The 230,686-nt window shown below is 71.4% G+C and carries 195 protein-coding genes, 2 pseudogenes and 1 riboswitch (2 of these 198 running past the window's edge); of the genes and pseudogenes, 95 read left to right on the top strand and 102 right to left on the bottom strand.

All coding sequences use genetic code 11. The annotated features are described in order from the left end of the window. Positions 1-1,173, top strand: partial view of an MMPL family transporter gene (locus DEJ47_RS02480; protein ID WP_150164475.1) — the 3' portion only. Its footprint begins 1,047 nt before the window's first position; only the last 1,173 of its 2,220 coding nucleotides appear in the window; its start codon lies off the left edge, out of view; it ends in the stop codon at positions 1,171-1,173. Between the two features lie 34 nt (positions 1,174-1,207). Here the strand turns inward: DEJ47_RS02480 and DEJ47_RS02475 are convergent, their stop codons facing one another. Beyond that, complete coding sequence (locus tag DEJ47_RS02475; RefSeq protein ID WP_150164473.1) at positions 1,208-2,068, bottom strand: restriction endonuclease; 861 nt, start codon at positions 2,066-2,068, stop codon at positions 1,208-1,210. Positions 2,069-2,274: 206 nt separating this feature from the next. On the opposite strand from DEJ47_RS02475, the gene DEJ47_RS02470 reads away from it, so the two are divergent. From DEJ47_RS02470 to DEJ47_RS02455, 4 genes are all read left to right on the top strand, one after another. Beyond that, positions 2,275-2,727: an SRPBCC family protein gene (locus DEJ47_RS02470; protein ID WP_150164471.1), complete on the top strand. Its 453-nt coding sequence runs from the start codon at positions 2,275-2,277 to the stop codon at positions 2,725-2,727. Between the two features lie 282 nt (positions 2,728-3,009). After that, the gene (locus DEJ47_RS02465; RefSeq protein ID WP_223828201.1) at positions 3,010-4,098 is read left to right on the top strand and encodes an FUSC family protein; all 1,089 of its coding nucleotides are present in this window, start codon (positions 3,010-3,012) and stop codon (positions 4,096-4,098) included. A gap of 50 nt (positions 4,099-4,148) precedes the next feature. Then, the gene (locus DEJ47_RS02460) at positions 4,149-5,048 is read left to right on the top strand and encodes an NAD-dependent protein deacetylase (protein WP_150164469.1); all 900 of its coding nucleotides are present in this window, start codon (positions 4,149-4,151) and stop codon (positions 5,046-5,048) included. A gap of 105 nt (positions 5,049-5,153) precedes the next feature. After that, positions 5,154-5,360 (top strand): hypothetical protein, encoded by a 207-nt coding sequence (locus DEJ47_RS02455; RefSeq protein ID WP_150164467.1) that lies wholly within the window; start codon positions 5,154-5,156, stop codon positions 5,358-5,360. A gap of 33 nt (positions 5,361-5,393) precedes the next feature. Here DEJ47_RS02455 and DEJ47_RS02450 read toward each other — a convergent pair whose 3' ends face one another. After that, positions 5,394-5,744 (bottom strand): hypothetical protein, encoded by a 351-nt coding sequence (locus DEJ47_RS02450; RefSeq protein ID WP_223828200.1) that lies wholly within the window; start codon positions 5,742-5,744, stop codon positions 5,394-5,396. A gap of 171 nt (positions 5,745-5,915) precedes the next feature. On the opposite strand from DEJ47_RS02450, the pseudogene DEJ47_RS02445 reads away from it, so the two are divergent. Then, positions 5,916-6,344 (top strand): annotated as a pseudogene (locus DEJ47_RS02445) (FAD-binding molybdopterin dehydrogenase); the annotation flags it as partial. After that, complete coding sequence (locus tag DEJ47_RS02440; RefSeq protein WP_150164465.1) at positions 6,341-9,133, top strand: molybdopterin-dependent oxidoreductase; 2,793 nt, start codon at positions 6,341-6,343, stop codon at positions 9,131-9,133. The pseudogene DEJ47_RS02445 and the gene DEJ47_RS02440, both read left to right, overlap by 4 nt. On the opposite strand, the gene DEJ47_RS02435 is transcribed toward DEJ47_RS02440, so the two are convergent. Continuing rightward, a complete protein-coding gene (locus tag DEJ47_RS02435; RefSeq protein ID WP_150164463.1) occupies positions 9,097-9,567 on the bottom strand; it encodes an MSMEG_6728 family protein in 471 nt (156 codons plus the stop codon). The two genes, DEJ47_RS02440 and DEJ47_RS02435, sit on opposite strands and share 37 nt — an antisense overlap. 64 nt (positions 9,568-9,631) lie before the next feature. Next, positions 9,632-10,594 carry an aldo/keto reductase family oxidoreductase gene (locus DEJ47_RS02430; protein ID WP_223828199.1) on the bottom strand — a complete coding sequence of 321 codons (963 nt, stop codon included), beginning with the start codon at positions 10,592-10,594 and terminating at the stop codon, positions 9,632-9,634. A gap of 155 nt (positions 10,595-10,749) precedes the next feature. Between DEJ47_RS02430 and DEJ47_RS02425 the strand changes: the two genes are divergently transcribed. After that, positions 10,750-11,151, top strand: a complete 402-nt coding sequence (locus tag DEJ47_RS02425) for an STAS domain-containing protein (RefSeq protein WP_150164461.1) — start codon at positions 10,750-10,752, stop codon at positions 11,149-11,151. Here DEJ47_RS02425 and DEJ47_RS02420 read toward each other — a convergent pair. From DEJ47_RS02420 to DEJ47_RS02410, 3 genes are read right to left on the bottom strand one after another with little or no spacing between them, the layout of a single operon-like run. Then, complete coding sequence (locus DEJ47_RS02420; protein ID WP_161234658.1) at positions 11,138-12,679, bottom strand: class I adenylate-forming enzyme family protein; 1,542 nt, start codon at positions 12,677-12,679, stop codon at positions 11,138-11,140. The genes DEJ47_RS02425 and DEJ47_RS02420 overlap by 14 nt on opposite strands. Beyond that, complete coding sequence (locus DEJ47_RS02415) at positions 12,663-14,573, bottom strand: ABC transporter ATP-binding protein (protein ID WP_150164457.1); 1,911 nt, start codon at positions 14,571-14,573, stop codon at positions 12,663-12,665. Before DEJ47_RS02415 ends, DEJ47_RS02420 begins: the two co-directional genes overlap by 17 nt. After that, the gene (locus DEJ47_RS02410) at positions 14,573-16,411 is read right to left on the bottom strand and encodes an ABC transporter ATP-binding protein (protein ID WP_161234659.1); all 1,839 of its coding nucleotides are present in this window, start codon (positions 16,409-16,411) and stop codon (positions 14,573-14,575) included. Before DEJ47_RS02410 ends, DEJ47_RS02415 begins: the two co-directional genes overlap by 1 nt. 659 nt (positions 16,412-17,070) lie before the next feature. On the opposite strand from DEJ47_RS02410, the gene DEJ47_RS02405 reads away from it, so the two are divergent. The 17 genes from DEJ47_RS02405 (at position 17,071) to DEJ47_RS02325 (ending at position 35,406) form a co-directional block, all read left to right on the top strand. Further along, complete coding sequence (locus DEJ47_RS02405; RefSeq protein WP_190415238.1) at positions 17,071-17,697, top strand: helix-turn-helix transcriptional regulator; 627 nt, start codon at positions 17,071-17,073, stop codon at positions 17,695-17,697. Between the two features lie 409 nt (positions 17,698-18,106). Beyond that, positions 18,107-19,528: a condensation domain-containing protein gene (locus DEJ47_RS02400; RefSeq protein ID WP_150164452.1), complete on the top strand. Its 1,422-nt coding sequence runs from the start codon at positions 18,107-18,109 to the stop codon at positions 19,526-19,528. Between the two features lie 409 nt (positions 19,529-19,937). Further along, entirely contained in the window at positions 19,938-21,404 is a 1,467-nt protein-coding gene (locus tag DEJ47_RS02395) for an aldehyde dehydrogenase family protein (protein ID WP_150164450.1), read from the top strand. Further along, positions 21,401-21,946 carry a nucleoside 2-deoxyribosyltransferase gene (locus DEJ47_RS02390; protein WP_150164449.1) on the top strand — a complete coding sequence of 182 codons (546 nt, stop codon included), beginning with the start codon at positions 21,401-21,403 and terminating at the stop codon, positions 21,944-21,946. Before DEJ47_RS02395 ends, DEJ47_RS02390 begins: the two co-directional genes overlap by 4 nt. After that, positions 21,943-22,893, top strand: a complete 951-nt coding sequence (locus DEJ47_RS02385) for a tRNA-dihydrouridine synthase (RefSeq protein WP_161234662.1) — start codon at positions 21,943-21,945, stop codon at positions 22,891-22,893. The genes DEJ47_RS02390 and DEJ47_RS02385 overlap by 4 nt, the downstream gene beginning before the upstream one ends. A 1-nt stretch (position 22,894) precedes the next feature. Further along, positions 22,895-23,674 (top strand): creatininase family protein, encoded by a 780-nt coding sequence (locus tag DEJ47_RS02380; protein ID WP_223828198.1) that lies wholly within the window; start codon positions 22,895-22,897, stop codon positions 23,672-23,674. A 49-nt stretch (positions 23,675-23,723) separates the two neighbouring features. After that, positions 23,724-25,028: a nucleotide sugar dehydrogenase gene (locus DEJ47_RS02375; protein ID WP_150164447.1), complete on the top strand. Its 1,305-nt coding sequence runs from the start codon at positions 23,724-23,726 to the stop codon at positions 25,026-25,028. Next, positions 25,021-26,013, top strand: a complete 993-nt coding sequence (locus DEJ47_RS02370) for an NAD-dependent epimerase/dehydratase family protein (RefSeq protein WP_150164445.1) — start codon at positions 25,021-25,023, stop codon at positions 26,011-26,013. The genes DEJ47_RS02375 and DEJ47_RS02370 overlap by 8 nt, the downstream gene beginning before the upstream one ends. Positions 26,014-26,018: 5 nt before the next feature. Next, the gene (locus DEJ47_RS02365; protein WP_150164443.1) at positions 26,019-27,092 is read left to right on the top strand and encodes a glycosyltransferase family 4 protein; all 1,074 of its coding nucleotides are present in this window, start codon (positions 26,019-26,021) and stop codon (positions 27,090-27,092) included. Beyond that, positions 27,089-27,853, top strand: a complete 765-nt coding sequence (locus DEJ47_RS02360) for a sugar phosphate nucleotidyltransferase (RefSeq protein ID WP_150164441.1) — start codon at positions 27,089-27,091, stop codon at positions 27,851-27,853. The genes DEJ47_RS02365 and DEJ47_RS02360 overlap by 4 nt, the downstream gene beginning before the upstream one ends. Next, positions 27,850-29,001, top strand: coding sequence for a DegT/DnrJ/EryC1/StrS family aminotransferase (locus DEJ47_RS02355; protein ID WP_150164439.1), 1,152 nt, complete (start codon positions 27,850-27,852; stop codon positions 28,999-29,001). The genes DEJ47_RS02360 and DEJ47_RS02355 overlap by 4 nt, the downstream gene beginning before the upstream one ends. Further along, positions 28,983-30,884, top strand: a complete 1,902-nt coding sequence (locus DEJ47_RS02350) for a beta-galactosidase trimerization domain-containing protein (protein ID WP_161234665.1) — start codon at positions 28,983-28,985, stop codon at positions 30,882-30,884. The genes DEJ47_RS02355 and DEJ47_RS02350 overlap by 19 nt, the downstream gene beginning before the upstream one ends. Then, positions 30,881-31,783 (top strand): amidohydrolase family protein, encoded by a 903-nt coding sequence (locus DEJ47_RS02345; RefSeq protein ID WP_161234666.1) that lies wholly within the window; start codon positions 30,881-30,883, stop codon positions 31,781-31,783. The genes DEJ47_RS02350 and DEJ47_RS02345 overlap by 4 nt, the downstream gene beginning before the upstream one ends. Before the next feature lie 11 nt (positions 31,784-31,794). Then, a complete protein-coding gene (locus DEJ47_RS02340; protein WP_150164431.1) occupies positions 31,795-32,601 on the top strand; it encodes a class I SAM-dependent methyltransferase in 807 nt (268 codons plus the stop codon). Continuing rightward, on the top strand, positions 32,598-33,932 hold the full coding sequence (locus tag DEJ47_RS02335; protein WP_150164429.1) for a condensation domain-containing protein: 1,335 nt from the start codon (positions 32,598-32,600) through the stop codon (positions 33,930-33,932). The genes DEJ47_RS02340 and DEJ47_RS02335 overlap by 4 nt, the downstream gene beginning before the upstream one ends. Then, on the top strand, positions 33,929-34,975 hold the full coding sequence (locus DEJ47_RS02330; RefSeq protein ID WP_150164427.1) for an alcohol dehydrogenase family protein: 1,047 nt from the start codon (positions 33,929-33,931) through the stop codon (positions 34,973-34,975). The genes DEJ47_RS02335 and DEJ47_RS02330 overlap by 4 nt, the downstream gene beginning before the upstream one ends. A gap of 89 nt (positions 34,976-35,064) precedes the next feature. Then, entirely contained in the window at positions 35,065-35,406 is a 342-nt protein-coding gene (locus DEJ47_RS02325; protein ID WP_190415236.1) for an acyl carrier protein, read from the top strand. A gap of 84 nt (positions 35,407-35,490) precedes the next feature. Here DEJ47_RS02325 and DEJ47_RS02320 read toward each other — a convergent pair whose 3' ends face one another. The 4 genes from DEJ47_RS02320 to DEJ47_RS02305 form a co-directional block, all read right to left on the bottom strand. Further along, positions 35,491-36,834 carry a hypothetical protein gene (locus DEJ47_RS02320; protein ID WP_150164423.1) on the bottom strand — a complete coding sequence of 448 codons (1,344 nt, stop codon included), beginning with the start codon at positions 36,832-36,834 and terminating at the stop codon, positions 35,491-35,493. Between the two features lie 38 nt (positions 36,835-36,872). Next, positions 36,873-37,376 carry an ectoine synthase gene (locus DEJ47_RS02315; protein WP_150175382.1) on the bottom strand — a complete coding sequence of 168 codons (504 nt, stop codon included), beginning with the start codon at positions 37,374-37,376 and terminating at the stop codon, positions 36,873-36,875. Positions 37,377-37,458: 82 nt separating this feature from the next. Then, complete coding sequence (locus tag DEJ47_RS02310) at positions 37,459-38,649, bottom strand: FAD-dependent monooxygenase (protein WP_150164421.1); 1,191 nt, start codon at positions 38,647-38,649, stop codon at positions 37,459-37,461. After that, the gene (locus DEJ47_RS02305) at positions 38,646-40,049 is read right to left on the bottom strand and encodes an MFS transporter (protein ID WP_150164419.1); all 1,404 of its coding nucleotides are present in this window, start codon (positions 40,047-40,049) and stop codon (positions 38,646-38,648) included. The genes DEJ47_RS02310 and DEJ47_RS02305 overlap by 4 nt, the downstream gene beginning before the upstream one ends. A 109-nt stretch (positions 40,050-40,158) precedes the next feature. Between DEJ47_RS02305 and DEJ47_RS02300 the strand changes: the two genes are divergently transcribed. Then, on the top strand, positions 40,159-40,875 hold the full coding sequence (locus DEJ47_RS02300) for a TetR/AcrR family transcriptional regulator (RefSeq protein ID WP_223828197.1): 717 nt from the start codon (positions 40,159-40,161) through the stop codon (positions 40,873-40,875). A gap of 108 nt (positions 40,876-40,983) precedes the next feature. Here DEJ47_RS02300 and DEJ47_RS02290 read toward each other — a convergent pair whose 3' ends face one another. Beyond that, positions 40,984-41,433, bottom strand: coding sequence for a carboxymuconolactone decarboxylase family protein (locus tag DEJ47_RS02290; RefSeq protein WP_150164417.1), 450 nt, complete (start codon positions 41,431-41,433; stop codon positions 40,984-40,986). Between the two features lie 82 nt (positions 41,434-41,515). Between DEJ47_RS02290 and DEJ47_RS02285 the strand changes: the two genes are divergently transcribed. Continuing rightward, positions 41,516-42,397 carry a sigma-70 family RNA polymerase sigma factor gene (locus DEJ47_RS02285; RefSeq protein WP_150164415.1) on the top strand — a complete coding sequence of 294 codons (882 nt, stop codon included), beginning with the start codon at positions 41,516-41,518 and terminating at the stop codon, positions 42,395-42,397. Between the two features lies 1 nt (position 42,398). Here DEJ47_RS02285 and DEJ47_RS02280 read toward each other — a convergent pair whose 3' ends face one another. The 4 genes from DEJ47_RS02280 to DEJ47_RS02265 form a co-directional block, all read right to left on the bottom strand. Next, positions 42,399-44,078 carry an ABC transporter family substrate-binding protein gene (locus DEJ47_RS02280; RefSeq protein ID WP_190415234.1) on the bottom strand — a complete coding sequence of 560 codons (1,680 nt, stop codon included), beginning with the start codon at positions 44,076-44,078 and terminating at the stop codon, positions 42,399-42,401. 76 nt (positions 44,079-44,154) lie between these two features. Next, positions 44,155-46,260 carry an ABC transporter ATP-binding protein gene (locus DEJ47_RS02275; protein WP_150164413.1) on the bottom strand — a complete coding sequence of 702 codons (2,106 nt, stop codon included), beginning with the start codon at positions 46,258-46,260 and terminating at the stop codon, positions 44,155-44,157. Then, positions 46,257-47,162 carry an ABC transporter permease gene (locus DEJ47_RS02270; protein ID WP_150164411.1) on the bottom strand — a complete coding sequence of 302 codons (906 nt, stop codon included), beginning with the start codon at positions 47,160-47,162 and terminating at the stop codon, positions 46,257-46,259. The genes DEJ47_RS02275 and DEJ47_RS02270 overlap by 4 nt, the downstream gene beginning before the upstream one ends. A gap of 1 nt (position 47,163) precedes the next feature. Beyond that, on the bottom strand, positions 47,164-48,132 hold the full coding sequence (locus DEJ47_RS02265) for an ABC transporter permease (protein ID WP_150175379.1): 969 nt from the start codon (positions 48,130-48,132) through the stop codon (positions 47,164-47,166). A gap of 535 nt (positions 48,133-48,667) precedes the next feature. On the opposite strand from DEJ47_RS02265, the gene DEJ47_RS02260 reads away from it, so the two are divergent. Then, a complete protein-coding gene (locus DEJ47_RS02260; protein WP_150164409.1) occupies positions 48,668-50,986 on the top strand; it encodes a glycosyl hydrolase family 18 protein in 2,319 nt (772 codons plus the stop codon). 63 nt (positions 50,987-51,049) lie between these two features. Then, positions 51,050-51,502, top strand: coding sequence for an SRPBCC family protein (locus DEJ47_RS02255; protein WP_150164407.1), 453 nt, complete (start codon positions 51,050-51,052; stop codon positions 51,500-51,502). Between the two features lie 63 nt (positions 51,503-51,565). Here DEJ47_RS02255 and DEJ47_RS02250 read toward each other — a convergent pair whose 3' ends face one another. After that, on the bottom strand, positions 51,566-53,836 hold the full coding sequence (locus tag DEJ47_RS02250) for a catalase (protein WP_150164404.1): 2,271 nt from the start codon (positions 53,834-53,836) through the stop codon (positions 51,566-51,568). 292 nt (positions 53,837-54,128) lie between these two features. Between DEJ47_RS02250 and DEJ47_RS02245 the strand changes: the two genes are divergently transcribed. Continuing rightward, positions 54,129-55,328: a hypothetical protein gene (locus tag DEJ47_RS02245; protein WP_150164402.1), complete on the top strand. Its 1,200-nt coding sequence runs from the start codon at positions 54,129-54,131 to the stop codon at positions 55,326-55,328. Positions 55,329-55,335: 7 nt separating this feature from the next. After that, positions 55,336-55,929 (top strand): hemerythrin domain-containing protein, encoded by a 594-nt coding sequence (locus DEJ47_RS02240; protein ID WP_150164400.1) that lies wholly within the window; start codon positions 55,336-55,338, stop codon positions 55,927-55,929. Positions 55,930-55,952: 23 nt separating this feature from the next. On the opposite strand, the gene DEJ47_RS02235 is transcribed toward DEJ47_RS02240, so the two are convergent. Beyond that, complete coding sequence (locus tag DEJ47_RS02235) at positions 55,953-56,210, bottom strand: DUF5133 domain-containing protein (RefSeq protein ID WP_150164398.1); 258 nt, start codon at positions 56,208-56,210, stop codon at positions 55,953-55,955. 62 nt (positions 56,211-56,272) lie between these two features. Between DEJ47_RS02235 and DEJ47_RS02230 the strand changes: the two genes are divergently transcribed. After that, positions 56,273-56,611, top strand: a complete 339-nt coding sequence (locus DEJ47_RS02230; protein ID WP_150164396.1) for a Crp/Fnr family transcriptional regulator — start codon at positions 56,273-56,275, stop codon at positions 56,609-56,611. On the opposite strand, the gene thpR is transcribed toward DEJ47_RS02230, so the two are convergent. Further along, a complete protein-coding gene (gene thpR, locus DEJ47_RS02225; RefSeq protein ID WP_150164394.1) occupies positions 56,559-57,182 on the bottom strand; it encodes an RNA 2',3'-cyclic phosphodiesterase in 624 nt (207 codons plus the stop codon). The genes DEJ47_RS02230 and thpR overlap by 53 nt on opposite strands. 303 nt (positions 57,183-57,485) lie before the next feature. Between thpR and DEJ47_RS02220 the strand changes: the two genes are divergently transcribed. Next, complete coding sequence (locus DEJ47_RS02220; protein WP_150164392.1) at positions 57,486-59,117, top strand: M4 family metallopeptidase; 1,632 nt, start codon at positions 57,486-57,488, stop codon at positions 59,115-59,117. Between the two features lie 88 nt (positions 59,118-59,205). On the opposite strand, the gene DEJ47_RS02215 is transcribed toward DEJ47_RS02220, so the two are convergent. From DEJ47_RS02215 to xylB, 6 genes are all read right to left on the bottom strand, one after another. Beyond that, entirely contained in the window at positions 59,206-60,729 is a 1,524-nt protein-coding gene (locus DEJ47_RS02215; RefSeq protein WP_150164390.1) for an aldehyde dehydrogenase family protein, read from the bottom strand. A 162-nt stretch (positions 60,730-60,891) separates the two neighbouring features. Next, positions 60,892-62,139, bottom strand: a complete 1,248-nt coding sequence (locus tag DEJ47_RS02210; RefSeq protein ID WP_223828196.1) for a GAF domain-containing protein — start codon at positions 62,137-62,139, stop codon at positions 60,892-60,894. Positions 62,140-62,215: 76 nt separating this feature from the next. Then, on the bottom strand, positions 62,216-62,815 hold the full coding sequence (locus tag DEJ47_RS02205) for an N-acetylmuramoyl-L-alanine amidase (protein ID WP_150164386.1): 600 nt from the start codon (positions 62,813-62,815) through the stop codon (positions 62,216-62,218). 66 nt (positions 62,816-62,881) lie between these two features. Beyond that, positions 62,882-63,916: an acetamidase/formamidase family protein gene (locus tag DEJ47_RS02200; protein ID WP_150164384.1), complete on the bottom strand. Its 1,035-nt coding sequence runs from the start codon at positions 63,914-63,916 to the stop codon at positions 62,882-62,884. Between the two features lie 335 nt (positions 63,917-64,251). After that, the gene (locus DEJ47_RS02195) at positions 64,252-65,640 is read right to left on the bottom strand and encodes an ROK family transcriptional regulator (protein WP_150164382.1); all 1,389 of its coding nucleotides are present in this window, start codon (positions 65,638-65,640) and stop codon (positions 64,252-64,254) included. A 14-nt stretch (positions 65,641-65,654) separates the two neighbouring features. Further along, the gene (gene xylB, locus DEJ47_RS02190) at positions 65,655-67,109 is read right to left on the bottom strand and encodes a xylulokinase (protein WP_150164380.1); all 1,455 of its coding nucleotides are present in this window, start codon (positions 67,107-67,109) and stop codon (positions 65,655-65,657) included. Between the two features lie 123 nt (positions 67,110-67,232). Here xylB and xylA point away from each other — a divergent pair, with 123 nt between their 5' ends. Next, positions 67,233-68,399, top strand: coding sequence for a xylose isomerase (gene xylA / locus DEJ47_RS02185; protein ID WP_150164378.1), 1,167 nt, complete (start codon positions 67,233-67,235; stop codon positions 68,397-68,399). 283 nt (positions 68,400-68,682) lie between these two features. Then, positions 68,683-69,288 carry a hypothetical protein gene (locus tag DEJ47_RS02180; RefSeq protein WP_223828195.1) on the top strand — a complete coding sequence of 202 codons (606 nt, stop codon included), beginning with the start codon at positions 68,683-68,685 and terminating at the stop codon, positions 69,286-69,288. Between the two features lie 5 nt (positions 69,289-69,293). Here DEJ47_RS02180 and DEJ47_RS02175 read toward each other — a convergent pair whose 3' ends face one another. The 3 genes from DEJ47_RS02175 to DEJ47_RS02165 all read right to left on the bottom strand — a co-directional run bounded on the left by DEJ47_RS02175 (position 69,294) and on the right by DEJ47_RS02165 (position 75,074). Continuing rightward, positions 69,294-70,643: an esterase-like activity of phytase family protein gene (locus DEJ47_RS02175; RefSeq protein WP_150164375.1), complete on the bottom strand. Its 1,350-nt coding sequence runs from the start codon at positions 70,641-70,643 to the stop codon at positions 69,294-69,296. 142 nt (positions 70,644-70,785) lie between these two features. Further along, positions 70,786-72,105 carry an SWF or SNF family helicase gene (locus DEJ47_RS02170; protein WP_150164373.1) on the bottom strand — a complete coding sequence of 440 codons (1,320 nt, stop codon included), beginning with the start codon at positions 72,103-72,105 and terminating at the stop codon, positions 70,786-70,788. Next, the gene (locus tag DEJ47_RS02165; protein WP_150164371.1) at positions 72,102-75,074 is read right to left on the bottom strand and encodes a DEAD/DEAH box helicase; all 2,973 of its coding nucleotides are present in this window, start codon (positions 75,072-75,074) and stop codon (positions 72,102-72,104) included. Before DEJ47_RS02165 ends, DEJ47_RS02170 begins: the two co-directional genes overlap by 4 nt. 150 nt (positions 75,075-75,224) lie before the next feature. On the opposite strand from DEJ47_RS02165, the gene DEJ47_RS02160 reads away from it, so the two are divergent. After that, complete coding sequence (locus tag DEJ47_RS02160; protein ID WP_150164369.1) at positions 75,225-76,277, top strand: fatty acid desaturase family protein; 1,053 nt, start codon at positions 75,225-75,227, stop codon at positions 76,275-76,277. Positions 76,278-76,405: 128 nt separating this feature from the next. After that, positions 76,406-76,588, top strand: coding sequence for a hypothetical protein (locus DEJ47_RS02155; RefSeq protein ID WP_150164367.1), 183 nt, complete (start codon positions 76,406-76,408; stop codon positions 76,586-76,588). Between the two features lie 74 nt (positions 76,589-76,662). On the opposite strand, the gene DEJ47_RS02150 is transcribed toward DEJ47_RS02155, so the two are convergent. After that, complete coding sequence (locus DEJ47_RS02150) at positions 76,663-77,484, bottom strand: hypothetical protein (protein ID WP_150164365.1); 822 nt, start codon at positions 77,482-77,484, stop codon at positions 76,663-76,665. 126 nt (positions 77,485-77,610) lie between these two features. Then, complete coding sequence (locus DEJ47_RS02145) at positions 77,611-77,916, bottom strand: hypothetical protein (RefSeq protein WP_150164363.1); 306 nt, start codon at positions 77,914-77,916, stop codon at positions 77,611-77,613. Between the two features lie 101 nt (positions 77,917-78,017). Here DEJ47_RS02145 and DEJ47_RS02140 point away from each other — a divergent pair, with 101 nt between their 5' ends. Further along, positions 78,018-78,923 carry an oxygenase MpaB family protein gene (locus DEJ47_RS02140; RefSeq protein ID WP_150164361.1) on the top strand — a complete coding sequence of 302 codons (906 nt, stop codon included), beginning with the start codon at positions 78,018-78,020 and terminating at the stop codon, positions 78,921-78,923. On the opposite strand, the gene DEJ47_RS02135 is transcribed toward DEJ47_RS02140, so the two are convergent. Further along, the gene (locus DEJ47_RS02135) at positions 78,900-79,433 is read right to left on the bottom strand and encodes a PadR family transcriptional regulator (RefSeq protein WP_150164359.1); all 534 of its coding nucleotides are present in this window, start codon (positions 79,431-79,433) and stop codon (positions 78,900-78,902) included. The two genes, DEJ47_RS02140 and DEJ47_RS02135, sit on opposite strands and share 24 nt — an antisense overlap. 137 nt (positions 79,434-79,570) lie before the next feature. Here DEJ47_RS02135 and DEJ47_RS02130 point away from each other — a divergent pair. After that, a pseudogene (locus tag DEJ47_RS02130) lies at positions 79,571-80,317 on the top strand (alpha/beta fold hydrolase); the annotation flags it as partial. A gap of 42 nt (positions 80,318-80,359) precedes the next feature. Here DEJ47_RS02130 and DEJ47_RS02125 read toward each other — a convergent pair. Further along, positions 80,360-80,959, bottom strand: a complete 600-nt coding sequence (locus DEJ47_RS02125) for a class I SAM-dependent methyltransferase (protein ID WP_150164357.1) — start codon at positions 80,957-80,959, stop codon at positions 80,360-80,362. Positions 80,960-81,111: 152 nt separating this feature from the next. Here DEJ47_RS02125 and DEJ47_RS02120 point away from each other — a divergent pair, with 152 nt between their 5' ends. The 5 genes from DEJ47_RS02120 to DEJ47_RS02100 are packed head-to-tail and all read left to right on the top strand — an operon-like array spanning position 81,112 to position 85,966. After that, entirely contained in the window at positions 81,112-81,885 is a 774-nt protein-coding gene (locus DEJ47_RS02120) for an MHYT domain-containing protein (RefSeq protein ID WP_150164355.1), read from the top strand. A gap of 55 nt (positions 81,886-81,940) precedes the next feature. Next, complete coding sequence (locus tag DEJ47_RS02115; protein ID WP_150164353.1) at positions 81,941-84,517, top strand: nitrate- and nitrite sensing domain-containing protein; 2,577 nt, start codon at positions 81,941-81,943, stop codon at positions 84,515-84,517. After that, positions 84,514-84,948, top strand: a complete 435-nt coding sequence (locus DEJ47_RS02110) for a roadblock/LC7 domain-containing protein (RefSeq protein ID WP_150164351.1) — start codon at positions 84,514-84,516, stop codon at positions 84,946-84,948. The genes DEJ47_RS02115 and DEJ47_RS02110 overlap by 4 nt, the downstream gene beginning before the upstream one ends. A gap of 18 nt (positions 84,949-84,966) precedes the next feature. Then, entirely contained in the window at positions 84,967-85,380 is a 414-nt protein-coding gene (locus DEJ47_RS02105; protein WP_150164349.1) for a DUF742 domain-containing protein, read from the top strand. Then, on the top strand, positions 85,361-85,966 hold the full coding sequence (locus tag DEJ47_RS02100; RefSeq protein WP_150164347.1) for a GTP-binding protein: 606 nt from the start codon (positions 85,361-85,363) through the stop codon (positions 85,964-85,966). Before DEJ47_RS02105 ends, DEJ47_RS02100 begins: the two co-directional genes overlap by 20 nt. Positions 85,967-86,030: 64 nt before the next feature. On the opposite strand, the gene DEJ47_RS02095 is transcribed toward DEJ47_RS02100, so the two are convergent. Further along, positions 86,031-86,459: a PPOX class F420-dependent oxidoreductase gene (locus tag DEJ47_RS02095; RefSeq protein ID WP_150164345.1), complete on the bottom strand. Its 429-nt coding sequence runs from the start codon at positions 86,457-86,459 to the stop codon at positions 86,031-86,033. A gap of 102 nt (positions 86,460-86,561) precedes the next feature. On the opposite strand from DEJ47_RS02095, the gene DEJ47_RS02090 reads away from it, so the two are divergent. Both DEJ47_RS02090 and DEJ47_RS02085 read left to right on the top strand, forming a co-directional pair. Further along, positions 86,562-86,975: a roadblock/LC7 domain-containing protein gene (locus tag DEJ47_RS02090; RefSeq protein WP_150164343.1), complete on the top strand. Its 414-nt coding sequence runs from the start codon at positions 86,562-86,564 to the stop codon at positions 86,973-86,975. A 110-nt stretch (positions 86,976-87,085) separates the two neighbouring features. Next, on the top strand, positions 87,086-88,021 hold the full coding sequence (locus DEJ47_RS02085; protein WP_150164341.1) for a DUF6397 family protein: 936 nt from the start codon (positions 87,086-87,088) through the stop codon (positions 88,019-88,021). A 43-nt stretch (positions 88,022-88,064) separates the two neighbouring features. Here DEJ47_RS02085 and DEJ47_RS02080 read toward each other — a convergent pair whose 3' ends face one another. The 3 genes from DEJ47_RS02080 to DEJ47_RS02070 form a co-directional block, all read right to left on the bottom strand. Further along, a complete protein-coding gene (locus DEJ47_RS02080; protein WP_411757264.1) occupies positions 88,065-88,544 on the bottom strand; it encodes a tetratricopeptide repeat protein in 480 nt (159 codons plus the stop codon). Between the two features lie 166 nt (positions 88,545-88,710). After that, a complete protein-coding gene (locus DEJ47_RS02075; protein ID WP_150164337.1) occupies positions 88,711-89,613 on the bottom strand; it encodes an acyl-CoA thioesterase in 903 nt (300 codons plus the stop codon). A gap of 46 nt (positions 89,614-89,659) precedes the next feature. After that, entirely contained in the window at positions 89,660-92,296 is a 2,637-nt protein-coding gene (locus tag DEJ47_RS02070) for a DEAD/DEAH box helicase (RefSeq protein WP_223828193.1), read from the bottom strand. Between DEJ47_RS02070 and DEJ47_RS02065 the strand changes: the two genes are divergently transcribed. After that, positions 92,295-93,089 (top strand): metal-dependent hydrolase, encoded by a 795-nt coding sequence (locus tag DEJ47_RS02065; protein WP_150164335.1) that lies wholly within the window; start codon positions 92,295-92,297, stop codon positions 93,087-93,089. The genes DEJ47_RS02070 and DEJ47_RS02065 overlap by 2 nt on opposite strands. 68 nt (positions 93,090-93,157) lie before the next feature. Here the strand turns inward: DEJ47_RS02065 and DEJ47_RS02060 are convergent, their stop codons facing one another. Genes DEJ47_RS02060 through DEJ47_RS02045 form a run of 4 tightly spaced genes read right to left on the bottom strand, consistent with a single transcriptional unit; the run spans position 93,158 to position 100,568 of the window. Next, a complete protein-coding gene (locus DEJ47_RS02060) occupies positions 93,158-95,059 on the bottom strand; it encodes an ABC transporter ATP-binding protein (protein ID WP_223828192.1) in 1,902 nt (633 codons plus the stop codon). Then, entirely contained in the window at positions 95,056-96,867 is a 1,812-nt protein-coding gene (locus DEJ47_RS02055) for an ABC transporter transmembrane domain-containing protein (protein WP_150164333.1), read from the bottom strand. Before DEJ47_RS02055 ends, DEJ47_RS02060 begins: the two co-directional genes overlap by 4 nt. Before the next feature lie 57 nt (positions 96,868-96,924). Next, a complete protein-coding gene (locus DEJ47_RS02050; protein WP_150164331.1) occupies positions 96,925-98,706 on the bottom strand; it encodes an ABC transporter ATP-binding protein in 1,782 nt (593 codons plus the stop codon). Continuing rightward, entirely contained in the window at positions 98,703-100,568 is a 1,866-nt protein-coding gene (locus DEJ47_RS02045) for an ABC transporter transmembrane domain-containing protein (RefSeq protein ID WP_150164329.1), read from the bottom strand. The genes DEJ47_RS02050 and DEJ47_RS02045 overlap by 4 nt, the downstream gene beginning before the upstream one ends. 203 nt (positions 100,569-100,771) lie before the next feature. Here DEJ47_RS02045 and DEJ47_RS02040 point away from each other — a divergent pair, with 203 nt between their 5' ends. Together DEJ47_RS02040 and DEJ47_RS02035 are read left to right on the top strand one after the other, a co-directional pair. Continuing rightward, positions 100,772-101,512 (top strand): L,D-transpeptidase family protein, encoded by a 741-nt coding sequence (locus tag DEJ47_RS02040; RefSeq protein WP_150164327.1) that lies wholly within the window; start codon positions 100,772-100,774, stop codon positions 101,510-101,512. Between the two features lie 125 nt (positions 101,513-101,637). Continuing rightward, positions 101,638-103,257: a peptide-N4-asparagine amidase gene (locus DEJ47_RS02035; RefSeq protein ID WP_190415229.1), complete on the top strand. Its 1,620-nt coding sequence runs from the start codon at positions 101,638-101,640 to the stop codon at positions 103,255-103,257. A gap of 69 nt (positions 103,258-103,326) precedes the next feature. Here the strand turns inward: DEJ47_RS02035 and DEJ47_RS02030 are convergent, their stop codons facing one another. The 3 genes from DEJ47_RS02030 to DEJ47_RS02020 form a co-directional block, all read right to left on the bottom strand. Then, positions 103,327-104,811, bottom strand: coding sequence for a Gfo/Idh/MocA family protein (locus DEJ47_RS02030; RefSeq protein ID WP_150164323.1), 1,485 nt, complete (start codon positions 104,809-104,811; stop codon positions 103,327-103,329). 185 nt (positions 104,812-104,996) lie between these two features. Next, on the bottom strand, positions 104,997-107,921 hold the full coding sequence (locus tag DEJ47_RS02025) for an FAD-binding and (Fe-S)-binding domain-containing protein (RefSeq protein WP_150164321.1): 2,925 nt from the start codon (positions 107,919-107,921) through the stop codon (positions 104,997-104,999). Between the two features lie 55 nt (positions 107,922-107,976). Beyond that, on the bottom strand, positions 107,977-108,420 hold the full coding sequence (locus tag DEJ47_RS02020) for a MarR family winged helix-turn-helix transcriptional regulator (protein WP_150164319.1): 444 nt from the start codon (positions 108,418-108,420) through the stop codon (positions 107,977-107,979). A gap of 94 nt (positions 108,421-108,514) precedes the next feature. On the opposite strand from DEJ47_RS02020, the gene DEJ47_RS02015 reads away from it, so the two are divergent. The 4 genes from DEJ47_RS02015 (at position 108,515) to DEJ47_RS02000 (ending at position 113,443) form a co-directional block, all read left to right on the top strand. Continuing rightward, complete coding sequence (locus tag DEJ47_RS02015; protein WP_150164317.1) at positions 108,515-110,323, top strand: ABC transporter ATP-binding protein; 1,809 nt, start codon at positions 108,515-108,517, stop codon at positions 110,321-110,323. Between the two features lie 43 nt (positions 110,324-110,366). Next, a complete protein-coding gene (gene mltG, locus DEJ47_RS02010) occupies positions 110,367-111,179 on the top strand; it encodes an endolytic transglycosylase MltG (RefSeq protein ID WP_150164315.1) in 813 nt (270 codons plus the stop codon). Positions 111,180-111,312: 133 nt separating this feature from the next. Next, positions 111,313-112,014, top strand: a complete 702-nt coding sequence (locus DEJ47_RS02005; protein WP_150164313.1) for an antibiotic biosynthesis monooxygenase — start codon at positions 111,313-111,315, stop codon at positions 112,012-112,014. A 187-nt stretch (positions 112,015-112,201) separates the two neighbouring features. Beyond that, positions 112,202-113,443: a S8 family peptidase gene (locus DEJ47_RS02000; protein WP_398337850.1), complete on the top strand. Its 1,242-nt coding sequence runs from the start codon at positions 112,202-112,204 to the stop codon at positions 113,441-113,443. Here DEJ47_RS02000 and DEJ47_RS01995 read toward each other — a convergent pair. The 6 genes from DEJ47_RS01995 to DEJ47_RS37575 all read right to left on the bottom strand — a co-directional run bounded on the left by DEJ47_RS01995 (position 113,440) and on the right by DEJ47_RS37575 (position 118,921). Beyond that, entirely contained in the window at positions 113,440-114,555 is a 1,116-nt protein-coding gene (locus tag DEJ47_RS01995; protein WP_150164309.1) for an NAD(P)-binding domain-containing protein, read from the bottom strand. The two genes, DEJ47_RS02000 and DEJ47_RS01995, sit on opposite strands and share 4 nt — an antisense overlap. A gap of 69 nt (positions 114,556-114,624) precedes the next feature. Next, complete coding sequence (locus DEJ47_RS01990; RefSeq protein WP_150164307.1) at positions 114,625-115,833, bottom strand: LLM class flavin-dependent oxidoreductase; 1,209 nt, start codon at positions 115,831-115,833, stop codon at positions 114,625-114,627. A gap of 2 nt (positions 115,834-115,835) precedes the next feature. Then, positions 115,836-116,885, bottom strand: a complete 1,050-nt coding sequence (locus DEJ47_RS01985; RefSeq protein WP_150164305.1) for an ABC transporter substrate-binding protein — start codon at positions 116,883-116,885, stop codon at positions 115,836-115,838. A gap of 76 nt (positions 116,886-116,961) precedes the next feature. After that, entirely contained in the window at positions 116,962-117,714 is a 753-nt protein-coding gene (locus DEJ47_RS01980; RefSeq protein WP_150164303.1) for an ABC transporter ATP-binding protein, read from the bottom strand. After that, entirely contained in the window at positions 117,687-118,568 is an 882-nt protein-coding gene (locus DEJ47_RS01975) for an ABC transporter permease (RefSeq protein WP_150164301.1), read from the bottom strand. The genes DEJ47_RS01980 and DEJ47_RS01975 overlap by 28 nt, the downstream gene beginning before the upstream one ends. A 269-nt stretch (positions 118,569-118,837) precedes the next feature. After that, positions 118,838-118,921 carry a putative leader peptide gene (locus DEJ47_RS37575; RefSeq protein ID WP_362638461.1) on the bottom strand — a complete coding sequence of 28 codons (84 nt, stop codon included), beginning with the start codon at positions 118,919-118,921 and terminating at the stop codon, positions 118,838-118,840. Positions 118,922-119,023: 102 nt separating this feature from the next. Here DEJ47_RS37575 and DEJ47_RS01970 point away from each other — a divergent pair, with 102 nt between their 5' ends. Beyond that, entirely contained in the window at positions 119,024-119,446 is a 423-nt protein-coding gene (locus DEJ47_RS01970; protein ID WP_150164299.1) for a secondary thiamine-phosphate synthase enzyme YjbQ, read from the top strand. Positions 119,447-119,540: 94 nt separating this feature from the next. Here the strand turns inward: DEJ47_RS01970 and DEJ47_RS01965 are convergent, their stop codons facing one another. After that, positions 119,541-119,960 carry a Fur family transcriptional regulator gene (locus tag DEJ47_RS01965; RefSeq protein ID WP_150164297.1) on the bottom strand — a complete coding sequence of 140 codons (420 nt, stop codon included), beginning with the start codon at positions 119,958-119,960 and terminating at the stop codon, positions 119,541-119,543. 253 nt (positions 119,961-120,213) lie between these two features. On the opposite strand from DEJ47_RS01965, the gene katG reads away from it, so the two are divergent. Further along, positions 120,214-122,439: a catalase/peroxidase HPI gene (gene katG, locus DEJ47_RS01960; protein ID WP_150164294.1), complete on the top strand. Its 2,226-nt coding sequence runs from the start codon at positions 120,214-120,216 to the stop codon at positions 122,437-122,439. Between the two features lie 50 nt (positions 122,440-122,489). On the opposite strand, the gene DEJ47_RS01955 is transcribed toward katG, so the two are convergent. From DEJ47_RS01955 to DEJ47_RS01945, 3 genes are all read right to left on the bottom strand, one after another. Then, entirely contained in the window at positions 122,490-123,725 is a 1,236-nt protein-coding gene (locus tag DEJ47_RS01955) for a DUF2201 family putative metallopeptidase (RefSeq protein ID WP_150164292.1), read from the bottom strand. Further along, positions 123,722-124,972 (bottom strand): AAA family ATPase, encoded by a 1,251-nt coding sequence (locus DEJ47_RS01950; RefSeq protein WP_150164290.1) that lies wholly within the window; start codon positions 124,970-124,972, stop codon positions 123,722-123,724. Before DEJ47_RS01950 ends, DEJ47_RS01955 begins: the two co-directional genes overlap by 4 nt. 67 nt (positions 124,973-125,039) lie before the next feature. Then, positions 125,040-126,455 carry a hypothetical protein gene (locus DEJ47_RS01945; protein ID WP_150164288.1) on the bottom strand — a complete coding sequence of 472 codons (1,416 nt, stop codon included), beginning with the start codon at positions 126,453-126,455 and terminating at the stop codon, positions 125,040-125,042. A gap of 119 nt (positions 126,456-126,574) precedes the next feature. Between DEJ47_RS01945 and DEJ47_RS01940 the strand changes: the two genes are divergently transcribed. From DEJ47_RS01940 to DEJ47_RS01930, 3 genes are all read left to right on the top strand, one after another. Beyond that, the gene (locus DEJ47_RS01940) at positions 126,575-126,961 is read left to right on the top strand and encodes a hypothetical protein (protein ID WP_150164286.1); all 387 of its coding nucleotides are present in this window, start codon (positions 126,575-126,577) and stop codon (positions 126,959-126,961) included. A gap of 40 nt (positions 126,962-127,001) precedes the next feature. Beyond that, the gene (locus DEJ47_RS01935) at positions 127,002-127,619 is read left to right on the top strand and encodes a TOPRIM nucleotidyl transferase/hydrolase domain-containing protein (protein ID WP_150164284.1); all 618 of its coding nucleotides are present in this window, start codon (positions 127,002-127,004) and stop codon (positions 127,617-127,619) included. Positions 127,620-127,785: 166 nt separating this feature from the next. After that, positions 127,786-129,150 carry an FAD-dependent oxidoreductase gene (locus DEJ47_RS01930; protein ID WP_150164282.1) on the top strand — a complete coding sequence of 455 codons (1,365 nt, stop codon included), beginning with the start codon at positions 127,786-127,788 and terminating at the stop codon, positions 129,148-129,150. Between the two features lie 108 nt (positions 129,151-129,258). Here the strand turns inward: DEJ47_RS01930 and DEJ47_RS01925 are convergent, their stop codons facing one another. The 4 genes from DEJ47_RS01925 to DEJ47_RS01910 all read right to left on the bottom strand — a co-directional run bounded on the left by DEJ47_RS01925 (position 129,259) and on the right by DEJ47_RS01910 (position 132,750). Next, positions 129,259-130,620: an aldehyde dehydrogenase family protein gene (locus DEJ47_RS01925; RefSeq protein ID WP_150164280.1), complete on the bottom strand. Its 1,362-nt coding sequence runs from the start codon at positions 130,618-130,620 to the stop codon at positions 129,259-129,261. Between the two features lie 88 nt (positions 130,621-130,708). After that, positions 130,709-131,275, bottom strand: coding sequence for a TetR/AcrR family transcriptional regulator (locus DEJ47_RS01920; RefSeq protein ID WP_150164278.1), 567 nt, complete (start codon positions 131,273-131,275; stop codon positions 130,709-130,711). A gap of 3 nt (positions 131,276-131,278) precedes the next feature. Then, positions 131,279-131,974, bottom strand: coding sequence for a type 1 glutamine amidotransferase domain-containing protein (locus tag DEJ47_RS01915; RefSeq protein ID WP_150164276.1), 696 nt, complete (start codon positions 131,972-131,974; stop codon positions 131,279-131,281). 188 nt (positions 131,975-132,162) lie between these two features. Further along, a complete protein-coding gene (locus DEJ47_RS01910; RefSeq protein ID WP_150164274.1) occupies positions 132,163-132,750 on the bottom strand; it encodes a TetR/AcrR family transcriptional regulator in 588 nt (195 codons plus the stop codon). Positions 132,751-133,058: 308 nt separating this feature from the next. On the opposite strand from DEJ47_RS01910, the gene DEJ47_RS01905 reads away from it, so the two are divergent. From DEJ47_RS01905 to DEJ47_RS01880, 6 genes are read left to right on the top strand one after another with little or no spacing between them, the layout of a single operon-like run. Then, positions 133,059-133,637 (top strand): (2Fe-2S)-binding protein, encoded by a 579-nt coding sequence (locus tag DEJ47_RS01905; protein WP_150164272.1) that lies wholly within the window; start codon positions 133,059-133,061, stop codon positions 133,635-133,637. Further along, positions 133,634-134,626, top strand: a complete 993-nt coding sequence (locus DEJ47_RS01900; protein ID WP_150164270.1) for an FAD binding domain-containing protein — start codon at positions 133,634-133,636, stop codon at positions 134,624-134,626. Before DEJ47_RS01905 ends, DEJ47_RS01900 begins: the two co-directional genes overlap by 4 nt. Continuing rightward, positions 134,623-136,770: a xanthine dehydrogenase family protein molybdopterin-binding subunit gene (locus DEJ47_RS01895; protein ID WP_150164268.1), complete on the top strand. Its 2,148-nt coding sequence runs from the start codon at positions 134,623-134,625 to the stop codon at positions 136,768-136,770. The genes DEJ47_RS01900 and DEJ47_RS01895 overlap by 4 nt, the downstream gene beginning before the upstream one ends. Further along, entirely contained in the window at positions 136,763-137,911 is a 1,149-nt protein-coding gene (locus tag DEJ47_RS01890; protein ID WP_150164266.1) for an XdhC family protein, read from the top strand. The genes DEJ47_RS01895 and DEJ47_RS01890 overlap by 8 nt, the downstream gene beginning before the upstream one ends. 16 nt (positions 137,912-137,927) lie before the next feature. Continuing rightward, positions 137,928-138,302, top strand: a complete 375-nt coding sequence (locus DEJ47_RS01885) for a VOC family protein (protein WP_150164264.1) — start codon at positions 137,928-137,930, stop codon at positions 138,300-138,302. Between the two features lie 35 nt (positions 138,303-138,337). Beyond that, a complete protein-coding gene (locus tag DEJ47_RS01880; RefSeq protein WP_223828191.1) occupies positions 138,338-139,567 on the top strand; it encodes a carboxylesterase family protein in 1,230 nt (409 codons plus the stop codon). On the opposite strand, the gene DEJ47_RS01875 is transcribed toward DEJ47_RS01880, so the two are convergent. The 5 genes from DEJ47_RS01875 to DEJ47_RS01855 form a co-directional block, all read right to left on the bottom strand. Continuing rightward, positions 139,562-141,112, bottom strand: coding sequence for an FAD-dependent oxidoreductase (locus DEJ47_RS01875; protein WP_150164262.1), 1,551 nt, complete (start codon positions 141,110-141,112; stop codon positions 139,562-139,564). The two genes, DEJ47_RS01880 and DEJ47_RS01875, sit on opposite strands and share 6 nt — an antisense overlap. Before the next feature lie 122 nt (positions 141,113-141,234). Then, entirely contained in the window at positions 141,235-143,259 is a 2,025-nt protein-coding gene (locus DEJ47_RS01870; protein WP_150164260.1) for a CocE/NonD family hydrolase, read from the bottom strand. 77 nt (positions 143,260-143,336) lie between these two features. Next, positions 143,337-144,662, bottom strand: a complete 1,326-nt coding sequence (locus DEJ47_RS01865; RefSeq protein ID WP_150164258.1) for an acetyl-CoA carboxylase biotin carboxylase subunit family protein — start codon at positions 144,660-144,662, stop codon at positions 143,337-143,339. A gap of 301 nt (positions 144,663-144,963) precedes the next feature. Continuing rightward, positions 144,964-146,367: a vWA domain-containing protein gene (locus DEJ47_RS01860; protein ID WP_150164256.1), complete on the bottom strand. Its 1,404-nt coding sequence runs from the start codon at positions 146,365-146,367 to the stop codon at positions 144,964-144,966. Continuing rightward, positions 146,364-147,233 (bottom strand): AAA family ATPase, encoded by an 870-nt coding sequence (locus DEJ47_RS01855; protein ID WP_150164254.1) that lies wholly within the window; start codon positions 147,231-147,233, stop codon positions 146,364-146,366. Before DEJ47_RS01855 ends, DEJ47_RS01860 begins: the two co-directional genes overlap by 4 nt. 254 nt (positions 147,234-147,487) lie before the next feature. Here DEJ47_RS01855 and DEJ47_RS01850 point away from each other — a divergent pair, with 254 nt between their 5' ends. After that, the gene (locus DEJ47_RS01850; RefSeq protein WP_150164252.1) at positions 147,488-148,543 is read left to right on the top strand and encodes a PucR family transcriptional regulator; all 1,056 of its coding nucleotides are present in this window, start codon (positions 147,488-147,490) and stop codon (positions 148,541-148,543) included. 9 nt (positions 148,544-148,552) lie between these two features. Here DEJ47_RS01850 and DEJ47_RS01845 read toward each other — a convergent pair whose 3' ends face one another. Together DEJ47_RS01845 and DEJ47_RS01840 are read right to left on the bottom strand one after the other, a co-directional pair. Then, a complete protein-coding gene (locus DEJ47_RS01845; protein ID WP_150164250.1) occupies positions 148,553-148,960 on the bottom strand; it encodes a CoA-binding protein in 408 nt (135 codons plus the stop codon). A 78-nt stretch (positions 148,961-149,038) separates the two neighbouring features. After that, positions 149,039-149,614, bottom strand: coding sequence for a TerD family protein (locus tag DEJ47_RS01840; protein ID WP_150164248.1), 576 nt, complete (start codon positions 149,612-149,614; stop codon positions 149,039-149,041). A 114-nt stretch (positions 149,615-149,728) separates the two neighbouring features. Between DEJ47_RS01840 and DEJ47_RS01835 the strand changes: the two genes are divergently transcribed. Both DEJ47_RS01835 and DEJ47_RS01830 read left to right on the top strand, forming a co-directional pair. Continuing rightward, the gene (locus tag DEJ47_RS01835; protein ID WP_150164246.1) at positions 149,729-150,163 is read left to right on the top strand and encodes a BlaI/MecI/CopY family transcriptional regulator; all 435 of its coding nucleotides are present in this window, start codon (positions 149,729-149,731) and stop codon (positions 150,161-150,163) included. A 40-nt stretch (positions 150,164-150,203) separates the two neighbouring features. Next, positions 150,204-151,136: a M56 family metallopeptidase gene (locus DEJ47_RS01830; RefSeq protein WP_150164244.1), complete on the top strand. Its 933-nt coding sequence runs from the start codon at positions 150,204-150,206 to the stop codon at positions 151,134-151,136. 60 nt (positions 151,137-151,196) lie between these two features. Here DEJ47_RS01830 and DEJ47_RS01825 read toward each other — a convergent pair whose 3' ends face one another. Beyond that, entirely contained in the window at positions 151,197-151,652 is a 456-nt protein-coding gene (locus tag DEJ47_RS01825) for a tellurite resistance TerB family protein (RefSeq protein ID WP_150164242.1), read from the bottom strand. A gap of 151 nt (positions 151,653-151,803) precedes the next feature. Here DEJ47_RS01825 and DEJ47_RS01820 point away from each other — a divergent pair, with 151 nt between their 5' ends. The 3 genes from DEJ47_RS01820 (at position 151,804) to DEJ47_RS01810 (ending at position 155,722) form a co-directional block, all read left to right on the top strand. Continuing rightward, positions 151,804-152,490, top strand: a complete 687-nt coding sequence (locus DEJ47_RS01820) for a transcriptional regulator (protein ID WP_150164241.1) — start codon at positions 151,804-151,806, stop codon at positions 152,488-152,490. Between the two features lie 105 nt (positions 152,491-152,595). Next, entirely contained in the window at positions 152,596-154,068 is a 1,473-nt protein-coding gene (locus DEJ47_RS01815) for an APC family permease (protein ID WP_223828190.1), read from the top strand. 34 nt (positions 154,069-154,102) lie between these two features. Next, entirely contained in the window at positions 154,103-155,722 is a 1,620-nt protein-coding gene (locus DEJ47_RS01810; protein ID WP_150164237.1) for an amidohydrolase, read from the top strand. A 36-nt stretch (positions 155,723-155,758) separates the two neighbouring features. Here DEJ47_RS01810 and DEJ47_RS01805 read toward each other — a convergent pair whose 3' ends face one another. Then, positions 155,759-156,412: a 4'-phosphopantetheinyl transferase gene (locus DEJ47_RS01805; RefSeq protein WP_150175375.1), complete on the bottom strand. Its 654-nt coding sequence runs from the start codon at positions 156,410-156,412 to the stop codon at positions 155,759-155,761. Between the two features lie 159 nt (positions 156,413-156,571). Between DEJ47_RS01805 and DEJ47_RS01800 the strand changes: the two genes are divergently transcribed. From DEJ47_RS01800 to DEJ47_RS01790, 3 genes are all read left to right on the top strand, one after another. Then, a complete protein-coding gene (locus DEJ47_RS01800) occupies positions 156,572-157,198 on the top strand; it encodes a YigZ family protein (RefSeq protein ID WP_150164235.1) in 627 nt (208 codons plus the stop codon). Between the two features lie 114 nt (positions 157,199-157,312). Then, positions 157,313-158,476 carry an exonuclease SbcCD subunit D gene (locus tag DEJ47_RS01795; protein ID WP_150164233.1) on the top strand — a complete coding sequence of 388 codons (1,164 nt, stop codon included), beginning with the start codon at positions 157,313-157,315 and terminating at the stop codon, positions 158,474-158,476. Further along, complete coding sequence (locus tag DEJ47_RS01790) at positions 158,473-161,571, top strand: AAA family ATPase (protein WP_150164231.1); 3,099 nt, start codon at positions 158,473-158,475, stop codon at positions 161,569-161,571. The genes DEJ47_RS01795 and DEJ47_RS01790 overlap by 4 nt, the downstream gene beginning before the upstream one ends. 53 nt (positions 161,572-161,624) lie before the next feature. On the opposite strand, the gene DEJ47_RS01785 is transcribed toward DEJ47_RS01790, so the two are convergent. After that, positions 161,625-162,071 (bottom strand): Lrp/AsnC family transcriptional regulator, encoded by a 447-nt coding sequence (locus DEJ47_RS01785; RefSeq protein ID WP_150164229.1) that lies wholly within the window; start codon positions 162,069-162,071, stop codon positions 161,625-161,627. A gap of 106 nt (positions 162,072-162,177) precedes the next feature. Further along, entirely contained in the window at positions 162,178-162,915 is a 738-nt protein-coding gene (locus DEJ47_RS01780) for a S1 family peptidase (protein ID WP_150164227.1), read from the bottom strand. 431 nt (positions 162,916-163,346) lie between these two features. Here DEJ47_RS01780 and DEJ47_RS01775 point away from each other — a divergent pair, with 431 nt between their 5' ends. Next, complete coding sequence (locus DEJ47_RS01775) at positions 163,347-163,865, top strand: rhodanese-like domain-containing protein (RefSeq protein WP_150164225.1); 519 nt, start codon at positions 163,347-163,349, stop codon at positions 163,863-163,865. Between the two features lie 22 nt (positions 163,866-163,887). On the opposite strand, the gene DEJ47_RS01770 is transcribed toward DEJ47_RS01775, so the two are convergent. Further along, positions 163,888-165,606 (bottom strand): DUF885 domain-containing protein, encoded by a 1,719-nt coding sequence (locus tag DEJ47_RS01770; RefSeq protein ID WP_150164223.1) that lies wholly within the window; start codon positions 165,604-165,606, stop codon positions 163,888-163,890. A 32-nt stretch (positions 165,607-165,638) separates the two neighbouring features. Further along, a complete protein-coding gene (locus DEJ47_RS01765; protein ID WP_150164222.1) occupies positions 165,639-166,154 on the bottom strand; it encodes an Lrp/AsnC family transcriptional regulator in 516 nt (171 codons plus the stop codon). A gap of 60 nt (positions 166,155-166,214) precedes the next feature. Here DEJ47_RS01765 and DEJ47_RS01760 point away from each other — a divergent pair, with 60 nt between their 5' ends. Next, positions 166,215-167,480: a trans-sulfuration enzyme family protein gene (locus DEJ47_RS01760; RefSeq protein ID WP_150164220.1), complete on the top strand. Its 1,266-nt coding sequence runs from the start codon at positions 166,215-166,217 to the stop codon at positions 167,478-167,480. Here the strand turns inward: DEJ47_RS01760 and DEJ47_RS01755 are convergent. The 3 genes from DEJ47_RS01755 to DEJ47_RS01745 all read right to left on the bottom strand — a co-directional run bounded on the left by DEJ47_RS01755 (position 167,440) and on the right by DEJ47_RS01745 (position 171,577). Continuing rightward, positions 167,440-168,879 carry a GNAT family N-acetyltransferase gene (locus DEJ47_RS01755; RefSeq protein ID WP_223828189.1) on the bottom strand — a complete coding sequence of 480 codons (1,440 nt, stop codon included), beginning with the start codon at positions 168,877-168,879 and terminating at the stop codon, positions 167,440-167,442. The two genes, DEJ47_RS01760 and DEJ47_RS01755, sit on opposite strands and share 41 nt — an antisense overlap. Before the next feature lie 120 nt (positions 168,880-168,999). Then, the gene (locus DEJ47_RS01750; protein ID WP_150164216.1) at positions 169,000-170,580 is read right to left on the bottom strand and encodes an alkaline phosphatase D family protein; all 1,581 of its coding nucleotides are present in this window, start codon (positions 170,578-170,580) and stop codon (positions 169,000-169,002) included. A gap of 166 nt (positions 170,581-170,746) precedes the next feature. Beyond that, complete coding sequence (locus DEJ47_RS01745; protein WP_150164214.1) at positions 170,747-171,577, bottom strand: alpha/beta fold hydrolase; 831 nt, start codon at positions 171,575-171,577, stop codon at positions 170,747-170,749. Between the two features lie 200 nt (positions 171,578-171,777). On the opposite strand from DEJ47_RS01745, the gene DEJ47_RS01740 reads away from it, so the two are divergent. Both DEJ47_RS01740 and DEJ47_RS01735 read left to right on the top strand, forming a co-directional pair. After that, positions 171,778-172,668 (top strand): RNA polymerase sigma-70 factor, encoded by an 891-nt coding sequence (locus DEJ47_RS01740; protein ID WP_150164213.1) that lies wholly within the window; start codon positions 171,778-171,780, stop codon positions 172,666-172,668. A gap of 306 nt (positions 172,669-172,974) precedes the next feature. Then, on the top strand, positions 172,975-173,736 hold the full coding sequence (locus DEJ47_RS01735) for a GntR family transcriptional regulator (protein WP_150175374.1): 762 nt from the start codon (positions 172,975-172,977) through the stop codon (positions 173,734-173,736). Positions 173,737-173,775: 39 nt separating this feature from the next. Here the strand turns inward: DEJ47_RS01735 and DEJ47_RS01730 are convergent, their stop codons facing one another. The 3 genes from DEJ47_RS01730 to DEJ47_RS01720 all read right to left on the bottom strand — a co-directional run bounded on the left by DEJ47_RS01730 (position 173,776) and on the right by DEJ47_RS01720 (position 176,946). Continuing rightward, a complete protein-coding gene (locus tag DEJ47_RS01730) occupies positions 173,776-174,933 on the bottom strand; it encodes an ROK family transcriptional regulator (RefSeq protein ID WP_150164211.1) in 1,158 nt (385 codons plus the stop codon). Positions 174,934-175,051: 118 nt separating this feature from the next. Beyond that, positions 175,052-175,714 carry a response regulator transcription factor gene (locus DEJ47_RS01725; protein WP_150164209.1) on the bottom strand — a complete coding sequence of 221 codons (663 nt, stop codon included), beginning with the start codon at positions 175,712-175,714 and terminating at the stop codon, positions 175,052-175,054. Positions 175,715-175,728: 14 nt separating this feature from the next. After that, on the bottom strand, positions 175,729-176,946 hold the full coding sequence (locus tag DEJ47_RS01720; protein ID WP_150164207.1) for a sensor histidine kinase: 1,218 nt from the start codon (positions 176,944-176,946) through the stop codon (positions 175,729-175,731). A gap of 109 nt (positions 176,947-177,055) precedes the next feature. Here DEJ47_RS01720 and DEJ47_RS01715 point away from each other — a divergent pair, with 109 nt between their 5' ends. The 3 genes from DEJ47_RS01715 to DEJ47_RS01705 all read left to right on the top strand — a co-directional run bounded on the left by DEJ47_RS01715 (position 177,056) and on the right by DEJ47_RS01705 (position 179,277). Further along, on the top strand, positions 177,056-177,997 hold the full coding sequence (locus DEJ47_RS01715; protein WP_150164205.1) for an ATP-binding cassette domain-containing protein: 942 nt from the start codon (positions 177,056-177,058) through the stop codon (positions 177,995-177,997). A gap of 2 nt (positions 177,998-177,999) precedes the next feature. After that, entirely contained in the window at positions 178,000-178,752 is a 753-nt protein-coding gene (locus DEJ47_RS01710; protein ID WP_150164203.1) for an ABC transporter permease, read from the top strand. A 69-nt stretch (positions 178,753-178,821) separates the two neighbouring features. After that, positions 178,822-179,277, top strand: a complete 456-nt coding sequence (locus tag DEJ47_RS01705; protein ID WP_150164201.1) for a hypothetical protein — start codon at positions 178,822-178,824, stop codon at positions 179,275-179,277. 19 nt (positions 179,278-179,296) lie between these two features. Here the strand turns inward: DEJ47_RS01705 and DEJ47_RS01700 are convergent, their stop codons facing one another. The 5 genes from DEJ47_RS01700 to DEJ47_RS01680 form a co-directional block, all read right to left on the bottom strand. Then, a complete protein-coding gene (locus tag DEJ47_RS01700; RefSeq protein WP_398337750.1) occupies positions 179,297-180,358 on the bottom strand; it encodes an enoyl-CoA hydratase/isomerase family protein in 1,062 nt (353 codons plus the stop codon). Between the two features lie 62 nt (positions 180,359-180,420). Then, positions 180,421-181,422 carry a methylmalonyl Co-A mutase-associated GTPase MeaB gene (gene meaB / locus DEJ47_RS01695; RefSeq protein ID WP_150164199.1) on the bottom strand — a complete coding sequence of 334 codons (1,002 nt, stop codon included), beginning with the start codon at positions 181,420-181,422 and terminating at the stop codon, positions 180,421-180,423. A gap of 24 nt (positions 181,423-181,446) precedes the next feature. Continuing rightward, entirely contained in the window at positions 181,447-183,648 is a 2,202-nt protein-coding gene (gene scpA, locus DEJ47_RS01690) for a methylmalonyl-CoA mutase (RefSeq protein WP_150164197.1), read from the bottom strand. After that, positions 183,648-185,498, bottom strand: coding sequence for a methylmalonyl-CoA mutase small subunit (gene mutA / locus DEJ47_RS01685; protein WP_150164195.1), 1,851 nt, complete (start codon positions 185,496-185,498; stop codon positions 183,648-183,650). The genes scpA and mutA overlap by 1 nt, the downstream gene beginning before the upstream one ends. Positions 185,499-185,665: 167 nt before the next feature. After that, positions 185,666-186,454 (bottom strand): GNAT family N-acetyltransferase, encoded by a 789-nt coding sequence (locus DEJ47_RS01680; protein ID WP_150164193.1) that lies wholly within the window; start codon positions 186,452-186,454, stop codon positions 185,666-185,668. Positions 186,455-186,808: 354 nt separating this feature from the next. Between DEJ47_RS01680 and DEJ47_RS01675 the strand changes: the two genes are divergently transcribed. The 5 genes from DEJ47_RS01675 (at position 186,809) to DEJ47_RS01655 (ending at position 191,944) form a co-directional block, all read left to right on the top strand. Continuing rightward, positions 186,809-187,210 carry an SAV_915 family protein gene (locus DEJ47_RS01675; RefSeq protein ID WP_150164191.1) on the top strand — a complete coding sequence of 134 codons (402 nt, stop codon included), beginning with the start codon at positions 186,809-186,811 and terminating at the stop codon, positions 187,208-187,210. A 30-nt stretch (positions 187,211-187,240) separates the two neighbouring features. After that, a complete protein-coding gene (lysA, locus tag DEJ47_RS01670; protein ID WP_150164189.1) occupies positions 187,241-188,632 on the top strand; it encodes a diaminopimelate decarboxylase in 1,392 nt (463 codons plus the stop codon). Positions 188,633-188,757: 125 nt separating this feature from the next. Next, positions 188,758-189,999 carry a cytochrome P450 gene (locus tag DEJ47_RS01665; RefSeq protein ID WP_150164188.1) on the top strand — a complete coding sequence of 414 codons (1,242 nt, stop codon included), beginning with the start codon at positions 188,758-188,760 and terminating at the stop codon, positions 189,997-189,999. A 56-nt stretch (positions 190,000-190,055) separates the two neighbouring features. Beyond that, positions 190,056-190,721: an HAD family hydrolase gene (locus DEJ47_RS01660; RefSeq protein ID WP_150164187.1), complete on the top strand. Its 666-nt coding sequence runs from the start codon at positions 190,056-190,058 to the stop codon at positions 190,719-190,721. Between the two features lie 386 nt (positions 190,722-191,107). Continuing rightward, positions 191,108-191,944: a SigB/SigF/SigG family RNA polymerase sigma factor gene (locus DEJ47_RS01655; protein WP_150164185.1), complete on the top strand. Its 837-nt coding sequence runs from the start codon at positions 191,108-191,110 to the stop codon at positions 191,942-191,944. 78 nt (positions 191,945-192,022) lie between these two features. Here the strand turns inward: DEJ47_RS01655 and purB are convergent, their stop codons facing one another. From purB to DEJ47_RS01630, 5 genes are all read right to left on the bottom strand, one after another. Next, positions 192,023-193,465, bottom strand: coding sequence for an adenylosuccinate lyase (purB, locus tag DEJ47_RS01650; RefSeq protein WP_150164183.1), 1,443 nt, complete (start codon positions 193,463-193,465; stop codon positions 192,023-192,025). Between the two features lie 96 nt (positions 193,466-193,561). Further along, the gene (locus DEJ47_RS01645) at positions 193,562-194,431 is read right to left on the bottom strand and encodes a TauD/TfdA dioxygenase family protein (RefSeq protein WP_150164181.1); all 870 of its coding nucleotides are present in this window, start codon (positions 194,429-194,431) and stop codon (positions 193,562-193,564) included. A gap of 82 nt (positions 194,432-194,513) precedes the next feature. Further along, positions 194,514-203,717 (bottom strand): AMP-binding protein, encoded by a 9,204-nt coding sequence (locus DEJ47_RS01640; protein WP_150164179.1) that lies wholly within the window; start codon positions 203,715-203,717, stop codon positions 194,514-194,516. Further along, entirely contained in the window at positions 203,717-207,673 is a 3,957-nt protein-coding gene (locus DEJ47_RS01635) for a non-ribosomal peptide synthetase (protein WP_223828188.1), read from the bottom strand. The genes DEJ47_RS01640 and DEJ47_RS01635 overlap by 1 nt, the downstream gene beginning before the upstream one ends. Positions 207,674-208,226: 553 nt before the next feature. Beyond that, positions 208,227-209,255 (bottom strand): ArsR/SmtB family transcription factor, encoded by a 1,029-nt coding sequence (locus DEJ47_RS01630; RefSeq protein WP_317850771.1) that lies wholly within the window; start codon positions 209,253-209,255, stop codon positions 208,227-208,229. 186 nt (positions 209,256-209,441) lie between these two features. Between DEJ47_RS01630 and DEJ47_RS01625 the strand changes: the two genes are divergently transcribed. Continuing rightward, positions 209,442-210,353: a glutaminase gene (locus DEJ47_RS01625; protein ID WP_150175370.1), complete on the top strand. Its 912-nt coding sequence runs from the start codon at positions 209,442-209,444 to the stop codon at positions 210,351-210,353. A 22-nt stretch (positions 210,354-210,375) separates the two neighbouring features. Here DEJ47_RS01625 and DEJ47_RS01620 read toward each other — a convergent pair whose 3' ends face one another. After that, complete coding sequence (locus tag DEJ47_RS01620) at positions 210,376-211,155, bottom strand: SGNH/GDSL hydrolase family protein (RefSeq protein WP_150164177.1); 780 nt, start codon at positions 211,153-211,155, stop codon at positions 210,376-210,378. A gap of 105 nt (positions 211,156-211,260) precedes the next feature. On the opposite strand from DEJ47_RS01620, the gene DEJ47_RS01615 reads away from it, so the two are divergent. Continuing rightward, positions 211,261-211,515, top strand: a complete 255-nt coding sequence (locus DEJ47_RS01615) for a holin (RefSeq protein ID WP_150164175.1) — start codon at positions 211,261-211,263, stop codon at positions 211,513-211,515. A 59-nt stretch (positions 211,516-211,574) separates the two neighbouring features. Here the strand turns inward: DEJ47_RS01615 and DEJ47_RS01610 are convergent, their stop codons facing one another. The 5 genes from DEJ47_RS01610 to DEJ47_RS01590 form a co-directional block, all read right to left on the bottom strand. Next, the gene (locus DEJ47_RS01610) at positions 211,575-212,588 is read right to left on the bottom strand and encodes a hemolysin family protein (protein WP_150164173.1); all 1,014 of its coding nucleotides are present in this window, start codon (positions 212,586-212,588) and stop codon (positions 211,575-211,577) included. Beyond that, positions 212,585-213,928, bottom strand: a complete 1,344-nt coding sequence (locus tag DEJ47_RS01605) for a hemolysin family protein (protein WP_150164171.1) — start codon at positions 213,926-213,928, stop codon at positions 212,585-212,587. The genes DEJ47_RS01610 and DEJ47_RS01605 overlap by 4 nt, the downstream gene beginning before the upstream one ends. Before the next feature lie 197 nt (positions 213,929-214,125). Continuing rightward, positions 214,126-214,566 carry a GNAT family N-acetyltransferase gene (locus DEJ47_RS01600; RefSeq protein ID WP_150164169.1) on the bottom strand — a complete coding sequence of 147 codons (441 nt, stop codon included), beginning with the start codon at positions 214,564-214,566 and terminating at the stop codon, positions 214,126-214,128. 90 nt (positions 214,567-214,656) lie between these two features. Then, positions 214,657-217,221 (bottom strand): ABC transporter permease, encoded by a 2,565-nt coding sequence (locus DEJ47_RS01595; RefSeq protein ID WP_150164167.1) that lies wholly within the window; start codon positions 217,219-217,221, stop codon positions 214,657-214,659. Positions 217,222-217,234: 13 nt separating this feature from the next. Then, entirely contained in the window at positions 217,235-218,077 is an 843-nt protein-coding gene (locus DEJ47_RS01590) for an ABC transporter ATP-binding protein (protein ID WP_150164165.1), read from the bottom strand. 164 nt (positions 218,078-218,241) lie between these two features. Between DEJ47_RS01590 and DEJ47_RS01585 the strand changes: the two genes are divergently transcribed. Both DEJ47_RS01585 and DEJ47_RS01580 read left to right on the top strand, forming a co-directional pair. Next, entirely contained in the window at positions 218,242-218,490 is a 249-nt protein-coding gene (locus DEJ47_RS01585) for an antitoxin (protein WP_150164163.1), read from the top strand. Between the two features lie 4 nt (positions 218,491-218,494). Further along, positions 218,495-218,866, top strand: coding sequence for a hypothetical protein (locus tag DEJ47_RS01580; protein ID WP_055699024.1), 372 nt, complete (start codon positions 218,495-218,497; stop codon positions 218,864-218,866). 16 nt (positions 218,867-218,882) lie between these two features. Here the strand turns inward: DEJ47_RS01580 and DEJ47_RS01575 are convergent, their stop codons facing one another. From DEJ47_RS01575 to bioB, 4 genes are all read right to left on the bottom strand, one after another. Beyond that, positions 218,883-219,554: a class I SAM-dependent methyltransferase gene (locus tag DEJ47_RS01575; protein WP_150164161.1), complete on the bottom strand. Its 672-nt coding sequence runs from the start codon at positions 219,552-219,554 to the stop codon at positions 218,883-218,885. A 139-nt stretch (positions 219,555-219,693) separates the two neighbouring features. Continuing rightward, positions 219,694-220,428, bottom strand: coding sequence for a dethiobiotin synthase (bioD, locus tag DEJ47_RS01570; protein ID WP_150164159.1), 735 nt, complete (start codon positions 220,426-220,428; stop codon positions 219,694-219,696). Between the two features lies 1 nt (position 220,429). After that, positions 220,430-221,719 carry an adenosylmethionine--8-amino-7-oxononanoate transaminase gene (locus DEJ47_RS01565; RefSeq protein ID WP_150164157.1) on the bottom strand — a complete coding sequence of 430 codons (1,290 nt, stop codon included), beginning with the start codon at positions 221,717-221,719 and terminating at the stop codon, positions 220,430-220,432. After that, the gene (bioB, locus tag DEJ47_RS01560) at positions 221,712-222,926 is read right to left on the bottom strand and encodes a biotin synthase BioB (RefSeq protein WP_150164155.1); all 1,215 of its coding nucleotides are present in this window, start codon (positions 222,924-222,926) and stop codon (positions 221,712-221,714) included. Before bioB ends, DEJ47_RS01565 begins: the two co-directional genes overlap by 8 nt. Positions 222,927-223,046: 120 nt before the next feature. Here bioB and DEJ47_RS01555 point away from each other — a divergent pair, with 120 nt between their 5' ends. After that, positions 223,047-224,222: an 8-amino-7-oxononanoate synthase gene (locus DEJ47_RS01555; RefSeq protein WP_150164153.1), complete on the top strand. Its 1,176-nt coding sequence runs from the start codon at positions 223,047-223,049 to the stop codon at positions 224,220-224,222. A 32-nt stretch (positions 224,223-224,254) separates the two neighbouring features. On the opposite strand, the gene DEJ47_RS01550 is transcribed toward DEJ47_RS01555, so the two are convergent. After that, a complete protein-coding gene (locus DEJ47_RS01550; protein ID WP_150164151.1) occupies positions 224,255-224,479 on the bottom strand; it encodes a DUF397 domain-containing protein in 225 nt (74 codons plus the stop codon). Between the two features lie 9 nt (positions 224,480-224,488). Further along, positions 224,489-225,352, bottom strand: coding sequence for a helix-turn-helix domain-containing protein (locus DEJ47_RS01545; RefSeq protein ID WP_150164149.1), 864 nt, complete (start codon positions 225,350-225,352; stop codon positions 224,489-224,491). Between the two features lie 272 nt (positions 225,353-225,624). Here DEJ47_RS01545 and DEJ47_RS01540 point away from each other — a divergent pair, with 272 nt between their 5' ends. Then, entirely contained in the window at positions 225,625-226,077 is a 453-nt protein-coding gene (locus DEJ47_RS01540) for an ATP-binding protein (protein WP_150164147.1), read from the top strand. Here DEJ47_RS01540 and DEJ47_RS37570 read toward each other — a convergent pair. The 4 genes from DEJ47_RS37570 to DEJ47_RS01520 all read right to left on the bottom strand — a co-directional run bounded on the left by DEJ47_RS37570 (position 225,986) and on the right by DEJ47_RS01520 (position 228,557). Further along, complete coding sequence (locus tag DEJ47_RS37570) at positions 225,986-226,489, bottom strand: DUF6328 family protein (protein WP_398337765.1); 504 nt, start codon at positions 226,487-226,489, stop codon at positions 225,986-225,988. The two genes, DEJ47_RS01540 and DEJ47_RS37570, sit on opposite strands and share 92 nt — an antisense overlap. An 81-nt stretch (positions 226,490-226,570) precedes the next feature. Further along, a complete protein-coding gene (locus tag DEJ47_RS01530; RefSeq protein WP_150164145.1) occupies positions 226,571-227,044 on the bottom strand; it encodes a C40 family peptidase in 474 nt (157 codons plus the stop codon). Between the two features lie 3 nt (positions 227,045-227,047). Next, positions 227,048-227,224, bottom strand: a riboswitch (cyclic di-AMP (ydaO/yuaA leader). Between the two features lie 359 nt (positions 227,225-227,583). After that, a complete protein-coding gene (locus DEJ47_RS01525) occupies positions 227,584-227,892 on the bottom strand; it encodes a hypothetical protein (RefSeq protein ID WP_150164143.1) in 309 nt (102 codons plus the stop codon). 8 nt (positions 227,893-227,900) lie between these two features. Next, positions 227,901-228,557 carry an ATP-dependent Clp protease proteolytic subunit gene (locus DEJ47_RS01520; protein WP_150164141.1) on the bottom strand — a complete coding sequence of 219 codons (657 nt, stop codon included), beginning with the start codon at positions 228,555-228,557 and terminating at the stop codon, positions 227,901-227,903. A 166-nt stretch (positions 228,558-228,723) separates the two neighbouring features. Between DEJ47_RS01520 and DEJ47_RS01515 the strand changes: the two genes are divergently transcribed. From DEJ47_RS01515 to DEJ47_RS01500, 4 genes are all read left to right on the top strand, one after another. Further along, entirely contained in the window at positions 228,724-229,002 is a 279-nt protein-coding gene (locus DEJ47_RS01515; RefSeq protein WP_150164139.1) for a type II toxin-antitoxin system Phd/YefM family antitoxin, read from the top strand. 280 nt (positions 229,003-229,282) lie between these two features. Then, positions 229,283-229,585 (top strand): urease subunit gamma, encoded by a 303-nt coding sequence (locus DEJ47_RS01510; protein WP_150175369.1) that lies wholly within the window; start codon positions 229,283-229,285, stop codon positions 229,583-229,585. Positions 229,586-229,634: 49 nt separating this feature from the next. Beyond that, positions 229,635-229,946 (top strand): urease subunit beta, encoded by a 312-nt coding sequence (locus DEJ47_RS01505; protein WP_150175368.1) that lies wholly within the window; start codon positions 229,635-229,637, stop codon positions 229,944-229,946. Then, a protein-coding gene (locus DEJ47_RS01500) for an urease subunit alpha (protein ID WP_150164137.1) crosses the window boundary here: on the top strand, positions 229,939-230,686 show its 5' end (the start). It continues 974 nt past the right edge of the window; only the first 748 of its 1,722 coding nucleotides appear in the window; its start codon is at positions 229,939-229,941; its stop codon lies off the right edge, out of view. The genes DEJ47_RS01505 and DEJ47_RS01500 overlap by 8 nt, the downstream gene beginning before the upstream one ends.

The raw sequence follows: 230,686 nt of genomic DNA, 5'->3' as shown, positions 1-230,686 counted from the left end.
ACCCCGGCACCGGCGCCGGGCATCCGGACGTCGGTGTGGGGCCGCCTCGCCCGCACCGCCATGCGCCGCCCCGCGCTCACCGCCCTGCCTGTGCTCGCGGTCCTGCTCCTCGCGGCGAGCCCGCTCCTCGGCATCACCTTCGGCACGGCCGACGAACGCGTCCTGCCCGAGGACGCCGAGAGCCGCGAGGTCTCCGTGTCGCTGCGGGAGAACTTCCGCGGAAACGACGCGGCGGCCCTGCGCGTCGTCATCGACGAGAACGTGAACAGGGCACCGCTGGCGTCGTACGCGGCACGCCTGTCCGGGCTCGACGGTGTCGCCCGCGTCGAGACCAGCACCGGCACCTACGCCGACGGCAGGACCGGCCCCGGAAACCCGGCCCTCGGCCGCCCCACGGCGCAGCAGCTCAACGTCGTCAGCACCCTGACGCCCAAGTCCGACGCGGCGAAGGACCTGGTCGGAAAAGTCAGGGCCACCGCTCCGCCCGCCGGGACACACCCGCTCGTCGGCGGCGGCGACGCCGAACTCGTCGACTCCAACGACTCCATCGCCGGCCGGCTTCCGCTCGCCGTGGGTCTCATCGTCGTCACCACGTTCATGCTGCTCTTCCTCTTCACCGGCAGCGTCGTGCAGCCACTGCGCGCCCTCGTCCTCAACGCGGTCAGCCTGGGCGCGACCATCGGCGTGATGACCTGGATCTTCCAGGACGGCAACCTCTCCGGGGTGCTCGGCTTCACCGCGCAGCCGATGGAGACGTCGATGACGGTGCTGATGTTCTGCGTCGCCTTCGGCCTCTCCATGGACTACGAGGTGTTCGTCACCAGCCGCATCAAAGAACTCCACGACCTCGGCGAGGACAACGAGTCCGCGGTCACGGGCGGCCTCGGGCACACCGGAGGCATCGTCAGCGCGGCGGCGGCCCTGATCGCGGTCAGCTTCTTCGCCTTCGGCACGGCCGAGATCAGCTTCATGCAGCTCTTCGGACTCGGCAGCGGTCTCGCCATCCTCATCGACGCGGTCGCCGTGCGTGGCATCCTCGTACCGGCCGCGATGCGGCTGCTCGGCCGCTCCGCCTGGTACGCGCCGGGGCCGCTGCGCCGGTTCCACGCGCGGTTCGGCCTGAGCGAGGACGGCCCGGTGCCCGCGGCGCAGCAGGTCGCGGCGAAGGTCTGACGCGTCTCCGGCGCCGGTGCCGTGCCGGTGCGGGTCAGGCGTCGGCGACCACCAGGTCCCACGGGCTCGGACCCGTACCGTCGCACCACGCCTGCAGCTCCGCGCCGTTCACGCAGACTATGCCGCACTGCTCCGCGTACTCCAGGGCGGGAGCGGTGAACTCGCTCGTCGTCACCAGCGCGGCGACATCCGCCTCGTGGACCGTGAAGCACGTGCCCCCGAAGCGCTGCAGGTCCTGCGAGCCGACCTTGTTGTCCTCGCCGTAGCGCTTGCACTGGATGACGATCCTGCGGCCGTCCGGCGCCACCGCCACGACGTCCGCGCCCAAGTCGCAGGCCCCGCCCACGACTTCCACGCCCTGGCACGCGTCGCGGGCGCAGAGGTCGGCCACGGCCTGCTCGAAGGCGTCGGCGTCGAGTTCGGTGTAGTCGACGTACACGACCGGCGGGTCGACGACGACGGTCGTGGTCTCCTCCGGGTCCAGTACGAGGGTGGGTTCCGTGCCGGGGGCGGGTTCCGGGGCGAAACCGTCCCCCGCGTAGACGGGTGCCACCGGAGCGGTGACCGTCGCGGCGGCCGCCGGCATCCCCGTGCCCTCCAGGCTCTCGGACGCCCGCTCGGCCGCTTCCTCCAGCGCCTCGGCCGCGCGCCGCGCGTACCTCACCGCTGAGAAGCGCCGCCACCGGGACCCGCCGAGGCAGGCGGCCGCAAGGCCCACGACGGCGAGCGAGCCGATCCACAGCGGGCGGCTCTCGACCATGTGGGCCGCGGCGCGCACCAGGGCCGCCCCGCCGACGAGCAGGATCGCGACGAACACGAAGAACAGGGCGGTCGTGCGCAGATCGAAGCGCCGCTCGCGGTTCGTCCGCCGAACCGGGCGCGAGGATACGGTCATTGCTCCCCCTGGCGGTGGACGGATATGAAGATCACTTCCCCCGGTTGCCCAAGATCGGCACGGCCAAAAGAGCACCGGGGAGGCCGTGAGTGAAACCGGATGTCCCGGGCACTCGCGAGTGCAGAGAGAGGTGCAACCGCCCGGCCGCACCGCACGAGACCGGCCGCGTGGCTGCGCCAGGACGTACGCGAGGAAAGGTGTCATCCGTGTCGCAAGTCGAAGAGTCCATCGAGGTCGACGTCCCGGTTCGCGCCGCGTACAACCAGTGGACCCAGTTCGAGACGTTCCCCGAGTTCATGCAAGGGGTGGAGCGGATCGAACAGCGCACCGACAAGCTCACCCACTGGGTGACGAAGATCGACGGCGTGGAGCGCACGTTCGACGCCAGGATCACCGAGCAGATCCCGGACGAGCGCGTGGCCTGGACCACGGTGGAGGGCGAGGCCAAGCAGGCCGGCGTCGTCACCTTCCACCGTCTGGACGACTCACGTACCAAGGTCATGCTGCAGATGCACTACGACCCCGAGGGTCTCGCCGAGACGGTCGGCGACAAGCTCGGCTTCGTCAAGCGCCAGGTCACCGGTGACCTGGGCCGGTTCAAGAAGTTCATCGAGAAGCGCGGCGGAGCGGAGACGGGCGCCTGGCGCGGCGAGGTGTGACCCGCACGAGACGCGGCGGAGGCCCGGACGACCGGCGAGGTCGTCCGGGCCTTCCGCGTGTCGCCGCGCGTGGCCGCCCGCCGGATGCAGCAATGGTGGCGGCGCTCCCGGTTCAACTGGTCGATGCGGGTTACACAGTGTCTCGGGTTGTACAGCGTCCGAGGTCCCCGAGGACCGGGACTGAGCACACAAGGACGGTCGGAGCGCGTGGTGGAGTGGTTGCGTAATGCTGGAGCGTGGATCGCGCGGGCGTGGAACTCGTCCGGGCACGAACGTCACACGGTGCTTCTCATCGCGAAGCGCGTGCTCGCGGCGACGCTGTCGTGGTGGATCGCGTACGACTTCCTGAACGCCACGTCCCCCGCCTTCGCACCGTTCTCCGCGGTGCTGATCATGAACGTCACGCTCCAGAAGTCGGTGTGGCAGACGCTCCGCTACATCGCCGCGGTCGTCGTCGGCGTGGCGGTGCAGGCCGCGATCGGCTTCAGCGCGGGACCCGACCTGTTCGCCTTCGTCGTGGTCGCCGCCATCGCGCTGAGCCTCGGCCAGTGGACGGCGCTGGGCGAGCAGCGCTCCCAGGTCGCCACCGCCGCGTTCTTCGCCTTCTCGACGTACTCCGCCGCCGCCACGAACGCCGACCGGGCCCTCCAGCTCGGGCAGATCATCCTCCTCGTCCTCATCGGCTGCGGCATCGGTCTCGTCGTCAACCTGTGCATCGCGCCCCCGCTGCGCTACCGCAGCGCCGAGCAGGGCCTGCGCGTCCTCGCCGCGGAGATCGAGTACCTGCTGGACGACATGGCCGAGGGCCTGAGCAGCGGTGACGTGGACGCCGACCGGGCCGAACAGTGGCGCAAGGCGGGCGAGCGCGTGCAGGACGCGGTGGGCCAGGCGCGGACCGGGCTGAGCACGGCGGAGAACAGCGTGCCGTTCAACCCGCGCCGCCTGCTCCCCGCCCACCGCGGCTACCTCAGCTTCGACCGCTTCCGGCAGGCACTCGGCGCCATGGAACGCGCCGTCTACCAGCTGGCCTCGCTGACCCGCAGTCTCGGCCGGTGGAGCGAGACGGAGGACACGTACACCTACGGTCCCGCCCTGGAGGCCTACGCCGACTTCGCCGCGAGCCTGCGCGACATCGTGCACGTCCTCGTCGAACTCGACTCCGACACGCTGTCCGAGCAGGCCAAGGAGATGTGCGGGCTCGCCACCACCGCCCAGGAGGCACTGGAGAAGGTGCTCGAAGCGGCGCAGGAGCACAAGCTGCCGCTGGCCGACGCGTCCCGCCCGTACGGCGTCCTCATCGTCGAGGCCACCCGTCTGATGGAGGAGTTCCAGAACACCTGCGACGTGCTCCAGGACACGGCGGACGCCTGAGCCGGGCGGTCACCGCGGCACTGTCGCAGTCCGGCCCTAAGCTGAAGGACATGCGGACGCGACCCACGTTGACCTGGGAGCCGCAGGGCGACCTGCCTCCGGCCTCGACCGACCTCTCGGCGGTCGTCGCCGCGGTGCGCGCGGGAGGCGTCGTCGTGCTCAGCGGGGCGGGCCTCTCCACGGAGTCCGGCATCCCGGACTACCGCGGTGAGCACGGCGCGTTCCGCCGCAATCACGTGCCGATGACGTACCAGGAGTTCATCGGCAGCGAGGACGCGCGGCGGCGGTACTGGGCGCGCAGCCAGCTCGGCCGCCGGTCCATGGCGGGGGCCCGCCCGAACACGGGCCACCGCGCGGTGGCGGCCCTGGCCGAGGCGGGTCTCGTCACCGGGGTGATCACGCAGAACGTCGACGGGCTGCAGCAGGCCGCCGGCGCACCGAACGTGGTGGAGCTGCACGGCACCCTCGGCCGCGTCATCTGCCTGGACTGCGGTGCCGCGTACGACCGCGCGACGCTCGACGAGCGGCTGCGCCGGGCCAACCCCGGCTTCGAGGAGACCGCCGCCCGGCACCGCGCGGCGCGGGTGAACCCGGACGGCGACGTGGACCTGCCCGACGAGGCCGTCAGCGGCTTCAGGACGGTGGCGTGCACGGCCTGCGGCACGGGCGTCCTCAAGCCGGACGTGGTGTTCTTCGGCGAGAACGTCCCGCCCGAGCGGGTGGCCGTGTGCCGGAGCCTCATCGACGGAGCGACCACCGTGCTGGTCCTCGGCTCGTCCCTGACGGTCATGTCGGGCCTGCGCTTCGTGCGCCAGGCCGCACAGTCCGGCACCCCGGTCCTGATCGTGAACCAGGGCCCCACCCGCGGTGACCGCCTCGCCACCCGCGTCGACCTCCCCCTGGACCGCGCCCTGACGGACGTGGCGCGGCAAGTCCTGCCGCCCTCCTGACACGGGCCCGGCCGCGACAGACGCAACAGTTGGACATCCCGGCCCCACCTCTGGCAACGTCGCCCGTCCGTTCCCGGACCCGAGGGGAGAAACACGATGATCGAAGTGAGTACACGCAGCGTCAAGGAAGCAGCCGCCGCCGAGCAACTGCGCGCCACCACCACGACGCTCGACATTCCGAAGGGTTTCGACCTCTGGACGCCCGAGGAGATCGCGGACTGGCTCGACACCGTAGAGGACGACCCGAAGGTCTCCGACGCGGACTTCTACGAGGCCCAGCAGGCGGTCCAGCGCGTGCTGGACGGCGCCTGATCCGCGTAAACGTGAGGACGGCGCGGTGACGGCTCAGGCCGGCAGCGCCTGCGGGTCCACCTCGCAGTGCTTCACCGAGCCGACGAGGCCGCCGCCGCCGACCTCCACCCGGGCCGTCGCCTTGCCGTCTCCGGGGACCCTGACCTTCTCGGACTGCTCGACGACCGTGATGCCGTCGGCGTCCACGAACGTGACCGAGACCCAGAAGCGACCTGCCTTGTCGTTCTTGTTCGTGACCTGGACCGTCGCGTACGGGGCGGCCTTCGTCGCGCAGCGCACCAGCTTCGCCGTCGCGTCCTCCGTGCGCTTGCCGCCCGACCCGGAAGAGCTCGACGAGCCGGAGTCGTCGGTCGGCAGCCGCCGGTGCGTGCCGCCGCCGTACACGTCGTCATCGTCGTCGTAGCCCGAACCCGACGTCGACGAACCGGACGTGCCTCCCGAGCCGCTCGACGACGAACTGTCGTGGTCCTGGCTCGAGTTGCTGCAACCGCCGCCGCCACCCCCGTCGCCGTGCCGACTGCCGCCGCCGTGGCCCCGGCCCGTCGTGAAGCCGGTCAGGCCCAGGACGGTTCGCTGCGGCGGGTGCGCACGGTGGACTTCGTCACCGGGGACGGCCGCAAGGACCTCGCCGAGGGCGAGCTGCTGCGTTCGGTGACACTCCCCGGCCGCGCCCTGAGGTGCCGCACGGCGTTCCGGCAAGCGTCGCTGCACGCCCTCGGACGCTCCGGTGCCCTCGTCATCGGCACGCTCGACCCCGCGGACGGCTCGCTGGCCCTGACCATCACGGCCGCGACCCGCCGTCCCTTCCGGCTGTCGTTCGCGCGTCCCCCGGGCGAGGCCGAGCTGCGCACGGCGATCACGTCGGCCGTCGCCGACTCCGACTGGTTCGACGACATCCACGGACTGCCCGAGTGGCGACAGCACATGACTCTCCGCCTCGCCGAGCAGATCCGCCGTGAACTCACCCTGGAAGGCGGCCGATGACGTTCACGGTCCGGGTCAACGGGCGGCCCCACGACACCGAGCCGCGCCCCGGCCAGTGTCTGCGCACCTACCTGCGCGAACGCGGCTGGTTCGGCGTGAAGAAGGGCTGCGACGCGGGGGACTGCGGAGCCTGCACCGTCCATGTGGACGGCGAGCCGGTCCACAGCTGCCTCTACCCGGCGGTCCGGGCACGGGGACGGTCGGTCACCACGGTGGAGGGCCTGGCGGCCGACGACGGCGGACTCCATCCCGTACAGCGGAAGTTCCTCGACGCCCAGGGCTTCCAGTGCGGGTTCTGCACCGCCGGATTCCTGATGACCGCCGCCGCCCTCGAAGGCGAACCGGACGACCTGCCGCACCGTCTCAAAGGCAACATCTGCCGCTGCACCGGATACCGGGCCATCGAGGACGCCGTCCGCGGCGTGCGCCACACCGAAACCCCCGGCCCCGGCCAGACGCTGGGCGCGAGCCCCGGTGCCCCGGTCGGCCGCGACATCGTCACCGGCACCGCCCGGTACACCTTCGACGTCGACGTGCCCGGACTGCTCCACATGAAGCTGCTGCGCTCCCCGCACCCGCACGCCCGCATCCTCTCCATCGACACCCGTGCGGCCCTCGCCGTCCCCGGCGTGCACGCCGTGCTCACCCATGAGGACGCCCCCGCCACGCTGTACTCCACCGCCCGCCACGAGGACCCCACCGACGACCCCGCCGACACCCGCGTCCTGGACGACACCGTCCGGTACGTCGGCCAGCGCGTCGCCGCCGTCGTCGCCGACAGCGAACAGGCCGCGGAGGAAGCCTGTCGGCGCGTCGACGTGACGTACGAGCACCTGCCCTGCGTCACCGACCCGGAGGAGGCCATGCGGCCGGGCGCACCCGCCCTCCACGCCGGGAAGGGGCCCGAGGCGCGGATCGCCCGCGCCGAGCACAACATCGCCGGGGAGGTGCACGCGGAGACCGGCAGCGTCGACGCCGGATTCGCCGAGGCCGACGTCGTCCACGAGGGCACCTACCGCACCCAGCGCGTCCAGCACGCGAGCCTGGAGACGCACGGCAGCGTCGCCTGGTTCGAGGAGGGCGGGGCCAGGCGCCTCATTGTCCGGACCAGCACCCAGACCCCGTTCCTCACGCGGCGCGCGCTGTGCGCCCTGTTCGGTCTGCCCGAGGACGGCGTCCGCGTCGTCACGGGACGCGTCGGCGGTGGCTTCGGCGGCAAGCAGGAGATGCTGACCGAGGACGTCGTCGTCCTCGCCGCGCTCAAGCTGCGCCGCCCCGTCAAGCTCGAACACACCCGCGCCGAGCAGTTCCACGGCGCCACCACCCGGCACCCTTTCACCGTCCGCGTCAAGGTGGGCGCCCGCGCCGACGGCACGCTGACCGCCCTCCGGATGCGGGTGGTCTCCGACACCGGCGCGTACGGCAACCACGGGCCCGCGGTGCTGCTCCACGGCGTCAAGGAACCGTTCGCCCTCTACCGGGCCCCGCACAAGAAGGTCGACGCATGGGCCGTCTACACCAACAGCGTTCCCTCGGGCGCCTTCAGGGGGTACGGCCTGGGGCAGGTCACCTTCGCCGTCGAATCCGCCATGGACGAGACGGCGCGTCTCCTGGGCATGGACCCGCTCGACTTCCGCGAGAAGAACGTCATCGGCCCCGACGACCGCCTGACCTGCCCGACCGGTGAGGACGAGGACCTGCACATCGGGTCCTACGGCCTCGGCGAGTGCCTGTCGGTCGTCCGCGCCGCCGCCGAGGACCGGAGCGCCGACGACGTCCCGGAGGGGTGGCTGACCGGCCAGGGCGCGGCGGTCTCGATGATCGCCACCGGACTGCCCGGCGGGCACCACGCCGACGCGCGCGTCCGCCTCCTCGCCGACGGCACGTACGACCTGGCCGTCGGCACGACGGAACTCGGCAACGGCACCACCACCGTCCACGGACAGATCGCCGCCGCGGCCCTCGGCACGACTGTCGACCGGATCGGAGTCCGCCAGTCGGACACCGACATCGTCCGTCACGACACCGGCGTCTTCGGTTCGTCCGGCACGGTGGTCGCGGGCAAGGCGGTCCTGCTCGCAGCGGAGGACCTGGCCGGGCGCATCGAGGCCTTCGCGGCACGGCACACCGGCGTGGCCCGTGACCGGTGCGGGCTCGCCGCGGACGCGGTGGACTGCGCGGGCCGGCGCGTCGCCCTGAGCGCGTTGTACGACGCGGCCCGTGCCGAGAGCGAGCGGGACGAGCCGACGGGGGAGGGGCACGAGACGGCAGGGGAGGGGCACTGGGACGGCAGCCCCCGTTCCGTCGCCTTCAACGCCCAGTGGTTCCGCATCGCCGTCGACCCGGACACCGGCGAGACGCGGATCCTGCGCAGCGTCCACGCCGCGGACGCGGGCCGGGTCCTGAACCCGCTGCAGTGCCGCGGACAGATCGAGGGCGCGGTCGCCCAGGCGCTCGGCGCCACGCTCTTCGAGGCCGTACTGCTCGACGATCGCGGCGAGGTCACCACGGCGGCCTTCCGCCGGTACCGCGTCCCGCACTTCGCCGACGTGCCCCGCACCGAGGTGCACTTCGCGGGGACGACGGACACGATCGGCCCGCTCGGAGCCAAATCGATGAGCGAGAGCCCGTTCAACCCCGTGGCCCCCGCCTTCGCCAACGCCCTGCGCGACGCCACCGGCATCCGTTTCACCGAGACGCCGATGACCCGCGACCGAGTCTGGCTGGCCCTGGACCGGCAGGCGGCGGCGGGCTACGCGGCGGACCGGTCGGAGGACGGCCACACGTAGGGCAGGTCGTCGGGGACGCCGGGGAAGAGCGGGGCGTAGACCTCCGGCGCCTTGCGCACCAGCGCCGACTGATGGCTGAGGTGGAAGGCGGGGTCGCCGAGCCAGGGCGGCAGCTCGCCCTCGTCGGCGAGCTCCTCCTGAGGACGCACGGCGGTGCCGGGGCGGTGCCGGGTGAAGTCGGTGACCAGCGTGGTGGCGCAGGTGTCGGTGCGGCCCTCCGCCACCCACACCGCGCACACGTCGAGGCCGTAGCGGACGAGGGCCTCCTCGTAACCGGTCCACATGCGGACCGCGGGATGGTGCCGCCAGCCGTAGCCGGGCACGGTCAGACCGCGCAGCACTTGCAGGGCCTCGACGCGCTGTTTGCCCAGGCGGGCCTGGTCGAGGGCCGCGGCGGACCGCGTGAATTCGGGGTACGGGAGGAAGGTCTGCACGGTGCATGCCTACCGCGGCGGACCCGATCCCACCCGTGCCCACCCGCCCTCGCGGCACGGCCGGTCAGGGCAGGGGGCCTCCGCGGGCGGCGACCCACAGCTCGTACCACTCCTCGTGCGTGAGTTCGGGTTCCCGGACGACGGCGTCACGGCAGGCGCGGATGCGCTCGGGACGGCTGGTGCCGATGACCGGCGCGATACGGGCCGGATGCCGCTGGAGCCACCACAGCAGGATCGTCTCCGGGGTCGTCCGTCTGCGCTCGGCCAGGTCGGCGACGAGCTCGGCGGCCGGCGCGTCCAGGGGGCCGGCCGTGCCCGGGGGGCCGGTGTAGCGGCCCTGGGCGAGAGCGCCCCACGCCTGGAGCTGGATGCCGCGCGCCCGGCAGTACTCGACGGTCCCGTGCGGAAAGCCGTTCTCCGCTGCCGCCGGCGTGTTCACGAGGACGCCCGCCTCGACCCAGTCCCGGCTGCCGAGGCCCATCTCCAGCTGGTCGGCGACCAGCGGCAGGTCGAGATGGTCCTGGAGCTCCTTGATCTGCGCGGCGCTCATGTTGGACACGCCGAAGCGGCGCACGAGCCCCTGCACGTGCAGCGAGGCCAGTGCCTTCGCGGTGTCCTGAGGGTCCGCCAGCGGATCGGGCCGGTGCAGAAGCAGTACGTCGATCACGTCGGTCCGCAGCCGGGTGAGGCTCTCCTCGACGCACCGAACGATGTGCCCGGACCTCAGGTCGTACATGCCGGGACGGCGCCCGTCGGCCTGCCGGATGCCGCACTTGGTCTGCAGGACGATCCGCTCCCGTAGCCCGGCCGCCCTGCCGAGCAGCTCGCCGAAGACCGCCTCCGACTTGCCGCGCCGGTAGATGTCGGCGTGGTCGAACACCGTGATGCCGATGTCCAGCGCGGCCTCCACGGCGGCCTCGGCGTGGGCGATGTCCGCTGCGGTGTACGGGGCGTCGTCCCAGGTGCCGCCGAGCCCCATGCACCCGTACAGCGGCCGCCCGGCGAATACGTCGGTCTCCTCAGTCATACGAGGTCCTCCCTTCTGCACGACATTTCGCGGGTACGCATACCCATGGGGGAACTTCCAACCGATTCCCCGCGTCGACCGGTGGAATTGGGGCAGACTCGGTCCGGCACGACACACCCGCAACGTGGCACGACCTAGGCACCGTCGAGGAGAACGTGGCCGACACCCCGAACCCCCGCCGACACGGCAGGCAGAACCCACAGACCAGGCAGACCGGGCACGGTCGGCTCTCCGTCGTCCGCTCCGCCGTCGACGGCGTCCGCATCGTCGCCCTGCACGGCGAGATCGACCACGCCGTCAAGGACGAGTTCAGTCAGGCACTGATCCCCGAGGACGGCGCGCCGCCGCCCCGGACCGTCGTCGACCTCAGCGACGTGACGTTCATGGACTCAAGCGGCATCAACGTCTTCATCACCGCGTACCACACCGTCAAGCACGCACAGGGGTGGCTGCGGATCGCCGCCCCCCGCGAGTCCGTGCTGCGCGTCATCCAGCTCATCGGCCTCGACGCCGTCATCCCCTGCCACCCCACACTCGAACAGGCTAGGACCGCCTGACGGCCGCCGCGGTCCGCACCGCGGCGCGTCTGATCTTGCCCATCGAGCTCTTCGGCAGCGAGGCGACGAAGTCGACCTCGGCGGGCACCTGATGGGGGAGGAGCCGGGCGCGGCAGTGGGACGTCAGCTCCGTCGCGGGCAGCGGAGGCCGCGCCACCACGGACGCCCGTACGCGCTCGCCGCCGTCGTCGGTCGTCTCGCCCCAGACCACGGCCTCCACGACCGAGGGGTGGGCCAGCAGGGCTTGCTCCACTTCGAGGGGGTTCACCTTCTTGCCGCCCACGTTGATGAAGGAGTCCTTGCGCCCGACCAGGTGCAGATGGCCCTCGGGGCCGACGCGGGCCACGTCGCCGGTCCGGTACCAGCCGTCGGCGAACGCCTCCCGCGTGGCGTCGGCGTGCCCGAGATAGTGCGTGAACATCGCGGGTGTGCGCACCAGCAGCGCCCCTTCCTCGCCGCGTGCCACCTCGTCGCCCCGCTCGTCGACGACACGGATCCGCACGCCGGGCATGGGGCGGCCCACACCGAGGTCCGCGGCCGAGCCGTCCTCCGGGCGCCGCGCGGCGATGACCCCGGCCTCCGTGCAGCCGTACACCTGCTGGATGTCCAGACCGAGCCGCTCCTTGGCCCGCCGCGCCACGGCGGGCGGCAGGGCGGCCCCCGAGGACAGGCACAGGCGGAGGGCACGGGGCACGGACGGGCTCGCGCCGGCCGCGCGCGTCGTCAGGTCGTAGGCCATGGGGGCGGCGACCAGGACCGTGCAGGCGTGCTCCTCCAGGGCGCGCAGGAGCCGTGCGGGGGTGAAGCGGCCGAGGAGGACGAGTTCCGCCCCGGCGCGCAGCGCGGTGACCAGTCCGGCCACCAGGCCGAAGGAGTGCAGCAGCGGGACGGCGGCCAGGATGCGGTCGTCCTCGGTGATCCCGTAGGAACGGGCGTAGATGTCACCGCCGTTGACGAGGTTGCGCTGCGTGTGGACGGCCACCTTGGGCTCTCCGGTCGAGCCGGACGTGTACTGGTGGAGGAAGGGGGCGTCGGGCATGGCGGCCGCGTCGCCTTCCGGCACCCGGGAGGGGGTGTCGCCGCCCGGGTCCTCGATGGGGATGAACGCGCAGTCGAGCGGGTCCGGACCCTCCGCGCCCTCCAGCGCGGCGAGCCTCGCGGTGTGGCCCATGACGGACAGCGGCCCCAACGCCTCGCGCACGGAACCGAGTTGTGTACGTGTGGTGCCGGGTTCCAGAGGGACCAGGCGCACCCCGAGCCGGGCCGCGGCGAGAAGCGCGACGACGGAGTCCGGGGTGTTCTCCAGGAGCAGCCCCGCCGCGCCGCGCCCGGTGACGCCGAGCGCCTCGAAGCGCCGCGCGGTGGCCCGCACCCTCTCGTGCAGCTCGCCGTAGGTCAGGACGGCGTCCTCGCCGCGCACGGCGACGGCGCGGGGGCGGGCACGGGCGGCACTGTCGAGCAGTTCCCGGAGGGTTGTCGGGCCGGGCCGGCCGGGTCCGTCGGCCTGGTGTTCAGACGCGGTGGCCATCGACCACGCTCTCCTCTCCGTCCTGGTCCGCATGTCCGTTCGCCGACGCCACCGCACCCGCGAAAGGTGTGAGTGCGACGGGCCGGGGCTCCACGGGCTCGGCGGGGTCCTCATCGGGGCGCTGGTGGCGGAAGTAGCGGTCGTAGAGGCGCCGGTACGCCCCGCCACGGGCCAGCAGCGTGGCGTGATCGCCCTCCTCGATGATGCGGCCCTCGTCGACGACGACGATCGTGTCCGCCTTGCGGACCGTGGGCAGGCGGTGCGCGACGACGATCGTCGTGCGGTCCGCCGCGAGTGCCTCAAGGCCCTCCTGGATCTGGGCCTCCGTCAGCGGGTCGATGCTGGCGGTGGCTTCGTCGAGGATCAGTACGGGGGCGTCCTGGAGGAAGACGCGGGCGAGCGCGACGATCTGGCGCTGGCCGGTCGACAGATTCCGGCCGCCCTCGTCGGTGGGTGTGTCCAGGCCCTGTGCGAGCTGCTCCAGCCAGTCACCGCCCGCCACCGCGCGCGCCGCGGCCTCGATCTCGTCGCGTCCGGCGCCCGGCCGGCCGCGGGCGATGTTGTCGGCGACCGTCCCGGAGAAGAGGAACGGCGTCTGTGTCACCACGCCGAGGCAGCGCCGGTACTGGTCCAGGTCCAGGCTGCGCACGTCGAGGCCGTCGACCTCGATGCTCCCCTTCTGGAATTCGTACGCGCGCATGATCAGCCGGACCACGCTCGACTTTCCGGCGCCGGTGTGGCCGACCAGTGCCACGGTGCGGCCCGCGGGGATGTCGAGGCTCACGCCGTTGAGCACGGGGTGTTCGTCGTCGTAGCCGAAGTGGACGTCGCGCAGGGTGATCTCGCCGCGCAGGCGCGGTACCGGCACCCGGTCGAGCTGGCGCACCGTCGACTCGCGGTCGACGAGGGCGAAGACCCGCTCGCCCGCGGCCAGACCCTGCTGGAGCTGACTCCAGAAGGACGCGATGCTGGTGAGCGGCGACCAGAACAGGGCCAGGGCCTCCAGGAACAGCACCCACTCGCCCGCCGACACCGAGCCCGAGTCGACGCCGTGTCCGCCCACCAGGACCACCGCGACCGTGCCGAGTCCCGTGAGGGAGATCAGCAGCGGGAAGATGCCGCTGAACAGGCGGTTCAGCCGGACGCTGGCCTTGAACCACCGGTGGTTGACCTCGTCGAGGCCGGTCTGCGCGGACTGCTGGTGGCTGTGGTTGCGCGCCACGGCGATGCCCCGCAGCGTCTCCTGCACATATCCGTTGACCTCGGCCAGGGCCTCCTGCTGGCGCAGCGAGGCGCTGCGGGCAGCGCGCCGGAAGGCGAGGCTGACGGCGACGATGACCGCTGCGACGAAGGCCGTCACGAGGGCCAGCGGCACGTTGATGACGAACAGGGCGGTCAGCAGGATCACGATCATCAGTACCTGGCCGAGCAGGCTCAGCATCAGGGTGATCAGCGTCGCGAAGGCCTGGGTGTCGTTGGTGACGCGGCTGACGACTACACCGGTCGGGTGCGCGTCGTGGAACGCCATGTCCTGGCGCATGGCCGCCGCGAACGCCCGCTCGCGCAGCTTGAGCACGACGTCACCGGCCATGGTCCCGGCCGCGCGCTCCTGAAGGAGGTTCAGCAGCCAGGCGGCGATGCCCGCGACGAGCATGGCAGCGACCAGCCACGCGAGACGGCCGTCGCCGTCGTCCTTCAGGGCCGAGTCGACGGTCCGCGCCAGGAGCAGCGGCACGGCGCTGCCCGCCGTGGCGGCGATGATCACGGCGAGGGTCACGAAGACCACGGCCCGGCCCTTGCCGCGGAAGTACGGGGCGATACGGCGGGCCAGCTCGCGGTCGCCGTAACGGCGGTCGTAGTCGTCCGGGTCGATGCCCTCCAGCAGATGCGCCATCAGTGGCTCTCCTCCTTGGCGCCCGCGGAGTCCGGGCCACCGGGTGCCGGCGTGCTCAGATAGGGCGCGAAGATCCTGCGGTACAGGGAACAGTCCCGCAGGAGCTGTTCGTGGCTGCCCTGGTCGACGATCCGGCCGGCGTCCAGGACGAGGATGTGGTCGGCCGCCCGGATGCGGGACAGCCTGGGGGTGACGAGGAACGTGGTCCGTCCGTCCGAGGCCTGCCGCATGGCGCGCTGCACCTCGTACTCGGTGGCGCTGTCGACGGCACTGGTCGCGTCGTCCACGGCGAGGATGCGCGGGTCGGCGATCAACGCGCGGGCGATGGCGAGGCGTTGGCGCTGGCCTCCGGAGAGGGTGACGCCGCGTTCGCCGATGACGGTGTCGTAGCCGTTCTCGGCCGCCGTGATGAAGTCGTGTGCCTGCGCGATGCGGGCCGCGTCCTCCATGCGGGAGCGGTCGGTCCCGTTGTCCGAACCGAGGCTCAGGTTCTCCGCGATGGAGCGGGAGAAGAGCATCACGTCCTGCTCGATGACGGAGGTGCGCGAGCGGAGCGCCCCGATGTCCCAGTCCGTGGTGGGGACGCCGTCGACGAGGACGCGTCCTTCGTCCGGGATGTAGGTGCGGTTCAGCAGGTGCAGGAGGGTGGACTTGCCGCTTCCCGTGGCGCCGACGATGGCCACGGTGGTGCCGGGGGCGACCCGGAAGGACACGTCGCGCAGCACCGGCTTGCCGGGTTCGTAGCCGAACGTGACGTTCTCCATGGCGACTTCGCCGACGACGGGTCCGGTGTGGCGGCCGCCCCGCTCGTCCTCGCCCTCGGGGTCGTCGACGACCTCCTTGATGCGCTGCGCTCCCGCCATGCCGAGGTAGATGAGCCCGAGGCTGAAGGACGCCAGCTGGGTGGGGGCGCGCAGGGTGCCCATCAGTCCCAGGACGGCGACGAGTTCGCCGATGCTCAGGGAGTCGTCGCGCAGCAGGATGACGGAGTGCACCAGGGCGCCGACGGTGGCGAGGGTCAGCAGCAGCGGGGACAGGGCGAGTGCCTGGGTGCGGATCTGGCGTACGGAGGCGTCCCGGTACGCGCGGGCAAGATCGGTGAAGCGGGCGCGTTCCTGGTCGGCACCGCCGGTCGACCCCACGACCTCGATGCCGGCGATGCTCTCCGACGCCTGGGCAGTCATGTCGCCGAAGCGCTCGCGTGCCGTGTCGGAGACGGGCTCCAGACGACGCCCGTGTTCGGCGAGCGCCACCGCGAACAGCAGGACGAAGACGACGGGGGAGACCAGCAGCCGCGGGTCCACCAGGGCGATGAACACGATCGGCATCAGGATGTTCAGGGCGAGGTCGACGGCCAGGTCGAAGCCTGGTGACACCATCAGGTTCAGCGACTCCGCGTCGCCGGTGGCCCGTGCGGACAGGTCGCCGACGCGCCGCCGGTTGAAGTAGCCCTGGCTCTTGCGCAGCAGGCTGGCGAAGACCTGGGCGCGCGCGTTGCGCTCGAGCCCACTGGCGAAGGACTCCAGGCTGTACGTGGACATGATGCCGCCCAGCGCGCGGACGACCACGAGCGCGAACAGGCCGGCGGCGATGGCGTGGAACGTGCCGAAGTCGGGCGATCCGTCGTCCTGGTCGAGGACGGCGTCGAAGGCAAGGCCGGTGACCAGCGGGATCGCCGCGGTCAGCGACTGCCAGGCGAGGCTGCCCAGCAGGAACAGGGCGATGTACGGCCTGAAGGGCCGCATCTGTGCGAGCAGCCAGCGGGGGACGCTGCGCCGGTCGGCGTCGTCGTCGGTGTCGTCGGCTGCCGTGGCGCCCGCCATGGTCTCGGCGGTCATCGGCGCTCCTTGTCCGTGGTCGAGGGCCGCAGCGTCTCCGGGTCCGGAGAGATCCGGAGGTCCGGGCGTCCGGAGGTCCGGAGGTCGGAAAAGACAGCGACGCATGGTTTTCGGCCATCACTTAGCGAATTTGTGGGCGAGCGGCACGCAGGCCTTTCCGGCCGCCAATGTGAATTCGGTCCGGCCGGAATGGGAGTGTCGCCGTAGGTGGCCGCGCGAACGGATCACCCGGCGCGCCTGTGGGGTGGCGGTGGGCGAGGCGGGCGTGCCGTGGCATGGAAGCTACTGGTTTTCACCCCGAAAGGAAAGTCCGCATCCGGGCTGCGCGAATACCCGCGAGTTGAAAATTAAATCAACCGTACGCGTGGTGTGCCGAGGTCTTTTTCGGGCCGCTCGGCCTGAACGGGTCGCGTCAAGTGGAATGGTTGAAGTCGCTTGAAACGTCTGGGTACTGTGATGAGTGTCCAGTGCTGAAAAGCGCTCGCAACTGCGTACCTATTGCAGGTCTGTGCAGTGGTGAGCCGGCCGCGGCCTGCCGGTGGACGGCGCGGGGCGGCGTCATCTCCCCACGTCGGATACGGCGGGAACCGTGGCGACAGTGAGGAGGAATGCGAGTGAGTCAGGCGCTGTGCCACCCCCCGTTCCCAGGAGAGCAGCTCGTGGTGACCACTCTCGTGCGCAACGGATTCCTGCAGCTCGGGCTGCGGGCCGCGCTGTCGACGGCGCCCCTGGTCAGGGACGTCAGACACTGCGGCGACTGGGGCGAGGTGGAGGAAACCTTACGCAACAACCAAGTGGACGTGCTGTTCCTGCACGAGAAGGACTACAGCCCGGATCGAGGCGTGCTCGTGGACGCCCGACGGCACCGCCCGAAGATTCTCCTTCTGCTCACCACCACCGAGGTCCCCGAAGAAATACTCGCGGGTCCCTCGGTACCCGACGGATTCCTGGTCGAGAACGAGTTGACCGCCACCGCGGTCGAGGACGCGCTCCAAGGGATCGTGGCCGGCGAGGTGCCCATGCCCACCTCGGTCACCCGGGCGCTTCTGCGGCGCGTCCGGGAGCCGGAACAGCAGCGCAGGCGGCGCGTCGGCAACCTCACCGGCCGTGAGAACGAAGTGCTGCCGCTGCTCGCCGAAGGGCTGAGCAACAAACAGATAGCCCGGCGCCTCGGCATCTCCAGCCACGGCGTCAAACGCATCGTCGCCAGCCTGCTCCTCAAGCTCGGCGCACCCAACCGTACGGCCGCGGTGGTCACCGCCATACAGAACGGACTCATCACCTGAGGGCACGTCATATCCCTGTCCGCCCGGTGCCCCACGCTGCCGGAGCTGTCGGCACCGCGGGGTTCGTCCCGCCGGGCGGACAGGGACGCTTCCTTTTCGGAAGTCTCTGCGTCGAGTGCGTCCGTAAGTCTCTACGTCGCGTGTGACGGCCTTTCCGAAAATCCGGAAATCCGCATGCCGTGCGGCGCGACGCGTCGGTTAACTCGCATGCCCCCGATACTCGTGGTGCCCGAATGGTGTGGGAAGCCCCCACCGGGCGCCCGTTCGGTGCGCCGTATCGGGCAGCCCGAGCGGGTGGACGGTGACCGAACGGTCAGCCCCGAAAGCGCGGGTGCCGCTCGCGCGAACCCGGCGTTACGGTGAATCGGCGCGTCCCCACCCACCTCATCGTGCTGGAAAGGACCGAGCCGTGGCCGAATTCGTCCGGCACCGCATCCCCTTCGCTGGACGACGGTCGGTCACCGCGCCGGCGACCTGCGCCCAGCGGCACCTCTGGAATCTGATGCAGCGGCAGCTGCCCGACGCCTCCTTCTACGACGTGTGCTACTGGGTGGCGCTGCCCGGCCACGGCACCGCACAGGACCTGCTCGACGTCTGCGGCGAACTGGTCGTACGCCACGAGTCGCTGCGCACGGCCTTCCACCGGGACGCCGATGGCTCCCTCGTCCAACACGTCGTGGATGCCGCCGAGTTCGAGGCCGAGGTGTGGACGCTCGCCCCACACGAAGACCCCGACGGTGTGCGCCGGGCCTGGGAGCGAAGGATGCGGCACACCCCCTTCGACCCCGCACGGGCCCCGCTCATCCGGTTCATGGTGACCGTCGTCGACGGCGTTCCCGTGCTCGCCGCGTTCTGTGTGTCCCACCTCTCGGTGGACCTCACCTCGGTGCGGCTCCTCGCCGACGAGCTGACCCGGCTGCTCGACGCGCGGGCGGCCGGCCGCCCCCTGCCACCCGCCGCACCGGCACGGCAGCCCGTCGAGCAGGCACAGCTGGAGCAGTCCCCGCGCGGCCGTGCCCTGCAGGCGCGGTCACGCACCTACTGGCAACGGCAGCTCGACCGCGCGCCCGCGACCCTGTTCCCGGACCGCGGCGGCCCCGCGGCCCCGGTCCGGTACAGCGCCGGCATGAGCTCCCGTGCCGTGGCGCTCGCGGTGCCGGTCCTGGCCCGGCGCTGGCGGGTGAGCACGTCCGTCGTGCTGCTGACCGTCGTCGCCCGGCTCCTCGGACGCCGGGCCGGATCGCCGTCGTGCACCCTGCGCCTGCTCACCGCCAACCGGTCGGACCCCGATGTGCGCGGCACCGTCGCCAACCTCCACACGGAGGTGCCGGTGACCATCGCCCTGGACGGCGACCGCGCCGAGGACGTCGCACGCCGCGCCCTCGCCGCGTGCACCGCCGCCTACGCGAACGGCCTCTACGACCCCGACGACATCGCGCGTCTGATCGCCGACGCCCGCGGACCCGGCGTACCAGTGGACCTCTCGTACTGCTTCAACGACATCCGGGAGGAACAGCCCCTGCCCGACACGGCCGACGGCGACGGTGCCGTGTCCGGCGAGAGCCCGCGGGCCGCCATGGCCGACACCGTCGTCGCTCCGGACGAGTTCGAGGAGGGCGAGACCTTCTTCGTCGTGGTCGACGACGAGGTTCCCGGCTGGATCCGCGTGGTCCTCAACGCCGACCACCGGGCGCTCACCCCGTCCGAGGTCCACGCGTTCCTCCACGACATCGAGCGCCTGCTCGTCGAGTACGTCGAGGACGCCGGGGGAGAGCACGGTCCCGCCGCCGCGGTGGGCGGCGCGGGGAGGGGCGCGGCCACAGAGTCGTAAGGGCCAGGGGCCCGCTCCGACGCGCGCCGACCGTCCGGCTTCCGCCTGCCGACGGCCGGCGCCGCGGCATGCCCGGACGCGGACCGGCGACCCCCGTGCGCAGGATGATCCCAGCAGGTCAGCGCGTCGGCCATGTGCATCGGACCGGGCTTTCGGAGTAGCCGGATGACCCTAGCCCAAAGTGGGGGTGTTCGATCACCGGGGACCCGGCAAGACTGTTCCACGGGCCGCCCGGTTCGAGCACGGCAGGTCACGGGAGACGCGGAGTCCCGACAGCGGGACACACCCCCTCCCACCGCTCCGCCGCTCGCACCGCGCCCTCCCTCTTCCTCCCTCCCCGCGGCCCCGCGCCTCTCAGCAGTCGACAGTCGACAACCGCCCCTACGCGACCCCCTCGTGACGGGAACCCATGTCCTCATCTGTTGATCAACTCGCCTCCCCCCGCGCCGGGCTCCCCCCGGGCGCCCCCGGCTCCGTGCGCTACGGGCCGAACCCGGTGGAGAACCCGGCACTCGGCAAGGTGTTCGCCGAAACCCCGGGATGCACGCCCGAACGGCTCGACGACGTGCTGGACGACGCGGCCCGCGCCTTCCCCGGCTGGGCGGCCACCCCCCTGGCGGAACGCCGCGAGTGGCTCCACTCCTGTCACCGCGCCCTGCTCGGTGCCGTGGACCCGATGGCCGAACTGCTCACCAGGGAACAGGGCAAGCCCCTGAAACACGCCAGGGCCGAAGTCCGCCTGGCCGCCGACTGGTTCGCCCGCACCGCGGAGCTGGGGCTCACGCAGGAGCGGCTCGTCGACGAGACCGACGCCCGGATCGACCTGGAGCGCGTGCCCCACGGCGTGGTCGCGGCGATCGCCCCCTCGAACTACCCCGTCCTGCTCGCCGTCTGCAAGATCGCCCCCGCCCTCCTCGCCGGCAACACCGTGGTGCTCAAGCCGTCCCCGGACACCCCGCTGTCCAGCCTGATGATGGGCCGGATCCTCGGCGACGTCCTGCCCGCCGGCACCTTCGCGGTCGTGGACGGCGACGTCGAGCTCGGCGCCCGCCTGACCGTCCACCCGGCGGTCCGGCTCGTGTCCTTCACCGGATCGGTCGGCGCGGGCCGCGCCATCGCCCGGCAGGCCGCGGCCGACCTGAAACGGGTCGTGCTCGAACTCGGCGGCAACGACCCGGCCGTCGTCCTGCCCGGCACCGACGTCCTGTCCGTCGCACCGGACCTGTTCGCCGCGGCCATGACCAACAGCGGCCAGTTCTGCGCCGCGGTCAAGCGCGTCTACGCGCCCCGAGCGACGTACCGCAGGCTCGCCGAAGCCCTGGCGGAGAAGGCGCGCACCGCCATCGTGGGTGACGGGCTCGATCCGGCCACCGAATACGGCCCGCTCGTCAGCCGCGCCCAACTGCACCACGTCGCGGGCCTGGTGGACGACGCCGTGGCGGCGGGAGCCGACGTCCTGGCCGGCGGCGGGCCACTCGACGGACCGGGCCACTTCTATCCCCCCACCGTCGTCACCGACCTGCCGCCCGGCAGCCGCCTCGAAGAGGAGGAACAGTTCGGCCCGGTGATCCCCGTCATCCCGTACGACGACGTGGACCAGGTCTTCGCACAGGTCAACGCCTCGACGTACGGGCTCGGCTGCTCCCTGTGGGGCGACGAGGAACGGGCGCGGGAACTGGCCGGGCGACCTCAGTGCGGAACCGTGTGGATCAACACGCACGGCGCCCTGCGGCACGACGTGCCGTTCGGCGGCCACCGGCACTCCGGGATCGGCGTCGAGTACGGCGCCTGGGGTCTGAACGAGTACACACAGCTCAAGGTGCACCACAGCGCGCTTCGCCTTCGCCCTCGCCAAGCAGATCGGGAGACGTCATGAGTGACAGCACGGTGGTCCGCGTCGACGGTACGGACGGCATCGACCTGACGGGAGTCAAGGTGTTCGTCGGCGGCCCCATCCAGCACGCGATCCGTGACGACGGCTTCCACCAGCCGTTGCAGCACGCGATCGGCGACATCATCGAAGCCGTCACCGCCGCGCACGGCACCGTCTTCTCCGCCCACGTGGCCGAGAAGTTCGGCGTCGACACGCCCCTGTTCTCGCCGGACCAGGTCAGCGTCCGCGACATCGGCTGGATGCGCCGCTGCGACGTGTTCGTACCGGTGCTGCCCGTGGACGCCGCCGGTGAACTGATGCGCACCGACGGCACCCACGTCGAACTCGGCTGGGCCTCCGCCCTGGACAAGCCCATCGTCGTCGTCACCCCGATGCCGATGGCGGCCAACGCCAGCCACCTGCTGCGCGGGCTTCCGTCCGTCGCCGACGTCACCGTCTTCGACCTGGAGGAGGCGCGGGCCAACCCCGTCGAACTGCTCCGGCTGCTCGAAAAGCTGGGCCAGGAAGCAGTGATGGCGCCGTGACGGCAGCCGAGGACGGAGCGAATGGAGCCGAGGCGCCCGGGGCCGCCGCCACCGCGGCCCCGGTGGAGATCCTCGGCCTGCGCCTGAAGTCCCCGGTCGTCGTGGGCTCCGGCCTGCTGACCGACCAGGAACGCAACATCCGGCGACTGCTCGACGGCGGCGCGGGGGCCGTGGTCACCAAGACCATCCACCCCAACCCCGGACCGCCCGGCAACGAACGCCTGCTCCGGCTGCCCACCGGCATGCTCAACAGCACCACCTACTCCCGCCGTTCGGTGGACGACTGGTGCGCGATGCTGCGCCGGTTCGCCGACGACGACCTGCCGGTGATCACATCCGTGCACGCGGACTCGCCGGCCGAACTCGCCGACCTGGCCGAGCGCGTGACCGAGGCGGGCAGCACCGCACTCGAACTCGGCATCTCGTGCCTGAACGAGGAGGACGGCGGCCTGGAGGACACTCCCGAGCGCGTCGCCGCGTACACGGAGGCGGTGCGCAGCCGCACCCCGGTGCCGATCAGCGTCAAGCTGGCCATCGGGGAGCGGGTGCGGGAACGCGTCGACGCCGCCACGGCCTCCGGCGCGGACGCACTCACCCTCAGCGACACCATCTCCGGCCTCGCCGTCGACGCGGACACCGGGGAGGTGCGCCTGGGCGGCGCGTTCGGCTACTCCGGGCCCGGCATCAAACCACTGGTGCTCGCCGAGATCTACGGCCTGCGCCGCGACGGCCTGACCGTGCCCGTCATGGCGAGCGGCGGCGTCAACGACGCCGTGGACGTCGCGGAGTACCTCAGCGTCGGCGCCGACGCCGTGCAGGTCTACACGGTGCTGCACAAGAACATGCACGCCACGCTCCGCGCCATCCGCCAGGGCTTCGACGACTGGCTCGCCTCGCACGGGGGCACGGTCGCGGACCTGGTGGGACGGAGCATCAAGGGGGCATGAGGTGAACGCGATACGGCAACGCGCCACGGACGTGCCGCGCTACGGCGACCTGACCAGCGCGCAGGTCCGACAGGCCATGGACGGCGCCACACTCGTGTGGCCGGTGGGCGGCCTCGAACAGCACGGCCCCCACCTGCCGCTCTCCGTCGACATGGACATCCCGGACGCCCTGGCCCGGCAGGTGGTCGCGGAGGCCGGCGGTCTGCTGCTGCCCGGCCAGCCGTTCTCGGCGAGGTCGCTGCCGCAGAGCGGCGGCGGCCTGCACTTCCCGGGCACCGTGCACATCGGCGGCAGCACGTTCATCGACTACCTCACGGACTGCCTGACGTCCCTCGCCCGCCTCGGACCCGCCCGCCTCGTCGTCATCAACGGGCACTACGAGAACGAGGGCCTGCTCTTCGAGGCCATCGACGACTGCGCCCAGGCCACCCTGTTCCCGGACACCGAGGTGCTCGCCTTCAGCTGGTGGAGCCTGGTCACCGAGGAGTGGCTCGACGAGCACATCCCGCACTTCCCGGGCTGGCACGCGGAGCACGCGGGCCTGACCGAGACGAGCCTGATGATGTACCTCCGCCCCGACACCGTCCGCGCGGAACGCCCCGGTCACGACGCGCCGCCGCCCGCGGGGGTGTACCGGCACCCCGTCGACGTGGACGCGATCTCGAACCAAGGGGTGCTGTCGTCCGCCGTCGGTGCCTCCGCGGAGCTGGGGGAGAGCCTGTTCCGGCACCTGGTCGACGGCGTCGTGCACCTTCTCGGCAAGCCGCCCCGGGACTCCTGAACACATCAGTACGCGACCGCATGAACGCCACCTCCAGGGAGCTATGTCAATGCCATCGACCAGGCCGTACGAGGACTACGACGTGTGCGTCGTCGGGCAGGGCTACGTCGGCGTCACCCTTACCGCCGCACTGCTGACCACCGGCAGAAGCGTGCTCGGCTACGAGACCAACCCCAAGGTGGCGGCCGAACTCGCCCGGGGCGTACTCGAACTGGCCGAGCCCGGCGTCGAGGAGGAGATCAGGGGCGCGGCCGCGAGCGGTGCCTTCGGTGTCACCACCGACGTGCGCGGCCGGAAGCTGCCGCCGGTCGTCATCATCTGCGTCGGCACACCCATCGAGACCGGCGGCACCACACCCGACCTCAGCCATCTGCGGGCCGCCACCGAGGCCATCGCGGGCGGCATCGACGAGACGACCCTCGTCATCGTGCGCAGCACGGTGCCGGTGGGCACGTCACGGAGCCTGGTGCTGCCCATCCTGAGCGAGCGGGTCCCCGAACCGCTGATCGCGTACTGCCCGGAGCGCACCATCCAGGGCCAGGCGCTGGCGGAGCTCCTCTCCCTGCCGCAGATCGTCGGCGGTCTGAGCGACGAGGCGGGCAAGCGGGCCGCCGAGTTCTTCGGCACGCTCTCCGACCAGGTCGTGCCCGTCTCCTCGCTGGAGGCCGCCGAGCTCGTCAAGCTGGTGTGCAACTGCCACACCGACCTGATCTACGGCTTCGGCAACGAGGTCGCCCTCATCACCGAGAAACTGGGCCTGGACGCGCGCGAGGTCATCGACTCCGCCAACCTCGACTATCCGCGGCCCAACCTGCACAAGCCGGGCTTCGTGGGCGGCAGTTGCCTCACCAAGGACCCGTACCTGCTCGCGCACTCGGTCGCGGCGTACGACCACGTCCCGCAGGTGATCACCGCCGCCCGCACCCTCAACGAGTCCATGCCGCGCAGGGTCGGCGAACGCGTCCTGGCCGCGCTGTCGGAACAGGGCGTCGACCCGGCCGACGCCAGGATCCTGATCTCCGGCTTCGCCTACAAGGGCCGCCCCGAGACCGACGACCTGCGCGGAGCCCCCTACGAACGGCTGCTGCCGTTCCTCCAGGGGCGGGTCAAGGAGATCGTCGGCCACGACTTCGTGGTGCCGGCGGCCCGCATCGAGTCGCTCGGCGTCCGGCCCGTCGACCTCACCGAGGGCTTCACCGGAGCCCACGCGGCGATTCTCTTGAACGACCACGTGCGCTATGGAGACGTCGACGCCGCCGACCTGGTGGCGCGCATGGCGGAACCGGCGCTGGTCTACGACACCTGGCGGGTCCTCCCGTCCTCGACGAAGGCGATGAGGCTCGGCCGTGCGTAAGAAGATCCTGATCACCGGAGGAGCCGGCTTCATCGGCCTGCACCTGGCCCGCCGTCTCGCCGCCAGCTGCGACGTGACCCTGCTCGACGACTTCAGCAGGGGCCGCTCCGACGCGGAACTCGCCGAACTCCTCGGCTCCGTCGAACTCGTCGAGCACGACCTGACCACGCCGATTCCCGACGGACTGCTCGGGGACGACTACGCCGAGGTCTACCACCTGGCCGCCGTCGTCGGCGTCGCCGAGTCCAACGACAACCCGCGACGGGTGCTGCGCACCAACCTGCTCACCACCGTCCACCTCCTCGACTGGTTCTCGGGCCTGACCGGCGCCACCCTCTGCTTCGCCTCGTCCAGCGAGGCCTACGCGGGCAGCGTCGAGGCCGGCGTCGCGTCCGTCCCCACGGACGAGGACGTGCCGCTGATGGTCCCCGACCTGACGGTGCCCCGCTCCTCGTACGGCTTCAGCAAGATCACCGGCGAGCTGCTGTGCCGCACGTACGCGCGCACCCACGGCTTCGCACTGCGCATGGTCCGCTTCCACAACGTCTACGGGCCGCGCATGGGGTACGACCACGTGATCCCGCAGTTCGTGGAGCGGCTCCTCGGCGGCGCCGACCCCTTCGAGATCTACGGCGCCGATCAGACGCGCGCGTTCTGCTACGTCGACGACGCGGTCGACGCCATCGTCGCGCTGACCGCGCTGCCCACCAAGGAGCCGTTGCTGGTCAACGTCGGCAACGACCAGGAGGAGGTCCTCATCAGGGATCTGGCCCGGCACGTCTTCGACGCCCTGGACCGCCACCCGGCCCTCGACGTCCACCCGGCGCCCCCGCTGTCCCCGGCCCGCCGCCTCCCCGACATCGCCCGGCTGCGCGAACTGACCGGATACAGCCCGGCGGTACCGTTGTGCGAGGGGCTGCGCCGCACCTGCGAGTGGTACGCCCGGCACCCCCGGGCCGCCGCCGCGCACGGAAGCGGAGCGTGAGCGGCGTGCGCGTACGGTACGTCCACCGCGGCTACTTCCCGGCGCGCGCCGGGGCCGAACTGATGACGCAGTACCTCGCCGCGTCGATGAGCCGCCTCGGCTGGGAGGCCGGGATCTACTCGAACCCGGTCGACGAGGACACCGCGGCGTTCATGCGCGGCTCGGGCGTCAGCATCCAGCCGCTGCCCGCCACACCCGACGACACCGACCGGGCGGATCTGGTCCACGCCATCGACGCGTTCCACCCGCAGGACATCGCGGCGGGACTCGACCTGGCCCGCGCCTGGAGCGTGCCGTTCGCCGTCACCCCGGCGTCCGCCCCCGACGTCTGGCCGGACCGCGAGACGGTACTCGACGGATGCCGGAACGCGGACGCCGTCTTCGCCCTGTCCGAGGCCGAGCGCGACATGCTCCGCGACGCGGGCGTCGACGGACGCAGACTGCACATCATCGGCCAGGGTCCGCACCTGCCCGGCACCCCCGACCCCGAAGGGTTCCGCCGCGCGCACGGCATCGAAGGGCCCATGGTGCTGTTCCTGGGGCGCAAGACGCGCTCCAAGGGCTACGTCACGCTCCTGGAGGCCACCGAACACATCTGGCGCGACCACCCCGACACGTCGTTCGTGTTCCTCGGCCCGCGCTGGGACGACGACTGCGCCGAGCACTTCGCCCGGTACGCGGGCCCGCGCGTCATCGAGCTCGGCATGGTCGACGAGGACGTCAAGCACAGTGCCCTCGCCGCCTGCGAACTGCTGTGCGTGCCCTCCACCGTCGACCTGTTCCCGCTCGTGTACGTCGAGGCCTGGGCCTGCGGCAAGCCCGTCGTCGCGTCCACCTTCCTCGGCAGCGCGGAGATCGTCGCCCACGGCCGGGACGGCCTGCTCGTCCGCCCCACCCCCCGGACGGTCGCCGACGCCGTCAACCGGCTCCTCGCCGACCCGGACGAACGACGCGCCATGGGAGAACACGGCCACGACAAGGTGCGCCGCGAACTCGGCTGGGACGCGGTCGCCGACCGGGTCCACACCGTCTACCGCACGCTGACCGCCGCCCGGAAGCAAACGGAGAAAGCCCGATGAGAGCAGTGGTACTGGCCGGTGGCGTGGGCCGGAGGTTACGGCCGCACACCCTGACCATCCCCAAACCCCTCGTACCCATCGACGGCACACCGATCCTGCACATCATCCTGGCGCAGCTGCGCGGTGCCGGTTTCACCCACGTGTCGCTCTCGCTCGGCCACCGGGCCCACATGATCGAGGCGAGCTTCACCGGGAACCAATGGGCCGGCCTCGAACTGGACTTCTTCCTGGAGGAGGAGCCGCTGGGCACGGCGGGCCCGCTCGCGCTGCTGCCGCCCTTCGAGGACTCCACGCTCGTGATGAACGCGGACCTGCTCACCGACCTCGACTTCGCCGAGCTGATCGCACGCCACAAGAAGTCGCAGGCCGCCGCGACCGTCGCGCTCAGCCGCCAGTACATCGACATCGCGCACGGCGTGGTCGAACTCGACGACGACCGCGAGGTGACCGACTTCCGTGAGAAGCCCCGGCTCAGCTTCCTGGTCAACGCCGGCATCTACGTACTCGAACCGTCCCTGCTGCGGCTGCTCACACCCCGCGTCCGGGACGACATGCCCGCCCTCCTCGACCGCGCCCGCACCGAGGGCGAACGCGTCGAGGGCCATGTCATCGAAGGGGACTGGCACGACATCGGCACGCCCGAGCAGCTGAACCGGGCCGCCGCGGCCTTCCGCAACGACCGCGCCCGCTACCTGGGCCGCGGCGCGGCGGCCGTCCTCGGCGCGGGCACCGGAGCGTTCCAGGAGGTGGGATCCGGATGACGGCGTTCGACATCGCGCTGTACCGCCCGCACATCGGACAGGCCGAGATCGACGCGGTCACCCAGGTCCTGCGCTCCGGCTGGCTCTCGAACGGGCCCGTCACCGAGGACTTCGAGGCCAAGTACGCCGCCGCGCTCGGCGTCGGGTCCGCCGTCGCCGTCAGCAGCGGCACCGCCGCCTTGCACCTGGCCTTCCTGAGCCTGGACCTCGGTCCGGGCGACGAGGTCGTCCTGCCCTCGCTGAACTTCGTGTCGGCCGCCGCGACCGTCGCCCTGTCCGGCGCCACCCCCGTCTTCGCCGACGTCAAGGGCGCGCACGACCTGTCCATCGACCCCGAGGACGCCGCCCGCCGCGTCACTCCGCGCACCCGGGCGATCGTCGCCATGCACTACGGCGGCCACCCCGCCGACCTGACGGCTCTCGCCCGCCTGGCCCGCACCCACGGCGTCGCCCTCGTCGAGGACTGCGCCCACGCCCCCGTCACCGACTCGCCCCACGGCATGCTCGGCACGGTCGGCGACATCGGCTGCTTCAGCTTCTTCGCCACGAAGAACCTGGCCATGGGGGAGGGCGGCATGGTCGTCGCCCGCGACCCCGCCGTCGCCGACCGCATCCGACGGCTGCGCTCGCACGCCCTGACCGTCAGCGCCCAGCAGCGCCACCACGGTGGCTCCTCCCTGTACGACGTCGACACCCTCGGCCTCAACTACCGGCCCACGGAGATCGGCTGCGCCCTCGGCCGCGTACAGCTCGAAGCCCTCCCCGCGGGCCAGGTCCGTCGGCAGGAAGCGGTCCAGATGTACCGCGAGCAGCTGGCCCCGCTGCCCGGCATCACGGTGCCGTACGCGGACCGGCCGGTGGAGGAGAGCGCCCACCACCTGTTCGCGGTGGTGCTGCCCGCGGGCACCGACCGCGACGCGCTGCAGGACAAACTGCGTGCCGCCCGGATCCAGAGCGGTGTCCACTATCCGCCCACGCACCTGTTCTCCGCCTACCAGCGGCGCGGCAGGGGAGGGCCGTGCCGGCTCCCCGTCACCGAGGACGTGATGGCGCGTCAGCTCTCCCTGCCCCTCCACCCCGGCATCGGCAAGGACGAGGTGCGGCAGGTCGTCGAGGCGGTGAGCGACGCGTGGCCGGAGACACCGTGAGCGGCGGGCGCGTCACGTTCGCCGACGGCGCCCTGTACCGGGACGGGCACCCGTACGTCAGTGTCGGCGTCAACTATCACCCCTCGCCGACCGGGTGCGAGTACTGGCGGGAGTGGGACGGCGACCGCATCGACGACGACTTCCGGCGGATGGCGGCGGAGGGCCTGAACACCGTGCGGTTCTTCGTCTTCTGGGCCGACTTCGAACCCAAGGAAGGCGTCTACGACTCCACGGCGACGGACCGGCTGCGGGAGCTCGTCCGGACGGCGCGGCGGCACGGCCTGCTGTGCCTGCCCTCCCTCCTGACGATCTGGATGAACGGCCAGCGGTTCGACCTGCCGTGGCGCGACGGCCGCGACCTGTGGCGCGACCCGGACCTGCGCGAGCGGCAACGCGCCTTCGTCCACCACATCGCCGCCGAGCTCCGGGACGAGCCGAACGTCCTCGCGTACGACCTGGGCGACGAGGTGATCCACGTCGACTCCAGGTCGTCCGCCTCCCTCGGGCCCGACGAGGTGCGCGCGTGGTGGGGAATGCTCGCCTCGTCGATCCGCGACGCCGACCCGGACGCCCTGGTCCTCCAGGCCAACGAGCCCTCCGCGGTCCTCGGCGGCCACGCCTTCCGCCCCGAGCACGCCGACAGCCTCGACATGGTGGGGCTGCACGGCTTCCCGGTGTGGACGCCGTTCCACGTCGAGTCCGTCGCGGCCCGCAAGGCCACCGCCTTCGTGCCCTACCTGGTGCGGCGGGGCAGCGCCCACCGGCCGGTCTACGTCGACGAGCTGGGCAGCTACGGCTGCGACGGGACCACCGCCGCGCGGTACCTGCGGGCCGCCTCCCACTCCGCGTTCGCGGCGGGTGCCGTCGGCACCGCCGTCTGGTGCTGGCAGGACTTCACCACCGAGCGCAAGCCCTACGCGCTGCGGCCCAACGAGCGGCGCGTCGGCCTCCTGGACGCGGACGGCGGCGAGAAGCCCGTCCTCGCCGAGTACCGGGAGTTCATCCGGCGCGTGACCGGGGAACTCGCCGGGTTCAGGCCACTGCCCGCCCCGGTGGGCGTGTTCGTCCCCGAGGCCGAGGAGCAGGAGGAAGCCGGATACCTGACGCCCTCGGGCAGCGACGCACCCGCCGCCTTCTACGCCCACCTCCTCCTTCAACAGGCCCATCTGCCCTATGAGTTCACTGGACGCGACCCGGAGCTGGAGCGGCACGCGCTGGTGATCTGCCCCTCCGCGCGTACGCTGTCGCTGCCGGACCGCCGCCGCCTGGCCCGGTACGTCAGCGCCGGGGGAGTGCTGCTGTACTCCACCGGCAGCCTCCTCGACGCCGCCGGCGACGAGGACCTCTTCGGCATCCGCGTACGGGACTTCACACGCGCCGACGACACCCACGCCGAGTTCACCTGGGCGGGCACGCGCTTCCCGCTGCGCTGGGACACGGGCCCGATCCCGGTGATCGACACGGCGGGCGCCGAGACACTGGCCGCGTTCGCCGACGGTTCACCCGCCCTGACCCGCCACCGCCTCGGCGAAGGCAGCGTCTACTACCTCAACGCCCCCCTGGAGGCGCAGCTCAACGCCCCCTACCGCCTGGACGAAACCGACTGGCACCGGCTGTACGAAGCGGTCGCCGAGCAAGCGGGCGTCCGCGCGCCGCTCACCGCGGAGGACCCGTCGGTGGAGACCACGGTCCTCGGACGCGGCGACGAACGCTGCGGCGTTGTCATCAACCACGCCCCCGAACCGGTGGACACGGTCCTGCGGCGCCACACGGCGGACGGCACCACGGAGAGCGAGAAGCCGCTCCACCTCGAACCCAAGGACGTACGCCTGCTGTTCTGGCACGGCGACGAGCCGCAGCGGCCCGAGGGGCGGCAGCCGTGATCATCGACGCCCACGTGCACGCGGGGGAGTACTACCGCCACTACACGGCCCGCTTCGCCGAACAGATGACGGCCACCACCGACCTGGCGCCCGAGGACCTCACCGCGCCCGAGGCCAAGCTGCTCGCCGAGATGGACGCCGCGGGCGTCGACCGCGTCTTCCTGCTCGCCTTCGACGTGCGGCGCGTCGAGGGGTTCTCGGTGCCGAACGAGTTCGTCGCCGACCTGTGCGCCCGCCACCCCGACCGCCTGACGGGCTTCGCCTCCGTGGACGCGGGCACCCCCGGCGCGGCGGAGCGCCTGCGCGAGGCCGTCACCGATCTGGGCCTGCGCGGACTGAAGACAGCCCCCTGCTACCTGCGCATGTCACCCGCCGACCGCCGGTGGTACGACGTCTACGAGACCGCCGCGGAACTGGACATCCCCGTCCTGATCCACACCGGCTACACGCCCTCCCGCAACGCGGCCCCCCGCTTCTTCTCCCCGCTCCTCGTCGAACAGGTGGCCAAGGACTTCCCCGGCCTGAAGGTGATCCTGGCCCACCTCGGCACCCCTTGGACCGGCCCCTGCGTCGAACTGCTCGCCCGACACCCGGACCTCTACGCGGACCTGTCCATCTTCGGCTCCTACCAGCCGCCCGCCGTCGTGGCCAGGGCCCTGGCCCACGCCCGCGACCGCGGCGTCCTCGACCGGCTCCTGTGGGGCACCGACTTCCCCTTCGCGTCCATGACCGGGTCCGTGGCCCGCACGGCGGAACTGGCCCGCGACCCCGGGCCGTGGCCCGACGGCAGCGACCCGCTCTCACCGCGTGAGTACGAGGACCTCATGGGCGGCACGGCGGCGCGGCTGCTCGCCCCCACCGCACCGCACGCTGCTCCGGTCCCCCCACCCCACCGATGACTTGAGGTGTCATGACCTTCGTCCACGGATACGAGTTCGACGCGATGTCGCGCCGCCCCCTGTACGGCGACGTCACCCAGCGTCTGGTCGACATCTGCGAAGCCCCGGAGGGCGGCGTCGTCGCCGACGTCGGATGCGGCTCGGGCCTCGCCACCGAACTCCTCCTGGAACGCTCCGCGCACGTCGGCTCCATCATCGGCATCGACCCGTCGGAACACGAACTCACCATCGCGCGAGCCCGGTTGACCGACCCCAAGGTGCGCTTCGTGCAAGGGCGCGCCCAGGACGTCGAGTCCCTGACCGGACCGGTGGACGTCGCCGTCCTGAGCAACGTCATGCACCAGATCCCGGCCGACGAGCGCGGCGCGGTGCTCGCCGGGTGTCACCGCCTCCTCGCCCCGGGCGGACGCTGCGCCCTGAACACCCTCTTCTACGAGGGGGCCGTGCTCCCCGGGACCCGGCCCTTCTACACCCACTGGCTGCGCGCCACCCGCGCCGTCCTGCGGGACCGCGGCACGGACCTCGTCCTCGTGCGCGAGCGGCCCGTGGCGATGCAGACGCTCACACCGCGACAGCACGAAGACCTCTTCGCCGACGCGGGGTTCTCCCAGACCAAGTCCGAGGAGGCCGAGTACACGTGGACGCTCGCAGACTGGGAGGCGCTCTGCGCGTACTCGGTGTTCATCGAGGGGGCCACCGGCATCAGTGACCTCGCCCTCGGCTCCGACGCGCTGATCCGGGGCCTGCGCACCACCTTCGAGGAACTGGAACTGAGCGGGGTGCCCCGGCGCTGGCTGTTCACGTGGGGCGTCAAATGAGTACCGCCCCGCGCGGCGACGCCCCGCTCTCGTACGCCCAGCAGGGCATGTGGTTCCTGGAGCGCCGCGCCGGACACGCCCGCCACACCGTCGCCGTGACCTTCCGTCTCGTCGGCGACCTCGACGCGGCGGCCCTGCGGGCGGCCATCGAGGACGTCGTCGACCGGCACGAGGCGCTGCGCACCTGCTTCCCCGTCGTGGCCGGCCTCCCCGTCCAGCGCGTGGTCCCACGGGTCGAGGTGCCGCTGCCCCTGACGGATCTCACCGCGCTCCCCGAGGCGGAACGCGAGGCGGCGGCGGCACGGTTCCTGGCGGAGGACCTGCGGCGCCCCTTCGACCTGGTCCGCGGGCCCGTGGTGCGGGCGGCGCTGCTCGGCCTCGGGCCGCGCGAGCACATCCTCCGCGTCTCCTCGCACCACCTGGTCTCCGACGCCTGGTCGTGGTGGGTGGTGATCCTCCGGGAACTGGAGCAGCTCTACACCGCACACCTGCACGGGCGCCCCTCGCCCCTCCCGCCGGTGCCCGCCCAGTACGGGGACTTCGCGCGACGGCAGCATGAGTGGCTCGACGGTCCGGCCGGTGCGAAACAACTCGCCTACTGGAAGGAGGTGCTGGCGACCGCGTCCCCCTTGCCTCCGCTCACCCTGGCATCTCCTCCGGCATCCCCCTCGGGGCCTCCCTCGGCGCCTCCGGAGGCCGAAGAACCCTCGCGCACCCAGTGGACGGCCGTTCCCCAGCCCCTGTACGACCGGCTGCAAGCGACCGCACGGCGTGAGCACGTCTCCCTCTTCATGCTGCTGCTCGCCGCCTCCAAGCGCATGCTGCGTCGCCATGTCGACACCGACGACATCCTCGTGGGCACGCGCGGCGGATTCCGCAGCAGCGCCGAGTTCGAGAAGGCCGTCGGCCTCTTCGTGAACCTGCTGCCGGTACGGACCCACGTGGCCGCGGACGCGGACTTCCGCGACCTGCTGCACCGGGTCCGCCGGAACCTGATCGGCGCCTACACCCACCGTGACATGCCGTTCGAGCGGCTCGTGCAGGTCCTCGGGCTGTGGCGGCCCGGCTTCCGGCCGGTGATCGGCGCCTGCGTCACCTTCCAGACCGCACCGGAGGTGCCGCCCGCCCTCGAAGGCCTCGACACGACGCCCATCAACCACGACCCCTTCTCGGCGCACCCCTTGGACCTCGGCTTCTTCGAGGAGGCGGGCGCACTGCGCGTCCTGCTGGCATACGACCCGGCCCAGTACGACGACAAGGCCGCCGCACGCCTCCTCGACGACCTGCACGAGGAGCTCGACGCAGGCTGCCGTGAACTGGAGGACGCATGAGAGCGCTGCGATGGCACGGCACACGCCGCGCGGAGGTCGCGGACGACGTCGCCATGCCCCGTGTCGAGGAGCCCCGGGACGCCGTCGTCCGGGTCGTGCGCAGCGCGATCTGCGGCACCGACCTCCACCCGTACCGCGGCGAGATCGACGGCTTCCCGGCGGGAACGGTCACGGGCCACGAGTTCACCGGCGTGGTCGAGGAGACCGGCCCCGAGGTACGCGGCCTCCGCGCCGGTGACCGGGTCGTCGCCTCGGACATCATCGCGTGCGGGCACTGCCGGTCCTGCCGCCACGGCTGGCACTACCAGTGCGACCGGGTGGGCCTGTTCGGCTATGCGACCGTGGTGGGCACGCGGGCCTACGCGGGCGGGCACGCCGAGTTCGTGCGGGTGCCGTTCGCCGACACCGTGCTGTTCCCGATCCCCGACGACGTCGGCGACGAGCGGGCGCTGTTCGTCGGCGACGTCCTCGCCACCGGGTACGCGTGCGCCGTGGGCGCCGGGGTGCGTCCCGGGGACACGGTGGCGGTGGTCGGCTGCGGGCCCGTGGGCCTGCTGGCCCTGGAGGTCGCCTGGCTGCTCGGTGCCGCCAGGGTGCTCGCCGTCGACCCGCTGGAGAGCCGGCGGAAACTGGCCGCCGAACGGGGCGCGTACCCGGTGCCGGCGGCGCCCGACGTGGCACGGCAGGTCGCCGACCTGACCGAGGGACGTGGCGCGGACGCCGTCCTGGAGGCCGTGGGCACCGACGCGTCGCTGCTGACCGCGCTGAACGTCGTGCGCCCGCGCGGGACGGTCTGCGCCGTGGGCGCCCACGCCTCCGACGCCATGCCCATGCCGACCCGGCTCGCGTTCGCCAAGGAGGTCACGCTGCGCTTCGCGGTCGGCGACCCCGTCGGCGACTTCGAGCCCCTGATGAACCTGGTGCGCGGTGGCCGCGTCGACCCGACGTACCTCATCTCGCACCGGATGCCGCTGTCGGAGGCCGCCGAGGGCTTCCGGCTCTTCGACGCGGGCGAAGCCAGCAAGGTGGTGCTGATCCCATGACGGCGCCACCGTCCCGGACGCCCACGTCCACCGCGGACCAACCACACATCAGCCGCACATGGCCGCACATCAAGACACCTGGAGGAACAGTGACGGACAACCTGGCCGCTCAGTCCCCGTCCACGTCGGGCGACGCGGAAGCGGCGGCGGAAGTGGTGCGCAGGATCTGGGCGCAGGTCCTGGAGGTGAGCCCCGACTCCGTCGACGTCCACCACAGCGACTTCTTCGAGATGGGCGGCTATTCGCTCCTCGCGCTGCAGGCCATCGGGAGGATCCTGGCGGAGTACGGGGTCGACGAGGTGGAAGCGGTGGAGTGGGAGGGCGAACTCCTCAACCGCCTCTTCGAGAACGCGACGCCGATGACACAGGCGGAGTTCCTCGCGGAGAAGGGCTGCGGCACGCCGAGTGCGGCGAACTCCACGCACGTGTGAGCAGCGGCATGTGAGCCGGGAAAGGGCGTCGGGCCGGGGCAACCGCCCCGGCCCGACGCCCTTTCCCGTGCTGGCGGCAGAAGGTCACCCCACTGCGGCCGCCCTCTTCTGACCGGCACCGGCCGCGGTGACCGCGGCGTTGACGGCCCGGTGTGCCTCCGTGGCGATGCGTTCGCCGTCCGCCGCGCTCCTGGCGCACACGACGATGCCCAGCGAGGGCCGGTGTCCCGTGAGGGCGCGGACGGTCGACGGGTAGGCACGGACGCCGCGCGCCCACAGTTCGTCGAAGACGGGCCGGATGTGCTCCTCGTAGGACACCGGGCCCGACAGTCGCAAGGGCAGCGCGTCGTTGACGTACGCGACCGGCACCTCGTCGGCCCACCGTTCCGCGAGGGCGACGGCGTGCATGGCGCCGGAGCGCCGGGCGTTGATCTCGGTGACGTAGAGCGCGTCATCGAGGCCGCGGAGGCAGTCGACCGTCATCCAGCCCCGGTAGCCGAGGGATTGCGCGAACGTGTGGACGGCGGTGCCGAGCGCGGCGAGCCGTTCCTCGAGGTCCGGGTCGAGGACTCCGGGCCCGAGTGCGAGGCTGCGGTACCGCAGTCCGTCGACGCCGAGCATGCTGTACTCCATGCGCGGCACCGCGCCCTCGTCGACGAGGACGTCCACGGCGGGGCAGTCGGTGCCGTGCGCGATGTAGTCCTGCACGGTGAGCGGGAACGTGCCGAAGAACGGCTCGCGGCGCAGGGTCTGCCAGAAGCGCCGTACGGTGCCGTCGGCATCGCCCCGCGCGACGGCGGAGCCGTAACCCCCCACTCCGTACATGCTCTTGACCACGGCGCGACCGCCGTTGCCCACGATCGTGGTGACCGCGCCCTTGAGCTGTTCCCAGCTGGTGACGGAGATGCCGCGCGGCACGCGGAATCCGGGGATGTGCGAGGCGAGGTCGACACAGCACAGCTTGGATTCCAGGTACTCGTACGACCAGTAGTGCTCCGGTCCCGCCACGTCCAGGCGCACCTCCCGCCCCTGACTGCGGAGCACGGAGGCGAGGGAGTACAGGTCCGGCGACGCGCCGAAGGACAGGAGCCGCACCTCCCGCACCCCGTCGGTCGCGGCGGCGAGGGCGGCCAGCGCCCGGTCGTCGTCGAGCAGGTCGCGGATCAGACGGCCGGTGCGCGGCAACGGGGATATGACGTCAGGCACGGAACTGCCGAGACCGGCGTGGACGTGCGTCAGCCACTCCTGGGAGTAGCCGGCGGGCAGCACGAGCACGCGGTCCCCGGCACTCCAGAACACACACTGATCGGTGTATCCCGTGCCGTGCTCGACGAGGTCGTTTTCCACACCCGGGTCGAAATCCAGCAGTTCGCGTTTCAGGTTGAACTCGACGACGTTCGGGACCACCAGATCAATGGTGTCGGGCATGCTTTCCTGCCTTCTTTCCCAGCGGCTCTCAACGGCCCCTAGTAGCTCGAATGCACACCGGGAGTGAGCAGATGCTTCTCCGGCCCTTGCAGGGCCGGAGAGAAGACGCACATCAGCGTCATGCCGTGTTCCGAGCGGAGTATGTGCGGCTCGCCCATGCCCGGGGCGTACAGCATTCCCGGCTTGATGTCGAACAGGCCGTCCGCCGTCTCCACGGAGCCGGCGCCGGACACGCAGTAGCAGACCTCTTGGTGGTTGTCGTACCGGAGGTACGACTCGCTGCCGGGCTGTACGTACGTCTCGGTCAGGCTGAAACCCAATTCATCGGCCTGAACGAGCAGCCTTCGGCTCGTTCCGTTGCCCCAGTCCACGTCGTATTCGCTTCCGACGACATCTTCAACCGAGCGAACCAGCAAGGTACACCTGCCCAGGAGTCGGTATTTCCGTGAGGGTCGGGTAACGAGTCTATGGAAATCCGCATCGGTATTCCACGGGAAGTACGGGTATGCCCACCTGGCTATGCCTTTCGGCACCGTGGGCATCATGTCGGGTTGCGTCGCCCGGCTTCTATAAAACCTCGCCATCGTGCCCGGGCACTATTGCGCGGAGGGCGACGAGCTTCATCTACCCGCTGCGCAGGCCCGGATGAGGCGTCGTGCTGAGTCTCCGCAGCATCGCGTTGCGCCGCTCCAGGGCCGGGGCGGTGGTCGGGAAGAGCATGGCGTCACCGTCGCCGACCTTGTCCTGATGGGCCGTCACGAACGGGCGCGTGCCGTGCTCGTACGCGGCGAAAGCGGCGGCGTGGTCCCTGCCTGCCAGAGCTTGGGCGAGCCTGTACGCGCCGACGAGCGCGAGGCTCGACCCCTGTCCGGTCAGGAACGACGGCGCGTACGCGGCATCGCCGACCAGCGCGACCCGGCCACTGGACCAACGGGACATGCGGATCTGGCTGACCACGTCGAAGAACAGGTCGTCCGCGTCGCGCAGGGCCGCGAGCATGCCGGGAACCTCCCACCCCGCGTCGGCGAACACGCGGGCCACCAGCTCGCGTTGGGCCCGTGGGTCCCGGAAGGCGCGGAACGGCGGCTCGGGGTGCGCGAAGTTGAGGAAGGCGTGCACGTGACCGTCGCCCCCGGCGGCGTAGAGCGCCGCGGCTCGGCCCGGGGTGTTCCACATCATGACCTCGTCGCGGAGCCCGAAGGCGTTGCGCAGGGTGAACCCGGCGAAGCAGTGGCCGAGGTAGCGGTGGAACTGTTCCTCGGGTCCGAACAGGAACTCACGGGTGCGTGAGTGCACGCCGTCCGCGCCGAACACCATGTCGAACGTACGGCCGGCGCCCCCGCGGAACGTGACGTCGACCCCGTGGTCCGACTGGTCGAGCGTGTCGACGCGGTCGTCGAACAGGAACTCCACGTCGTCACGTACCGCTCTGTACAGGGCCTCGGTGAGATCCCCGCGCCGCACCTCCAGATCCTGTCCGCCGACACCGCCGGTGAGGCGGTGCGGGTCGACCGACGCCACCTCGGTGCCGTCGGCGTCGAGGAAGGTCAGCCGACGCAAGTCGATGTGGGCGTCCCGCAGTTCGGGCAGGAGGCCCATCCTGCGGACGACCTCAACCGCGGTGCCGCGGATGTCGATGGGGTAGCCGCCGCCGCGCAGGGTGCTCGCCTTCTCGACCACGGTGACCGCGTATCCGCGGCGGATCAGCCAGAACGCGAGGGCGGGTCCCGCGATGCTGGCCCCGGAGATCAGCACGCGGGGGCGGGAGTGGGCCGGGGAGTGGGTCCGGCTGGTAGAAGTCCGGGTGGAGGTCATTCCTCGACTCCCTTGGTCAGGGTGCGGGTGACGAGCAGGGACAGCGCGGTGACGACGGCGGCCAGGACGAAACCGACGACGAACGCGGACTCGGCCGGGTCGTCCGCCCCCGCGGGGGTGCCCGCGGTGAGAATCGCGCCGCTGACCTGCACACCCACGGCGAAGCCGAGCACACGGGTCACCAGGACGAGACTGGTGGCGATGCCGGTTTCCTCTCGGTCGACGGAGGTGGCGGTCCTCGTCACCATCGCCGTGACGCACAGGCCGTTGGCGAACGCGACGAGCACCTTGCCGAGGACGAGGTGCCAGATCTCGCCGTGCACGGCCGCGAGGCCGGCCAAGGCGGCGACCATGAGGGCGATCCCGAGGGTGGCCACGGCACGCGAACCGTGTCGCCGCGCCCCCATCCCGCTGATCGGCCCGGCCAGTGACGCGGCCACGGCGCCCGGCAGCAGGTAGAGACCGATCTCGGTGGCGCTCGCCCCGAAGCCGTACTCGTCGGCGGAGACCGCGAACAACTGGGGCAGCAGATAGACCGGTACTGAAGTGCCCGCACAGATCACGAACGTCAGCACGCACGACTTCCAGACCGCCGGCCGCGCCAGCATGCGCGGATCGACCATCGGCGAGGCGGCGTGACGCTCCACCCGGACCCACGCCGTCCCGAGGCCGGCGAGTACCAGGACGAGCGCGCCCAGGGCGAGGGGCTGTGCGCCGGCGTCGGGCGCGAGCACCAGCACGAGCATGAGCGTGACCAGGGTTCCGCTGAGCAGGATCAAGCCCGGCCAGTCGACCCGCGAGCCGTCCGGCCGGCGCGGCGCGTCCTCCGGCATCAACGTGTTCACCAGCACCGTGGCGACGGCGACCGCGATCGTCGGCAGCGCGAACATCCAGTGCCGGGACAGCCCTTCCGCCACGGGCCCGGCCGACAGCGTGCCCGCCATCCCGCCCGCCACGAACAACCCGCTGACCACCCCGATGGCCACCTTCGACGCCCCGGCGGGGAGGTGTTCGCGCACCAGGATGAACGACAGCGGCAGCGCGCCCACCATCGCTCCCTGCAGCACCTGACCGAGCAGCAGCACCGGCAGGTTCGGCGCGAGGGAGGAGACGAGCCCGCCGGTGGAGACCACCGCCATCAGCCGTATGAGGACCCGTTTTCCACCGTGACGATCGCCGAACCTGCCCGCGACCGGCGTGACGAGCGCGCCGGTGACGAGCAGCACGATGCTGAGTAACGCCCCTTCGGCGGGGCTCATGCCGAGATCGCGTTGCAGGAGGGGGAGCGTCGGTGTCACCACCGACTCCAGGGCGCCGGTGGCGACGGCCAGCAGGCCGAGGGCGCCGACGGCGGCTTTTCCGATGCGGGCCGGGGGAGCGAGCGTTGTCGTTGCGCTCATGAAGGTCCTTTCAGTCCGTTCGGGGGCATCGAGAGCGGCATCCACTGAGCCGGGGCCAGAACTGCACTACACCGTGCAGTGTAGTTCGGAAGGTGGCTACGATGGGCTCATGCCGACCACGAAGACGCCTACAACAAAGACGCCCACGACAAAGTCGCCCACGACGAAGACGCCCACGACGAAGACGCCGACCACGAAGACGCTGCGCGCGGGGTCCGCCCAGAAGCGGGCAGCGATCCTCGCGGCGGCCCGGGACCTGTTCCTCGCGGACGGCTTCGACCGCTCCAGCGTCGACGCGGTCGCCGCACGTGCCGAGGTGTCCAAGCGGACGGTCTACGACTACTTCGGTGACAAGCAGACGCTGCTCCAGGCCGTCGTCGACGCGATCGGCGAATCAATGATCACGACGATCCGCCGCACCCTCGACGGGACCCTGACCGACATCGACGGCCTCACCGGGCCCGCCGACCTCGAGGACGCGCTGGTCACGTTCTCGATGCGGATCTCGACCGACATGCTCGGCTCGGCGGAGTACGCGACGCTGCAGCGCCTCGTCCGCGCGGAGTCCGGCCATCTGCCGCACCGCGGCTACAACTCCATGGCCGACACCCCCGACGAGGCGCTCGCCGAGCGGTTCGCCGCGCTCGCCGGGGCGGGACTGCTGCACGTCCCCGACCCCCGCCTCGCGGCGGACCAGTTCATCGCGCTGACCTTCGGCGTCGCCCTGGACCGGCTCGGGTCCGCGAACGCCACGGAGGACACGAGGGTCAGGCCGCTGGTGGTCGAGGGAGTACGGACGTTCCTGCGGGCGTACCGGGCCGCGTAGGCGTGGGCGTAGGCGTCGGCATCGGCATCGGCGTGAACGTACAAAAACGGCGCAGCGCCGGTGGTGATGGAGAGCCTCCACCACCACCGGCGCTGCCCGCCGTTCAACTCACCAGGTCTTGCCGGCCTGTTCCCGCACCGCGCGGTTGCTCCGGTTGAAGAAGTTGGTCAGCGACACCTCCAGGAGGATCGCGCCCAGTTGCTTCTCGTCGAAGTGCTCGGCGGCGCCGTCCCAGATCTCGTCGGTCACGCCCGGCGCGCCGTCCTGGATCCGGGTGGCGGCCTCGGCCAGGGCGAGGGCGGCCCGTTCCTCCTCGGAGTAGAACGGCGTCTCGCGCCAGGCGACCACGTTGTGCAGCCGATCGTCACTCTCGCCCGCCTTCCGTGCCGCCACCACTGAGGCGTGGACGCACGGACTGCAGCCGTTGATCTGGCTGACGCGCAGGTGGAGGAGTCCCAGCAGGCGATGGTCGACGCCCCCGGAGTGAATCGCCTTGTAGAGGTGCTGGATCGCCGTGGTGACGTCGGGGTTCGCCGCGGCCTTCATACGTGCTTCCATCGGTGCTGCTCCTTCATCGGTTACCTGAGCCCCTCCGGGCCCGTCATCCCCATGACGGAGCAGTCCCGAGGAAGGTAACACCATGTCCGACACCAGCACGGCGGCCACCGCGGCCGAGGCGTTCGAAGCTCAGCGAGACCGGTTGCGCGCGATCGCCCACCGCATGCTCGGCTCGCACGCCGACGCCGAAGACGTGGTCCAAGAAGCCTGGTTGCGGCTCTCGCGTCAGGACGCGGAGGGCATCCACAACATCGCGGCCTGGCTGACCACGGTGGTCGGACGGATCAGCCTCGACGTCCTGCGCTCGCGTCAGGCCCGCCCGGAGGCGCTGTACGACGACGGCCTGCTGCCCGAGCTCGTCGTGACGGTCGACGACGGACCCGTCCCGGAGGACGACGCGGTGCTCGCCGACTCGGTCGGCCTCGCCCTGCTCGTCGTCCTGGGCTCGCTCGGGCCGAACGAGCGACTGGCGTTCGTGCTGCACGACTTGTTCGCGGTGCCGTTCGACGAGATCGGCCGCATCCTGGGCAAGTCCACGGCGGCCACGAAGATGCTGGCAAGCCGCGCACGCAGGAAGGTGCGGGGCGCCGAGCGGCCGACGGGGACCGGGCGCGAACAGCGGGAAGTGGTCCAGGCCTTCCTGGCGGCGACTCGCCACGGCGACTTCGAGGACCTGCTGCGTGTCCTCGACCCCGACGTGAAACTGACCGTCGACACGCCGTCCGGCACGGTCGTCGCCCTCGGTGCCACGAAGGTCGCGACGGGCGCGCGACTGTCCGCCTCCGCGGCGGCACAAGGCCGCGCGGTACGCGTCAACGGCCTCCCCGGGATCGTCTCCTGGCGTGAGGACGGCACCCCGCTCTCCCTGCTGGCGTTCACGGTGACGGACGGCCGGATCACGGCCATCAGGATCGTGGCGGACCCGGCAAGGCTCGCCCTGTTGAACCTGCCGGATCCGTCGTGACCTACTTCTCCCAGCCCACCGTCTCCGGCAGCGGGTTGTAGAAGATGGTCGCGCCCACGTTCGCCAGGCCCTTCTTGACGCTGTACGTCGACGGGCCGCTGTAGAGCGGGAGCCGGGCGTAGTCCTGGAGGGCCTTGCGTTCGACCTTGTTCGCCGCTGCCGTCTGCTTGTCCGGGTCGGCGATGTCGCTCGTCGCGCGGATCTCCTTGTCCAGCTCGGGGGACCCGGCACCCGTGAGGCCGGAGTCACTGTCCGAGCAGTACGTCTCGCAGAGGTAGCGGGCCCCGAAGGGGTCCATGGAGCGGTTGCCCGAGATGATCAGGTCGAACTTCCGCTCGTTGACGATGCCGGCCCAGTCCGCGGGGTCGGCCTTCTTGACGGAGAGGCGTACGCCGACAGGCTTCAGCATCGCGGCGAGCGCGCCGGCGGTGGCCTTGTCCAGCGGCTCGTCGCCCACCATCGTGTAGCCGACCTCGAGCTGCTTGCCGTCCTTCGCGCGGATCCCGTCGCTCCCGGGCTTCCAACCCGCCGCGTCCAGCTCCTTCTTCGCCCGGTCGGGCCCGTACTTCAGGACGGCCGAGACGTTGTCCGCGTACCCTTTCTGGAAGCTGTAGAGCAAGGCCGAGCCGGGCAGCGGCTCCCCGTAGTCGAGGCCCTGGAACTGGATCTTCGCGAGCTGGCTGCGGTCGACGCTCTCCTGGATCGCCTTCCGCACCGCCTTGTCCCCGAGGACGGCGGACTTCGCATTGAAGTAGAGCGAGTACACGAACGGGCTGCCGCCGCTCCGGATCTCCGTGCCCTTGAGCCCCTTCAGCTGCTTCAGGCTCTCGGCGTCGACCGCGGTGACGCTGTCGAGCTGACCATTCTTGAACGCGTTGACCTGCGCGGTCTGCTCCAGGTTCACGTAGACGCGCTTGACGAGCCTGCCCTTCCTGCCCCACCACTTCGGGTTGCGCACGAAGGTGATGTTGCCCGAGTGGGTGTCCCACTTGCCGACCGTGTACGGGCCCGCGCCCCACTCGGGGTGCGCCTTCTTGACGTACGCCTTGTTGAAGTTGTCGACCTTCGCCGCCTTCGGGTGCAGGAACGTGGTGAACAGGCTCGGCCAGGAGGCGTTGACGCCCTTGAAGGTGATGACGGCCTGCTTGTCGTTCTTGCCGCGCCCGACGCCGGTGATCTGCCTGTACTGGTCGGTGGTCGAGGCCGCGTAGTCCTCGTCGGAACCGTTGTTGGCCTTCCAGGTCGCCTTGATCGCGGTCCAGTCGATCGGTGTTCCGTCGTTGAAGACGGCCTTCTCGTTGATGGTCAGGACGACCTTCTGGTCGCCGCCCTCGACGGACACCTTCACGTCGCTGAAGTAGTCCGGGTTGTACCGCACTTCACCGGTCGGGGAGAAGGTGATCGCGTTCGCGTTGTACCAGGCCCACACCCGGGTCGCCTGCAGAGTGCCGTTGACGTGGAACGGGTTGCCCTGGTCGTCGAACGTTCCCGCCGTCGTGTAGGTGCCGCCGTCCTTGAGCTTGTCGTACGGCGTCGGGTGGTAGTCGGCGGCTCCCGAAGCGGCGGCCGGAGTGCTCCCGGCCTCCGTCCCGGCGCCGTCGCCGGACGAGGACTCGCACGCGGTGGCGGTGACGGAGATGGCGGCTATCAGGGCGACGGGCAGGGCCAGTCTTGCGCGCATGGCTGAGCGTCCTTGCGTTGAAGTGAGGCGGGAGATGACATGAGGGATGGGGTGAGGGATGGGGTGGCTAGGGGGGTTACGCGGCGTGGCAGGCGTATGCGTGCGTCCGCTGCCCCGGCACCGGCCTGCTCGCGGGGCGCTCCGTGCGGCAGCGCTCCCGGACCTCGTCGTCGGCGGTCCGGTACAGAGGGCAGCGGTCGACGAACACGCAGCCGCGCGGCAGGTCCGCGGCGCTGGGCTGCTCGCCGTCCAGGACGATCCGTTCACGGGTGCGCTCGCGCTCCGGGTCGGGTATGGGGATCGCCGACAGGAGCGCCCGTGTGTACGGGTGCTTCGGGTCGGAGAAGAGGGTCTCCGTGTCACCGGACTCGACGATGTGCCCCAGGTACATCACCGCGATGCGGTCGCAGATGTAGCGGACCACGGCGAGATCGTGGGCGACCATGAGGTAGGCGAGGCCCAGCTCACGCTTGAGCCGGCCGAGCAGGTTGATCACCCCGGCCTGTACCGATACGTCCAAGGCGGAGAGCGGCTCGTCGAGGGCGAGCAGTTTCGGGTCCGTGGCCAGTGCGCGGGCGATGCCGATGCGCTGGCGCTGGCCGCCGGAGAGCGCGGCCGGGAAACGGTCGCTCACCGCGGGGCCGAGACCGACGAGTGACAGCAGTTCGTGGACGCGGGAACGGACGGCGTCGCGGTCGCTTCCCACGGCCCGCAGAGGTTCGGCGAGCAGTTGGTGGACGGTGAGGCGCGGGTCCAGGGCGCCCATCGGGTCCTGCATGACGATCTGCACGTCGTGCCGCAAGGTACGTCCGCGCCCGCCGGACCCGGCAGCGACACCCGCGCCCGCCGCTCCGACCTCGATCCCCCCGACCTCGATGCGCCCGCCTTCCGGCCGTCTCAGCCGCAAGATCTCCATGAGCGTCGTCGTCTTGCCGCTGCCCGATTCGCCCACGAGACCGAGCGTCTCTCCGGCCCGCAGCTCGAAACCGACCCCGTTGACCGCGTGCAGCGTGCCGACCCTGCGCTTGAGGAACGCGCCCTTGGTGACGGGGAAGGTCTTGACCAGGTCCTCGACGCGCAGCACCACATCGCCGCCCGCGACACGCCCCGGGTCCGCCTCCCCGCCGGAAGGCACGACGCCCCGGGCCGGATCCAGCGTGCCGTCCGCGATCTCGGCCGCCCGCAGGCACGCCACGTCCCCGTGCCCCGTGACACGGCGCAGCCCGGGTTCCTCGGCGCGGCACGCGTCGAGCGCGACGGCGCACCGGCTCGCGAAGGGGCAGCCGTCGGGCAGGCCCGACAGTGCGGGTGGCTCGCCGCCGATCGGGACGAGGGGACGCCGGACCCCGCCGTCCACCGTCGGCACCGCTGCCAGGAGCCGTGCGGTGTACGGCATCGTGGGCCGCCGGAACAGCTCGTGCACGTCCGCCTTCTCCACGAAGCGCCCCGCGTACATGACGGCGACGTCGTCCGCGTGGCCCGCCACCACGCCCAGGTCGTGGGTGATCAGGACGAGCCCGGCACCGGTCTCCTGCTGCGCGAGGCGGAGTACGTCGAGGATCTGCGCCTGCACGGTGACGTCGAGCGCGGTCGTGGGCTCGTCGGCCACCAGTACCCGCGGCCGGTTGGCGATCGCCATGGCGATGACCACGCGCTGACGCATGCCGCCGGAGAACTGGTGCGGGAAGGACGCGGCCCGGCTCCGCGCGTCGGGGATGCCGACGAGGTCGAGCAGTTCGACGGCCTGCTCCCGGGCCGCCTTCGCCGACAGGTTCTGGTGGACCCGCAGTGCGTCCGACAGCAGGCGGCCCACGGAGAAAATGGGGGTGAGCGCGGACAGCGGGTCCTGGAAGACCATGCCGATGGAGTTGCCGCGTATCCGGGAAAGCGCCCGGTCGTCGAGGCCGGTCAGCTCCTGGTCGCCGAGCCGCACCCGGCCGCGCACGTCGGCGGTGGGCGGCAGCAGCCCCATGATGCCCATCGCGGTGGCCGACTTGCCCGAGCCGGACTCGCCGACGATGCCGAGAGTGCGTCCCGGCAGCAGGTCGAAGCTGACGCCGCGCACCGCTTCGACGGGCCCGGCCTCGGAGGGGAAGGAGATCCGCAGATCCCGTACGGACAGCACGGGGGCGGCGACGCCGACGGGAGAGGGGTCGTCGTGCAGTGTCGTGGTGAGTGTCATCGTCGGCCTCCCGCCGCGCCGGTCACAGAGGTGGGGTCGAGGGCGTCGCGCAGTCCGTCGCCGATGAAGGTCATCGACACGGTGAGCAGGACGACGAGGCCTGCCGGGAAGGCGAAGAGCCAGGGTGCGCTGGTGATGGTGGTCGCCCCGTCGGCGAGCATCGTGCCGAGGGAGACGTCCGGGGTCTGGACGCCGAACCCGAGGAACGAGAGCGCGGTCTCGCTGAGCACGGTCGTCACGACGCCGAGCGTCAGGTTGACGATGAGCAGGGAGCCGAGGTTGGGGATGATGTGGCGCAGGATGATGCGCGGGGGACGTACACCCATGAACTCCGCCGCCGTCACGTAGTCCCGCTCGCGCAGCGACGTGGACACGGCCCAGATGACCCGGGCCGTGGACATCCACCCGAACAGGGTCAGTACGAGGATGAGGGCACGCCAGTCACCGGCGAGACGGTTGGAGACCAGGGCGAGGATGAGGAACGAGGGGACGATCAGCAGGAAGTGGATGACGGCGAGCGTCAGTCTCTCCACCCGGCCGCCGAAGTACGCGGCCCCCGCGCCGACGACCGCGGCGACGGCGATCGTGAGGACGGACACGCTCACGGCGATCACCAGTGACCTCCGCAGCCCGTGCACCGCGCTGGCGTAGATGTCGTTGCCGCCCTGGTTGGTGCCGAACCAGTGCACGTCGCTCGGCGGTCGGGTGAGGGCGGTGAAGTCGGCGTCGGTGTGGGTGCAGGACGTGAACAGGCCGCCCAAGAGGCTGAACAGCACGAGCAGTGTGAAGATCACCACCCCGGCGACGGCGAGGCGGTTGCGCAGGAAGCGGCGCAGGTGGAGTCGGCCGCGGCCGAGCTCTGAGCGCGGCCGCGCGGCGACGGTATTGGTCACGGTCGTCATGTCAGTTCACCCGTACCCTCGGGTCGAGGAGGACCGTGGCGATGTCCGCGAGGATCGCGCCGACCGCGGTGAGCACCGCGGCGAACGCGGCCGTCGCGACCGCACCGTGCACGTCGTTCTGGCTGATGGTCTGGCTGAAGTAGCGGCCCATGCCGTTCCAGCCGAAGATCGACTCGGTGATGACGGCCCCGGTGAAGACGGCGGGCACGCTGAACGCAACGGAGGTCGCCGTCGGGATCAGCGCGGCGCGCAGTGCGTGCCTGCGCACGGCCTGGCTCCGCGTCAGGCCGGTGGCCTGGGCCGTGCGCACGAAGTCCGCGTTGATCGTGTCGAGCAGCAGGGACCGCTGTGTCAGGTGATAACCCACGTACCCCATGAGCGTCAGCGTGAGCGTCGGCAGGATCAGGTGGAGGAGACGGTCACCGAGCGTCGGGAGCAGCCCCTCCACGTCGGGGGAGTTCTCCCCGGCGACGTACAGGAAGTGCAATCCGGCGTGCTGGTTGAGCCAGATGGCGACGAAGACCACGGCGAGCGCCGCGACGGGCGTCGGGACGTTGAACAGGGCGATGGATATGGCCTGCGAGACGCGGTCGGCCGGCCCGTACTGGCGCGTGGCGGTGTAGACGGCGAGCGCGACACCGATCACGACGGACAGCACGGTCGCCATGACGACCAACTCGGCGCTGACCAGCGCGCGGTGGCCCACCTCACCGTTGACGGAGACGCCGGTGGGCGACCGGCCCCAGTCGAAGTGGAGGGTGACGGAGGTGAGCCAGTTCCACCATCGCTGCACCAACGGCACACCGGGGTCCAGGTTGTACGGGGCGAGGGCGTGGGAGATCTGTGCCTCGCTGCGGGCGGGCCGCAGCTCCTTGTAGTTCGAACGCGGGTCGAGGAAGCAACTGGCCAGGAGGTACGTCGCGTTGGTCGCGACCGCGATCATCAGGAGCCAGCCACCCGCTTTGCGCATCACGTATCGCACGGTGCGGACCGCCCCCTCACCATGTGTGTGGGACGCGCCGTCACGGCGCCGGACGAACAGGTGGGGTACATGTGGCGGTGGTGCTTTCTACGGAGCGTACGGGGCGAATGTGAGCTTGGTTCGTACTGAGTGGCCACACCAGGTTTTCGCCGGTTTCGCCATGAGGTCGCAATATCGCCGGAGAGGTCGCAATGTTGCTGTACGAGGCGGCAATGTCACCGTAGCAAAACGATCACTGACGCCGACTCGGCCAAGTCAAGGGCGAGCAAAATGTCGCCGTATTGGTCCAGTCCTTTCTGGGTGTCCTTTCCGGACGCGAGGGCGTGAGCAGGAACCCCGCACAGCGCATTGGTACGGCCGCGTGCCCGCTCGCCCGCGTTGACATGCTCACGGGCAGTGGTTCTCTGAAAGGTCTGTACCGCACAGGAAGCGCGTCCTCACCTCCCCAAGGAGAGCCGTGTCCTCACGCCGATCCTCAAGCGGATCCCTACGCCGATCCTTACGCAGACCCCTACGCACCTCCTTGCCCGGAGCCGCCGTCCGGTCCCATGAGGGCCGGTCGGCCGTCTCCGCCCCCCGGCGCCTCATCGCCGTCCTCGCCGTCTTCGCCCTGGCGCTTGCCGGACTCACCGCCCTCGCGGCCCCCGCCGTCGCGGCCGCCAAACTCACCGCCACCTTCGTGAGCGAGGGCAGCGGCACCTCCTGGACCGGCAAGTTCGTCGTGAAGAACAGCGGCGACACCGCGGTCACCACCTGGTCCCTCGAATTCGACCTGCCCGACGGCGTCACCATCAGCGGTCACACCCACGGCACCGCCGAGATCAAGGGCAAGCACGTCGTCGTGACGCCCGCCTACTACAACGCCCGGGTCCCCGCCGGCCGCGACACCGAGCCGTACAGCTACACCTTCCGCGGCAGCGGCCAGCTCAAGCCGCCCACCGGCTGCCTCATCAACGGCGACAAGTGCGACGGCACCGCGGCCGTGCCGCCGAAGGCGCCCACCGGGCTGAGCGTCGCCGACACCACCGCCCGCACGGTCAGCCTGAAGTGGACGGCGGCCGCGCAAGGCGACTTCCCCGTCGCCTCGTACGAGGTGCTGCGCGGCACCACCGTCGTCGCGGCCAGCGCCACCACCCAGGCCACGGTGAGCGGCCTCGAACCCGCGACCGCCTACCAGTTCAGCGTCCGCGCCAAGGACTCGCGCGGCAACACCGGTGAGGCGAGCGCCCCTGTCAGCGCGACCACCGTGGACCCGGCGACCGACACCGTGCCGCCCACCGCGCCCCGCAACCTCCGCTCCGGCGATGTCACTTCGAGCACCGTGAAGCTCGCCTGGGAGGCGGCCACCGACAACCAGCGCGTCGCCGCGTACGACGTCTACCGCGGCACGACCCTCGTGGAGAGCCTCCCCGCCGACACCCGCACCAGCACGGTCACCGGCCTGACGCCCGCCACGGAGTACTCCTTCACCGTCAAGGCGCGGGACCCCGCGGACAACGCGTCGCCCGCGAGCAACACCCTGTCCGTCACCACCAAGGAGGCCGTCGGCGAGGGCGGGTACGCGAAGGTCGGCTACTTCGTGCAGTGGGGCATCTACGGCCGGCAGTACTTCGTGCGCGACCTGGAGACGTCCGGTGCCGCCGCCAAACTCGACGTCATCAACTACGCCTTCGCCAACATCGACCCCAAGAACCTCACCTGCCTCAACGGCGTCACCAAGGGCACCACGCCGAACCCCCAGGACCCCAATCAGGGAGACGGAGCCGGGGACGCCGAGGCCGACTACGGCCGCGCCTTCCCCGCGGGGCAGTCCGTGGACGGCGTCGCCGACGACGGCTGGGGCAAGCTGCGCGGCAACTTCAACCAGCTGAAGAAGCTCAAGGCCAAGCACCCCAACCTGAAGGTCGTGGTCTCGCTCGGCGGCTGGACCTACTCCAAGTACTTCTCCGACGTCGCCAGGACGGACGAATCACGGAAGAAGTTCGTCAAGTCCTGCATCGACATGTACATCAAGGGCAACCTGCCCGCGTACAACGGAGCGGGCGGTGACGGCGTCGCCGCGGGCATCTTCGACGGCTTCGACCTGGACTGGGAGTGGCCCGGATCGCCCGACGGCCACCCCGGCAACCACTGGAGCCCGGACGACAAGGCCAACAACACCGCCCTGATCGCCGAGTTCCGGCAGCAGCTCGACGCGCTCGGCGGCAGCCACCGGCTGCTCACCGCCTTCACCCCGGCCGACCCCAAGAAGATCAACGAGGGCTGGGAGCTCAAGGAGGTCTTCAAGTACCTGGACTTCGGCAACGTCCAGGGCTACGACTTCCACGGCGCGGGCAGCGACAACTCCTGGGAACCTCACCGCACCGGCCACCAGGCCAACCTGTACAAGGACGCGCAGAGTCCGTACGCCAACGACTTCAGCATCGACGACGCCGTGAAGGCGTACACCGACCAGGGCATCAAGCCACGCAAGCTGACCATCGGCTTCCCCTTCTACGGGCGCGGCTGGCAACAGGTCGCGGACGGCGGCGTACACGGCGAATGGCAGAGCGCCAACGGCGCCGCGCCCGGCCAGTTCCAGGAGGAGGCGGGCACGCGCGGCTACGACAACCTCGTCGCGAGCTTCCCGAACCTGACCGTCCACCACGACGAGCAGTCCATCTCCACGTACGGCTACACGGGGGCGAACGGCCAGTGGTGGTCCTTCGACGATCCCTGGTCCATCGAGAAGAAGACCCAGTACATCAAGTCCAAGGGCCTGCTCGGCGGAATGATCTGGGAAATGTCGGGTGACACCTCGAACAACACCCTGTTCAACGCCTTGGACCGCGGTCTGAGGTAGCCCTTTTTGCCGTTCTGCAAGATTCCGTGCCGGGCCACGCGGTGACCGGCGAGACTCGCACCCATGCACAGATACGACGTCACCGTGACCACCAGCGCATCCCCGGAAACCGTATGGAAGCTGCTCGTCGACGCGGCGAGCTGGCCCCTGTGGTCGAAGGTGGACAGCCTGGACACGGCACGGTCGGAAGGGCTCGACCCGGACGGCGACGACGGCATCGGCGCCGTCCGGGCGTTCCGTACGGGACGCGTCGTGACCGGGGAACGGCTGACGGAGAAGGTCGAGCCGAGCCTGCTGGGCTACGAAGACGCGTTCAACACGCCGATGCGCAACTACCGCGCCCGCATCGAGCTGACGCCGACGGCCGGTTCGGGCACGGTCATCCACTGGCACGGCGAGTACGAGACGAGCGGACTGAAAGGCCTGTTCCTGCCGCGCTATCTGCAGAAGTTCATGCAGGGCATGGCGGAGGGACTGGCACGCCACGCCGAGAACGACGGCGGGCAGACCCGGTGACGCCCCGGCCGGGAGGAGCCTCCCTGCCGGGGCGCACGGGGCGCACGGGGCCGTACGGTGCGGTCAGCCGACCGGCCCGGTGGTGAAGCGTTCCCAGACCCGGTGCTGCGAGAGCAGCTCCCGCATCTCGTCGAGGACCGCGGCGCCACCGGAGCCGAGGACGACGCCGGGCGCGTCGGCCGGCACGCCCGCGGCTTCGAGGACCCGCTCGGCCCCGGCCCAGCCGCCGATGGCCTTGCCGTGGCGGAACGCCTCGTCCAACAGCAGTCGCACCCGGGGATCGGGCCCAGTGGCGGTCTTCGCCTTGGCGTCCCGCGCGGGCAGCGCGTCCGCGCCGGGCGCCGGGCTCCCCACCACCAGCAGGGCGTCGAACTCGATGGAGCGGGCCGTCGCGAACGTCCGCTGCACCGTCAGGGGCTCACCGTTCGCGTCCAGCTTTCCGCCCGCCGGGGCGATGATCAGCGGCACCATGCCTCCGTCGAGGACGGACTGCCGGACGGCCCGCACGCCGGCGAGGTCGTCCGTCCCGTCCGTCACGATGCCGATGATCCGGCCGTCCAGCGGCCAGGCCCGGCCGACCTGGGAGAGGGCCGGGCTGGGCAGCGCGTCCCTGAGCGGCTCCGTCGGGGCGGGGGCGGGCAGCCCGAGGGCGGCGGCGACCTGGGAGCACAGATCGGGGTCGATGTTGGCGAGGGACTGCAGGCCACGTTCCTTGACGGCCTGCTCATAGCACTTGCCGAGCTCGAAGGAGTAGGCGTTGACGATGTGCTCGCGCTCCGGCGCACTCATGCTCAGCCAGAACATGCGTGCCTGGCTGAAGTGGTCGTCGAAGGTGGCGGGCGCCTCACGCACCTTGCGCGACGCGGGCAGCGCGACGGGCACATCGATGTCCGCGCCCGTCTCGGCGCCCGCCGTGAACGGACAGCCCCCGTCGAGCGAGTTGGGTCGGTACGGCGCGACGCCGCGGTGCACGGCCGTCTGGTGCATGCCGTCCCGGAGCATGTCGTTGACCGGAGCGTGCGGACGGTTGATCGGCAGCTGCGCGAAGTTGGGCCCGCCGAGCCGGCTGATCTGCGTGTCGAGGTAGGAGAACAGCCGCCCCTGGAGCAGCGGGTCGTCGGTGACGTCGATGCCCGGGACGAGATGGCCGACGTGGAAGGCGACCTGCTCGGTCTCGGCGAAGTAGTTCGACGGGTTCCGGTTGAGTGTGAGCAGCCCGACGGGCTGCACGGGGGCCAGCTCCTCGGGCACGATCTTCGTGGGGTCGAGAAGGTCGATGCCCTCGAAGGTCTGCTCGGGGGTGTCGGGGAAGGTCTGGATGCCCAGCTCCCACTCCGGGTAGGCACCGGCCTCGATGGCGTCGGCGAGGTCGCGGCGGTGGAAGTCGGGGTCCACTCCACCGGCGATCTGCGCCTCCTCCCAGACGAGGGAGTGCACACCGAGCCGCGGCTTCCAGTGGAACTTCACCAGGGTGGTCTCTCCGGCCGCGTTCTCCAGCCGGAAGGTGTGGACCCCGAAGCCCTCCATCATCCGGTACGAACGGGGGATGCCCCGGTCGGACATGTTCCACAGCGTGTGGTGCGTGGCCTCGGAGTGCAGGGTGACGAAGTCCCAGAAGGTGTCGTGCGCGCTCTGCGCCTGCGGGATCTCGCGGTCGGGGTGGGGCTTGCCCGCGTGGATGATGTCCGGGAACTTGATGGCGTCCTGGATGAAGAACACCGGGATGTTGTTGCCGACCAGGTCGAAGGTGCCCTCGGTCGTGTAGAACTTCGTCGCGAACCCGCGGGTGTCACGGACCGTGTCCGCCGAGCCGCGCGAGCCGAGGACGGTGGAGAACCGGACGAAGACCTCGGTCTCCATGCCCTCGCCGAGGAAGGCGGCCTTGGTGACACCGGCCGCGTTGCCGTAGCCGCGGAACACCCCGTGGGCGGCGGCGCCGCGCGCGTGGACGACCCGCTCCGGGATCCGCTCGTGGTCGAAATGGGTGATCTTCTCCCGCAGGTGGTGGTCCTGGAGGAGGACGGGCCCGCGCGGACCCGCCTTGAGCGAGTGATCGGTGTCGTACAACCGGTCGCCCTGGGCGGTGGTCAGCCACTCGCCCTGCTGCGCGGACGCCGCCCGATCATCACGCGAAGGTGTACCGGTGGGGCTCACAGGTTTGGGACCGGTCTGATCGGCCTTCGGCGGCAGCGGCACCCGCGGTTCGGTCGGCTCGGCCACCGTCGGCGACTCGGAACCGGGCTTTCCCGGCACGCCCTCCTCGGGCCCCTGTCCCCCCGTGACCGTGTCCTTCAGCTTCTCCACCGCGGCCTTCACGGGGTGGTCGCCTTCCATGTCATCTCCTCTGCTGCGATGTGTTGCGTACGGGACGCCTGAGAAGCCAGGACGCCACTGTCGAAGCGGAGTACCCGCATTTGACCGTTCCGCACCGATCAGTGCTGCCAAATGCGCAGAAGCGTAGGTGGCGCGGGTGGAGGCCGCTTCGGTTCACCGTCCGGCACCCGGCACGCAGCGGTGGCCGGAAGCAGCCGATGGCCCACAGATGTGTGAGCGGGCCTGTGCCCACCCCCGAAGGCGGGGTACTCGGCGGCCTCACACGCCGACCCTGTTCCAAGGAGGCATCCCGATGACTTTCAATCCGCTCGAACAGCGGGGCATCCCGCTGGACCGCCAGCTGCGCAGTTGGCGGGAGCTCGACGTCGCCCCCATCGACCCGGACCACTGCGACCCGTACACCCGCTGCCGCATCATCGCGATGAACGGCATCGAGGTCGAAGCGATCATGTTCAGCCACCAGCTGGCGCGGAACACGGTCGACCCGGAGGTGAAGCGGCTGCTGGCCCGGACCCGCTACATCGAGGCGCAGCAGCAGAAGGCCGTGAACTGGCTGCTGCCGGGGGTGTCGTCGGTGCTGGAGACGACGATCGCCTACGAACAGGTCGCGGTGGACCTGACCGCCTGGGTGGCCCGGATGGAGCCGGACCCGTACCTGAAGCAGGCGTATCAGTTCGGGGTGCTCGAGGACTTCGACCACCTGTACCGGTACGCGAACCTGTACGAGATGATCGAGCACCGCAAGGCGGAGTCGATCGTCGACGGCCTGACCGAGGTCATGCCCGGCCGGCCCACCCGGTTCCACCACCGTGACCCGGTCGACAACGTGCGCGATCCGTACGCCAAGGACGAGACGAATCCGCTGTCGAAGCTGCACGCGTTGACGATCATGTCGGCGGAGCAGCAGACGATGAACTTCTACATGAACACCGGCCCCACCTACATGGAGCCCATCGCCCGGCAGCTGTACCAGGAGATCGGACTCATCGAGGAGGAGCACGTCACCCACTACGAGTCACTCGTCGACCCGGGGGAGACGTGGTGGGAGCAGTTGGTCAACCACGAGTACAACGAGTGCTACCTGTACCACTCCTTCATGGAGCAGGAGAGCGACCCGCGGGTGAAGGCCATCTGGGAGCTGCACCTGAACATGGAGCTGGAGCATCTGCACGTCGCCTGCGACCTGATGCGCAAGCACGACGGCCGCGACCCCGCCTCGGTGCTGGCGCCCGAGCTGCCCGATGTGCTCACCTTCGAGCCGAACAAGGGCTACGTGCGGGAGCTGCTCGACACCCAGATGGACCTGACCACACTCGGCGCGGGCTACGTGCGCGAGGCCCACGAGCGGTTCGAGAAGATGCAGGAGCAGATCCACGGCGGCGAGGCACCCCCGAGCGACCGGGTGATGGTGGAACACGACGCCATGTTCGGCCGCGAGTACCGCCTGCAGACCGAGGGCGACCACCCCGACCCCACCCAGCGCGAGAAGTGAGGCGGCCATGTCCACTCCCCGGACCCCACAGGCCGGCGACGACCGGTCCCAGGACACCGACGTCGTGTCGCTGCTCATGCGTCGGCACGGTGACATCCGCAATCTCTTCGACGAGGTCGAGGCGTCGAGCGGTGCGGAGCGCCGGGCGGCCTTCCGCCACCTGGTGCGGCTGCTCGCCGTGCACGAGACGGCGGAGGAAGAGGTCGTGCACCCCTTCTCGCGGCGGGCGCTGACCGGTGGCGAGCAGGTGGTCGAGGACCGCCTGGCGGAGGAGCGGGCGGCCAAGGAGACGCTGGCCGCCCTGGACGACATCGACACCGACGACCCCAAGTTCATGCCGCAGCTGCTGAAGCTGCGCAAAGACGTGCAGGAACACGCGCGCGCGGAGGAACGCTACGAGTTCTCCCACATCCGCCGCAGCACCGACGTCACCAACCTGGCCGCCATGGCCAAGGCCGTGAAGGCCGCCGAGGCCATGGCCCCCACCCGCCCCCACCCGGGCGTGGAGTCCGGCGCGGCCAACCTGGCTCTCGGCCCCGTAGCCGCCCTGATGGACCGCACCAAGGACGCCGTCCGCAAGGCGATGAACGAGGACGGCTGACAGGACCTCGGCGCCGACGCTGCTCAGGCGGTGAGGGAGGGGTCCGTCGGTGCCAGAGAGGCGCGACGGGGCGCCCGGGACCGGCCGGCCGCCGCCAGTATCTCGTCGGCGGCCGCGATCGCGCTGGTGATGGAGCGGGTCCCGGTCACCGCGCACAGCGCGTGGGTCACGTCCGCCAGCTCCCGCTGCCAGGCGGGCACGGGCTTCTCCGCGAGGGCGATGCGCGCGTTCGCGTAGCGGGTCAGCAAGCTCCTCACGTGGCGCGGTTCCGGCTTCAGCACGACCACAGGCTCCTCTCCAGGCGCTAGTCAGTGGCCTACGGCTTCCCCGAAAACGCGCGTTCATGCAGTCGATGCTCACACAGCTGGCACGCGACGCGGCCTGCATCCGCAGCCACCGCACCCACCAGCGCTGCGCGCGCCGAGTGTTGATGACCGCGGACCGCATGCACAGCGAACGCTTCGACCTCACCCAGAAGTTCCTCGCCCAGATGCTCGCCGTGCGCAGGTCCTCGGTGAGCGAGGTCGCGGGCGCGCTGGCCGCGGAAGGCTGCATCCAGTACGGCCGCGGCACGATCACCATCCTGGACCGCGTCTGCCTGCAGGCCCACGCCGGCAGCTGCTACCAGGTCATCCGCGAAACCCTCGACACGGTTCTGCCTCGGCACAAGGACCCTGATTGAGCAGGGTCCATGCGTCGATGTCCGCGTAGCGCCGTGGCCCCGGGTGGCCGCGCACCGTGCTGCCGACCAGGTGGAGGCGATCGGTCTGCCAACGGCGTCCGGTGAAGCCGTCGAGCCAGGCGGCCGCGGCCGCTACGGACGTGGTGTCGTAGCGGCGGGCTCGGGCCAGCGTGAGGTGGGGGCGCAGCGAACGTTCGGGGAAGACGACGTCACAGCCCCTGACCCGTGCACGTACCGCCTCGGCCAGCTCATGCAGTCCTTCGAGCTCGCCCTCGACGCCGCTCCACAGCACTCGCTCGTCGAAGTGCCCGCCACCGACCAGCGACAGTTCGAGAGAGTGGCGAGCGGCCGCCAGATCGGCGAGGGGCGAGCGAAGCCGCTGGACGACCCGCACCGGCAGCTCACCGAGGAAGGCCAGGGTGATGTGCCAGTCCTCGATACGGTTCCAGCGCAGGTCCGGATGGGCGGCGTAGGCCGGTTCCAGCGCACGCGCCAGCTCGTTCTTCGCGTCGTCGGGCGGAGCGAGCGCGATGAAGGCGTGCTGGGTGGCGGTCCGGGGCGGTTGGGTCACGCTTGTCTTCTTACCTCATGAGGCCCACGGAGCCGAAGCCCGGCTCCGACTGCCCGCCGCGGACGTCCGAGGCGCACCCGCGCCCGGCGCATTCATGAACTGTTCGCATTACGTACGTCGACCATCGTTCAACGGATCATTTCCGGCCAACATCCAGTCAAAATGCTGACATGTACCTGGTTGAAATGACACGCTCCCGGGCAACACGCTGCACGTACAGCACCAAGCTGCACGCCCGCATCGCGTCTTTTTCTGCTCCGGGCGGCCCTCCATGCCTCCCGGGCCCCCACAGATGGAGCTCGCGTGACCTCTCACATATTCCGTAAGCGTTCTACGCTCGCGATCGCCACCGCCGTCGCGGCCGGAGCGCTGCTCAGCGCCGGACTGACCACCGGCGCCTCCGCCCAGCCGGACAACGACACCGAGCCGTCCGGCTCGCCCGTCGCCCTCTCGGCTTCGGCCCGCGCGGACCTCCTCCAGGACGCGAACGCCGAGAGATCGGCGACCGCCGACGACATCGGCCTCGGCGCCAAGGAGAAGCTGGTCGTCCGTGACGTCGTCAAGGACGCCGACGGCACCACGCACACCCGCTACGAGCGCACCTACGACGGCCTGCCCGTCCTCGGCGGCGACCTCGTCGTGCACACCGCCAAGAGCGGCAAGGTGAAGAGCGTCACCAAGGCGACCGAGGCCACCGTCAAGGTCGCCTCCACGGACGCGAAGCTCGGCAAGTCCTCCGTCGCCAAGGCGGCGGAGTCGACCGCCGCGAAGGCGAAGACCGCCGAGGCCGACGCGCAGTCGCCGCGCAAGGTGATCTGGGCAGCCTCCGGCAAGCCCGTCCTCGCGTACGAGACCGTCGTCACCGGCGTGCAGAAGGACGGCACCCCCAGCAGGCTCCACGTCATCACGGACGCCGCGACCGGCAAGAAGCTGTACCAGTACCAGGCCATCGAGAACGGCAAGGGCAACAGCCAGTACAGCGGCAAGGTCACGGTCGGCTCCAAGAAGGTCGGGAGCAGCTACGAGCTGACCGACAAGGCGCGCGGCAACCACCGCACCTATGACCTGAAGCACGCGGAGAGCGGCACCGGCAAGCTCTTCAAGGACGCCAACGACGTCTGGGGCAACGGCAAGCCCTCGAACGCGCAGACCGCAGCCGTCGACGCCGCCTACGGTGCCCAGCTCACCTGGGACTACTACAAGTCCGTCCACGGCCGTAAGGGCATCAACGGCGACGGCAAGGGCGCGACCTCCCGCGTCCACTACGGCAACGGCTATGTGAACGCGTTCTGGGACGACAGCTGCTTCTGCATGACGTACGGCGACGGCGAGGGCAACAAGAAGCCCCTCACCTCGATCGACGTCGCGGCCCACGAGATGACGCATGGCGTCACCTCGGCGACCGGCAACATGGAGTACAGCGGTGAATCCGGCGGCCTGAACGAGGCCACCTCCGACATCTTCGCCACCGCCGTGGAGTTCAAGGCCAAGAACCCCAAGGACGTCGGCGACTACCTCATCGGCGAGAAGATCGACATCAACGGCGACGGCTCCCCGCTCCGTTACATGGACAAGCCGTCCAAGGACGGCGGCTCCCTGGACAAGTGGAGCGCCAACGCCGGGAACGTCGACGTCCACTACTCCTCGGGCATCGCCAACCACTTCTTCTACCTGCTGTCCGAGGGCAGCGGCAAGAAGCGGATCAACGGCGTCAACTACAACTCGCCGACCGCCGACGGATCCAAGGTCCTCGGCATCGGCCGCGGCAAGGCCGAGAAGATCTGGTACAAGGCCCTGACGACATACTTCACGTCGACCACCAACTACAAGGCGGCCCGTAAGGGCACGCTGAGCGCCGCGAAGGACCTCTACGGCGCGAACTCCACCGAGTACAAGCGCGTGGCTGCCGCCTGGAAGGGCGTCAACGTCAAGTAACCCCAGTCGGTCACGCAAGGGGCGGCGTCCGAAACGGGCGCCGCCCCCGTACTTGAGGCTCTAGAGGAACGCCAAGTTCTTGGGGCTGCTAGAAGAACCCGAGTTTCCTGGGGCTGTAGGAACAGAGAATGTTCTTCGTCTGCTGGTAGTGCTCCAGCATCATCTTGTGGGTCTCCCGGCCGATGCCGGACTGCTTGTACCCGCCGAACGCCGCATGCGCCGGATACGCGTGGTAGCAGTTCGTCCAGACGCGGCCCGCCTGGATCGCCCGGCCCGCCCGGTACGCCGTGTTGATGTCACGCGTCCACACTCCGGCCCCCAGGCCGTACAGCGTGTCGTTGGCGATCTCGATGGCCTCGTCGAAGTCGGCGAACGACGCGACCGACACCACCGGGCCGAAGATCTCCTCCTGGAAGATCCGCATGCGGTTGTCGCCCTCGAAGATCGTCGGCTGCACGTAGTACCCACCCGCCAGCTCGCCGTCGTACTCCACACGCTGGCCGCCCGTCAGTACCTTGGCGCCCTCCTGCTGCCCGATGTCCAGGTAGGAGAGGATCTTCTCCAGCTGGTCGTTGGACGCCTGCGCGCCGATCATGGTGTCGGTGTCGAGCGGATGTCCGGCCCTGATCTGTTCGGTACGGGCGACGGCCGCTTCGAGGAACTCGCTGTACTGGCCGCGCTGCACCAGCGCCCTCGACGGACAGGTGCACACCTCGCCCTGGTTGAGCGCGAACATCGTGAAGCCCTCGAGCGCCTTGTCCCGGAAGTCGTCGTTCGCGGCCCACACGTCGTCGAAGAAGATGTTCGGCGACTTGCCGCCCAGCTCCAACGTCACCGGCTTGATGTTCTCCGAGGCGTACTGCATGATCAACCGCCCCGTCGTGGTCTCCCCGGTGAAGGCGACCTTGGCGACACGAGGACTGGACGCCAGCGGCTTGCCGGCCTCCACGCCGAACCCGTTGACGATGTTGACGACCCCGGCCGGCAGCAGATCGGCGACCAGACTCATCCAGTAGTGAATGGACGCAGGGGTCTGTTCGGCGGGCTTGAGGACGACGGCGTTGCCCGCGGCGAGCGCGGGCGCCAGCTTCCACGTGGCCATCAGGATCGGGAAGTTCCACGGGATGATCTGCGCGACGACGCCGAGCGGCTCGTGGAAGTGGTACGCGATGGTGTCCTCGTCGACCTCGCTCAGCGACCCCTCCTGCGCACGGATGACACCCGCGAAGTATCGGAAGTGGTCGATGGCGAGCGGGATGTCGGCGGCCAGAGTCTCGCGGACCGGCTTGCCGTTCTCCCAGCTCTCGGCCACAGCCAGCTGTTCGAGGTTCGCCTCCATCCGGTCGGCGATCTTCAACAGCACGTCGGCGCGCCCGGTGACCGAGGTACGTCCCCACGCGGGCGCGGCCGCGTGCGCCGCGTCGAGGGCGCGCTCGACGTCCTCCGCCGTACCCCTCGCCACCTCGGTGAAGGGCCGGCCGTTCACCGGACTCGGGTTCTCGAAGTACTGACCACGAGCGGGCGCCACATACTCGCCGCCGATGAAGTGGTCGTAGCGCGACTGGTAGGAGACGATCGCGCCCTCGGTGCCGGGCGCTGCGTAACGGGTCATCTTCGGCTGGCCTCCCGGGGAACGCCGCCCGCCGTCGGGCAGCTCTCGTCCGGAGGCTAGGGGCGCCGAGGTTGCATCGACGTTGCGTTCCACTCCTCGACGCGCCCGACGGTCCGGCCGGCTACGCCGGCCCCGCCCTCAGGCATGTTCGTACACGTACTGCTACGTCAGTTCCGCGTCCAGCTCGTTCAGGCGGGCCAGCACGGAAGCCGTCGGACGCAGCCCGGCCAGCGCCCGCCACACCGCGAAATCTTCCTCGCCCCACGGAGCGTGTGCCCAGTCCGCGAGCAGGTCGGGGTCACCGCGCTCGATGAGTGCCGCTCGCACTTGGTCCGCGACCCTGCGACGGAGCCGCACGAGAGCGGGAGCCCGGGACTGCGGCAGCAACGGCCCCGCGTACGCTGCCGCGGCCGCCGCCACCGCCCCCGCGCCCAGGCGACGTTCCACCGCCTCGACATCGCACTCGACGGGCACCGCCAGCCGATACGGCCGCGACCGCAGCAACTCCGCCCCCAGCACCCGCCGCAGCCGCGCCATCTCGGCCCGCAACGTCACCTGCGACACCGACTCGTCCTCGTACAACGCCCACAGCAACTCGTCCCCCGACAACCCCTCCGGGTGCCGAGCCAGCAGCACGACGATCTCGCTGTGCCTCCGGCTGAGCCGCACCTTGCGGCCCCTCATGATCAACAACGCCTCGTCCCGCCCGAGCGCTGCCAGCTCGACCTTCTCGTCCGACACCTTCGGCGGCGCCAGCAGCGCCAGTTGCGCCTCCCCGGCCCGCGCGACCGCCTGCACGAAGGCGAGACTGTGCGGGTGTGCGAGGCCGTCGCCGCCGGTGATGTCGACCGCGCCGATCAGCCGACCGGTTCGGGGATCGTGCACGGGAGCCGCCGCACACGTCCACGGCTGCACCCGGCGCGTGTAGTGCTCGGTGGCGAAGACCTGCACCGGACGGCCCACGGCGACCGCTGTCCCCGGCGCGTTCGTCCCCATGGCGGACTCCGCCCACCGCGCACCCGGCACGAAGTTCATCCGTCCCGCCCGTCGCCGCGTCACCGCATGACCCTCGACCCACAAGAGCCTTCCCTGCGCATCGCACACGGCGAGCAGATGTTCCCCGTCCGCGGCGAAGGTGCCCATCAACTCACGGAACAACGGCATCACCCGTGCCAGCGGATGCTCCGACCGGTACGCGCCGAGGTCGTCGTCGGTCAGCTCCACCGCCGCGCCGGTGCACTCCGGACTCACCCGCGCCCTCGCCGACCTCTGCCACGAGTCGGCCACCACCGAACGCACCGGACGGCTGATCGTCCCCGCGTCGGTGAACCGCTCGTGGGCCCTGCGCACGACCCGCACCCGCTCCGCGGGATCCACACCGGGCTCCAGGGCCACCCACGGATCGGACAACTCTGCCTCCCAGGACGGCGATGCGGTGTTGTCATCGTCGCCCCGGAGACGGGAGCCGACAAGGACGCGCGTCGACTCAGGCGAAGTTGACGAGACGCAGGTAGCGCGACCAGTCCCAGTACGGGCCGGGATCCGTGTGGTCCGAACCGGGGACCTCATGGTGGCCGATGATGTGTTCGCGGTCCTTCGGGATGTCGTACGTGGAGCAGATGGCGGCGGTCAGCGCGGCGGACTGCTCGTACATGGCGTGGGTGAAATATTCGGGTTTGTCGACCCACCCTTCATGCTCGATCCCGATGCTTCGTGTGTTGTAGGTCCAGTTCCCTGCGTGCCACCCGACGTTGCGCTCACGGACGCACTGGGCGATGTGTCCGTCCCTGGAGCGCACGACGTAGTGGGCGGAGACCTTCTTCGCCGGGTTCTGGAAGATGGCGAGCGTGTCGGCGTACGTCTCCTGAGTGACGTGAATGACCACGTAGTCGATGGGATAGGTGGTGGGGCGGTTGGCGGCCGTGTAGTTGGAGGTGCTGGCCGGGACCCATTCGGCCAGGGGGTAGTCGACCGCGCGGGCCTGGGCGGCGGCGTGGGTGGCGGGCAGGAGTGCGGCGGGTACGACGGCTGCGACGGCACCTTGCAGCAGCCGGCGTCGACTGGGGAAGCGTCTCACTCGATCCATGACTGGCCTGCCTCTCGGTGGGGAGTGGGGGAGGAGGGAGAACGATGGCTGGACTGGCGCTGAGCTCTATGCGGGCCGTGGGTCCGTGCCTCGCGGCAGCGAGACCGCCGTCTCACGCAACCGCGCGTGCAGCCCACGGTGCGTCTCACGCGCGGGCAGCCACTCCTTACGGATCTTGGCGACACACGTGTAGTTGGTGTCGCAGACGTTGGCGAGCGGGGATTCGACGGTCTGCGTCGCGAACTGATACGCGTCCAGTTCACTGAACCCGTAGTCACGCACCAGCCACTGCACCAGGTCGAGTTGAGATATTCGAAACGCGTCCTCCAGCGGGCGCGCAGACCCGGTCGAGATGATGTGCGTGTCGGACTCGATGCGCGGCCAGGGTGTGGAGATCCCCTTGAGCAGCTCGACGATCACCACGGTGTTCATGGCGCACTCGACGGCTACTCCACAGGTCTCTCCCTCACCCTGCCGCGCGTGCCCGTCGCCCAGGCTCAGTAGGGCGCCCTCGACATTCACGCCCAGGTAGCAGGTGACCCCGGCGCGCATCTCGGGCGTGTCCATGTTGCCGCCGTGGGCGTCCGGCACGAGCGCCGAGCGCACCTCGAGGTTCGCGGGCGCGACGCCGACCGTCCCGTGCATGGGATCCATGGGCAGCTCGACCGCGAAGTCGCTGTCCCGCGCGCTGAACCGTGCGGTGCGGCGGGCCCGGTCCAGCTCCCAGATCCACACGGCTTCGGGCAGGGGCGCCTGCAGCGAAGCGGTGGAGTGTGTGGACGTGAGGGCGCCGAACAGGGGGACGGTGGTGGAGGCCGCCCAGTCGCGGGCGGGTTCCATCGACACGAAGTGCACGGCGACGGTGTCGCCCGGCTCCGCTCCTTCCACATGAAACGGACCGGTCTGCGGATTCAGGAACGGAAACTCGCAGACCTCGGAGACGAGGTCCTTCTCCGAGCGGACGTTCCCGGCGAAGCAGTCCTCCGTGAACAGGTCGAGGACCGTGCCGGGGGCGATGCGCGCCACGGGAGGTGCACCGCCGAACGTCCAGGCGTACTCGCCCGGCTCGGGTCGAACTGTCAGGATCTGAGCATCATTCATCGCTGCACCGCTCCACTCTGGCCGGATGGGCCGTCGGTCCGACCGGGGTGGGCCGTGCGACTCACTCGGGTCCCGATCCGCGAAGCCGCCCCGACCGTGACGTGTTGTCGCCGCTGTGGGGCCTCGCCGTGAATTACGTTACGGCGGCCGCTGGTTGAGGTGGAAGGGCCCGCGTCGGATCTGTGCACAGCAGCGTGATTGTGGATATCTCGACCACTCGTTCGGGGGAGCAGTCCGCCGGGCGATTCCGCGCGCATGCTCGACGTACCGCCGGGCCTGCCAAACCGGTCGCGGCTCTGTGGCTCGTCCGTTGACCGAGGCGGCCCGGCCACTCTCTATGTCCGCTGAGCTGCGTGAGCCCCATCGGTGGACGTCGCCTCGCCGACGCCGACGCCGGCCGGATCGTCCAACACCGCCCGCGCCACCGAGTGCGCGGCCCCCAGCAGCGGCCCGTCCGAACCGAACCGGGACACCCTCACCCCACACGACCGGCCCGCCGTGCGTTCCGACAACTCCCGCTCGAGCGCGGGCAGCAGCCACGGTGCGAGCCGCGACAGCGCACCGCCCAGCACGATGGCCCGCGGATCCACCAGATTCACCGCGCCGGTGAGAGCGATCCCCAGAGCCGTCCCGGCGTCGCTGAGGGCTCGCCGCACCGTTTCGTCACCCGCGGCGGCGCGCTCGGCAAGCACTTCACTCCGTTCTTCACCCAGGTCACCGAAGTTGCTCGGGCTCCCTGAGTCACCCTCGCCCAGGCCGCCACTGTCGCCCCGACCGTTACCGTTGGCCCGGCGGCCACTGTCTCCCCGGCCGCCACCACCATCAGCGCCCCCCGAGCCGTCCACGCCCCTCGCCCCCAGCCCCGCGGCACGCAGCACCGCGCCCTCACCCGCGTACTGCTCCAGACAGCCGCGCCCTCCGCAGGGACAGGCAGGACCGTCGGGGTGGACGGGCACATGTCCCAACTCGCCGGCGAACCCGCGCGTCCCCCGCAACAGCCGTCCATCGACGACGAGTGCCGCACCGATGCCGATCTCCGCCGACACATGGAGGAAGTCCTCGGGCGATTCCTCGCCGAGCCACAGTTCGGCGAGCGCCCCGAAGTTGGCCTCGTTGTCCACCGTGAGCGGCAGATCGCCGGGCAGCAGTCGGCTCAGGTCGACGTCGTGCCAGCCGAGGTTGGGCGCGCGCACGACTGTCCGGCTGTCGCGAGCGACCAGTCCGGGCACGGCCACCGCGAGCCCCTCGGGTGTCAGCCCTTGCCGCCGCGCCTCGACGCACACCCGCCGCACCAGGGCGGAGAGATCCTTCCATACGGGTGCGGGGGAGCGGCCACGGTTGGCGGACCGTCGCTCGGCGCGTGCGCGGACCTCACCCCGCAGATCGACCGCGCACACCGCCAGATGGTCGACTCCCACCTCGGCACCGATGCCGACGGGGCCCGTCGCACTGATCGCGAGAGCGGATCCCGGGCGCCCCACCCGTCCGGGCCGCTCGGGACCCAGCTCGTCCAGCAGCCCCGACCGGATCAGTTCGTCCACCAATGTGGACACCGCGGCCCGTGTGAGTCCGATGCGGGAGGCCACCGCCGCACGGGACAGGGGGCCGTGCGAGGCCACCGCGTGCATCACGCGGGACAGATTGCGGCGGCGCATCCCCTGCTGCGTGTCGGGCAGCCGTGCACCGGACGATCCCCGGCGCTGGTCGTGCAGCGGTGCGGTCATGCCTCGATCAGTCCTCATTCCCCGTGGGGCGCCCTGTCCAGGAGCGGCGCCGCGTCGGAGAGTACCCCGGAGATCCTGGACAGCGCCGCCTCGTCGCGTTCCACGGGGTCGAGCACGGGCCCCCGAGCCGTGTCCCAACGCCGCGCGATGGCGCTCGGGTCCTCCTCGGTCAGCAGGCCCGCCGCCTGAGCCGCGGCCCCGAGTGCCACCAGTTCCTGTGCTTCCGGGATCTGCACGGGGCGTCCGGAGAGGCGCTGCACGGTGTGCTGCCAGGCCGTGCCGCGCGCGCCGCCTCCGATGAGCAACAGCGGGGTCGACCGGTCGGCGTCGGCGTCCAGAACCAGGTCGAGGGCGCCGAGCAGTGAGTGCACGGCCCCGTCGTACGCGGCCTGGAGGAGCTGACCGGGCGTCGTGTCGTGCCGGAGGCCGTGCAGGACACCCGAGGAGTGGGGCAGATCCGGAGTGCGCTCGCCGTCCAAGTAGGGCAGGAGGGTGACCGAGCCACCCGGGTCCACCGCCTCACGACTCAGGTGGAGCAGTTCGGCGACTCGGTCGACGGCCTGGGTGCAATTCAGGGTGCAGGCGAGCGGCAACCATGCGCCACGCGCGTCGGCGAAGCCCGCCACAGTACCCGTCGGGTCGGCCGGACGGCGCTCCGAGACGGCGTACACCGTGCCCGACGTGCCGAGGCTCAGCACTGGTGTCCCGGGGCGCAACCCGAGCCCCAGTGCTGCCGCCGCGTTGTCGCCGGTGCCGGGGGCGACCAGCGTGCCCTTGGAGAAGGGCAGTCCACCGCCGCCCCGGACCGTACCGACGGTCTCTCCCGGCCGTGCCACGCGGGGCAGCAGTGCGGGGTCGAGTCCCACCATGTCGAGAATGCCCTCGTCGTACCGCTCCGGCCCCGACGCCCACCAGCCCGTTCCGGAGGCGTCGCCGCGGTCGGTCGTGGCGAGGCCGGTCAGCCGCTCCGTGAGGTAGTCGTGGGGCAGCCGAACGGCAGTGGTGGCGCGGGCCGAGGCGGGCTCGTGCTCGGTGAGCCAGGCCCACTTCGTCACGGTGAAGGAGGGGCCGGGAACACTGCCCACCCGATCGGCCCACACCTTGGCCCCGCCGAGGCGCTGCACGAGGCTCCGTGCCTGTGGGGCCGACCGCACGTCGTTCCAGAGCAGTGCCGGGCGCACCGGGCTGCCGTCCTTGCCGAGGGTGACGAGTCCGTGCTGCTGCCCGCCGATGGATACGGCGGAGGCCTCGCGAGCCGCCTGCCCGCACTGTTCCAGGGCCGTGCACAGGGCGTCCCACCATTCCTGTGGGTCGCTTTCGCGGCGTTCGCCTGTGCTGACGCGGTGCCGTGCCTGCCCGCGCGCGACCACCCGGCCGGTGGGCGCGTCGACGACCAGGACCTTGGTGGACTGCGTGGAGCTGTCCACCCCGACGACAAAGGGTCCCTGAGCGGTGGGCGCTGACGACATCACGGTCTCCGTTTCTGCGGCTGTCCCCGGGTGCGCTCCGGAGTTCACTCCTCGACCTTCCCAGCAGCGCCCTCGGATACTAATTTGTAAAGTGCCATGACGAAATAGGCGAGGGAGCCGCACATGAACTATCAGCCCACCCCTGAGGACAAGTTCAGCTTCGGCCTGTGGACGGTCGGCTGGCAGGGCAGGGATCCGTTCGGAGACGCCACCCGGGCCGCGCTGGATCCCGCCGATTCGGTGCGTCACCTCGCCGAACTGGGCGCCTACGGAGTGACCTTCCACGACGACGACCTCATCCCCTTCGGGTCCTCCGACTCGGAACGGGAGGGACACGTCAAGCGGTTCCGGCAGGCGCTGGACGCCACCGGGCTCGTCGTGCCGATGGCCACCACGAACCTCTTCACCCATCCCGTCTTCAAGGACGGCGGGTTCACCGCCAACGACCGCGACGTGCGGCGTTACGCGCTGCGGAAGACGATGCGCAACATCGACCTCGCGGCGGAGCTGGGCGCCCACACCTATGTGGCGTGGGGCGGCAGGGAGGGTGCGGAATCCGGCGCCGCGAAGGACGTGACCGTCGCCCTCGACCGCATGAAGGAGGCCTTCGACCTGCTCGGCGAGTACGTGACCACACAGGGCTACGCATTGCGTTTCGCCATCGAGCCGAAGCCCAACGAGCCGCGGGGCGACATCCTGTTGCCCACCGTCGGCCACGCCCTTGCGTTCATCGAACGCCTGGAGCACCCGGAACTCTACGGCGTCAATCCGGAGGTGGGGCACGAGCAGATGGCGGGCCTCAACTTCCCGCACTCCATCGCTCAGGCGCTGTGGTCGGGCAAGCTCTTCCACATCGACCTCAACGGACAGACCGGCATCAAGTACGACCAGGATCTGCGGTTCGGGGCCGGTGATCTGCGCAGCGCCTTCTGGCTGGTGGACCTCTTGGAGAGGGGAGGGTACGACGGCCCCAGGCACTTCGACTTCAAGCCGCCGCGCACGGAGGACTTCGAGGGGGTGTGGGCCTCGGCCGCGGGCTGTATGCGCAATTACCTGATTCTGCGTGAGCGCGCGGCCGCGTTCCGGGCCGATCCCGAAGTACGTGAGGCGCTGCGTGTCGCTCGCCTGGACGAGCTGGCCGTTCCCACGGCCGAGGACGGGCTTTCGGGTCTGCTCGCCGACAGGAGCGCCTACGAGGCGTTCGACGTCGAGGAGGCCGCAGCGCGCGGCATGGCCTTCGAGCGGCTCGACCAGCTGGCCATGGACCACCTGTTGGCTGCCCGGAGCTGATCCGCCGGCCCGCGCTCGGGCAACTCGCGCAGGGGTCTCGCCATATGACCGGTACGAGGCGACTCTGGTGGGTATGGCCATGCCGCCCGTACCGCCGCAGCCGCCTCCGCCGCCCAGTGCTCCTCCGCCCGGAGGGGGTGGGTTCGGCCCGCCGCCGGGAGGCGGGTACGGGCCGCCCCCGGGGGCCGGGGGCTGGCCACCGCCACCTCAAGGAGGACCGCCGGGGCGGCGCAACGGCCTTTTCGCCCTGCTTGCGATCATCCTGGCTCTTGGAGCTGTCGCCGTGGTGGTTCTGCTGGTCATGAACGACGACGGCGACGGCGAGAAGGAACCCGCCGAGTCCGACAGCAGTACAACGCGCGAACCCACGCCCTCCTTGAGCATCCCGTCCCGCATTCCGAGCGAGCTGCCCACAGGCCTGCCCAGCGGCGTCCCTTCGCTGCCGACCGACTTCCCGACCCTGCCCACCACTTTCCCGACCCTGCCGACCGATTTCCCGAGCGACCTCGACCCGGCCGTACCCTCGCCCGCGGATGACCAGGTCCCGTACTACCTCCTCAAGAAGGGCGACTGTTTCGACGTCGACAGCAGTCGGCCCGGACAGGCCGCGAAGAGGTCGTGCAACGAACCGCACGATGCCGAAGTCGTCAAGTTCGCCGAGCTGAGGGGTGCCTACACGACGGACGCAGCTCTGAAGAAGGCGGCGGCCGCCCTCTGCGAAGGGCCCCTGGAGCGCAAGGCGCGCGGCCAGCCGTCCGGGACAGTGCGCGGGACGCTCGTGCAGTACCCGGATGCCACGGGCTACAAGGTGGGCATCGACAACGTCGCGTGCAGTCTGGCGGGGGACAGCGGCCCGGGCAGGCACAAGCTCACCAAACCGCTGTCCTGACCAAGTCAGTACCGCCGGGGGAGCCGTACGTATGTCACCGTCGTCTCCGTGCCGCTGTCCACCAGCCGGCCGTCCTTGTCGAACGCCTCCGGGCCGTCGCTCATTCCGAAGTCGTTGTCGTTGATGAGGGCCAGCGTGCGACTGTCGACCCGGGCGATGCCTTCGATCTTGCCGGGCACGCCGTCGACCGTGTTCAGATCGACCACCAGGCGCTTTTCGAGGACAGGCACGCCGAAGGAGGCGGGTTCGTCGAGCTGCTCCAAGGCGGGCCGCGTCGTGCTCCTGTCCCACTTGCCGCCCAGGATGTTCGCGCCCCGACCCAGCGTGACGGCATGGAGGCGTGCGGCTTTGTCGGTGCGCTCCTGGACGAGGAGCTTGTCGCGTCCTGTGGCGACGACGGAGGAGATCTTCAGTTCCGACGTGTCGTTCTCACCGGGATCGACGAGGCCCACGGGATCGAATCGGTAGGCGTACTCGGCGGTGACGGCCTGCTTCCGCGGTGAGAAGCGCAACAACCGTGCAGTGCGCGAGCCCTCGCCCGCATCCTCGTCCGGCAGGGAGAGCGGACTCTGCACGGCCATCACCAGATCCCCGCCGGGGAGTTGGGCGAGCCCTTCGAATCCTCGGTTCGTCTCGCGGTGCAGAAGGACGCCTGGCAGCGTCTCGGACACGGGGTAATCGGCGCCACGCAGCTTCAGCCCGCGCGGGACGTACCGCTTGATGACCTTCCCGCGCGCGGAGACGTGGACCAGGGACGGCCCGTACTCGTCGACCAGCCAGAAGGTGCCGTCCGGGGCACGCACGAGCCCTTCGGTGTCCAAGCCGTTCGGGTCGTACGACACGGGATTCTTCGCGTCGTACGAGTACGGCGCCTCGTCGCGCCCTTCCTGGTTGGGCAATCCGGTGACGGGCTTCCCGGAGGAGGTCGTCAGCGGGAGCGCGGAGACGACCTTCGTCCGGTCCCCACGGACCCGGATCTTCACGATCGCAGGGTCGAAACCGGGGACCGGGAAGGTGCGGCGCTTCTTGCCGTCGACCTTGATCTGGCCGTTGGGCCCCCGGTCGGTCACCGCCCAGAACTCGCCCTTGCGGCCCGCCGGGTACAGATCGCTGCCGATGCCGCCGAGGTCGACACCACGGTCGTCCTTGACGGTGCCCGGCAGCAACGTGTTGCTGAAGGTGCCGAGCGGAATGTCGCCGAGAGTCGCGGCAGTGGTCACGCGCGCCCCGCCCTGCCCGCCGCCCGGTCGGCCCGTCGCGGTGCCTGCCACCGTCAGGGCGGCGACCACGGCGAGCGGCAGACCGATGGCTATGGAACGACGGACACGGCCCTTACGGGCGGCGTGCGGGGACATCAGGGCCTCCTGAGGCACAGGGTTTGTGACAGCGGTCAGACTTCGCCGCCATCACGAACCCGAGGGGGCCCTTGGGTGAACACAGAGGGACGTGCCGACGGCGCCTCCTAGAGGAGAGCGCGCCGTGTCCGCACAGGGCGCGTCACTCGCTTCCTTCGGCGACGGCCAGCGCCGTCGCCGGGTCCTGGGTCGCGGGCCCCGCAGGAGCCCAACGGCCGCTTTCCTTGCGGTAGGGCCACCAGCGGCCGTCGCGGCCGTGGCGCAGCTGCACATCGGTACCGACCACGGTCCAGCGGTTGTGCGTGACGCGAAGCCGGGGCCTTTCGTCCTCTTCCCAGGCGGCGTCCAGTGCGGCACGCGCGCGTGCCAGCGCTTCGTCTTCGGGCGTCCACGTCTCTTCGAGGATATGGAGGGCGGCCCGACCTCCGTACCTCCAGGCCCGGACAGCAAGGTCGAGACCGTCCCGTCCGCGCTCGGACGCCGTCGCGAGCCGTGTTTCCACCGCGTTCCCGGGCAGCGCCGCCGCCAGTCGGACGGCGTCCTCGGCGGTCGACAAGGCGGCCTCTATGGGCTGGCGTTCGTGACCGGGTGCGAGCGCGTCGGCGAGGAGCCGGTGTGCTTCGACGGCGGCCTGTGCGGCCAGGAACTCGACCGCGGCGACGTCGAGTCCCGCAGCCGGTTCCGCCTCCGTGTCGAGCGACGGCGGCACACCCGGCTCCGCGGGCAGCGGAGGCAGGGCAGGCAGCGGCGGGAGGATGGCGCCGTCCGCGTACGCCTCAGCGGCGTCCACGCCCTCTGGACCGCCCTCCTGGACACCCTCGTGGGCCTCCCGGACTTCGGCCGTCGAGGCGCTGCGCGCCTGCAGTTCTTCGAGGAGCATCCGCTCCCCGCGTCCCCGCATCAGCAGCAGCACGAACGGGTCCTCGTCGAGTAGACGTGCCACTTGGTAGCAGAGGGCAGCCGTATGCCCGCAGTGGTCCCACGCGTCGCAGTCGCACTCGGGCTCGAGATCGCCGATGCCCGGCAGGAGTTCGACGCCCGCGGCCGCTGAATCCTCCACCAAGTGCGGCGGCATGTCGCGGTCCAGGAGCGCGGCGATGTGGCCCGCCCTCTCGATGGCCATCTCCAGAAAGCGGTCCCAGGCTTCTGGGCCCAGCTCCTGCAACAGGACATCGGAACGGTGCGGCGTACCGTCCCGGTCCTTGACCACAGCCGTGATGCGACCGGGACGCACGGAGACGGCCCCCACCGCGCCCGCGCGCGCGAGACGGCGGCCGGCCTTCAGCTGCTGGAGATCCAGGGCGGTGTCCTCAAGGGCCTTCAACCAGGCCTGACCCCACCAACTCTGCGCGAACCCCCGCCCGTGCGCGGGCGGCAGCGCCGCGAAGGTGCGCTCCTCCGACTGCGTGCCCGCGCGTGTGCCGTCCGCGTCGTCGTACGTCTCATCATGGATGTCACTCATCGCGTGCCCCCTCGCAGCTCCACAAGTTCCGAAAGCTCGGCATCGGTCAGCTCGGTGAGAGCCGCCTCGCCGGATCCCAGGACAGCGTCCGCCAACTCCCGCTTGCGCAGCAGCATGTCGGCGATGCGGTCCTCGATCGTCCCCTCCGCGATCAGCCGGTGCACCTGCACCGGCTGCGTCTGCCCGATGCGGTACGCGCGGTCGGTGGCCTGCGCCTCCACCGCGGGGTTCCACCAGCGGTCGTAGTGCACGACGTGCTCGGCACGGGTCAGGTTCAGGCCCGTTCCGGCCGCCTTCAATGACAGCAGGAAGACCGGCACTTCACCGTCCTGGAAGCGCTGCACCATCGCCTCCCGATGCGCTACAGGAGTACCCCCGTGCAAGAACTGAGAGGGGACACCACGCGCCGAGAGATGCTGTTCGATCAACCGCGCCATCTGGACGTACTGCGTGAAGACGAGCACGCTCGCCTCCTCCGCGAGGATCGTGTCGAGCAACTCGTCGAGCAGCTCCAGCTTTCCGGAGCGACCCGGGATACGGGGCTCGTCTTCCTTGAGATACTGCGCGGGGTGATTGCAGATCTGCTTGAGCCCCGTCAGGAGCTTGACGATCAGACCCCTGCGCGCGAACCCGTCGGCACCGGAGATGTCAGCGAGCGTCTCCCGCACCACCGCTTCGTAGAGGCCCGCTTGCTCCGCGGTGAGCGAGACGGCACGGTCGGTCTCCGTCTTGGGCGGCAGTTCGGGAGCGATCCCCGGATCCGACTTGCGGCGGCGCAGCAGAAACGGTCGCACGAGCTGTCCGAGCCGCTCGGCGGCAGCAGGATCCGAGCCGCCCTCGACGGCCTGGGCGTACCGCGTACGAAAGGCCCCCAGCCGGCCGAGCAGGCCGGGGGTCGTCCAGTCGAGGATCGCCCACAGTTCGGAGAGGTTGTTCTCCACGGGTGTACCGGTGAGCGCCACGCGCGCGCGTGTCCCGATGGTGCGCAGCTGCTTCGCCGTGGCCGAATAGGGGTTCTTCACATGCTGGGCCTCGTCGGCGACGACCATGCCCCAGGAGGCCCGACCCAGTCTCTCCGCGTCGAGCCGCATCGTCCCGTAGGTCGTGAGGACGAACTCGCCGTCCGCCAGATCGTCGAGGTTGCGCTGGGAACCGTGGAAACGGCGTACGCGCGTGCCCGGCGCGAACTTCTCCACCTCGCGCTGCCAGTTGCCCATCAGTGACGTGGGACAGACCACCAGGGTGGGTCCGGCGGACTCCTCCTGCGTCTGACGGTGCAGATGCAAGGAGATCAGCGTGATCGTCTTGCCGAGGCCCATGTCGTCGGCGAGACAGGCACCCAGCCCGAGTGATGTCATGCGGGCCAGCCAGTTCAGGCCGCGCAGCTGGTAGTCGCGCAACTCGGCGGCAAGGGCCGCGGGTTGGCCGACAGGCTCCATTCCTTCCGGGTCGGCGAGCCGCTCCCGCAGAGTGGCGAGCCACCCGGTCGGCTCGACATCGATGCGCAGGCCCCCGACCTCGGCCGTGCCAGTCAGTGCGGCACCGAGCGCGTCAATGGGGGTGACCTTGTGATCCTGCTGCTCGCGGGCGCGCCGGACCTCGGCCGGATCGACCAGCACCCACTGATCCCGGAGGCGGACCACCGGACGGTTCGATTCCGCGAGGTGATCCAGTTCTGCCCGTGTGAGCTGCTGGTCCCCCAGCGCGAAACGCCAGTTGAAGGCGAGGAGCGTGTCGGCAGAGAGGAAGGACGGTGTGTCCGAGGAAAGCTTGTGAGGGCCCTTCCGGTCACTCTCGTCCTCGGCCGGGCCGATGACGGCGTGTGCGGTGAGATTGCGCGCCAGCTCCCTGGGCCAGTGCACGTCGACGCCCGCGCCGGCCAACAGGCGGGCGCCGTCGCCCAGGAGCGCGGTGACGTCCTCGTCGGCCAGCTCGATCGCGTCGGGGACGGAGGCCGACAGGAGCGGGGCGAGCGGCGGCCACGCGCGCGTGGCGCGACGCAGCGCGAGCAGGGCGTCCATGCGGGCACGCGGGCCGAAGGCCTGGCCCGAGGCGCCGGATCCCGCCCACACCTCCGCGGCGTCCGCGACGAGCGAGGGGTCGCTGACACTGTGCAGCTGCAGCACGGCACGGAAGGGCAGCCGGGTACCGTCGTCGGCCACCGTGGCGAGACCCGGAATCTCCAGGCGCAGCGAAATCCGTACCCCGGCGTCGTGCCCGGCGGCGACGTCCAGCGCCCAGGCGCGCTGCTCCGGCACGTACTGGGGTTCCGGCGCGGCGTACACGGGTCCGCCCGCGGCCAGGGGTGCGGCGGGGGAGCGGGGGAGCGTGTCGGCCACGGCGTCGAGGAACTGGCGCAGCACCTGCTCGGGCTCGGGCAGCCGCAGCGGTTGGCTGTCGCCCAGCGGAAGGGCGTGGGCGGCGGGGGGCATCGCTGCGGCCAGTTCGCGCAGCCGTTGCAGGTCCTCGGCGCTCAGCGGGCCGGCGCGCCACGCGTCGTGATCGCTGACGGTCAGCCCCGGCAACAGCAGGCCGCGAGCCGCCAGTTGCAGGGCCAACACCCCCGCCGTTCCCCAGAAGGTGCCCGTCGGGTGCGTCTCCGTGGCGGCACGCGCGCGCGTGAGGACGGGCAGCGCGGCGCGGACGGGAACCAGAACCGCGGACACGGCCGCCGGTTCCACGCCCTCGTCCCCCGGCACGGCAAGGGTCAGCTCTTCCTGGGTGCCGATGGAGGCGTGCGGCGGCTCGGTGCCGTCGGCGTGCCAGAAGGCGACACGTCCGTCACGGGGCGGGTCGGCAGGCACGAAAAGAACGGAACAGCGCGACAGTTCGGAGATCTCGGAGGGGGACACGACAGGGGGCCTGTGCACAGCGATGGCGCATTCCTCAAATTTGACTACTGAGACCGGAGCGGCCGAGAGTACAGCACGAGAAGGCACTCGTGACTGTCGTGGCGCGGTGATCCACATCACTTTCCATCAAGGGGGTGTAGCCAGCCCCCCTGGCGGGCGGTGCTGGCCCCCGGCTGGACTCGGGTGGTGCCGCCATGGTTGCCCCGGGTCACTGATCCGTACGTTCTAACAGGTCAGCCCCGTTGTCTTGAAGACCGGAGACCTACCATGTCCCAGGCCGCCGCAGTAGCGGAACGCTCCCCATCCAGCACCCGCGGGCAGAGTGCCGGAAGTGATTTCGCCCCGCTCCTGCGCACGGTCAAGGAGCAAGGCCTCCTCCATCGGCGTACCGGTTGGTACGCGCGGACCATCGCGGTGAACGCCGGCGCTCTGGCCGCGGTGTGTGTCGGCATGTTCCTCCTCGGCACCTCATGGTGGGTGCTCCTGCTCGCACCAGTGCTGTCCGTCCTGTGCGCCCGGACAGCGTTCATCGGCCATGACGCCGGACATTCGCAGATAACGACGGACCGCTCCGTGAGCCGTGCCATCGGTCTCGTGCACGGCAATCTTCTGCTCGGGATGAGCTCGGCCTGGTGGAACGACAAGCACAACCGACACCACGCCAACCCGAACCACATCGAGAAGGACCCGGACGTCGCCGCGAACGTCCTCGTGTGGACCAGCAGACAGGCCAAGGTACGCGTCGGGTTCCGACGTTGGCTGACCCGCAACCAGTCCTGGCTCTTCTTTCCGCTGACGCTCCTCCAGGGTGTCGCCATGGAGATCTACGGCTTCCAGGACCTGCGACGGCAGGCTCCGCGTGAACGGGCCGTGGAAGGCCTGCTGCTGGTCGCTCACCTCGTCGGCTACGTGACGTTGCTCCTCGCCGCCATGCCCCTCGGTCACGCGATCGTCTTCGCCGCGATCCACCAGGCGCTGTTCGGCCTGCACCTCGGTCTGGCCTTCGCCCCCAATCACAAGGGCATGGAGATGCCGGACCCGAACGGAGAGCGCTGGGGACACCTGCGCCGCCAGGTGCTCACCTCACGCAACATCCGTGGCGGCCCGGTGACCGACTGGTTCCTCGGCGGACTCAACTACCAGATCGAGCACCACCTGTTTCCGAGCATGCCCAGGCCCCACCTGCGCCTCGCCCAGCCCGTCGTGCGCGAGCACTGCGCTGCTGTCGGCATGTCCTACACAGAGGCCGGATTCATCGACTCGTACCGGCAGGTCCTGCGGCACATGTACGAAGTCGGAGAGCCGCTCCGGGTCGAGTAGGCAGGGAACGCCGAAACCAGTAAGGGCACGACTCAGGGGTCTCTCAGGGTCCCGGTCCGGAACCGCGGGCGAGCGGTTGCCGTTTTCCAGGACAGAGAGCGGCACACGCCGCGAAGGAGGCGACGCACATGTCGAAGAAGGCGAAGATCGCCGCAGGTGGTGTAGCGGCCGGGATCATTCTGCTCATCTGGTTGCCGTGGTGGGCCGCACTTCTGATCGTGCTCGGAGTTCCCGCCGCGGCGTATCTCACGCTCGACTCGGGTCAGCGGCGGCGGCTGCGCCGCGTCACCCGCAAGGAGATAGGCCACTGAGGGCCGGTCGGCCCCTGGTCGGCCAGTGGTGAGAGGGTGAGCAGGTGCGGGCGACGAGCGACCCGTCAATCCGCTCAGGCCGGACGGACCGCCATCTTGTCCAGGGCTTCCAGGAGCGCGGGAAGCTCGGGGCCACGGCCCACCGGAAGCACGTCTCCGGGCTCTTCGTCCAGGAGCACGAAGGCGATGTCGTCGGTCCTGGCGACCAGTGACCAGCCGGGACCGTCGGCCCGCAAAGTGCGCGCGTCACCCGAGGCGAAGGCCGACCGCACCCGTCCGAGGGGCGGCGGCGTGTCCACGTAGGCACGGGCTTCCGCCAGGACGCGCCTGACACCGGTCAAAGGTGCCGCGTCGGCATCCGCCGGAAGGTCCTTCTCGGTTCCGGGGGCCTCGAAGTCGCTGTCGTCGATCTGCGCACGCCAGTCCGCCCACTGCAGCGCTATCTCGTCCGCGCCCAGTCGCCGCTGTGCCGGGCCCCAGTCGCCGGCCTCCGGTGGCGTCAGCGGAGGCCGGTCCGCGTCGGGATCAGGTTCGGGGTCGTGCGGAGCAGGCACTCCCGGTGCGGCCACAGCGACGGCGAGCGGCCATCCGGGGAGAGCGGCGACCACGGTCCGTTGATCGGGGGAGAGGTCGTACTCCATGCCGCAGTCCCACGAAGCGATCGCCACAGCCACGAGCGACACATCGTCGACGACGACCGTCCAGCGCGCGCCCGCGCCGTCCTGACCCAGCACCAGGCCGTAGCCGTCGGCCAGCGGCGGCAGATCCAGGGCAGCGCAGGCCTCCGGATAGTCGTCGCCCAGCACACTGGGGAACTTCGCAGGCGTGAGAAGCACCGCTGTCAGTACGTACAGCGCGTCGTCATCGGCGGCGACAGCGTCGTCCGTTCCGGCCATGCCAGCCTCCCCATCGCTTCATCCGTCGGCGCACCCTAACCACTGGCCCCGGAGATCGTCGAGAGGGGGACGACCAGGAAGATCACCGTCCCACGCCTTTCCGGGCCGGATCGGCACGGAGCCGTCTCAAGCGGCGGGCAGGCCGAGGAGAAATCGGGCCACGTCTCGTGGTGACTCGTCGCGTTCGCGTGCCAGGGCTATGACGGCACGGCAGGCGAGCTCGTTGACGCCGAAGGACAGTGCCTCCGGAGAGACCCATCCTGTCGCCTCGTCCATCGTGGTCTGATCGTCCTCGGCGCATGCCGCGACGTAGGCGGCGGCTGCTTCGAAGAGGTTGTGCGGGCGCTCGTGCTTGTCGTGGCCGCGTGCGGTCCCGTCCTCGGACCGTGGTGGTTTGTCGGCGCGCCAGAATTTGCGGAGTGCGTCAAACATGTGGTCCACCTTCCCCCGGAATGTGCCACAACCGTTGTTCCCTGCATGTGTCGTACGCCAACGTAGAGTTAGCGCATCGGTGACAGAAGGGGGACCGCGCGGTGAAGCGTTTCGAGCGGCTCGAGCAGATCAGGCGCCTCGATCCGGAGCGGGACTACCTTGAGATCTACCGTCTCACCACGACATTCGAGTTCCCGTGGGACTACACGCGCGCACTCGAACTCGCCCTCTATCGCACGTATGCGGTGCCCAGCATCGGTCGGCTGCTCGCGCAGACGGCAGAGCTGACGGATCGTACGCAGAAGCGGTACGACGACACGGCCCTCCTGCTCGACGCCATCGTCGAGCATGGGTTCGCCGGCGAGGAGGGGCGCACCGCCATCCGCCGCATCAATCAGATGCACCGCAGCTACGACATCAGCAACGACGACATGCGGTACGTGCTGTGTACGTTCGTTGTGGTGCCGAAGCGGTGGATCGACACCTATGGCTGGCGCAGGCTCTCGCGTCACGAGACGGCCGCCGCCGCCATGTACTACCGCACCCTCGGGCAGCACATGGGTATCAAGGAGATCCCGGGCTCCTATGAAGAGTTCGAGAATGTCCTCGATGCGTACGAAGAGGCGAACTTCGGCTGGGATGAAGGGGCCCGCAGTGTCTCCGACGCGACTCTGGACCTGATGGCCTCGTGGTATCCGAGTCCTCTCGCGCCCCTTCTGCGGAAGGCGACTGTCGCATTGCTGGACGAGCCCTTGCTGCGGGCGTTCCGCTATGAAGAGCCGGACGCGCTCACCCGGTCACTGGTCCGGGGCGCGGTGAGGTTGCGAGGGCGGGCGGTGCGCCTCATGCCGCCACGCAGGGCACCGCATTACGCGCGTCAGAACAGGGAGATCAAGGGGTACCCCGACGGGTACGTGGTCGCCGAACTCGGGTCGTTCCCCGTGCCGGGCGTTCGCGGCTGCCCGGTGCCGCACAAGGGAACGTCAGCGAACGCTCCCGTCGAGTGACGCCAAGGTGTCGCGCAGCCAGGCGAGTTCGGCCCGGCTCGTCGCCCGGGCGATCGTGAGGATCCCGCGCCGGAACGGGTCGCCCAGCTCCTCCGCGCTTAGGGGCCGTTCGCCGTCATAGAAGAAGCTGGCCGGCTCCTCCAGAAAAGCGAGTCGCCGCCGCAGTACCCCTGCCTGCGCCTGCGCGTCGTCGAGGTGGCGCAGGAAGGCGAGCAGCGTGAACCAGCGATTCTCGTCGGTGATGTCTCCCCGTGCCGGGTCGGCGAGCCGCCTGCGCAGTTCTTGCCTGCCCGCCGCCGTGAGGTTCAGGACGTGGCGTGGGGCGGCCACGGTGCCGGGCTGAGTCTCCCTGACCAGTAGTCCGGCCTTCTCCAGCCGCTTGATCGCGGGGTACAGCGTGCTCTCCGCCACAGGTCGCACGTGCCCGGTCAGCGCGGTGATGCGCTTGCGCAGTTCGTAGCCGTGCAAGGCGGCGTCGTAGAGGAATCCGAGGATGGCCAGTTCGAGCATGGGCGGCATTCTGCCTCATCACGCCTGCACAACCGTTGTACCTCCATTACGTAATACATCGTCACCGAGGTATGATCTTCGTTGTGTCCCGGCGGTGGGCGGGGGTGAAGAACTCGACGAGGAGACGGGGTGCGGTCGTGAAGGAGGCCCAGTTCGATGCGCGGGGCAGCCGAGTGCGGTGGACCGAGGTGAACGGGAGCGGCCCGGCGCGGGTCTACGTCCATGGGCTCGGCGCGGCGTCCACGGTCTACCACGCGCACATAGCCGCCCGGGCCGAACTGGCGGGCAGGCGTTCGCTCTTCCTGGACCTTCCCGGGCACGGTCTCAGCGACCGGCCCGCCGACTTCTCCTACTCCCTGGAGGGTCACGCGGACGCTGTGGCCGCCGCCCTCGACGAGGCGCAAGTGGACGGGGCCGAAATCATCGCGCACAGCATGGGCGGCTCCGTGGCCATCGTGCTCGCCGATCGGCGCCCCGACCTGGTGACCAGGCTTGTCCTCACCGAGGCCAACCTCGACCCTCACCCTCCTGCCACGGCAGGCAGCAGCGGCATCGCCACGTACACGGAGGAGGATTTCCTGGCGGGCGGGTACGCGCGCGTGCTGGAGAAGGTTGGCCCCACCTGGGCGGCCACCATGCGTCTCACGGACCCCCTGGCACTCCATCGGAGCGCGACCGGACTCGTCGCGGGCACCCGCCCGACGCTGCGGCACATGCTCATGGAACTACCGGTCGACCGTGTCTACTTGCAGGGCGACGCGAGCGGCGAACTTGCCGGGCGCGACGGACTGACGGCAGCGGGGGTGCGCGTGGTGACCGTGCCGGGCGCGGGACACAACGTCATGTTCGACAACGCGGACGCGTTCGTCGCCGCGATCGCCGGACGACGAACCGACCGAATCTGTGGCTCGCCCTCAGGGACGGGTTCAGTCCTGGCGTACGGCCAGAGCGAGGAAACGGGCATCCTCGTCGACGTACGAGGTCATGAGCCAGCCGGAACCTGCGAGCAACGGTCCCAGGTTGGCCTCCGCCCGAAGATCGGCCGGAGTGAGCTGCCGCCCCTGACGTGCCGCGAGCGCCGCCCTGCCGATGGGGTGGAAGAGTGCCAGGAGCCCTCCGGGGCGGACGACCCGCCGCAACTCCCGGAGGTTCGCGGCGGGGTCAGGGAGATGCGCGATCAGGCCGGCGCCGAACACGGCATCGAGTGACTGCGTACGGACCGGCAGACGCGTCACGTCGGCGAGCAGCAGCTGTCCGGGTACGTCCCTGCCCGCCCGCGTCGCGGCCTCCAGCATGGCCGGCGTCAGGTCGGCGCCCAGCACCACACCCGAGGTCCCTACGGCGTCTCTGAGCGCGGGCAGAGCCCGTCCTGTACCGCATCCGGCGTCGAGCACGGCGGAGCCCGGACGCAGGGCGAGTGCGGCGACAGCGGCTCGGTAGGCGGGCCCGTCGTCGGGGAAGCGTGTGTCCCAGTCGGCCGCGCGAGCCGTGAAGAACTCCTGGACCTGAGTGTGGTCGTCGCTCATATGACCCATGATCCCGCAAAGTGCCGCACGCGCGTTGGGTGCACTCGTTCGAGCGTGACGCGATCGTTCAGAGCCGTCTCTCTGTCACATTCCAGCAGCTTTCGAAATGCGCCCCCGCTGTGCGCCCTCCCTCGGACTACCGTCCCGGGGCCATGGGACACCTGGACCACGCCACCTTCGGCTGGCTGACCCCCGTGCTGTCGTACGCGATGGCCAGTATCGGCGCCGCTCTCGGGCTGTGCTGCACCGTCCGTGCCCTGGACGCCACGGGCACGTCGCGACGGAACTGGCTCATCACCGCCGCATCCGCCCTCGGAACCGGCATCTGGACCATGCACTTCGTCGCCATGCTGGGCTTCGGCGTCACCGGCACGGAGATCCACTACAACGTGCTCCTGACGTTCGTGAGCCTCCTCGTCGCGATGGCCGTCGTGGGCGCCGGCGTCTTCGCCGTGGGGTACGGCCGCGACCGAGGGCGCGCCCTCGCGCTGGGCGGACTCACCACAGGGCTCGGCGTCGCCAGCATGCACTACCTCGGCATGGCGGCCCTGCGGCTGCACGGTGACGTGCGGTACGACCCGGTCCTGGTAGGCCTCTCCGTGGTCATCGCCGTCGTGGCGGCCACCGCGGCGCTGTGGGCCGGCCTCAACATCAAGTCCCCGCTCGCGGTCGCCGCCGCTTCTCTGGTCATGGGCGGAGCGGTGACGAGCATGCACTACACCGGGATGCTCGCGGTCAGCGTGCGGGTGACACCTTCCGAAGCCGCCCTGCCCGGAGCCACCACGATGCAGTTCATCTTTCCCGTCGCTGTCGGCCTCGGGTCCTACCTGTTCCTGACCTCTGCCTTCGTCGCGCTGTCCCCGACCAAGGGTGAGCGCGAGGCCTCCGTGTCGGCCCAGCGACCGGTTGACGGTGTCGCCTCCTGAAGAGCCATCCGGGGACGGCCGGGCACCCCACCCCACCCAACCGAGCGAGGAGGCCATGGACACCACCCGAAGCACCCCTGAGCCGCCCCCGGGGGCGACCCCGCGCCCCGGGCCTCCAGGACAGCCGCCGCGCGGGCGACGCGCCCACGCGGGCCCGCCGGCCAACGAACACCCGCATGAGGGTGGCCAGCCCGCGCAGGCCGTGACGCACGGGGTGCCCACGCGCGCGGGGCGGTGGCGACTGCGTCCGCGCACCGTCCGGGCCAAGATCGTGTGTCTGCTGATGGTGCCCGTCGTCTCGCTCCTCGCCCTATGGGGGTACGCGACCGTCACCACCGCGCAGGACGTAGCCCGACTGCGGCAGGTCCAGCGCGCCGACACCGACGTACGCGGCCCGGTCGAGACGGCCGTCACGGCGCTCCAGACCGAACGCGTCGCCGCCGTACGGTACGCGGTCGATCCAGGGGCCGACCGCAGGGACGTGCTGGAGCGCCGGGCCGCGGACACCGACCGCGCCGTGGCAGCACTGCGCCTCGGCGACAAACGGACCGTCGCTGACGGAGCGGGCTTCCCGGAGGGGGTGGTCGACCGCCTGGAGACTTTCGTGACTGCTGTCGACGGTCTCAGACCACTACGTGGCGACGTGTTGGGCCGGCGCATGGGGTGGGATGCGACATACGGCCAGTACACAAGAGCGATCTCCCAGGCCTTCGCGGTGGGCGGAGCTCTCACCGGCATGCAGGACAGCACAGAGGGATCCCACACGCGCGTGCTGCTCGAATTCTCCAGGGCAGGGGAGATGCTGGCCCGCGAGGACGCCGTGCTTTCCGCAGCTCGAAAGGCCGGTGCCTTGCAGGGCGAGCGGCTTCGGCTGTTCACCGGGGCCGTCGACACCCGCCGGACCCTGACCGAAACAGCGGTCGTCGACCTGCGCGGTCCTGCGCGGGCGGCGTGGCGCGACCTTGAGAGCGGCAGCGCGTACGGAAACATTCGGGCAGCCGAGGACAAGATCCTCGTGGCCGAGCCAGGACGGCAGGCGCTCGCCGCGGTCCCGGCGAAGACGTGGAACGAGGCATACGCGACCGTGCGGGACGCGCTCCACGCGATCGAACAGCAAGCGGACCGAGCCGCAGCCGACCGCTCCGACCCCTTCGCCCAAGGAGTGCTCACGCCGGCCGGCGCCGCGGTCCTGCTCGGACTGGCCGCCGTCGCCGCCTCACTCGTCATCTCCGTACGCATCGGTCGAGGACTCGTGGTCGAGCTGGTGAGCCTCCGCAACGGAGCCCTGGAGATCGCACGAAGCAGACTCCCGCAGGCCATGCGCCGACTGCGCGCGGGCGAAGAGATCGACACCCGCGCGGAAGCCCCCCAGGGGCCACCAGCGGAGGACGAGATCGGCCAGGTCGCCGAAGCGCTCGGCACCGTGCACCGAGCGGCCCTGCACGCTGCCATCGAGCGTGCGGAACTCGCAAGCGGCATCTCCGGAGTGTTCGTCAATCTGGCCCGCAGGACACAGGTGCTCGTCCACCGTCAGCTGAATCTCCTCGACACCATGGAGCGCAGAGCCGACGACCCCAACGAGCTCAGTGACCTCTTCAGGCTGGACCACCTCACCACCAGGATGAGGCGCCACGCGGAAAGCCTGATCATCCTCTCCGGAGCCGCGCCCGGCCGAGCCTGGCGGACGCCCGTCTCCTTGACGAACGTCGTGCGCGCCGCCGTCTCCGAAGTCGAGGACTACGCGCGCGTGGAGGTACGACAACTCCCCACGACCTCGGTCCAGGGCACAGCGGTGGCCGACCTCACCCACCTCCTGGCCGAGCTCATCGAGAACGCCGCCCAGTTCTCGCCCCCGCACACCAAGGTTCGCGTCAGCGGCGAACCGGTGGGCAACGGCTACGCCCTGGAGATCGAGGACCGCGGGCTGGGCATGGGCAAAGAAGCGCTCGGGGAAGCCAACCGTCGCATCCAGCATTCCGAGGCGCTCGACCTGTTCGACAGCGACCAACTCGGCCTCTTCGTCGTCAGCAGGCTCGCGGCGCACCACGACGTCAAAGTGCACCTGCGCACCTCCCCATACGGGGGCACGACGGCGGTCGTCCTGCTGCCGACCGCCCTCCTGTACAGCGACACACCGCCGAAGCAGCACGTACGCGTGCACGAACCAACGGGCCACGACATGAACGCCGACTCCGTCCCGCCCTCCGCCCCCCGCGCTGCTCTGGCCGCCGCGGTCGAAGCTTCGGCGCCGTCGCCGGTCACCACGCTGCCGCTGCACCACACCATGGACACCCCCGAAACGCCGGACGAACCGCACAGCCGCGCGGATGCCCTCGAAGTCGCAGGACCCGACGCGGAGGAAGCCGCACAGGACGCATCGAGTGAACTACCGCGCCGCGTACGCCAGGCGAGCCTCGCCCCGCAATTGCGCGAACATCCGGCACAAGGCAGCGGCGGGGCAGAGGACGTCGGGAGGGACGAGCGCAGTCCCGAAGAGGTGCGCGACCGCATGGCCGCCTACCGCAACGGCTGGGCGCGCGGTGGCGGTCGGGCTCCGGGCATCGGCGGCTCGACTCCCACGCCTCCCCGGGCCGTGCCGGACAGTGACAGCCTCAAAGGAGATCCCGCATGATCCAGGACCAGAGCATCCCCACCGGACGGACCGGCGAACTCGACTGGCTGCTGGACGACCTGGTGCTCCGCGTCAGCGACGTACGGCACGCGGTGGTCCTGTCCAACGACGGACTCCCGGTCGGCGCGTCGACCGCCCTCACCCGTGAGGATGCCGAGCACCTGGCTGCCGTCGCCTCGGGCTTCCACAGCCTCGCCAAGGGGGCGGGCCGACATTTCGGTGCGGGCGGCGTGCGCCAGACCATGGTCGAGATGGACGACGCATTCCTGTTCGTGGCAGCCGCGGGTGACGGCTCCTGCCTCGCCGTACTCACCGCGGTGACGGCGGACATCGGTCTGGTGGCGTACGAAATGGCGCGCATGGTCAAGCGGGTCGGAGAGCATCTCCGCACACCGGCGCGCTTCGCAGAGCAGCCACCGGCCGCCGGATGATCCGGGGCGGTGCTACCCATGGTCGAGGACCCGAGCGGCGTCCCTGAGCAGCCGGGAAGCCAGTGGTACGACAACGAAGCCGGCCCGCTCGTCCGGCCCTACGCGATGACGGGCGGACGCACCAGACCGGGACCACGTGGCGTCCGGTTCGACCTGATCGCCCTGGTGACGCTGGACGACAGCGCGCCCGGGCTCGACGACAGCACGGCACTCGGCCCGGAACACCGGACCCTCATCGAACTGTGCCGTGCGGAGACACAGTCCGTCGCCGAACTCGCCGCGGGCGCGGATCTGCCCGTCGGCGTGGTCAGGGTGCTCTTGGGCGACCTGCTGGAAACGGGCTGCGTCAGAGTCAGCCGACCTGTGCCACCCGCACAGCTTCCCGACGAAAAGATCCTCCGAGAGGTGATCGATGGGCTCCGAGCACTCTGACGCCATGGGCACCGACACGACGGCCATGGCGCTGAAGATTCTGGTCGCGGGCGGTTTCGGGGTGGGCAAGACCACCTTGGTGGGCGCCGTCAGTGAGATCCGCCCGCTGCGCACCGAGGAACTGCTGAGCGAGGTCGGCCAGTCGGTGGACGACATCGAAGGCGTCGACCGCAAGACCACGACAACCGTGGCCATGGACTTCGGCCGCATCACCATCCACTCCGGCCTGTCGCTCTACCTGTTCGGCACTCCGGGCCAGGACCGGTTCTGGTTCCTGTGGGACGAGTTGTCACAGGGTGCCCTCGGTGCCGTGGTCCTCGCGGACACCCGGCGGCTCGAGGACTGCTTCCCCGCCGTGGACTATTTCGAGCACCGTCGCATCCCGTTCGTCGTGGCAGTCAACTGCTTCGCGCATACGCGTACGTACGGTGCGCACGAAGTGTCACGGGCCTTGGACCTCGACCGCGGAACACCGGTGGTGCTGTGCGACGCCCGGGACCGCGACTCCGGGAAGGAAGTGCTGATACGTCTCGTCGAGTACGCCGGGCGGGTCCATACCGCCCGGCTGCTCGACTCCGTCGGGTGAGGCGCCGGTGAACCAGCAGTGAGCACGTCGACCGGGCTGCGGCGTGTGCGCTGCGCTGGATGCGTCAGTCGGAGACGCCTGCGTACGCGAGTACTTTGTCGATGCGCACGCGGACCAGGAGCTCTCCCGGAACGCCGTTGCGCCTGGCGAACTCATCGGCGCGGTCCTCGCCCATGTAGCGGGCGCCGAGCCGTCCCGCCCAGTGTTGAACCTGGTCGAGATCCTCGCTCAGCTCCGCGTGCCCTTGCAGGACGACGAAGGCGAATGGCGGCTGATCGTCGTCGACGCACAGGGCCATCCGCCCGTCCCTCGCGAGGTTGCGGCCCTTGACGGTTTCCTTGCCGGTGTTGAAGACGAGATCGTCACCGTCGAGGAGGAACCAGATCGGCGCGACGTGCGGGCTGCCGTCGGCCCGGACGGTGGAGAGCTTGCCGGTGCGCGTGCCGCGCGAGACGAAGGCCCGCCATTGGTCATCGGTCATCTTCTGTGCCATGTCCTCATCATGCTTGCCGCGCCGCCGGTCGTGGGGAAGGCTGGCAGGTCAGTCCTCCAGCCAGGGGGATTCGACGCGGAACGCACACGGGGAGACATGAACATGGGGCAGAGCATGGGGCTCGGCTGGCTGCTGGACGATCTCACCCAGCGGATGGAGCACGTACGGCACGCGTTGGTGCTGTCGAACGACGGCTTGGTGACCGCCGCGAGCTCGGAACTGGAGCGGGAGGACGCGGAACACCTGGCGGCGGTCTCGTCCGGACTGCACAGCCTCGCCAAGGGTTCGGGCCGCCACTTCCACGCCGGGAACGTCCGCCAGACGATGATCGAGTTCGACGACGCGGTTCTCTTCGTCACCGCTGCCGGCGACGGCAGTTGCCTGTGCGTCCTGAGCACGGCAGAGGCGGACATGGGACAGGTCGCCTACGAGATGACGTTGCTCGTGAACCGGGTCGGCGAACATCTCAGCGTGGACGCACGGCAGCCGGAACGCACCCCGGTCGTGGACCTCTGACCTGCGCTGACGCTGCCACGCCAAGAGTTATCCACAGGCCGAGCGAGAATCGCGGGGATCGGTCTACGGTTTTTCCCGAGAGCAATTCACCACGCACGGGGGAGAACGCGATGACCGGTGGCACCATCACGCAACAGGCCGGGGGAACGACCGCTCGGCCGAGCGTCACGCCGAGCTGTGCAGCCAAGGAGCTGGGGCTGAAACGCGGAGAGTTCGATCTCGCCGTCATGCTCGGGCGCATCCGCACGGTAGGGGAAGCGCCGGGTGCGCAGCGTCGCATCACCCGCGAGGAGATCGACCGCGTGCGCGGAGACAAGAGCTGTCTCGACGCGTTGCGCAAGGGCGTCAGAGTCGTGGGCACGACGGAGGGCGCCGAGCTCATGCACATCACCACGGCGCGCTTCACCCGCCTTGCGCGCACCGGCTTCCTGACACCGGTGAAGTTCTATCTGAACAGGTATCGAACCGTCGTCTGGCTCTACCTCGCCGAAGAGCTCGAGCACTTCGCCGCTTCCGAACTCAACGCCGCGCTCCTCAAAGGCCGCCTGCCCAAAACGATGCGAGGACGGCTCGAAGAAGGCCAGGACCTGCGGGCACGCAACTGGCGGGGACGTCACACCGGCTTCCTGCTCCGGCAGTCGGAGGATCCGTGGGAGCGGGTCGCGGTCATGGCATCGCTGCTCGACCCCGTGCAGATCGCGGAGGTCGTCAGAGATCCTTATGAACGCGCCTACATCAACCGGCTCAAGCCGACGCCCCGCAGCGGCCAGGGAGCGCCCGGAACACCCGAATCCCCCGGGGCGTCCATCGTGGAGAGGCTGACGACGGCAGACGATCCCGACGAGATCCGGTGGCTGCGCTCCAGCCTCCTGATCGGCCTCGTCCAGGCCCGTGCCCAGCGTCCGGCGCCGCGGCCGTCGCGATCGGCACCGCGTGCTGACCACGAGTCGAGCAGCCACGCCACGGAATGGACGGCGCCGGGCGATACCGCAGCGGTGGAGGAGTCCCGAGGGTTCATGAAGTGGCTGCGCCGCCGCAAACCCTAGGCAGCGCTCGCCGCCGTCCCGTGCCACTCCGTCCGCGACGATGTCATTCCATTGTCGCGTCCAGGTCCTTGGCGTACTCCTCGATCGCCGGGCGGTAAGCCGCGAGCTCCGGGTCTGCGGTCGTGGTGACGAGCAGCGTCAGAAGCAGCTGCATCGCGTCGTGCGTGCGACCGGTGTTGTACAGGGCCATGGCCAGGAACGCCTTGAGCCCGTTGTCGTCGGGGAACTCGGCCACGCCGGTGGTAAGAGTGGCAACGGCCTCCTCATGACGTCCGAGGATCCGATAGGTGCTGCCCAGACCCAGAAGTGCTCCGCGGCGGTCGTCGCCCGCCAGGGCCGATCCGCTGAGCGCGCGCTCGTAGTACGGCACCGCCTCGGCCTCCAGACCCAGCGTGTCGTGGACCCACGCAGCCTGGTACGCGACCTCCGCATCCAGGGGCAGCGCGGCGGAGAGAGCGACGAGTCGCTCCCTGGCCTCCTCACGCCGACCCGCTTCACGAAGCCGCACGGCCTCCGACAACAACTGGTTCCTGTCCGCAGCCGAATGCCCGCTCAATTCCCGTCCCCTCCACAGACTCCGCAGCCCCGTCACGCCCGGGCACTTGATCGTGCCCGGAACCTATCCCGAACGGAGACACCGATGCCCGGCACATATTCCCCGTCCCCAGCCCGCGTGGGCCACTCGCCGGTCAGGCGCCGGATGTCGGGCTGTCCATGTGGCGCTCTCCGTAGGGGCGGAACAGGCCCTCCTGCACCACCGACACCAGAAGGCGTCCCTCGGTGTCGTAGATACGGCCCCGGGCGAGGCCACGGCCCCCCGTGACGATGGGGGACTCCTGGTCGTAGAGGAACCACTCGTCGGCGCGGAAGGGGCGGTGGAACCACATGGCGTGGTCGAGGGACGCCATGTCGAAGCCGCGCGGCCCCCAGAGCGGCTCGACCGGGATGCGGACCGCGTCGAGGAGCGTCATGTCGCTCGCGTAGGTCAGCGCACAGGTGTGCACGAGCGGATCGTCACCGAGCGGCCCGACGGCACGCATCCACACCGCGCTGCGCGGCTCGGCGTCCTTGATCTCCTCTGCTGTCCAGCGCAGCCGGTCGACATACCGGATGTCGAAGGGCTGGCGTCGCGCCATGCGTTCCAGCTGCTCGGGGAGCGTGCCGAGGTGCTCCTTGATCTCCTCGGCGACCGTCGGCAGCGACTCCGGGGAGGGAGCCGCCAGACGCGGCGGCAGCTGGTGTTCGAAGGCGCCCTGTTCGGGCTGATGGAAGGAGGCGGTGAGGTTGAAGATGGTGCGGCCCTGCTGGACGGCGGTGACGCGGCGCGTGGTGAAAGAACGCCCGTCCCTGACCCGCTCGACCTGGTACACGATCGGCACACCCGGACGCCCCGGGCGCAGGAAGTACGCGTGGAGTGAGTGCACCGGCCGGTCGCCCTCGGTGGTGCGGCCCGCGGCCACCAGCGCCTGGCCGGCGACCTGCCCACCGAACACGCGCTGCAAGGACTCGTTCGGGCTGCGGCCCCGGAAGATGTTGACCTCGATCTGCTCCAGGTCCAGCAGGTCGACCAACTTGTCGGCGGGATTGTTCATGGCAGTTCCTCGACTCCTGTCCGGGGCACGCGGGTCCTCGGGGCCCTCAGAGCTGACCGACGTCCGTGACCCGGACGACGGCGAGGCCCTCCTCGTCCGAAGCGGCGAGATCGACCTCCGCGCTGATGCCCCAGTCATGGTCGCCGTTCGGGTCGGCGAACGTCTGCCGGACGCGCCACAGACCGTGCTCGGGATCCTCCTCGATGCGCAGCAGCTTGGGGCCTCGGGCGTCGGGACCGGTGCCGAGATCTTCGTACTCGTCCCAGTACTTGTCCATGGCCTCGCCCCAGGCGTCCGCGTCCCACCCGGACTCGGCGTCCAGCTCGCCCAGCTCCTCGACGTGGTCGAGAGCGGCAAGCTCGACCCTGCGGAACAGCGCGTTGCGCACCAGGACACGGAAGGCGCGCGCATTGGCCGTGACCGGCTTGACCTGGTCCGCCTTCTCCTGAGCCTCCTCGGCCGTCATGACCTCGGGGTTGGCGAGCTGCTCCCACTCGTCGAGGAGGCTGGAGTCGACCTGCCGGACCATCTCCCCGAGCCAGGCGATCAGGTCCTCCAGGTCCTCGGACTTCAGGTCGTCCGGGATGGTGTGTTCCAGGGCCTTGTACGCGCTCGCGAGGTAACGCAGCACGATGCCTTCGGTGCGGGCGAGCTCGTAGAAGGACGTGAACTCCGTGAAGGACAGCGCCCGTTCGTACATGTCGCGGATGACCGACTTCGGGGACAGCGGGTGGTCGCCGACCCACGGATGGCTCGTGCGGTACGTGTTGTACGCGTGGAAGAGCAGCTCCTCCAGCGGCTTGGGGTACGTGATGTCCTGAAGCCGCTCCATGCGGTCCTCGTACTCGACGCCGTCCGCCTTCATCAGCGCCACGGCCTCGCCCCGCGCCTTGTTCTGCTGGGCCGCGAGGATCTGACGCGGGTCGTCGAGGGTGGACTCGACGACGGACACCATGTCGAGGGCGTACGACGGGGACTCGGGGTCGAGGACCTCGAAGGCGGCGAGGGCGAACGTCGACAGCGGCTGGTTGAGCGCGAAGTCCTGCTGCAGGTCGACGGTCAGGCGCACGATGCGGCCCGTGGAGTCCGGCTCGTCGAGCTTCTCCACGACCCCGCCGTCGAGCAGGGAACGGTAGATCGCGATAGCCCGGCGAATGTGCCTCAGCTGCTGCTTGCGCGGCTCGTGGTTGTCCTCGAGGAGGTGACGCATCGCTTCGAAGGCGTTGCCCGGCCGGGCGATCACGGACAGCAGCATGGTGTGCGTGACCCGGAAGCGGGACGTCAGCGGCTCGGGCTCGGAGGCGATGAGCTTCTCGAAGGTGCTCTCGGACCAGGCGACGAAGCCCTCAGGCGCCTTCTTGCGGACCACCTTGCGGCGCTTCTTCGCATCATCGCCGGCCTTCGCCAGCGCCTTCTCGTTCTCGATGACGTGTTCGGGCGCCTGTGCCACCACGAAGCCCGCCGTGTCGAAGCCCGCACGCCCGGCACGCCCGGCGATCTGGTGGAACTCCCGCGCGCGCAGCGTGCGGACACGGTTGCCGTCGTACTTGGTGAGGGCGGTGAACAGCACCGTGCGGATCGGCACGTTGACGCCGACGCCCAGGGTATCGGTGCCGCAGATGACCTTGAGGAGACCCGCCTGCGCGAGCTTCTCCACCAGACGGCGGTACTTGGGCAGCATGCCCGCGTGGTGCACGCCGATCCCGTGGCGCACGTAGCGGGAGAGGTTGCGGCCGAACTTGGTGGTGAAGCGGAAATTGCCGATCAGATCGGCGATCTTGTCCTTCTCCTCGCGCGTGCACATGTTGATGCTCATGAGCGACTGTGCGCGCTCGACCGCCTGGGCCTGGGTGAAGTGGACGATGTAGACCGGCGCCTGCCTGGTCTCCAGGAGTTCGGTGATCGTCTCGGTGATCGGCGTCAGCCGGTACTCGTACGAGAGCGGCACCGGGCGCGTTGCCGACCGCACGACCGAGGTGGGCCGGCCGGTGCGGCGCGTCAGGTCCTTCTCGAACATGGAGACGTCGCCGAGCGTCGCCGACATGAGGATGAACTGCGCCTGCGGCAGTTCGAGCAGGGGGATCTGCCAGGCCCAGCCGCGGTCCGGCTCGGCGTAGAAGTGGAACTCGTCCATCACGACCTGGCCGATGTCGGCGTCCTTGCCGTCCCGCAGCGCGATGGAGGCGAGGACCTCGGCCGTGCAGCAGATGACGGGGGCGTCGGAGTTGACGGACGCGTCGCCCGTCAGCATGCCGACGTTCTCCGTGCCGAAGAGTTTGCACAGGTCGAAGAACTTCTCCGACACCAGAGCCTTGATGGGCGCCGTGTAGAAGGTGACCTTGTCCTGGGCGAGTGCCGTGAAGTGCGCCCCCGCCGCGACCAGGCTCTTGCCGGAGCCGGTGGGCGTGGACAAGATCACGTTGGCCCCGGAGACCACCTCGATCAGCGCCTCCTCCTGGGCCGGATAGAGAGTGATGCCCTGGTCCTCGGCCCACGACGAGAAGGCTTCGAAGAGGGCATCGGGGTCGGCGTCGGGCGGCAGCTGATCGATAAGGGTCACACCCCCATCTTGCCTTCCTTCCCACCCGATCAGGGAACCGGAGGTCCCCACGAAGATCACGAACGCTACGCTGTGTCGCCGACGGGGCGTCAGACCAAGGGAAATGGGGCGGGCAACAGCCATGATGGGACCGGCACACTCACTGTCGGGAGCGGCGGCCTGGCTCGGGGTCGGCGCTGCCGCAGCAGCCGCGGGGCACACCATGCCCTGGCCGGTCCTCCTCGTAGGGGCGCTGATCTGCGCGGGAGCGGCACTCGCGCCCGATCTGGACCACAAGTCGGCGACCATCTCGCGAGCCTTCGGGCCGATCTCCCGGGGCTTGTGCGAGATCGTCGACAAGCTCTCGTACGCCGTCTACAAGGCGACCCGCAAGCAGGGGGACCCGCGTCGCTCGGGCGGGCACCGCACACTCACGCACACCTGGCTCTGGGCGGTGCTGATCGGAGCGGGCGCCTCTGCCCTCGCGATCTTCGGAGGGCGCTGGGCGGTCCTCGGGATCCTCTTCGTCCACATGGTGCTCGCGATCGAGGGCCTGCTGTGGCGGGCCGCCCGCGGGTCGAGCAGCGATGTGCTCGTATGGCTGCTCGCGGCGACGAGCGCCTGGATCCTCGCAGGGATCCTGGACAAACCGGGCAACGGTGCGGACTGGCTGTTCACCGAGCCCGGCCAGGAGTACCTGTGGCTGGGACTGCCGATCGTGCTCGGCGCCCTGGTGCACGACTTGGGGGACGCGCTGACTGTCTCCGGTTGCCCGATCCTGTGGCCCATCCCCATCGGCCGCAAGCGCTGGTACCCGGTCGGCCCGCCGAAGGTCCTGCGGTTCCGGGCCGGCAGCTGGGTCGAGCTCAAGGTGCTGATGCCGGTGTTCATGCTGCTCGGGGGAGTGGGCGGCGCGGCCGCGCTCAACTTCATCTGAGGCGTCCCCGAGGCTGTGGGAGACGCCGTGGTTCGGACGACGGTCGGGTCGGCCGCGTCGGCGGTGCCTCATGCGTCGTCTGGCTGGCTGCCGGGCCCGGAGCGCCGCTGTTCGCCGAGGCCGGAGTCCCGCTGTTCGCCGTGCCAGGAGTGCCACAGCGCGGCGTAGGCGCCGTCGGCCTCGACGAGCTCCTCGTGGGAGCCCAGCTCGGTCACCCGGCCGTCCTGCATCACCGCCACCCGGTCCGCGTCGTGGGCCGTCTGCAGACGGTGGGCGATGGCGATGACGGTGCGTCCGCGCAGGACCGCCGCCAGGGCTCGCTCGGTGTGCCGTGCCGTCGTCGGGTCCAGAAGCGCGGTGGCCTCGTCGAGGATCAGCGTGTGCGGGTCGGCGAGCACGACTCGGGTCAGCGCCAATTGCTGCGCCTGCGCTCCGTGCAGCTGGTGACCCCCCGGGCCGAGCTCGGTGTCGAGACCGTCCGGGAGGTCATCAGACCAGTCGACGCCTACCGCGGTGAGGGCTGCTCCGAGTTCGGCGTCCGTGGCGGACTCCGCCGCTATCAGGAGGTTGTCCCTGACAGTGCCGAGGAACACGTGGTGCTCCTGGGTGACGAGGGCGACCTGCCGTCGCAGCCGGTTCGGGGGCAGGTCGGCGATCGGCACGCCACCGACGGTCACCGTTCCGTCGAGGGGAGTGTCGATACCGGCCAGGAGCCGGCTCAGGGTGCTCTTTCCCGCCCCCGACGGTCCGACGATCGCGAGTCGCTCGCCGGGATGCACGGACAGAGTGACCCCACGCAGGACGTCGCCCCCGCTGCCGTACGCGAAGCGCACACCCTGCACCTCGATGCGGTCGCCAACAGGGGCGCTGTCCGGGGAGGGGGAAGGTCCGGCGGACGGCGCAGCAGCGGCAGCCGGATCCGGAGCCGGAGCGGAGCGCTCGGAAGGTCCCGTGGGCGCGGCGGCCAGTCCTTCGACGCGCGCGAAGGACGCGCCGCTGGCCTGGAGCCGTTCGACCTGCTGAAGGATCGTGTCCAAGGGCTGGGAGAGCTGCTGCAGGTACAGGGCAGCGGCGACCACGGTGCCAAGACTCACAGACCCCTGTTGATGCAGCACGCCGCCGAGGATCAGCACGGCGACGACCGGGACCGCGTACGAGATGTCGATGGAGGGGAACAGGACGCTGCGCAGGAACAGCGTCCGGTCCTGGGCGGAGACGCACCGTTCGATCTCCGCCTCACTGTCCGCGACACGGCGCTCGCGCAGCCGCAGGGCCTCGACGGTGCGGGCTCCGGAGGCGGTGGCCGCGAGCACTTCCGCCAGTGCGGAGTGGGCCGCGCCCTGCTCCAGGTAGGCGGTGCGGGCACGGCGCAGGTACCAGCGGGTGGCGAACCAGATGCCTGTGAGGCCGAGCACCCCACAGGCGCCGAGCAGCGGGTCGAGGAGAAAGACCGCGGCAAGGATGAAGAGCGCCTGCACCGCGGCGACGAACACGTCGGGGCCGGTGTCGCGCAGCATCTGTCCGGCGGTCGCGACGTCAGTGGTGCCGCGGGCCGTCAGATCGCCCGCACCGGCCCGTTCCACGATCGAGGCGGGCAGCGCGAGTGCCCGGTCGACGAACTGTTCACGGATGCGGGCGAGGGTCCGCTCGCCGAAGCGGTGGGCGAGGTAGCGGGCGTGGCGTGCCAGGAGGAGCTGGGCGAGGGCGCCGGCCAGGATGCCGAGGGCCAAGCGGTCCACTGTATCGACGCCACCGCCGTCCTTGACCGTGTTGATGATGCGCCCGAGGAGCCAGGGGCCGGTGAGGCCCGCTGCCGCCGCGAGCGCGTTGAACGCGATCATCGTGGCGAACGCGCCGGTGTCCTGGCGTATGAGGTGGACGGCGGCGCGGCGGACCTGGCGGCGATCGGCCACGGGCAGCTGACCGGACGCGGGGTTCATGGCGGCCGGGCCTCGGTGGGGCGACGTCATCGGAGTGCCTCATGAGTCGGCTCGTCGGAGGGGCGAGGGCGGGTGCGGCGCTCCGCTGCGCGCTGCTCTTCCGTCTCGTGGCTCTCGTCCTTTGCGCCCTTGTCGGTGCCGCGCGACACCAGGCGTCGGTAGGCCGGGGCGCGGGCGAAGAGGTCGGCGTGGCTGCCGGTCGCGGCCACCCGGCCGTCGACCACGTGAAGGACGACGTCGGCCTGGTCAAGGACGAGGGGGGACGTGGTGGTGACGAGAGTGGTGAAGCCTGTGCGGGCGGTGCGGAGCCGGGCCGCCATGTTCGCCTCGGTGTGCGCGTCGACCGCGGAGGTCGGTTCGACGGCCAGGAGCACTTCCGGTTCGGCGAGCAGGGCCCGGGCCAGGCGGACACGCTGACGCTGCCCGCCGGACAGGTTGCGGCCGTGGGAGTCGAGCGTGGCGTCGAGCCCGTCCGGCAGGCCGAGCACGATGTCGCGGGCCATGGCCGCGTCGACCGCTCGGGAGATGGCCTCCTCGTCCGAAGCGCACCGGCCGGCGACGGCCGCGCGCAACGTGCCGGCGAAGAGGTCGGCCTCGTTGTCCGCCACCAGGATGCGAGTGCGGACCTCGTCCAGGGCGACGTCGTCCAGGCGCACCGACCCCCAGGTGGCAGGGGAAGAAGTGAAGCGGCCCAGGCGGTCGACGATGTCCGTGGCATCGGAGGCACGGGAACTGGCCAGCGCGGTGAGGCGTCCGGGCACGACCTCCACACCGGACAGCGGGTCGCGCAGCACCGACGGCTCCTTCGGGCCGGGCACCGGCTCCGCACGCGCGGGAGGCTCCCCGTCCACGGGGGCCAGGTTCAGGAAGTCCACGACCCGCCGCGCCGCGACCAGGCCTCGGCCGATGTCGTAGCTGCCTTCGATGAGGAACATCACGGGCATGACGAGGACGGCGACGTAGCCGTAGACGGCCACCAACTCGCCCACCGTGATGCTGCCCTGGGCGGCCATGCGCGCGGCGAGCCACGTCACGGCGGCCAGGAACAGGGTGGGCAGGCCGATGCCGAACGCCTGGATCCAGCTCATGCTCGAACCGACCCGGTAGCCCTCGTCACGGAGCCGACGCGAGCCCTCGCGGTACCGGCTCGCGAACACCTCCTTGCCGCCGAGGCCATTGAGGACACGGAGGCCGCCCGCGAGGTCGCCGAGAATCGCGGCGAGGGCGCCCTGACGTTCCCGGTAGGCCGCCTCGGCCCCCTGCAGACGGCCGAGGAAGGGGCCGATCAGCACGGCGAGCAGGGGCACGCCCACCAGCACGACGACGGCGAGCAGCGGAGAGACGGACAGGAGCAGCGCGGCCACCACGAAGTAGGCGATCACCGCGCCCACTCCGGGACCCGTCACGGTCAGGGTCTGACTGATCACACCCACATCGGAGTGACCGATCGTGACGACCTCGCCGGCCGAGACCCGGCGGGGCAGGGCCGCACCGAGCCGGGTCGCGTGGTCGACCACGACGCGCACCGTACGGAAGTAGGCGTCGAGCCGGATCCGGGTCATGGTGCGGTGCCGCATGATCGCCAGCCAGGCGTTGAGGAGCCCGATGCCGAACAGTGCCGCGCACCAGCCGATGAGGGCGGAGCGGTCGCCCGGTCGCAGACCGTCGTCGATGGCACGGGACAGGACGTACGGGGGAAGGGTCAGGCAGACCATCCACGCGCTGCCCAACACGGCTCCGATGAGCACACGTTGCGGCTGGCTGACGATCACCCACCAGAGGTAGCGGGCAGGCCCGCGCCGGTCGGGGACGCCGGGATCCGTGGATGGTGCAGCCATCCCCGTACCCTAACCACCCGCGCACCAGCGGTGACAGGACGCCCTGGGGCAGGTCACCTATCCGTGCCAGGACCGCCACAGCGCCGCGTACGCGCCGTCCGCCGCCACCAGTTGATCGTGGCTGCCCAGTTCCGCGATCCGGCCGCTCTCGACCACCGCGATGACATCCGCGTCGTGCGCGGTGTGCAGCCGGTGGGCGATAGCCACGACGGTGCGGCCATCCAGCACGCGGGCGAGGGAACGCTCCAAGTGCCGTGCCGCGCGCGGGTCGAGGAGCGATGTCGCCTCGTCCAGAACCAGCGTGTGCGGGTCGGCGAGGACGAGGCGCGCCAGAGCGATCTGCTGCGCCTGTGCGGGCGTCAGCGCGTAACCGCCCGAGCCGACCTCGGTGTCGAGGCCCTCGTCGAGGCCGCGTGCCCAGTCGGCCGCGTCGACCGCGCCGAGCGCCGCCCACAGTTCGGCGTCCCTGGCCCCGGTCCTGGCCAGGAGGAGGTTGTCGCGCAGGGAGCCAACGAAGACGTGATGTTCCTGGTTGACCAGAGCCACATGGGCGCGCACCTGCTCGGCGGGCATCGCCGACAGCGCGGCGCCGCCGAGGGTGACGTTCCCGGTACGCGGACCGTAGATCCCGGCGAGGAGCCTGCCCAGCGTCGACTTGCCGGCGCCCGACGGGCCGACCAGGGCGACCCGGGAACCGGGTTCGACCGCGAGGGATACCTGGCGGAGGACGTCGACGCCCGCGCGGTAGCCGAAGTGCACGTCGTCTGCGCGGACATCGCGTCCGTCCGGGGCGACGGAGGGATCACCGGCATCCGGCTCGATGTCGCGCACACCGACGAGCCGGGCCAGGGACACCTGGGCGACCTGCAGCTCGTCGTACCAGCGGAGGATGATCCCGAGCGGGTCGACGAGCATCTGGGCGATCAGGACGCCGGTGGTGAGCTGCCCCACCCCGATCCAGCCCTGGAGGACGAAGACACCACCGATCATCAGGGTCGAGCACAGCACGGTCGTGTGCGTGAGGTTGATGACCGGGAAGAGGACCGACCGCAGATAGAGCGTGTAGCGTTCCCAAGCCGTCCATTCCGCGATGCGGCGCTCCGACAGCTCGATGCGGCGGCGGCCGAGGCGGTGCGCCTCGACGGTGCGGCCCGCGTCGACGGTCTCGGTGAGAGCGGCGGCCACGGCGGCGTAACCGGCGGCTTCGGAGCGATAGGCGGCGGGCGCCCGCTTGAAGTACCAGCGGCAGCCCACCACGAGGAGCGGCACGGCGACGAGCACGGCGGGCGCCAGCGGCGGCGCCGTCACGACGAGTCCGCCGAGCAGCAGCACCACCCACACCACACCGATGGCGAGCTGCGGCACCGCTTCGCGCATGGCGTTGGCGAGACGGTCGATGTCCGTGGTGATGCGCGAGAGGAGGTCTCCGGTACCGGCGCGCTCCAGGACGCCGGGCGGCAGCCCGACGGACCGCACCAGGAAGTCCTCGCGCAGGTCCGCCAGCATCTGCTCGCCGAGCATCGCGCCGCGCAGCCGCACTTCCCTCACGAACAGCGCCTGCACGAGCAGGGCCACCACGAACAGGGCGATCGTGAACTCCAGATGGAGGTCACGCGCACCGTCCGACACCTTCTCGACCAGGTCGCCGAGGAGATAGGGGCCGACCATCGAGGCGACGACGGCGAGTGTGTTCACCAGGATGAGCAGGAGGAAGGCCCCACGATGGCGCTTGAACAGTTCGGTGACGTAGGCGCGTACGGTCGCGGCCGAGCCGACGGGCAGGGTCTCCGCCGTCGTGGGGGCCGCCGGATCGTGTGCCGGGGGCGCCAGGCCGATCATGCCGTCTCCTCGATGTCGAGTTCGGTCAGGAAGTCCGTGTCCCGGTCGACGACGCGTTCCGCGTCGGTCTCCCGGGTGACGACCGCGCGGTATCGCGGTTCGGTGTGCACCAGTTCGCGGTGCGCACCGACCGCCGCGACCTCGCCGTCGGCAAGGAAGACGACGCGCTCGGCGCGGTCCAGGAGCAGCGGCGACGAGGTGAGGACCACGGTGGTGCGTCCTTCGCGCAGGTGCCGGATGCCGTCGGCGATCCGGGCCTCCGTGTGCGAGTCGACGGCGGACGTCGGCTCGTCGAGCACCAGCGCCTCCGGGTCGGTGACCAGGGAGCGGGCGAGGGCGAGGCGTTGGCGTTGGCCTCCGGAGAGGGAGCGGCCGCGTTCCGTGAGGTGGGCGGTCATCGGGTCGTCGCCGGCCGACGCCTGGGTGAGTGCGTCCAGGACGTCGGAGCACTGGGCCGCGTCGAGCGCCTCCTCGGGGTTGACGGCTCCTGACGCCGGTACGTCGAGGAGCTCGCGGAGCGTTCCGGAGAGGAGGACGGGGTCCTTGTCCTGGACCAGGACGGCGGTGCGGGCGATGGCCAGTGGCAGGTCGTCCAGCGGTATGTCGCCGAGGCGCACGGACGGCATGTCCACGGCGTCGTCGAACGCGGGGTGCCCGCCGAGACGTTCGGCGAGGCGGCCTGCCTCGTCCGGGTCGCCGCAGACCACGGCGGTGAGCCGTCCTGCGGGCGCGAGCAGTCCGGTCGCCGGGTCGTACAGGTCGCCGGTGGGCGGGAGGGAGTCGTCGGCGGGAGGCTGTGCCATCACAGGAGCCATGGCCTCCCCGCGCTCAGACCCGTCCCGCGAACGGGAGACGGTACTCTCCGCCGTCCGTTGGAGCGACAGCACGCGGGCCGCCCGCTTCGCGGAGGGCCGCGAGAAGGAGTACGCCATGGCGATCTCTTCGAAGTGCCGCAGCGGGTAGTTGAGGATCATGATGGCGCTGTAGACGGTGACGAGCTCACCGACCGTGACGCGGCCCTCGCGGGCGAGGTGCACGCCCTGCCAGACGACCGCGATCAGCAGCAGGCCGGGCATCAGGACCTGAATGGCCGAGATGACCGCCCACATGCGGGCGCTGCGGACGGCGGCGGTGCGGACTTCCTGTGAGGCGGTGCGGTACCGGTCGAGGAAGAGTTCCTCGCCGCCGATGCCGCGCAGCACCCGCAGTCCGGCGACGGTGTCCGATGCCAGCTCGGTGGCCCGGCCCGCCTTCTCACGCTGGTGGTCCGCGCGGCGGGTGGCGCGGGGCAGCAGCGGAAGGACGGCGAGCGCGAGCACGGGGATGCCGAGCGCGACGATGACACCGAGAGCGGGCTGGTAGACGAGGAGGCCGACACAGACGAGGACGACGGTGAGCGCGGCCGCGGCGAAACGCGACAGGGCCTCCACGAACCAGCCGATCTTCTCGACGTCGCCGGTGGAGACGGCGACGACCTCGCCCGCAGCGACGCGTCGGGTGAGCGCGGAGCCGAGCGCGGCGGTCTTGCGCGCGAGGAGTTGCTGCACGCGGGCCGCGGCGGTGATCCAGTTCGTGACCGCGGTGCGGTGCAGCATCGTGTCGCCCAGCGCGATGGCGATGCCGAGGAGGACGATCAGCGCGCCCGCGAGGGCGAGCCGCCCGCCGGACCGGTCGAGCACGGCCTCGACGGCGACGCCGACCATGTACGGCAGGCCCGCGATGGAGCCGAAGTGCAGCAGGCCCCAGGCGAGGGACCTGAGTTGTCCGCCGAGCTGGTTGCGGCCCAGCCACAGCAGGAAGCGTGGCCCCGACCGGGCATCGGGGACGCCGGGGTCGGGATACGGAAGGTCGCGAATCTGCATGACGTCCCAGGAATCGGTGCGGGGGCCGTCGCCCGGGCGAATGCGGAGCGGGAGCGCACGGCGGTTGCAAACCGTGAAAGGTTCGCCTCACGCGGTGGCCCGAGGCAAACGGTTTTCCGCCCTGAGGTAAAGAATCGGCCCGGTCGCGGCGTGGGCAGCGGGGCTTGACGGGGGTTCCGCGGACGGGGTGCGACCATGGGCGGATGCGAATAGCCGGTACGGTGCGAGTGGTGGTCGCGGCAGCGGCCTGTGGTGTTCTTCTGACGTCCTGCGCGAGCGGAAGCGACGACAGCGCGAAGAAGGGCGGCGCCCGCGCCGACCATGGAAAGGGTCCTCAGGCGGGGGCCGCCGACGCACGGCGCATCCCGGACGTGGGTGACCGGCTTCAGTCCAAGATCCCCGAGGAGTCCCGCCAGGTCGTGGCGGTGTACGGCGACGGTGAGGACTCGGCGAAGTCGACCGTCGTGCTCTACACGAAGTCGGGGCCGAAGGACACCACCTGGGAGAAGGCTCGCAGCTGGCCCGCGCACAACGGGAAGAAGGGCTGGACGACCGACCACCGCGAGAACGACAAGCGCAGCCCGGTCGGCGTGTTCACGCTCACCGACGCGGGCGGCGTCCTCGCGGACCCGGGTGCCAAGTTTCCGTACACGAAATCGTCGTCCATGCAGGCCCCGCACTACTGGCCGAAGACGCACTGGCACGACTTCGACTACGTCATCGCCATCGACTACAACCGCGCCAAGGGAACTCCGCCGAACGACCCGACGCGGCCGCAGGGCCAGGCCAAGGGAGGCAGCATCTGGCTGCACATGGACCACGGCAGCGGTACGTCGGGCTGCGTCAGCCTGTCGAAGCCGGCGATGGAGTACCTGCTCCGCACGCTCGACCCGAAGCAGCATCCGGTCGTGGTCATGGGTGACAGGGCGAATCTGGAGGCGTGAGGTCGGGAGCCGGGAGCCGGGAGCCGGGGGCGCGGGGGCCGAGGTCGGTCCGGAGTTGCACGTGGTGGGCGTGACGCGCGGGCCGCACCATTGCGGTGATCGGCAACTGCCCATAGAAATCCCCCATGAGAAGACGCGTCATGTCCATGCTCGTAGGAGCGGCCCTCGCGGCGAGCACCCTCCTCGGTGCCGGACCAGCGGCGGCCGACACGCCACCGGTGGAATTCGGTGACGACTGGCACGATCCGGTCACCGCCGCGCCGCCCGTGGCGAAACCGCACACCAAGTCCTGCGAAGTGACGGTCGCCGAGGCGCGGTTCAAGGACTTCACCCCGTACAAAGGCGATTACGCGCCTCCGGCGAAGTGCGGCAAGGGCAGTTGGGGCAAGGTGGTGCTCCGCCTGGACGGGAAGGTGAAGGGACGGCAGTACGACCGCCTCGGCTACTTGCGCATAGGCGGGGTCGAAGTGCTGCGCACGTCGACCCCGGAGCCGTCGGTCGACGGCATCACCTGGACCGTGGAGAAGGACGTCACCCGCTACCGCGAGACGCTGAGCCGCGACCAGCAGGTCGAGATGCTCATCGGCAACGTCGTCAACGACACGTACACCGGCGTCATCGACGTCAAGGCGACGCTGACCTTCTACGAGGCGGCCAAACCGACGGCGGCGCCCGACCGTGTCCTCCCTCTCGGGGACGCGAGCGGGGACGGCCGTGACGGTGGCGTCGCCCTCACCACCCCGCGCAACAGCGAACGCATCGTCGCCGAGGTGTACGCCACCGGCTCCGGCGGAGGCTGCGAGGAGTACTGGTACCTGACCGTCCCCGACGCCGCGCCCTACTCCTGCAAAGCCGATCGCGGCCCCTACCGGGAAGTGCAGGTCAAGGTCGACGGACAGCTGGCGGGCATCGCGGCGCCGTTCCCGACCGTCTGGACCGGCGGCTGGTCGAACCCCTTCCTCTGGTACGTGATCCCGGGCCCCCGCGCCTTCGACATCAAGCCCATCGAGTACGACCTGACCCCCTTCGCGGGCGTCCTCAACGACGGCCGTCCGCACCGCGTCGAGGTTTCCGTCGTCGGCGTCCCCGAGGCGCAGACGGGCTGGAGCACGCCCGTCAACGTGCTGGTCTGGCAGGACGAGAAGAGCGACCGTGTCACGGGCAGGCTGACCGGCCACAAGGAGAGCACCCTCAGCAACACGTCGAAGTACACCCCCGGGACGGGCGGCGACGAGCCGCACCGGCTGGACACCGAGGGCGGCCACCGACTGCACGTGTCGGGGTACGTGAACACGTCGCACGGACGGGTCGCGACGACCGTGACCCGCAGCCTCGCCAACACCTCCCTGCACCGCTGGACCGACGGCGAGTCGACGGACGCGCTCAAGGCCACGTGGACGGACCGGGAGACGGTCACCACGGGCCGCCGCGCCGTGCGCAGCGACCGGACGTACACCATGGACGGCACGACGACCCTGGGCGCCGGTGACCGGCTGCGCACGCGGATCTCGCTCGGCGACCGCGCCGAGAGCGTCACGAGGACGGGAGGCAGGCGCACCGGCTGGTCCGTCCTTGACGACCGTTACGACGGTGATGCGACGTACACCGCGAACGTCCCGCGCGATCAGCGGCACGCTGTCGGCACATCCCGGGAGCGCTACCGGCTGGTCGGTGACTCGGGTTGCTACGACCGGACCCTCTCCACCGTCCAGGGAACCCTGACGGAGGACCGCCGGCGCTGCTGACCGGAGACGCCGCCCGGCCCTGTGACGGGCTCGGTGCCACGAACCGCGCCACCGAGCCCGCCCAGGTGCTTATGCCTTCGGCTTCTCCGAGTCCACCCCCGCCCGCTCCTTCTTCCACAGACCGCGCGTGAAGTCGGGGATCGCCTGCGGCGCGCCCTTCGCCTTGATCGACAGATGGCTCAGCGGCACGGGGGCCGTCCAGGTCGCGGCGTCGTACACGTCGAAGTCGGGGACCAGGCCGAGCTGCATGGTCTGCATCAGGCGGAAGATCATGATGTAGTCCATGCCGCCGTGCCCGCCGGGCGGGTTGGAGTGCTCCTTCCACAGCCAGTGGTCGAAGTCGGCGTACTTGGAGAAGTCGGCCCACTGGTCGTTCGTGTGGTCGGGCTCGATGTAGATGCGGGCGGGGTAGTCCTCGAAGACGCCCCGCGTGCCGCCGAGGCTGTTGATCCGGGAGTAGGGGTGCGGGGTGCTGACGTCGTGTTCGAGGCGGATCACCCGGCCCTTCGCCGTCTGGACCAGGCTGATGGTGCGGTCGCTCTCGATGTACGTCTCCTTCCAGCTCGGGTCGCCCGGAGGCATGTGCTCCTTGCGGTACTCGGCGAGGCCGAGGGAGGGCGTGCCGAAACTGGATATGTGCGTGGCGCGGTCACCGCGGTTGACGTCCATGTAGTTGGCGACCGGCCCGAAGCCGTGGTTGGGGTAGAGGTCGCCGCGCAGCCGGGTGTGCCAGAGGCGCCGCCACGGCCCCTCGTAGTAGTCGGGGTCGAACATCAGGCCGCGCAGATCGTGGTTGTACGCGCCCGCGCCGTGCAGCAGGTCGCCGAACTTGCCCGCGTGCGCCATCCGCAGGACGCGCATCTCGTTCCTGCCGTAACAGCAGTTCTCCAGTTGCATGCAGTGCCTGCGGGTGCGCTCGGAGAGGTCGACGAGCTCCCACAGCTCGTCCAGGCGCAGGGCGATGGGACATTCCACGCCGACGTGTTTGCCGTTCAGCATCGCCGACTTGGCCATGGCGAAGTGGAAGTCCCAGGGCGTCGCCACGTACACGAAGTCGATGTCCCCACGCTTGCACAGGTTCTCGTAGTCGTGTTCGCCCTTGGTGTACGTCGCCGGGGCGGGCTGGCCCGCGGCCGTGACCTTCTTCGCCGCGGCGGCGGTCTTCTCCTTGACCGGGTCGCAGAGCGCGACGACGCGCACGCCGGGGATGGCGAGGAACAGATCGATCATGCTGCCGCCGCGGTTGCCGAGCCCGATGATGCCGACCCGGACCGTCGAGCGGCGCTGGAACGGCACGCCGATCATCGTCTTGCCCTTGCGTGCGGGCGCCTCGGCGGTGTCCTTCGCGGCCCCGGCCGCCGCGGTGGCAGCGGAACCGGGGGTGTCGGCGTGCGCCGTGCCGCCCGTGAGGGCGCCGACTCCGAGCCCCGCGCCGGCGAGGCCCGCCGTGCGGAGCACCGCGCGACGCGAGTGGCCGTCATCCGCCCTGCCGCTCTCGGTGGCGTCGTCCGGGGTGGTGCCTTCAGGGTTCGGTGTGACGTTCTCGTCGTGCATCGGACCTCCGTAGCTGAATGGCGGCTGGTCTCTACCACTGGGGCGGAAGCCACCCTGGTAGGGGGTCCGCCCGGGGCGCAAGAGACAGGAGGTGCCGAAGAGTTGGATTTATCGAAGACCCGGCCCGCGCGACCCGTTCAGCCTGAGCCGCCCCGCCCAGGCCCGCCACCGAGCCGCCCCGCCCCTCACGGGCGCGTCGCGCGCTCCAGTTCCAGGAGTACGGAGTAGTAGCCGCGGCCCGTCGCGTGGTCCATGCCCACCTCGCACATGCGGTTCGCGGAAAGGTGCGCGTCGTAGGGACGGGACGTGACCTCCGCGGCCTCCTTGCGCGTGGCCGACTCCGTGAGCTCCTTGTGGAGCATGCCCCGGTCGCCCGCGAAAGCACAGCACCCCGCGTCGTCCGGCACGACCACCTCGTCCGCGCACGCCTCGGCGACCGCCCGGAGCTGCGCCTCGTCGCCGAGGTGCTGCATGGAGCAGGTGGGGTGCAGGACGGCGGAGCCGACCATGCGGCGCACCGTCAGGTGGGGGAGCAGTTCGTCGGCGGCCCAGACGATCGAGTCGACGACGGTGAGCTCCCGGTGCAACTCCCGGTTGTCCGGGGTCAGATACGGCACGACCTCGTGGGCGATGCCGAGCGTGCAGGACGAGGCGTCGACGACCAGGGGCAGGCGGCCGCCCGCCGTCCAGCCCCAGGCCGCCTCGACGATGCGATTGGCCATGACGCGGTTGCCCGCGACGTACCCCTTGGAGTGCCAGATCGTCGCGCAGCACGTCCCCGCGACATCGTCCGGAATCCAAACCGGCTTCCCCGCGCGCGCGGAGACAGCGACCACGGCCTCCGCCAGGGAACGGTCGCCGGGGCTGCCGAAGATGCGGTTGACGCATGCCGGGTAGTAGACGGCTGAGGCGCCCACGCGCGCGGTGCGCGGCAGTCTGCGCGCCGCGGCCCCGGGGATCTGGGGCAGCCACTCGGGGACGAGGTCCGGGCGCACGGCCTTGCGCGCGCCGCGGGTGACCGCGGTGAGCAGCCGGTCACTGATCCGGTCGGCGGCGGCCACCGCGAGCCGCGCCGACGCCTCGACAGCCTTGAAGTTCTTCGCGGCGACAGCGGCCGCCCGCTCCTCGCGAGGCGAGTGCCGCGCGTGCCGGAACTCCTTCATCAGGGCGCCCGTGTCGATGCCCACCGGGCACGCGATGCCGCACGTCGAGTCGCCCGCGCAGGTGTCCACGGCGTCGTACCCGTACGCCTCGACGAGACCGTCCTCCACCGGGGAGCCCGCGGGCTGGCGCATCATCTCGCGGCGCAGCACGATGCGCTGGCGCGGTGTCGTGGTCAAGTCCTCGCTCGGGCACGTCGGTTCACAGAAGCCGCATTCGATGCACGGGTCGGCGATCGGCTCCACGCGTGGGATGGTCTTCAGGCCACGCAGATGCGCCTTCGGGTCCCGGTCCAGGACGACGCGGGGGGCGAGCACCCCGTCCGGGTCGATGACCTGCTTCGTGCGCCACATCAGCTCGGTCGCTTTCGGACCCCACTCCAGCTCCAGGAACGGCGCGAGGTTGCGCCCCGTGGCGTGTTCCGCCTTCAGGGAGCCGTCGAAACGCTCCACGGTCAGACGGCAGAACTCGTCCATGAAGGCGGCATAGCGCTCGACGTCGGCGGGGAGCGCCGCGTCGAAGGCGAGCAGGAAGTGCAGGTTGCCGTGGGCCGCGTGACCCGCGACGGCGGCGTCGAAGCCGTGCCGCGTCTGGAGCTCGAGGAGCGCTTCGCAGGCCTCGGCGAGCCGACCGGGCGGGACCGCGAAATCCTCGGTGATCAGCGTCGTGCCCGGGGGCCGGGAGCCGCCGACGGCGGTGACGAAGGCCTTGCGTGCCTTCCAGTGGCCGCCGATCGTTTTGGCGTCGCGCGTGAACGCGTTGGTCACCGACGGCACGGGCGCGGTCAGGTCCAGTCCTTCCAGGACTTTCGCCGCCGCCGCTTCGTACGCCTCCTGCGCCGCCTCGTCCGGGGCGCGGAACTCGACCAGGAGCGCGGCCGTCGACTTCGGCAGCTCCGCCCAGTCGGCGGGCACCCCCTGGACGCTGACCGACGCCCGCAGAGTGTTGCCGTCCATCAACTCGACGGCGAGCGCGCCCGCGGCGTTGAACAGGGGCACAGCGGCGGCGGCCGCAGGCAGGGACGGGAAGAACAGCAGGGCCGTGCTGGTGTGCCGGTCCAGCGGCAGCGTGTCGAAGACGATCTCGGAGAGGAAGCCGAAGGTGCCCTCGGAGCCGACCATCAGGCCCCGCAGGATCTCCACGGGCGTCGTACCGTCGAGGAACGCGTCGAGTCGGTAACCGTTGGTGTTCTTGATCTCGTACTTCTCGCGGATGCGGGCCACCAGGTGCGGGTCGGCCTCGATCTCACGCTTGATCGCCAGCAGGCCCGCGCACAGGTCGGGCTCCGCGTGCGCCAGTTGTTCGTCCGCATCCGGCTCTGCCGTGTCCACGACCGTCCCCGAGGGCAGGACGACGGTGAGCGAGGCGACCGTGCGGTAGGAGTTGCGGGTGGTTCCCGCCGTCATGCCCGAGGCGTTGTTCGCGACGACGCCGCCGACCGTGCAGGCGATCGCGCTGGCGGGGTCGGGGCCGAGCACACGGCCGAACCGGGAGAGCGTCGCGTTGGCCCGCACGACCGTCGTGCCGGGACCGATGCGCGCCCGCTCGCCCCCGCCGAGCACCTCCACGCCCGACCAGTGCTTGCGCACGTCGACGAGGATGTCCTCACCCTGGGCCTGGCCGTTCAGCGACGTACCGGCCGCGCGGAAGACGACTTCGCGGCCCTTGCCGTGCGCGTACGACAGGACGGCCGACACGTCGTCGATGTCCTCGGGGACGACCACGACCTGAGGCACGAAACGGTAGGGGCTGGCGTCCGAGGCGTACCGCACCAGGTCCGAGACCTTCGTCAGGACCTTGTCCGCGCCGAGCAGTGCGATCAGGTCCGAGCGGAGGGGGTCCGGGGTGCCGCCGCCGCGCTCGTCCGGCACGCGGTCGTGGGCAGGTCCGTCCACGCGCGACGCGGCACCGGGGCGCAGGGCGTCGGGCTCGGGCTCCAGCAGTGGCATGAGCTCTCCTCCAGTTGCGGCGGCGTACCTGCGGACCGGGGTGCGGAGACAGGTCTCAGCAGCGGCGGACGTCCGGCACGTCGAACAGCGCGTTCAGCAGCACGCCCAACTGTGCCCGCTGCTCGGCGTCCAACGGGGCAAGGATGTCCTCCGCGGCGGCGCGGCGCGCGCCGCGCAGCTCGCCCAGGGCCTTGAGTCCCGCGTCGGTGAGCTCGATGCGGATCACCCGGCGGTTGGTGGGATCGGGCGCGCGGCGCACGAGGTCGGCGGCCTCCAGACCGTCGACCAGCGTGGTCACGGCGCGCGGCACGACCTCCAGGCGCTCGGCGAGGTCGGCCATGCGCGGCGGCGTCTCATAGTGAGCGAGGGTGCGCAGGAGGCGGGACTGCGCGGGCGTGATGCCGATCGGCACCAGATGGCGCTTCTGGATCCGCTGCAGCCTGCGGGTCAGCCGCAGCAACTGTTCGGCGAGCAGGCCGTCGGGGTCCGGGGTGTTCATGCGGGAACTTTATCAGGACGTTGTGCATTGTGAGTATAGGTAACAGTGAGCTATGCTCCCTGAGGCATTGTCGTCCGAGAACCCGTAGGAGCCCATGCGTCACGACGAATCCACCTGGACGCCGCAGCCCCCTGCCCCCGGCGAGGAGCCGCAGCCGCGCCAGATGCGCCGCATCCTTCGCCTCTTCCGTCCCTACCGAGGCCGTCTCGCGATCGTGGGCCTGCTGGTCTGCGCCGCCTCGCTCGTCGGGGTCGCCACCCCGTTCCTGCTGAAGGAGATCCTCGACACCGCCCTGCCCCAGGGCCGCACGGGCCTGCTGAGCCTGCTCGCGCTCGGCATGATCCTCAGTGCGGTCGTCACCAGTGTCTTCGGCGTCCTGCAGACCCTGATCAGCACGTCCGTGGGGCAGCGCGTCATGCATGACCTGCGCACCGCGGTGTACGGCAGGTTGCAGAGCATGTCCCTGGCCTTCTTCACCCGCACCCGCACGGGCGAGGTCCAGTCCCGGATCGCCAACGACATCGGCGGCATGCAGGCGACCGTCACCTCCACCGCCACGTCCTTGGTCTCGAACCTCACCAGCGTCATGGCCACCGTCGTCGCGATGCTCGCCCTGGACTGGCGGCTCACCGTCGTCTCGCTCCTGCTGCTCCCGGTGTTCGTGTGGATCAGCCGCCGCGTCGGCCGCGAACGCAAGAAGATCGCCACGCAGCGGCAGAAGCAGATGGCCGTCATGGCCGCGACCGTCACCGAATCGCTCTCCGTCAGCGGCATTCTTCTCGGCCGCACGATGGGGCGCGCCGACTCCCTCACCAAGTCCTTCTCCGACGAATCCGAGCAACTGGTCGACCTGGAGATCCGGTCCAACATGGCGGGCCGCTGGCGCATGGCCGTCATCACCATCGTGATGGCCGCGATGCCCGCCGTCATCTACTGGACCGCGGGCATCGCCTTCCGGATGGGCGGCCCGACCGTCTCCATCGGCACACTCGTCGCCTTCGTCTCGCTCCAGCAGGGCCTCTTCCGTCCGACCGTCAGCCTGCTCTCGACCGGCGTGCAGATCCAGACCTCGCTCGCGCTCTTCCAGCGCATCTTCGAGTATCTCGACCTGTCCGTCGACATCACCGAGCCCGAGCGGCCGGTGCACCTCGACGAGATCAAGGGCGAGGTCCGCTTCGAGGGCGTCGAGTTCCGCTACGACGAGAAGGCGGACCCCACGCTCCAGGACATCGACCTCGTCATACCCGCGGGCGGCAGCCTCGCCGTGGTCGGAGCCACCGGCTCCGGCAAGTCCACGCTGAGTCACCTCGTGCCCAGGCTCTACGACGTCACGGGCGGCCGCGTCACCCTCGACGGCGTCGACGTGCGCGACCTCGACTTCGACACCCTCGCGCGCGCCGTCGGCGTGGTCTCCCAGGAGACGTACCTCTTCCACGCCTCGGTCGCCGACAACCTCCGCTTCGCCAAGCCCGACGCCACCGACGAGGAACTCTTCACCGCCGCCCGCGCCGCGCAGATCCACGACCACATCGCCTCCCTCCCCGAGGGGTACGACACGGTCGTCGGCGAGAGGGGCCACCGCTTCTCCGGCGGCGAGAAGCAGCGCCTCGCCATCGCCCGCACCATCCTGCGCGACCCGCCGGTCCTGATACTCGACGAGGCGACCAGCGCCCTCGACACCCGCACGGAACGCGCCGTGCAGGAGGCCATCGACGCGCTGTCCGCCGGCAGGACCACCCTCACCATCGCCCACCGGCTCTCCACCGTCCGCGGCGCCGACCAGATCGTGGTCCTGGACGCGGGCCGGGTCGCCGAGCGCGGCACCCACGAGGAACTCCTGGGGCGCGACGGCCGTTACGCCGCCCTCGTGCGCAGAGACGCCCAACTGGAGCCCGCGACATGAAAATATGCCAGGAATATGACCATTTGCGGGTTACCGTGCCCGCATGCAGACCAAGACTCCGAGACGCGGAACGATTCGACTGACGCGACGGGGCCGGATCGCCCTGATCGCGGCCGGAGCCGTCGCCGTGGCCGCAGCCGTGACGGTGCCGCTGCTGCTTCCCGACGACGACGAACGGCCCGAGACGCTGACCATCCCCGAGGGGTGGCGTGCCGCCCAGGTGTACGCGGCCGTGGACAAGGCACTCGACGTGCCCGCCGGCACCACGAAGAAGGCACTGCCGAAAGCGAACCTCAAACTCCCCGAAGACGCCGACGGCAACCCCGAGGGTTACCTCTTCCCGGCCACGTATCCGCTCAGCCCGGAGTCGACTCCGGCATCCGTTCTGTCGTACATGGTGAACACGGCCAACAAGAAGTTCGGCGTCGGCCAAGTCACGGCCGGTGCGAACCGGAATGCGCTGAACATCTACCAGAGCGTCACCATTGCGAGCATGATCGAGGCGGAAGCCGGTTCCAAGGAGGAAATGGGCAAGGTCGCCAGGGTCATCTACAACCGTCTCGACCGGGGCATGCCCCTGCAGATGGACTCCACCATCAACTACGCCCTCAACCGCTCGACACTCGCCACCAGCGAACGCGACACGAAGATCAACAGTCCGTACAACACCTATGCACGCATGGGCCTGCCGCCCACGCCGATCGGCAACCCCGGAGAGGAAGCAATGCGGGCGGCGATCAACCCGACTCCGGGGAACTGGCTGTATTTCGTCACCGTGAAACCGGGAGACACGCGTTTCACATCCGACTTCCAGGAACACCAGAAGAACGTGGGGGAGTTCAACAAGGCGAAGTAGCGGGAGGCCGAAAGTGGCATGGGGCCAGGGGGGTCCGCTCGGCCGACACGCCTGCTCCGCCTTGACCTCAACCGTGGTTCAGGTACAACGCTTTTCTCTGAACGTACCGCTCAGTATGCAGGAGGAGCCGACCATGGCCGCACCAATAACTTGTGCTTTTCCCGACGTCCGGCGGGCGGACGCCGGGACGATCCTCGTCAGCTCTTGGACCCTGCCGGCCCCGGGGGTCCAGAAGCAGGCAGCGGACCTGGTGATCGAGGAATGGGAACACCAGGAACGCCCGGACGCCATGCTCTCGTTCACCACCTTCCTCAGCGAGAACGGCCGCGAGGTCCTCAACTACGCGCAGTGGACGGACGACGATTCCCACCGGGAGTGGGCCCGCGCGGCCCGGTGTTCGGAAGACATCAGCAGGGTCGACCGGATGGTGCTCGGCATCGAACGTCCGGGCGAGGTGCGCTACTCCCTCTACCGCAGCTACGCCACCGAGGAGAGAGCGGAGAGCACCCCCGGTGCCCTCGTCACCCCCATCTTCGAGACCGAAGGACCGGACAGTCAGCGCGCGTTCATCGACGGCGTCATTGCGATCCTGGAACGGACCCGGCCGCCGGGGCTTCTCGCGGCCCACTTCCACACGAGCAAGGACGGCCGCAGGGTTCTCAACCACGCCGAGTGGCGGGACATGTCGGCGTGGCGGCGCTTCGCCGAGAGCGGCGGCACGGTCGAACTGGGCATGATGATCGAGGGCCTGGAGGGCGTCACTCCGGCGCCGACCCGACCCAGCGTGCCGCGCTACCTCCCGTACAAGAGCCTGGTGAACGTCGCGGCTCCCTGAGCCGCGGGCCCTCCCGCCTCTTGTGCCGCGTTGAGCGGCGCGAGAGGCTGGCAGCGCGCGACACCGCACGCGCAGCGCGACCACGCACGCGCACCACACGGCACCGCCGCACTCAGCACCGCACCGCACATGGCCCGACCCCGTCCCTGGTCAGTCGATGAAAGGTTCAGGTGCACCGGGAATGAGAATGCCCTCCCGTCGGCGGCAGACAGCGGTGCTGCTCTCCGCCGCGCTGACGGCCACCGGCCTGCTCGCCGTAACCCCGTCCTCCCATGCCGCGCCCGGCTCCTCCGGCGTCGGCGGGGAACTGCGGCTCGCGGGTCGTTCCGAGGTCGCCGTGCCGGACGGTTGGATCGTCGTCCTGAAGGACGCGAAGGCGCTGAACGCCGCCGCCGTGTCCGGCGTGGCACGCGAGCTCGTCGGGCGGGCCGAAGGAGCACGGCTCGGGCACGTGTACCGAGCCGCCCTGCACGGGTTCTCCGCCCGCATGAGCCGGACACAGGCGGGCCGGATCGCCGCCGACCCCCGTGTCGCGTACGTCCGTCAGGACACCCGGGTCCGCGTCGACCGCGCGGGAGAGCAGACCCAGCCCAACGCCCCCTGGGGCCTCGACCGCATCGACCAGCGCCGCCTCCCGCTGTCCACCACGTACACCTACCGCACCACGGCCCCCGGCGTGAGCATCTACATCATCGACAGCGGGCTGCGCACCACCCACGCGGAGTTCGCCGGCCGCGCCTCCGTCGGGACCGACACCGTCGGCGACGGCAGGAACGGCGACGACTGCAACGGGCACGGCACCCATGTGGGCGGCATCGCGGCGGGGAAGACGTACGGCGTGGCCAAGCAGGCCAGACCGGTCGCGGTGCGCGTCCTCGACTGCCAGGGCGCGGGCACCACAGCGGGGGTCGTCGCGGGCGTCGACTGGGTGACGGCGAAGGCCGCGAAACCGGCGGTCGCGAACATGAGCCTCGGCGGGGCCGCCAGCGATGTCCTCGACAGCGCGGTGCGGCGCTCCATACGCTCCGGCGTCACCTACACGGTCGCCGCGGGCAGCTCAGGCCAGGCCGGTGGCGCTTGCACCACCTCACCCTCCCGTGTGCCGGAGACCATCAGCGTCGGCGCGAGCGACCGGAGCGACCGCCGTGCGTCCTCCTCCAACTACGGTTCGTGCGTGTCCCTGTTCGCGCCAGGCGTGCAGATACCTTCCGCCTGGAAGGACAGCGACACCGCGACAGCCACCCTCAGCGGTACGTCGATGGCCACCGGGCACGCCGCAGGCGCGGCCGCACTGCATCTGGCCTTCCGGCCCACGGACACCCCGGCGCAGGTCAAGAAGGGCCTCGTCGAGAACGCCACCACGGGAGTGCTGCAGGGCACCCCGCCCGTCACGCCGGACAAGCTGCTCTACACGCTGTACCTCGGCTAGACGGGGCTCGGGAGCGAGGTCCCGGCCAGCAGTCGCCGAACGTCGCGCACCGCCGCGCGCCCCGCGCGGTTGGCGCCGATCGTGCTGGCCGAGGGTCCGTAGCCGACGAGGTGGATGCGGGGGTCCGCGGCGACCCTCGTGCCCTCCAGGCGGATGCCGCCGCCGGGCTCGCGCAGCCGCAGCGGGGCCAGGTGGTCGACGGCGGGACGGAAGCCGGTCGCCCAGAGGATCACGTCCGCGTCCACGCGGCGGCCGTCGTCCCACTCGACGCCCGACGGCGTGATCCGGTCGAACATCGGCAGCCGGTCGAGGACGCCGTCGGCCCGCGCCTGCCGGATCGCGTCGTTCATGGGCAGCCCCGTCACGGACACCACGCTCCGCGGCGGCAGCCCCTGACGTACGCGCTCCTCGACCATGGCGACGGCCGTGCGCCCCCAGTTCTCGTCGAAGGGCCCCTCGCGGAACACCGGCTCGCTGCGGGTGACCCAGGTGGTCGACGCCGCGTACGGGGCGATCTCCATGAGGTGCTGCGTGCCCGATGCGCCACCGCCGACGACGATCACACGCTGTCCCGCGAACGCCTCGGGCCCCGGGTAGACCGCGGTGTGCAACTGCCGCCCGCGGAACGTGTCCTGACCCGGGTAGCGCGGCCAGAACGGCCGGTCCCAGGTGCCTGTCGCACTGATCAGGGCCCGCGTCGACCAGGTGCCCGCCGACGTCTCGACGAGCAGCCTGCCGCCCTCACCCTCGCGGACTCCGCGCACGTCGACGGGGCGTCGCACGCGCAGGCCGAAACGGAGCTCGTACTCCTCGAAGTACTTCCCGATGATCTCCGACGACGGGCGCGCGGGGTCCGCGCCCGTCAGTTCCATCCCGGGGAGCGCGTGCATGCCGTGCACCTTCCCGTACGTCAGGGAAGGCCACCGGAACTGCCATGCGCCGCCGGGCCGGGGCGCGTGGTCGAGGACCACGAAGTCCCGGTCCGGTTCGTAGCCGACCCGCCGCAGGTGGTAGGCGCTGGACAGGCCCGCCTGCCCGGCGCCGATGACCACCACGTCCACGTCCTGGACCGTCGTTGCGGCGGCCGCGTCTCGTACCCCGATGTCGTTCACGTTTCTACTAACTTCATCGGGGTCCAGGATCTTCCCGGCGGACGGGCGGACGGGCGGGCCGGCCCCGTCTCAGCGGCCTCCCGCGACCAGGAGCGGCGCGCCGCCCGGGGCGGAGGCGGGGCGTCCGTTCGCCGCGGGGACACCGGACAGCGGCGACGCCGGGATCCGTGGCAGCAGCCCGCGCGCGGCCAGCACGGGGATGACGCCCTCGCCGAACCAGTACGCCTCCTCCAGGTGCGGATAGCCGGACAGGACGAAGTGCTCCACGCCGAGCGCGTGGTACTCCTCGATCCGGTCGGCGACATCGGCGTGGCTGCCGACCAGCGCCGTGCCCGCCCCGCCGCGCACCAGGCCGACACCGGCCCACAGGTTCGGCGAGATCTCCAGCTTGTCCCGGGAGCCGCCGTGCAGCGCGAGCATCCGCTGCTGCCCCACCGACTCGCTGCGGCCGAGCGCCTCCTGTGCCGCGGCGATCGTGTCCGGGTCGAGGTCGTCGAGGAGCCGGTTCGCGGTCGCCCACGCGTCGGCGGCCGAGTCGCGGGAGATCGAGTGCAGCCGGATGCCGAACCGGACCGTGCGGCCCTCCTTCTCGGCGAGCCCGCGGATCCAGTCGATCTTCTGCTTCACCTGCTCGGGCGGCTCGCCCCACGTCAGGTACACGTCCGTGTGCCGCGCGGCGACCGGACCCGCCGCGGCCGACGAGCCGCCGAAGAAGATCTCCGGCAGCGGATCCGGCGGCAGCGCGGTGAGGCCGCCGTCGATCCGGAAGTGCTCGCCGCGGAAGTCGAACGGCTTGCCGCCCCACACCCCTCGTACGACGGAGAGGAATTCGTCGGTGCGGGAGTAGCGGCGGTCGTGGTCCAGGTGGTCGCCGAACCTCCGCTGCTCGGTCGAGTCGCCGCCCGTCACCACGTTGAGGAGCAGCCTGCCGCGGGTGATCCGCTGATACGTCGCCGCCATCTGCGCCGCAAGCACGGGGGAGATGACACCCGGGCGGAACGCCACGAGGAACTTGAGCCGCTCCGTGTGCTGCGCGAGCGCGACCGTCGTCAGCCAGGCGTCCTCGCACCACGTGCCGGTCGGTGTGAGCACGGCCTCGAACCCCAGCTGCTCGGCGGCCTTGGCGATCTGGGCCAGATACTCGATGTCGGGCGCGCGCACGCCGCTCACCGGGGTGACGCGGGAGCGGGTGATGCCGCCGTCGGTGTAGGCGTGCCGGTCGACGAGGGTGCGGCCGTCGCCGCCCGTCGGCAGGAACCAGTGCAGGTGGACGTTCATGGTCAGGACTCCTTGCGGTACGAGCGCGGCTCGGTGGTGGAGGGCGGCAGGTCGCCGTTGAAGCGGGTGTCGACGAAGTCGCCGAAGTCGATGCGGCGCGGGATCAGCTTCAAATCGCTGAAGGTGTCCGCGATCTCCTGCTCGGACGCGATGACGTTCTTGTCCACGGCCACCTGGACCCGGGTGCCGTTGGTGCGCTTCACGGCGTCCAGCGCGACGTCGTAGGGAAGGCCGGTGTCCTGGGCCCAGACCTTCGCCCAGGCTTCGGGGTGCTTGTAGACCCAGTCCTGGGCCCTGCGGAGCCGGTCCAGGTAGTCGGAGATCGCCGCGGCCTTCTTCTCGTCGCCGAGGGCGCCGGGCGCCGCCGCCTGGAAGGCGAGGCCGTTCGACAGCCCCTCGCCGTCGGTCAGCACGCGCCCGGTCTTCGCCCGCAGGACCTGCGAGGTGTACGGGTCCCAGACGGCCCAGGCGTCCACCTTGCCGCTGGTGAACGCGGCGAGCGCGTCGGCCGGTTGCAGGTACTTGACCTGTACGTCCTGCAAGCCGAGCCCGGCCCTCTTCAGGGACGCGACCAGATTGAAGTGCGCGGACGAACCCTGCGCCACGGCGACCGACTTGCCCTTGAGCTGCTGCGGCTTCTTCAGCGGAGAGTCGTCCGGCACGAGGATCGTGTCCCCGGCGGCGGCGCCGTGACTGGCCGCCACCACGGTGATCTTCGACCCGGCACCCGCCGCGAAGACGGGCGGGGTGTTCCCGATACCGCCGATGTCGACGGCCTTGGCGTTGATGGCCTCCAGGAGCGGAGGGCCGGACGTGAAGGTCGACCAACGGATCTTGTAATCGAGGTCGTCGAGCTCCCCGGCCGCGCGCAGCACGGCCTCCGAACCCCCCTTCTGATCACCGACATTGAGGGTCAGCGACCCCTTCCCGTCGGTGCCGCCGCCCGAACCGCCGATGGAACTGTCGGCGGACGAGGTGCCGGAGCAGGCGGCGAGGAGCAGAGCGAGGGGGAGCAGTAGGGCGGCGGCGGGGGCGGGGCGTGGTCGTCGCATGGTGGATTGGTTCCGTTCGCTTCGGTACGGGGGATGGGGCCGTTGACCAGTGCTGTAGGGAGCGGGTGCTCAGGCGTCAGGCGGCGGAGGCACCGGCGGTCGCCTCGACGCCGAGGCGTTCGAGCAGCTCCGCGCGGAGCTCGCCGAAACGGGGGTCGGAGATGCCGCGGGGGCGTTCCAGGTCGATCTCCGTCTCGTACGCGATGACGCCGCCGTCCATGACAAGGACCCGGTCGGCGAGGAGCACCGCCTCCTCCACGTCGTGCGTGACGAGGAGCACAGCGCAGCCACGCCGCTGCCACAACTCGTCGACGAGCCGCTGGGCCTTGATGCGGGTGAGCGCGTCGAGCGCGCCGAACGGCTCGTCCAGCAGGAGCAGGTCCGGCTCGCGCACCAGGGCACGGGCCAGCGAGGCGCGCTGGGCCTCGCCGCCGGAGAGGGTCTTGGGCCAGGCGTCGCTGCGGTGCTTCAGACCGACCTCGGCCAGGGCCTGCTCGGCGACGTCCCGGTGGGGCTTTCCCGGCAGCCCGAGCAGCACGTTGCGCCACACCCGCTTCCACGGCATCAGCCGCGGCGCCTGGAACGCGACGGCCCTGCGGCGCGGCACGAGCACGGTGCCCTCGATCTCGCGGTCGAGCCCGGCGAGGATGCGCAGCAGTGTCGACTTGCCGCAGCCGCTGCGGCCGAGCAGCGCCACGAATTCGCCGGGACGCACGTCGAGGTGCAGGTCGTCGATGACGGCACGCCCGTCGAAGGCACGGGTCAGCCCGTCGACATGGACGGCGGAGGACACGGTCGTGGTCACCGGCCGGTGAACGTCGGTCGCCATTGCAGCAGCAGCCTTTCGAGGGTTCGGACGACGAAGTCGGCCGTCAGGCCGAGGAAGGCGTAGACGACCAGGCAGACGACGATCACGTCGGTGCGCAGGAAGTCGCGGGCCTGGACCATGAGGAAACCGAGGCCGGCGTCGGCGTTGACCTGCTCGGCGAAGACGAGGGCGAGCCAGGAGACGCCCAGCGAGTAGCGCAGCCCCGTCATGGCACCGGGCAGCGCGCCCGGCAGGATGACGTGCCGCACGAGCCCCCACCGCGACAGGCCGAGCGACTCCCCGGCCTCGATCAACTGGGCGTCGACGCCCCGGATCCCCGCATACACGTTCAGGTAGAGCGGGAAGGACACCCCGAGCGTGATGATCGCGATCTTCGGCGCCTCGCCGATCCCGAACCAGATGATGAACAGCGGGATCAGTCCGACGAACGGCACGGTGCGCAGCATCTGCACACTGGCGTCCACGAGGTCCTCGCCGATGCGGAAGAGCCCGGAGACGAGGGCGAGCGTCGTCCCGACGAGGGTGCCGAAGACCAGCCCGAGCGCGACGCGCTGCAGGGAGACTCCCATGGCGTTCTGCAGGGACCCGTTCCCGATGAGATCTCCGGCGACACGGGCGACGGTCCCGGGGGAGGCGAGCACGTCACCGGCGAGGACGCCGGTGGAGCTCAGGACCTGCCAGAGTGCGAGCAGCGCGAGCGGTCCCGAGGTGCGGCGCAGCCAGCGGGGGACGCGGGCGCGGCGGGTGGAGGAGGGGACGAGGGCTTGGAGCTGGGGCCCCGGAGGCAGCTCGGATGTGGACTTGGGGGATATATCGGGTGGGGTGGGGTGTGGCGGGGCATGGCTGATGCTCATGAGGGCTCCACGGGGCGAGAGGGGAGGGGAGGGCAGAGGGGGGTTCACCGGTGGCCGGTGCGCGCGTGGCAGGCCGGACGCCGTCAGCGCACGGCACGCCCGCGACACCCGGAGGACACGCACGGGCGCGGGCACACGCCCGGGTGCGCAGGCTCACGGAGGTGCGGACGTACGGACCTGCACGTCCATGGGCCTACGAGGACAGCGCGCGGCACAAAACCAGCAGCGGGAACCGGCGAAGTGACGAGCGCGAAAGCGGGGAAAAGGCGTCAGCGGCCGCGACGACACGCGGAGGAGGCCACCCGCAGCAGGTCGATGTGACCGCGCGTGGTGAGCAGGGCTGAACGCAACATGCCGCAGAACGTAGCCACTTCGGCCACACACGGTCAATGGTGTCTCGAAAGGCGGACTCCCGGTATCAGCGGACGGAAGCCGACGTGAGGGAGGATGGACGCATGCCCGATGTGTTCACCACCCGAGTCCTGCAGGTCACCACCGGATCGACCGAGGTCGTCCGTGACCTCACCGCCGACTGCGAGGCCTTCCTGCGCGAAACGGCCGACGGCCGCGACGGCCTCCTCAACATCTTCGTCCCGCACGCCACGGCGGGCATCGCCGTACTGGAGACGGGGGCGGGCAGCGACGACGACCTGCTGGCCGCGCTGCACACGCTGCTCCCCGCGGACGACCGCTGGCAGCACCGCCACGGCAGCCCGGGTCACGGCCGCGACCACGTGCTCCCCGCCCTGGTCCCGCCCCACGCGACCCTGCCGGTCGTCGACGGCCGCCTGGAACTGGGGACGTGGCAGTCGGTGTGCCTGGTCGACACGAACGTCGACAACCCGGACCGGAAGGTGCGGCTCTCGTTCCTCGGCTGACGGTGCCCCCGTCGTTGACACCGGCGTAGGCGAGCGCCTGCTCATCTGGAGCGCCCGGCAGGTGACCAGGACGGTGTCCGGCGGCGTCGGGCGACTAAGGCCGTGTCCGGCAGTCCGGGCACCGGCCCCGGAACGTCATCTCCGCCGTCAGGACCGTGAAGCCGAAGCGTTCCGCGGAGGGCAGGGCGGTCAGCGGGTCGCCCGCGGGGTGGACGTCGCGGATGGTGCCGCAGTCCGCGCACACCAAGTGCTGGTGCGGACGGTGGGCATTGGGGTCGTAGCGTTTGGCGCGTCCGTCCGTCGTGACCTCGATGACCTCGCCGAGCGAGACGAGTTCGCCGAGGGTGTTGTAGACGGTGGCGCGGGAAATCTCCGGCAGCCTGGCAGTGGCCTGGGCGAGCACCTCGTCGGCGGTCAGGTGGACGTGTTCTCCGGCGAGCACCTCGGCGACCACGCGGCGCTGGGCGGTCATCCGCCAACCGCGTCCGCGGAGCCGTTGCAGCAGGTCACTCATGACCACCAACCCTCACTGTGCAGAGCCCTCAGGAATGAATACGCGTGCGCCTGTCTTCCGTATTGACTTGGATTTCGTCCATCGTAGGATCGGTTCCGGCTGGCAGCCAAGGGTCAGGGCAACGGCAGGGAACCACACGTGACTTCACTGGATCGCCTTACTTCACCGCATCGCCTTCCGTCCCGCGCGTGCACCTGCTCCACCACCCTCAGCTCCTGAGCACCGCGATCCGCCCTCTCCGGAAGGATTCCCCATGACAGAGAACCACGACGCGATCGTCACCGACCCGAAACCGGAGGAGACGGGCGGCTGTCCGGTGGCGCACCGCGCGCCGCACCCGACGCAGGGCGGCGGCAACCGGCAGTGGTGGCCTGAGCGGCTCAACCTGAAGATCCTGGCGAAGAACCCCGCCGTAGCCAACCCCCTCGGCGAGGAGTTCGACTACGCCGAGGCGTTCACGTCCCTCGACCTGCCCGCCGTGAAGCGGGACATCGCCGAGGTGCTCACGACGTCCCAGGACTGGTGGCCCGCCGACTTCGGCACCTACGGCCCGTTCATGATCCGCATGGCGTGGCACAGCGCGGGCACGTACCGCATCAGTGACGGCCGCGGCGGTGCGGGCGCCGGTCAGCAGCGGTTCGCGCCGCTCAACAGCTGGCCGGACAACGCCAGCCTCGACAAGGCCCGCCGTCTGCTGTGGCCGGTCAAGAAGAAGTACGGCCAGTCCCTCTCGTGGGCCGACCTGCTCATCCTCACCGGCAACGTCGCCCTGGAGTCGATGGGCTTCAAGACCTTCGGCTTCGGCGGCGGCCGCGCCGACGTGTGGGAGCCCGACGAGGACGTCTACTGGGGCCCCGAGACCGACTGGCTCGGCGACGAGCGCTATACCGGCGACCGCGAGCTGGAGAACCCGCTCGGCGCGGTCCAGATGGGCCTGATCTACGTCAACCCCGAGGGCCCGAACGGCAATCCGGACCCGATCGCCGCGGCCCGCGACATCCGCGAGACGTTCCGCCGGATGGCGATGAACGACGAGGAGACCGTCGCCCTCATCGCGGGCGGCCACACCTTCGGCAAGACCCACGGCGCGGGCCCGGCCGACGCGGTCGGCGACGACCCCGAGGCCGCGCCCATGGAGCAGATGGGCCTGGGCTGGCGCAGCACGCACGGCACGGGCGTCGGTGCCGACGCGATCACCAGTGGTCTCGAGGGCATCTGGACCGACACCCCCACGACGTGGGACAACAGCTTCTTCGAGATCCTCTTCGGCTACGAGTGGGAGCTGTTCAAGAGCCCCGCGGGCGCGCACCAGTGGCGGCCGAAGGACGGCGCGGGCGCGGGCACCGTGCCCGACGCGTTCGACGCCACGAAGAAGCACGCGCCGACGATGCTCACCACCGACCTGTCGCTCCGCTTCGACCCGGTCTACGAGCAGATCTCGCGCCGCTTCAAGGACGACCCGGACGCGTTCGCGGACGCGTTCGCCCGCGCCTGGTTCAAGCTGACCCACCGCGACATGGGCCCGGTCGTGCGCTACCTCGGCCCGGAGGTCCCGAGCGAGACCTTGGTGTGGCAGGACCCGCTGCCCGAGGCGACGTACGAAAGCATCGATGCCGCGGACGTCACCGCTCTCAAGGAGCGGATCCTCGCCTCGGACCTGTCGGTGTCGCAGCTCGTGTCCACGGCGTGGGCCGCCGCCTCCTCCTTCCGCGGCAGCGACAAGCGCGGCGGCGCCAACGGTGCGCGGATCCGTCTGGAGCCGCAGCGCGGCTGGGAGGTCAACGACCCCGACGAGCTGGCGACGGTCCTCCGCGCCCTGGAGGGCATCCAGGACTCCTTCAACTCCTCCCGCACGGACGGCAAGCAGGTCTCGCTCGCCGACCTGATCGTGCTCGGCGGCAGCGCGGCCGTCGAGCAGGCCGCGAAGGACGCCGGCTTCGCCGTCGAGGTCCCCTTCACTCCGGGCCGCGTCGACGCGTCGCAGGAGCAGACCGACGTGGAGTCCTTCGCCGCGATCGAGCCGCCCGCCGACGGGTTCCGCAACTACGTCGGCAAGGGCAACCGCCTGCCCGCCGAATATCTCCTGCTCGACAAGGCGAACCTGCTGACCCTGAGCGCCCCGGAGATGACGGTCCTCGTCGGCGGTCTGCGTGTCCTCGGCGCGAACCACCGGGGCTCGAAGCACGGTGTCCTCACCACGAGCCCCGGCACCCTCACCAACGACTTCTTCGTCAACCTGCTCGACCTGGGCACGCAGTGGAAGTCGACGTCCGAGGCCCAGGACACGTTCGAGGGCCGCGATGCCTCCGGCACGGTCCGGTGGACCGGCACGCGAGCCGACCTGGTCTTCGGCTCCAACTCCGAACTGCGCGCACTCGCCGAGGTCTACGCGAGCGACGACGCGAAGGAGAAGTTCGTACGGGACTTCGTCGCGGCGTGGGTCAAGGTCATGAACCTCGACCGGTTCGACCTCGCGTGACACACACCGGGTGACCGGCGCGTCCAGGTGAACCGGCCTGGACGCGCCGCCTAACCGATCTCGACCACGCGGGCCCAGGCGGGCGGCGTATCCGGTACGTGGTCGGGGTCGTCCTCGTCCCAGGAGCGGGCGCGTCCCGCCCGCGGGAACAGCCCGACCACCGTCCGGCAGGCGGGGCGCGTACGCGGCCACGGCGTCTGGCCGTCGGTCAGGACCACGACGATGTCGGGTGCGGGCCGCGCGCGCAGCGCCCTGGCGAAACCGGCCCGCAGATCCGTGCCACCGCCGCCCACCAGAGGTATCCCCTCCGCCCTGCACAACGAGTGCACGGACGGGGCGGCCGCGTCGCACGGCAGCGCCGTGACGAGGTCACGACGGCCGCCCACCGCACGGGAGATCGCGGTCACTTCGAGGAGCGCGCTGCCCAGTTCGGCGTCGCTCACCGAACCGGACGTGTCGATGACCACGCACACCCGTGGCGGTCTGCGCCGCAGACTCGGCAGGACGACACCGGGCACCCCCGCCGAGCGCCGCGCGGGCCGCCCGTACGTGTAGTCCTCACCCGCGCCGGGCCCCGACGCCGCGGAGCGGACCGCCGCACCCAGCAACTCCCGCCACGGCTGAGGCGCATGGAACGCCTCCTCCGCCCACCGTCGCCACCCTTTCGGCGCGTTGCCCGGCCGGGCGGTGATGCCCTGCGCCACCCGGAAGCGGACCGCGTCCCTCTCCTGCTCGCTGAGCCCGTCGGCGCCGTCCGCCCCGAGCTCCCACGGACGCTCGAGGCCGTCGGCGCCGCTCCCGCAGTCCAGCCAGGACATGCTCTGCGTCCGCGGCCCGAGCCGGAACTGCCGCAGATAGTCCTCCATGAGCTCCCCCTCGGGCAGTCCCAGCACCGCGGGCCCCACGGCGCCCTCGGGCCGGACGAGGCCCTCCCCGAACACGTCGTCATTGATCTCGCAGTCCGCTGCGATGTTCATCCGCAGCCGCTCTCCGGGACCGTCGAGCCCGCGCTCCCCGGCCACCCGGTCGCTGCGCCCGTGGTGGTCCCGGAGCAGGTGGGACACCTCGTGCACCCACACTCCGGCGAGTTCCTCCACGGGCGTGCGGTCGACGAAGCCGGGCGAGACGTAGCACCGCCAGTGCCGGTCGACGGCCATCGTCGGCACCTGCCGCGACACGACGGTGTGCAGGGCGAACAGGGCCGTCGACAGATACGGGCGGGCGCGGGCCGCGTGGAGCCGGGCGGCGAAGAGCTTGTCCCGGTCCAGGGCGCCCGGCGCGGTCACCGGCCCGCCCTGGCGGTGTCGCGCGCCGTGCGCGTGGCGCGCGCCAGCGAACGATCCGCCCGCCGGGACAGGCCCACGGTCCCGGCGAGGCGTTCGATCGAGGCCGGTACGTCCCAGTCCTCCCTGCGCAACGCGGCGAGCGTGGTGGCGGGCACGACGACCAGATCGGGTGCGCCGGTCTCGACCGCGCGGACCAGCAGCGCCCACGCCGCGTCCCAGCGCGACCTCTCCGGACGGTTCCTGACCGCGGCCACCACGGCGTCGAGCACCGCCTGACGGAGATCGCCCCGCTGCGGCAGGTCGGCGTGCGCGGGGTCGGCGAGGAGCAGTTCGGGATCGGGCAGGTCCATCCGGTCCAGCGCCGCCAGCAGCTCAAGCCCCGGGCCGTCTCCCACGGTGCCCCTGACCAGCAGGGAGAGCACGTCGCGCGAGGACCCGGCGGCGGTCGCGAACGCGGTCAGACGCAGCGCCATCTCCCAGCTGCGTGGCGAGGGCCAGGCCCCGCCGCGGCGCGCCTCGCCGCCGGGCAGCCGGTGTACGAGTCCGGGGCGTGCGGCCAGCAGCCCGCATACGCCGCGACGGGCGAAGTCCACGGCTTCCGACAGCTTCTCGGGTGCGAGCCGGGGAAGCGTGGCGTGCGGCCAGGTCCCGCCGAGGCCACGTACGACCACGTCGTGGTCGTGGGCCCATTGCAGATGGACGAACCGGTTGGCGAGCGGCGGGCTGAGCTCCCAGCCGTCGGCTGCCGAGGACGGCGGGTTGGCTGCTGCCACGATGCGTACACCGGGCGGGAGTTGGAGAGCACCGATGCGTCGTTCGAGGACCACACGGAGCAGAGCCGCTTGCACGGCCGGGGGAGCGGTGGACAGTTCGTCGAGGAACAGCAGCCCGCGGCCGGCCCGGACGAGGCGGACGGCCCAGTCCGGGGGTGCCATCGGGATGCCCTGTTCCGCCGGGTCGTCCCCGACGACGGGCAGCCCGGAGAAGTCGGACGGCTCGTGCACGCTGGCGATCACCGTGGTCAGCGGCAGGTCGAGGGAGGTGGCGAGTTGCGTGAGGGCCGCGGTCTTGCCGATGCCCGGCTCTCCCCACAGGAGCACAGGGAGGTCGGCGGAGACAGCCAGGGTGAGTGCTTCCAGCTGCGTGTCGGTGCGGGGTTCGGTGGTCGAGTCGCGCAGGAGGTCCAACAGGGCCTCTGCGACGCCGAGTCGGGTGGGGGCGGAGAGGTTCGTGGCGTGTTCGGGCATGTGTGATCACCTTCGGGTGTTCGGGAGGCGTGTGGTGGGAGGCCGCGGGTGTACGTGAGGGTGCGGGTCAGCGTGTGGAGGAGTGGCGCGGGTGCGACCGGACGTCGCGTCGCGCCCCGGGCCCGGGGTGCGCGGGGGAGGGGGCGGAGCCGATCAGGCCCGCCCGGTAGAGCCCGTGGGTGACGCGTCGGCGCGCGGCCGTCTCCAACTCGTCCCGCAACGGGCCGTCGCGCAGCAGCGCTTCTGGCCCCAACAGGTCTTCGATGACGGCCAGGGCGCCGTCGACGTCGCCGTGGTCGAGGCGCTCGCGGACGCCGGTGAGGGCGTCCGGACTGCGGTGCGCCTCATCGATCACCCGCAGGCAGGGCAGTGGGGTACCGGAGAGTGCGGCGAGGAGCTCCTCGCGGCGGATCTCGGCGGCGTCGTGGTCGAGCGGGGCCAGTACTCCGTCGACGAGGCCGATACGGTGTCGGGCGCCGCGGCATTCGACGATGCGGGGACGGCGCGCGGCTGGAGCGGTGGACGGGCCGGCCGGGGTGGAGTCGGGCAACAGCGACGCCGCGACCAGAGGATGGAGTCGCTCGGCCGTGACGGCGCCGGTCCGGAGAAGTTCCAGGTCCGGCAGGATCCAGGTCGAGGCGTCGGGCAGGACGGGGAGTGCGGAGATGTCGCCGACGGAAGGCGGAGCGACGGTGGAGAAGCCGGAGGGGTGCCCGACTCCGACGGCGTCCACGTCCGGACCGGGCTCCATGAGCAGGCGACGTCCGGCTCCCAGGCGCACGACGACGGGCCCGGCGGGCCGGCCGTCGGTGTGCAGCAGGAGCGCAGCCTCGTCCGCCCATCGGTCGACGGCACAGTGGCGCCACTGCGGGTCCGGTGCGCCCGTGCCGGACCGGGCCCGCAACTCGCCGGCCCTGCGCGCGTCCCACAGGTGGCGGTGCAGGTCGAGACGGAAGCGCCGGTGGGGGTGCGGGTGCGGGTGGTGGTGGGGCGGGTCGGCGCGGGCCCGGGCGCCGTCCCACAGGGCGAGGCTGATGCGCTGACCGGCATCCGCCCAGGCGGGCGGGGTACGGGCGACGAGACGCAAGGGACGTACGCCTGCCGGGCCCGCCGCCTCGTAGCGGGCGAGGGCGACGGTCAGTCCCGGGCGGAGCAGTCCGTCGGGAGCGATCCTCGGCATGTGCCAGCGCAGCAGGTCGGGGGCCAAGTGGCGCAGGTCCGAGCGGAGTTGGTCCGCGACATGTCGACCGTGCGTATGTGCGACGGCACGGAGGCCGAAGTCGATGTCGAAGCGGGCGGCGGAACACGCCCCCGCCCAGTCGCCGACCACACGGCGGGCGGTTGCCTTCTCGATCATGGCCGTCGGCACGGCGAATTGCCGTACACGCGGCCAGAAGGCGGAGAGGGAAGGGCAGGGGGAGGAGAGTGGGGCAGAAGTGTCGGTGGTACGAAGGGTGCGACCGTTCGCGATCCGAGTGAGCATCAGCACTCACCTTGCGCGGACGGGACCCCCAATCTGCCTGCGGGAGAAATCGTCATCGCGCTGATCGTAACCTTCGCGCAGTGACCTGTCAGTGCCTTTATCGGCCCTAGGGCCATGTCATGCACATGTGTCCGTGGTTCGAGGTTGAGGACCCCGAGGACGACGCGTCGCTGCTGGTCTTCATCTCCCTCGGTGATGGCGAGCGGCGGACCATCGTCGGTGAATGGGCCGTGCACTTCCATGGCTCGTACATACGGGCCGGCCGGGTGTCCGACCAGCTCTACAACGTCTTCGAGTCGCGCGCAGGCGTGCTCTCCCGGACGACGGGAACACCGGAAGAGCTCGCCGCGCGCTGCGCCGAGTGGTTCGAGGCCGTGCTCAGCAGGCCTGTCGCCCGCACGGAGCTCTGCCCGTTCGAGCCGGCGCCGGTGACGACGGCGGGCGGCGGCCCCTCGCTGATACCGGCATGGCTGTGGCGGGGCGGAGGCGGCCCGGGGCGACGGTAATTCGATGCGGTGTCGCGCGGCTGACGTGCAGACTCGTTCCATGGCGGACATGGCGGCATTCAGGGACGCGGTGAACAGCTGGGCGACGGGTGGTCCCCGCGGGCCCGCGAGTGAGCTGGCGGGGCAATGGGGGCTGCGGACCGCGGTGCTGCTGGAGGGGCCGAGCGATCTCGCGGCTGTCGACGCGCTGGCCGCGCGGCGGGGCCGGGATCTGGCCGCCGAAGGGGTGTGCGTCGTGCCGATGGGCGGGGCGATGAGCGTCGGGCGGTACGCCGGGCTCCTCGGGGCGCCCGGACTCGGGCTGCGCCTGACGGGGCTGTGTGACGTGGGGGAGCGGCGCTTCTACGATCGGGGGTGGGAGCGGGCCGGCGGTTCGCGGCAGGACATTCACGTCTGCGCCGCCGACCTGGAGGACGAGCTCATCCGCGCGCTGGGCACGGAGCGGGTCGAGGAGATCATCCGGGAGGAGGGCGACCTGCGCGCCTGGCAGACTCTGCAGCGGCAGCCCGCCCACCAGGGCACCCCGCGTCATCAGCAGCTGCGACGCTTCTTCGGCACCAAGAAGGGGCGCAAGATCCGCTACGGCGGCCTCCTGACGGAAGCTCTCGCCCCCGGCGAAGTGCCCCCTCCGCTCGACGATCTGTTCGCGAGTGTGTGACACCGGTGAGGGCGGGTGAGCACGGTCCACAGTCCCCAAGCAGATATGATGGGGGTCATAAGGCTGCCTTATGAGGTCATAAAGCTGACCCGCCTACTTACTTAGGCTTGCCTTAGTTTAGGCTTTCCCTCGAGTCACTCCATCACCGCTCGAAGGGAACCTGAACATGCCTCGCCCTCTGCGGGTAGCCATTGTCGGAGCCGGCCCCGCCGGAATCTACGCCGCCGACGCGCTGCTCAAATCCGCAGTGGCGGTCGAGCCGGGTGTGTCGATCGACCTCTTCGAGCGGATGCCGGCGCCGTTCGGTCTGATCCGCTACGGCGTCGCCCCCGACCATCCCCGGATCAAGGGCATCATCACGGCCCTGCACCAGGTGCTCGACAAGCCCCAGATCCGTCTCTTCGGCAACGTCGACTACCCGCGCGACATCAGCCTGGACGACCTGCGCTCGTTCTACGACGCCGTGATCTTCTCCACGGGTGCCACCGCCGACCGCGCGCTCGACATACCCGGCATCGACCTCGACGGCTCGTACGGTGCCGCCGACTTCGTGTCCTGGTACGACGGCCACCCCGACGTGCCGCGCACCTGGCCGCTGGACGCCGAGAAGGTCGCCGTCCTCGGCGTCGGCAACGTAGCGCTCGACGTCGCCCGCATCCTCGCCAAGACCGCCGAGGAGCTGCTGCCCACCGAGATCCCGGCCAACGTCCACGAGGGCCTCAAGGCCAACAAGGCCCTGGAGGTCCACGTCTTCGGGCGTCGCGGCCCCGCGCAGGCCAAGTTCAGCCCGATGGAGCTGCGCGAACTGGACCACTCGCCGAACATCGAGGTCATCGTCGACCCCGAGGACATCGACTACGACGAGGGCTCGATCGCCACCCGGCGCGGCAACAAGCAGGCCGACATGGTCGCCAAGACCCTGGAGAACTGGGCGATCCGCGACGTCGGCGACCGCCCGCACAAGCTGTTCCTGCACTTCTTCGAGTCGCCGGTCGAGATCCTCGGCGAGGACGGCAAGGTCGTCGGCCTGCGCACCGAGCGCACCGCCCTCGACGGCACCGGCAACGTCAAGGGCACCGGCGAGTTCAAGGACTGGGACCTCGGGGCGGTCTACCGCGCCGTCGGCTACCTCTCCGACGAACTGCCCAAGCTGCCCTGGGACGTCACCTCCGGCACCGTTCCGGACGTGGCGGGCCGCGTGATCGAGGAGTCCGGCGAGCACCTCCGGTCGACGTACGTCACCGGCTGGATCCGACGCGGCCCCGTCGGCCTCATCGGCCACACGAAGGGCGACGCCAACGAGACCGTCGCGAGCCTCCTCGACGACCGCGAGAACGGCCGGCTGCACACCCCCGCCTCGCCCGAGCCCGAGGCCGTCGACGCCTTCCTCGGCGAGCGCGGCGTCCGCTTCACCACCTGGGACGGCTGGTACCGCCTCGACGCGGCGGAGAAGGCGCTCGGCGAGCCGCAGGGGCGCGAGCGCGTGAAGATCGTCGAGCGCGAGGACATGCTCGAGGCGAGCGGCGCGTAACGCTTCACCGGCTTGTCGGCCTGCGGCTCGACGCCCTGTGTGCGCAGGTGAGTTGTAAGGATCACCCCAGTGTGCTCCCTCAACTCGCCTGCGCACACTGCTGTACGGCTACTTGCCTGCGCCGAGCTGCTTGCCCGCTCCGAGCGGCACGTCCAGGCGGGCGCGGCGGTGGCTGAACGCGGCGATGGAGTGCGGGCCGTGGTAACTGCCCATGCCGCTCTCGCCGACCCCGCCGAACGGCAGCTCGGACACGCGCAGATGCGCCATCGGCAGCCCGAAGCCGAGCCCGCCGGACGACGTCTCGGCGGCGAGGCGGCGCCGCGTCGTCTCGTTCTCCGTGAAGCCGTACAGAGCCAGGGGCTTGTCGCGGTCGTTGATGAACGCGATCGCCTCGTCCAGGTCCGCGACCTCCACGATGGGCAGGACCGGGCCGAAGATCTCCTCCGCCATGACGGGGTCGTCCGCCGTCACGCCGGTCAGGACGGTCGGCGCGATGTACACGTCGTCCCGGTCGGTCCGCCCGCCGAACGCCGTCGTGCCCGAGCCGAGCAGGGCGCTCACGCGGTCGAAGTGCCGCTCGTTCACCATCCGGCCGTACGCCGGTGAGGACTGCGGGTCGGCGCCGAAGAGACGCTCCACGGCCTCCGCGAGCGCGGCCGCCAGGGCACGGGCGGTCTCCGGGTCGGTCAGGACGTAGTCCGGCGCGACGCAGGTCTGCCCGGCGTTGCGGAACTTGGCGTCCGCCAGCCGGGCCGCGACGGTGGCGACATCGGCGTCCCGGTCCACGAACACCGGCGACTTGCCGCCCAGTTCGAGGGTGACGGGCGTGAGGTGCTCGGCGGCGGCGCGCATCACGATGCGGCCGACCGTGCCGTTGCCGGTGTAGAAGATGTGGTCGAAGCGCTCGGCGAGCAGAGCCGTGGTCTCGGGGATGCCGCCCTCGACGACGGCGACGGCCTCCGGGTCCAGGTACTGCGGCACGAGTCGGGCCATAAAATCCGACGTGGCCGGGGCGAGTTCGCTCGGCTTCAGGATCACCGCGTTGCCCGCGGCGAGCGCTCCCGCCACCGGTACGAGGGACAGCTGGACGGGGTAGTTCCACGGGGCGATGACCAGTACGGTGCCCAGCGGTTCGTACTGCGTGCCGGCCGTGGACCCCTCGGGCAGCCCGGCGAGGGAGGCCCGGTCGAGCCGCTGCGGCTCCAGCCACTCCGCGAGGTGCGCCAGCGTGTGATCGATCTCGTGTACGGGCAGGTCGATCTCCGCGCCGTACGCCTCGGGGCGTGGCTTGCGCAGGTCGCTGTGGAGGGCGTCGGCGATGGCCTCGCGGTTCTCGGTGAACAGCGCGCGCAGTCGGGTCAGCTGCTCCTGCCGCCAGGCGAGGGGCCGGGTGCGGCCGGACGCGAAGGTGGCGCGCATGCGGGCGACCAGGGAGGCGGTCCGGTCGGTGAGGGTGACGTCGGTGGTCATGGGGGGATTCCTCAGCAGTGCTTGTGCTTGTGCGTTACGGGATGCGATATGCGATGCGTCGTGCGTGTGCGGTGTGACGTTTTGTGCGCTACGGGTTCTCTGCGCGGGCCGCCGTGTCGAGCAGGCCGGTGGCGAGCGCGTCCGTGGCCGGGGCCAGCAGGCCCCGCGGGTCGCGCATGCCTTCCAGGCCGACGACCAGCGCGACGCAGATGTCCGCGGCCTCGGCGGGCGCGACGCCCGCGACCGTGCCCGCCTCCGTGAACAGGCCGGTCAGCACCTCGCGCAGCTCCGTGGTGAACGACGTGCAGATGTCGCCGAAGAGGCGGGCCTTCCCGTCGAGCAGCTCCGTGGCGTGCGGGGAGTCCCCGGCGAGCTGGAGGACGAGGTCGAGCTTGGCGGCCAGGACGCCGTGCAGTCTCTCCGCGTACGGGACGTCGGCGGAGGCCGCCTCCCGGGCGCGCCGGAGCGCCTGCTCGTGGAGGCGTCCCGCGAGCCTGCGGAAGGCGTCGTCCTTGCCGCGCACGTACTGGTAGACGGCGGACCGGGACACGCCCATGGCGGAGGCGATGTCGTCCATCGTGGTGCGTCGCGCGCCGTACCGCGTGAGGCAGTCGTAGGCGGCGTCGAGGACCTCGTCGAGCCGGTCGGTGCCCATGGCTCAGGCCAGCTTCCCGAGCAGCTCGACGGCGAGCGGGGCGGAGGACGCGGGGTTCTGGCCGGTGACGAGGTTGCGGTCGACGACCACGTGCGGGGCCCAGGGCTCGCCCTCCTGGAAGTCGGCGCCGCCCTGCACCAGGCGGTCCTGGAGCAGCCACTTCGCCCGGTCGGCGAGTCCGGCCTGGGTCTCCTCCGCGTTGGTGAAGCCGGTGAGGCGGTAGCCCGCGAACGAGGGCGCGCCGTCGGCGGAGACGGCGGCCAGGAGCGCGGCCGGGGCGTGGCAGACGATGCCGAGCGGCTTGCCCGTCTCCAGGGCGGTGGTCAGCAGCTTTCCGGAGTCGGCGTCGACGGCGAGGTCCTCCATGGGGCCGTGGCCGCCGGGGTAGAAGACGGCGGCGTAGTCGTCGAGGTGCACCTCCGAGAGCTTGACCGGGTGCTGGAGCTCGGTGAACGCGGCGAGCGAGGCGGCGACCTTCTCGGCGCCTTCCTGTCCGCCGTTGACCTCGGGGGCGAGGGAGCCGCCGTCGACCGTGGGGACGACGCCGCCGGGCGTGGCGACGACGATCTCATGTCCGGCGGCCTTGAACGCCTCGTACGGCGCGACGGCCTCCTCGGCCCAGAAACCGGTCGGATGCCGGGTTCCGTCGGCGAGGGTCCAGTGGTCGACGCCGGTGACTACAAAAAGGATCTTCGACATGCGGGCCTCCGATGGCGGGACTGGTCGGGCGGGCGGTCTGACGTTCTGGACGCAGAACGTCAGTACGGCCACGTCCCCAACGTAAATCCATCGGACATAGGTATCCAATGAGGAAACCGATGGCAGGTATCGGGAAACCGATGGCAGACCGCTGACGGCCTGTCGGCAGACCGGCGGCGGCAGCCGGATCAGCCGTGTTCGCGCCCCGGTGCCCCGGCCCGCAGGCCGTCCAGGACGAGGTCCATCAGACGGCCCGCCCGGGTCTCCCAGTCGCTGTGCGGGTCGATGTGCCAGAGGCCGGCGATGGCGAGCAGGAAGTCGTCGGGGGTGACCCCCGGCCGAATGGTTCCGGCCTCCTCGTTCGCCCGCAGCAGGTGTCCGACGGCCTCGGTGAGCGGGCCGGGGCCGACCCCGGCCAGGCTGCCGAGCGTGCTCGTGGCCTTGCGGATCGCCTCGGCTAGCCCCGCCTTGGCCATGGCGTACCGGACGAGGCGGTCCATCCACTCGCGCAGGGCGCGGTCGGGTTCCCGCGTCGCCAGCAACTGGCAGGCGGCGTCGGAGACCTGCTGCACTTCGTAGCGGTACACCTCCAGGACGAGGGACTCGCGGTTCGGGAAGTTGCGGTAAAACGTGCCCTGGCCGACCCCCGCCTTCTTGGCGATCACGCTGAGCGGCGCGTCGCTCGCCAGTGTCAGCTCCGCCAGGGCCACTTCGAGGATCCGCTCGCGATTGCGCTGCGCGTCCGAGCGCAGGGGCGGGGTCTTGTGGTGACCCATTCGCTCTCCTTCGGCGCGTCGTGGCCTGTTCCGTGCGGCAGGGCCTGAGGGTGCCTTGCTGAGCGGACAACTGTCCGCTAAGTTCGACGGTGAGCGGACAGCTGTCCGCTTAGGCTCACCATACCGCAGCCACGTCCATTGGCGACCCCTGCCGCCGAAGCGGCGACGTCTCCCTCTCCCTGTACGTCTCCCTTTTACCTGTACGTCTCCCTCCACCTGTACAGCGCCATCTCCCCGATCTCCCGAGCTCATCCCGATCTCCGGCCGGGACCGCCTCGTTCGACGCGATTCGCGAAAGAAGGCTGCTCATGGCTCCATCGACGTCCAGTGCCGTCACCCTGAACATCAACGGTGAGAAGCACACACTGTCCGTCGACCACCGCACCACCCTGCTCGACGCCCTGCGCGAGCGGCTCGATCTGACCGGCACCAAGAAGGGGTGCGACCAAGGCCAGTGCGGGGCCTGCACGGTGCTGATCGACGGCCGCAGGGCCGTCTCCTGTCTCACCCTCGCGGTCGCCTCCGAAGGCCGCGAGATCACCACCATCGAAGGCGTCGCGGACGGCGACCGGCTGCACCCCGTCCAGCAGGCCTTCCTCGACCGCGACGGCTTCCAGTGCGGCTACTGCACGCCGGGACAGATCTGTTCCGCCCTCGGCGCGCTGAAGGAGCACGCGGCGGGCTGGCCGAGCGCCGCCACCGCCGACGTGCGCCCCGAAGCGGGCGTTCCCCAGCTCACCGCCGAGGAGATCCGCGAGCGGATGAGCGGCAACCTGTGCCGCTGCGGCGCGTACGTGTCGATCGTGCAGGCCGTCGCCGAGGCGGCCCGCGCGGGAGACGGAGCAGCAGCGGACGAGGAAGCAGCAGTGGGAGAGGGAGCGGCATGAGGGACTTCGGCTATCAGCGGGCGTACGACGTGTCCGGCGCGGTCGCCGTGCTCGGCACCGACCCCGACGCCCGTTATCTCGGCGGCGGCACCAACCTCGTCGACCTGATGAAGACCGGCGTGGAACGGCCCGCGCTCCTCGTCGACGTACGCGAACTGCCCCTGGACACCGTCGAGACCACCGAGGACGGCGGGCTGCGCGTCGGCGCGACCGTCACCAACAGCGACCTCGCCGCCCACCCCGACGTGCGCCGCCGCTACCCCGCCCTGACGCAGGCCGTCCTCGCCGGCGCCTCCGGGCAGCTGCGCAACATGGCGACCGTCGGCGGGAACCTGCTCCAGCGCACCCGCTGCGGCTACTTCACCGACCTCTCCAAGCCCTGCAACAAACGCGAGCCCGGCACTGGCTGCTCGGCCGTCGGCGGCGAACACCACAACCACGCGATCCTCGGCGCCACCGACCACTGCGTGGCCGTCCACCCCTCCGACATGGGCGTGGCCCTCACCGCCTTCGACGCGGTCGTCCACTACGAAACCGCCGAAGGCCCGGGCGAGTTGCCGCTCACCGAGTTCTACCTGCCCGTCGGCGACACCCCGCACCTGGAGACCTCGCTGCCGCCCGGCGCGCTCATCACCCACGTGACGCTGCCGCCCGCCCCCGTCGCCGCGCACTCCCGCTACCGCAAGGTGCGCGAGCGTGCCTCCTACGCGTTCGCCATCGGCTCGGTCGCCGCCGCCCTGGACGTACAGGACGGTGTCGTACGGGACGTACGCATCGGTATCGGCGCGGTCGCGTCCCGGCCGTGGCGTGCCCGGGCGGCCGAACAGGCGCTGACCGGCGGCCCGGCGACCGCCGAGGCGTTCGCCGCCGCGGCCGACGCCGAACTGGCCGCGGCCCGCCCGCTGCCCGACAACGGCTACAAGGTGACGCTGACGCGCAACCTCGTCGTGGCCGTGCTGTCCGAACTCACCGAGGAGGCCGCCCGATGACCACGACCACCGCAACCACCGCGGTGACGGGCGCGGTCGGCACCGCGCACACCCGCATCGAAGGCCGTGAGAAGGTCACCGGAGCGGCCCGCTACGCCGGTGAGATCCCCTTCGCCGACCTCGCCCACGGCTGGCTCGTCCTGTCCACCATCGCCCGCGGCCGGATCCGTTCGGTCGACGACGCACCTGTCCTCGCGATGCCCGGTGTCCTCGCCGTCCTGCACCACGGGAACGCGCCGCGCGTCGACGCGGACTACGTCGGCATGCTCGGGAAGCCGGACCCGGTCGTCGGGGTCCTCCAGCACGACCGGGTGCCCTTCGTGGGCTGGCCGGTGGCGCTGGTCGTCGCCGAGACGTCCGAACAGGCCAGGGAAGCGGCCGAGGCGCTGGTCGTCCACTACGACCAGGAGCCGCACGACGTCGCCTTCTCCGCCGGACGGCCCGGGACCTACACGCCGGACGGCGACGCGATGCGCACGGCGGTGGGGGACCTGGAGTCCCGGCTCGCCGCGTCCGCGCACGTCGTGGACGCCGAGTACACGACCCCCGAAGAGCACCACAGCGCGATGGAGCCGCACGCCGCGACGGCACGCTGGGACGACGGGCGGCTGGACATCGTCGACTCCAACCAGGGCAGCACCTGGGTCGCGGACGAGCTCGCGAAGCTCTTCTCCCTCGACCCGCCCTCCGTGCGGGTCCGCTCGGAGCACGTCGGCGGCGCCTTCGGCTCCAAGGGCCTGCGGGCCCACCAGGTGCTCGCCGTGATGGCGGCGACCGTCCTCGACCGGCCCGTCCGCGTCGTCATGACGCGCCGCCAGATGTTCTCCCTCATCGGCTACCGCAGCCCCACCGCGCAACGCGTCAGGCTCGGCGCCGACCCGGACGGGCGGCTCCTCGCTTTCGACCACCAGGGGCAGAGCCTGTCGTCGACCGTCCACGAGTTCGTCGAGGAGAGCGCCGGTTTTGGTCGCGCCATGTACGCGGCCGACGCGCACCACACCGTCAACCGTCTCGTCCGCCTCGACGTGCCCACCCCGACCTGGGTACGGGCCCCCGGCGAGGCGCCCGGCTCCTTCGCCGTGGAGTCCGCGCTCGACGAACTCGCCGAGAAATGCGGCATGGACCCGATCGAGCTGCGGGCCCGCAACGAACCCGCTGTCGGCCCCGTGTCCGGGCTGCCGTTCAGCAGCCGCAACCTGCTCGCCTGCTTCGACGAGGGCGCCCGCAGGTTCGGCTGGGCGGACCGCGACCCGCGCCCGGGAGTGCGCCGCGAAGGGCGCTGGCTGCTCGGCACCGGCACCGCCGCGTCCACCTTCCCCGTGCTCGTCGCCCCGAGCACGGCCGCGGTGACGGCGGAGGCCGACGGAATGTTCACCGTGCGCATCACCGCCGCGGACGTCGGGACCGGCGCGCGGACCGCGCTCACCCTCATCGCCGCCGACGCCCTCGAAGTGCCGACGGAGCGGGTCCGCGTCCGCATCGCCGACAGCGACTTCGGCCCCGCGATGATCGCGGGCGGCTCCATGGGCACCCGTTCCTGGGGCTGGGCGGTCATGCTCGCCGCGCGCGAACTGCGCGAGAAGCTGGTTCCCGGCGGTGACATCCCGCCAGAGGGTCTCACCGCGCGCTCGAACACCAGTGACGTGATCGGCGCGCTCGCACAGAAGGAACGGCACGCGTTCGGCGCCCAGTTCGCCGAGGTCGCCGTGGACGTCACCACCGGGGAAGTCCGCGTGCGGCGCATGCTCGGCATCTTCGCCGCGGGACGCATCGTCAACCCGCTCACCGCACGCAGCCAGCTGATCGGCGGCATGACCTGGGGCCTGTCGATGGCGCTGCACGAGGAGGCCGTCAGGGACCCGGCGACGGGCGGCCTGGTCGGCCCGGACCTCGCGGGGTACCACATCGCCTCGCACGCCGACGTGCCGCACATCGAGGCGGACTGGGTCGACGACCCGGACGTGGAGGACCCCGTCGGCATCAAGGGCGTCGGCGAGATCGGCATCGTGGGTGCCGCGGCCGCCATCGCCAACGCCGTCCGGCACGCGACCGGCGTCCGCCACCGCTCCCTGCCGATCCGCCCCGACCGCGTCCTGCGGGCGGGAACCGTACTCGGGGAAGAGCGGGAAGAGCACCGTGCTTGACATCGCCACCGACCTGAACCGCTGGGTCGAGGAGGGCCGGGACTTCGCGGTCGCCACCGTCGTGAGCGTCGGCGGCAGCGCACCGCGCGGCCCCGGCGCCGCGATGGCCGTCGACGGCGAGGGAACCGTCATCGGCTCGGTCTCCGGCGGCTGCGTGGAGGGCGCGGTCTACGACCTGTGCGTCCAGGCACTCGACGAGGGCGAAGCCGTCGTCGAACGGTTCGGGTACAGCGACGACGACGCCTTCGCGGTCGGCCTCACCTGCGGCGGCGTCATCGAGGTCCTGGTGGCACCGGTCGCCGTGGACTCACCCGACAGGGCGGTCTTCGCCGCCGCCCTGACGGCCGCCGTGCGCGGTGAGGCCACGGCCCTGGCCCGGGTCTACAGGGGACCGGCCGAACTCCTCGGCCGACCGCTCCTGGTGACCCCTGCGGGGGCCGGGAACGGAACGCTCGGCGGGCACCCCGACCTCGACCGCACCGCCGTGGGGGAGAGCCGCGCCCTCCTCGCGGCGGGCCGCACGGGGGAGTTCGTCGTCTCCGAGAGCGGCGCGCACTGCGGCACCGCCGTGACGGTCCTGGTCGAGTCCAGCCAGCCGCCGCCCCGCATGATCGTCTTCGGCGCCGTCGACTTCGCGGCGGCCCTCGTCCGCGTGGGCAAGTTCCTCGGCTACCACGTGACGGTCTGCGACGCCCGCCCCGTCTTCGCCACTCGGGCCCGGTTCCCGGACGCCGACGACATCGTGATCGAGTGGCCACACCGCTACCTGCGCGGCACCACGACGGACGCCCGCACCGTTCTGTGCGTCCTCACCCACGACGCCAAGTTCGACGTGCCGCTGCTCACGGCGGCCCTGCGGCTGCCCGTCGCGTTCGTCGGCGCCATGGGCTCGCGCCGCACCCACGAGGACCGCAACCGCAGGCTGCGCGACGAGGGCGTCACCGAGGCCGAACTGGCGAGGCTCCGCTCGCCGATCGGCCTCGACCTCGGCGCCCGCACACCCGAGGAGACGGCCCTGTCCATCGCGGCGGAGATCGTCGCGGTACGCCAGGGCGGCACGGGGCACCCGCTGACCGGGGCACGGACACCGATCCACCACGACACGCCCGGCGGCCCTCCGCGGGCCGACGCCCTGGTCTGATTTGGGAGCATCAACCATGGAGATCAAAGCCTTCATCATCGACGCCACCGACCCCGAACCGGTCGCCGCCTTCTGGTCCGAACTGCTCGACTGGCCCATCGCCGGCCGCACGGGCCCCTACATCTGGCTGCGGCGCGAGAACGGCACGGTCCTCGGCATCCAGCGGGTCGACGAGCGCAAGACGGTGAAGAACCGCATGCACCTCGACCTCGCCGCGTCCGACTTCGCCGCCGAGCAGCGGCGCGTCGAGGCGCTCGGCGGGCGCAGGCTGGAGGGGTACGACGACGGAGGCTTCCTCGTCATGGCGGACCCGGAGGGCAACGAGTTCTGCATCATCCCCGACGCTCCCTTCGACCTCGACGACGAGGGACGCACGAACTACCAGGGCTAGGACGCGTGTCCGAGCAGGCCCTAGGGTGCGGACGCATGACCGACACGATGAGCGCCCGTACGGAAGTGCTCCGTACGGGACCGATCCGCTACGCCACCGCGGAACGCTTCGGGCGGCCGCGGCCCGTCGCGGACGACGACCCGCGCCCCGCCTCCGGGGAGATCGGTCCGCAGCCGCCCTCCAGGCTCGACTTCGTCATGGGGCCGCCTTCGGACACCCGCCCGCAGGGCGAGGACTGCCTCAACCTGACGGTCGCCACGCCGGCACGGGACGCGGCGGCCCGGCCCGTGCTCGTGTGGCTGCACGGCGGCGGCTTCAGCAGCGGCGCCGGTCTCATGGACTGGTACGACGGATCAGTCCTCGCCGCCGAGGGCGATGTCGTGGTCGTCGGCGTCAACTACCGTTTGGGCGCGTTGGGTTACCTCTTCCTCGACGGGGTGAGCGAGGGCAACCTCGGTCTGTACGACCAGGTGGAGGCGTTGCGCTGGGTGCAGGCGCACATCGCCGGGTACGGCGGGGACCCCGCGGACGTCACGGTGCTGGGGCAGTCCGCCGGCGGCATCTCCGTGCGCCTCCTCATGGAACTGCCCGAGGCGCACGGCCTGTTCCGCCGGGCGATCCTGCAGAGCGCGCCGCTGGAGATCACCCGCAGGGCCGCGGAGGAGTCCCTCGCACTGGGGCGGTACTTCGCCGACGCGCTCGGCACCGACCCGCGCACGGCCGACATCCCCGCGATCCTCGCCGCACAGGGCGCGACGGCCCGCTTCCACCTGCGCACCGCGGGCCGCCGCATGGAACCCGCGTTCATCCCGGTGGAGGGAGCCGGTCCCGTCCCCGCTCCCGGTGCCCCGCTCGACGGGAGCGTCCAGGGGCTCGACGTCCTGTACGGCTGGAACGCCGACGACATGACCGCATTCGCGGGCCCGGACGACGACCCGACCGTGCGCACCCGCGAGGTGTACGAGGAGCCGCTCACCCGCTACGGCGAGCGGCTGACCCGGGCCGGCGCCCGGGTCCACGCCTACCGCCTCGACTGGCGCCCCGCCGGGTCCCCGTTCGGCGCCACCCACTGCCTGGAACTGCCGTTGCTCTTCGGCACCCACGACGCCTGGCGGACGGCGCCGATGCTGGGCACCACGCCCCGTGAGGAGATTGAGAGGCTCGGCAGGGCCCTGCGCTCCGCGTGGCTCGCCTTCGCCCGCACCGGCACCTTCGGCACCCTCCCCGCACCCCTCACCGACGGGCCGGTGCCGCGGCCCTCATGAGTCCGGCAGCTTCCGCGGCTCCAGCGGACGCGTCGCGGGCCCCTGCAGCACCGAGCCGTCGGTGGCGAAGCGGGAGCCGTGGCAGGGGCACTCCCACGTCGTCTCCGCCTCGTTGAACGCGACCAGGCACCCCAGGTGGGTGCAGCGGGCGGAGACGGCGTGCAGGGCACCGGACTCGTCACGGTGCACCGCGCACCGGCGCCCCTCGACGCGGACCACCGCACCGGCGCCCGCCGGGATGTCGTCGACGGAGTCGACGTGGGTCGTACGGAGCCGGTCCCCGACGAAGTGCTTGGCGACCTCGGCCTGCTGGCTCAGCAGGGAAGGCATCTCCCGCACCGTGCTCCACAGCCGCCGCGGGTCGTACAGCTCGGCCCACGAGGACTTCTCCCCGGCGATGAGCCGGGCGAGCAGCCGACCGGCCATGACGCCGCCGCTCATGCCCCAGCCGCCGAACCCCGTCGCCACGTAGGTATTCCGGGCGCCGGGGTGGAAGGGCCCCACCATCGGCACGGTGTCCGTGGCGTCGTTGTCCTGCGCCGCCCACCGGTAGGCCGTCGCGCCGACGTCGAAGCGCTCACGCATCCACGTGTCCAGGGCGATGAAACCGCCGGAGGGGTCGCCCGTGCCCGGCGTGAAGCTGTCACCCGTGACGATGAGGAGACGCCCGCCGTCGCCGCCGTGGGGCGCGGTCCGCACCGAACGCTTGCCCTCGTCCTGGGTGATGTACATGCCGCCCGGGTCCTGTGCGGCGGCGAGCGGCGCCGCGACGACGAGTTCGCGCCGCGGGGAGAGCCGGGCGAACAGCAGGGCGCGGTCGAAGACCGGGTAGTGCGTGGCGATGACGACGAACCGCGCGGTGACGGTGTGCCCGCCCTCGCTCGTCACGGTGCACGGGGAGCCATCGCGCAGCTTGGTGATCCGGGTCCGTTCGAAGATGACACCGCCCCGCGTCCGCAGGTCGTCGGCGAGCGCCAGCAGATAGGCGCGGGGGTGGAACTGAGCCTGGTCCTCGACGCGCACCGCGCCCGCCACGGGGAAGGGGAGCCCGGTCTCGTCCGTGTACGAGGCGGCGAGTCCGGCCTCCCTGGCCGCGGCGGCCTCGGCCCGCAGTTCGTCGGTCCGGTCGGCGCGCGTGGTGTAGGTGAAGGCGGGCGCGCGTTCGAGGTCGCAGTCGATGCCGAGTTCGGCGCTGACCGCGGCCACGTGTTCCACGGCCTGCTGCTGCGACTCCGCGTAGAGGCGGGCGCCCTCGGGGCCGCGGGTGCGGCGCAGCCGGTCGTAGACCTGGGAGTGCAGGGCGGTGAGCTTCGCGGTGGTGTTGCCGGTGACCCCGGCGGCGATGCGGTCGGCCTCCAGGACGGCGACCGACCGCCCGTCGCGCGCCAGCTCCCAGGCCGTGCTGAGGCCCGCTACTCCGCCGCCGACCACGGCGACGTCCACCTCGATGTCCTCGGCGAGCGACGGGTGGGACGTCGACGCGCTGGTCTCCATCCAGTACGACTCGGGTCGTCCCGGCAGCGGGCCGGGCGTCTTGATGTTCATGCGGGCTCCGTGACGGCGTGCACTGCGGCCTCCACTATGTCGGCGTCGGTGGCTCGAGTCTCCTCCGGACCGGGTGCCAAACCCGGCCGCCGCGCCGCCGTCACGGCCGGCCCCGGCGCGGCTCAGAGCCAGTCGCGGGGCAGCGTCTCGTTCCAGGTGCGGGAGAAGACGCGGCGCTCGCCCTCGTAGCCGTCGAGGGTCGCGTCGACGAAGAAGTTGTCCTCGTCGCACCTGAGTGTCGTCCGGGTCCGCACGCTCACGTCCCAGTCGTCCCGCCGGAACCGCATCGTCCAGTCCGATTCGCCGCCCACCGACGTGAAGTCGTCGCCGGTGGCCGTGTAGCGCTCGAAGGCGCGGCAGCCGACGTCGAGCCCGATCTCGTCGTAGCGCACGGTGCCGCGGTCCTTGACGATCTCCAGGGAGGAGTCGTAACCGACCAGATCGCGCTTGACCTCCCAGCGCTGCTCCGGAGGGGTGAGCTGGGTGGTGGCGAGCGGCGGGGTGCCCTCGGGCTCACCGAACGGCCGCTGGGGCGCGTTGTCCGGCTCCGTCGTCGGGCGCACCGGCAGGCGCAGCGCGCTGGAACCCTCGTACACGCTGAGCAGCACGGGACGCGGCGGCGGCCAGGCCAGCGGCCAGTAGGACGTCGACAGGGAGAGCCGGATCCGGTGCCCCGGCGGGAACGACTGGGCGACGCCGTTGAGCTGGAGCGTCGCGCGGTAGCGGCGGCCCGGTTCGAGGGGCTCGGGCTCGCCCGTGCCTTCCCTGTGCGTCAGGTTGAGGACGCCGTACGTCACCCGGGTGGCGCGGCCGTCGGGGGCGACGTCGGAGATCCGGGCGGCGACCGTGGCCACCGGCTCACTGACCGACAGGTCCAGTTCGACGGTCGGCGAACCGAGGATCTCCACCGTCTCGGTCAGCTCCGGAGAGTCGAAGACGAGGGAGCCGCCGTCCTCCTCGCGCTGGTCGTAGGGCAGGTCCGGCGGCGCGTTGTAGGAGGCCCACTTGCCGGCGAACTGGCCGACGGAGAGCGGCGACTGCACGGTCATGGCCTCGCCCGTCTCCGCCTCTCCCGCCATCAGGATGCGGTGCCGCGCCAGCGGGTGGCTGACCTGCTCGATGTGCGGGGAGGGCCAGTCCGGCTCGCCGACCCAGCGCCCGGGGCGTTCCTCGTACGACGTGGAGGGCGGGACGCTCTCCTGCATCCAGGCCCTCAGCATCGGGCCGTCCATCACGCCGTTGTCCTCGCCCTTGAGCCAGTGGTCCCACCAGCGCACCACCTCTTGCAGGTAGCCGATGGCGGGGCCGGGCTCGCCCAGGTGCGGGTACTTGTGGGACCACGGGCCGATGAGGCCCTTGCGGGGCACGTCGAGGTGGGCGAGGAGCCGCGTGACGGCGTTGGAGTAGCCGTCCGCCCAGCCGCTGGAGGCGAGGACGGGGCACTGGACGCTCCGGTAGTCCTCGCAGACCGAGGCGTGCCGCCAGTACGCGTCGCGGCGCTGGTGGCGCAGCCACTCCAGGACCCACGGCTTGGCGTGGTCGAGCCGCTCCCGCCACATGTCCCGCCAGCGGTCGCCGACCACGGCGGGGTCCGGCGGGCACGTGGCGTAGGCGAACATGGTGCCCGCCTCGGCGAGGTTGTCCGACAGCATCGCGCCGCCCATGTAGTGCATGTCGTCGGCGTAGCGGTCGTCCGTGAACGAGGAGAGCACGACGGCGCGCAGGCTCGCGGGCCGCCGGGCCGCGACCTGAAGGGCGGCGAACGCGCCCCAGGAGATGCCCATCATGCCCGTCGAGCCGTCGCACCAGGGCTGCTCGGCCAGCCAGGCGAGCACCTCCTCGGCGTCCGTCTGCTCCTGCTCCAGGTACTCGTCCGTGAGCACGCCCTCGGACTCGCCGGTGCCGCGCAGATCGACCCGCACGCACGCGTACCCGTGCCCCGCGATGTACGGGTGGTGGATCGAGTCGCGCTGCGAGCTCAGGTCGCGCTTGCGGTACGGGATGTACTCCAGGATCGCGGGCACCGGATCGTCCTCCGAGCAGGTGGGACGCCAGATGCGGGCCGACAGCCGGACGCCGTCGGACATGGGGATGACGACGTGTTCTTCTTCTTTCGTCGCGTACGGGAGATTGCCCACGTAACGCATGGGGGAGGGCCGTCCTCTCGGTCGCTTTCCCGCCGGGGGAAGGGCGGGTTCTGTTCTGGTTGCCGCTGAAGTCCGCTCTAGTCGTTGGTGAGGTCGCGGCCGCCGGGCTCGGTGTCGTCGAAGACAAGGCCCAGCGCGGCGACGCACCGGTCGTACTTGCGGCGCAGGTCCTGCTCGCTGTCGCCGCCGGTGCTGATGTGGGCCAGCTCGAAGCTGTAGCTGTCCTGGTGGGTGACCTCGGACAGCTTCCTGCCCTCCTCGGCGAGCACGTCGACGCTCACGCCGGGGATCTCGTGCTCGATCCGCTCGATCTCCTCGGGCGTCGGCACCTGGTGCGACACGCCGTCGGCGAACCACCGGTAGTACCACTTGGCCGCCGCCTTGTAGGGGCCCGCGCGGTGGGGGAGAGCGGGGTCCTCGTCGAAGGCGAGGCTGACCATGCAGTGGTGGTTGGGCACACCGTCGACGTACGCGAAGAGCTCCGCGTGGGCCTGCGAGTGCCTGGGGTTGATCTCCAGGAGGTTGATGGCGTCCGTGCTCGGGTCATAGAAGTACTCGATGCTGAACGTCGCCGCGTCCATGCCGATCTGCCGCATCACCCGCTCCGACACGTCGTGCAGGCGCTGCACCACGGGCCCCGGCAGGGCGGAGGGGTACTGGTGGCGGAGGAAGCACGAGGAATCGGGGTAGTTGATGGAGTCCAGGACTCCGTAGATGGTCACCTCGCCCCGGTGGACGTATCCCTCCACGGCTACCTGGACGCCGGACAGCGCCTCCTCCGCGAGACACACCTCCGCGCCGACGCCCTCCATCTCGGGGGGCAGGTCCACCTGCCGCATTATGTGCTCGAAGGGGCGGCCGACGCGGCTGATCCCCGCCTTGATCCGGGCACAGGCCTCGCGGAACTCGTCCTCGTCCTTCACGCTGTACGCCAGCTCGGAGGAATAGGACAGCGCGGGCTTCAGCCACATCGGGAACCGCACGCCCTCGGGCGGCCGAGGCTCGTCCGCGTCCAGGTCGACCCGGCCGAAGCGCGGGTGCTCGTCGATGACCTTCTGCTGCTCCAGCCTGCTCCAGTACTTGTGCTCACACTTGACCACCGACTCCAGGCTGGTGTGGCGCGTGCCGTAGCGGTCGCCCAGGATCGCCACGAGCGTGCTGACGGGGAAGTCCCAGTAGCCGACGATCGCGTCGATGCTGCCGTCGAACGAGTCGAGGATGCCCTGTGCCTTCTCAAGGAGCGCCGGTACGGAGACCTCGCCGCCCTGCAGCTCCTCGACGGTGAGCAGCGGGTGGAAGCGGTAGGACTCGGCGTGGGGGATGTCGCTCAGAGTGGGCAGGTTCGCGTCGTCGAGGCCGATGACGAAAACGTTCTTCGGCTGTGCCTGTGGGTGTGCGGTCACGGAAGATCCTCCTGTCGTGGTGGAGGCGGCCGAGTACCCAAGGCCTACAAAGGCACACGTCAGGGAGGTGATCGGCGGGACGCGGGGGAGGGAGCCATGCTCCTTCGCGCGTCGCGGTGGACACGCCTGCCACCCGCGGCATGCCCCCTGGTCCGCTGCTCGCCGTCGTCCGTCACTGGGGACACCGCATGCCGGGCGCGGTCTTCGCCGTGTCGTCACCCAGGCCGTCGCAGTGCTGTTCGGCACCCTCGCCGCCGCCCTGCCCGCACGCCCCTCGACGTCGTCGCCCTCGCCGGAAACCTCAGACCGGCAGCAGGCGTGTGATCAGCGTGCTGAGCTGTCGGGCGTTGCGGCACTCGTACATCTCGACGAGTTCGGCGTACGCGTACGCCGCCGAGTCCCCGGTCGACCACTGTGTGCGTGCCTCGGGGTTGAGCCAGTACACCCGGCGGGACCGCTCCGCGATGTTCCGCAGGGCGGGGAGATTGGGGTCGCTCATGTTCGTGCGGGCGTCGCCGAGGACGAGGACGGTGGAGCGCGGGCCCACCGCGTCGACGTACCGCTCGGCGAACTCACCCAGCGACGTGCCGTAGTCGCTGCTGCCGTGCCACCCCGTCACCGTCGCCTCGCCCAGGATGCGGGCGCCGAGGCCCGCCGGGTCGGCGTTTCCGTGCGCGACCAGGTCCGTCACCTCGTCGACCCGGTTGACGAAAGCGAACACGCGGACCTTGCTGAACTGGTCGTGCAGCGCCTGCACCAGCAGCATCGTGAAGTTCGCGAAGCCGGCGACCGATCCGGACACGTCGCAGAGCAGGACGAGTTCGGGGCGTGCGGGACGGCGGCGCCGCAGCACGGGACGCATCGGCACACCGCCCGTCGACAGCGATCCGCGCAGGGTGCGGCGCAGGTCGATGCTGCCGTGCGCGGCCCTGCGGCGCCGGGCCGCGAGGCGTGTCGCGAGCTTGCGGGCGAGTGGATGCACCGCCCGGCGGAGTTCGTCCAGCTGTGCCCGGCCCGCGAGGAGGAAATCGACGCGGTCGGCGGTGGTGGTCACGGCCCGGCGTGCGATCTCCTCGGTGCCGCGCCGCTCGGCGACCCTGCGGCGCGCCTCGGTCCGTACGCGCTCACGGAAGCCCTCGATGCGGCGCCGGACCTCGTCGGCGAGCAGCCGGTCGGTGAACGCGGGCCGCTCTGTTCCCGGTTCGGCGGCCGACTCCGCGCGGAGGGCGGCGAGGACGCGCGCGAGCAGCGTCTCCGGCCGCACCCTGCTCAGCGTCTGGTACGAGGACCAGCCGTCGCCCCCCTGGCCGAAGGAGCCGTAGGCGCCGAAACCGTCGACGGCCTCGCCCGCCAGCCGGGCGAGGAGCGCCTGGTCGTCCGCGGCGAGCGCGGCGACGAGCCGTTCGCGCAGCGCGTCCCGGTCCCCGTCCCCGCGTACCGGCACGCCCACGCCCGCCGGAAAGTACAGATCGAAGACGGGGTCGAAGACCGCGCGCTGGCTCTCCCGGTGGAGCAGCGCGGCGGCGAGCCCTTCCCTGGCCCGCTCCCGGTCGGCGAGACCGAGCGCCTCCAGGGCGGCAGCCGCGTCCACCGTCTCACCGGGGCCGATGCGCAGGCCGTGCGACCGGAGGGCTTTGACCAGCCCGGTGAGGCGGCCGGTGATCCCGTCGATGGGAAGAGACGGGCCGGTGGACGGCGCCGTCACACCGCGTCCAGATCCAGTTTGGCCGCGGCCTTCAGGACGTCGTCCTGATGCTTGAGCACGACACCGAGGCTGTCGCGCACGACGGTCTCGTCCAGCGTGTCCGCGCCGAGCGCGAGCAGCGTCCGCGCCCAGTCGATGGTCTCGGCGACCGACGGCACCTTCCGCAGGTCCATCGCGCGCAGCGCGCCGACCACCCGCACCACGGAGGCGGCGAGCGCCTCGTCGAGACCGGGCACCTTCATGCGGACGATGCGCCGCTCCAACTCCTCCTCGGGGAAGCCGATGTGGAGGAAGAGGCAGCGGCGGCGCAGCGCCTCGGACAGCTCGCGGCTCGCGTTGGAGGTGAGGACGACGAACGGACGGCGCTCCGCACTGATCGTGCCCAGCTCCGGCACCGTGACCTGGAAGTCGCTGAGGACTTCGAGGAGGAGTCCCTCGACCTCGACGTCGGCCTTGTCCGTCTCGTCGATGAGCAGGACCTTCGGCTCCGCGCCGCGGATCGCGGTCAGCAACGGCCGGGAGAGGAGGAACTCCTCGCTGAAGATGTCGGTGCGCGTCTCGTCCCACGACTCGTCGCGCCCCGCGGTGATGCGCAGCAACTGCTTGGCGTGGTTCCACTCGTACAGGGCGCGGGACTCGTCGACGCCTTCGTAGCACTGGAGCCGCACGAGCCGCGCGTCGGCGACCGCGGCGACGGCTTTCGCCAGCTCCGTCTTGCCGACCCCTGCGGGCCCCTCCACCAGCAGCGGCTTCCCGAGCCGGTCCGCGAGGAACACGGTGGTGGCGACGGCGGGCGAGGCCAGATAGCCGGTGGCGGCCAGACGCGCGGCGACGTCGTCGACGGACGTGAAGTACCCGGTCGTCATGCGGAGTTCTCCTGTGCTCGACGGCTCCACCGGCGCCTCCCCCGGGCCCGGCCCTCGTACCCGATCAGTCGGGGGCACCCTGACACAACGGGCGGACGCCGTTTGCGTCGAACGTCACCCTTCTTGCCGCATCGTGCCGCCGGAGCTCCTGTGGAGCGGGCCGTTACCGGTCGGAACGCGTTATGAGTTAAAAAGGCGGTAAATGATTCAACGCGGTGGCATCGGTTCCACCAGGACGCGCGCCGGGGGCGGACATGGCAGGGCACGGCATACCCGAGGTCTATCTCGAGGGCTATGACCAGATCCTCGCCGCCGCGGCGGCGACCGGGCGGCGGCTGACCCGCGACGAGCTGGACTCGCGGCGTGCGCTGGGGGAGCGGGCGGCGGAGGCGGGGCTCGGGCTGCGGGCGCTGGTGGGTGCGCACCTCTCGGCGACCCGCGGGCACTGGCCCGCCGCCGGGGACGCCGACCGTGTGCTGGCCGCCGTCGAGCAGGCCGTGGACGCCCTCGCCGAGGGGTACGAGCGGGCGCAGCGCCTGGCGGTCCGTCAGCAGGAGGCGGCCCGGCGGGAGTTCATCGACGACCTGCTCCACGGACGCAGCGACCTCGGCAGGCTCGCCGAACGCGCCGAACGGTTCGGGCTGCGCCTCTCCTACGAACACGCGGTCGCCGTCGCCCAGGGCCCGTGCGGCTACGAGGAGGGGGACGCCGTGCCGCGCGAGGTGGAGAGCGCCCTCGTCGGCCGGTTCGGCAACCGCAGCATCCTGCTCACGACGAAGGAGGGCCGGCTGGTCTGCATCGCCCCCGGCGACCAGGGCGAGGTCCTCGCCTTCTTCGCCAAGCACGCGTATGCCGCCATCGACGGCGCCCGCGTCGTCATCGGCCGCCCGCAGCCGGGTCCGGGCGGCGTCGTCCAGTCGTACGAGGAAGCACTCAACGCCCTGGACCTCGCGGAGCGCCTGGAGCTCGACGAGCCCGTGCTGCACGCCGCCGACCTGCTGGTCTACCCCGTACTGACCCGCGACCGGCAGGCCATGGCCGATCTGGTGGTCCATACGCTCGGCCCGCTGCAGCAGGCCCGCGGCGGCGCGCGGCCCCTCATCGACACGCTCACCGCGTTCTTCGACTCCGGCTGCGTCGCGGCGGAAGCGGCCCGCCGCCTCTCCTTGAGCGTGCGCGCCCTGACGTACCGTCTGGAGCGCATCCACCGGCTCACCGGCGCCAATCCGGCCGATCCCGTGCACCGCTACACGCTCCAGACCGCCGTGATCGGGGCCCGCCTGCTCGACTGGCCCGACCAGCCGTTCTAGCCGGTGGTGTCAGCCGAGGCGCGGGATCTCGATGGCCGGGCAGCGGTCCATGACCATGTCCAGACCCGCGGCGCGCGTCCTGTCGTACGCCGCCTCGTCGATCACGCCCAGCTGGAACCAGACCGCCCGCGCACCGGCGGCGACCGCGTCGTCGGCGACCCGGCCCGCCAGTGAGCTGTTCACGAAGACGTCCACCACGTCGACCGGGAACGGCACGGCGGACAGGGACGCGTACCCCTGCTCGCCGTGGACCGTTTCGGCCTTGGGGTGGACGGGGACCACGCGCTTGCCGAAGTGCTGCAGGACCGACGCGACGCGGAACGCCGCCCGGTCGCGGTTGTTCGACAGTCCCACGACGGCCCAGGTGTCGCCGCGCTCCGTCAGGATCCTGCGCACCGTCTCGTCGTCGCCGTACATGGCCTGCCTCCTCGTATGTCGCGCTCGTCTGTCGCGTTCGTGCGTCGCGGCGGGATTGCCGTCAGGTCCGTGCCCGTGTCAGACGTTCACGCCGAAGTCCGACGCGATGCCGCGCAGCCCACTGGCATAACCCTGGCCGACCGCGCGGAATTTCCACTCCGCACCGTGCCGGTAGAGCTCGCCGAAGACCATGGCGGTCTCCGTGGATGCGTCCTCCGACAGGTCGTAGCGCGCGATCTCCGCGTTGTCCGCCTGGTTCACCACGCGGATGAACGCGTTGCGGACCTGGCCGAAGCTCTGGCCGCGGTTCTCGGCGTCGTGGATGGACACCGGGAAGACGATCTTCGAGATGTCGGCGGGCACCTGCGCGAGGTTCACCTTCACGGCCTCGTCGTCGCCCTCGCCCTCACCGGTGAGGTTGTCGCCGGTGTGCTCGACGGAGCCGTCCGGGCTCGTCAGGTTGTTGTAGAAGACGAAGTGCTGGTCGGAGACGACCTTGCCCGACTCGTCGCAGAGCAGGGCGCTGGCGTCGAGGTCGTAGTCCGTGCCGGTCGTGGTGCGCACGTCCCAGCCCAGGCCGACCACGACGGCGGTGAGGCCCGGGGCCTCCTTGCTGAGCGAGACGTTGCCGCCCTTGGCCAGCGAAACTCCCACGATGTCCTCCTACGTCCGAAGTTCTGGATCGGGTTGTCGATCTGGTTCCGACTCCCAGAAATCTACAGGACTGTAGAAGTGGGCGGTGGGGCGGCGTCCCGTAGGATCGCGGGCATGACGCACCACGACGAGCACGACGCGCACGGCGAGCGCGACGCGCGAGACGAGCGGCAGCCGCGACTGCGTCGGCGCGCGCAGGGCGAGCTGGAGTCACAGGTGCTCGCCGCGCTGCACACCGCGCGCGGACCCGTCAGCGCGGCCTGGGTGCAGGAGCGGATCGGCGGGGACCTCGCGTACACCACCGTCATGACGATCCTGACCCGTCTCCTCGCGAAGGACGTCGTCACGCGCGAGCGCGCGGGCCGCTCCTTCGCGTGGACGCCCGCGTCGGACGAGGCCGGACTCGCCGCCTTCCGGATGCGCAAGGTGCTCGACGGCGAGAGCGACCGCGAGGCCGTGCTCGCCAGCTTCGTCACGACGCTCACCCCCGACGACGAACAGCTCCTGCGCGACCTGCTCGGGCAGGCCGGCGCCGAGGCCGACGACTGACGCCTGACAAGGGCTGTTCGCAGATGGGGGTTATCCGCTGATGGGCGTCTTCGTCTTCCTGCCGCTCGTGCTGCCGCTGACCGCGTGGCCGATCGCCCGCCTCGCCGAACAGCACCTCCACCCGCGCACCGCGACACGGCTGCTCACCGCCGTCGCCGGGGTGATGGCGCTGTGCAGCACGCTCTGCCTCGCCCTGCTGATGGTCGTCGGCACCGCCCAGCTGCCCGGCAACCCGCTGCCCGACGGCTGGTCCGACCCCGAGGTGCGCGCCGCCGTCCCCTACGACGAGGTGGCGGGGAAGGCCGCGATCCCCGCGCTGCTCGTCGTGTGCGCGGCATGCCTGCGCACACTCTGGCGGCACGCCCGAGTGCGCCGTCGCGGGCGCCGCGCCCTCGAAGGCCTGCGCGGCGGCTCCGTCGCGGTCGTCGCCGACGAGGCGTCGTACGCCTATGCCCTGCCCTCGCGCCGCGGCGGCCGCGTCGTCGTCACCACCGGGATGCTGTCCCGGCTCGCAGCCCCGGAGCGCCGCGCGCTGTTCGCCCACGAGCGGGCGCATCTCTCGGCGCGGCACCACCGGCACCTGCTCGTCACACAGCTCGCTGCCCGCGCCAACCCTTTCCTGCGGCCGCTGCGCACCTCCGTCGCCTTCGCCGCGGAGCGCTGGGCCGACGAGGCGGCGGCGCGTGCGGTGCGCGACCGGCGGGTCGTCGCCCGCGCGATCGGCAAGGCCGCGCTGGTCTCCCGGAGCACGCCCGCGCCGACCCTCGCCGGGCTCGCGGCGCCGGGGCCCGTGCCGCGCCGCGTCGCCGCGCTGCTCGCTCCGGCGCCGGCCGCGGCCACCCGGCCGTCCGTGTTCACGGGGGTGGGGCTCGCCCTGTGGTCCGCCGCGTTCGGCACCGCGGTGTCCGCGATGTCCTCGGCGAACTCCGCGGTCACGATGGTCCTCATCCTGCGGGCGGCCACGCCGCTCTGACGGCCGATCGCGGTGGAGAGCCGTGGTGGACCGCCACGGTGCGGCGGCCCGCCGGGAGGACTACAGGTCGAACTCGTGCGGCGGCAGGTCCAGCGCGAAGCACGCCTCGCGCACGACGGCCTGCTCGTCCTTGTCGAAGTCGCCGTCGGCACCGCCGATGACGATGCCGATCTGGATCACCGCGCGAGCCTCGGCCGGCTTCTTCTTCGCCTTGGCGACCTCCTGGAGCACGCTCACCTTGCCGAACGCGAAGTCGGCGGTCAGCTTGTCCACGTACTCGTCGAAGCGGCGGCGCAGGTCGTCGGCGGGGAAGTTCTGCAGCACTTCGTTCGTGCCGATCAGCTGCGCGACACGCTGGCGCTCGGACGGGTCGACGGTGCCGTCCGCCGCCGCCACCAGGGCGCACATGGCCATGCTCGCGTCGCGGAAGGCTCCGCTCTTCAGGTCGTTCTTCTTCGCCATCAGCTGGGTCTGCATCGTCGATGCGGATTCCTTGACGCGGTCCCACAGGGCCATGGGGAGACTCCATAAACGTATCGATGTATCAGGGGTGTTGGACGAGGGCCCCGGTACGCTGCGCGCAGGCCCGGGTCCCCGCCAGTTTCTACAACAGAGTAGAAACTAGCAGTCGGGCCGAGAAGTTCCCGCCCAGCGGAAGGTGCGCGTGATGACTCCGACGGCACAAGAACTCCTGCGGACCACGGCAGCCCGCCTCGCCCTCGACCCGGACAGGAACCCGGTCGTGCCGCGCGTCGCCGACGGCCGGGCGGAGCTGCGGACCCTCGCGCTCCTGGCATTGGAACAGCGGCATGTGATCCCCTCGGACCGACGCTCGTTCCAGCACCTGGCCCGGCGGGCCGCCGAGTCGAAGGACCTGGAGTCGGCCGCCTTCTTCGAGACCCTCGCCGACGGGGAGAGCCTCGCCAGGGAGCGGCTCGACCCGCTGTTCGAGGCGTGCGGAGTGAGCAGGTCGGAGGCGGCGACATACGAACCGCACCCCGGCTGCCAGGCCTACCCGGCGTACGTCGCCTGGCTCGCCCTGAACGGCGAACCGGCCGACGTCGTCCTCGCCCTCACCGCCAACTTCGCCGCCTGGGGCCGGTCCTGCGCCGCGGTCGCCCGCGGGCTGCGCGAGCACTACGGCTTCGACGACGAGGCGTGCGGGTTCTTCGACCTGTTCGCCGAGCCCGCCCCGGACCTCGACCGGCAGGCACTCGCCGCGGTACGGGCGGGGATCGACCGAGACCGTGTCACAACGGCCCACCTGCGGTTCGGCCGGCTCCTCGCGCACTACGAGGAGATGTTCTGGACGACTCTCGCGGAGCGCGAGAGCGGGGCCGCCGGGCGCCGTTGACCCGCGCCTCCACTGCCTCACTCGGTGCCCTCTTCCCAGATGATCCCCCGCACAGTACGGTCCTGGCAGCCCCGGACCGAAGGGTTTCGTCGTGGAAGTACGCGCGTGACCGCACCCACCTCCTCCGAACCCGCTTCCTCCGCGCCCGGCGACGCCGCCCGTCTCAGCGGCGGCGCCATCGGCACCGGCGACCTCGTGTTCTTCGTCGTCGCGGCCGCCGCCCCGCTCACCGTGATGGCGGGCGTGGCCCCCATCGCCATCGGCATGGCGGGCGAAGCGGCGCCGCTCGGCTACCTCCTCTCCGGACTGCTCCTCGCCGTCTTCGCCGCCGGGTTCACGGCCATGAGCCGGTTCGTGCGGAACGCGGGCGCCTTCTACGCGTACATAGGACGGGGGCTCGGGCGCCCCGCGGGAGCGGGTGCCGCATACGTCGCCCTCGTCGCGTACAACGCCATCGAGGTCGGACTGCTCGCCGCCTTCGGACGGTTCACCGAGTCCGGCTTCGAGGACCTCACCGGTGTCCGCGTGGCCTGGTGGATCTGGGCGACGACGGGTCTGCTCGCCATCGGCGTCCTCGGCTACCTCAGGGTCACCCTCAGCGCCAGGATCCTCGGTGTCGCGCTCGTCCTGGAAGTCCTCGTGCTCTTCGTCTTCGCAGCGGGCGTCCTCGCGCACGGGGGCGGTCCGCAGGGGCTCGACTTCGGCACGCTCTCGCCCACCGGTCTCGGCGAGCCGGGCGTCGGCGGCATGTTCGTCCTGGCCATCGGAGCGTTCATCGGCTTCGAGGCGACGGCGATCTACGCGGAGGAGGCACGGCGGCCCGAGCGGACCGTGCCGCGTGCCACCTATGTGGCGGTGGCGTTCCTCGCCCTCTTCTACACCTTCACCGTCTGGATGATCATCAACGCGTACGGATCCGACCGCGCCCGAGCCGTCGCCTCCGGGGACGGCGGCGCCGACATGGTGTTCTCCGCCACCGAACGGTTCGCCGGTGCCTGGGCCGCCGACTCCATGCACGTGCTGATCATCACCAGCGCCTTCGCCGCCACGCTGGCCTTCCACAACGGCGCCGCCCGCTACTTCTACGCCCTGGGCAGGGAGGGCCTGCTGCCCGCCGGGCTCGGCACGGTGTCGCCGAGGACGCGCGCGCCGGCCGTCGCGGTGCTCACGCAGTCGGCCGTCGCGCTCGCCGTGATCGCCGCGACACTGACCGGCGGCGCCGATCCGTACAGCGTCACCTTCCTGTGGAGCAGCGGCACGGGCATCCTCGGCGTGATGCTGCTGCAGGCACTCGCGGCGCTCGCCGTGTACGGGTTCTTCCGGCGCGACCGGCGAGGCGTGCCGTCCTGGCGCGTGGTCGCGGCGCCGCTGCTGGCCTGCGCGGGGCTCGCCGTCATGATCGTCCTGGTCTGCGCCGACCTCGACCTGCTCACCGGGGCGTCCAGGGGTGTCAACGTGGCGCTGATCGCTCCGTTGCCGCTGGTGTTCGTGGGGGGAGTCGGGGTGGCGCTGCGCATCCGGCGGCGCGCACCGGAGGCGTACGAGCGACTGACGACCGTGGACGCCGACCGTGCCTGAACCGCCTGAACGATCCGAAGGAGACACCGACCTCATGACGGCAGCGACCCTGGTCTTCCTCGGCACGGTCCGCACCGGAAGCGACGCCCCCGCCACCACCGCCCTCGCCGTGCGCGACGGCCGCGTCCTCGCGCTCGGTGACGAGGCCCGCGCCCTCGCCCGCACCGCCGACGAAGTGATCGACACGGGCGACGGACTGCTGATGGCCGCCTTCGGCGACGGGCACGCGCACCCCCTCTTCGGCGGCCTGGAGACCTTCGGGCCGCAGATCAAGGAGCTGGACTCCGTCGAAGCGATCGTCGCCGAGGTCGGCCGGTGGGCGCGGCGGCACCCCGAGGCGCAGTGGATCGTCGGCGCCTCCTACGACCCCGCGCTCGCGCCCGACGGCGAGTTCGACGCGCGCTGGCTGGACGCCGCGGTGCCCGATCGGCCCGTCGTCCTGCGCGCCCACGATTACCACACCGTGTGGTGCAACACCGAGGCGCTGCGCAGGGCAGGGGTCACGGAGGCGACTCCGGAGCCGCGGCTCGGCTGGATCGTGCGCCGCGCGGACGGCACCCCGCTCGGCACCCTCCGCGAATGGCACGCCTGCGACCTCGTGCTCGACCAGGTGCCCGCGCGGGACGAGGACGAGCTGGTGGAGGCGATCCGGCGCGCCGGACACGCATACGCGCGCGCGGGCATCACGTGGGTCCAGGACGCCTGGGTCGAACCGGAGATGGCCGACGCGTACCTCGCCGCCGTCCGGCGCGGGGCCCTCGCCCTCCGCGTCGACCTCGCCCAGCGCGCCGACCCCGACCGCTGGCGCGAACAGCGCGGGCCGTTCGCGGCGACCCGTACGCGCGTGGCGGCCGAGGGCGGGGAACTGCTCACCGCGCGGACGGTGAAGTACTTCAGCGACGGCGTCGTCGAGGGCGGCACGGCCGCCATGCTCGCCCCCTACGTGGACGCCCCGCACAGCTGCGGCATGCCGGTGTGGGAGCCGAGCGCGCTCGCCGAGGCGGTGCGGGCCTTCGACGCCGACGGCTTCCGGACGCACATCCACGCCATCGGGGACGCCGGGGTGCGCGCCGCGCTGGACGCCGTCGAGTCCGCGATCGCCGCCAACCCGGCCTGGGACCGGCGCCCGGTGATCACCCACGTCCAGATCGTCGACCCGGCCGACCTGCCGCGCTTCGCCGAGCTCGGCGTCATCGCCAACTTCGAGCCCCTGTGGGCGCAGCCGGACCCGCTCCAGACCGAGCTGTCCGTCCCGCGGATCGGCGCGGGGCGTGCCGCGCTGCAGTACCCGATGGGTGAGCTGGCGCGGAGCGGCGTACGGCTGTCCTTCGGCAGCGACTGGCCCGTCAGCTCGCACGTACCGCTGGAGGGCATTCAAGTCGCCGTCACCAGACGTACGTTCACGGGCGAACCCGCCGAGGGATGGCTCCCGCACCAGCGGCTCACCGTCGACCAGGCGCTGACGGCCGCCACATCCGGTGTCGCCCACCAGGCGGGCGCCGACGACCGCCTCGCCCTCGTCCCGGGCGCCCCCGCCGACCTGGTCCTGCTCTCCGCGGACCCGCGCACGGCCGACCCGATGGAGATCCGCCACGCGCGCGTGCGCGGCACGTGGCTGGGCGGCAGGCCGACGTACCGGGACCGCGACGCATGACCCGGTCGCCGGATGCCGGCACCCGGTCGCCGGAGGTCAGCGCAGGACGATGGCCGTGGCGGCGATCCCGTCCCGCACGATCCACCGCCCGGAGAACCCCTTCAGCTCGACGCCCGCCACCACGGGCCCCTCGACCAGGAGCCGCGCCGTGAACGTGCCGTCCGGGTCGAGCTCCACCCGGGCGTCCTCGAAGCCGAGCCAGCGACCGGTCAGCGGGAACCACGTCTTGTAGACGGACTCCTTGGCACTGAACAGCAGGCGGTCCCACGGAGTGGCCGACTGCCGTGCGCCGAGCGAGGCCAGCACGGCACGCTCCGTCTCGTCGGCGACCAGGTCCAGGACGTCGGGGTCGCGCAGCGGCTCGCCCGGTTCGGCGTCGACGCCGACGGACGTCACCTCGCCCGCGCGCGCCACGACCGCGGCGCGGTACCCGGCGCAGTGCGTCATGCTGCCGACGACGCCGTCGGGCCAGCCGGGGGCGCCGCGGTGTCCCGGCAGGATCGGCGCGGCCGGCACACCGATGCGGGCCAGAGCGGTGCGGGCGCAGTGCCGCACGGTGGTGAACTCCTTGCGCCGCTTGTCCACCGCATTCGCGACCACGGCCTCCTCCGCCGGGAAGAGGACGGCGTCGGCAGGGTCTTCGTGGGTCTCGACCACCGTGACGGGCACGCCGGCGAGCAGAGTGGCCAAGGGGCCCGCCGGACCGGGGACTTGGTGTGCGGGTATCGAAGGTGACGTCACGGGAGATCACGGTACCGGGTGACCCGCACACGAGTACGGACTGTGGCCTGCGCCACCCGGTCGCCCTCCCGGTGCGGCCTGCCCGCGACGAGCGCATACGCTGGCGTGATGCAGGACGAGTACCGCACAGTGGCCCGCGAGGGCGTGCACGAGACCGAGATCAACCGCTCGCGCTTCCTGTGCGCCCTGGCACCCGCGGCCACCGAGCGGGAGGCCCAGGAATTCGTCGCGCGCATCCGCAAGGAGCACCCGACCGCGAGCCACAACTGCTTCGCGTACGTGATCGGGGCCGACGCCGCCGTGCAGAAGGCGAGCGACGACGGCGAACCCGGCGGCACCGCGGGCGTCCCCATGCTCCAGATGCTGATGCGCCGCGACATGCGGTACGTCGCCGCTGTCGTGACCCGCTACTACGGAGGGGTCAAACTCGGCGCCGGGGGACTCATCCGCGCCTACGGAGGGTCGGTCGGCGAGGCGCTCGACGCCCTCGGCACCGTCACCCGCCGCCGCTTCCGCCTCGCCACCGTCACCGTCGACCACCAGCGCGCGGGCAAGGTCCAGAACGACCTGCGGGCGGCGGGCCGCGAGGTGCGCGACGTCCGCTACGGCGACGCCGTCACGATCGAGATCGGGCTGCCCGACGCCGACGTGGACGCCTTCCGCGGCTGGCTCGCGGACGCCACCGCGGGCAGCGCCGTGCTGGAGCTCGGGGGAGAGGCGTACGGGGATGCCTGACGCACGGGTGCCCGGGGGAGTCGCGGGAGCGGCCGGCCGTGTCGCGGAAGCGGTCGCCCGTGATGCGGGAGTGGCCATCCGTGATGTCCGACCCGCCCGATAGTCTCGGGAATCATGAGGCTGCTGCACACGTCCGACTGGCACCTGGGCCGCTCGTTCCACCGCGTGAACATGCTCGACGCCCAGGCCGCGTTCATCGGCCACCTGTTGGCGACCGTGCGCGAGCGCGACGTGGACGCCGTCGTGGTGGCCGGTGATGTGTACGACAGAGCGGTGCCCCCGCTCGCCGCCGTCGAGCTCTTCGACGACGCCCTGCACCGCCTCGCCGACCTCGGCGTGCCGACGGTCATGATCTCCGGGAACCACGACTCGGCGCGCCGCCTCGGCGTCGGCGCCGGCCTCATCGACCGCGCGGGCATCCACCTGCGCACCGACCCGGCTGCCTGCGCGGACCCGGTGATCCTCACCGACGCCCACGGGGACGTGGCGTTCTACGGCCTGCCCTACCTCGAACCGGCCCTGGTGAAGGACGAGTTCGCGGTGGACAGAGCGGGACACGAGGCGGTCATCGGCGCCGCCATGGACCGCGTCCGGGCCGACCTGGCGGGCCGCGCGCCCGGCACCCGCTCCGTCGTCCTCGCCCACGCCTTCGTCAGCGGCGGTCACGTCAGCGACAGCGAGCGGGACATCACGGTCGGCGGGGTGGCGGCCGTGCCCGCGGAAGTCTTCGACGGCGTGGACTACGCGGCCCTGGGCCACCTGCACGGCAGCCAGACCCTCGGCGAGCGCGTGCGCTACTCGGGTTCGCCCCTGCCGTACTCGTTCTCCGAGGCCGACCACCGCAAGAGCATGTGGCTCGTCGACATCGGTCCCGACGGGCACGTCCAAGCCGAGCGCGTCGACTGCCCGGTGCCGCGCGCGCTCGCCCGCATCCGGGGCACCCTCGACGAGCTGCTCGACGACCCGGACCTCGCCCGCCACGAGGACGCGTGGGTCGAGGCCACCCTCACCGACGCGGTCCGCCCCGACGACCCGATGGCCAGGCTCTGCGAACGCTTCCCGCACACCCTCAGCCTCGTCTTCGCCCCCGACCGGGTCCCGGACGACCCGGACGTCTCGTACGCCCAACGGCTCAAGGACCGCAGCGACCAGCAGATCGCCGAGGACTTCGTGACCCACGTGCGCGGCGCCGGACCGGACGAGCAGGAACAGGAAGTGCTGCGTTCGGCGTTCGACGCGGTCCGCACCGACGCCACGCTGCGCGAGGTCGCCCGATGAGACTCCACCGGCTCCGCATCACCGCCTTCGGACCGTTCGGCACCCCCCAGGACATCGACTTCGACGACCTCAGGGCCGCCGGCCTCTTCCTCCTGCACGGCCCGACCGGCGCGGGCAAGACCTCCGTCCTGGACGCGGTGTGCTACGCGCTGTACGGCTCGGTGCCGGGCGCCCGGCACCAGGGCGGCGGCCAGGGCATGACGCTGCGCAGCGACCACGCCCAGCAGGGCACGCGCACGGAAGTGTGCCTCGAACTGACCGTCGCCGGACGCCGCCTGGAGGTCACCCGGCAGCCCCCGTGGGAGCGCCCCAAGAAGCGTGGCACGGGCACCACCACGGAGAAGGCGCAGAGCTGGCTGCGCGAGTACGACCCCGGGGAGGGCCCGGACGGCGGATGGAAGGCCCTCAGCCGGTCCCACAACGAGATCGGTGAGGAGATCGGCCGGCTCCTCGGCATGAGCAAGGAACAGTTCTGCCAGGTCGTGCTCCTGCCACAGGGCGACTTCGCACGGTTCCTGCGCGCGGACGCCGAGGCCCGCGGCAAGCTGCTCGGGCGCCTCTTCGACACCCACAGGTTCGCCGCCGTGGAACAGCGGCTCGCCGAGCAGCGGCGCACCACCGAAGCCGAGGTCAAGGAGGGCGACGCCGCGCTCCTCGCCGACGCGCACCGCATGCAGCAGGCCGCGAGCGAGGGGGGCAGGGAAGCCGAACTGCCCCTGCCCGGACTCGCGCCCGGCGACCCGGGCCTGGCGGACGCGGTCCTCACCTGGGCGGCCGTCGCCCGCGCGGGAGCCAGGGAGCGTCTCGCCGTCGCCCGTTGCGCACTCGCCGCCGCTGAATCCGCCCAGGCAGGCGCGGAACGCCGACTCGGCGACGTACGCGAACTCGACCGGCTGCAGCGCCGGTTCGCCGACGCGCAGGCGCGCGCCGAGCAGCTCCACGCGCGTGTGGACGAACAGCGCGACCTCGAAGAGCGCCTCGAACGGGCCCGCAAGGCCGAGAAGGTCGCCCCCGCGCTCGGCCTGCGCGACACCGCCGAAGCCGATCACCGCCGCGCCGCGGACGCCGAGGCACGCGCGCGTGCCCGGCTGCCCGAGACGTTCGTGTCCTCCGGCGCGGCGGGCCTCGCCGCCGCCGCGCGCACGGCCGCCGAGGAACTGGGTGGCCTGGCGTCCGCCCGGCGCGCCGAGGGACGCACCGCCGAGATCACCGTCGAGCGCGCCGCGCTGGACCGTCAGGAACGCGCGGACGACGAGCTGCTCCAGGAGGCGTCGGGCTGGCTCGACGGCTGGGAGACGACCCGGGCCACGCTCCAGGAGCGCATCGAGTCCGCCCAGGAGGCCGCGACCCGCGCCGAACGGCTGGGTGGCCTGCTCGCACCCGCCGAGGCCCGCCTGGACGCGGCCCGCCGCCGTGACCGGCTCGCCCACGACGTGGCCGAGGCACAGGAACACGCCCTCGCCGCCCGCGAGTCCGCCACCGCGGCCCGCGAACACTGGCTCGCTCTCAAGGAGCAGCGCCTCACCGGCATCGCCGCCGAACTCGCGGCCCACCTCAGCGACGGCGAACCGTGCGCGGTGTGCGGAGCCACGGAACACCCCGCCCCCGCGCGGAAGGTCGCCGGGCACGTGGACCGGCAGGCCGAGGAGGCGGCGCTCGCCGCCCACCGCCGCGCGGATGAATCCCGGTCGTCCGCAGAGCGTGCCCTCGGCGACGTCAGAGAGTCCCTGGCCGCGGCGAAGGCCGCCGCGCGAGGAGGTCAGGCGGCGCACCCGCACGAGACCGCGCAGGGCGGGCCCCGGACCTCACATGACGGGCCCCTGGACGAGGACCCCACCTCCGACGAACTCGCCGCGTCCGTGGACACGTTGCGGCGCGAGTACACCGAGGCCAGGGGTCTGGCCTCGGGGCTGCACGCCGCCCGTGAGGCCCTGGCACGGGCCGAGCGCGAGTACGACCGCAGACTCGCACAGCAGCAGGAGGCCGCGCGGCGCGCCGCGTCCAGGGCGACCCTGCGCGACGCCCTGGAACGCGAACAGCAGTCCCTCGACGCCGAGTTGACCCGTGCGCGGGGAGCCGCCGGCAGCGTCGCCGACCGTGCCGCCCAGCTGGAGCGGCAGGCCGCCCTGCTCACCGAGGCCGCCGACGCCGTCCGTGCCGCCGACGACACCGCCGAACGCCTCAAGGACGCCGACGCGCGACTCGCCGACGCGGCCTTCCGCGCCGGGTTCGACACGCCGACGGCCGCCGCGGCCGCCCTCCTCGACGACGCCGCGTACCGGCACGTCCAGCACCGCATCGACGCCTGGCGGAACGAGGACGCCGCCGTGCGCTCCGTTCTCGCCGAACCGGACACGGCCGCCGCCGCCCAGCAGCCGCCCGCCGACCTGCGGGCCGCCGGAGAGGCCGCCGAGGCCGCCGCCCGGCGTCTCAGGGACGCGGCCTCCGCACGGGACGCCGCAGCCCGGCGCTGCGCCGAACTCGACCGGCTCTCCGCCCGCACGGCAGCGGCCACGCGCAGGCTGGCGCCGCTGCGCGCCGCGTACGACCGGGTGGCCCGCATGGCCGGTCTCGCCGCCGGCACGTCGGCGGAGAACGAACGCAGGATGCGCCTGGAGTCGTACGTGCTCGCGGCCCGCCTCGAACAGGTCGCGGCGGCGGCGACCGTGCGGCTGCACCGCATGTCGTCCGGCCGCTACACCCTCGTGCACTCCGACGACCGCACCGGGCGAGGGCGTTCGGGCCTCGGGCTCCATGTGGTCGACGCCTGGACGGGCCGCGAGCGCGACACCGCGACCCTTTCCGGCGGCGAGACGTTCTTCGCCTCCCTCGCCCTCGCGCTGGGCCTCGCGGACGTCGTCACCGACGAGGCGGGCGGCGTCCGGCTCGACACGCTCTTCATCGACGAGGGCTTCGGCAGCCTCGACGACCAGACGCTCGACGAGGTCCTCGACGTCCTGGACTCCCTGCGCGAACGGGACCGCAGCGTCGGCATCGTCAGCCACGTCGCGGACCTGCGCCGTCGCGTGCACGCGCAGCTGGAGGTGGTGAAGGGGCGGTCCGGTTCGGCGGTACGCCAACGCGCCGGGGCCTGACGGAACGGTGTCGTCGGCGACGGGGCGCGCAGGTCAGGCCGGGGGGACGAACGTCAGCGGCCCAGTGGCCTGCGGGGCAGGGGGGAGGAGTAGACGACGCTCGTCGTCACCGATCCGAGCGCGCCGATCCTGCCCGACACCTCTTCCAGGTGCTGCATCGAGCGTGCGGCGACCTTGATGACGAAACAGTCGTCGCCCGTGACGTGGTGCGCCTCCAGGATCTCCGGGGTCGCGTCGACCAGGTCGTGGAACGGCTTGTAGTTGCCGTTGGGATAGCGCAGGCGCACGAAGGCGAGGATGGGCAGCCCGAGCCGCTCCGGGTCGACCACGGCCGCGTACCCCTGTATGACCCCGGCCTCTTCGAGGCGTCGCACCCGCTCCGTGACGGCGCTCGCGGACATCGAGACGGCGCGCGCGAGCTCCGCGTAGCTGGCGCGGCCCTCGCGCTGGAGGACATCGAGGATGCGCCAGTCGGTGGCGTCCGTGGAATAACCGGTCATGGCCGAGAGATAACAGGGAAATCCCCGGCCGATCAAGAGCCGGCCGGGGATTTGTGCCACTCGTCCGCAATGGCGGGTGAGGACGAGCGGAGACGAGCGGCGGGACTCAGACGCCCGCGACGCTCTGGATCCAGGAGCGGTACGCCGTCACGTTCGTGTACGCGGTCGTGGTCTGGCGGTCACTGGTGGAGGCGACGCCGACCTGCACGCCGTTGGCCATCATCGGGCCGCCCGAGTCGCCGCCCGCGGTGATGCCGTCGCCGCGCCGGGCGCAGATGGCCTGGCCCTGGTAGGCGTCGCGGCAGCCGCCGGTCACGACGACGTTGGCGACCTTCAGGAGCCGGGACTGACAGTTGATCTCCTGGCCGCACTGGGACGTCGCGCCCCAGCCGTACACCTGGACGGTCTGGCCCACCGACACCGAGCCCGGGGAGCCGAGGCGCGCGTAGGTGCCCGCGACGGAACGGTCCAGGCGGACCAGGGACAGGTCGGACGACGGGTGGTTGGTGACGCTGACGCCGTTGGCCGTGGTGCCGCCCGACGTCTGGTCGAGGCTGCCGATGCGGAACGAGAGGCCGCCGCCGCTGACGCAGTGCTTGGCGGTGAGGATCCAGGTGGGGGCGATGATCGTGGCGCTGCAGGTCTGCCGGCCGTTGGAGAAGAGCCTGGCCGCCCAGGGTGCGTTGCTGGCGTAGCCGCCGCCGATGATCGGCTGCGGGCCGTTGGTGGAAGCAACGGCGGGCGTTTCCGCGCGCGTCGCGCTCTGAGCGGCCGCGGTGGGGGCGAGCCCCAGGACGGCGAGGGCGGTGGCCGCGAGCGCGGGGACGAGTCTGGATATTCGCACGTTCGTCTCCATTGTGTGGGGATGAAGCGTCCTTGATGAGGACGAGACCGCATAGGTATGCAGCCGCAGCGCACGCCGAGGAGGCGGGTATCTCCTGTCGCGTGCATGCCATCTCTGGCGGGAGAGAATCTGGCAGAGGAGTCGTGGGCGGCGCAAGAGGTCGGCGACGCCTTCTGTGACGTGCGTGCAGCCGTGGGTGAGCTTGCGGTCCAGTGCATGATCAAACCAATTCTTGGTCCGGACCATTGTCGACGGACCTGACGTGCTCCTGGCAACGCGCTTTCACGACAACCCTGTTGGGACCCGCCCGGGAGCCCCACAGGGGAATGGGGTCGTAGAACGTCGAACTGCCGGGGAATTGCCGGTGAGCCCGCGCGGGCGCCGGGATTCACCGCTTCAGAGTTCCGTTCGCCGCCCGTAGATTTTCCGCCATGAACAACACGAACGCGCAGCTCAGCGCCCCTGGTTCAGCTTCCGCACCCGCTGCTCGCAACGCGGTCCTGAGGATTCCGCCCGCCTCACCGGCCGCGGCCGCCGCGTACTTCGGCGCGTCCCTCGCCTTCCACGCCGACGTGTCCGACGTGGCGTCCGCGCTCGCCGGGGACGCCGACCCGGGCTTCGTGGTGATCGACACCCGTTCCACCGCCTCATGGGACCAGGGGCACCTCCCCGGCGCGGTCCACCTGCCGACCGCACTCATCCCCGAGCAGGCGGAGACGCTCCTCGACAAGGCGGTGCCGGTCGTCACCTACTGCTGGGGACCCGGCTGCAACGGCGCGACCCGCGCCGCTCTCGCCCTCGCCCGACTGGGCTTCCAGGTCAAGGAGATGCTCGGCGGGTTCGAGTACTGGGCGCGCGAAGGGTTCGAGTTCGAGACGTGGGAAGGCCGTGAGCGGCGCGACGCCGACCCGCTCACGGCCCCCGTGGACACCGGGGACTGCGGCTGCTGACCGCCCCGGCGCCGTTACGTCGTCACAGCGCGGACAACTCTTCCACCAGGTCGTCCAGGCCCAGCGAGCCCTGCGAAAGGGCGGCCATGTGCCACGCCTTGGCGTCGAACGCGGCACCGTGCCTGCGCCGCGCGTTCTCACGTCCGAGGAGCCAGGCCCGCTCACCCAGCTTGTACCCGATGGCCTGCCCGGGGATGGTCAGGTAGCGGGTCATCTCGCTGGTCACGTACTCCGTGGTGCGGCTGCAGTGCGCGTCGTAGAACTCCTGGGCGAGGTCCGGTGTCCAGCGCTCACCCGGATGGAAGGGGGAGTCCGCCGGGATCTCCAGCTCCAGGTGCATGCCGATGTCGACGATGACCCGCAGCGCGCGCATCATCTGCGCGTCGAGATAGCCGATCCTGCGCTCGGGGTCGGTCAGGAAGCCGAGCTCGTCCATCAGCCGCTCCGCGTAAAGGGCCCAGCCCTCGGCGTTGGCGCTGACGATGCCGACCGTCGCCTGGAAGCGGGAGAGGTTCTCCGCCACGTGCGCCCACTGGGCGAGCTGGAGGTGATGGCCGGGCACGCCCTCGTGGTACCAGGTGGAGACGAGGTCGTAGACGGGGAAGCGGGTCTCGCCCATCGTCGGCAGCCAGGTGCGGCCCGGCCGGGAGAAGTCCTCGGACGGGCCCGTGTAGTACGGGGCCGCGGCGCCGCCGGGCGGCGCGATGTGGGACTCCACCTTCCGTACCCGCTCGGCGAGTTCGAAGTGCGTGCCGTCCAGGGCGTCGATCGCCTCGTCCATCAGCTCCTGCAGCCAGACCCGGACCTCCTCCACACCCTCGATGTGCGTCCCGTGCTCGTCGAGGTGGGCGAGCGCCACCCACGGCGTGGCCGCGCCGGGCAGGATCCTCTCCGCCTCGGTCCGCATCTCCGCGAGCAGCCGGTGGAACTCCGACCAGCCGTACGCGTACGCCTCGTCGAGGTCCAGGTCGGTGCCGTTGCACGCGCGGGACAGCCGCGCGTAGCGCTCGCGGCCCACGATGTCGGGGGCGCCCTCGATCGCCGGTGCGTAGACGTCGCGCATCCAGTCGCGCAGCGCCACCACCGACGCGGTGGCGGCGCGGGCGGCGGTGTCCAGGTCGGAGCGCAGGGCGCCGGGGCCCGCCGCCGCGAAGTCGTCGAACCAGCCGCCCCCGCTCGGGTGGTCGCCGGTCTCGCCCGCCCACTCGGTGAGCTGCCCGATGAAGGTGGCGGTGGGGCGAGGGGGCCCGAACAGCTTCCGCTCCAGGCCCAGTTCGAGGGAGGCCCGGTACCCTTCGAACGCCTTCGGCACGGCGCGCAGCCGCTCGGCGATCGCCGCCCAGTCGGCCTCCGTCTCCATGGGGGAGACGGTGAAGATCTCCCGTATCTGATGCGGCATCGTGTCCAGGTTGCCGACCGCGCGCAGCCCTTCCTCGGCCTCGTGCACGGCCAGCTGCGCGGTCAGCCGCTCCCGCAGGAGCCGCCCGCAGCGCCGCTCGGCCTCGCTGTCCGCGCCGGGCCTGCGCTCCGCCTCGTCCAGCCGCGTCAGGGTCGCGCGCGCCAGCCGCGCCAGAGCCTCCTGGCCCTCGGGGGAGGTGTCGGGGAGCCTGCTGTTGCTCTCCGCGACACCGAGGTAGGTGCCCGTGATGGGGTCGAGGGCGATGAGTTCGTCGACGTAGGCGTCGGCGACGGCACGGGGCAGGGGGCCGGTGCTCGCATGCGGCTTCTCAGTGGCTGACATGCGGACATCGTCGTACAGAGAAGCGGTGCGCGTCACCATGATTCACCCGGCGGATCCTCCGTGACGCCGGAAGCGGCGTCTGGCGGGAGCAGCGGGCCGCACGCCCACTGCTGGAAGATCAACCGGGTCTCGACACGCGCCACTTCACGCCGGGCGGTGAACTCGTCGAGCACGAGCCGCTGCAGATCCGCGGGCCCGGCCACCGCCACGTGCACCAGGAAGTCCTCCGGGCCCGTGAGGTGGAACAGGGACAACGACTCCGGCAACGCCCTGACGCGTTCCACGAAGGGCCCGACGAGATCCCGTCGGTGCGGCCGGACCTGCACGGAGAGGAGCGCCTCCACCCCGCGGCCGAGCTTCGCCGGGTCCAGGCGCAGTTGGTGTCCGAGGATCACCCCGGAGCGCCGCAGCCGCGTCACACGGTCGAGACACGTCGACGGCGCGACCCCGACGTGCGCCGCCAGGTCCCGATACGTGGTCCGGGCATCGTTCTGCAGCACGCGCAGTATGTGGAGATCCACCGGGTCCAGTGCGACGGAATCGGCCATCGGCCGAACGTAGCACGGGGTGTGCCCCCATGACCCCGTGCGATGTTCAGCCTGTGCGGCATGGAAGCGAACACCGGGACAGCACCGCACACACCCTCCGCGGACAGCGCCTCGCCGTCACGCGCCCTGGCCACCGAAGCCGTGCACGCGGGACGGGACGATCTGGCCGAAATGGGCCTGCACGCCCCGCCGATCGACCTCTCCACGACCTACCCCTCCCGCGACAGCCGCGGCGAGGCGGCCCGCATCGACGCGTTCGCCGCCGAAGGCCTCGTCGACGACGGGCCGCCAATCTACGCGCGCCTCGGCAATCCGACCGTCGCCCGCTTCGAGACGGCGCTCGCCCGTCTGGAGGGCACCGAGAGCGCCGTCGCCTTCGCGAGCGGCATGGCGGCGCTGACCGCGGTGCTTCTCGTACGGGGATCCGCGCGCCTGCGCCACGTCGTGGCCGTCCGGCCGCTGTACGGCTGCAGCGACCACCTGCTCTCCGCGGGGCTCGTCGGAACCGAGGTGACCTGGGTGGACCCCGAGGGTATCGCCGATGCCATCCGGCCCGACACCGGCCTGGTCATGGTCGAGTCGCCCGCCAATCCGACGCTCGCCGAACTCGACCTCGCCGAGGTCGCCCGCGCCTGCGGCACCGTCCCGCTGCTCGCCGACAACACGTTCGCGACCCCCGTGCTGCAGCGGCCCGCCGAGAGCGGCGCCCGTCTGGTGCTGCACAGCGCCACCAAATTCCTCGGTGGCCACGGTGACGTCCTCGGCGGCGTGGTCGCCTGCGACGAGGAACTCGCACGGGGGCTGCGGCAGGTCCGCTTCGCCACGGGCGGGGTGCTGCACCCCCTCGCCGGCTACCTGCTGCTGCGCGGCCTGTCCACGCTTCCCGTGCGGGTGCGCGCGGCCTCGGCGAACGCGGCGGAGCTGGCGCGCCGCCTCGCCGCCGACCCGCGTGTGGAGCGCGTCCACTATCCGCGGATGGGCGGCGCCATGGTCGCCTTCGAGGTACGCGGCGACCCGCACGGGGTGATCGCCGGCGTACGGCTGATCACCCCGGCGGTCAGCCTCGGCAGCGTCGACTCGCTCATCCAGCACCCGGCGTCCATCAGCCATCGCGTGGTCGACGTCGAGGACCGGCGTGCGGCCGGTGTCAGCGACCGGCTGCTTCGCATGTCGTGCGGCCTGGAGGACGTCGACGACCTCTGGCGCGACCTGGACAGGGCGCTCGGCCCCGTCCCGGTCACCATCCGCGCCCCGACGGCCACCGGGACAGCCGCCGCCGAAGGGCTCAGGGGCGCCGCGCGTGGTCGTACGGCAGCCGCGAACTGACCGGCGTCGCGTCGAGGCGGGCGGTGATCACCAGCGTGCCCTCCTCGATCTGGTAGTCGAGCGGCAGGCCGAGCCCGCGCATCGCCGCGACCATGCCGGTGTTGGACGCCCGCGTCACCGCGTACACGCTCTCGCAGCCCGCCTCGACCGCCATCGCCACCAGACGGCCGAGCAACTGGCCGCCGATGCCGCGGCGCTGCCACTCGTCCTCGACGAGCAGCGCGACCTCGGTCTCGTCGCCGTCCCACAGAAGGTGGCCGATGCCGACGATCCGGCCGGACGCGGTGCGCACCGCCAGGGTGCGGCCGAACCGGGGGCTGAGGAGGTGGTTCAGGTAGCGGTCGGCGTCGTGCACCGGGCCGTGATAGCGCTTGTCCAGTGTGGCGGGTGAGCACCGCTCGTGCATGGCCTTGGCGGCCTCGATGTCGGCGGTGTCGGCCCGCCGCACGGTGATGGAGTTGCCCTCGGGGAGCGTCAGGACGTCCTGGCTGCGCGGGATGCGCGGGCCGAGCCGCGTGTCGAGCTCGACCAGGGCCCGCGCGCGGGCGAACTCCGTGGGCGTGAACGGCAGATAGGGGCGCTCGACGGTGATGACCTCGCCGTCGGGCCCCTTCAGCCTCAGCACCGTGCCGTCGAGTACGCCGTCGACCGGGGTCGGCTCCGACGGGGCCGACTCGTCCCGGCTCTCCGTGCGAGCGGCGGCGGGCAGGGAGCGGATGGTGCAGCGGCCCAGGAGGTGCCGCAGGGCCAGGGGCAGTTCGGCCGCGTCGAGGGCGGTGCGGGTGGCGAGGCCGAGGATGCGGGTCGGGGCATCCACCAGGTCGTGGGCGTCGGCGCGCTCGATCCAGGTGCCCGTGCCGCCCGCCCGCGCGACCGACCGGGTGATCTCCGCGCCGGCGAGGTCCGCGGGCGCGCGCAGCAGGAACTCGTCGACGGTGCCCTCGGCCAGCGGGTGCGCCTGCAGGCTGAGGATGTCGCAGCGGCGCTCGGCGAGCGTCACGCACAGCGCGGCGAGGGAGCCCGGCTCGTCCCGCACGGTCGTGCGCATCCGCCACAGGGTGGTCTCGGTGGCGGTCGCGGGGGCGACCGCGTTGTCGGTGGTCGTGGTGGTCGTCGTGCGCCCGGCCTGCTCCGCGTCCGCGGGCGGCCGGGCGACGGTATCGTGCGCCGGGGGCGGGGCGTGGTCGTGGCGCCGTGCCCACCAGATGTGGAAGCCGGCCGTGGCGAGCAGCACCACGGCCGACACGACCAGCAGGCCGGGGCCGTCGGGCCCGTGCCCCACCATGTTCGCGACGGCGTCGGCCACCGCCACGGCGGTGAACAGGGCCGCCAGTTCGACCACGTCGCGCCGCCAGTGATGAACGGGGCGTCCGTGCTTGGTCCGTGTCACGTCAGACATGTCAGCTCTCATACGTTCACTGTGCTGGACCGGTGTTTCGTGATCACGAACGCCCTGTGACTGATGGGTAAAGAGGTCATTGGCCCCTTTGGCGGCAATTCGGTGTAGGGGCCGCCCCGCTCACTGCCCGACGCGGCCCGGACGCAGCACCTTGGTGAACAGCACGCCGCCGCCCTCCTGGCGCAGCCGCACCGTCAGCTCCCCGCTGCCGCCGTCGATGTCGACCTCGCCGAAGTACTGCGGTGTCTCGGCCGGAGACGTGTTGGCGCGGCTCGGCGCCTTGACGAACTTCTGCTCGGGGCCGAACGTCCCGTCGAGCTTCGTCGCGGGGAAGCCGCCCGCGGCCAACGGGCCGGACACGAACTCCCAGAACGGCGCGAAGTCCTTGAACGCCGCGCGCGACGGGTCGTAGTGCTGCGCGGAGGTGTAGTGCACGTCGGCGGTCAGCCACACCGTGCCCGTGATCCTGCGGTGCTTGATGTGCCGCAGCAGTTCGGCGATCTGCAGCTCGCGGCCCAGCGGCACGCCGGGATCGCCCTGCGCCACGGCCTCGAAGTTCTCCCTGCCGTCCGGTACGACGATGCCCAGCGGCATGTCGGAGGCGATGACCTTCCACACGGCACGCGAACGGGACAGCTCGCGCTTGAGCCAGGCCAGCTGCCGGGCGCCGAGGATGCCCGTGGCGTCGTCGGGCTGCCTGTTCGGGGAGTTGGCGTTGCGGTAGGTGCGCATGTCGAGGACGAACACGTCCAGGAGCGGGCCGTGGCGCAGCACGCGGTAGACGCGGCCGTCCTCGTCGCCCGGCGGGAGCGTCGAGATGGGGAAGTACTCGCTGAACGCGCGCAGCGACCGGCCCGCGAGGACGTCCACGTTCTTCTCCGTGTACCGCGCGTCGTCCAGGATCTGCCCCGGGTACCAGTTGTTGCGCACCTCGTGGTCGTCCCACTGGATGATCGACGGCACCTGGGCGTTGAACCGCCGCAGGTTGTCGTCGAGCAGGTTGTAGCGGAACGCGCCGCGGAACTCCTTGAGGGACTCGGCGACCTTGGACTTCTCCTCCGTCGTGACGTTCCGCCACACCGTGCCGTCGGGCAGCGTGACGCTCGGCGGGATGGGGCCGTCGGCGTAGATGTTGTCGCCGCTGCACAGGAAGAAGTCCGGGTCGCGTCTGCGCATCTCCTCGAAGATCCGGTAGCCGCCGCGGTCCAGGTTGATGCCCCAGCCCTGGCCCGCGATGTCCCCCGACCACAGGAAGCGCACATCCTGCTTGCGGCCCTTCGGCGTCGTGCGGAACGTACCGGTCACCGGCTTGCCCGTGCGGCGCGGGTCGTCGGGGTCGGCGAGCAGCACCCGGTAGTGGATCTGCTCTCCCGCGGGCAGGCCGCGCAGCCGCGTCGTCCCCGTGAAGTCCGTGTCCGGGCCGAGCAGCGGGCCGCGCCACCGCTGCGGATGGCGGAACGACTCGGTGGCGGACGTCTCCACGATCATCCGGGCGGGCCGGTCGGAGCGGACCCAGACGAGCCCCGCGTGCGCCGTCACGTCTCCGGCCTGTACACCCCACCCGGCCTTCGGGCGGCCCGACAGGGCGAGCGACGGAGCGGCCCCGGCCAGTGCGGGCACGGCGAGCGCCGCCGGTACGGCGAGCGATCCGCGCAGCACGCTGCGACGACGGGGGGACGGGCTCGGCTGACGTTGCGACATGAATGCGCCTCCAGTTGACGGGTGCGACCAGTGTGCGGGCGCCCGACCGGCACCGCGCCACAGCGCCCACGCGAACCCCAAGTGAACAACTCCCCACAGTCCGGGGGGAACCGCCGCGCGGCGACCGGGTGGGCCCGGCGGCGGAGGCGTAGCGCCGGGCGGCCGGTCAGCGGCAGGTGTCGAGGATGACGCGGGCGACCAGCGCGGGGTCGTCGTTCATCGGTACGTGGCCGCAGCCGGGGAGCCGGACCAGACGTGCGCCGGGGATGGTGTGCTTCGCGCGTATCCCCTGCCGGCGCAGGAGCAGCCGGTCCTTCGTGCCCCAGGCGACGGTCACAGGGAGGCCCGTCACGTCATCCTGGAAGAGGACGTCGCGCCCGGCGAGGAGTGTCGCCTCGAACCCGGTGGCCTCGCGCAACGCGAGCGTCTCGGCGACCACCGCTTCGGGGGAGCGGCGCCAAGGGCGCGCGTAGATCGTGCTCGTGAGTGCCGTGCGCCCGGCCGCGCTCGCGGACAGCCGTTCGATCGCGGGACGCGGCAGCAGACGCGCGCCGCGCCGCATCGCGAGGAGTGTGCCGAACGCGTACCGGCGCTCCGCGCGCGTCCAGAAGCCGGCCGGGGAGAGCGCGGTGACGGAGCGGACCAGCTTCTCGCGGCCCATTTCGAGGGCGAGCAGTCCGCCCAGGGAGTTGCCCGCCACGTGCGGTCGCTCGATCTGCAGCGTCTCGCAGAACGCGCCCAGCGCGGGGACGACCGCCGGCAGCCCGTACTCCAGTTCCTCGGGCAGTGCGGGGGAGCGCCCGAATCCCGGCAGGTCGACCGCGATCACGTCGTGTTCGGCGGCCAGGATCTCGAACACCGGGTCCCAGGCCTGGCGGTGGTGGCCGATGCCGTGCAGCAGCAGCAACGGCTCGCCCGTACCCGCCCGTTCGTAGGAGATCGTCACCGTGTGCGGGCCGCCGTGCGACGCGACGCTGAAGGAGACCTCTGCGGCCATGACTGCTCCTGTCCCCGCCACCGGACGACGGTTCCCGATGTGTTAGACGCGCTGTCAGCAACAATTACCGTCCAGTAGCCCCCAGTTCAAGAGGCCGGCCCCAGGCGCTTCGGACAAGCCGTTCCCGGTGACGGTGAGTGTGCCGCGTACCGCAGCCAAAGTGCCTGGACAGGCGCTGCTTCGTGGGTTGGGATAGGAGCGTGGCCACCGACACCATGACCGACGTCTTCGAAGAGCACCGTTCCGTCCTGATGGGCGTCGCCTACCGCATGCTCGGCCGGGTGGCCGACGCGGAGGACGTCGTCCAGGAGGCCTGGCTGCGCTGGTCGGAGTCCGACCACGAGCAGGTGCGCGAACCCCGCGCCTTCCTGGTGCGCGTCACCACGCGGCTCGCCATCGACCGCCTGCGCCACCTGCAGTCCCGGCGCGAGGCGTACGTCGGGCCGTGGCTCCCCGAGCCCTACGTCACCGACCTCGGGTCGTCCGTGCCCGACACCGCGGAGCGGGCCGTGCTCGCCGACTCCGTCTCCCTGGCCGTTCTCGTGGTCCTGGAGTCCCTCTCGCCCTTGGAGCGGGCGGTGTTCGTGCTCCGCGAGGCGTTCGGGTTCCCGTTCGCCGAGATCGCGGTCACGCTCGACCGCAGCGAGGCCGCCGTGCGTCAGCTCGCGGGCCGGGCCCGCAAGCACGTGGACGAAGGCCGGCCCCGCTACAAGGTGGACCCCGCCGAGCGCCGCGACCTGACCGAGCGCTTCCTCGCCGCGGCGACCGAGGGCGACCTCGACGGGCTGATGTCGCTGCTGGCCCCGGACGTCCGGCTGGTCGGCGACGCGGGCGGCAAGTCGAAGGCGCCGCTGCGCGTCCTGGAGTCCGCGGACAAGGTGGGCCGCTTCCTGCACAGCACCGCGGGCAAGGTCGCCGCGGAGGCACGCGAACTGGAAGTCCGCTTCATCCAGGCGAACGGCGCGGAGTGCCTCTTCATCCTCGTCGACGGCCGACCCGACAGCGTCTTCCGCTTGGACGTCGCCGACGGCCTCATCCAGGACGTCTACATCGTCCGCAATCCGGACAAGCTCGTGTCGCTCGTGCCCTGACATTTCGGTCGCGAGCTGCCACGCGCGATACGTCGTCCCAGCTCAGAGCCCCCGCCTCGATCGGCGGGGGCTCAGTCGTGTGCTCTTCGTCGGCCGTTCATCTGCGGCTGGCCGATTACGCCTGCTTGGCCCCGCGCGAACTCCGCATGAATGCTCTGTGGCATCGTCCCTGTGCACGCTGTAACGGATCGAGGATTGGTCTTGACCAAGGGTGGGTGCGGGCCTATGGTCGCAGAGATAGTGCAGGAACCTTTAATAAACAAGGGCGCTAAAAAGCCGCCGGTCACGGCGATTGCGGAGGACAGGGTGGGGACCACGCAGCTCGAAACGGTGCCGGAGCCGAAGTACTGGCATCTGAAGACCGTGCTCAGTGAGGCGCTCGACTCCGAGTTCTCCGTGGGCGAGATCCTGCCGAACGAGCGCGACCTGGCCGCCCGCTTCGGTGTCGCCCGCGCCACCCTCAGGCAGGCCCTCGAACAGCTCGAACTCGAAGGCAGGCTCCACCGCCGCCGTGGAGTGGGCACCACGGTCGCTCCGCCGCGGATGGGTGTGGCCGTCGGATCCGCGCAGGGTTCGTGGCCGGGCGCGGTCGGCGACGCCTGGCAGCCCGCGGACTGCGCCCCGGCGGTCCCGTCGGCGGACGTGGCCCGGATGCTGGAGACCGCCGCGGACGAACAGGTGCACGTCGTGCGCCGCACCCGCGTCTCCAACGGCCAGCCCGTGGCCGCCGAGCTGCTGTACGTGCCCACGTCGTCGGTCGCCGAACTGACCGGCATGGACGAGCCGTCCGGCGCGGCACGCGCGCGTGTCGTCCTGCGTGAGCTGTCCCGGCTCGGCCTCGAAGGACAGGACCGCGCCGTCGAACTCGGCTCGGCCCGCGCGGACGACGCCAAGGCCCTCGACCGCCTGCCCGGCGCACCCGTGCTCGTCGTGACGACCCGCTTCTTCGCCGAGGGCCGCACGGCGGCGGTGTCCGTCGCCACCTACCGCGCCGACACCTGCCGCCTCACGTTCGGGGACTCCGGCGGCGTCGAGATCCATCACGACACGGAGCGCCACGCTTCCTGACGCGAACCGGCCACTCCGTTCGCTCCGTCGAGAGGACCGTCATCGCCGCGCGGTGACGGTCCCCTCGACGGCGAACAGCTGCTCCTCGACGTGGTCCAGCGCGAGCCGCAGCGCCCCGGTCGACACCACCGCCTCGCCCAGCATCGAAAGGGCCACCCGCGGCGGCCGCAGGCAGTACCGCTCCAACTCCTGGTGCAGCGGCTCGAGCACCCCGTCGAGCCCCGCGGCCCAGCCGCCCACGACGACCAGCTCCGGATCGAGCGCCAGGACCAGCGCGGCCACGTCATGCACGAGCCGCTGGATGAACCGTTCCACCGCGGCCTGCGCCCGCTCGTCACCCTCGCGCGCGTGCGCGAACACGTCGGCGACGGCCTGCTCGTCCAAGGGGTGCAGCGGCTCGCCGGTGGTCGAGAGCAGCGTCTCCGGAGTCACCTCGCGGCCCAGCAGGTGCAGCGCGCCGATCTCGCCCGCCGCGCCGCCGTAACCCCGGTGCAGGCGCCCGCCGATCAGCGAACCGGCCCCCGGGCTCAGCCCCGCGAGGACGAACACCACGTCGTCCGTGTCGGTCGCGGCGCCCTTCCAGTGCTCGGCCACGGCCGCGGCGTTGGCGTCGTTCTCCACCAGGACCGGGCACTTGAACGATCGGCGCAGCCGCTCGCCCAGCTGAAGCCCCGTCCACTCGGGCAGTGCCGTGCTCAGCCGCACCGTGCCGTCCGCGTCCAGGATGCCGGGGCTGCCCACCCCGACGGCCCGCAGCGAACTGCGGGCGATCCCGGCGCGGCGCAGCAGATCGGCGACCGCCGTGCGCAGCCGCTCGAGCCGGTCGTCCGCGGAAGCCTCCGCGGAGACGGCCTTCGACGCCGCCCCGAGGACCTTGCCGTCCAGGTCCGAGAGGACGGCGGCCACCCGGTGCGGGCCGATCTCCAGACCGAGCAGATGTCCCGCCTCCGCCCGGAACCGGAACTTACGCGCGGGCCGGCCCTGGCGCCGCGCGCCGCCGTCCTCGGGCGCCGACTCCACTACGAGCCCGGCCTCGATGAGCCCTTCGACGACCCCCTCGACCGTGGGCCGGGAGAGCCCGGTCGCGCGGGTGATCTCCGTGAGCGTCGCCACGTCCGCGGCGCGCAGCGCGTGCAGCACCACCGCGGAGTTGATACGCCGCAACAGGGAGGGGTCCCCGCCGCTCAGCTGCCCCAACGTCCGTCCTCCCAGCTCGTGCGCGTGATGGCCGGATCGTACTCGCAGGACGGTACGGCGGCGAGTGCCGGGCCCGTCCGCACCGTGTCCGGCACCGTCTTCCCCGCAGACAGGGCCGTCACCCCGGCTCGACGAAACCGGACTCGTACGCGGCGATGACCGCCTGCGTCCGGTCCCGCGCCCCGAGCTTCGCGAGGACCGCGCTGACATGTGACTTGACCGTCTCCGTGCCCACGACGAGGCGGGCGGCGATCTCCGCGTTCGACAGACCGCGCGCCATGAGCCGCAGCACCTCCGCCTCACGCTCGGTCAGCGCGGCCCTCTCCAGGGCGTCCCGGGCCTGCGGATTGCCCCGCTCCGCGCCGTACTCGCCGGCCAGCTGCCGGACCGCGGCGGGGAACAGCAGCGACTCGCCCTCGGCGACCAGCCGCACCGCGTGCACGATCTCCGCGGGCCTCGCGCGCTTCAACAGGAACCCGTCGGCGCCCGCGCGGAGCGCCTCGTACACGTACTCGTCGTTCTCGAACGTCGTCACCACGAGGATCTTCGGCGGGTCCGGCACGGTGCGCAGCACGGCGCGGGTCGCCTCGATGCCGTCGAGCAGCGGCATGCGGACGTCCATCGCGACCACGTCGGGGCGCACCTCGCGGACCAGGGGGATCACCGCCGCGCCGTCCGCCGCCTCGCCGACCACACGGATGTCCGGCTGCGCCTCCAGGACGGCACGCAGGCCCGCGCGTACGAGGGGTTCGTCGTCGACGAGGAGCACGGTGACCGGCATCCCGCCAGCGTAGATCATTTGAGGGGCAGTTCGACGTGCACCTGCCAGTCGCCTTCGTGGGGGCCCGTGGTGGCCCGGCCGCCGAGCAGGGTCGCCCGCTCCCGGATGCCGCGGAGTCCGCTGCCGCCGCGCCCCGTCGAACCGGTGGGGCGCGGCAGCGCGTTGCGCACGTTCATCACCAGGCGGGCGTCGTCCACGGCGATGCGCAGGCGCACGGGCACGGGGCCGGAGTGGCGCAGGACGTTGGTGAGCGCTTCCTGGAGCATGCGGTAGCCCTCGCGGGAGACGGGTCCCGGCAGCCGTTCCACGGGCCCCGACACCTCCATGTCCACCTCCGCGCCCGAGGCACGCGCCGACTGGAGCAGCCGGTCGGCGTCGGTGAGCGTCGGCCGCCCGCTCACCGGCTGCTCGTCCTCGCGCAGCACCCGCAGCACCCGCTCCAGGTCCTCCAGCGCGGCCCGCCCCGTCTCCTCCACCGCTTCCAGGGCGCGTGCGGTGAACTCCGGGTCGGAGGCGGCCCTCGCGGCGCCCGCCTGGACGACGGCGACGGTCAGGGCGTGCCCTATGGAGTCGTGCAGTTCGCGCGCGATGCGGTTGCGCTCGAGGAGCTGCTCGGTGCGTTCCTCCATGACGGCGAGGCGTTCGGCGGGGGAGGGGCCGAGCAGACGCCGGGCGACCACAGCGGTGAGGTGTCCCGCCGCCAGCAGCACGCCGAGCTCCGCGAGGACGAGCAGGAGGCTCAGCGGCGCCTTGACCCAGGCCGTGTCGGGTGGGGTGAGCAGCAGGCCGTCCTTCTCCGAGGCCTGGTCGTTCGCACCCGTCAAGGCGAAGACCATCCCGATGAGCTGGCCCGTCACATGAACCAGGGCGATGCCTGTCTCCAGGCGGAACACCAGCCATACGGCGGTCCGTACCCGGTCGCGCCAAGAGGCCGAAGGGGCGACGGAGATGCCGGAGTCCTCCGCCTCGCCGCCCGGCACGGGCGCGTGGTGACCGGGAAACAGCATCATCCTGGCCTGCAGTCCCTCGGCCCTGCGGATGACGGGCACCAGCGCAGCCGCCACCAGCAACGGCACGGGGGTGACCCCGACGAGCACCCAGTCGATGTAGGAGGGTTCGGAGAGCCCCGGATAGATCGAGGCGACCACCCACGCGATGGCCGACCCCAGGAAGATGTGCAGCCAGCGCGTGTACGTGACCGCACGGGTCAGGGGCCGCAGGAAGCCGAGCATTCCGCCATCGTGCCAGGCCACCCCCACCGTACGACTCCCCCGTGAGGGGGAGACGGACTCCCCGGGCGGGGGAAGCCCCCGAAGGGCCTCAGCGGCCAGGCTGACGCCCATGACCAGCATCGACGTCAAAGACCTCACCAAGGAGTACGGCCCGACCCGCGCCCTGGACGCCGTCACCTTCAACGTCCGCCCCGGCCGGGTCACCGGCTTCCTCGGACCCAACGGCGCCGGCAAGTCGACCACCATGCGCCTCGTCCTCGGCCTGGACCGCGCCACCTCGGGCACGGCCACGGTGGGCGGCCACCGCTACACCGAACTCCCGGACCCCCTGCGCCATGTAGGGGCGCTGCTCGACGCCCAGGCGGCCCACGGTTCGCGCACCGCCCGAAGTCACCTCCTCGCGCTCGCCGTCAGCAACCGGCTCCCCGCGCGGCGCGTGGACGAAGTCCTGGAGGAGTCGGGGCTCGGCTCCGTCGCGGGCAAGCGCATCAAGACGTTCTCGCTGGGCATGCGGCAACGTCTCGGCATCGCCGCGGCGCTGCTCGGCGACCCCGAGGTCGTGATGCTGGACGAGCCGTCCAACGGTCTCGACCCCGAAGGCATCATCTGGATCCGCGAGTTGCTGCGCCGACTGGCCAAGGAGGGGCGTACCGTCCTCGTCTCCAGCCACCTCATGAACGAGACCGCGACCTTCGCCGATCACCTCGTCGTCCTCGGCCGGGGCAGGCTGCTGGCCGACGCCCCCATGACCGACTTCATCGCGTCGCACAGCCAGGCACGGGTCCGCGTCCGGACGACCGACCCGGACCTGCTCCGTGAACTGCTGTCGGGCCGCGGATACGTACTCGGGGAGTCGGTCGAGGGCCGCTGGACGGTCGAAGGGGCGAAGGCCGAGGAGGTCGGAGCGATCGCCGCGGGCGCCGGGGTCCAGGTGCTCGAACTCGCCGACGAACACACCTCCCTGGAGGAGGCCTACCTCGCCCTGACGGCCGACGAAGCCCAGTTCCGAGCCGGCACCACCACCGTCCCCGCGTCCCGCCAGGAGGCCTGATCATGGCCATGGAGAACTCCGCCGTACTGCCCGTGGCCCACGCCGAGTGGATCAAGATCAAGTCGTTGCGGTCGAGCCTGATCTCGCTGCTCGTCATCTTCGCCGCGACCCTCGCCATCACCGTGCTGGCCTCCGCGACCATCGGCCGGGCCGAGGCCGACAACCCCGACGCCGAGCCCCTCTTCGACGCCTTCTACGCCTTCAACTTCGGCCAGATCGCGGCGATCAGCTTCGGGACGACCGCCATGTCGTCGGAGTACACGAGCGGCGCCCTGCGCATCTCGCTCGCCGCCGTGCCGCGCCGCGGGCTCTTCTACGGCTCCAAGATGCTGGTCATCGGAAGCCTCGCGCTGCTCGTGGGACTCGTCACCGGCTTCGCCACGTTCCTGACCAGCCAGGCGTTTCTGGGTGACCACGCGATCGGGCTCGGTCACCCCGGCGCCGTGCGCGCCTGCGTGGGCGGCGGCGTCTACCTCGCGCTGATGGCGCTGCTCGCGGCGGGCCTCACCGCCGTCCTGCGCAGCGGCGTCGCCGTCCTCGGCATCCTCATCCCGTTCACGCTCATCGTCTCGTTCGTGGTCGGCGACGTGGCGGGCGGCGCCGCCGGTTACCTGCCGGACAAGGCGGGCCGGCAAGTGCTGCACGAGACCACGACAGGGAGCCTCGGCCCGTGGGCGGGGCTCGCGGTGTGCGCGGCCTGGACGGGGGGCGTGCTGCTCGCCGGCTGGTGGGCGGTCCGCCACCGGGACGCGTGACGCGTGCCGAGTGACCGGGAACGCGCGACGCATGACGTGTTGTCAGTGCCGCCCGCTTTACTGGACGTCATGAGCAGCGCACACCACCTCGCCGTGATCGACCTGCTGCGCTCCCGGGACTTCCCCACGGAGTCCGGCAGGTCCGAGCACGGCTCCCAGGGCCCCGGCTTCCACATCGCGGAGTTACTGACGAGTGACACCTTCTGGGAGGACGACGGCACGCGATGGCACCTCACGGAGGAGCAGTACGACGCCGAGCGCGACGCACTGACCGTGCTGCTCGCCGACCGCTGGGGCCCGCCGCAGCAGTTCAGCCTGGCGAGCCTCTTCGAACGCTCCATGGCGGCCGACATCGGCGAGGCGGAGGAGGAGATACCGGAGCCGTGGGCGCACTTGAGCTCCTGCGTGCCGGACCTGCACCTGTGGCGGGTCGACGGCCGGTGGATAGCCCTCGGAGTCGCCCAGTGGGACAAGGAACTGCCGTTTCAGCTGCTCGCCGTGGTCACCGAGACGGACCCGCCGTGACGGCGGCGCGCGGCCCCCGTCAGACCAGCCCGAGCGAGCCCGCGCCCGTCCGCTCGAAGAAGCGGGCCACATCCGCCTCCGTCACCCGCGACAGCTCCGCGGGCGACCAGCGCGGCCTGCGGTCCTTGTCGACGACCTGCGCCCGGATGCCCTCGGGCAGGTCGGGCGAGGCCAGGGCGGCGCAGGACACGCGGTATTCCTGTTCCAGGACCGCTTCCAGGGTGGGCAGTTCACGCGCCCTGCGCAGCGCGGCCAGCGTGACCTTCAGTGACGTCGGGGACTTGGACAGGATCGTCTCGGCTGCTTCCTTCGCGTGCCGGTCACCACTCGCGTGCAGCCGGTCCACGATCTCCTCGACGGAGTCCGCGGCGTAACAGTGGTCGATCCACTCGCGGTGGGCCGCCAGCTCACCCGCCGGAGCCGTGGCCGCGAACTCACGCACGACCGCAGTCGCATCGGTGTCGGCGAGCGCCGCGGTGAACTCCGGCAGCCGCTCCGACGGAACGTAGTGGTCCGCGAGACCGCACAGCAGCGCGTCGGCCGCGCCCACCGGCGTCCCCGTCAGCGCCAGATGCGTGCCGAGTTCACCGGGCGTCCGCGTCAGCAGGTGCGTACCGCCCACGTCGGGCACGAAGCCGATGCCCGTCTCCGGCATCGCCACCCGCGACCGCTCCGTGACCACCCGGATGTCCCCGTGCGCCGAGACGCCGACACCGCCGCCCATCACGATGCCGTCCATCACGGCCACGTATGGCTTCGGGAAGCGGGCGATGCGCGCGTTGAGGAGGTACTCGTCGTGCCAGAACGCAGCCGACGCCGCCGCGCGGCCCGCGCGCACGTCGTCGTGGATCGAGCGGATGTCGCCGCCCGCGCACAGCCCGCGCTCCCCGGCACCGGTGACGACCACCGTCGCCACCGACTCGTCCCGCTCCCACGCGTCCAGGGCCTGCGCCATGATCCGTACCATGGCGTGGTTCAGGGCGTTGATGGCCCGCGGCCGGTTCAGGACGAGGTGCCCGGCCCGCCCCTCGCGGTGGTGCAGGACAGGAGCGTCGACGGGCGCGGCGGGCATGGCGTTCATGGTGCGGGTGGCTCCGTTCACGAGGGACGTACGCGGATCACGGTGGGCGTACGGGGGTGCGGTCAGGGATGGTCGCGGTCGCCGCCCTGGAACGCGTCGAGGATCTGCTCGGCGGCGGACGTGGCCGTCAAGGTGCCCGCACGGACGCGCTGTTCGAGGTCCGTGGCGAGCCGCTTGACCTCCGCGTGGGCGAGGAGCCTGCCGAGGAGCTCGTCCCGCACCATCGACCAGGTCCAGTCGACCTGCTGGTCGCGGCGCTTGGCGGCGAGGCGGCCCGTCGAGTCGAGCAGGGCGCGGTGCTGCTCGATCCGCTCCCACAGCGTGTCGAGGCCGCTGGACTCACGGGCGCTGCAGGTCAGCACCGGGGGAGTCCACGCCGCGTCGGCCGGGTGCATCAGCCGCAGCGCACCCGCCAGTTCACGGGCCGCCGAGCGCGCGTCCCGCTCGTGCGGGCCGTCCGCCTTGTTCACGGCGATGACGTCCGCGAGTTCCAGTACGCCCTTCTTGATGCCCTGCAGCTGGTCCCCGGTGCGGGCGAGGGTCAGCAGCAGGAACGTGTCGACCATGTTCGCGACCGCCGTCTCCGACTGCCCGACGCCCACGGTCTCCACGAGCACCACGTCGTACCCCGCCGCCTCCATCACCACGATGGACTCGCGCGTCGCCTTCGCGACCCCGCCGAGCGTCCCCGCCGAGGGAGAGGGACGCACGAAGGCGTCGGGGTCCAGCGCGAGCCGTTCCATCCTGGTCTTGTCGCCCAGGATGGAACCGCCCGTGCGCGTCGAGGACGGGTCGACCGCGAGCACCGCGACCCGGTGCCCGAGCGAGGTCAGCATCGTGCCGAGCGCGTCGATGAACGTGGACTTCCCCACGCCGGGCACGCCGCTGATGCCGACCCGCCGCGCCCGACCGCTGTGCGGCAGCAGCTCGGTGAGCAGCTGCTGCGCCAGCGCGCGGTGCTGCGGTCGGGTCGATTCGACGAGGGTGATGGCGCGCGCGACGAACGCGCGCTTCCCGTCGAGGACGCCCTTCACATACGTATCGATGTCGATCGTCACAGGCATGGCTTTTCCCCGCCGTTCACCGGCTCACAGTTCGTGGCCGAGATCGGCCGCCAGACGCTTCACCAGGTCGAACGCCGCGTCGGGGATCACCGTGCCGGGCGGGAACACCGCCGTTGCGCCCGCCTCGTGCAGCGCCTCGACGTCCTGCGGCGGGATGACGCCACCCACGACGATCATGATGTCGTCGCGGCCCTCGGCGGCGAGCTCCTCGCGCAGCGCGGGTACGAGGGTGAGGTGACCGGCGGCGAGGGAGGAGACGCCCACGATGTGCACGTCCGCCTCGACGGCCTGGCGCGCCACTTCCGCCGGGGTCTGGAACAGCGGGCCGACGTCGACGTCGAAGCCCAGGTCGGCGAAGGCGGTGGCGATGACCTTCTGGCCGCGGTCGTGTCCGTCCTGGCCCATCTTGGCGACCAGGATGCGCGGCCTGCGGCCCTCGGCCTCGTCGAAGGAGTCCACGAGTGCGCGCGTGCGCTCGACGGACGGGGACTGGCCTGCTTCGGTGCGGTACACACCGGAGATCGTACGGATCTGGCCCGCGTGCCGCCCGTACACCTTCTCCAGTGCGTCGGAGATCTCACCGACCGTCGCCTTCGCGCGGGCCGCGTCGACCGCGAGCGCCAGCAGGTTGCCCTCGAGGCCCTGCCCGGGGCCGCGCTCGGCCGCCGCGGTCAGGGCGCGCAGCGCGTCCTGGCAGGTGGCCTCGTCGCGCTCCGCGCGCAGCCGCTTCAGCTTGGCGATCTGCTGGGCACGCACCGAGGAGTTGTCGACCTTCAGGACGTCGATCTGCTCGTCGCTGTCCGCCCGGTACTTGTTGACGCCGATGACCGGCTGGCGCCCCGAGTCGATGCGGGCCTGCGTGCGCGCCGCGGCCTCCTCGACGCGCAGCTTCGGGATGCCGGCGTCGATGGCCTGCGCCATGCCGCCCGCCGCCTCGACCTCCTCGATGTGCTGCCAGGCACGCCGCGCCAGGTCGTACGTCAGCCTCTCGACATAGGTGCTGCCGCCCCACGGGTCGATCGTCCGGGTCGTCCCCGACTCCTGCTGGATGAGGAGCTGTGTGTTGCGGGCGATGCGCGCGGAGAAGTCGGTGGGCAGGGCGAGCGCCTCGTCCAGTGCGTTCGTGTGCAGGGACTGTGTGTGGCCCTGCGTCGCCGCCATCGCCTCGACGCAGGTGCGCGTGACGTTGTTGAACACGTCCTGCGCGGTCAGCGACCAGCCCGACGTCTGCGAATGGGTGCGCAGCGAAAGCGACTTGGCGTTCTTCGGGTCGAACTGTTTGACCAGCTTCGCCCACAGCAGGCGCGCCGCGCGGAGCTTGGCGACCTCCATGAAGAAGTTCATGCCGATCGCCCAGAAGAAGGAGAGCCGCGGCGCGAACGCGTCCACGTCGAGCCCCGCTTCCCGGCCGGCCCGCAGGTACTCCACGCCGTCGGCGAGGGTGTACGCGAGCTCCAGGTCGGCCGTCGCGCCCGCTTCCTGGATGTGGTAGCCGGAGATGGAGATCGAGTTGTAGCGCGGCATCTTCTGCGAGGTGTACGCGAAGATGTCGGAGATGATCCGCATCGAGGGCTTCGGCGGATAGATGTAGGTGTTGCGGACCATGAACTCTTTGAGGATGTCGTTCTGGATGGTCCCGGCCAGCTTCTCGGGCGGTACGCCCTGCTCCTCGGCCGCCACGATGTACAGCGCGAGAACGGGCAGCACCGCGCCGTTCATCGTCATCGACACCGTCATCTTGTCCAGCGGGATGCCGTCGAACAGCTGCCGCATGTCGTAGATCGAGTCGATGGCGACGCCCGCCATGCCGACGTCACCGGTGACGCGCGGGTGATCGCTGTCGTAGCCGCGGTGGGTCGGCAGGTCGAAGGCGACCGACAGGCCCTTCTGCCCGGCCGCGAGGTTGCGGCGGTAGAAGGCGTTGGACTCCTCGGCGGTGGAGAAGCCCGCGTACTGCCGGATCGTCCACGGCTGGTTCACGTACATCGTCGGATAGGGGCCGCGCAGGTACGGCGCGACACCGGGGTACGTCCCGAGGAAGTCGAGGCCTTCCGCGTCGGCGCCCGTGTACAGCGGCTTGACCGCGATGCCCTCGGGCGTCTCCCACAGCAGGTCCGCATCGGACTTGCCGACGGACTCCTTCACCGCGGCGTGCCACTGCTCGGCCGAAGGGGACGGACCGCCGCCCGTGCCCAGCTCGATGTCGTCGAACTCGGGGATCCGCATTACGCCACTCCCATGCGGTCGAGGGTGGTGGTGAGCACGGCGACCGCGTCGCAGCCGGCGAAGACGTACTCGTCGATGTCGGTGAACTCCCCGCGTCCGGCGAGGAACACGCACAGCGCGCCCGCCGCCTTCAGGGCCCGCGCGACCTCCTCGGCCTGCTCGGCGTAGAGAGCGTCGCTGGAGCAGACGCACGCCACCGTGGCACCGCTCGCCGCGAACGCCTCGGCGGCCGTCTCCGCGTCCACCGACACCGGGTCGTGCACGGGTTCGATGCCGCCCGCCATGAAGAGGTTGGAGGCGAAGGTCGCCCGCGCGGTGTGCGCGGCGGCGGAGCCGAGCGCGGCGAGGAACACCTTGGGGCGGGCGCCGGTCGTCGCCAGGTGGGCGTCCGAGCGGGAGCGCAGCTCCTCGTACGCCTCGTCGCGGCGCACCCGGGGCAGACCGCCCGAGGGCGCGGCCGGCGCGGGCTCGCGCTCCACCGGGCGCTCGGTCAGCAGCGGGAACTCGCTGACGCCCGTGATGGGTTCGCGGCGCCTCGCCAGCTTCTTCTTGCGCTCGGCCCAGGTCGCGGCGATCCGGTCGCCGACGAAACCGGAGCGCAGGGCCGCGGCCTGCCCGTCGGCGCGCTCGATCTCCTTGAAGAAGTCCCAGGCGGCGTGGGCGAGTTCGTCGGTGAGCCGCTCCACGTACCAGGAACCGCCCGCCGGGTCGATGACGCGCGCCAGGTGCGACTCCTCAAGGAGGATCGTCGACGTGTTGCGGGCGATGCGGCGCGCGAACGCGTCGGGGAGGCCCAGCTCGTGGTCGAACGGCAGGACCGTGACGGCGTTCGCGCCGCCCACCCCCGCACCCAAGCAGGCCACGGTCGTGCGCAGCATGTTTACCCACGGGTCGCGGCGGGTCATCATCACGGGAGAGGTCACCGCGTGCTGCCGCTGCGCGCCCGCCGCCGGAGCCCCTGACACCTCGGCGACGCGCGCCCAGAGGCGGCGTGCGGCCCGCAGCTTGGCGATGGTGAGGAACTGGTCGGCGGTGGCCGCGAACCGGAACTCCAGCTGCGCGAAGGCCTTGTCGACGCTGAGGCCGGCATCGTGGAGCGCACGCAGGTACTCGACGCTCGTGGCGAGCGAGGCGCCGAGCTCCTGCGCGGCGGAGGCACCCGCCTCGTGGTACGGCAGGGCGTCCACGGTCAGGGCGCGCAGGCCGGGGTAGCGCTCGCCGCACAGCCGCGCCAGGTCGGCGACCTCGTTGAAAGAGGTCACCTTGTCGCCCGTGCGGGCCTCGTGCCCGAGCGGGTCGGCGCCGAGCGTGCCGCGCACCGCGTCGTCGGCGACGCCCGCGGCCTCGTACAGGCGCAGCAGTTCCCGCGCGGCGGGCCCGGCCTGGTCGCCCGCGTCGAGCGCGAGGGGCACCAGGTCGAGGTAGACGCCGCCGAGGGCACGCTCCAGGCCGGAGACCGGGAGGCCGGCGGGGCCCACGGTCAGCCAGAGGGAGGTGACGCCGTTCTCCAGGTCGGTGAGGACGGCGTCGTTGGTGCGCGCGGGGTCGGCGCTCGCGTACCGCTGCCGGACGTCCCAGCCGCCCGGGGTGTTGCCCTCGGGAACGGAACCCCTGACGAACGGGGCGAAGCCGGGGAGTCCGGCGTCGGGCGCGACGTCGCGCGCGGTGTACAGGGGGCGGGTGGTGAGCCCGTCCTCGAGAGCGGTGGACAGCGCTTCCTCTGCGGCCGTGCCCGATACGTCCTTACCCGACTTGCGCAGCACGCCTTCCACAAGGCGCTGCCACTGCTCATGGGTCGCATCAGGGAACTCGGCGGCCAGCGGAAGCCCGTCGTCAGGCAGGACCGTCATGCCCCGATGCTAGGGCGCAATGCCTGGCACGGGGTGCCATGAAGGGCTGTGACCTTGCCCTCTTCCGATGGCTCTTGATCTCAAACGAGCAGAGGGCTATTACCGGCCGGAGGCATCGAGCCGGGCGCCAAGTCGGGCATGGCGGCAGATATCGCGGCAGTCGCGCATCATGCCGGGACGTCGGTGGAGGTCCGGGGCGGCGCGAGCGCCTTCCCCGTGACGTACTGCACGTACTCCCGGTGCAGCCGGAACCCCGCCGTCCAGGCCAGCAGACGGCTGGGGCGGTTGTCACGGCTGCACGACCAGCTCGCCGTGCGACCGCGCGCGGCGACGTCCGCGCACAGGGCGGTGACACAGGCGAGGGCGAGGCGCTCGCGACGTCGTTCGGGGGCGGTCAGCACGGCCACGTCCTCGTACGTCTGTCCGGTGAAGTAGCTGCAGGCCACGGCGGCGACCCGGCCGCCCCGGTCCACCGCCGCCCAGGCGTGCCCGGAGGCCGCGAGTCCTTCGGGGCCGCCCCAACTGTCGTGGATCCACGACGAGTCGGGGGAGAGCGCGGCGAGCGCGGGCGCGTCGGAGGCCGTCAGGCGGCGTACGGTCACGCCCCGCGGCGGTCGCGGCGGAGGCACCGGCTCGCGGTGGACGTACACCATGCGCTCGGCCGGCACGAGACGGTCGAAGGCGGCGCCGAGCACCGGCAGGAAGCGCGCGGGGGCCTCGACATGGCTGCGGGCGAACGGCGCGAGCAGATCGGGCGCGACACTGCCCGGGTCGCCGCGCAGCAGCACATGACCCGCGCAGGAGACCGCGACGGCCCGCGGATCGAGGGCGCGGTCGGCCCACCAGTGCCCGACGCCGGTGGTCGTGACGTGCTCGGGGAGGGAGGCGGGGCCGGGGGAGCCGGGCACGAACCAGCGCGGCACGGCGGGCAGGTGGTGCGGGGGAAGCTGCATCATCGGACGCTCCTCCGGAGTGAGACCTTCGAGTGAACGGGGCGCACCGGTCGGCAGGGCCGTGACCGGCGGTCGGCTGCCTGGACGCCGGGTTCCCGTTCCGTCCGACATCCAACTGGTCGCGGCCCGCTCGCTCAAGAGCGCATCTGCGGAATCGACGCCTCCCTGACGGCGGGACGGCCTCCGGCGCAGGCTTCGCGTCAGAGGTCGGCGCGGTCGCGTCAACGTCGCGTCATGGGGGGTCGGTTGACACCCGGTGTCGGGCATAACGTCACCGTATGCCGTCGGGTTCCGACCGGGCCCGCGGTGCCTGTTTCGTCCCTGCCGTCTGCCCAGACGTCTCTCCTGGAGGAATCCATGGCCGAGCTCCTGTACGCCGAGGACCCCGAGCCCTGCGAACCCGGCCCGGCCGGACCGCTGTTCGTCCCCGTCCGGCCGGGACCCGCGGGCTGCGTGGCCCGCCTGTTCCGCACGCCCGTCGGCGGCCGCACAGCCGTCGCCTTCACGACCCCCCGGCTCCTGAGCGCGGCTCTCGGCCCCCGGCAGCCGTGGATCAGGCTCTCCGAACGGGCACTCCGTTCCCTCGCCGAGCCGCTCGGCGTCAGCGAGGTCACCGTCGACCCGAGGCTCGCCGCCCACCCCGTCGGCCCGCCCCGCACGACCGTCCCACGGGACCCGGGCCCGCGCCCCGCAGGCGCCTCACGCGCCCCCGGTACGACCGGGCCCCTGGTGGGGGCCCTGACCACGCGGAACGGCTGAGGACGAGACAAGGCGAAGAGAGAAGCTGCCATGACCACACTGCGCGTACCCCCGCTCCCGACCGACGCCGCTGCCGCGCCCCCGGCCCCCGCCGCGCCCGCCCCCGCCTCCACGGGGCCGTCCGACACCGACCTCTCCGTCTGGCCCACGACCACCACCCAACCCACCCACGGCGACCTCACCGTCGGAGGTGTCCCGCTCACCGACATCGCGGAGCGCTTCGGCACCCCCGCCTACCTCATCGACGAGGCCGACGTACGTGCCCGCTGCCGCGCGTACCGCCGTGCCTTCCCCGACGCCGACGTCCTCTACGCCGCCAAGGCGTTCCTGTGCCGTGCCATGGCGCACTGGGTGGAGGAGGAGGGCCTCGGCCTCGACGTGTGCTCCGCGGGGGAACTCGAACTCGCCGTCACCACGGGCTTTCCCGCGGACCGCATCGTGCTGCACGGCAACGCGAAGAGCCCGCACGACCTCGCCGCGGCCCTCCGGCTCGGCGTGGGCCGGATCGTCATCGACAGCGCATCCGAGATCGCCCGGCTCGCCGCCGCAGTACCGCCGGGCAGCCGCCAGAAGGTGATGGTGCGGGTGGTGCCCGGCATCGCGGCGGGCGGGCACGCCAAGATCCGAACCGGCACCGACGACCAGAAGTTCGGCCTCTCGCTCGCGGACGGCTCCGCCCAGCACGCCGTCGCCCGCATCCTCGGCCAGCCCACCCTCGACCTGGTGGGCCTGCACTGTCACCTCGGCTCACAGATCACCACCGAGAAGCCGTACCTCGCCGCCGTGCGCCGCCTGGTCGGCCTCATGGCCCGCATCAAGGACCAGCACGGGCTCGCCCTGCCCGAACTGGACCTCGGAGGCGGGCACGGCATCGCGTACCGGCCCGGCGAGGAGGCCCTCGACATCGCCGCGCTCGCCCGCAGGGTGCGGGCAGAACTGGTGGGGAGCTGTGCGGCGGCGGACCTGCCGGTGCCCCGCCTGACCGTGGAGCCGGGACGCGCGATCGCGGGCCCCGCCGGCGTGGCGCTCTACCGGGTCCTCGCGGTCAAGCGCACCGGCGGGCGGACCTTCGTCGCCGTCGACGGCGGCATGAGCGACAACCCGCGCCCCGCCCTGTACGGCGTGCGCTACCTGCCCCGGCTCCTCGGGCGCCGCTCCACGGCCGAACCCGCCGCGGTCACCGTCGTCGGCCGGCACTGCGAGGCCGGCGACATCCTCGCCTCGGACGTCGCGCTCCCCGGCGACGTGCGGCCCGGCGACCTGCTCGGCGTCCCCGTCGCCGGGGCGTACCACCTGTCGATGGCCTCCGGCTACAACCTCGTCGGCCGCCCGCCCGTGGTCGCCGTGTCCGACGGACACGCCCGGTTGCTGGTCCGCAGGGAGTCGCTGGAGGACTTCAGGAGCCGCGACATCGGTCTCTGAAGAACCTTTCGCCCTGATTCGCGGAGGTAAAGCCGGGGAACCCGTGAGCCATGATCGGCAGGCCACGAGGATCCCGTCGTACGTCGGCTCCTGCGGCCTGCGTCCTTTACACCGAGGAGGACCGCATGCTGGACAACACGCTGCAGCTGCTCACGAAGGGCTACGCGTGGCTCCCCGACCTGACCCGCCGCAACGGGCCGGGACCCGTCCGCACCCGGCTGCTCGGCAAACCGGTCGTCGCCCTGCGCGGACCCGCGGCCGTCGGGTTCTTCTACGACGAGGACCACGTCCGCCGCCGCACGGCCCTGCCCGAGCCCGTGCTGAGCACGCTCTTCGGCAAGGGCGCGGTGCACACGCTCGACGGCGACGAGCACCGGCAGCGCAAGGCGCTCTTCGTGACGGTCCTCAAGGACACGGACGGCGTCGCGGGCCTCGCACGCCACGTCGAGCAGGAGTGGGAGCGGTCGGCCAAGGAGTGGGCGGGCCGCTCGCAGGTCACGCTGTTCGACGAGGTGAGCCTTCTCATCACACGGGCCGTGTGCGCCTGGGCGGGCGTCCCGCTGCCCGAGCACCCCGAGGACGAAGCGCGCCGCACCGCCCAGGACCTCGTGGCCATGGTCGACGGCTTCGCCACCGAGGGACCCCGGCACTGGAAGGCCCGGCGCGCCCGGCAGCGTCAGGAAGGCCGACTCGCCCGCCTGGTCGAGGACCTCCGCGCGACGGGGGGAGAGGCGTCCGACGGGGACGGGCAGCCTCCGTCCGTGGTGGCGGCCGTCGCCTTCCACCGGGACGCCGACGGCGAGCTGCTCGATCCGCGTACGGCCGCCGTGGAGGTCCTCAACATCCTGCGGCCCACCGTCGCCGTCACCTGGTACACGGTGTTCGGCGCGCACGCCCTGCACCGCAATCCTGCGCTGCGGGAGCGCCTCGCCGGTCAGGACGAGGGCCATGCGCGCGCGTTCGCCCACGAGGTACGGCGCTTCTACCCGTTCGCGCCGTTCGTCGCCGGTCTCGCCCCCGCCGACATCGAGTGGCACGGCGAGCCGATTCCCGAGGGCACCATGGTCCTCCTCGACCTCTACGGACAGAACCACGACCCGGAACTGTGGAACTCGCCGTACGTCTTCGACCCCGACCGGTTCGACGGCCGCGAGCCCGGCCGCGACGAACTCGTCCCCCAGGGCGGCGGCGAGGTCTCCCAGGGGCACCGCTGTCCGGGCGAGGACGTCACCCTCGCCGTCCTCAGCACCCTGCTCCCGCACCTCGCGCGACTCGACTACGACGTCCCCCAGCAGGACCTGCGCATCACCCTGCACCGCATGCCGACCAGGCCCCGCAGCGGCTTCGTCATCACCGGAGTGCGCTGAGCCGATCGGCTGAAATCAACCGGCAACACCTGCCCGAAGACGGAAAGGCGCGAAGCATGGCGCGAGCGGCGCTGTTCGACGTGGACGGAACACTCACCGACACCAATCACCTGCACGTGACCACCTGGTGGGAAGCGTTCCGCCAAGCGGGGCAACAGGTCGCGATGCACGACATCCACCGGGCCGTCGGCCTCGGCTCGACCGACCTCATCGCCCGGCTCCTCGGCGAGGACCGTGACCGCGACCAGGACGACAGGATCAGCGCCGCGCACAAGACGCTGTACGGCACGTACTTCGAGCGGCTGCCCGCACTGAACGGAGCCCGCGACCTCCTCCACGCACTCGACGACCGCGGCTGGCGCATCGTCCTCGCGACCTCGGCGGGCGGCGAGGAGCTCGGGGCGCTGCGCCGGGCCATCGACGCCGACGACGTCATCGCGGGGGTCGCCAGCGCAGACGACGTGTCCTCGGGCAAACCGGCTCCCGACCCCGTCCACCACGCCCTGGAAATCGCCGAATGCCCCCCGGAGGAGGCCCTGTTCGTGGGCGACACCGTGTGGGACATGCAGGCGGCGTCCCGCGCCGGCGTCCGCGGCGTCGCGCTCCTCTGCGGAGGCATTCCCAGAGGCGACCTCGAAGAGGCGGGCGCCTCGGCCGTCTTCGCGGACCCGGCCGACATGCTCGAGCACCTGGACGGCGAGGTGCTCACCGGCAAGCAGTGAGCCACCCGGCAGGAGAGCCGGGGAAGAGGAGGGCCGACCGGCCGCACCCCAATGCGGCCGGTCGGCGATGCGTGGGTCCGGTGGCCGTTCCGACGCCGCGCACCCCGCGTCCCGTGTGCCCCGCGCTCGCCGGTACATGCAGGGCTCCCACGAATCGAGCGAAGTCACGAACGCACATACGGAATCCCGCAGTCGGGCTCACGGTCCGTTCTCCACATCCATGTGGGGACACCTGTTTGGTGGTTAATCGCAGGGGCAGGCGAACGTCGTGCTTCGGACTGGAGGCGCGTTTGCGGGGAGCGGTGTGTTTGCTCCCGGTGGATGCCCTGTGCCGGGTGCCCCGTCTCCTCGCGGTCCTTGTTGACGCACCGCTGAGGAGCGAACTGATGCCGACGAACCTCAATGAATACTCCGCCCGCCGCCGCACCGCGGCCCGGCACTCGCACCATGACGCACCCGACACCACCGCTGAGTTCGCACGGCTCGCCGCTCTCGACGACGGACCGGAGCGGGAGGTCCTGTGCGCGGAGATCGTCGAGGCGTGGCTGCCCATGGCCCACCGTCTCGCCGCCCGCTACCGGAACAAGGGCGAGAGCCTCGAAGACCTGCGGCAGGTCGCCGCGATGGGCCTGGTCAAGGCCGTCAACCGGTACGAGCCCGGCCGCGGCGCCTTCGAGAGCTACGCCGTGCCCACCATCACCGGTGAACTGCGCAGGCACTTCCGTGACCGCATGTGGGACGTGCGCGTCCCCCGCCGCGTCCAGGACCTGCGCAACAAGGTCCGTGTCGCCCGGCGCGAGCTCCGCGACCTGCCGGGCAGCGGCCCCGAGCCGTCCATCGCCGACATCGCCGCGCACGCGGGTCTCACGGAGGACGAGGTGAAGGACGGCATGCAGGCCATGGAGGGCTACAGCGCCCTGTCGCTCGACGCCGAGATCTCGTCCGCCGACCCCGACGGCTTCAGCCTCGCCGACACGCTCGGGGCACCCGACGCCGCGTTCGACGTCGTCACCGACCGGGAGGCGGCCAAACGGGGCCTGCGGAAGCTGCCGGAACGCGAGCGGACCATCCTCTACCTGCGCTTCTTCGAAGACATGACGCAGAGCCGCATCGCGGAGAAGCTCGGCATCTCGCAGATGCACGTCTCGCGTCTGATCAGCACCAGCTGCGCCCGGGTGCGCGCCGAGGCCGGCGACGTGCGCCCTGCCGCCCGCGCGGCCTGACCCCGGCCCGCCCGCGACACGGCTCGGCCCGCCCACCGGGAATCGGTGGGCGGGCCGAGGTGCCGTTGCGGAGCGCCGCTACAGGATCGCGCCGGGGGTATAGGCCGCGGCCTCGGGGTGCTCCTTGAGGAGGGCCTCGATCTGGCCGACGACCGTGGCGACCTGGTCGCTCGCGGCGCCGGTGAACGACAGCTTGTCGGCCATGAGCTCGTCGAGCTGCGCGCGGTCCAGCGGGATGCGGGAGTCGGCGGCCAGCTTGTCGAGCAGTTCGTTGCGCTCGGCGCCCTGCTCGCGCATGGCGAGCGCGGAGGCGACCGCGTTCTCCTTGATGGCCTCGTGCGCCTCCTCACGGCCGACACCCGCGCGCACCGAGGCCATCAGGACCTTGGTGGTGGCGAGGAAGGGGAGGTAGCGGTCGAGCTCACGGGCCACGACCGCCGGGAAGGCGCCGAACTCGTCGAGCACGGTCAGGAAGGTCTCCAGGAGACCGTCGAGCGCGAAGAACGCGTCGGGCAGGGCGACCCGTCGTACGACGGAGCAGGAGACGTCACCCTCGTTCCACTGGTCGCCCGCCAGCTCACCGGTCATCGACGCGTAGCCGCGCAGGATGACGGTGAGGCCGTTGACGCGCTCGCAGGAGCGGGTGTTCATCTTGTGCGGCATCGCGGACGAGCCGACCTGGCCGGGCTTGAAGCCCTCGGTGACCAGCTCGTGGCCCGCCATCAGACGGATCGTCTTGGCGATGGAGGAGGGCGCGGCGGCGACCTGCACGAGCGCGGTCACGACGTCGTAGTCGAGCGAGCGCGGGTAGACCTGGCCGACCGAGGTGAACGCCGACTCGAAGCCCAGGTGCGAGGCGATCCGCTGCTCCAGGTCGGCGAGCTTCGCGGCGTCACCCCCGAGCAGGTCGAGCATGTCCTGCGCGGTGCCGACCGGGCCCTTGATGCCGCGCAGCGGGTAGCGGCCGATCAGCTCGTCCAGGCGGCGGTGGGCGACGAGGAGTTCGTCGGCACCGGTCGCGAAGCGCTTGCCCAGCGTCGTCGCCTGTGCGGCGACGTTGTGCGAGCGGCCCGCCATGACCAGCTCGCCGTACTCACCGGCGAGCTTGCCGAGCCGCGCGAGGACCGCGACGGTACGGGAGCGGATCAGCTCCAGGGAGAGCCGGATCTGCAGCTGCTCCACGTTCTCGGTCAGGTCGCGCGAGGTCATGCCCTTGTGGACGTGCTCGTGCCCGGCGAGGGCGTTGAACTCCTCGATGCGGGCCTTCACGTCGTGGCGCGTGACCTTCTCGCGCTCGGCGATCGAGGCCAGGTCGACCTGGTCGAGCACGCGCTCGTAGTCGGCGATGGCGGCGTCGGGAACCTCGATCCCGAGGTCCTTCTGCGCACGCAGCACGGCGAGCCAGAGCTGACGCTCCAGCTTCACCTTCTGCTCGGGCGACCAGAGGGTGGCGAGCTCGGCGGAGGCATAACGTCCGGCGAGGACGTTCGGGATACGGGGCTTTGCGGGCGCGGCAGTCACGTGCACGGAGTTTACCGGGCGTCCATACAGGCTCCGAACCATCCGGGTATGTAGGAACCTCCAGGTCAGAGCACCTGGAGGCCCGGGGTGCGACGGTCAGCCCTTGAGCGGGCCGCCGTTGATCGCGACGCGTCGGCCGTAGCGGGACAGCGGGTAGTAGTCGTACGTCGCGTGGTGCTGCACGCACCGGTTGTCCCAGAAGACCAGGGTCTTCGGGGTCCAGCGGACACGGCAGGTCAGCAGCGGGCGGTTCGTCACGAGGGCGAACAGCATGTCGAGCACCGCGCGGCTCTCGTCCTCCGACAGCTGCGGGATGCGGGAGGTGTACGCCGGGTTCACGTAGAGGATCGGGCGGTCGGTCTCGGGGTGCCGGACCACGAGCGGATGTTCGTTGACGGGGATCTCGTAGTTCGGCGGCACGGTGTAGCCCCGGAAGCTCTGCTCGCCGTCGTGCACGGCGGTCAGCCCGTCGAGGAGCCCGCGCCAGGTGGGGGAGAGCATCTCGTAGGCCAGGTGCATGTTGGCGAACAGGGTGTCGCCGCCGCTCCCGCCCTGCGGGGTCTCGGTGATGTAGAGCATCGAGCCGAGGGAGGGCTCGGCGTCCGCGGTGCCGTCCGCGTGCCAGGCGTTCCCCGCGACGTTCGCCGCGGCCGAGCTGGTCTTGATCTCCAGTACGTACGGGTCGCCCTCCGGCGGCGGCGGGTTCACCGGGCGCAGCTCGCCGAAGTGCCCGGCGAGACGTTTGTGCTCCTCGTCGGTGATCTCCTGGTCGCGGAAGACCAGTACGTGGTGGTCGAGGAAGGCCGTCCTGACCTCGGCGAGCTGCGTGTCGGACAGCTCGCCGAGGTCCACGCCCGAGACCTCGGCGCCGATGACCGGAGTCAAGGGGGCGACGGATATCTCCCGGTAGTCCCTCGGCTTCCTGGTCGTGATCGCTTCGAGGGCGTCCAGCTCGTACTGCTCCACGGGGTCCTCCTGGGTCGCGGCGGGTCTGATGTCAGGTGGGGTGCGGTCAGGTGTCAGGCGTCAGGTGTCAGGTGCGGTGCGGTCAGGCGTGACGTGCGGCGTTGATCGCCTCGGCCACCGTCGTGGCGTGCGGCTCCCGCACGACGCCGTAGTGGTCCGTGGCCAGCACGCCCCACTCCAGGGATACGGGCAGATGGGACTGCCACCGGGCGCGCTGCTCCGCCGGACTGCCGAGCACCGGGAGGCCGGGGAAGGGTTGCCCGGCCTGCCAGAGCCTGGTGGGTGTCGCACCGATGCGGGGCACCTCGTGGGAGGCCATGCTGCGCAGGTTGGCCCGGCAGCACCGGGCCAGCCGGTCGGCGTACGCGCGTGCCTGCCGCCCCGGTCGGGCGTCCCCGGCGACACCGAGTTCGGCGGCGAACACCGCGCTCAACTGCGTGTCGTCGTACGCGTCGAAGACCGGGCCGCTGCCGGGCGGCGGCGGATCGACCAGGTGCAGTGAGCGGGCCGGGCGCCCGGCGGCCTCGGCTTCGGCCGCCATCTCGGCGGCGACCCACGCGCCGAAGGACCAGCCGGCCAGGTGCCGGTGCCACGCGTCCTCGGGGAAGCGGGCCCGCAGGGCGGACGCGTAGCGACGGGCGCGTTCGCGCAGGCTCCACCCGGGGGCGTCGGCAGCATCGGCGAAGGCGTCCTGCCGCAGGCCGGGGTCGGGGATCAGGACGACGGTCAGGCTCGGGTCGAGGGCGGCGACCAGCGAACGGTACGACTGGACGTCTCCGCCGACCGGGTGCACGAGACAGACGACATCGGTGCCGGTGCCCTCCTGCCAGACCTCCAGGGAGACTTCGCGGCCGTCCGCCGGTTCTTTCCGCTGCTCGGCCAGGAGCCTTTCGATCTCGGTGAGGCTGGCCCGGTGACTGAAGGCGGCCAGGTCCAGCTCCACACCGAAGTGCCGGTCGATCGTCTCGATCAGATCGAGGAGGGTCAGCGAGTCGGCCCCGAGGTCGTACAGCGACGTGTCCGGAGAGAGGTCGTCGACATCGAGGGCGGCCCGTGCCCAGCCGGCCAGCAGGTCGCCGGGTTCCCGGACGGGCGTGGTCTCGTGCTGCGCCTGACGCGGTGTGCCGGGCGTCGGCCCCGCGTAGAAGACGCGTGACCGTTCCGGGTCGGTGGTGGACACGAGCACGTGCGGCAGGCGGAGTTCGAGCGCCCGCGCGAAGGTGCGCACTCCCTCCGCCACGGTCAGGCCGACCCCGAGGTGCGCCTGATGCCTGCTGTCGCCGCCCGGCACACGCAACGCCATGCCGGTCTCGCTCCACACGTCCCAGCCGATGCCGATCCGCGCGGTGCCACCCGTCCCGCCCGCCCCCTCACCGTCGTACCGGGCGAAGGCGTCGAGGAGCGCGTTGGCCGCCGCGTAGTCGTACTGGCCGACACCACCGAACTGCGCCGACATGGACGAGCAGTAGACCGCGACGTCCGGCCGGAACTGCTCGACGAGGAGTTCCGTCACCAGCGCGCCGCGCGTCTTCGCGGCATGCGCCGTGTGCGCGGAGCCCGCCTCGCGACGGGACAGCAGACCGCCCGCGGGCGCTCCGGCGGCGTGCACCACCGAGCCAAGCGCCGTCGTGCGGGTGGCGACCAGCGCGGCCACGTCCTTCGGCGGTGTGACGGCGAGATCCGCCTCGACGAGGTCGACGCGGTCGGCCCAGCGGGTCAGCTCAGCGGGCAGCCGGGGCCGCCGGGACAGCAGCAGCACACGTCCTTCGGTGTGTTCGAGCAGCCAGGCGGCGAGCGCGGTCCCGATGCCGCCGGTGCCGCCGAGGACGACGTGGTCGCCGCCGGCCGCGCGGGCCGTCGCGGCTTCCGGACTCCGGCCCCGTACGGGCAACGTCACCTCTTCCCACCAGAAGCCCCCGCGCAGCGCGAGATGGCGCGGTGGCACGGCATCCCGCGTGGCGAGCAGGGCGGACACCTGCGGGGCCCAGCCGTCGGGGTCCTCGACGTCCACCCAGTGCCCGTCGGGGCCGCCCTCCTGCGGCGCGACCTCGGTGACGCCGGCGAGCAGCGCCGCCTCCGGGCGGGTGACGGCACCGAGCACAGGACGGGCCCCGCACGACAGCCACCATGGCCGTACGGCCAGCTCCCGTGGTGCGCCCCGGAGAGCGCGGACGACAGCGGCCGGGGTGTCCAGGCAGGCCCAGACCGCCCGGTCGAGCGCTTTGTCGCCGACCGGCCCGTCGATGCCGAGGGGCAGCGTGTGCAGCCAGTCGACCTCCGCGCAGCCCTCATCGGCCAGTGCGTGCAGGACGCGTCGCAGGTGCTCGGGGTCGGCCGGGTCCGCCTCGAAGAGGTCGTGTTCCCGGCGGGCGAAGTGCTCGGCCGTCCTGAGCCACACCACGCGGCGGTGGCCGGAGGCGAGCGCGACCGGAACCGCTCCGTCCGCGGGACCGTCGGCCACGACGACGACCGTCCTCCCGCACGGCACGGCGGTACTCGTCGCGGCGCGCCGCAGCCGAGTCCACTGCGGCTGGTGCAGCCACTCCGTCTCGGGCAGCCGAGGCGGTACCGCCACGGTGTCGGACGTGGCCCGCGGGGCGGCCGACCGTGGCGCCTGCGGTTGGGGATCCGTGCGGCGGTAGTCGTAGGGGGCGAGCTCGAAGGCGGGGGCGGGGAAGTCCCACGGCGGTTGCGCCGGGCCGTCCGGCCAGTCGAGGTTCCGGCCCCCGAGCCAGGCATCCGCCAGATCCGCCGCCCGGCGGCCCCGGGCCTCCAGGGCGGGCCCGGGATCCGGGTCGGGGCGTGTCGCGGTCGCGGCTGCCGTGCGCAGCCAGGCGACGGCGCCGGCCGCGTCCCGGCAGACGGCGGCCGCCCGCAGCGGACCCTGCGGCCGGCCCGCTTGGAGGTGCCGCAGCGTACGGGCGTAACTGTCCGGTTGGAGGGTCAGGTGGGCGGCGACCCGCTCGGCGTCCGCGGCGAGTTGGGCCTCGGTCACACCGGACAGCACGACGAGCGGCACGACCTCGGAGCCCGCGGCCTCGCGCGGATGCGGATCCGTCGACGGATCGGCCGCCTCCACGATCACGTGCGCATTGGTGCCGCCGATGCCGAAACTGCTCACCGCGGCGACCCGTTCCCGGCCCTCGGGCCAGGGCAGTGCCCGAGTCGGTACGTGGAACGGCGCGGGGTCGGGCCCGATCTCCGGGTTGAACGCACGGAAGTCGCGCGTGGGTGGAATCCGGCCGTGGTGGACAGCGAGCACCGCCCGGATCAGGCCCACGGCCCCGGCGGCCGCGCCCAGATGTCCGATCTGACTCTTCAGCGAGCTGAGTGCGCAACGCTCCGGCTCGTCCACGCCGAGAGCCTGGCGCAGGGCTCCCGCCTCCACCGGGTCGCCGAGCCGCGTGCCGGTGCCGTGCGCCTCGACGTACGCCACGTCGGCGCCCGTGCGGCCACTGCGCGCGAGGGCGCTGCGGATCACCTCGCGCTGCCCCGCCAGGGACGGCGCGCTGTAACTGAGCTTGGCGGCACCGTCGTTGTTCACCGCGGAGCCACTGATCACCGCGTAGACGGTGTCGCCGTCGCGGCGCGCGCGGGCGAGCGTCTTGAGCACCAGCACCCCGGCGCCGCTGCCCCCGACGGTGCCGCCCGCGTCGTCGCTGAAGGGCCGGCAGTGGCCGTCGGGGGAGAAGATGTGCTGCGGGCGGTAGCGGTAGCCGTCGGTCAGCTCCGGGTCGACGAGTACGCCGCCCGCCAGCATCACGTCGGCGTCGCCCAGACGCAGCAGGGACGCGGCCAGGTGTACCGCCACCAGCGAACTGGAGCACGCGGTCTGCCCGGCGAGCGCCGGTCCGGTCAGCCCGAGGTGGAAGGCGACCTTGGTGGCGAGGAAGTCCTTCTCGTGGTGGAGGGCCAGCTGGAAGTCGTCGGGCAGCGTGGCGGGATCGGTGTCCCGGAGCATCGCCCGGAAGTAGGTGTTCTCGCCCGCTCCCGCGATGAGGCCGGTGCGCGGCGCGCCGGGAGCGCCGGGATCGGCGATGCCCGCGTGTGCGAGCGCCTCGACGCAGGTCATGAGCAACTGGCGCTGCTGCGGGTCCATCAGCCGTGCCTCGTGACGGCTGATGCCGAACCGGGCGGGATCGAAGTCCAGCGGCCCGTCCAGCTGGCTGCGCGCCCCGACGAGGCCGTCCGGCGCGTCGAAGTGCTCGATGCCGCTGCGCCCGGAGACGGCCAGGTCCCAGAAGGCCGCGAGGTCCGGTGCGCCGGGCGCGCGGACGGCCATGCCGACGACGGCTATGCGGCCGTCCACCGCCGGTGCAGCGGTCGCGGGCACTGCGGCCGTCTCCGGCTCCGAACGGTCGAGGAACCCCGCCAACTCCCTGGGCGTGACGTGCTCGAAGAGGTCGGCGACGGCGAAGCGGAGCCCGAGCCCCGCGGTGCAGCGCAGATGGAAGCGCATCAGACCGAGGCTCGACGCGCCTGCCGCGAAGTACGTCTGGTCGGGAGCGATGGGCAGCCCGGTGACTTCCTCGAACACGGCGGCCAGACGCGCCTCCCGAGCGGACGGCTCCTGGGAGTCCCGGCCGGTGGCGCCCGCCAGGTCACGCCCCGGCGCGCCGGGCGCGGCCTCCCGGTCGAGCTTGCCGCTCGGCGTGCGCGGCAGCCGCTCCAGGAGCCGGAAACGCTCGACCCGGACGTGTCCGGGGAGCAGCCCGGCGAGATGTTCCCGCAACTCCGTCGCGGTGGGCGCGGGGTCGCGGCACTCCAGGCAGGCGACCAGCGCGGCTCTGTCGACGGCGACGACCGCCGCGACCACGGAATCGTGCCGCAGCAACGCCGCCTCGACCTGGCCCGGTTCCAGCCGGTGACCACTGAGCTTGATCTGGTCGTCCACGCGGCCGACGCAGTGCAGCAGCCCGTCGTGCTCAAACCGTGCGCGGTCGCCGCTGCGGTAGAAGAGCCCGTCGTCGCCGGGGAACCGGACGAACCGCTCCTCGTTCAGCGGTGTATCGCCCAGGTAGCAGGGCTCGTCGGTGACACCTCCGATGAGCAGTTCGCCGACGCAGCCGGGCGGCGCCGGAAGGTCCGCCTCGTCGACGACGCGCAGCACCGCGCCGGACACCGCGTGCCCGATCGCGGGACGGTCCGGCCAGTCGGCCGGGTCGCCGTCCAGGCAGAGGGCGCTGACGACATGCGTCTCGGTCGGCCCGTAATGGTTGAACAGCCGTGAGCCCGGCATACCGGCGAACCACGCGCGGACGGCATCGGTGCAGACCAGCTGTTCGCCCGCCGTCACCACGTCACGCAAGCGCGACGGGTAACGGCCCAGGTGCACGGCATGCTCGGCGAGCAACTGCAGTGCCACATACGGCAGGAAGAGCCGTTCGATGCCCTCCGACTCCAACTGGTCCAGCAGCGCGGGGACGTCCCGGCGCAGGGCGGGATCGACGATCCGCAGGCAGCCGCCGGTGCACAGGGTGCCGAAGATCTCCTGGAAGGAGACGTCGAAGGAGAGCATGGAGAACTGCTGGGTCAGCGCGGGAGCACCCAGACCGCCGGGGCCGGCCTGCCAGTGCAGCAGGTTGCTCAACGTACGGTCGAAGACCCGCACGCCCTTGGGCCGGCCCGTCGAGCCGGAGGTGAACAGGGTGTACAGCGGGCGTGTGGCCCGGTGCACGGGAAGCGGCGGTCCGTCGCCGTCAGCCGCGGCGTCGGACAGCGCGACATACGTGCGCGGTACGTCACCGGCCTCCAGCCCGTCGAAGGCCTCACTCCCACCCGGTGGGAGGAGCACGCACAGCGGGTCGGTCTGCTCCAGCACCTGCCGCAGGAGCGCCGGCGGGTAGGACGGGTCGAGCGGCACGGCCGTGAGGTTCAGCCGGGCCAGCGCGAGGAGCGCGACCACGTGCTCGACGGACGGTTCGAGGAACAGCGCGACATGGCCGGGCTCGTCCGCGTCCGGCAGCCGCAGCGCCGTGGTCAGTTCGGTGGCGAGCGCCGCGGCGTACCGGTCGAGCGTCGCATAGTCGACGGTGTCCGTCGCGGTGCGCAGGGCCGGCGCGGCCGGGGTCCGGGCTGCCTGGCGTGCGAAACCCTCGGCGACCGTGGTCCACGTCGGTTCGGCGGGGGCACCCCGGCCGGACTCGGGCAGCTCGTCGCGGTAGGGCCCGACCAGCTCCGCCGGTGTGGTGTCCGGGTTCCGGGAGAGGGCGGCGAGGCCTTCCCGGAAGAGGCGGGCCAGGGCGGCGGCCTGGTCGGCGTCGAGGCGGTCGTCGGCGTACTCCCAGAGGCACTCCAGACCGTCGAGGCGCTCCACGACGGTGAGGGTCACCGGACACTTGGCCTCGGCGGGCACGGGCCACAGCGGACGCGCGGCACAGCCGGGCAGCGCGAGGGAGTCGTAGTCGGTGTTCTCCAGTACGAGGAGGAAGTCGAACGGCGATTCGTCCGCGGCGTTGTGCGGGCCGACGGTCAACGCGTCGGTGAGGGCCACGTCCTGACGTTCCATCACCGCGCGGACGACGGAGGCGGTGCGCGTCACCTCCTCCCGCACGGCCGCCCCCGGATCCACGGACAGCGGGAGCAGCACGGTGTTGGCGAACATGCCGACACTGTCCGCGAACTCCCGCACGGGCCGGTGGGCGACCGGCGCGGCGACGCGCAGCCCGGTCAGGCCGGTCACGCCGTACAACGCCCAGGTGTAGACACCGGAGAGCAACTCGAAGCGAGTCAGTCCGAGGTCGCCGCAGAGCCGGTCCAGCGAGGCGCGGTCGGCCGCGTCGAGCGGGTCGCAGAGCAGCCGTCCCTCGGGGCCGCGGCCGGGCCGGGGCAGTGGAAGCGCCCCATTCCCCCCGCTGGAATTCTCGGAGCCGTCGGCGCGGAGAGCCGACAGCTCCTGGCGCTGCGCCGCGTACGCGCTGCTCGCGTGCCAACTGTGCTGCCAGTCGGCGAAGTCGAGCGGCGTGGGAACCCCGGAGGAACCGGTCCGCACCGGGTCTCCCGCCACGGCCGCCGCGTACCCGGCCGACAGGTCGCGCAGCAGTACGTTGACCGACCAGCCGTCCACCGCGATGTGATGCAGATGCAGCAGCAGTGTGCCGCCGTCCGGTGACGGCAGCCAGCAGGCTCGCAGCATGCGCGGTACCGCGAGGTCGAACGGCACGGCGAAGAAGGCGTCCCTGCGAAGAACATCCGCGCCGACCGCGGGAGCAGCCGTCCAGGGGTCGTACGGCTCGTCCACCCGCTGCCACAGCCCCTCGGCCGTCGCCGCGAAACCCGTCCGCAGCGCCGGATGGCGTGCGACCAGCGCGGCGAGGGCCGTACGCAGGGCATCCTGGCGCACCGGCCCCTCGACGGCGAAGGCCAGCCGGACGTCGTAGGCCCGTGAGTCCGGGGACCGCTGCTGCAGGAACCAGAGGCGTTCCTGTTCGCCGGTGGCGGGACCGGACAGGGCCCCGGCCGCGGTGGCGTGCGGCAGGGCGGGCGCACTGTCGCGCAGGGCTTCGCGTACGGCGTCCGCGACATCGGCGAGATCGCCGCGCAGCACGCGGTGTGCGGGGACCTCACACGCCAGCCGACGCCGGATCTCGTGGCGCAGGCGCAGAGCCTTCAGCGAGTCGCCGCCGCACGCGATCCAGCGGTCCTCGGGACGCGGCTCCGGCACGCCCAGGATCTCGCCCGCGAGGTCGAGGACGACGCGCAGCGGTTCGTCGGCGGGTTCCAGGACGGCGGGCGCCGGGCGGCTCGCCGCCTCGGGGCGCCACGGTGCTCCGGCGCTCGCACGGAGCGAAGCCTCGTCGACCTTTCCGTTGGCGGTGAGCGGCAAGGCGGGGACGCGGTGGAGGTGGTGCGGGCGCATGTAGCCGGGCAGTCCCGCGGCCACGTGATCCTCGAACTCGTCCCAGGACAAAGTGGGTTCGGCGACGAGGTAGGCGACCAGTTCCGCGGGGCCGCCCCGCCCGTCGCGGTGGGCGCAGACATACACCTGCCGCACGGCGGGGTGCTCGGCGACATGGCGCTCCACCTCTCCGGGCTCGATCCGGAATCCGCGCACCTTGACCTGCCGGTCGGCGCGTCCGACGTACGTCAGGTCGCCGTCGGCCGAGCGTCGCACCAGGTCGCCGGTGCGGTAGTACGCGGTGGGGGTGCCGTCGTCACCGGACAGCGTCACGAAACGGCGGTCGGTCTCCTCGGGGAGATTGCGGTACCCGGCTGCCAACCCGGCCCCGGACAGCAGCAGTTCGGCGTCCTGACCGGTCACGGCCGGCTGCGTGGTGCCCGGCGCGACCAGCGCCACACCGGTCCCGGGCAGCGCCCGCCCCAGGGGGACGACGGAGCTGTCGAAGTCCCGCGGGATCGGGTGGTGCAGTGCGAACGTCGTGCACTCAGTGGGGCCGTAGACATTGTGGAGCCGGGTGCGGCTGCCGGGGGCGGCGTTGTGGCGGTACCAGCGCCGGATGAGCGGGGCGTTGAGCTGTTCGCCGCCGACCAGCAGCTCGGTGAGGCCGGAGAAGCAGCCGGGCTCCGTGTCCACCACGGCGTTGAACAGTGCCGTGGTGACGAACGCCGTGTGGACGCGCTCCCGTCGCAGCACCGCGGCGAGACGCCCCGGGGACTGCACGTCCTCGTCCGCCAGGATGACGCAGCAGCCGCCGGTCAGGAGCGGCACCCACACCTCGAAGCTCAGTGCGTCGAAGGCGGGGTTCGACAGGCAGGCGAAGCGGGCGCCTCGCGAATCCGGGAGAAACGCCGGGTCGGCCAGGCGCAGAATGCCCGCGTCGCGCACCTCCACGCCCTTGGGACGTCCTGTGGTACCCGACGTGTAGAAGGTGAAGGAGGCCGATGCGGGGGCGCCGGGCGGCGGGCCGTCGGTCGTGTGCACCGGTGCGTCGAGCAACGCGTCCGCGAGGACGGCGGTGACCCGGTCCGGCAAGCCGTGCCCGAACGTGCCGTCGTGCACCAGGAGCCGGGCACCGGAGTCGTCGAGGATGTGCCCGACGCGGTCGGCGGGGCTCAACCGGTCGGCCGGGACGACCCGGGCCCCTAGCCGCAGCACGCCGAGCATGACGCAGACGAGTTGCCACGACCGGGCGAGTCCCACGGCGACCGCGTCGCCGGAGCCGATCCCGCGGGCTCGCAGACCGGCCGCCACGGCGGCGGCCGACGCGTCGACCGTGGCATGGCTCAGGATGCGGTCGCCGTCGACGACGGCGGGGGCCGCGGGGGTCCGGAGGCTCTGTTCGTACACCGCGCGGGCCAGGCCGGCGGAACGGGATGAGGTGCGCATCAGTCCTCGGTCGGAGCAGTCGGAGCAGTCGGAGCAGTCGGAGCAGTGGTCGCACTCGTGGGGGCAGGGGGCGCCGGGCACTCGCCGTTCGACGTGAGCCGCTCGGCGACCAGGCCCGCGATGAGCGGGATCCGGTCACCCTCCAGGACGTCCCAGTGGCCCCCGTCGACCACCTCCACGGTGAGCCCCGCACCGGCACGGTCCTGCCAGAACCTCCGCTGCGCCGCACACGCCGCCTCCGGGTCGCCGCCCTCGCCGACGTCTGTCTCCGCGGCCTGTACGAGGAGCATCGGGGCCTTCGAGGGCCCCGGCACATAGTCGCCGGCGGCTTCGCGGTTGAGGTTGTAGATGCGGAAGTAGCGGTCGATCTGGGCGTCGTCGATGCCGGGGTACATGCCGTTGAAGCGGACGAGCTTGTCGCGGAACTCGGCGGCGTCGACCGGCGCGAACCGTTCGCGTTCCGCCGGGTCGTCCGTGCCGTGCGTGTCGAGCAGCACCACGGACACCTCGCGGTGCCCGGCGTCCGCGAGCCGTCGCCCCATCTCGTGCGCGACGAGTCCGCCGAAGGAGAGGCCGAGGATCACCAGAGGTTCGCCCGGCTCAGGCCGCAGCAGCGTCAGGTAGTGCTCCGCCATCTCCTCCACCGACCGCAACGGCTCCTCACCGGGGTCGATGCCGCGGGCCTGGACCCCCTGTACGTGGATGCCGTCGGGCAGGGCGCCGGCCAGCGGCAGATAGCAGAAAGCGGTGCCGCCCGCCGGGTGGACGCAGACCACCCGCCGTCCGCCCCGGCCCGCCCTGATCTCGACGAGCCCGTTGTCGGGCGTCACCGGCGTCTGTCCGCGCAGCCGCGCAGCCAGCCGCTCGATGGTCGGGTACTGCAGGACGTCACGGGTCGGCAGGGTCCGGCCGAACTCCTCCCGGATCAGGTGCGCCACCTTGATCGCGGACAGCGAGGTACCGCCCACCGCGAAGAAGTCGTCGGTGATGCCGATGTCGCGGTGCAGCAGCACCCGGCGCCAGATCCGGTACAGCGCCATTTCGAGCCGGTCGCGTGGGGCCAGGGTGTTGACCTGGTCGGACCGCGACGCGCGGGCGCGTTCGAGGACCTCCCCGCGGTCGAGCTTGCCGCTGCGGTTCAGCGGCAGCCGTGGGAACTCGGCGAAGAGCGACGGAATCATGTAGTCGGGCAGCCGCTCGGCGAGCGCGGCGCGCCATTGCGCGGGGGTCGACTCCGGTGCCTCGCCCCGTCCGATGCCCGCGACCAGACACAGTTCCCCGGCCTCGTCCCGGTCGGCGAGGACGACGGCCTCCTGAACGCCGGGCAGCTCCCGCAGGGCCGCCGCGACCTCGCCGGGCTCGATCCGGAACCCGCGCAGCTTGACCTGGTCGTCGGCGCGTCCCACGAACTCGTAGGTGCCGTCCGGCAGGCGGCGCGCCAGGTCGCCCGTGCGGTAGATCCGGCCGCCGGGTACGAACGGGTCGGCGAGGAACCGCTCCTCGGTGAGGTCGGGGCGGTGGAGGTAGCCCCGGGTGACGCCGGCCCCGCCGATGTGCACCTCGCCGACCACCCCAGGGGGTACCAACTCGCCCCGCCGGTCGAGGAGGTAGATCCGGGTGTTGTCGACAGGCCGTCCGATGGGGGAGCGCCGGTCCAGGTCCTGGGGGTCGTTGTGCGTGATGCTGTAGACCGTGGTCTCGGTCGGCCCGTAGACGTAGCAGACGCGCAGACCGGGAAGGGCCTCGCGCAGCCGCCACAGTGCCCGCTCGGGCAACGGCTCGGCACCTGTGGCCAGTTGCTTGAGCGACAGCCCTTCGAGACGCGCGCCCGGGTCCTCGTCGATCCAGGTGATGTACGAGGCGGGCAGCCACGCGTGCGCGATCCGGCGCTCCCTCATCCAGTCGAGGAGCGCCTCGGGGTCGCCCCGCCGTTCCTCGGGCACGAGGTGCAGTACGCCGCCGGTGGTCGGCGGAAGGAACAGTTCGTGCACGGAGGCGTCGAAGCCGATGCTGGCCCACGCCGAGGAGGGCTCGCCGGGCAGGGAGCCGTACGCGGCGAGCCAGTTCTCCAGCAGGTTGGCGATGTTCCCGTGGGTGGCGGCCACGCCCTTGGGGCGTCCGGTCGACCCCGACGTGTAGATGACGTACGCGACCTGCGACGGCGTGGGCAGCCGCGAGGGCGCGTCGTCATGGCTGCCCTCGGCCTCCACCTCGGTCAACGGCGTCCAGGGGCCCGGCGGGTCCGCGACATCGCCGAGCACCAGGGCGGGCACGGCCTCCTCGACGATGGCCAGGAGCCGCCCGTGGGGCTGCCCGGGGTCCAGCGGCAGGTAGGCGGCGCCGGCCTTCAGGACGCCCCACATGCCGACGACGAACTCCGCCGTGCGTCCGCAGTGCAGGCCGACGACCTGCCCGGGACGCACACCCCGGGCCAGCAGGGCGTGCGCGAGCCGGTTGGCCCGCCGGTCCAGTTCGGCGTACGTCAGCCGCGTACCGTCGCAGACGAGCGCCGGTTCATCCGGCCGTACACGCACCTGCTCGGCGAAGCGCTCGACGGGCCCGACGACAGGCCCCGACGTGACGCGCCCCCGCCCCTCCGCGAGGAGATCGGCGCGCTCCTCGGCGTCGAGGAGCGCGTACGCGGTGATCTCGCGCTCCGGATGCAGGGCCAACTGCTCCAGCACACGTGTGAAGTAGCGGACGAACCGCTCGACCGTGGCGTGGTCGAACAGCGCACGGGCGTAGTCCAGGTGCCCGACGACGCCACCGTTCTCGCGGTGCAGGATCAGCGTGAGATCGAACTTCGCGGGGGCGTGCGGGATGTCGATGGCCTCGACCCGGGCCCCGGGCAGGCGCAGCCAGCCGCGGAAGGTGATGCCCCAGGAGAACATCGTCTGGAACAGCGGGCTGTGGGAGAGACTGCGCTTCGGGTTCACCGCGTTCACGACCCGTTCGAAGGGCAGCTCCTGGTGGTCGAGCGCCCCGCGCAGTACCGAGCGCACCCGTCGGAGCGCCTCGGTACCCGTAGGGTCGCCGGACAGATCCGCTCGCACCGCGAGGGAGTTGGCGAAGAAGCCGATCAGACGCTCGTCCTCCGGCCGGTGCCGGCCCGCGACCGGAATGCCGACGACCGTGTCCGCCTCGCCGGAGAGCAGGCTCAGAAGGATGTGCCAGCCCGTGAGGACGGCTGTGAACAGGGTTGCGTCCTGTGCGCGTGCCGCGCTCTCCAGCTTTTCCGCGAGCGCGCGGGAGACGCGGACCGGGACGCGGCCACCGGCGTGGTCCTGGAGCAGCGGGCGCGGCCGGTCGGCCGGGAGCGCGAGCAGCGCGGGGGCGTCCGCCAACTGCTGCCGCCAGTACGCGGCCTGCGATGCGGCCTCCTCGCCCTCGACCCACGCGTGCTGGCGCGCGGCATGGTCGGCGAACTGCGCGGGCAGCGGCGGCAGCGGGTCCGGCTCGCCACGCAGCAGGGCGGCGTAGACGGTGCTGACCTCCGTCAGCAGGAGCCCCACCGAAAGTCCGTCGAGAATGGAGTGGTGCAGCGTCAGGAGGAGCGCGTGCCGGTCCGGCGCGAGCGTGAGGAGCTGACCGCGGGCGAGCGGACCGGCACCGAGATCGAAGGGAGTCTCGCACTCCTCGCGCTGCCGGGCGACGAGGAGTTCGCCGCTGTCGGGGCGGCCGGACAGATCCTCCCGACGCAGCGCGAACCCGGACCCTGGCGGGCCGATGTCCTGTCGCGCCTCGCCCTCCACCGTGACGAACCGCGTACGCAGCGTCTCGTGCCGTGCGACAACGATGTCGAGGGCCCGCGCGAGCAGCACATGGTCCAGGTCGCCCTCGATGAGGTAGTCCAACTGCTCGTTGTACGCGGCGTTGGAGCCCTCGGCCTGTGCCAGTGCCCACAGGCGCTGCTGGCCGAAGGAGGACACGGGGTGGGGGGTGCGTATCGCCGTCAAGGAGCGGTCCTTCTGCCGTGAGGTGAACGATCGAAGCCGACGAGAGCCCGGGCGCGACGGCGCCGTTGCGGGGCAGGTGGCGTGGATGGGAGAGGTGGAGGGGGTGCGCGGCGCGTGCGGCGTCGAAGCCGTCGCATCGCGTCGCGAGCCATCGTCAGGCCTGGTCAGAGGGTCAGGGTGGCTGGCCAGGCACCATCATTCGCCCCGGTTCTTCACCGTGTCAACGGGCGCCTGTGCCCCGATTGCTGCCCGTTTGGCCAGACCGGGCAGCAACCCGGGCACCGAGAACTGCCCTTCGGGCACGGGCACCAGGCATCCGGCTCCGCGACGACCTGGCCACAGGCCGAGCGCGTGTTCAGGCTGGAGCCGAAACGACACGTCACGTGCTCGGCCGGCGGCGCATGCTGCTGCGGTCAGGTCCGCCCGCGCCTTCGCCCCTGACCAGCCCCCACTCGCGGCGCCTACGGCTGGACCCGGCTGAACAGCGTGCGGGCCCGCACCTGACGGCTCGCCCCTGGGAGCGTGTACCGCACGCCCGCCGCGCGGTACATGCTCAACCGTCACCCAAGAGGCGACGGCCCAGCGGAGTCGCCGCGTGCAGGACGCGTTTTCCGTCGCGATGGGACGCGATGAGGCCGCCCTCCCGTAACACCGCCAGTTGCTGGCTGGCGCTCGGCACCGACACCCCTGCCGCGCCGGCCAGTTCGGACGTCGTGGCGCAGGTCAGCGCGGCGGTCTCGTGGAGGAGTGCTGCCCGGGTGGGGCCCAGGAGGCGGGTCAGGGATGTCGGGGAGGCCGCCGGGGGCGAGGGGGCCTTGTCGACCGGGTAGATGAGGACCGGCCGCAGGTCGCTGTCGGCCAGGGTGATGGGGCGCCGCCAGCAGAAGTAGGAGGGCACGAGGAGCAGGCCTCGGCCCTCCAGGAACAGGTCGCGCTCGACCGGATAGTCGACCGTCAGAACGGGCGGCTCCCACACCGCCATCGGCCGCAGACTGTCCAGCAGGGCCCGCGTACCGCCGTCCGCCAGGGCGCGCGTACGCCACGCCCGGTCCGTGGCCGTCGCGGCGTCGACGCGGTTCCAGACCGGCGCCATGAACTCACGGTGGTACGTGCGGAGGTTGGCGCCCAGCGCGGCCAGCGCGGTCACCTCACCGCGTGCCAACTCCGCGCCCGCCCAAGGCCGTCCACCGGTCGCCGACAGCAGCGACAGCTCGCGGCGCAACCGGCGCCGTGGCGTGGCGAGTACCCGGTCGATGCCCGTCCGCAGTCCGTGCGTGCCGCCTTCCAGGGGCGGGGTGAGGAAGTCCGGGAAGTACGCCGCGCGCGGCACCAGACTGGACAGCGCCGACGCCACGTCGCGCGCCGCCCGCCCCTGCCGCACGCGCCCGCCCACCATCCGCCGCCACGGCCCGAAGGCCAGCGCCCCCTCACGCGTCTGCAGGCGGCAGAGGCTGCACACGATTTCCCAGAGCGGATCCGGACGCCGGGCGAGCCGTACGTTCGCCAGGTCACTGCCGGTGAAGTGGACGCGCAGCATGGCTTCCCCCCGTTGGCCGTCGACGCTCCACGAAGACTCTGACACGCGTCACGTCCCGGACGAGGGCGCTTCCCGGCCAGGCGTTATCCTGTGCCCGCGGCCGACGACATAGCCCGTATCCAGCGACTTTCCGGTGTGAAGCGGTATGGATGAGTGTGAAACGGTCGTAGCGCGCAGGGCGTGCCCATCGCCACGACGTGCATGACGACGTACCCGAAGAAAGCTCAGGTTGTGGACTACCAGGCCGTTCTCGAAGAAGTCGCCGCCTTTGCCCGGCCACTGGTGGGCCGCGGCCAGGTCGCCGACTACATCCCTGCGCTCGCGGACGTGGACGCCGAGCGCTTCGGGATCGCGGTCGCCGACGTCAACGGCGACGTGCACGGCGTGGGGGACTGGCAGGAACCGTTCTCCGTCCAGTCCATCTCGAAGGCGTTCAGCCTCGCGCTCGTCCTCGCGGAGGGCGGCGACCGGATCTGGGACCGCGTCGGCACGGAACCGTCCGGCAACCCGTTCAACTCGCTCGTCCAGCTGGAGTACGAGAACGGCATCCCGCGCAACCCGTTCATCAACGCGGGCGCGCTCGTCGTCACGGACCGACTGCAGAGCCTCACCGGGGACGCGGGCACGACCATGCTGGAGTTCCTGCGCGCGGAGAGCGGCAACCCGGAGGTCGCCTTCGACCCGGTGGTCGCGGCGTCCGAGGCCGAGCACGGCGACCGCAACGCCGCCCTCGCCCATTTCATGGCGAGCTACGGCAACCTCGACAACCCCGTCTCCACGGTCCTGGAGCACTACTTCCGGCAGTGCGCGATCCGCATGAACTGCCGCGACCTCGCCCTCTCGGCTGCCTTCCTGGCCCGGCACGGGCTGCGCAACGACGGCACGCGTCTGCTGCCCCCGCGCGAGGCCAAGCAGGTCAACGCGGTCATGCTCACCTGCGGTACGTACGACGCGGCGGGCAGCTTCGCCTACCGCGTCGGCCTGCCCGGCAAGAGCGGCGTCGGCGGCGGCATCGTCGCCGTGATCCCGGGCCGCTGCACGCTGTGCGTATGGAGCCCCAGCCTCGACTCGTACGGCAACTCCGTGGCCGGCGTGGCCGCGCTCGACCACTTCACCACGGTGACGGGCTGGTCGGTGTTCTAGGCCGCGGATTCTGGAGCGTGGCCTACGAGAGCGGGCCGTCGTACGGGAGCAGGTCGGGGCGCTTCGGCGCGCGTCCGTCGCCCGACGAGCGGCCGGTGAGGCGGCGCCCTATCCACGGGCCGAGGTACTGCCTGGCGAACCGGACGTCGGCGATGCGACGGGTGGCCCAGCCCGGCGGCACGGCGGCGGGCAGCGGCGTCTGCCAGTCGTCCTTGGGGTCGTACCCGAGCGCCTGCCACACGGCCTCGGCGATCCTGCGGTGCCCCTCCGCCGTGGGGTGCAGGCGGTCCACGTCCCACATGCGCTGGTCGCCGAGTACGGCCGCGCCGTAGAGGTCGACGACGATCGCGCCGTGCCGGGACGCGAGGTCGTCGACGTACGAGTAGAGCTCCTCCATGCGCGGACGGAAGCGTTCCATCACCGGGCCGTTCCGTCCCGGGCTGCGCATCAGGACGAGCTGCTTGCAGGACGGGGCGAGCCGTTCGACGGCCTCTTCCAGGAGACCGCGGACCCGGTTCATGTCGCACTTGGGGCGCAGCGTGTCGTTGAGGCCGCCCACCAGGGTGACCACGTCGGCCTGCATCGCGGCCGCGAGGTCCACCTGCTCGTCGACGATCTGCCCGATGAGCTTGCCGCGCACGGCCAGGTTCGCGTAGCGGAAACCGGGGGTGTGCGCGGCCATCCGGGCGGCGAGGAGATCGGCCCACCCGCGGTACGTGCCGTCGGGCAGCAGATCCGACATGCCCTCGGTGAAGGAGTCGCCCACCGCGACGAGACTGGTGTAGTTAGCATTCATCTGCATGGCAGAGACGATCGTAACCCGGCGCCGGGCCCGGCGGACCTGGGCAGCGTCCCCCCACGGCGGTATGCCATAGGCACGCCGTCGTCACGAGAGAGCGAGCCCGCCATGTGGAACGCAGCCTTCTGGAAGGCCACCGCGGAACGCGCGATCCGCACGTTCGCCCAGGCGCTGGCCGCGGTCCTCGTGGCGGGAGCGACCAGCCTCCTGGACGTGGCGTGGGGCGCCGCCTTCGCGACGGCGGGTCTCGCCGCCGTTCTGGCGGTCCTGACGGCGATCGGCGCCTCGGAGGTCGGCGCGTCCGGCCCCGGCCTCACGGAGGAGCCGACGAAGAGGGCGCGCGCGGGGGAGACGGCGGGGTGAGGCCCCCAGTGGCCTGTGCGGGCCCGAGAGCTCGCCCCGCACCCGCGCACCCCACCCCCTCACACAGGCTGACCGAACAGCTTCTGCAGGACGTCCTCCATCGTGACCATGCCGGCCAGGCGCCCGTCCGAGCCGAGGACCGCCGCCACATGCGTGCGGCTGCCGCGCATGGCCGTCAGGACGTCGTCCAGCGGAGTCGTCTCGCGCACCTGGGCGATCTTGCGCATGTCCGGCACCCGGAACGGCAGATCGCGCGGCGCCCGGTCCAGCGCGTCCTTCACATGCAGATAGCCCACGATCCGGCGGCCGTCGTCGACCACGGGGAAACGGGAGAACCCGGACTCGGCCGAGAGCTGCTCCAGCTTCTCCGGCGTGACGCCCACGCGCGCGTAGACCACCGCCTCCAGGGGCAGGACCACGTCCCGCACCGGACGGCGGCCCAGTTCCAGCGCGTCGTGCAGCCGTTCCTGCGCACGGTTGTCGATCAGACCGGCGTCTCCGGAGTCCTTGACCATGCGGGCGAGATCGTCGTCGGAGAAGCTCGCCGACACCTCGTCCTTGGCCTCGACGTGCAGCAGCTTCAGCAGGCCGTTGGCGAACGCGTTGATCGCGAAGATCACCGGCCGCAGCGCACGCGCGAGCGCCACCAGCGGCGGCCCGAGCAGCAGCGCGGAACGCACGGGCTCCGCGAGGGCGATGTTCTTCGGGATCATCTCGCCCAGGAGCATGTGCAGATACGTCGCCAGGGTCAGCGCGATGACGAACGAGATCGGGTGGACCAGTCCGTGCGGCACGCCCACCGCGTCGAACACGGGCTCCAGCAGGTGCGCGATCGCGGGCTCCGCGACGACACCGAGGACCAGGGTGCACAGCGTGATGCCGAGCTGCGCCGCCGCGAGGAGCGCGGACACGTGCTGCAGGCCCCACATCACGCTCTTGGCGCGCCGGTCGCCGTCCTCGGCGTACGGCTCGATCTGGCTGCGGCGCACGGAGATCAGGGCGAACTCGGCACCCACGAAGAAGGCGTTGACGACGAGCGTCGCCAGACCGATCAGCAACTGGACGGCGATCATCGGACATCCTCCGGGGTGTCGTCGCTGTCGTCGGCGTCGAGCGGGGCGCGCAGCATGACGCGGGCGGCACGCCGCCCCGACGCGTCCACGACGTCGAGCCGCCAGCCGCCCACCTGGACGCCGTCACCGACGGCGGGGATGCGGCCGAGCTCCGTGGCGACGAGGCCCGCGAGCGTCTCGTACGGCCCGTCGGGCACCCGCAGGCCGACCCGTGCGAGCTGGTCGGTGCGGGCGGCGCCGTCGGCGGAGTAGAGCGTCCTGCCGTCGTCGTCGGTGCCCTCGTGGGAGATGTCGGGCGTCTCGTGCGGGTCGTGCTCGTCCCGCACCTCACCGACGACCTCCTCGACGATGTCCTCCAGGGTCGCCACCCCGGCCGTACCGCCGTACTCGTCGATGACCACGGCCATCGTGCGCTTGCCCGAGAGGCGGTCCAGGAGCCGGTCGACGGTGAGCGTCTCCGGCACGAGCAGCGGCTCGCGCATCAGCTCGGCGACGGACACGCGCTGCCTGCGCTCCGCGGGCACGGCCAGCACGTCCTTGATGTGCGCGACGCCGACGACGGTGTCGAGGTTGCCGCGGTACACGGGGAAGCGGGAGAGGCCGGTGGCGCGCGTGGCGTTCGCGACGTCCTCGCACGTGGCGTGCACCTCGAGGGCCATGACCTGGACGCGCGGCGTCATCACGTTCTCCGCGGTCAGGTCGGCGAGGTTCAGCGTGCGCACGAACAGCTCGGCCGTGTCCGCCTCGAGCGCGCCCTCCTTGGCGGAGTGGCGGGCCAGAGCGATCAGTTCCTTGGGGCCGCGCGCGGACGCGAGCTCCTCGGCGGGCTCGATGCCGAAGCGGCGCACGGAACGGTTCGCGGTGTTGTTGAGATGCGCGATGAACGGCCGGAACGCGGCACTGAAGAGCCGCTGCGGCGTGGCCACCCGCTTGGCGACGGCGAGCGGTGAGGAGATCGCCCAGTTCTTGGGCACCAGCTCACCGATGACCATCAGGAAGACGGTCGACAGGGCCGTTCCGATCACCAGAGCGATGGAGGACGCCGCGGACCGCGGTATGCCGATGTCACGCAGCGGGCCCGCGATCAGGGCGGCGATGGACGGCTCGGAGAGCATGCCGACCACCAGGTTGGTGACGGTGATGCCGAGCTGCGCGCCCGAGAGCTGGAAGGTGAGGTTCTTGACGGCTTTGAGGGCACCGGCGGCGCCGACCTCGCCGCGCTCCACGGCCCGCTCGAGCTCACTGCGCTCGACCGTCGTGAGGGAGAACTCCGCGGCGACGAACACACCGCACGCCAGGCAGAGCAGCACCGCCACGAGGAGCAGGAGCACTTCGGTCATCGGGTCACCTCCGTCCCATGATCGGGCAGGGGCGGGAGGAATGCGCGATGTCGGGTACTGGGAGGCTCGCCCATGGGCGGACGCTCACACCTTTCAGTCGGATACGAGTATTGCGTCCATGGTAAAGGATCAGCAAAGCCACTCGAACCTCTGTCGGGATCTGCCGTAACCGGCCGGGATGTGCGGGGGCTACCCCTCTACCCCGCGGAGGGGGCTTCACCCAGCGGTTTCACCCACCGGCTCCACTGCGGCTCGGGCGTGTAGCCCGCCGCGTGCCAGGTGTGGTGGGCGAGCTCGTTGCGGTCCAGGACCATCGCGTCCCCGCGGCGCCCGCCGAGCCGTACGAACCGCTCCTCGGCCGCGGCGAGCAGCGCCGAGCCCACGCCGCGCCTGCGGTGGTCCGGGTGCACCGCGAGGCGGTAGAGGTGGCAGCGCCAGCCGTCGAAACCCGCGATGACCGTCCCCGCGAATTCGCCGCCTCGCTCGGCGAGGATCAGCGCCTCCGGGTCGCGCGCGACGAGCCGCTCCACGCCCGAGCGGTCGTCGCTGATGCTCGTGCCCTCGGCGGCCACCTTCCAGAAGGCGAGCACCGCGTCCAGGTCCTCGGGCACCGCGGCCCGTATCCGAAGATCATCCATACGGCCATCCCACCACCCGCCGACGCCCGGGCGCGCGCGATATCCGGGATGTGGACGGCGGCGGTCCTGCCGGGGAACCTCCGCCTACTCCTACTCGTGTGCGATCGCCGCCAGCACGTTCATGCGCGACGCGCGCAGCGCGGGCAGCAGCGCCGCCGCGAGGCCGACGACCACCGAGCCGATCACCACCGCGACGATCGTCGTCCAGGGGAACGCCAGCTCCTTCATGCCCTGCAACGCGAGCACCTGCTGCACGGCGACGCCCCAGACCATCCCGAGCGCGAGACCGAGCAGCGCCCCGAACACCGCGATCACCACCGACTCCAGGCGGATCATGCGGCGCAGCTGACGGCGGCCGAGGCCGATGGCGCGGAGCAGCCCGATCTCCCGGGTGCGTTCCACGACCGACAGGGCGAGGGTGTTGACGACACCGAGGACCGCTATGACGATCGCGAGGCCGAGGAGGGCGTAGACGAGGTACAGCATCACGGCGATCTGCTGCCGGATCAGCTCCTTGTAGTCGGCCTGGTCGCGCACCTGCACCTGCGGATACGGGTCCAGCGTCCTGTCCAGGCGCTCGCGCAGGGTGTCGGCGTCCGTGCCCGGTGCCGCGTTGACGTACAGCGCGGAGTCCTGACCGCCCGGCACGTACTTCTCGACCGTGTCGAACCCGAGGAACAGCCCGCCTTCGACGCCGAAGCCCTCGGGCGAGTCCTGGTCGGTGAGCGCGCCCACGGTCAGCTTCGTCTCGCGCCCGCCGGGGAACGTCGCGGGCAGACTGTCGCCGACCCGCACCTTGTGCTTCTTCGCGAAGTCCACGTCCATGCCGATCCGTCCCGCGGCGAGCGCGTCCCGTGAACCACCCTGCGCGTACGTCACCTTGGCGACGTCGTCGAGACGCGGATCGTAGCCCGCGGCCGTCGACTCGACGTGCCTGCCGTCGGGCAGCGCCAGTTCGATGGGGGTGAAGCGCTGGCGCACGACGAGACCCGCTCCCTCGGTCTCCTCGACCTTCCCGGTGATCTCCGGGGAGAACGGCATGAAGTTGCTGTTCTGCACGACGAAGTCCGCACCCAGCGTCCGGTCGATCTGCCGGTCGAACGACTTCGTCATCGACGCGCTGGCCACCGAGAGGCCGCCGACCAGCGCGAGCCCCACCATCAGCGCGGCCGCCGTGGCGCCCGTGCGGCGCGGGTTGCGCAGCGCGTTGCGCTGGCTCATCCGGCCGACGGAGCCGAAGACCGCGGGGAAGACGCCACCGAGGATGCGGATCACCGGCCGCACCAGGAGGGGCCCCGCGATGACCGTGGCGATCAGGGTCAGGACGATGCCGAGGCCGAGGAGCGAGGCCGCGGAAGACGTCTTCTCCGCGGTGGCGCAGCCCGTTAGAGCCGCCGCACCGGCCGCCCCGACGACCGCGCCGGCGACCGCCCGCACCTTCAACGGCCGCCCGACACCGGCGATCTCGGCGTCCGCGAGCGCGGCCATCGGCGAGACGTGCGCGGCGCGCCGGGCGGGGAGGAACGCCGCGACGAACGTGACGCCCACCCCGACCACGTACGAGGCGACCGGCGTCGCCCACCCGATGACCATCTCCGTGGACTTCAGGTTCATCCCGAGCACGCCCATGAGCTCGATCAGACCGAGGGCGAGACCAATGCCCGCGGCGAGTCCGAGCGTCGAACCGACGAGGCCGAGCAGCAGCGCCTCGACGAGCACGGAACGCCGCACCTGCCTGCGGTCGGCACCCAGCGCCCGGAGCAGCCCCAGCTCACGGGTGCGCTGCGCGATGAGCATGGAGAACGTGTTGACGATCAGGAAGATGCCGACGAGTACGGCGACACCGGCGAAGCCGAGCATCACGTACTTGATGACGTCGAGGAAGCCGCCGAGTTCGGACGCCGCGGACTCGGCCTGCTCGTCGGCGGTCTCCAGGTCGTATCCGGAGCCGAGTTCGGCGCCGACGCGGCGTTTCAGGACGGTGTCGCTCACCCCGGCGTCGGCGGTCACGGAGATGCTCGTCGCCGCTTTCGCCGAACCGAGCAGCTCACGCTGGGCGCTCGCGGTGTCCAGGAAGACGAGTGCGGCGCCGGGGTTCGTGGTGGTGAAGGTGGCGATGCCGACGACCTCGACCTCGAACGAGCCGGGGCGGGCGAGGACGGTGAGGGTGTCCCCGATCTCCACGTCCTTCTTGTCGGCCGTGTCCGCGTCGATCATCGCCTGCCCGGCTCCGCGCGGGGCACGGCCCGAGGTGAGCTCCACGGGGCTGCGGTCGGTGGGGTACCAGTTCGTGGCGACGGTGGGCGCGCCCGTCGTGGAACCCACGGACTCGTTGTCGCGGTCGACGATGGTGATGTTGTCGACGGACACGTCGATGTGCGCGTCCGCGACTCCGGAGACGCCGGCCACCCGCTCCTTGAGGCTCGCGGGCAGCGTCGGCGTCTGCCCGGACGGCACCGCTTCGTCGAGGTCCTCCCCGGGCGCCACCGTCACGTCGGCCGACGTGGAGGCGAAGAGGCGGTCGAAGGTGCGGGTGACCGTGTCCGAGAAGATCAGGCTGCCCGCGACGAACGCCACCGAGAGGATCACGGCCAGCGCGGAGAGCGCCAGCCGGCCCTTGTGCGCGAGGAAGCTTCTGAGCGTAGCCTTCAGCACCGCGGCCTCCCGTTCAGCTCTGCTGCCCGGACGGACGGTCCCCGGGCACGTCCGGCGTGCCCGGCGGCGCCGCGGGTGCCGCGTGCGACACGTCGAACCGCTTCATGCGCTCCAGGACCGCGTCCGCCGTCGGCCGCGCCATCTCGTCCACGATCCGCCCGTCGCCCAGGAAGAGGACCAGGTCGGAGTGGCCCGCCGCGCTCGGGTCATGGGTCACCATCACCACGGTCTGGCCGAGCTGGTCCACCGCGTCGCGCAGGAACCCGAGGACTTCGAGCCCGGCCCGCGAGTCCAGGTTGCCCGTCGGCTCGTCGGCGAAGATCAGCTCGGGCTTCGCGGCGAGCGCCCGCGCACAGGCCACGCGCTGCTGCTGACCGCCCGACAGCTGAGCCGGGCGGTGCTTCAGCCGGTCCCGCAAGCCCAGCGTGTCGATGACGTGCTCCAGCCAGTCGCGGTCGGGCCGCTGCCCCGCGATGTCCATCGGAAGCGTCATGTTCTCCAGGGCGTTGAGCGTGGGGATGAGGTTGAAGGACTGGAACATGAAGCCGATGCGGTCGCGCCGCAGCCGGGTCAGCTCGCGCTCCTTGAGCCCCGTGATCTCGGTGTCGCCGAGCCACACCTGGCCCGCGGACACGCTGTCGAGCCCGGCCAGGCAGTGCATCAGCGTGGACTTGCCCGACCCGGAAGGACCCATGACGGCCGTGAAGCGCCCGCGCGTGATGTCCACGTCGACCGAGTCGAGGGCGAGCACGGTCGTCTCGCCCGAGCCGTACGCCTTGGTGAGGCCGCGGGCGCGCGCGGCGATCCCGGCGGGCTCCGAACTGTCCGTGAACGGTGCCGAAGCAGGTGTGGACAAGGCGGCCTCCTGGGTTGTGGCCGGACCAACTCCCGTAACCCCGCAGAGAGTAGTGGGGCTGGCCGGGTGTCCGGTATCCCTCCGAGGTCGGGCCCCGCAACGTATGTAAGGGACAAGGTCCTTGCGGTCTTGTCGTGCTAGCACCCTGACGCTAGCTTGACGGTATGGCGAAGACTCAGCTGAACGTACGGGTGGACGAGGACACCGCCAGGGCCGCGCGGGAACGCGCCCTGGCCCGGGGCATGAGCGTGAACCGCTACATAGAAGAACTGGTCAAACAGGACGCCGGGGAAATCGGGCACACCTTCGTCGAGGCCGCCGCCGACTTCATGAAGCAGTACGAATCCGTCTTCGCCGAGGAGTTCGGCATGGAGCGCGAGGGCAGCCGCCCGCTGCGTGAAGGTCGTCGCTGAGCCGTTGGACCTCAGAATCGACCTTGCCTGGCTCCTGATGATCGCGGAACACAAGACGCCCGGAGACCCCCAGGTCACCGACTGGGGCGCACTCGTCGCCGCCGTGAGCAGACACGAGGCGGAGATATTCGGCGTGCCCGTCTACGAAACCCCGCACGACCGCGCCGCCGCGCTCCTCCAGGTCCTCCTCCACATCCCGGCGCTCGAACGCTCCAACGCCCTCTTCGCCTCCTCCGTCGCCTACGCCTACCTCGTCTCCAGCGGTCTCAAGGTCGTCACCTCGCCCGAGCAGGTGCGCGACCTCGCCCGGCTGGTGAAGGAGGACGGCGCGAGCGTGCACGCCATCGCGGACCAGCTGCGCCTGTGGAGTCTGTGAGCCGGCCGCCGGTGTTTCAGGGGACGTCGGGGCGGTAGGCCGTGCCGAGCACGCAGTACGACGTGGGCAGCCTCGGCCCCTTCGCCGGTACCAGGAGGCGCCGGTGCGCACCCGGCTCGAACCCCGCCTCGCGCAGAGCGGCCAGGGTGTCCCGCGCGACGTGACAGCCGCCGAACAGAGGCGGCCACACCGTACGGTCCAGGACGTGCTGCGTCGTCGCCATCACCTTCCCCGGCGCCCTGCCGTGCTCGAAGAACCGCACCTCACCGCCGGGCCGCAGCACCCTGTGGAGCTCGCCGAGCGCCCGCGGCACGTCCCGCACACTGCACAGCACCAGCGAGACGACGGCCGCGTCGAACGCCTCACTCTTGACGGGCAGCGCCTCGGCGGCGCCCGGCACGACATCCACCGGCACGTCCGCGCGCAGCGCCGCGGCGACCGCGAGCCGCCGCAGCAGACGCTCCGGTTCGATCGCCACCACCTCGGAGACCGCTCCCGGGTAGTGCGCGAAGTTGAGCCCGTTGCCCGCCCCGACCTCGATGACCCGGCCGGAGAGACCGGCGAGCAGCTCACGGCGGTGGGCGCCGATCACGGGCTCGGCGGCCACGCTCTGCCGGGCGTAGAAGCGGGCGAAAACGGGGTGGTGCACGGCATCCCGTGACCTGGGCTTGGCTGAGCGCGGCGACATGGGCCCTCCTCGGAGGAGACCTCGGCGTACGGGACGGATACCGCCATGGTGCCCCGTCGGCGGGCGGGCGACCCCGCAGAGCGGACGCGTCTCATCGGCCGCGTCCAGAAGTCACCCGCCCGCCGTCCCGCTCACCGCATCAGTGCGCGGGCGGCGCGGGCGCCTCACGCTCGGCGAAGGACGGGCCGTCCCACGTGCCGCCGAGTTCCGGTCCCAGCCAACTCGCCGCCGCCGCACGGAAGTCGGCGCCGTCGAGCGCCCCTGCTCCCTCCGGGACGGCGCCGAGCAGCGGCGAGCCCGCGTCCTTCGGCAGGTCCGCGAGGTTGCAGCGGGACGCCAGGTCAGGGACGGCCGGCCAGCTGCCGATCAGCGGACCGAGCTGGCGCACGCCGCGCGCCCGCAGCGCCTCCGCCGTCAGCTGCGTCGTGTTGAGCGAACCGAGGCCCGCCGACACCACGACGAGCACGGGAGCGCCGAGGAGCCGCGCGGCGTCGGCGAGGGTGCCGCCCTCGTCGTCGAGACGTACGAGCAGCCCGCCCGCCCCCTCGACCAGGACCAGGTCGTGCTCGGTCGCCAGCTTCGCGGCCGCGTCGGCCACCTCCCGCGGGTGAACCTGGGCCCGCCCGGACCGCCGCGCTGCCACGTCCGGTGCCAACGGCTCGGGATAGCGCACGAGTTCACGCGTGGTGATGCCGTCACCCGCGAGCCGCAGCACCTCCTGGGCGTCGCCGGGCTCGCCCGGGGCGACCCCGGTCTGCGCCGGTTTGAGCACCGCGACGCTGCGCCCGGCCGCGCGGGCCACCGCGGCCACCGCGGCCGTCGTCACCGTCTTGCCGATCTCCGTGCCCGTGCCGGACACCACGATCACCGTCACGTCAGCCCTCCTTCGCCGCCGCGCACACCGCGCGCGCGATCCGTGCCACGTCGTCGTCGCCCGTGATGTACGGCGGCATCGTGTAGACGAGGTCGCGGAACGGCCGTACCCACACGCCTTCGCGCACCGCCGCCCTTGTCGCCGCCTCCATGTCCACCGGGTGGTCGAGCTGGACGACACCGATCGCCCCGAGGACACGGACCTCCCGCACGGAAGGGAGCGCGGCCGCCTCGGACAGGCCCTCCCGCAGGCCCGCCTCGATCCGCTTGACCTCGGTGTGCCAGTCCTGACCGAGCAGCAGGTCGATCGAGGCACCGGCCACCGCGGCCGCCAGCGGATTGCCCATGAACGTCGGACCGTGCGCCAGAACCGGCACCTCGCCACGCGAGATGCCGTCGGCCACCCGGGACGTGCACAGCGTCGCGGCCATCGACAGATAACCGCCGGTCAGTGCCTTGCCCACGCACATCACATCGGGCGTGACCCCCGCGTGGTCGGCGGCGAACAGCGCGCCCGTACGGCCGAAGCCCGTCGCGATCTCGTCGAAGACCAGCAGCACGTCATGGGCGTCGCACGCCTCCCGCAGCGCGCGGAGGTAGCCGGGGGAGTGGAAGCGCATGCCGCCGGCGCCCTGTACCACCGGCTCGACGATCACTCCGGCGAGTTCGCCTGCGTGCCGCCCCATGAGCTCGTGGAGGTGCTCGGCGTACGACTCCTCGTACGCGTCGAACCCGCTCGGCGGCGCGTCCGCGAACACCTGTTGCGGCAGCACGCCCTGCCACAGCTCGTGCATGCCGCCCTTGGGATCGCACACGGCCATCGGCTGCCAGGTGTCACCGTGGTAGCCGCCCCGCCACGTCAGCATCCGCTGCTTCTCCGGGCGGCCGAGCGAGCGCCAGTGCTGCAGGCACATCTTGACGGCGACCTCGACCGAGACCGACCCGGAGTCGGAGAGGAAGACGTGCTCCAGACCGTCGGGCGTCATGTCGACGAGACGCTTCGCGAGGGAGACGGCGGGTTCGTGCGTGAGCCCGCCGAACATGACGTGGCTCATGCGGTCCAGCTGACCGCGCACCGCCTCGTTGAGGACCGGGTGGTTGTAGCCGTGGATCGCCGACCACCAGGACGACATCCCGTCGACCAGTTCGGTGCCACTGCCCGCGAGGCGCAGCCGGACGCCGCTCGCCGACTCGACGACCAGGGGTTCCTGGCGGCCCGGCATCGGTCCGTAGGGGTGCCAGACGTGCTGCCGGTCGAGTGCGAGCAGATCCGCGGTGGAGAGGTCAGGCATTGGGCGCCAGATCCGTTCCCGCGCCCCGGCGGCGTACCGCCACCAGGTCCGTGCGCGCCTCGTTGGAATCCGCCACGGGCTCGGCCATGGGTTCGTCCACCGGCTCGGCGGCAGGCTCGTCCGACCCGCAGGGCCCGCACCCGCCGCCCTCGTGCGAACCGCAGGCACCGCCCTCGTGCGCACCACAGCCGGCCGCCGCGTCGACGCGGTGCCGCGGCAGCGTCACCTGGTCCGTGCCCTCGACCTCGAAGCCGGCGTCCGCGATCATCGCCAGGTCGTCCTTGCCCGCCTGACCCTCACTGGTCAGGTAGTCGCCCAGGAAGATCGAGTTGGCGATGTTCAGGGCGAGCGGCTGCAGGGAGCGCAGATGCACCTCGCGGCCACCGGCGATGCGCACCTCGACGTCCGGGCAGACGAAGCGGGCCATCGCCAGGATGCGCAGACAGCGCTGCGGCGTGAGGTTCCACTCCTTGGCCAGCGGCGTGCCCTCGAAGGGGATCAGGAAGTTGACCGGTACCGAGTCCGCGTCGAGTTCGCGCAGCGAGAAGACGACGTCGACTAGGTCCTCGTCCTTCTCGCCCATGCCGGCGATCAGGCCCGAGCAGGCGGACAGGCCCGCCGCATGCGCCTTCTGGACGGTGTCGACGCGGTCGGCGTAGGTGTGCGTCTTGGTGATGTCCGCATACGTCGCTTCCGACGTGTTGAGGTTGTGGTTGTACGCGTCCGCGCCCGCACCCCGCAGACGCTCCGCCTGCCCGTCCGAGAGGAGACCGAGGCAGGCACAGACCTCGACCCCCTCGTTCTGCTCCTTCACCGCGGCGATGGTCTTCGCCACCCGGTCCACGTCGCGGTCGGTCGGGCCGCGCCCGCTCGCGACCAGGCACACCCGCTTCGCGCCGCCCGCGACCCCGGCCGCCGCGGCCTGCGAGGCCTCCTCGGGCTTCAGCCACGTGTACTTGAGGATCTCGGCCTTGGAGCCGAGGCGCTGCGAACAGTACGAACAGTCCTCCGGGCACAGGCCCGACTTGAGGTTGACCAGATAGTTGAGTTTCACCCGTCGCCCGAACCAGTGCCGCCGCACCTTCCCGGCTGCGGCCACTACGTCCAGGAGATCGTCGTCGGAGGTGGCCAGTACGGCCAGCGCCTCTTCACGGGTCGGCAGCTCGCGCCGAAGCCCCTTGTCCACCAGCGTGTTCAGCAGGTCCATGGCGCTGATCCTTACGTACGGCAGCCTCCCCGGCCAAGGAGAGTTCGCACAACAGAAACGGTTTGAGGTGTGGGTATCGCCACACCCTGGCCAGGTGGTCCGACGACTAAGGTCTGTGCAATGTCTACAAACAGGCACCCTCTGACGGGCGCGTCCTCCGCGGCGTTCGGCTGGCTCGACGAGCAGGCGCGGCTGCGCGCGGAGGCCGGACTCGTCCGCACCCTGCGCCCGCGCTCGGCGGACCCCGAAGGGCTCCTCGATCTGGCGGGCAACGACTACCTCGGCCTGACCCGGCACCCCGAGGTCGTCGAGGGCGCGGCCGTCGCGGCCCGGCGGTGGGGCGGCGGAGCGACCGGATCGCGGCTCGTCACCGGCTCCACGGAGCTGCACGCCGAACTGGAGCGTGAGCTCGCCGCGTTCTGCGGCTTCGAGGCGGCCCTCGTCTTCTCCTCCGGCTACGCGGCGAACCTCGCCGCCGTCACCGCGCTCGCCCCGCACGGTTCGCTGATCGTCTCCGACGCGGGCAATCACGCGTCCCTGATCGACGGGTGCCGGCTCGCGCGTGGGACGACGCATGTGGTGCCGCACGCCGACCCCGAAGCCGTGCGCAAGACGCTGGACGCCCACGGCACAGGACCCGCCGTCCTCGTGTCCGACTCGGTGTTCTCGGTGGACGGCGACATGGCGCCCCTCGCCGAACAGGCCGTGGTGTGCCGGGAGTTCGGCGCGGGGCTGATCGTCGACGACGCCCACGGTCTCGGCGTGCTCGGCGACGGCGGCCGGGGTGCGCCGCACGCCGTGGGGCTCGCGGGCGCGGACGACGTGGTGGCCACGCTCACGCTGTCCAAGTCCCTCGGCAGCCAGGGCGGCGCCGTGCTCGGCCCCGCCGGTGTCATCGAGCACCTGGTGAACGCGGCCCGCACCTTCATCTTCGACACGGGTCTCGCGCCCGCCGCTGCCGGGGCCGCGCTGGCCGCCCTGCGCCTGCTGCGCCGCGAGCCCGCACGCGCGGTGCGTGCCCGCGAGGTCGCGGCCGAGCTGCACCGGCGGCTCACGGCCGAGGGGCTTTCGGCGGTACGTCCCGACGCCGCCGTCGTCTCCGTGCGCGCGCCGTCGCCCGAGCGGGCCGTCCGCTGGGCGGCCGACTGCCGGGCCGCCGGCCTCGCCGTGGGGTGCTTCAGGCCGCCATCGGTGCCCGACGGCATCTCGCGGTTGCGGCTGACCGCCCGCGCGGACCTCACCGACGCGCAGATCGCCGGTGCCGTACGGGTGATCAGCCGCAGTGCGCACCGATAGTGTGCCGGGCCCCGCCGGGGGCCGGGAACCACCTACCGGAGGCTGTTGAGGAACGACTCCCAGGGGCCGGGGGAGACGAGCAGGGCCGGCCCTGCGATGTTCTTCGAGTCACGCACGGCGCACAGGCCGGACAGCGGACCCGAGTCGAGGGTGGCGGCCTCGACGCAGTTGTTCATTCCGTTGCTGAAACTGCTGCGCTGCCACCGCGCACCTTGGAGTGTCGTGCTGGAAGGTACGTACCGAGGCAGTGCGGTCATGGTGCCTCCTTACGCGCCGTCGCATAGCCCGGCGATGAATTCCGTTGAGTCCTCGGGTGAGAGCGCTTGTGCTTGAAGGGACAAGTAGGCCTCCGAGTAGGCCTGGAGGTCTTCTTTCCGTTCGAGGTAGAGGCTACTCGTCAAATGGTCGAGAACAACCACATCCAGATCAGCAATGTCCGGAAATGAAAAAATAACGAAAGAACCGATCAGACCTACATGCTCACCCGCGGCGAACGGCAGCACCTGCAGGTCGACGTGGGGCAGAAGAGGTGCTTGTCGTAGCCAATTCAACTGTTCGGCGAAAACCTCCGCCCCGCCCACCGGTCGCCGCAGCACCGCCTCGTCCATGACGACGTGCAGGCGCAGCGGCGGATCCGCGCGCAGCACGTCCTGGCGGGCGAGACGGACCTCGACCAACGCGTCGACCTGCTTCTCCGGCACCCCGCCGAGTGCCGCCCGGGTGACCGCACGCGCGTACGCGGGCGTCTGCAGCAGGCCCGGTACCACCGTCGTCTCCAGCGTGCGCATCCAACTCGCCTGCGACTCCAGGTTGATGAAGTCGCGGTAGGTGGCGGGCAGCAGATCGCGGTACGCCTTCCACCAGTGGTGGCGTCCCGCGCCCGGGTCGTCGGCGCCGGTGAACGCTATGAGCAGTTCGCTGAGGCGCGGGTCCCGCACCTGGTACACATCGAGGAGCAGCCGCACGTCGGCGGCCTTCACGCCACTGCGGCCCGTCTCGATCCGGCTCACCTTGGACTGGTGCCAACCGGCCCTGGCGGCGGCCTGGCTGCTCGTGAGTCCCGCGTGCACACGCAGCGCGCGGAGTTCGGCACCGAGCTGACGGCGGCGCACCGCGGGGCCGTACTGCATGCCCGTCTCCTTTCGGACGGAGCCGCCGGATTTCCCGGCGACGGGGCAGGGCAGTAGGCGAGATTAGAGGAAGTACCGCTCTCCCGCCCAAATACGGTCTGCCGTAGCAGAGTTCACCGCTTCGAGCGACAGATATATGCACATCTCGGTGGATCGCCACCCGTGACCGGCCAAGGAGTGGCAGGCTGGCGCGAAGCACCAGTCCGGGACTGTCCTCGAGTCATCCGCCGCGGGTCGGAGACCGGTCCCGGTGGGAAAGGGACAGCGCCGCCATGGCAGACCACCAGGAAGCCTCCGTCACCCTGCCGAGCGATCCTGCCTCGGTCCCCGCCGCCCGGAAATACGTCTCGCGCGTGCTCGCGGAATGGGGCCTGCCCGGCGACGCGGAGGTGGCCGACACGATCAGGCTGATCGTCTCCGAACTCGCCACGAACGCAGTGCAGCACACCCTGGGACAGTCGCCCACCTTCACGGTCGACGTCGAACTCGACCGTGACGAACATCTGCGGATCGGCGTCACCGACAGCCATCCGCGCTACCCCAGACGTCTCCCCGCGGCGGTCCAGCAGGACAACGGCCGCGGCATGGTGATCATTCGCTGGCTGGCCGCCGAGGCCGGCGGCAGGCTCTCGGTCAGCCCCACCGACGAGGGGGGCAAGACCGTGTGGATCGCGTTGCCCTGGCGCGCACCCGTCCGGCGCACCCCTCGCGACGCCGCCCACTGACCAGGGGGCCCCTCGGCACAAGGGCTCGTCGCCCTACCTGCACCGCTCCCGGCGCAACGGGCGAGGGGCTCCCCCTCGGGACCCCTGAGGGCCTGGCATCTCCCGAAAGCCCGATGTCCGGCTCCTCGGCGAGCGCCGCCTCGACACGCGCCAGGGGGCGCCGCGCGAGCCGTGGCGGTACGCCCCAGAGCCCGACGCACATCGGCAGCGTCCCCGCGCCCACGAGGATGCCCTCGGCCCGACCCGACGTCACATCGACGACGAGCAGCACCGAACCGGCGAGCGTCAGGACCAGCACGCCCAGGCCGACCGCGGCGAGCCGGGACGAGACCCGCACGATGAGCGGCTTGGCCCGCTGCTGGAACAGCGACGGCGTCTCATTGCGGGCGGTACCGGCGCAGTCGTCGGACATCCCGTACGGGTATCCCCGCCGGCACCCTCCACGCACCGTTGCCTGGTGGTGTGTGGAGGGTGCCGGACCGGCGGCGGTGGGTCAGCGGACCCTGCCGTACCAGACGCTCTTGGACCAGATCTTCTCCAGACGCACCACGGTGCCCCTCTTGGGAGCGTGCCAGATGCGGTTGTTACCCGCGTAGATACCGACGTGGTAGACGTTCCGACCGGAGTGGAAGAACACCAGGTCGCCACGGGTCCGGCTGGACTTGGAGATGTGCTTGGTCTTGTTGTACTGCGCGGCGGCGGTGCGCGGGAGCTTCTTGCCCGTCTTCTTGAACGAGTAGAGCGTCAGCCCCGAGCAGTCGAACCGGTTGGGTCCCGCCGAGCCGTAGCCGTACGGGGAGCCCTTCTTGGACGCCGCGATCTTGAGCGCCTTCGTCCCGTGTGTGGCTGCCTCGGCCTCCGACGTGAGCCCGGGGGCCACGACGGTGCCGCCTACGACGGCGAGCGTGAGGACCGATGCGGCACCGGTCCTGGTGAGCAGCGACGGAACATGATTCAGCGCGGTCATGCGCAACCCTTCGTCAGCCGCCTGTGAAAGATGACCTGTCGGGTTCGGGCAGGCGAAGATGCCCGGCCGCGTGGTGCTCTGCGGCTTCACCCCAAGGGCGTCGTCCGGACTTCCCGGACGGGCCCGTCGTACCTGGGTCCTCCACTCCTGCCGTTGCACAGATGTCGACCGGTCATCCGGGTGGCGGCAGGACTCGGCGTCCGCCCGGACCGCCCCGCCGCTGTGGCGGGGGCTTGTCGTCGGAAGGGATCTTGACCCGAGATGGGTCGAAAAACCGAGCCGAAACGGCCTTTTGTGAGGCTCCTCACGACTGGCCTGTTCAGGTGGACACTGCCGAAATCGACCCCCGAGGACGTGGTCCGACGACCTCTCGACCAGCGGCGGAATGCGCAATTCCGCCGGTGCTGTACTCGCGGAACGCAACTTTCACCCCCGCGAGAAACGACGTATTCGTACGCCGTCCGTGGTAGCCCGACTGGTCCGTTTCGAAGTCGCCCCGGACGTCGACGTGTCGAAGGACACAGTTGGCCGACGGTGTCTCAGTCGCCGTTCCGGGGCGGCACGGTGACTCTTCCGGCCCGCCGCTCCCCGTCGAGGACGCGCAGTGCCTGAGCGAGCGTCGGCGCGTGCACTTCACTCTCGCCCCGCTGGTGCATCACGGCGAGCGCGTCGCGCAGGGCGCTCGCCCGGCCGACCAGGGCCTGGGCGGCGCGCAGCCCACCGTAGGTGTGCTCGACGCGGGACGGGTTGATCCGCCCGAGCAGGTCGACGACTTCGAGATAGCGGTCGATCAGCTCGGCCTCGGCCCGGGTCAGCGCGGGCAGCGGCGGGAGTTCGGGCGGCAGCATCGGCGGGGTCACCTCGGACCGCGGGCGGCGAGCGACGTCTTGCGGCTCGGAATGATCCGGTCCACGAGGCCGTACTCCAGGGCCGCGGGGGCATCGAGGATCTTGTCCCGCTCGATGTCCGCGGCGATCCGCTCCGCGCTCCGCCCCGTGTGACGGGCGAGCATCTCCTCCAACAGCCGCCGTGTGCGCAGGAGTTCGTCGGCCTGGATCGCCAGGTCCGTGGCCTGCCCTCTGATCGGCTCGGCCATGGCGGGCTGATGGATCAGGACGCGCGCGCCGGGCAGCGCGAACCGCTTGCCGGGCGTGCCTGCGGCGAGCAGGACGGCGGCGGCGGAAGCGGCCTGCCCCAGGCAGATCGTCTCCACGTCACAGCTGACGAACCGCATCGTGTCGTAGATCGCCGTCATCGCGCTGAACGAGCCGCCGGGGGAGTTGATGTACAGCGAGATGTCGCGGTCCGGCGCCTGGTACTCGAGGTGCATGAACTGTGCCATCACGTCGTTCGCCGAGGTGTCGTCGATGGGGGTGCCGAGGAAGACGATGCGCTCTTGGAGGAGCTTGGAGTACGGATCCATGGTCCGCGCACCCGAACTGGTGCGTTCCGTGAACTCGGGCAGAACGTGGCGGACGGACGGTGGGTGGTTCGGACGGTGCGGACGGTTCATGGCGCGCCTCTCATTCCGGTCGTCGTTTCCGGTCGCGGTGCGGCCCGGTCTCCGGTGTCTGTAAAAAATGTACAGGACGTACAGTCCCGTGCTTCGGGGGTCGAGCGGTTCCGGGTGGCGCCCGCTGGTCCGGCCGGGTGCCGGAAGCAGGCTCTAAGCTGGACGCATGGCCTACGAGATTCCGGTGACGCAAGCCCGCGCAGAGCTCGCCGAGCTCATCAACCGCGTCGTCTACGGAGGCGAGCGGGTCGTCGTCACGCGGCACGGCAAGCCGCTCGTGGCGCTCGTGTCCGCCGCCGACCTCGAGCGTCTCGAAGGGCTCGCGCAGGCTGTGGAGGAGTCGACGGTCAGCGCGGTCACATCGGTCGGGTCCGTTACGCCCGCGCCGCAGGAGCGGCAGCGATTCGGCATCGCGGCGGAACACCGCGGCCCGCAGGCCACGTAAGAGTGGGGCGCATTCTCTGAACCGCGCCCACGCGTGCGAAAAGTTGCCCAGGGCATCGACAGGTATGGCGCAGCCCAGCGGACAGTCATGCGATGGTCAACGACTGGTTAACCTCGTTGAAACTCCTCCCAACTACCCTCCCGTGCCACGCCACCAGCGGTTTTTCTGACCGGGGTGCGCAAGATCGCGTGCTGTCGGTGTGTGTTACATCTATATCCGTCGCGGTGGCCGCGGCAACCGGACCCCGCATGGTTCGGGTGAGGACTGTGAGGTGGGAACCGTGCAACTGACCCCGCACGAGCAGGAGAGACTGCTCATCCATGTGGCCGCGGACGTGGCCGAGAAGCGAAGGGCGCGGGGGCTGCTCCTGAACCATCCCGAGTCGATCGCCCTCATCACCTCCCACATCCTGGAGGGCGCCCGCGACGGCCGGACCGTCGCGGAGCTGATGTCCTCGGGGCGGCGGATCCTCACCCGTGACGACGTCATGGAGGGCATCGCCGAGATGATCCACGACGTCCAGGTCGAGGCCACCTTCCCGGACGGCACCAAGCTCGTCACCGTCCACGAGCCGATCGTCTGACGGGAGTTCGCGCCGCATGCATGCCGCTCCGCACGGCACGGGACAAGGGCTGATCCCCGGAGAGATTCTCTTCGCGGACGAGCCCGTCCCCTTCAACGAGGGCCGCGAGGTCACCCGTCTCACCGTCCTCAACGCGGCCGACCGGCCCGTCCAGGTCGGCTCCCACTACCACTTCGCCGAGGCCAACCCTGGTCTTGACTTCGATCGCGGCGCCGCGCACGGAAAGCGGCTCAACATCGCCGCGGGAACCGCCGTGCGCTTCGAGCCCGGAATCCCCGTCGACGTCGAACTCGTCCCGCTGGCCGGCAAGCGTGTCGTACCCGGTCTGCGCGGCGAGACCGGAGGTGCCCTCGATGCCTGAGCTGTCCCGTGCCGCGTACGCCGATCTCTTCGGCCCCACGACCGGCGACCGCATCCGGCTCGCCGACACCGACCTCCTGATCGAGATCGAGGAGGACCGCTCGGGCGGACCCGGCCACTCCGGCGACGAGTCCGTCTTCGGCGGCGGCAAGGTCATCCGCGAGTCGATGGGCCAGTCCCGCACCACCCGCGCCGAAGGCGCCCCCGACACCGTCATCACCGGCGCGGTGGTCATCGACCACTGGGGCGTCGTCAAGGCCGACATCGGCATCCGCGACGGCCGCATCACCGGGATCGGCAAGTCCGGCAACCCGGACACGATGGACGGCGTCCACCCCGATCTCGTCATCGGCCCCGAGACCGAGGTCATCGCGGGCAACGGCAAGATCCTCACCGCGGGCGGCATCGACACCCACATCCACTTCATCTCGCCGACCATCGTCGACGAGGCGCTCGCCTCCGGTGTCACCACGCTCTTCGGCGGCGGCACGGGCCCGGCCGAGGGCAGCAAGGCGACCACCATCACGCCCGGTGCCTGGCACCTGTCCCGGATGTTCGCGGCCCTGGAGACCAGCCCGGTCAACATCGGCTTCCTCGGCAAGGGCAACACGGTCAACGCGGAGTCGATGCACGCCCAGCTCCGCGCAGGCGCCGTCAGCTTCAAGATCCACGAGGACTGGGGCGCGACGCCCGCCACCATCGACGCGTGTCTGAACGTCTGCGAGGAGACCGGCGCCCAGC

It is taken from the genome of Streptomyces venezuelae, assembly GCF_008642355.1.
Lineage (GTDB): Bacteria > Actinomycetota > Actinomycetes > Streptomycetales > Streptomycetaceae > Streptomyces > Streptomyces venezuelae_B.
This window is presented reverse-complemented; position numbering and strand designations above follow the sequence as displayed.

Bases quoted from the DNA above. Each gene is read 5' to 3' on its own strand.
- DEJ47_RS02475 (WP_150164473.1), bottom strand. From the start codon at position 2,068: ATGACCGTATCCTCGCGCCCGGTTCGGCGGACGAACCGCGAGCGGCGC.
- DEJ47_RS02460 (WP_150164469.1), top strand. From the start codon at position 4,149: ATGCGGACGCGACCCACGTTGACCTGGGAGCCGCAGGGCGACCTGCCT.
- DEJ47_RS02440 (WP_150164465.1), top strand. From the start codon at position 6,341: ATGACGTTCACGGTCCGGGTCAACGGGCGGCCCCACGACACCGAGCCG.
- DEJ47_RS02430 (WP_223828199.1), bottom strand. From the start codon at position 10,594: ATGACTGAGGAGACCGACGTATTCGCCGGGCGGCCGCTGTACGGGTGC.
- DEJ47_RS02420 (WP_161234658.1), bottom strand. From the start codon at position 12,679: ATGGCCACCGCGTCTGAACACCAGGCCGACGGACCCGGCCGGCCCGGC.
- DEJ47_RS02415 (WP_150164457.1), bottom strand. From the start codon at position 14,573: ATGGCGCATCTGCTGGAGGGCATCGACCCGGACGACTACGACCGCCGT.
- DEJ47_RS02410 (WP_161234659.1), bottom strand. From the start codon at position 16,411: ATGACCGCCGAGACCATGGCGGGCGCCACGGCAGCCGACGACACCGAC.
- DEJ47_RS02395 (WP_150164450.1), top strand. From the start codon at position 19,938: ATGTCCTCATCTGTTGATCAACTCGCCTCCCCCCGCGCCGGGCTCCCC.
- DEJ47_RS02390 (WP_150164449.1), top strand. From the start codon at position 21,401: ATGAGTGACAGCACGGTGGTCCGCGTCGACGGTACGGACGGCATCGAC.
- DEJ47_RS02375 (WP_150164447.1), top strand. From the start codon at position 23,724: ATGCCATCGACCAGGCCGTACGAGGACTACGACGTGTGCGTCGTCGGG.
- DEJ47_RS02360 (WP_150164441.1), top strand. From the start codon at position 27,089: ATGAGAGCAGTGGTACTGGCCGGTGGCGTGGGCCGGAGGTTACGGCCG.
- DEJ47_RS02355 (WP_150164439.1), top strand. From the start codon at position 27,850: ATGACGGCGTTCGACATCGCGCTGTACCGCCCGCACATCGGACAGGCC.
- DEJ47_RS02340 (WP_150164431.1), top strand. From the start codon at position 31,795: ATGACCTTCGTCCACGGATACGAGTTCGACGCGATGTCGCGCCGCCCC.
- DEJ47_RS02335 (WP_150164429.1), top strand. From the start codon at position 32,598: ATGAGTACCGCCCCGCGCGGCGACGCCCCGCTCTCGTACGCCCAGCAG.
- DEJ47_RS02330 (WP_150164427.1), top strand. From the start codon at position 33,929: ATGAGAGCGCTGCGATGGCACGGCACACGCCGCGCGGAGGTCGCGGAC.
- DEJ47_RS02320 (WP_150164423.1), bottom strand. From the start codon at position 36,834: ATGCCCGACACCATTGATCTGGTGGTCCCGAACGTCGTCGAGTTCAAC.
- DEJ47_RS02315 (WP_150175382.1), bottom strand. From the start codon at position 37,376: ATGCCCACGGTGCCGAAAGGCATAGCCAGGTGGGCATACCCGTACTTC.
- DEJ47_RS02310 (WP_150164421.1), bottom strand. From the start codon at position 38,649: ATGACCTCCACCCGGACTTCTACCAGCCGGACCCACTCCCCGGCCCAC.
- DEJ47_RS02305 (WP_150164419.1), bottom strand. From the start codon at position 40,049: ATGAGCGCAACGACAACGCTCGCTCCCCCGGCCCGCATCGGAAAAGCC.
- DEJ47_RS02300 (WP_223828197.1), top strand. From the start codon at position 40,159: ATGCCGACCACGAAGACGCCTACAACAAAGACGCCCACGACAAAGTCG.
- DEJ47_RS02290 (WP_150164417.1), bottom strand. From the start codon at position 41,433: ATGGAAGCACGTATGAAGGCCGCGGCGAACCCCGACGTCACCACGGCG.
- DEJ47_RS02285 (WP_150164415.1), top strand. From the start codon at position 41,516: ATGTCCGACACCAGCACGGCGGCCACCGCGGCCGAGGCGTTCGAAGCT.
- DEJ47_RS02280 (WP_190415234.1), bottom strand. From the start codon at position 44,078: ATGCGCGCAAGACTGGCCCTGCCCGTCGCCCTGATAGCCGCCATCTCC.
- DEJ47_RS02275 (WP_150164413.1), bottom strand. From the start codon at position 46,260: ATGACACTCACCACGACACTGCACGACGACCCCTCTCCCGTCGGCGTC.
- DEJ47_RS02270 (WP_150164411.1), bottom strand. From the start codon at position 47,162: ATGACGACCGTGACCAATACCGTCGCCGCGCGGCCGCGCTCAGAGCTC.
- DEJ47_RS02265 (WP_150175379.1), bottom strand. From the start codon at position 48,132: ATGCGCAAAGCGGGTGGCTGGCTCCTGATGATCGCGGTCGCGACCAAC.
- DEJ47_RS02255 (WP_150164407.1), top strand. From the start codon at position 51,050: ATGCACAGATACGACGTCACCGTGACCACCAGCGCATCCCCGGAAACC.
- DEJ47_RS02250 (WP_150164404.1), bottom strand. From the start codon at position 53,836: ATGGAAGGCGACCACCCCGTGAAGGCCGCGGTGGAGAAGCTGAAGGAC.
- DEJ47_RS02245 (WP_150164402.1), top strand. From the start codon at position 54,129: ATGACTTTCAATCCGCTCGAACAGCGGGGCATCCCGCTGGACCGCCAG.
- DEJ47_RS02240 (WP_150164400.1), top strand. From the start codon at position 55,336: ATGTCCACTCCCCGGACCCCACAGGCCGGCGACGACCGGTCCCAGGAC.
- DEJ47_RS02230 (WP_150164396.1), top strand. From the start codon at position 56,273: ATGCAGTCGATGCTCACACAGCTGGCACGCGACGCGGCCTGCATCCGC.
- DEJ47_RS02215 (WP_150164390.1), bottom strand. From the start codon at position 60,729: ATGACCCGTTACGCAGCGCCCGGCACCGAGGGCGCGATCGTCTCCTAC.
- DEJ47_RS02205 (WP_150164386.1), bottom strand. From the start codon at position 62,815: ATGGATCGAGTGAGACGCTTCCCCAGTCGACGCCGGCTGCTGCAAGGT.
- DEJ47_RS02200 (WP_150164384.1), bottom strand. From the start codon at position 63,916: ATGAATGATGCTCAGATCCTGACAGTTCGACCCGAGCCGGGCGAGTAC.
- DEJ47_RS02195 (WP_150164382.1), bottom strand. From the start codon at position 65,640: ATGACCGCACCGCTGCACGACCAGCGCCGGGGATCGTCCGGTGCACGG.
- xylB (WP_150164380.1), bottom strand. From the start codon at position 67,109: ATGTCGTCAGCGCCCACCGCTCAGGGACCCTTTGTCGTCGGGGTGGAC.
- xylA (WP_150164378.1), top strand. From the start codon at position 67,233: ATGAACTATCAGCCCACCCCTGAGGACAAGTTCAGCTTCGGCCTGTGG.
- DEJ47_RS02175 (WP_150164375.1), bottom strand. From the start codon at position 70,643: ATGTCCCCGCACGCCGCCCGTAAGGGCCGTGTCCGTCGTTCCATAGCC.
- DEJ47_RS02170 (WP_150164373.1), bottom strand. From the start codon at position 72,105: ATGAGTGACATCCATGATGAGACGTACGACGACGCGGACGGCACACGC.
- DEJ47_RS02165 (WP_150164371.1), bottom strand. From the start codon at position 75,074: ATGTGGATCACCGCGCCACGACAGTCACGAGTGCCTTCTCGTGCTGTA.
- DEJ47_RS02160 (WP_150164369.1), top strand. From the start codon at position 75,225: ATGTCCCAGGCCGCCGCAGTAGCGGAACGCTCCCCATCCAGCACCCGC.
- DEJ47_RS02155 (WP_150164367.1), top strand. From the start codon at position 76,406: ATGTCGAAGAAGGCGAAGATCGCCGCAGGTGGTGTAGCGGCCGGGATC.
- DEJ47_RS02150 (WP_150164365.1), bottom strand. From the start codon at position 77,484: ATGGCCGGAACGGACGACGCTGTCGCCGCCGATGACGACGCGCTGTAC.
- DEJ47_RS02145 (WP_150164363.1), bottom strand. From the start codon at position 77,916: ATGTTTGACGCACTCCGCAAATTCTGGCGCGCCGACAAACCACCACGG.
- DEJ47_RS02135 (WP_150164359.1), bottom strand. From the start codon at position 79,433: ATGCTCGAACTGGCCATCCTCGGATTCCTCTACGACGCCGCCTTGCAC.
- DEJ47_RS02125 (WP_150164357.1), bottom strand. From the start codon at position 80,959: ATGAGCGACGACCACACTCAGGTCCAGGAGTTCTTCACGGCTCGCGCG.
- DEJ47_RS02120 (WP_150164355.1), top strand. From the start codon at position 81,112: ATGGGACACCTGGACCACGCCACCTTCGGCTGGCTGACCCCCGTGCTG.
- DEJ47_RS02115 (WP_150164353.1), top strand. From the start codon at position 81,941: ATGGACACCACCCGAAGCACCCCTGAGCCGCCCCCGGGGGCGACCCCG.
- DEJ47_RS02110 (WP_150164351.1), top strand. From the start codon at position 84,514: ATGATCCAGGACCAGAGCATCCCCACCGGACGGACCGGCGAACTCGAC.
- DEJ47_RS02105 (WP_150164349.1), top strand. From the start codon at position 84,967: ATGGTCGAGGACCCGAGCGGCGTCCCTGAGCAGCCGGGAAGCCAGTGG.
- DEJ47_RS02100 (WP_150164347.1), top strand. From the start codon at position 85,361: ATGGGCTCCGAGCACTCTGACGCCATGGGCACCGACACGACGGCCATG.
- DEJ47_RS02095 (WP_150164345.1), bottom strand. From the start codon at position 86,459: ATGGCACAGAAGATGACCGATGACCAATGGCGGGCCTTCGTCTCGCGC.
- DEJ47_RS02090 (WP_150164343.1), top strand. From the start codon at position 86,562: ATGGGGCAGAGCATGGGGCTCGGCTGGCTGCTGGACGATCTCACCCAG.
- DEJ47_RS02085 (WP_150164341.1), top strand. From the start codon at position 87,086: ATGACCGGTGGCACCATCACGCAACAGGCCGGGGGAACGACCGCTCGG.
- DEJ47_RS02075 (WP_150164337.1), bottom strand. From the start codon at position 89,613: ATGAACAATCCCGCCGACAAGTTGGTCGACCTGCTGGACCTGGAGCAG.
- DEJ47_RS02065 (WP_150164335.1), top strand. From the start codon at position 92,295: ATGATGGGACCGGCACACTCACTGTCGGGAGCGGCGGCCTGGCTCGGG.
- DEJ47_RS02070 (WP_223828193.1), bottom strand. From the start codon at position 92,296: ATGGCTGTTGCCCGCCCCATTTCCCTTGGTCTGACGCCCCGTCGGCGA.
- DEJ47_RS02060 (WP_223828192.1), bottom strand. From the start codon at position 95,059: ATGACGTCGCCCCACCGAGGCCCGGCCGCCATGAACCCCGCGTCCGGT.
- DEJ47_RS02055 (WP_150164333.1), bottom strand. From the start codon at position 96,867: ATGGCTGCACCATCCACGGATCCCGGCGTCCCCGACCGGCGCGGGCCT.
- DEJ47_RS02050 (WP_150164331.1), bottom strand. From the start codon at position 98,706: ATGATCGGCCTGGCGCCCCCGGCACACGATCCGGCGGCCCCCACGACG.
- DEJ47_RS02045 (WP_150164329.1), bottom strand. From the start codon at position 100,568: ATGCAGATTCGCGACCTTCCGTATCCCGACCCCGGCGTCCCCGATGCC.
- DEJ47_RS02040 (WP_150164327.1), top strand. From the start codon at position 100,772: ATGCGAATAGCCGGTACGGTGCGAGTGGTGGTCGCGGCAGCGGCCTGT.
- DEJ47_RS02035 (WP_190415229.1), top strand. From the start codon at position 101,638: ATGAGAAGACGCGTCATGTCCATGCTCGTAGGAGCGGCCCTCGCGGCG.
- DEJ47_RS02030 (WP_150164323.1), bottom strand. From the start codon at position 104,811: ATGCACGACGAGAACGTCACACCGAACCCTGAAGGCACCACCCCGGAC.
- DEJ47_RS02025 (WP_150164321.1), bottom strand. From the start codon at position 107,921: ATGCCACTGCTGGAGCCCGAGCCCGACGCCCTGCGCCCCGGTGCCGCG.
- DEJ47_RS02020 (WP_150164319.1), bottom strand. From the start codon at position 108,420: ATGAACACCCCGGACCCCGACGGCCTGCTCGCCGAACAGTTGCTGCGG.
- DEJ47_RS02015 (WP_150164317.1), top strand. From the start codon at position 108,515: ATGCGTCACGACGAATCCACCTGGACGCCGCAGCCCCCTGCCCCCGGC.
- mltG (WP_150164315.1), top strand. From the start codon at position 110,367: ATGCAGACCAAGACTCCGAGACGCGGAACGATTCGACTGACGCGACGG.
- DEJ47_RS02005 (WP_150164313.1), top strand. From the start codon at position 111,313: ATGGCCGCACCAATAACTTGTGCTTTTCCCGACGTCCGGCGGGCGGAC.
- DEJ47_RS02000 (WP_398337850.1), top strand. From the start codon at position 112,202: ATGCCCTCCCGTCGGCGGCAGACAGCGGTGCTGCTCTCCGCCGCGCTG.
- DEJ47_RS01990 (WP_150164307.1), bottom strand. From the start codon at position 115,833: ATGAACGTCCACCTGCACTGGTTCCTGCCGACGGGCGGCGACGGCCGC.
- DEJ47_RS01985 (WP_150164305.1), bottom strand. From the start codon at position 116,885: ATGCGACGACCACGCCCCGCCCCCGCCGCCGCCCTACTGCTCCCCCTC.
- DEJ47_RS01980 (WP_150164303.1), bottom strand. From the start codon at position 117,714: ATGGCGACCGACGTTCACCGGCCGGTGACCACGACCGTGTCCTCCGCC.
- DEJ47_RS01975 (WP_150164301.1), bottom strand. From the start codon at position 118,568: ATGAGCATCAGCCATGCCCCGCCACACCCCACCCCACCCGATATATCC.
- DEJ47_RS37575 (WP_362638461.1), bottom strand. From the start codon at position 118,921: ATGTTGCGTTCAGCCCTGCTCACCACGCGCGGTCACATCGACCTGCTG.
- DEJ47_RS01970 (WP_150164299.1), top strand. From the start codon at position 119,024: ATGCCCGATGTGTTCACCACCCGAGTCCTGCAGGTCACCACCGGATCG.
- DEJ47_RS01965 (WP_150164297.1), bottom strand. From the start codon at position 119,960: ATGAGTGACCTGCTGCAACGGCTCCGCGGACGCGGTTGGCGGATGACC.
- katG (WP_150164294.1), top strand. From the start codon at position 120,214: ATGACAGAGAACCACGACGCGATCGTCACCGACCCGAAACCGGAGGAG.
- DEJ47_RS01950 (WP_150164290.1), bottom strand. From the start codon at position 124,972: ATGCCCGAACACGCCACGAACCTCTCCGCCCCCACCCGACTCGGCGTC.
- DEJ47_RS01945 (WP_150164288.1), bottom strand. From the start codon at position 126,455: ATGCTCACTCGGATCGCGAACGGTCGCACCCTTCGTACCACCGACACT.
- DEJ47_RS01940 (WP_150164286.1), top strand. From the start codon at position 126,575: ATGCACATGTGTCCGTGGTTCGAGGTTGAGGACCCCGAGGACGACGCG.
- DEJ47_RS01935 (WP_150164284.1), top strand. From the start codon at position 127,002: ATGGCGGACATGGCGGCATTCAGGGACGCGGTGAACAGCTGGGCGACG.
- DEJ47_RS01930 (WP_150164282.1), top strand. From the start codon at position 127,786: ATGCCTCGCCCTCTGCGGGTAGCCATTGTCGGAGCCGGCCCCGCCGGA.
- DEJ47_RS01925 (WP_150164280.1), bottom strand. From the start codon at position 130,620: ATGACCACCGACGTCACCCTCACCGACCGGACCGCCTCCCTGGTCGCC.
- DEJ47_RS01920 (WP_150164278.1), bottom strand. From the start codon at position 131,275: ATGGGCACCGACCGGCTCGACGAGGTCCTCGACGCCGCCTACGACTGC.
- DEJ47_RS01915 (WP_150164276.1), bottom strand. From the start codon at position 131,974: ATGTCGAAGATCCTTTTTGTAGTCACCGGCGTCGACCACTGGACCCTC.
- DEJ47_RS01910 (WP_150164274.1), bottom strand. From the start codon at position 132,750: ATGGGTCACCACAAGACCCCGCCCCTGCGCTCGGACGCGCAGCGCAAT.
- DEJ47_RS01905 (WP_150164272.1), top strand. From the start codon at position 133,059: ATGGCTCCATCGACGTCCAGTGCCGTCACCCTGAACATCAACGGTGAG.
- DEJ47_RS01900 (WP_150164270.1), top strand. From the start codon at position 133,634: ATGAGGGACTTCGGCTATCAGCGGGCGTACGACGTGTCCGGCGCGGTC.
- DEJ47_RS01895 (WP_150164268.1), top strand. From the start codon at position 134,623: ATGACCACGACCACCGCAACCACCGCGGTGACGGGCGCGGTCGGCACC.
- DEJ47_RS01885 (WP_150164264.1), top strand. From the start codon at position 137,928: ATGGAGATCAAAGCCTTCATCATCGACGCCACCGACCCCGAACCGGTC.
- DEJ47_RS01880 (WP_223828191.1), top strand. From the start codon at position 138,338: ATGACCGACACGATGAGCGCCCGTACGGAAGTGCTCCGTACGGGACCG.
- DEJ47_RS01875 (WP_150164262.1), bottom strand. From the start codon at position 141,112: ATGAACATCAAGACGCCCGGCCCGCTGCCGGGACGACCCGAGTCGTAC.
- DEJ47_RS01870 (WP_150164260.1), bottom strand. From the start codon at position 143,259: ATGCGTTACGTGGGCAATCTCCCGTACGCGACGAAAGAAGAAGAACAC.
- DEJ47_RS01855 (WP_150164254.1), bottom strand. From the start codon at position 147,233: ATGACGACCGGGTACTTCACGTCCGTCGACGACGTCGCCGCGCGTCTG.
- DEJ47_RS01850 (WP_150164252.1), top strand. From the start codon at position 147,488: ATGGCAGGGCACGGCATACCCGAGGTCTATCTCGAGGGCTATGACCAG.
- DEJ47_RS01845 (WP_150164250.1), bottom strand. From the start codon at position 148,960: ATGTACGGCGACGACGAGACGGTGCGCAGGATCCTGACGGAGCGCGGC.
- DEJ47_RS01835 (WP_150164246.1), top strand. From the start codon at position 149,729: ATGACGCACCACGACGAGCACGACGCGCACGGCGAGCGCGACGCGCGA.
- DEJ47_RS01830 (WP_150164244.1), top strand. From the start codon at position 150,204: ATGGGCGTCTTCGTCTTCCTGCCGCTCGTGCTGCCGCTGACCGCGTGG.
- DEJ47_RS01825 (WP_150164242.1), bottom strand. From the start codon at position 151,652: ATGGCCCTGTGGGACCGCGTCAAGGAATCCGCATCGACGATGCAGACC.
- DEJ47_RS01820 (WP_150164241.1), top strand. From the start codon at position 151,804: ATGACTCCGACGGCACAAGAACTCCTGCGGACCACGGCAGCCCGCCTC.
- DEJ47_RS01810 (WP_150164237.1), top strand. From the start codon at position 154,103: ATGACGGCAGCGACCCTGGTCTTCCTCGGCACGGTCCGCACCGGAAGC.
- DEJ47_RS01800 (WP_150164235.1), top strand. From the start codon at position 156,572: ATGCAGGACGAGTACCGCACAGTGGCCCGCGAGGGCGTGCACGAGACC.
- DEJ47_RS01795 (WP_150164233.1), top strand. From the start codon at position 157,313: ATGAGGCTGCTGCACACGTCCGACTGGCACCTGGGCCGCTCGTTCCAC.
- DEJ47_RS01790 (WP_150164231.1), top strand. From the start codon at position 158,473: ATGAGACTCCACCGGCTCCGCATCACCGCCTTCGGACCGTTCGGCACC.
- DEJ47_RS01785 (WP_150164229.1), bottom strand. From the start codon at position 162,071: ATGACCGGTTATTCCACGGACGCCACCGACTGGCGCATCCTCGATGTC.
- DEJ47_RS01775 (WP_150164225.1), top strand. From the start codon at position 163,347: ATGAACAACACGAACGCGCAGCTCAGCGCCCCTGGTTCAGCTTCCGCA.
- DEJ47_RS01770 (WP_150164223.1), bottom strand. From the start codon at position 165,606: ATGTCAGCCACTGAGAAGCCGCATGCGAGCACCGGCCCCCTGCCCCGT.
- DEJ47_RS01765 (WP_150164222.1), bottom strand. From the start codon at position 166,154: ATGGCCGATTCCGTCGCACTGGACCCGGTGGATCTCCACATACTGCGC.
- DEJ47_RS01760 (WP_150164220.1), top strand. From the start codon at position 166,215: ATGGAAGCGAACACCGGGACAGCACCGCACACACCCTCCGCGGACAGC.
- DEJ47_RS01755 (WP_223828189.1), bottom strand. From the start codon at position 168,879: ATGTCTGACGTGACACGGACCAAGCACGGACGCCCCGTTCATCACTGG.
- DEJ47_RS01750 (WP_150164216.1), bottom strand. From the start codon at position 170,580: ATGTCGCAACGTCAGCCGAGCCCGTCCCCCCGTCGTCGCAGCGTGCTG.
- DEJ47_RS01745 (WP_150164214.1), bottom strand. From the start codon at position 171,577: ATGGCCGCAGAGGTCTCCTTCAGCGTCGCGTCGCACGGCGGCCCGCAC.
- DEJ47_RS01725 (WP_150164209.1), bottom strand. From the start codon at position 175,714: ATGCCGGTCACCGTGCTCCTCGTCGACGACGAACCCCTCGTACGCGCG.
- DEJ47_RS01720 (WP_150164207.1), bottom strand. From the start codon at position 176,946: ATGCTCGGCTTCCTGCGGCCCCTGACCCGTGCGGTCACGTACACGCGC.
- DEJ47_RS01715 (WP_150164205.1), top strand. From the start codon at position 177,056: ATGACCAGCATCGACGTCAAAGACCTCACCAAGGAGTACGGCCCGACC.
- DEJ47_RS01710 (WP_150164203.1), top strand. From the start codon at position 178,000: ATGGCCATGGAGAACTCCGCCGTACTGCCCGTGGCCCACGCCGAGTGG.
- DEJ47_RS01705 (WP_150164201.1), top strand. From the start codon at position 178,822: ATGAGCAGCGCACACCACCTCGCCGTGATCGACCTGCTGCGCTCCCGG.
- DEJ47_RS01700 (WP_398337750.1), bottom strand. From the start codon at position 180,358: ATGAACGCCATGCCCGCCGCGCCCGTCGACGCTCCTGTCCTGCACCAC.
- meaB (WP_150164199.1), bottom strand. From the start codon at position 181,422: ATGCCTGTGACGATCGACATCGATACGTATGTGAAGGGCGTCCTCGAC.
- scpA (WP_150164197.1), bottom strand. From the start codon at position 183,648: ATGCGGATCCCCGAGTTCGACGACATCGAGCTGGGCACGGGCGGCGGT.
- mutA (WP_150164195.1), bottom strand. From the start codon at position 185,498: ATGACGGTCCTGCCTGACGACGGGCTTCCGCTGGCCGCCGAGTTCCCT.
- DEJ47_RS01680 (WP_150164193.1), bottom strand. From the start codon at position 186,454: ATGATGCAGCTTCCCCCGCACCACCTGCCCGCCGTGCCGCGCTGGTTC.
- DEJ47_RS01675 (WP_150164191.1), top strand. From the start codon at position 186,809: ATGGCCGAGCTCCTGTACGCCGAGGACCCCGAGCCCTGCGAACCCGGC.
- lysA (WP_150164189.1), top strand. From the start codon at position 187,241: ATGACCACACTGCGCGTACCCCCGCTCCCGACCGACGCCGCTGCCGCG.
- DEJ47_RS01665 (WP_150164188.1), top strand. From the start codon at position 188,758: ATGCTGGACAACACGCTGCAGCTGCTCACGAAGGGCTACGCGTGGCTC.
- DEJ47_RS01660 (WP_150164187.1), top strand. From the start codon at position 190,056: ATGGCGCGAGCGGCGCTGTTCGACGTGGACGGAACACTCACCGACACC.
- DEJ47_RS01655 (WP_150164185.1), top strand. From the start codon at position 191,108: ATGCCGACGAACCTCAATGAATACTCCGCCCGCCGCCGCACCGCGGCC.
- DEJ47_RS01640 (WP_150164179.1), bottom strand. From the start codon at position 203,717: ATGCGCACCTCATCCCGTTCCGCCGGCCTGGCCCGCGCGGTGTACGAA.
- DEJ47_RS01620 (WP_150164177.1), bottom strand. From the start codon at position 211,155: ATGCAGATGAATGCTAACTACACCAGTCTCGTCGCGGTGGGCGACTCC.
- DEJ47_RS01615 (WP_150164175.1), top strand. From the start codon at position 211,261: ATGTGGAACGCAGCCTTCTGGAAGGCCACCGCGGAACGCGCGATCCGC.
- DEJ47_RS01610 (WP_150164173.1), bottom strand. From the start codon at position 212,588: ATGATCGCCGTCCAGTTGCTGATCGGTCTGGCGACGCTCGTCGTCAAC.
- DEJ47_RS01605 (WP_150164171.1), bottom strand. From the start codon at position 213,928: ATGACCGAAGTGCTCCTGCTCCTCGTGGCGGTGCTGCTCTGCCTGGCG.
- DEJ47_RS01600 (WP_150164169.1), bottom strand. From the start codon at position 214,566: ATGGATGATCTTCGGATACGGGCCGCGGTGCCCGAGGACCTGGACGCG.
- DEJ47_RS01585 (WP_150164163.1), top strand. From the start codon at position 218,242: ATGGCGAAGACTCAGCTGAACGTACGGGTGGACGAGGACACCGCCAGG.
- DEJ47_RS01575 (WP_150164161.1), bottom strand. From the start codon at position 219,554: ATGTCGCCGCGCTCAGCCAAGCCCAGGTCACGGGATGCCGTGCACCAC.
- DEJ47_RS01565 (WP_150164157.1), bottom strand. From the start codon at position 221,719: ATGCCTGACCTCTCCACCGCGGATCTGCTCGCACTCGACCGGCAGCAC.
- bioB (WP_150164155.1), bottom strand. From the start codon at position 222,926: ATGGACCTGCTGAACACGCTGGTGGACAAGGGGCTTCGGCGCGAGCTG.
- DEJ47_RS01555 (WP_150164153.1), top strand. From the start codon at position 223,047: ATGTCTACAAACAGGCACCCTCTGACGGGCGCGTCCTCCGCGGCGTTC.
- DEJ47_RS01550 (WP_150164151.1), bottom strand. From the start codon at position 224,479: ATGACCGCACTGCCTCGGTACGTACCTTCCAGCACGACACTCCAAGGT.
- DEJ47_RS01545 (WP_150164149.1), bottom strand. From the start codon at position 225,352: ATGCAGTACGGCCCCGCGGTGCGCCGCCGTCAGCTCGGTGCCGAACTC.
- DEJ47_RS01540 (WP_150164147.1), top strand. From the start codon at position 225,625: ATGGCAGACCACCAGGAAGCCTCCGTCACCCTGCCGAGCGATCCTGCC.
- DEJ47_RS37570 (WP_398337765.1), bottom strand. From the start codon at position 226,489: ATGTCCGACGACTGCGCCGGTACCGCCCGCAATGAGACGCCGTCGCTG.
- DEJ47_RS01530 (WP_150164145.1), bottom strand. From the start codon at position 227,044: ATGACCGCGCTGAATCATGTTCCGTCGCTGCTCACCAGGACCGGTGCC.
- DEJ47_RS01525 (WP_150164143.1), bottom strand. From the start codon at position 227,892: ATGCTGCCGCCCGAACTCCCGCCGCTGCCCGCGCTGACCCGGGCCGAG.
- DEJ47_RS01520 (WP_150164141.1), bottom strand. From the start codon at position 228,557: ATGAACCGTCCGCACCGTCCGAACCACCCACCGTCCGTCCGCCACGTT.
- DEJ47_RS01515 (WP_150164139.1), top strand. From the start codon at position 228,724: ATGGCCTACGAGATTCCGGTGACGCAAGCCCGCGCAGAGCTCGCCGAG.